Raw genomic sequence first — 230,686 nt, forward strand, 5'->3', positions numbered from 1 at the left:
GCGACAGCTCGCCGCCGGGACCGCCACCGTGAACGACGACGCGTCGGACGAGGTGCCGGCCACCGCCGTGCCCACCGTCATCGTCCCGGCCGGGACCGACGCCGCGCGGCTCGCGAAGGTGGTCGAGGCGGTCTTGCCGGCCGCGACGGTGATCTTCTTGCTGCCGTACGCCCCGGTGAGGGTGACGTCCGCGGCGACGTCGTCGGCGTTGGTCACGGTCACCACCTGGCTCACCTTGCCCGCCACGCAGCGGTTCGTCACGACCGCGGAGACGTCGAGGCCGAACGACCGCGCCTCCGAGGTCGAGGCGGTGACCCGGTTGTCGGTGTACCCGTTGTACCGGGCCGTGACCGAGCGCACCGTCGCGGGCACCTCGACCGAGGCGGAGCGCTGGCTCAGCGCGACCGTCTGGGTCCAGCCGTCACCCGAGAAGGTCACGGTCCCCGCGACGTCGCCGCGGTCGGCGGCCGTCACGGTCGCCGTCGCGGTCCGCCCCTGGGCGGTCAGTGCCGTGGTCGACGACACGGCGGCGACGGACGACCAGGTCCGCATCGCGGTCAGCACGCCCTGATCGACGCTCACGAACGAGCCGTGCCGCGGGCTGGCCGGCAGACCCCCGATGGGCCGGACGTTCCAGTCCGCCCGGCGGGACAGCCGGTCGCTCTGCGAGCTGCTGGCGATCGCCTGGCCCGTGGTCACGAACGCGCGGTAGCCGCCGGCGCTGAAGTTGTCCACCAGGAAGGCGTAGCCGTCGTTCGCCGCGTTGTTGTTGGGGTCGCCGGCGTTCAGCTTGATGATCTGCGGACCCTCGCCGACCTCGTTGGTCTCGAGGCGCGTCATGTACGTGTCCGTCAGCTGCCACGTCTTCTCGGGGTCGGCGTTCCAGTCCGAGCGCGTCGTCGGCGCGGTGAGCACCTTGGACCGCTCGAGGAAGATGTCCTTGCCCGCCTCGAGGCCGTCGGCGGCGCCGCCCTCCTCGTTCTTGGTGAAGCGGTAGTAGTAGTCGCCGATCTTCTGCACCGTGGAGTCGATGCGCGCGAAGCCGGTGTTCTGCCACTCGGTGGGCGGGTAGGTGAAGGTCTTGAAGTCGCGCGTGAGCACCGTGAAGACCCGCGCGTGCAGGTTGTCGGTGTTCGTGTGCGCCGCGTCCTTGTACAGGCGCGACGAGAAGTGCACGACGTACGACTGCAGCGCGTCGTCCCAGTACGCCTCGGGAGCCCACGTCATACCTGCCTCCGGCTGGTTGATCGTGATGCCCTCGTTGGCGCCGTTGGTCCGGTCCCACGTCACGAGGTCGGTGGACTCCCACACCTCGATCTTGAGCGAGCCGTTCGACTGCGCCGGGCCCCAGCCCGTTCCGCAGCTGATGCAGAGGTCGGTGGCGACCATGTAGTACTTGTCGCCGTCCTTCGACCGGAGGATGTACGGGTCGCGCAGGCCCTTCGTGTCGGTGGTCGACGTGATGACGGGCTGGCCGCCGTTGACCGGGGAGAACGTGAAGAAGTCGTTGCCCGACGTCGCCGCCTGGTAGATCTTCTCGTCGCCGTCGGACTTGAAGTAGGCCGCCGCGTAGCCGGCATCCGGAGCCCAGCGGCCCTTCTCGGCGACCGTGACGTCGAACGACTTCTGCGCGGTCTGCCCGTTCAGCGTGGCGGTGGCCGTCAGCGTGACCTTCGCGTCACCGGCCCCGTAGGCGGGACGCGACACCAGGCCGCCGCCGCGGAAGGGGTCGGCCACGCCGACAGCCGGGGCGACGTAGTCCGCCTTCGTCCCGCTGACGAGGGCCGGGTTCGACGACGTCCACGTGATGGCGGCGCCGTTGACGGCACCGGTGGTGGCCAGCGGCAGGTTCTCGGTGGTCCGGGATGCCAGGGCGATGGCATCCAGGTCGGCGGCCACGTTCGGCGCGATGACCGTGAGGTCGAAGGTGAGCGTCCCGAGCGAGCTCGTCGCGGTGAGCGTGACCGGGGTGTTCGTCGTGATGCTCCGCGACACCACGCCCGTGGTCGAGACCACCGCGGGGTTCGAGGACGACCACGTCAGGGCGACGCCGTTCACCGAGGGGGCGAGGTTCAGGTTGCTCGAGACGCTGTCGAGCGAGGTGTTGGCGCGCAGCATCGTGGCGAGGACGTCGCCGCGCAGAAGAGCGGCGGTCGTGGAGGACTTCTGCGCGGCGGTGGGCATGCTGGAGCCGACCTGCTCGGCGGAGAGGGCGGTGTCCCAGACCTTCACGTCGCTGACGTCGGCGCGCAGCAGGGCGTCGCCCTGGTAGAGCGACCGGCCGAGGTAGCCGAGCACGTTGCCCGACGGGATGATCGAGCTCAGCGCGTTGCTGTGCGTCAGGGTCGAGATGACGCTGCCGTCGCGGTAGAGCGTCAGGGTCTGGCCGGAGCCGACCATGGTCAGGGTGGTGAAGCCGGGGTTGAGGCCGCCACCCGCGGGCATGCGCGTCTCGCCGTTGCTGCTGCCGTTCTTGACGCGGATGGCCGCCAGCACCTGGTCGCTGTAGCCGCCCTGGGCGGAGCGCGGGCTGAGGAAGATGTGGTTGCCGAGCTGCGTCGTGTTCCACGGTCCGACACCGTCGCCGATGACCCACCCGAAGTGGTTCGCGGAGGTCTGCGACGCGACGGTGTACTCGACGGTGAAGTCGTTGTCGGTGCCCGTGATGAGGCCCTTGGGGAGGGCGGCGTAACCGTCGGCCTTGAACCGCAGCACGGCGTCGCCGGCCGCGTCGGCGAACGACGCGTCGGTGAAGCCGGTGAGCGCCGCGTTGCGGCCGTTCCCGGAGACGTCGAGCAGGGCTGCACCGGAGTGCGACATGTCGTAGTGGGCGGTGGGGGCCGGCACCTCGGCGGCGTGCGCGGCCGGGGCGATGAGGCTGAGCGTCGAGGCGACGAGCACGCCGGTCAGCGACGCGGCCACCGCCTTCGGCGCGCGGCGGGAGCGGACGGCTCCAGGGGGACGGGGGGCCAGTGATCTCATCGGCGAGACCTTTCTCTCGGATGCGGGGCCGATGCCTCCGTCGCCCGCCGGGGAGCCGGGGCGGGGAGGGCGTGCCGAGACGCGCGGTCCGCTGCCGTCGAGCCGGGGCGGAGGAGCATCGGCCGGCGTCAGCCGGACCGTGAGACGGGCACCGATGCACTTCTGCGATCCGTCGACGGACAGCGGTCTCGTCTTCGACGTTAGCGGTAACGAGGAGCGTCGACAACACATGCGCCGACCGAATCCGTCCGGTCGATACCGCATGACGGCTTTTCTCCTCGCGCACGGGCGCGAACGGGCAGACTGTACGCATGAGCAGTCGCGCAGGACAGCCCGCCGAGGCATCCGATCTCATCGACATCGACGACCTGATCGCCGCCTACTACGACCGCAAGCCGGATGCCGCCGTGCCCGAGCAGCGCGTCGCCTTCGGCACGAGCGGTCATCGCGGCTCGTCGCTGAGCACCAGTTTCAACGAGGACCACATCCTCGCCACGACCCAGGCGATCGTGGACTACCGCGCCGCGCAGGGCATCACCGGGCCGCTGTTCCTCGGCCGCGACACCCACGGGCTGTCGCTCCCCGCCGAGCGCAGCGCGATCGAGGTGCTCGTCGCCAACGGCGTGGACGTCCGCGTGGACTCCCGCGACGCGTGGGTCCCCACCCCGGCCCTCAGCCACGCGATCCTCACCTACAACCGCGGGCTCGCGGTCGACGACCCCGGCCGGGCCGACGGCATCGTCGTCACCCCGTCGCACAACCCGCCGCGCGACGGCGGCTTCAAGTACAACCCCCCGCACGGGGGCCCCGCCGACACCGACGCGACCGGCTGGATCGCCGACCGGGCGAACGAGCTCATCACGGCGGGACTGGACGGCGTCCAGCGCACCCCGCACGCCGACATCGACCTCGAGGGGCTCGGAAAGTACGACTTCCGCGACGCGTATGTGCGCGATCTGGCATCCATCATCGACGTGGATGCCATCAGGAACGCGGGCGTCCGGATCGGCGCCGACCCGATGGGCGGGGCGTCGGTGGAGTACTGGGCCCTCATCGCCGAGGTGTACGGCCTGGACCTCACCGTCGTGAACCCGGACGTCGACCCGACCTGGAAGTTCATGACGCTGGACTGGGACGAGAAGATCCGCATGGATCCCTCCTCGCCGTCGGCGATGGCCTCGCTCGTCGCGCGCCGTGACGAGTACGACATCCTCACGGGCAACGACGCCGACGCCGACCGCCACGGCATCGTGACGCCCGACGCGGGGCTGATGAACCCCAACCACTACCTCGCCGTCGCAATCGACTACCTGTTCTCGCACCGCCCGGGCTGGCCCGCGGACGCCGCCGTCGGCAAGACGCTGGTGTCGTCGATGATCATCGACCGCGTCGCCGCGTCGCTCGGCAAGACGCTGCTCGAGGTCCCGGTGGGCTTCAAGTGGTTCGTGCCGGGTCTGCTCGACGGCTCCGTCGCCTTCGGCGGGGAGGAGTCGGCGGGAGCGTCGTTCCTGCGTCTGGACGGCACCGTCTGGACGACCGACAAGGACGGCATCCTCCTCTGCCTGCTGGCGGCGGAGATCCTCGCGGTCACCGGCACGACGCCTTCGCAGCGCTACGCCGAGCTCGAGGCCGAGTTCGGGTCGTCGGCCTACCAGCGCGTGGACGCCCCGGCGACGCCGGCGCAGAAGTCCGCGCTGTCGAAGCTGTCCCCGGACGCCGTGACCGCGACCGAGCTGGCCGGCGAGCCGATCACCGCCAAGCTCTCGCACGCCCCCGGCAACGGCGCGGCGATCGGCGGGCTGAAGGTGCAGACCGAGTCGGCGTGGTTCGCCGCACGGCCCTCCGGCACGGAGGACGTCTACAAGCTGTACGGCGAGTCCCTCCGCGGCGAGGAGCACCTGCGGGCGGTGCAGGAGGAGGCCCGCGCGGTCGTCTCCGCCGCTCTCGGCCAGGCCTGACCTGTCCGCCCGCAGCGGCGTCGCCCTCCGGGGCGGCGCCGCTGCGGCGTTTCCGGCGGCGTCGACGGCTGGCATCCCGCCACCAAACGCTTCCTCGCGCCGGAAACGCCGCGTCACGGCGTTTCCCCCGCGCGAGAGCGTTTACCCGGATCGAAACGGGAACGCCACGGCCCCGACGCTCCGCAGAACGTCGGGGCCGTGGCATCCCGATGTCAGGACGCGAGCGTGGCCGTGTCGATGACGAAGCGGTAGCGGACGTCGCTCTTCAGCACGCGCTCGTACGCCTCGTTGATCTGGTCGGCCGAGATGAGCTCGGTCTCCGGGGCGATCCCGTGCTCGGCGCAGAAGTCCAGCATCTCCTGGGTCTCCTGGATGCCGCCGATGCCCGAGCCCGCGAACGAGCGGCGGTTCGCGAAGAGGGTGAACACCTCGATGGGCAGCGGCTCCGGCGGGGCGCCGACGTTCACCATGGTGCCGTTGCGGGCGAGCAGGCCCAGGTACTGCTTGAGGTCCAGCGGCGCGCTCACGGTGTTGACGATGAGGTCGAAGGTGTTCTTCAGCGTCGTGAAGGTCTCCTCGTCCTTGGTCGCGTAGTAGTGGTCGGCGCCCATCTTCAGGCCGTCGTCCTTCTTGCTGAGCGTCTGCGAGAGCACCGTGACCTCGGCGCCCATGGCGTGGGCGATCTTGACGGCCATGTGACCGAGACCGCCGAGGCCGACGATCGCGACCTTCTTGCCGGGACCCGCGTTCCAGTGGTGCAGGGGCGAGTAGGTCGTGATGCCGGCGCACAGCAGCGGCGCGGCCTTCTCGTAGGGGATCGACTCGGGCACGCGCAGCACGAAGTCCTCGTCGACGACGATCTTCTCGCTGTAACCGCCCTGGGTGATCGTGCCGTCGACGTCCTTCGCGCCGTAGGTGCCGATGTTGCCCTTGAGGCAGTACTGCTCCTCGCCGGCCTGGCAGTTCTCGCACTCGCGGCACGAGTTGACCATGCAGCCGACGCCGACGCGGTCGCCGACCTTGTGCTTCGTGACGTCGGAGCCGACCTCGGAGACCGTGCCGACGATCTCGTGGCCGACGGTCAGGGGGTAGGGCACCTCGCCCCACTCACCGCGGATGGTGTGGATGTCGGAGTGGCAGATGCCGGCGTAGGCGATGTCGATGAGGACGTCCTTCGGGCCGACGTCGCGGCGCTCGATGGTCGTGGGCTCGAGGGGGGAGGTCGCGGACGACGCCGCGTAGGCGTTGACGTGCATGGTTCTCCTGGGGTCGAAGAGGGGTCAGGGTTCCATCCTGCGATATCGCCCCTCCCGTTCCGGAACCCTTGACGAGGGATGCCATGGCGTCCAGAGCCTGCCGACACCGCCCCGGGCAAGAGCAGCGGAGGGATGCCACGGCGTCCCGCACCCGCCACCGGACATGCCGGGAGGGGCGGCGACCACGTCGCCGCCCCTCCCGTCCTTCCGTCAGCGGCAGGTCGCCGCCGGCACCGCGACCGTGGTCGTCGACGGCGTGCCGCCGACGGTCGCGGTGATCGTCGCGGTCCCCGCGGGGACGGACGCCTGCCGGGTGGTGAACGACGAGGAGACGCGGGCGCCGGGCTCCAGCGCACCGAGGCTCTTGACGCCGTACCGGGTCTCGACCTTCACGTCGGCGCGGGTCGTGCCGGTGTTCTGCACCGTCGTCACGACGACCGCCTTGCCCGCGACGCAGCGGGTCGCGGCCGTGCCGGTCACCGTGGCCGCGGGGGTGCGGGTCACGGTCACCGTGTACGTGCGCTCCGTGCCGTCGGGCGCGGTCACCCGCACCGTGCCGACGCCGGCCGCATCGGCGGGCTGGACGATCCGGACGACGGCGTCCTGGTCCACCGCCTGCGCGTTCAGGACGGGCCAGACGTCGCCCGCCGAGGTGACGGCGTAGTCGGTGCGCGCCGGGTCGAAGCCCTCCACCGCCGACGGGCCGACCGTCAGCCGCGCGAGGTCGGCGATGCCGGCCGGCGACGGCGCCGACGCGAGGATCTCGACCTCGGACACGACCATGTACGACCCGGACTTCGCGTTCAGCACGACGCGCACCTCGTCGGCGGTCGCGCCGTTCAGCGCCACCTCCACCTTGGGCGCGCCCGTCGCGGGCGTCGGGACCGTCTGCAGCGCGCCCTGGACCCAGGTGCCGCCCGCCGTGCGGTGGTCGACGCGCAGGGTGTCGGCCCAGCTCGCACGGCCGTCGCGGTAGAACTGCACGGAGACGCGCTGCAGCGTCTCGGTGCCGGCCAGGGCGTACGTCAGCGTGTCCTGGGCGTTCGAGCCGTTGGAGCGCCAGTTCGACCAGCCCTTGTCACCGGTCTGGCCGTTGATGGTGCGCTCGACCGGGTAGCCGCTCTCCGTGAAGGTCGCGGACGGACGGGACTGCGGAGCGACGTTGCGCTCGACGGCCGCGGTGACGATGACGGTCAGCCGGGCCGGGAGCTGCTCGCCGCTCGGCCCGGTCGCGGTGCCGTTCACGACGACGGTGCCCGTCTTCGCGAATGCGGCGTCGGTCACGTCGCCCCAGGCCCAGACCACGTCGGTCCAGAAGCCGGCGCCGTCGGCGCGCACCTCGGCCTGCACCGAGCCCGGGGCGGCCGCCTTCACCGCCGCGAGGGAGGTTCCCGTCGCGACGGTCATCGAGAGGGGGCGTGCCGCGGTGTAGGCGCCGATCTCGACGGTCGCGGTCGCCTCGACGGTCGCGCCGAAGACGTCCGTGCCGGTTCCGCGGACGGTGACGGTGCCCGCCTTCGACCAGTCCTTGCCGTCCAGCTGCCAGGTGACGGGGACCGAGCGGAGGGTCGCCCCGGCGTAGCGCGCGGTGACCTCGGCGGGCAGGCTGGGCGCCTTCCCGACCGGCGTGCTCACCGTGACCGGCTCGACGCCGAGGACGGCGGTTCCCGACAGGCGCCACGACTGGTTGCCCCCGCCGTTCGAGGTCCAGAGCCCCACGCGGGCGTCGGGCTGCGTGCTCGCGCCGTTGACGTCCAGCACCCGCTCCGCTCCGACGCTCAGGACCGAGAACGCCGTGCCGTCGGTGGTGGATGCCATCCACTGCAGGTTCCGATCGGCCGCGGCGGCCGCCGGGTCGGAGTCGACGAGGGTCGTGCCCCCGTTCGTCACGGCGAGGTACTGCCCCGCCGCGTTCTCGAGGGTGAAACGGTGACGGTTGGTGCCCGCGCCGCTGAGGGTGCGCACGGTCCACGTCTGCGTCGCGGCCGCGCCGGCGGTGGTGGCGGCCGGACGGATGGCGAGCGAGGAGCCGCCGTCCAGGACGAGTCCGCTCTGCACGCCGGTGAGCTGCACCGCCTGGCCGTCGCGGAACGCGGCCGCGCGGTCGGCCACGCCGGACACCCCGTCGATGACGAAGGTCGTCACGGAGCGGGCCGGCACGGTGAGCAGCGCCGTCTTCGTGGCCGGGTTCACGGTCACGGCCGTCCCCTGCCGCAGAGCGTTGGCGGTCGGGTCGGCGAGGGTGGACTGCGTGGTCACGATGGGGGTGACGGTGGCCCCGGGCGCCACGGTCCCGAAGTCGTTGAGGTCGATCTCGACGGTGTGCTCGGCCGTCTCGCTGTTCACGTGCACGACGGTCGCGCCGGTGCCGTCGGCGTCGATGGCCGCGGTCGACTGGTCATCGGAGCTGGCGACCAGGCGGTCCCCCGGCTCGATGTAGTGGGTGAAGTTGCGGACCGTGTTGAACTTCTCGTTCGTGAGCACCTTGCAGCTCGGGTCGGCGTCGCCGTCGCGCAGCCGCCGCTCCGAGTTCCCGTCGGCGTTGCAGTCGAAGTCGATGAAGACGCTGCCCCAGTTGAGCTTCTCGACCTTCTCCATGTTGTAGAGGTCCTCGACGGGCTGCCAGAACACCCACGCGTCGGGCTCGAGCTCGCGCAGGTCGTCGACGATGTGCTCGGCCATGCCGAGCCCGTTGCCGATGTCGACGGGGTTGAAGCCCGTCCCGGGGGTCCAGTTGCCCTCGACCTCGCTCATCCAGAGCGGCTTGTCCGCGGCCTTGGCGATGTCGCGCACCACCGGTCGGCCGCTCGTGCCGTAGGTGTGGACGTTGAGCTGCTCGACGGCGTTCTTCGCCTCGGGCGACCAGGTGTTCCAGTTCGTCGCGAAGAGGCCGGGGTTCGTCTCGTCCATCGCGGAGATGACCGCGTCGGTCTGCGTGTCGGGGTCGGCCAGGCGGGCGGCGAGCACCTTGATCATCTCGTCCTGCCGCTGCGGCCCGATGTGCGCGCCCTCCTGGCGGCTCGCGCTCGTGGGCCAGGTCTGGCCGGCGGGGATGTTCGTCGACCAGTAGTTCGTGTTGGGCTCGTTGAACGGATCGATCGTGTCGAACGAGATGCCGTGCTCCTTCTCGAGCTCGTCGACGACGGTGGTCAGGTACCCCGCGAACTTCTCCATGTCGGCGGTGGCCAGCTGCTCGCTCGTGGCGTTGTTGATCCCGCCCGAGACGAAGCCGCTCTGGGTGAGGAAGTAGGGCGGCGAGTTACTGAAGGCCTCCCAGTGGGTGACCTTGTCCTTCAGCGCGTCGATCCACCAGCGCTGCGCCTCGTCCGCCGTGAAGTCGTAATGGGTCGGGTCGTCCGGGTTCCACGCCGCCTTGTACCGCTCGCGGTCCGCGTAGGTCGACGTGATGGCGCCCTGGGCGTCCGTGGCGGGCAGCTCGGGGTTCCAGAATCCCGGCACCGCGCCGCCGGGACGCAGGTAGGGCGGGACGTCGGTGGCGTTGCCGCCGCCGATGTTGTAGCGGGCGATGTTGAGGTTGAGACCCTCCTCGCCGAACACCGCGTCGAACAGCTGCTGCCGCACGTCGGCGGGATAGCCGCCGGTCGCGTTGGCGAACCAGACGAGGCTCGTCCCCCATCCCTCGAACGGCTCCGACGCCGTCGCGGGGTTGGGGGCGATGCGCACGGGCGGCGTGGCCGCCGCGCTGCTTTCCGGGGGCGACACGAAGGTCGCGGCCGTGACGGCACCGGCGGTGAGCGCCACCGCACAGGTCATGGCCAACAGTCGAGCTGACTTCATCGTCATTCCGATCCGGCCGCTCCGATGCGGCCTCAGGGGGATGTTGACGTCAACATGCGACGTCGAGCACAGCCTACGCGGCGGATGTGAGCGCGCACAAGAGGGGTCAGCGCGGCCCGGAGCTCGCCCGGACCACGAGCGACGTCGGCACGAGGGTGCGCTCGTGCGCTCCTCCGCCGCCCTCGATGTCGGCGATGAGGGCGCTCATCGCCTCCTCGCCCACGCGTTCGAAGCGCTGCCGCACGGTGGTCAGCGGCGGCCAGAAGTTGGATGCCTCCGGCATGTCGTCGAAGCCGACGACGCTCACGTCGCCGGGCACGGCCCGACCTGCCTCGTGCAGGGCCCGGATCACCCCGAGCGCCATCTGGTCGTTCGCCGCGAAGACGGCCGTCACCGCCGGGTCCGCGGCGAGCGCGGTGCCGATGCGGTGCCCGGACTCCGCGGTCCAGTCGCCGATCTGCACCTCGGGCACACGGCATCCGCGTTCCTCCAGCGCCGCGCGCCAGGCGTCGCGCCGGCGCTCGGCGGCAAAGGACTCCGGCGGGCCGGACAGGTGCCAGACCGTTTCGTGACCGAGGTCGAGCAGATGCTCGGTGGCCAGGCGCGCGCCCTGGGCCTGGTCGTTGTCGACGACCGCGTACGGGTAGTCGGCGCTGGAATCGACGACGACCACGGGCAGCCCCGTCGGCAGCGACAGCTCGTTCTCGCCCAGGCGGTGGGTCTCGATGAGGATCGCGATGCCGTCCACCGCGTGCTCGCGCAGCCGCGAGAAGGCGCCCGACACATCGGACTGCGTCGCCGAGCGGACCGTGATGAGGGTGATGGAGTACCCGGATGCCGCGGCGACCGAGGCCAGCGCGTCGAGGGTGCGCGTGTTGCCGTACGAGCCGAGCGAGAACATGATGACGCCGATGCTGCGGAACCGCCCCGAGCGCAGCGCGCGGGCCGCGCTGTTGGGCCGGTAGCCGAGCGTCTCCATGGCGTCGAGCACGCGCTGCCGGGTCTCGGGGTCGACGTTCGTGCGGCCGTTGGCGACGCGCGACACCGTCTGTCCGGACACGCCGGCGGCCGCGGCCACGTCGGCCATGGACGCGTCGCGGCGCCTGCCGCGCGTCGACACCGCGGTCGACACCGTCGTCGTCTCGCTCACGTCTACCTCCAGGGATGTTGACGTTGACATGGTAGCGGTCCCGGGTTATGTTTACGTCAACATTCCGTCGACCCGGACGGAATGCGCATCACTGAAGAGGCACTGGACGATGACGACCACCGCGGCACCCCCTCCCGCCCTGCGCACCCCACCGCGCCGACGGCGCCGGCGCATCGAGGAGCGGGGCTGGCTCTTCGTCGCTCCTTTCGCGATCGTCTTCACCCTCGTGTTCCTCGCGCCGCTCGCCTACTCGCTCTACCTGAGCCTGTTCCGCGACCAGCTCATCGGCGGCAACGCCTTCGTCGGCTTCGACAACTACCTCACCGCCTTCGCGGACCCGAAGTTCTGGGAGGGCTTCGGCCGCGTCGGGATCTTCCTCGTCGTGCAGGTCCCGATCATGCTCGTCCTGGCCCTCGCCGCCGCCCTGGCGATCGACAGCGCACGCCTGCACGCCGCCGGCTTCTACCGCGTGGTGATCTTCCTGCCCTATGCGGTGCCCGCGGTCGTCGCGGTCCTCATGTGGGGCTACATCTACGGCGACCAGTTCGGCCTCGCCGGCAACCTGAACAGCCTCCTCGGGTCCGACGTCGTCCAGCCCTTCGTCCCCGAATGGATGCTGGTCTCGATCGGCAACATCGTCACGTGGCAGTTCGTGGGCTACAACATGCTCATCTTCTACTCGTCGCTGAAGACCATCCCGAGCGACCTCTACGAGGCGGCATCCATCGACGGTGCGGGCGCGTGGCGCACGATCTTCTCGATCAAGATCCCCGCGGTACGCGGCGCCATCGTCATCGCCACGATCTTCTCGATCATCGGCAGCTTCCAGCTGTTCAACGAGCCGAACATCCTGAAGCCCCTCGCGCCGAACACGATCTCGACGTTCTTCACGCCGAACATGTACGCCTACAACCTCTCCTTCGCCGGACAGCAGTACAACTACGCGGCCACCATCGCGATCATCATGGGCGTCATCACCGCCGTCATCGCCTACGTCGTGCAGCTGCGCGGCTCACGTCAGGAGGCGCGATGACCACCGCGACCGCACCCCGCACCGACACCGTCGCCGTCACCACCGGTCGCCGCTCCCCCCGCACCGGAGGCCGGCCCTCGTTCGCCCGCACCTCCCCCTCGCAGGGACGCAAGTCGCTCGTCCTCAGCATCGTGATGGGCCTGTACCTGCTCTACACGCTGGTCCCGCTGTTCTGGCTCGTGATCAACGCCACGAAGACGCAGCCCGACCTGTTCTCGTCGTTCGGGCTGTGGTTCGGCGACAGCTTCGCGCTCGGCGACAACATCGTCCAGACGCTGACCTACCGCGACGGGATCTTCGTCCGCTGGCTCGGCAACACGCTGCTCTACGTCGTCGTCGGCGCGGGCGGGGCGACGCTGCTGGCCACCCTCGCCGGCTACGGCCTCGCCAAGTACAACTTCAAGGGACGCAAGGCCGTCTTCGCCGTCGTGCTGGGCGCGATCGCCGTGCCCGGCACCGCCCTCGCCGTGCCCACGTTCCTGCTCTTCAGCCAGCTGGGCCTCACCAACACCCCGTGGGCGATCATCATCCCCTCCCTCATCAGCCCGTTCGGCCTCTACCTGATCTGGGTCTACGCGACCGACGCGATCCCCACCGAGCTCCTCGAGGCCGCGCGCATGGACGGGGCGGGCGAGTTCCGCACCTTCTTCACCATCTCGATCCGGCTGCTCATGCCCGGCATCGTGACCGTCCTGCTGTTCGCCGTCGTGGCCACCTGGAACAACTACTTCCTGCCGCTCATCATGCTGAGCGACCCGGCCTGGTACCCCCTGACGGTCGGTCTCAACCAGTGGAACGCCCAGGCCACGGGCGTCGGCGCCCAGCCGATCTACAACCTCGTGATCACGGGAGCCCTCCTGTCGATCATCCCCATCGTCGCCGCATTCCTCGTACTCCAGCGCTTCTGGCAGTCGGGTCTGAGCGCCGGAAGCGTCAAGCAGTGACCGCGCCCCGAAGCGCCGGTCGCCGCTGACGCACACCCCACCAGCACCGGAGCGCCCTGCTCCGGACTCCAAAACAACGAAGTGAAGGAATCCCGATGACATTCATGCGCAAGGGCACCGCCGTCCGGCGGGCCGCGTTCGCCGTCGCCGCCACCGCGCTCGCGGCCGGCTCGCTCGTCGCCTGCTCCTCCGGCAACGCCGGAGGCGGCAACGGCGGCAGCGCGGAGGACATCGAGGCGGCTCTCGAGCAGGGCGGCGAGATCACGTACTGGTCGTGGACGCCCTCCGCCGAGGCGCAGGTCGCCGCGTTCGAGAAGGCCTACCCCAACGTGAACGTGAACCTGGTCAACGCCGGCACGAACACCGAGGAGTACACCAAGCTGCAGAACGCCATCAAGGCGGGATCGGGCGCTCCCGACGTCGTGCAGATCGAGTACTACGCGTTCCCCCAGTTCGCCCTTTCGGACTCGCTGCTCGACCTCGCCCCCTACGGCTTCGGCGAGCTCGAGGACGACTACAGCCCCGGCACCTGGGGCGCGGTCGACTTCGACGGCGCGATCTACGGCCTCCCCCAGGACTCGGGCCCGATGGCCCTGTTCTACAACAAGGAGGTCTTCGACCAGTACGGCATCGCCGTGCCCACCACGTGGGACGAGTACGTCGCCGCGGCCGAGAAGCTCCACGCGGCCGACCCCACCAAGTACATCACCGCCGACACCGGCGACTCCGGCTTCACCACCAGCATGATCTGGCAGGCCGGCGGACAGCCCTTCCAGGCCTCGGGCACCGACGTCACGATCGACCTGCAGGACGAGGGCTCGCAGAAGTTCGCCGACAACTGGAACCGCCTCATCGAGGGCGGTCTGCTGTCGGACACCCCCAGCTGGTCGGACGAGTGGTTCAAGGGCCTCGGTGACGGTTCGATCGCCTCGCTCGTGATCGGCGCCTGGATGCCGGGCGTGCTCGAGAGCTCCGTCGCCGACGGCGCCGGCAAGTGGGCCGTCGCGCCCATCCCGACGTACGACGGCGAGCCGGTGACGGCGGAGAACGGCGGCGGCGGTCAGGCCGTGACCAAGCAGAGCCAGAACCCGGCGCTGGCCGCCGGCTTCCTCAAGTGGCTGAACAACGACGAGGAGAGCCTGCAGATCTTCGCCGAGTCCGGCGGCTTCCCCTCCACCACCGCGCAGCTGAGCGACCCCGCCTTCGTCGACGCCGAGAACGAGTACTTCGGCGGCCAGAAGATCAACCAGGTGCTCACCGAGGCGTCCAGCCAGGTGCGCGAGGGCTGGAACTACCTGCCGTTCCAGGTCTACGCCAACAGCATCTACAGCGACACCGTGGGTCAGGCCTACGCGAACGGCAGCGACATGAACGCCGGTCTCGAGGCGTGGCAGGAGCAGCTGGTCCAGTACGGCAACGACCAGGGCTTCAGCGTCAACAAGTAAGTCCGGACACGGGGGCGGGTCGCATCGTTCGCGAGCGGCCCGCCCCCGCTCCATCCGCGCCGCCGTCCCGAGGCGCGCGCGCCCCATCCCTCCCAGGAGAGACGAATGACCTCCCCCACCCGCATCTCGGTCGATCGCACCGCCCTCGGCGCCGAGGTCCCCCGTCGCCTGTTCGGCACGTTCGTCGAGCACATGGGCCGCTGCGTCTACGACGGCATCCATTCGCCGGATCACGCGACGGCGGACGGCGCGGGCTTCCGGGCCGACGTGCAGGAGCTCGTCCGCGAGCTCGGGGCGACCGTCGTGCGCTACCCCGGCGGGAACTTCGTCTCCGGCTACCGCTGGGAGGACGGCGTCGGGCCAAGCGCGGAGCGTCCGGTGCGCCTGGATGCCGCCTGGCACAGCACCGAGACCAACGAGGTGGGCCTGCACGAGTTCGCCGACTGGGCGGATGCCGCGGGCCTCGAGGTCATGGAGGCGGTCAACCTCGGCACGCGCGGCGTGGCCGAGGCCGCCGACCTGCTCGAGTACGCCAACCACCCCTCCGGCACCGCGCTCAGCGACCGCCGCCGCACGAACGGCCGCGAGGAGCCGTTCGGGATCCGGCTGTGGTGCCTCGGCAACGAGATGGACGGTCCGTGGCAGATCGGCCACAAGACCGCCGACGAGTACGGCCGTCTCGCCGCCGAGTCGGCGCGCATGATGCGCTTCCTCGACCCGTCGGTCGAGCTGGTGGCCGCGGGCAGCTCGAACCACGAGATGCCGACCTTCGGAGAGTGGGAGCGCACCGTGCTCCGGCACACCGCGGGCCTCGTCGACCACATCTCCGTGCACGCCTACTACGAGGAGGACCCGTCCGACGCGGCGAGCTTCCTCGCCAGCGGCGTCGCCCTCGACCGGTACATCGGCGAGGTCGCCGACATCATCGACGAGGTCGGGGCGACCGGCCCGGACGGCCGTGCGATCGGCATCAGCGTCGACGAGTGGAACGTCTGGAACCAGACCCGCTGGAACGAGGTGGACAAGCCCCGGGTCTTCACCGGTGACTGGCCGATCGCACCGCGCCTGATCGAGGACGACTACACCGTCACCGACGCCGTCGTCGTCGGGTCCCTCCTCATCACCCTCATCCGGCGGTCCGACCGGGTCTCGATGGCGAACCTGGCGCAGCTCGTGAACGTCATCGCCCCCATCCGCACGGAGCCGGGCGGTGGCGCGGCCTGGCGGCAGACCACCTTCCACCCGTTCGCGCTCACCGCGGCCGCGGCGACGGGCCGCGTCGTCCACCCCCGGGTCGACGGAGCGACGATCGACACGGCCCGGCACGGCGCCGTGGACGCGGTCGACGCCGTCGCGACCGTGGACGGCGACGCCGTGACCGTCCTCCTCGCTCACCGCGAGCTCGACGCCGCCACCGACGTCGAGCTCGACCTGGGCGCCGTGACCGACGTCGAGGCCGTCGTCCTCACCATCCCCGACGGCGGCGACCGGCACACGACGAACGCGGCCGGCGCGGAGCGCGTCGCGCCCGTCGCGCTCTCCGTCGAGGTCGGCGCCGACGGCATCCTCCGCTTCCCCCTCCCCCCGCTCGCCTGGGTGCGCCTGCGCGCCCGCCTGCGCTGAACGCCCCCGCGCGGAACCCCCGACCCGAAAGACACCGTGACCACCTTCACCATCGGCGACACCGACTTCCTGCTCGACGGACGGCCGTACCAGGTCATCTCCGGCACGCTGCACTACTTCCGCATCCACCCCGAGCACTGGCGCGACCGCATCCGCAAGGCGAAGGCGATGGGCCTGAACACCATCGAGACCTACGTCGCCTGGAACGCCCACGAGCCGGTCCGGGGCGACTGGGATGCCACCGGGTGGAACGACCTCGGACGCTTCCTCGACCTCATCGCCGACGAGGGCCTGCACGCGATCGTGCGCCCCGGCCCCTATATCTGCGCGGAATGGCACAACGGCGGGCTGCCGGTCTGGCTCACCTCGACGCCGGGCATCGGCATCCGCCGGTCGGAGCCGCAGTTCCTCGCCGCCGTGTCGGAGTACCTCCGCCGCGTGTACGAGATCGTCGCGCCCCGGCAGATCGACCGCGGCGGCAACGTCGTGCTCGTGCAGATCGAGAACGAGTACGGCGCCTACGGCTCCGACAAGGACTACCTCCGCGAGCTCGTGCGCGTGACGAAGGACGCCGGCATCACCGTGCCGCTGACCACCGTCGATCAGCCGATGCCGTGGATGCTCGAGGCCGGCAGCCTGCCCGAGCTCCACCTCACCGGCTCCTTCGGCTCGCGATCTGAGGAGCGTCTGGCGACCCTCCGCGAGCACCAGCCCACCGGTCCCCTGATGTGCTCGGAGTTCTGGGACGGCTGGTTCGACTGGTGGGGCAGCATCCACCACACGACCGACCCGGCGGCATCCGCCCACGACCTCGACGTCCTGCTCGCGGCCGGCGCCTCCGTCAACATCTACATGGTGCACGGCGGCACGAACTTCGGCACGACGAACGGCGCGAACGACAAGGGACGCTTCGACCCGATCGTCACGTCCTACGACTACGACGCCCCGCTGGACGAGTCCGGCCACCCCACCGCGAAGTACCACGCCTTCCGCGAGGTCATCGCGAAGTACGCGCCGGTCCCCGACGAGGCGCCCGCCTCCCGCCCCGACGCCCCGGCGTTCGAGGTGGCTCTGTCGGGCGAGGGCGAATGGATGCCGCCCGCCCACGACTCCGCCCCCGCCGACGCCCCCGCGACGTTCGAGCAGCTGGGTCACCTCGGGGCGCTGGTGCGTTACGACGTCGACCTGCCCGCGTTCGACGGCGACCGGGCGGTGCTCGCTTTCGACGAGGTGCGCGACATGGCGTGGGTCCATGTCGACGGCGCCTTCGTCGGGCGGCTGTCCCGCACCCTCCACGAGCGGGCGCTGGCCATCCCGGCCGGCGCCCGGCTGACCGTGCTGGTGGAGGACCAGGGCCGCGTCAACTATGCGGACCGCCTCGGCGAGCACAAGGGGCTGCACGGCGCGGCGACGCTCGACGGCCGCCCGCTCACCGGGTGGACCGCCACCCCGATCGACCTCGCGGCCGCCGCGGGCACCGGCGACGGCGCGGCCGGTCGCGCCCTCCTGCGCGGCTCGTTCGACCTCGACGCCCCGAGCGACCTGTTCCTCGACACCGACGCGTGGACCAAGGGTTTCGCCTTCGTCAACGGCTTCTTCCTCGGCCGGTACTGGCGGCAGGCGCCGCAGCGCACGCTGTACGTCCCCGCCCCGGCGACGAAGGCCGGCGCGAACGAGCTCGTGCTGCTCGAGCTGGAGCAGGCGCTGTCGCTGACGGCCCGGTTCGTGCCCGAGCCCGCGCTGGGGCAGCGCGAGGAGTAGGCCGTCGCGAGAACAGGCGTGTACGCCGAGAACAGGTCGATTCCGCGTGGATCGGCCTGTTCTCGTGGCATCCCCTGTCCTCGTCGCTCCCCCCTGCGCAGGCGCGTTCGAGAGGAGCAGGATGGAGGCATGACGATGGCTGCGTGGATCCGGTCGATCCCTCCCTCCGTGTGGGGGCGGGAGAGCGACGAGTGGCAGCCGTCGACTCCGACGACCGAAAGCGGGAACCGATGAGCGACTACGAGATCACCGAGATCGGCGGACTGGGCGACTGGCGCGACCATTTCGGGGGTTTCGCCCCGGCACGCTCCCGCGATGGGCGGCGCGTCGTCGATCAGGAGCTGACCATGCAGTTCATCGGGATGACGGCGAACGCCCTCCTGCCCGGCGAAGAGGCCGGCTATTGGCACACGCACACCCGGGTCGAGGAACTGTACGTCTTCCTGGAGGGGCGCGGACAGATGGGTCTCGACGACGACGTGGTCGACGTCGGTCCCGGCAGCGTCGTGCGGGTCGGACAGAACGTCTGGCGCACCTGGCGCGCGACCCCGGGCGGCGACAGCGAGCTGCGGTGGCTCTGCATTCGCGCGGGCGGCGAGGCGCTCTCGCCCGTGCCCGACGACGCCTCCCGCGACCCCGAGCGGCCGATGCCCTGGAGCGACGAGGCCTGACGGCGGCTTCGCCGCGGGCTCGCGATCTCGCGTGGTGGCGCGTGACGCGGTTGCGGTCGCCGTAGCCGGCGGCGAGCGCGCCGCACCGGCCGAGGCGAAGACGTCAGGCCGTCATCGCGACCTGGATGCGCCGGTCGAGGTCATCGAGCTCGGCCAGCAGTTCCGATGCGACCCAGACACGATCGCGTTTGCGTCCCGTGATCTCCCTGAGGAATCCGGCCCTGGTGAGGTGATCGATGGCCGAGTAGGCAGCGGGCCTCGGCGGGTGTCACACCGTGATTATCTGAGACGTTAATAAATAACAAGAGTCTTACTTCAGGTCGCACCGTGCGCAGAATCGGATCACGGCTGCAGAGTCGGACGCACTTCAGCATCTCGTCCGACTCCGCGGCCGTCATCCGATTCCGCCGACGCTCCGGGCCGCGACGGACTCGCGAAGCGCGCCTGCCCGATGACCACGGCCGCGGCGAGCATGAGCACCGCCCCCAGCACGTACGGCGACGCGTGGGCGATGTGGGCGTAGAGCAGCCCCGCCAGCAGCGGGGCGACGGCGCCGACCGCGGCGTTGACCGACTGCGCGGCCCCGGCGATCCACCCCTGCTCGTCGTCTCCGACGGCGGTGGACAGCAGCCCGTCCATCGTCGCGGTGGCCGCCCCCTGACCCGCGGCGAGCGTCAACGCCCCGACGGCGAAGAGCCACGGCTCCGCCAGAACGGAGGCGACAGCCGCCAGGGCGACGAGGCCGACGGCCTGCGTGACGATGCCGCTGACCACCACCCCGCGCTCCCCGATCCGGGGCAGTAGAAGACCGAGCAGCGCGCCCTGGATGACGATGTCGATCACGCCGACGCACGCGGTGAGCAGGCCGATGGCCGTCGGGGTGGCGCCGATGGCATCCAGTCCCAGGACGCTGAAGTTGTTGACGAAGAAGCCGAAGGGCAGGCCGACGAGCACGAGTCCGAGCATGAGCGCGCGCAGCTCGGGGCGGCGCAGCACGCCGCGGAAGACGGCGAAGGGGTGCACCTGCCGGAGGTCCAGGGACGCGATGCGCTTCTCCGGCGCAAGGCTCTCGGGGAGGAGGAAGATGCTCAGGACCGCCACCGTCGCCGCCAGAGCCGCCGTCACGAAGACCGGCAGGTCGAGGTCGATCGCGGCGAGCGTCCCGCCGAGGGCGGGACCGACCATCGTGCCGATGCCCGCGGTCGCGCCCAGGACGCCGAACCGTCGCGCACGCTTCTCGGGCGGGGTGATGTCGGCGAGGTAGGCGAAGAGCGCGGGCAGGTCTCCGGCCGTCACGCCCTGCACGACACGACCGAGGAGCAGCACCCAGAGGGCGCCGCCGAGCCCGAAGAGGACGAACCCGACGGCCGCGCCGAAGCCCGCCACGATGATGACCGGCCGACGGCCGAAGCGGTCCGAGAGACGTCCGAGGAAGGGCGCCATCAGGAAGGCGCACAGGGCGTTCACCGTCTCGAGGATGCCGACCCACACGGCCAGGTCGGCGGGGTTCGAGACGTAGCGGAGGACGACGAAGGGCAGCACCGGGAGGACGACGGTCATGCCCGCCGTCGTGAGCGTCGTGATGACGACGAGCATGATCCACGCGCGGCGCCCGTTCACTGCTGCGAGAGGAGGAATGGTGTGCGAAGTCATGCCGTAACTGTAGTCATACCAGTTTCGGTGTCAAGACAGTTTCGACATCGTGCCAGTAAGATGGTCGACATGAGCGAGACGATCGGGCGTCGGGAGCGCAAGAAGGCCGCGACGCGGAAGGCGATCTCGGACGCGGCGACGGCGCTCTTCCTCGAGCGCGGGTTCGACGAGGTGAGCATCCGGGAGGTCGCGGATGCCGCCGACGTCTCCCCCACCACCGTGTTCGCCCACTTCCCGCAGAAGGAGGCGCTGGTCTTCGACGAGGACGACGCCCAGCGCGACCTGCTCGTCGACGCGGTGCGCGATCGCGCACCCGGGACCACGGTGTCGCAGGCGCTGCGCGACCTCTACCGTCGCGAGCTCATCGGCCTCGCCTTCGACCCGGACGGCGAGCACCGGCGCCTCTTCATGCAGCTCATCGACTCGACCCCCGCCCTGCGGGAGTACGCCGGCCGCATGTGGCTCCGCCACGAGGACGCCCTCGCCGATGCCATCGCGGAGACGACCGGCCACGCGGAACCCGACGCCGAGATCCGGGTCTACGCGCGGATGGTCCTGCAGCTGCAGATCCTGGCGTTCGAGCACGACGACGCCGCAGCCACGATCGAGGCCGGGTTCCGCATCCTCGACCGCGGCTGGCACGAGGACTGAGCCCCTCGCAGAATCACAGATCCCGCCGCGGAGAGAGCGAAGAAGGGATGCCGCGGCGAGAGACGCGCGTGTCGACGGGCGGTCAGCGGCTCCCGCTGCTCGCGCGCACGACGAGCGACGTCGGCACCGACTCGGCGACGGGCGCACCCCCCTCGATCGCCGCGACGAGGGCGGCGACGGCACGGCCACCCAGCTCGTCGAAGTCCTGGCGCACCGTCGTGAGCGGCGGTCGGTACTGAGCGGCATCCACGATGTCGTCGAAGCCGACGACGGCGACATCCTCGGGCACGCGTCGACCGGCGTCGGTGAGGGCCCGCAGGACGCCAAGCGCCATCTGGTCGTTCGCGACGAAGAGCGCCGTGGCCCGGTCGAGGTCGTCGACGGCGGCGTATCCGGATGCCGACGTCCAATCGCCGCGCACGGGATCGGGCATCGCCGCCCCGGCGTCCGCCAGCGCCGCCCGCCATCCGCGCTCGCGCTCGGCCGCGGCGAAGGACCCCACCGGTCCGGCGAGGTGGTGCACGGTGTCGTGACCGAGGGACAGCAGATGCGCGACGGCCGCCCGCGCTCCGCCGGCATGGTCCGTCTGCACGATGGAGTACCGCGCGTCGGCCGGCGAGTCGACGACCACGAGGTGGAGGTCGGCGGGCGGGTCGACGTCGCGGGCGAGCTCGGTCGCCTCGTTGAGCACGACGGCCCCGTCCACTCCCTGCGAGCGCAGGCGGGCGAACGCGTCGCGGATGCCTCTCTCCCCGACGGTCACCACGGCGAGGGCGTAGTCGCGGGCCGCGGCCGCCTCGGAGATCGCCTGCAGCATGCGTGAGTTGCCGACGGAGGCGAGCGTCGAGACGACGAGGCCGATCGTGGAGGTCTGGCCGGTGCGCAGCGCACGAGCGGCGCGGTGCATGCGGTAGCCGAGGTCGCCCATGGCCTTCTCCACTCGGAGGCGCGTACCCGGGTCGACGCGGGGGCTGCCGTTCGCCACGCGGGAGACGGTCTGCGCCGAGACGCCCGCCCTCCGGGCCACATCGGCCATCGACACCGGCATCCCACCACCTCCATGTTGACGATAGCACGCGCGGGATGTAGCGTGTTATCGTGAACACGGAGACCTTCCCCGCCGTGACCCTCGGCAACGGTGTCGTCAAGCGCTCGACCCGCCTCGCCGACGGCCGCGAGCTGCTCTACTTCGACGACCCGGGCACCGCGCTCGGCGCCGAGCGCGCCGTCGACGCCCGCACCCTCGACCCGCGCCCGGCGACCGCGACCATGCGGCAGGACGTGCTGACCGGCGACTGGATCACCGTGGCATCCAATCGTCAGAACCGCGCCTTCCTCCCGCCGGCGCACCTCGATCCGCTGTCGCCGCAGACGCCGACGAACCCGTCCGAGATCCCCTCGCTCTACGACGTCGCCGTCTTCGAGAACAAATCGCCGTCGTTCGGACCGGCCCTGGATGCCGCCACCGCCGACGCACCCGCGGCCGACGACCCGCCGCGCAGCGCGGACGACCTCGAGCACCTCGGCCTCGGCCGCACCCGCACCTCGGTCGGACGCTGCGAGGTCGTGTGCTTCAGCCCGGCGCACGAGGGGTCGTTCGGCTCCCTCACCCGGACCCGCGCCCGCACCGTCATCGAGGCCTGGGCCGATCGCACCGCGGCGCTCTCGGCCCTCCCCGGCATCCGGCAGGTCTTCCCGTTCGAGAACCGCGGCCAGGAGATCGGCGTCACACTGCCCCACCCCCACGGCCAGATCTACGCCTACCCGTACGTCACCCCTCGCACCCACCGTCTGCTCGACACGCTCTCGCGCACGTCCGACGACCTGTTCGCGCGCATCCTCGAGGTCGAGAGCGCCGGGGAGCGCGTCGTGCTGCGCGGCGAGCACTGGACGGCCTTCGTCCCCTTCGCCGCCCGGTGGCCGATCGAGGTCCACGTCCTCCCCCACCGCCACGTTGCGGACCTGGCGGAGACGACGGATGCCGAACGCGACGAGCTCGCGCCCTTCTACCTGCGGCTGCTCCGCGGCATCGACGCGCTGTACGAGACCCCGACCCCGTACATCGCCGCGTGGCATCAGGCCCCGGTGGACCGCGCCCGCGACACCGTCCGCCTCAGCCTGCAGATCACGTCGCCCCGTCGCGCCGCCGACAAGCTGAAGTACCTCGCCGGATCCGAGGCCGCCATGGGCGCCTGGATCGGCGACGTCGCCCCCGAGTCGCAGGCCGAGCGCCTGCGCGCCGCCCTCGACACCGTTCCGGAGGTGACGGCATGACCGCCGTCGACGACGCCCGCGCCCTGCTCGCCAGCCTGACCGACGCCCCGCCGGCCGGGGTGTGGTCCGCCCCCGGACGGGCCAACCTCATCGGAGAGCACACCGACTACAACGAGGGCTTCGTGCTCCCCTTCGCCATCGCGCAGCGGACCGCCGCCGCGGTGTCCCTGCGCGACGACGACCTGATCCGCGTCCGGTCGACCTTCTCGTCGACCGGCGTCGACGTGTCGCTCGCCGACCTCGACGCGCGGATCGCCGCGGGCGGGCTGGACTGGGCGGGCTATCCGCTCGGCGTGGCGTGGGCGCTGCGCGCCGAGGCTCCGGATGCCACCCCTCGCGGCCTCGACATCGCCGTGGCCTCGGAGGTCCCCGTCGGCGCCGGGCTGTCGTCCTCCGCGGCGATCGAGGGCGCCGTCGCGTCGGCGCTGAACGACCTGTGGGACGCCGGGCTCGACAAGGTGGCCCTCGCCCGCGTCGGCCGCATCGCCGAGAACGACGCGGTCGGGGCACCGACGGGGATCATGGACCAGATGGCATCCATGCTCGGCGTCGGCGACGCGGCCACATTCCTCGACTGCCGCACGCTCGCGACCCGGCCCGTCGCCCTCGGCTTCGCCGAGGCGGGGCTGCAGATCCTGGTGATCGACACGCTCGTCGAGCACGCGCATTCCTCGGGCGGGTACCGCGAGCGCCGGGCGTCGTGCGAGAAGGGGGCCGCCGCCTTCGACGTCGCCGCGCTGCGCGACCTCGGCGTCGACGACCTGCCCCGTGCGGCGGAAATCCTCGACGACGTGACGTTCCGGCGCGTCCGGCACATCGTCACCGAGAATCAGCGCGTGCTCGACACCGTCGACGCCCTCGACGCGGACGGGCCCCGGGCGATCGGCGACCTCCTCACGGCGTCGCACGTGTCGATGCGCGACGACTTCGAGATCTCGGTGCCCGAGCTCGACCTCGCCGTCGAGACGGCACTGTCCTCCGGCGCGCTCGGCGCCCGGATGACCGGCGGCGGGTTCGGCGGCGCCGCCATCGCGCTTCTCGACAGCGGGCTCGTCCCGGTGGCCACCGAGGCCGTCCTCACCGCGTTCGCGGCAGCCGGGTTCCGCCGTCCGAGCATCTTCACGGTCACGCCGTCGGAGGGCGCGCGCCGCGACGTCTGAGGTCGCCCCACCGGGTCGGACCCGGGGTCGGGGGCGTCGCCTCGGCCGGCGCGGACCAGGCCGTTGGGGGCGGTTTTCACCTCGGCCCTCACCCGTTCAGGCGTGGCGGTTCACCCCTTTCGGCCTGTTCCCCCGTCGACGCGTCGGCGACCGGCGGCTGCGCCGTCCGCGCGCGGGCCGGCGGACGCTCCCCGAGCGGATCCAAGCGGACCCCGATCGTCGGTGCGGCCGAAGCTTCGGCCGGCTGTGCGGCGACGGGCGGTGCCGGCTCGCCGCCCTCGAGCGCGTCCCGGATGATGCGCCGAGGGTCCATCCGGCGCGGGTCGTACGACCGCCAGTCGGGCGCGAACTGGTCGAGCTCCCCCACCACCTGCGCCTTGCCGGCGCGATAGGCCTCCCGCGCGCGGCCGAGGAACTGCACCGCCGAGCGGCTCCAGCCCATGAGCCGCTCGGGACCCGCCACGAGTCCCACGAGCATCGCGACCAGCAGCAGCTTGTCCCATCCCATGTCGAACATCAGCGACGCCTCCCGTTCGCGGTGATCGTGCGACGGTATTCGCGCCGCGTCACCGGCGGCGGAGCCCCGGTGGCGCCGTCCCCCGGCTCGGCGCGGCTCGCCACGACCAGGGACGGTCCCGTTCCCCGGGCGTCGACGCCCGCGGCTCCGCTCCCCGCCAGAGCTCGCCGGAGCCCGCTCACGACGGCGCCCGTCCCTCCGGAGACGCCGCCCGGACCGCCGTCCGCGAGCCGGCCCGGCAACGCGTTCCCGGACGCCAGGATCGAGGACACCGCCTGCACGCTCTGGCGCTCGAACGCCTGCCAGACCGAGGGCGGACGCGAGACCGGGTCGACGATGCCGTCGTCGCCCTCGGCAACATGTCGGTCCTTCGTCCGCAGCGACGCGGCGGCCGCGACGAGGGAGGGCCAGTCCGTCGGCGAGAGTCGGGCTTCGCGGACGGCCTCGAGGAGGCGCCCGAACTCCCGCACCGTGAACACCGTCGAGACGAGGTCGGGACGCATCCGCAGGACCGCGCGGCGGTGACGCCGCTCCGCGCAGAGGATGACCGTCTGCCCCTCGAGGGCCGGTTCGACGAGACGCTCCGCCCGATGCGCGGAGAGGTCGAGGCCGTAGACGCGGGCGACCTCGAGCAGTTGCGCCTCGACCGAGGTCCCGAACCGCGCGGAGACGCCCGCGCTCGTGACGACGACCGGGCCCGCGGGCGTCGGGTGCAGGCGCGTGCGCAACAAGGCCGCGACGAACGGCGAACGGATGACGTTTGCCGTGCACACGACGAGGATGCGCGTGGTGGGTCCGCTGCGGATCGGCATGTACTCCCCCTTCGCCGTGGACTGCGGCATCGCGACAGTCAAGCCGCCGGCGTACACGAGGCCGGCGAGCGGTCGCGTTCCGAGACCGGGTGAATTTCCGGGGTCGGCCGGGCGATGTTCCCGGTGGATACGGGCGAAACCGGGAGCGAGTACTCGACCATGGACCCTTCGCACCCCACCGACCGGAGGTTTCCCGTGGGCATGTTCGGCAACGCATTCTCGGGATGGCATCTCATCCTCATCCTCGTTCTCGTCCTCCTCCTCTTCGGCGCGGCCAAGCTGCCGGCGCTGGCCAAGAGCGTCGGAGAGTCCGTGCGCATCATCAAGAAGGAGTCGCGCACCGCCAAGCAGGAGCAGGCGGAGGATGCCGCGGCCACGACCGCCGCCCCCGCGGCCGTCACCCCGGCACCCGCTGCCGCCCCGGCGACCGCTGCCCCGGCGCCGACCGCTCCCGCGGAGAGCGGCCACCGTCCCGAGTCGGGCAGCTCATCGCCGGCGTGACCCTCGCGCCGCGGCGTCGCTTCCTGGGCTCGGCCGGCCGGCCGAGCGACGGAGCGATGTCGCTCCGCGAGCACCTGCGCGAGTTCCGCACCCGCGCGATGATCTCCGCGATCGCCGTGCTGGTGACGGGGATCGTGGGCTTCCTCCTCTCGGACGTGATCATCCAGGCGGCGGCCGCGCCGCTGTCGGAACTCGACCTCGGCGACCACGCCGCCCTGAACTTCACGCGGGTCGGCGAGGCTTTCGACCTGCGGTTCAAGATCGCGCTCACGGCCGGGATCGTGCTGGCGACCCCGGTCTGGCTCTACCAGCTGTGGGCGTTCCTCGTCCCCGGCCTGACTCCGCGCGAACGCCGGGCCGGTGTCCTCTTCGTGGGCACCGCCGTGCCGCTGTTCGTCTCGGGGGCGGCGTTCGGGTGGTGGATCATGCCGCACATCGTCGTCATGCTCGCCGGCTTCGCGCCCGAGGGATCGACCACCCTGCTCAGCGCGACCCAGTACTACGACTTCCTGCTCAAGCTCGTCGTCGCCGTCGGGATCTCGTTCGTCTCACCGCTGGCGATCATCGCCCTCAACGCCGTCGGAGTGCTGTCCGCGCGGAGCATCGTCCGCGGGTGGCGCGCGGCGCTCGTCGTCATCATCATCTTCTCGGCCGCGGTGACGCCCGCCTCCGATCTCCTGAGCATGGGACTCGTCGCGCTCCCGCTGTGCCTGCTCTACGCCGCGTCGGCCGTCTGGACCACCCTGCACGACCGCCGCCTGGCGCGCCGCACGGCAGCTGCATCGGCATGACGTCCCCCCGGCCGCGTCGCGTCCTTCACGTCGTGGACCGCATCACGGGCGGCGTCCCCGTCGCGGTGCGCACGTACATCGCGCATTCGCCGCCGGACGTCGAGCACGTCGTAACGTCTCCCTTCGTCGACGGGGCGCCCGCGGCCGTCTGGCGCGCCGACGACGGCGCTGCCGCCACGTTCCTCGACTGGGACGTCCGCACACCCGCGCACGCCGCGACGGCGCTGCACCGTCTGCTGCGGCGCACCGACGCCGACGTCGTCCACGCCCACTCCAGCTTCCCCGGCGCGTTCGCCCGTCTCGTCCGCTCGCGCAGCGGACCGCGGCTGGTCTACACCCCGCACTGCTTCGGGTTCGCCCGCACGGACATCTCGCGCCCCGCCCGCCTCGCCTATCGACGCGTCGAGCGCCTCCTCGCCGGCCGGACCGACGTCCTCGCCGCCTGCGGCCCCGGCGAGGCGGCCACCGCACGGGCGCTCGGCAGCCGCGTCGGAACCGTCACGGTGATCCCGAACGTCGCCTCCCTCGTCCCGCTCCCCTCGCCGGGCGACCGCCGCCCCGGGCCGCTGCGCGTGGGCATGATGGGCCGCTGGTCCCCGCAGAAGGATCCCGCGTACTTCGCCGCGACCGTGGATCGCCTGCGCCAGGAGATCGGGACGGTGGATGCCACCTGGATCGGCGGTCCGCCCGACGACACCGCCGCGGGGATCGAGATCACCGGCTGGCTCGACGGCCCGGACGTCGGCTCCGCCCTCGCCTCTCTGGACGTGTACCTGCACACGGCGGCGTGGGAGGGCTTCCCGATCGCGTTGCTGGACGCCCACGCCGCCGGTCTCCCGATCCTGGCGCGGCGGATCGCCGCGCTCCCCTGCCTGCCGGCGCCGCTGACGATCGAGGACGGGCTGATCGACCTGGTCGGTGCCGTCCGGACGGACGACGTCGACGCCTGGCGCGCGCGCACGGTCGCCGCGTGGGACCACTACCTGGACGGCAACACCGTCGACGCGCAGCGCGCGGCCCTCGGGAGGGTCTGGGCGCCGACCGTCGATCTCTGGCCCCGCCGCTGACGTCGGCGGCATCCGGAATACGACCCGGGCGAGCGGGAGCGGACAGCCGGGCACCCATCGTCGGATGGGCACGCGGAGTCCGGGTCACTCGTATCCGAGCTCGCGCGCGATGGCGACCGGATCGGTCGCCTGACCGTACGTGTGCCGGGCCGGCACGTTACTGCGCACCCGGGCGCCCAGGCGCATCTTCCACAGCTTCCACGGCACCCGCTCCAGCGGGGCGATGAGCGTCGTCAGGGGCAGACGTGCGCGCCACTTGCGTCGCATGTACCGGTGGGCGAGGGCGTACCCGCCGCCCAGCGACGTGATCGGCTTCGCGTGGTGGACGATGCGCATCGGCAGCGCGTACGACGTCGCCCCCGCGCGCTTGGCGTTCTGGACGATGTCCACGCCGTAGAGGTGGAAGTGCGGCAGGGCGGTGTCGACGAACGGCAGCGCGCGGCGGGACAGCACGAGGAGGCACTCGTCGAGGCACTCGATCGGCGCGGGTCCGGCGATCGGGCGACCCACCACCATCCCGCGGTCGGTGCTCCATACCTCGCCCTTGTCCTGCAGCGCCGCGTCGCGTCCGATGGCGCCGACGACTCCCCAAGCGGGATCGGTCTCCTCGAGCTCGGCGAGCTGCCGGGCGAGGATGTCGAAGAACCCCGTCGGCAGGTAGACGTCCTGGTGCGCGTAGACGACGAAGGGCACGTCCATATTGGTGAGGGCATCGGCGATGACGGTCGGCGCGGAGCGGGCGTCCAGGACCGTCCGGAGGCGCACCGTGCCGTCGGCGATGTCGGGGGATGCCGCCAGGCAGCGCCGCAGCGTCTCCGGCTCGTTCACGGGGGAGACCACACCGAAGCTCTCGGGGGAATACGGGTTCACCTGTCGTCCTGTCGTCGCCGGGTCGGGGATGCTCACTCTCACACCGCCTCCGTCGACGGTTCCGCGACGGGGCACCCCGGTGCGGGCGGGTGAACCTCCTCCGCGAACAGGCGGGTCAGCGCGTCGCGGAACGCCTCGTCCGAGAACTCGCGCCGCGCCCAGTCCCGCGCGCGGTCGGCCACGGCCGTCGCGTCGTCGGGCGAGAGCGCCGCGTCGATGAGCCCTCGGGCGAAGGCCGCCGGCGTCTCCGCCTGCCGCCAGACGAGGGCCGGGTCGTCCGTGATGCCCTCGAGTCCGACGGCCGTCGAGACGACGGGGCACCCCTGGAGTATGGCGACGACCGTCTTGAACTTCACGCCGGCCCCCTGTCGCATCGGGATCGCGACCGCATCCGCGGCGAGATACTCCTCGTCGAGGCTGTCGAGGTAGCCGGTGACCGTGACGGTCTCGTCCCGCGCGGCGAGGCCGCGCATCTCCTCGGTCGGGTCGCCGCCCGCCAGGACGAGCCGGGCGTGGGGCAGACGGGCGACGACGCAGGGCCACACCTCCCGCGCGAGCCAGAGGGCCGCGTCGGCGTTGTCGCTGCGACGGAACCACCCGACCATGAGGACGCGGAACGTGGATGCCGCCCCCGCCCGCGGGGGCCGCTCCTCGATCCCGGCGGCAAGCGGAGGGCGGACAACCGTCACCACGTCGCTCCCCCGCCGCTGGAGAGCGCGGGCCTGAGCGGCATCCTTCTCGCTGAAGACCACGATGGCGTCGGCGCCGGCGACGGCCCGCCGTTCGACGGCGCGCACCGCGAGGTGCTTCAGGAGGCGCTGCGCGCGGAGGCCGAGGGATGCCGCGGTGTCCGCGAGCTGTCGGCGCGTCTGCTGCGTCATGACGTCGTGCAGCACGACGATGCGACGCGCGGTGCGGAACCCCCGGCGGGAGAGACACCGGGCGAGGGTCGCGGCCTGCGTCCACTGGTACTCCACGGCATCCGCGAGGGCGACCTGACCGCGGACCGCCGGGTCGCCCAGGATCGCCCGCCGCTCCCGAACCGTCACCACGGCGGGAACGATCCGCAGGAGCAGGCGCTCGGCGCGGGTCAGCGCGGAGAGGTCCCCGTCGCCGTACAGCAGCACGCCGTCGGGGGCGAGGGCCGCGGCGCGCTCGTTGTCGGCGGTGCGGGGCGCGACGATCGTCACGCGGTGGCCGAGGGACCGCAGGGCGGTGACGTGGCGCAGGTAGTACTCGCCGCCGGCGTGGGTGATGCCGGGGTGGGGCACGGAACGGGTGACGCTGACGATGTGCATGGGGTCTCTTCGAGGCGGGGAAGGGGCGGGCGGGTCACCGTCGGAGGACGAACTCGCGAAGCGTCCGGAGATCGCCCCGGCCGCAGACTGCGCTCATCATGAGGGCGGCGGCCGCCCAGGCGCCGACCCCGATCACCAGTCGGGTGAGGTCGTCGGCGGCTCCCGCCCAGACCGACGCCGCCCCCCACCCGGCCAGGCCCGCCGTGCCGAAGATGACCACGGGACGGATGCCGGGAGCCGCGAGCGCCCACCCGTCCAGCCCCGCCCGCGGGAGGAACACGGTGGTGGCGACGAGCCAGATGAGGACGTGTCCCACCGCCAGCGCCGTCGCCACCCAGAGCGGGCCGAGAGGCACGAGGGCGACGGCGAGCACGATCATCGCGATGCGGCCCGCGGCCTCGGAGATCAGCAGCATCCCGGACCTGTCCCGCGAGACGAAGCCCCAGTAGCCGACGTACCCGAGGGTCTGGAAGAGCGCGCCGATCGCGAGGACGGGCACGTACGGGGCGGCATCCCTCCAGGCGCCTCCGAGCACCGTGACGATCGCCGGCTCGGCTGTCGCGACGAAGACGCTGAGGTAGGCGAGCACGGGGTAGCAGAGCACGGTCTGGAAACGACGGAGACGGGACAGCAGGTCGTCGGCGTCCACGGCGTCGACGAGCCGGGGGACGACGATGCGGGTGAGGGGCGTCGCCAGCTGGTCGATCGGAAGATTCACCAGCTGATTCGCCCGACCGAAGAATCCGACTACTCCGTTGCCGAACTGCTGGCCGATCACGATCGTGCCGACGTTCGCCGAGGCGTAGTTCAGCACGTGCGTGGCGAAGGTGTTCCCGCCGAACGAGAGCAGCCCCCGCATCTCGGCGTCGCGGCGTGGCCGGCCCGGCCGCCATCCGCTCAGCACACCGGCCAGGACGAGGGTGAGCAGCGCCGCGACGGTGCCCTGCAGCGCGAGGCCGACGTACCCCGCCCCGGCGAGCGCGAGGGCGGCCGCGACGACCAGGCCGAGCGCGTCACCCGCGAACTCCGACACCGCCAGGCGTTCGAGCCGGTGCGTCCGGTTGAGCTCGACGCGGAACTGCACGCTCGCCGCCCGCAGCGCGAAGGCCGGCGCGAGCATCGCCATCACGACGACGAGGCGCTCGTCGCCGTAGAGGGCTGCCAGGGGCGCGGCGAGCGCGACGACGAGCCCGGCGGCCACCAGGCCGACGACGGTGTTGATCCAGAAGAGGTTGTCGCGCTGCGCCGGGGAGAGCGTCGGCGCGCGGAGGGCCGCGAGACTCAGACCGAAGTCGCCGAGCACCGCGGCGAGACCGGCGAGTGCGGCGCCGAGGGCGACGAGCCCGAACTCGTCGGGCGCGACGAGGCGCGCGAGCAGGACGATCCCGCCGACCTGCAGCGCGTAGCGCCCCCACTGGGCGACGAGCAGGGCGATCGCGCCCCGTCGCCTCGAGCGCGACTCCACGGCGGCGGTCATGCGGTCTCCCCAGGATTTGTACTGTGTCGGGCGTGCACACAGTAATGACGGCCGCGCCGGTCGCCTCCCCCGCCCCCGCAGCGCCGCGGGGGTTGAATCCGGGCCCCGTTCCCCGCCGGCTGCTCGTGGCGCTGCTGTGGCTGTACTCGACCGCCGGGCCGATCGCCGAGGCCCTCACCACCAACCGCGCGTTCTATACGGAGGGCGAGGCGGTGGTCGCAGCGCCGCCGGTCGCCCTGACGTACTCGCTGGTCGGCATCGGCGTGCCGCTCCTGGCCCTCGCCATCGCCGGCGTCGCTCTGCTGTTCACCCGCGTCAGCCTCCTCGCGGTGACCGTGGTGACGCTGCCGTCGGCGGTCCTCCTGGTGTCGCAGTTCCTCTTCGAGAGGGGTCTGGTTGTCTCGATCCTCGTTCCCGCGGTGGTCGGGCTCCTCGTCGTGGCCACCGGCATCCGCCTGTCCGACCTCGTCGTGCTGGGGTATCTCGGCGGCCTCGTCGCCGTGGTGTCGCTGGTGGGGACGGTCGTCGCTCCGCAGAACGTGTTCATGTCGGCCGGCCTCGCGCAGGTGGAGAAGTCGATCACGGGAGCGCCGCTGCTGGCGGGCATCTTCTCCCACTCGAACATCCTCGGAATGTTCCTGGCGATGTCGCTGCCTTTCGCCTTCCTGGTGAAACGGTGGGTGATTCAGTTCGCGATCGTCAGTGCGATCGGGGCGGCCCTCGTGCTGACCTCGTCGCGGACGGCACTGTCGGGGGCCGTGGTCGTCCTCGCTGTCGTGGTGGTCGGCTGGCTCCTCCCCCGCGCGCCGTGGCGGGTCCTGTGCACGGCTGGTTTCGCGGTCGCCGTGGTCGCGCTGTTCCGCATCCCCTTCGGCGAGACGGACCCGTCGGCGTACACGTACCGCGGCGGCATCTGGATGTTTAACATCGAGAGGTGGCACGAGAACGAGCTCTTCGGCCTCGGGGCGACCTGGTACACCGACCACTACGCCGAGCTGCGCCGCTACCTCTCGAGCGCCGCGAGCCACGCGCACAACGAGGCTCTGACGCTGCTCGTCCAGGGCGGCGTGGTGCTCGTCGCCGCGGTGGCGGTCGTGGTCACGCTCGCGTTCGTGGGGGCGGCCCGCCAGACCCGCCGCTCGCGCGGCATCGCGGCGATGTCGTTCGTCCTCGGCTTCCTCGTCATCAGCTTCACCGAGACGACGTTCCCGATCCTGAAGTACGGGCCGACCTCCGCCGTCTCCCTCGTGCCGCTGCTCGTCCTCGCCGTCGACGCCTGCCGGCGGGCGGCATCCCCGTCTCCGCTCGCACCGCCGGCCCTCGACGGCGACCCGGCGGCGCCGCGCTGGCGGCCCTGGGCCCGCTGAGGCCCATCGCGCACGGCGGACGACGCGCACGGCTCGACCTCTGCGCGCCGTGCCACCTCTGAGAAGAAGCGCGGGATGCCACGGGCCGCAGCCGCGAGACCCGTGCGCTATCGGTGCAGGGAGGTCCGCAGCCATCCGCGTGCGCCGCGCACGATGCGACGCAGCCGCGCCCGCACCGATCCGCCCGCGCGGTCGCCCGCGCGACGCGCGGACTCCGCGGCGACGTCGGCGTTCGGCCACAGCAGCCGGAACATCAGCCGGAGCCGCTGCCACAGCCGCTGCTCGCGCAGGGCCACCCAGTACGCGCGGACACGGTCCGGCTGGCCCCGCCAGACCCAGTCGCGCGGGATGCCCTGGTCGTATCCCCGCAGCTCGGACGGGGACACGACCTCCAGCAGCTCGGTCCGCAGAGCGACGACCGCGCCCAGGTCCTTGGCGCACGCCAGTGTTCCCGGCCGGGACAGGAGCCGAACGGCGTTCTCGGACGCCGCGGCGTCCCGTCCGAGGCGGCCGATCTCCGGCCGGACGCCGTGCAGCGCCGACACGACGGCGTGCATCGGCGGAGTCGGGACGCGCACGCGCACCCCCGCGAAGGAGACCTCCGAGGAGTGGCGCCAGAGCGCGGCGAAGGCCCGCTCGTCGTCGTGGACGGCGCCCGGCATGCGCCGGTGGACGTCGATCTCACACCCCCAGAGGAGGGGCTTCATCGTGGCCGAATGGTTCACGCTCGTGCCGCGCCACGGGTCCGCCTCGCGCCGCCACCCTCGCGTGGCGAGGGCCTCCGCCAGGTCGTCCCAGCGGTCCGGCTCGCACCACACGTCGACGTCGCCCGAATGCTCCCGCTCCCGCAGCCCTTGCAGGTGCAGGGTGGGCCCCTTGATGAAGACGCAGCGGATCCCCCGCTCGCGGGCGACGTTGGCCACCACACCGTAGACGAGCTCGTGCAGCGGCGACGACAGCGTCGGCACGCAGAGGTCCGTCACGACGGTCGGCGGCCGCCCGCCGAGATGGGTTAGCCCCACGACGCGCATCTCCTCCAGGAGCGAGACGTCCGCGGCATCCAGGGTGCTCGGCTCCCACGGGCCGCTCCCGACCAGTCGTCGCCACAGCTCCGCGCCGTGGCCGATGAGCGAGACGGGTTCGACGGCCCCGACCGGGACGACGACGATCTCGGCGCCGCCGTCGAACGCGTCGGATCCGCGCACGTCGAGGGAGCCGTCGGCGACGGCCCACCAGGCGACACGAGCGTCAGCGGGTCCGGGGAGGGCGGCGTCAGATGTCGGCATAGCGGGGCAGCACCGGCTCGCGGCGGGAGGAGACGGAACGGATCGCGGCGACGATGCCGCGCAGGTGCTCGCCGGTCCGCGCGGAGGCGAACGGGACCAGCGGCACGCGGAGGAGGAGGGCCGCGACGACCACGCGCGACGCTCGGCGTTCCGAGACCCCGACGGCGCAGAGATACCGGAACGCGGAGAACGCGATGGCGGGCAGGACGGTCCGGATGTGCTGCCCCGTGCTCGCGGACTTCTCGTGGCGGATCCCGACGTCCACGCAGACCGGCTCCCGACCGCCCAGGGCCCGGTGCCGGCGGACGAAGAACGCGTCCTCGTAGCAGAACACGAACCGCCGATCGAGGCCACCGACGCGTCGCCAGGACGCGCGCGAGATCGCGACCGCGCTGAAGGAGCGATAGGTGGATGCCACCCCCTCGCGGCCCCGTCGGGCGGAGCGGCGCTCGCGCCCCGCCTGGTCCGCCCGTCCGAAACGGTGCCGCAGGGCGTCGAGCAGCGACACGGAGGCGAACACGCCGCCGACGGTCGGCAGCGCCCGCGCCGGCTCGTCGCCGAGGTGCACGATCGCCGCGTCGGCCTCGTTGTGGTCGGCCAGGACCCGGCGGATCGCCGCCGGCGCCGTGGGAGCCAGGTCGAGGTCGTCGTTCATGAGGATCAGCCAATCCCACGCGGGCGCGCCTTCGAGCGCGGCGACGATCGAGCGGGAGAAGCCGGGGTTGGCCCCGGTGTCGACGACCGTGGCGGACAGCCGCGGGGCCCAGGCCGCGGCCGACGCGGAGTTGGCGACGACGCGAACGTCGAACCCCTCCGCCGTGAGCGCGGCCAGCCAGGTGCGAGCCCGCTCGAGGCGGGACGCGCTGATCGACGGCACGAGCACCGTGACGCGGACGGAGTCGCTCACGAGGTCGCCGGCATCCGGTCGTAGAGCTCCGCGTGCGAATCCACGACGGCCGACCATCCGAGCGCCGGGTGCACGAAGTCGCGCGCCCGTGCGCGGATGGCGGGGAGCTCGTCCGAGGTCAGGAGCTCCAGGATGCCTCTGGCCATCTCACCCGCCCCCGCCCCGCGGGCGATGAGGCGGGGCGACAGCCCCCTCACGACCTCGGGATTCGCGCCCACCGGGGTCACGAAGGCCGGCGTCCCGCAGGCGAGAGCCTCGACGGTCGACAGTCCGAAGCCCTCCAGTGCGGCGGTCGGGGTGACCGCGAGGTCGGCTCGTCGGTACCAGTCCCGCAGCTCGACCTCCGACACGCGGCCGAGGAGCCGCACGCGGTCGCGCAGTCCCCAGCGGTCGATGTCCCGTTCGAGCTCTGTGCGGAGCGGTCCGGCGCCGGCCACGACGAGACGGGCCCGTGGCTCGCGCGCGAGCACGTGCGGCATCGCCCGGACCAGACGGTCGACACCCGTCCGCTCGACCAGACGCCGGGCCGTGAAGAGGACCACTTCGTTGGACGACCCGCCCCGGACGGCTTCGTCGGGGGAGAACCAGTCCGTGTCGAGACCGCCGGGGATGCGGACGACGCGGTCGGCGGCCAGCGGGCTCAGCTCCGCGACCTCGGACCGGACGAAGTCGCTCAAGGCGATGAGGGTGTGGGCGCGATGGATGACGCGCCGCTCCGCGGCCCGAAGACCCGCCACGGCCGCCTTCTGCACGGGAGCGGGGAGGAAGTACGACCCGCGGCGCTCGGACAGCACCTCCTTGTAGACCGGCGCATGACACGTGTACACGTACGGCCCGCGCCGGGTCGTGAGACCGAGCATCGGAACGGGGAAATGCCCGTGCACGATGGCCCTCCGGGCACCGGCGTCGGCGAGCGCGGCGCGCATCGCGCGGTCGACTCCCCGCGTCACGGCGAGGGGGTAGCGCACGCCGAAGAGGGGGTCGGACTTGGACGGCGGCACGTAGCGACGTATGCGGACGCCGTCTTCCCCGTCCTCGACCAGGGGCTGCGCGGCATCCGTTCGCTTCGCGACCACGGTGACGGTCGTGCCGACCCGGACGAGTGCCGCCGACAGCTCGCGGACGTATCGCTCGAGCCCGCCGAGCTTGTCCGGGGCGACGGCGTTGGTCACCATGACGACGTGGGGGGACGTACTGCTCACGCGGGGTTCCTCACTCCGGTGCAGGGATGACGCTCGCGCGTCGGCGGATCCCTGGACTCACGAGAGGAATACCCGGGTGCGGCCGGCCTCCCCGCCCGGGCGCGGCTCTGATGCGGTCCCCGGCCCCGCGTTTCGCCGTGCACCTCACCCGGTGGAGCTTCCGCGTTCACCCGGCTCGCACGAACGCCGTTCCGCCCCGTTCTCACCACCCCAGGTGACCTGCTGACCGGCGGGCGGACCACGCTGCGGGTGAATCCGGGCAGGCGCTTGCCGCGCGGTGCCCCGCGCCGCCTCGCGGCGGCGGCGATCGCCCGGAAGAGCGCTCGTACGCTCCCCGGATGCCGGCTCCCGCCCCCTCCCCCTCCGAACCCGCGACCCGTCGCCACGCCGCCCCGACCTGGGCCGACCGACGACGTCGGCGGCGCCGCCGACGGCTGATCGTCGTCGGCTCGGCGACCGTGCTCCTCGTCGCCGCGGGGGCCGTGGGTGTCGCGGCCTGGACTCTCTGGGGAGAGGCGCGCACCGCGCGCGACCACCTGACCGCGGCGAGAGAGGCCGCGGGCGGGATCGCCGCCGCCGTACGCGACCGCGACGCCGACGCCGTCCGCGCCCTGACCGCACAGGTGTCCGACCAGATCCGGGCGGCCGACGACATCGTCCAGGGCCCCCTGTGGGAGGCGGCCGCGAATCTCCCCGCGGTCGGGCCGAACATCGACGCCGTGCAGACCATGACGGGCGCCGCGACGGTGATCGACGACAAGGCCCTTCCGGCCGGCGTGACCCTCATGACCGACCTGTCCACCGGATCCCTGTCGGCCGACGGGGCGGGGATCGATCTGACGCCGCTGCGCCACGCGCAGGACGCCGTCCCTGTCATCTCCGACGCCGTCGACGAGGCCGCCGACATGATGACCGGGGTCGACTCCACGGCGGTGGTCCCCGAGATCGCGGACGCGGTGACCTCGTTCTCCACGCTCATCGGCGACCTGCGTCCCACGCTGGACGACCTCAGCGCGTCGCTCCCGACGCTGCTCGACATGGCGGGCGCGGACGGCCCGCGCTCCTACCTGGTCCTCTTCCAGAACAACGCCGAGGTCCGTGCCACGGGCGGCAACCCGGCCGCGATGACGCTGCTGCGGGTCGACGACGGCCGCCTGTCGCTCGACGAGCAGGCGGACTCGTCGACCTTCTACGCCGCCGGTCTCGTCGGACGCGACATCCTAGAGATCCCGGCGGAGACGCGGGCCCTCTACGAGCGCGACACGTGGCAGTTCCCGCAGAACTACACGCGGACCCCGGACTTCCCCCTGACCGCCCATCTGTTCGATGCGATGTGGACCGAGGTGACCGGCAGCCCCGTCGACGGGGTCGTCTCACTGGACCCCGTCGCCCTCTCGCACATCCTCGAGGTCACCGGCCCGGTCACGCTCGACGACGGCGAGGTCATCAGCTCGGACAACGTCGTCACGGTCCTCCTCCGCGACGCCTATGTGCGCTTCGGGGCGGACGGGCCGGCAGCCGACGCCTACTTCCAGCGGGTCGTGCGGAGCATCTTCGCAGTGCTGTCCAAGGGCCAGTGGGCACCGATCCCCATGATCGAGGCGCTCTCCCGCGGGGTCCAGGAGCAGCGCGTGATGGCCTGGATGCGCTCGGAACCGGAGGAGCAGACGATCGAGCGCGCCGGCCTGGCCGGGACGTTCGCCGCCGACGGTCGCGACCTGGGCGTCTTCGTCAACGATGCGTCCTACAGCAAGCTCGAGTACTACCTGGCCTCGTCCGTCACCGTCACCTGCGACGCGGCCGCGGGGACCGTCCAGACGAGCATCGCGCTCACCAACAGTGCGCCCCGCGACGGTCTTCCCCCGTACACCGAGGGGCACCGCAACAGGTCCATGGGGCTGCCCACGAGCACGATGCTGCTCGACGTCCTGTTCTTCTCGCCGCGCGGGCAGACCGTCCTCGCCACGGATCCCGCCCAGGGCGACGTGCCGTCCTGGGATCGCAGCGGCGTCGACGGGGGGCGGGACGGACGCAGCGTGACCGTCGCCGTCCCGGCCGGCGGAAGCACCACGGTCACCGCCACCTCGACGTACGACCCCGCCGCGGGGATCGGCTCGGTCCGGACGACGCCCGGCATTGCGAACACGCCCGTCTCGGTGTCCGAGACGTGCCGCTGAGCCGGTCTTCACCCGCCCCGGAGCCGATCGCCGCCGTCCGGGCGACCCGCGCCGGGCACGGCAGTCTTCCCGAGTCACCCGCCACCCTCCTGCCGTCTCCTCCCTCGAGCGCGGCCCCAAGACGACGCTTTGGAGCACGATGGACCACAGCCTGTCGACGATGACCCGCCCGACGACCATCCGGCCCGCACGGACGAGCACCCGTCCGTGGCAGAGCCGATACGCGCTGCTGCTGCTCGTGGCGGACGTGGTCGCGGTCTTCATCGCGGTGTACGGCATCCAGGGCCTGTGGGTCGGCCTGCACCAAACAGAGGTCGCCGGGTCGCCGTTGAGCTACGAGCTCTTCTCGGCCGTGCTGGGGCTGGCCTGGGTGGGGGCCCTGACGCTCTTCAACACCCGCGCGCCGCGCGTGGTGGGCTACGGCGCGATCGAATACCGCCTGGTCATCAGTGCGTCCCTGCACCTCTTCGGGCTGGTGGCCATCGCCAACTACCTGGCGGACACCGAGCTCTCGCGCGGCTACTTCCTTCTGACGCTGCCGCTGGGCACGGCCCTCGTGGTCGGCGGCCGGCTCCTCTGCCGATGGTGGCTGCGGGCGGAGCGTCGCCGGGGGCGGATGTCCGCCCGCGTCCTCCTCGTCGGCGACCGCGACGAGTGCGCCCGCGCGATCTCGGAGCTCGAGCGGCAGCCCGGCTCGGGTCTGCGCGTCGTCGGCACCCACGTCACCGATGTCGGCGACAGCGACGGCGAGTGGTCAGAGACCGACACCCGCCGTCTGCGCGACTCCCTGGCGACGGTCGACGCCGACACCGTCCTCGTGTCTGGAGGTGCCGCTCTCGGCGCGCACCAGATCCGCCGGATCGGCTGGAGCCTGGAGCCCGGCCGGCAGCATCTCGTCGTCGCGGTCGACCTCGTGGACGTGGCCGGGCCTCGCATGCACACGCGACCCGTCGCGGGTCTGCCGCTCGTCCACGTCGAGACACCGCGCTACTCGCATCGCCAGTTCCTTCTGAAGCGGGGAATGGACATCATCGGCGCAGGCGTGATCCTGCTGCTGCTCTCGCCCGTGCTCGCCACCGTCGCCGCGCTGGTGCGCCTCTCCGGCCCCGGGCCGATCCTCTACCGGCAGCGTCGCATCGGCCAGGGCGGCGTGCCGTTCGACATGGTCAAGTTCCGGTCGATGGTGGACGGCGCCGACGCCCGCCTCGGCGCGCTGCTGGAGGCTCAGGGCCGCGCCGACCAGCCGCTGTTCAAGGTCGCCGACGATCCCCGGATCACACCCGTCGGCCGCATCCTGCGCAAGTACTCCCTGGACGAGCTCCCGCAGCTCTGGAACGTGCTCTGCGGGCAGATGAGCCTGGTCGGCCCGCGTCCGCAGCGGGAGGCCGAGGTGGCCTTCTACGACGACGCCGCGCGCCGTCGCCTGATCGTCCGGCCCGGCATGAGCGGGCTCTGGCAGGTGAGCGGCCGCTCCGCTCTGTCGTGGGACGACGCGATCCGCCTCGACCTCTTCTACGTCGAGAACTGGTCGCTGGTCGGCGACATCCAGATCCTCGCCCGCACCTTCAAGGCCGTCCTGTCCCCGGGCGACTCCGCCCACTGACCGTCGGCAACGGGGGGGATCGCCAGCCCCTCAGTCATGTATACATGCTGTTTCACCCGCGAAATCATCACACCGCTCGTCAGGCGCCGCCCGTGCGCTGAGGTCGAGCGACCCCTCCGAGAACTCCGACGGACGCGCCACCCTGGGACTCCACTCATCACGGAGGAGACACCATGCCCCGTTCTCGCCCCACGTCCCCGAGCTCGTCGGCGCCTCATCTCGTCATCAACGGACGGTTCCTCACTCAGCCGCTCACCGGAGTGCAGAGGTTCGCCCTGGAGATCACCCGGCACCTCGCCCATCTGCGCCCGGTCGAAGTGCTCCGCCCGCCCCTCCCGGGTGGCACCCTTCCGGTGGACCCCGCGACACTCACCGTGGTCGGTCGTCGGTCCGGGCAGGCCTGGGAACAGTTCGAGCTTCCCGCTGCGCTGCGGCGCCGCGGGCGCCCGCTGCTGTTGAACCTGGGGAGCACGGGACCTCTGGCGTACGGACGACACATCTCGACCCATCACGACATCACGTACGTGCGCCACCCGGAGAGCTTCTCGCGGCTGTTCCGAACGCAGTACCGCGCGATGATCCCTCCGCTTCTGCGAGGGGCGCAGCGTGTGCTCACCGTGAGCGAGTTCTCCCGCGGCGAACTGGCGGCGCACTTCCACCTCGACCCGACCCGGATCGAGGTCGTGAACAACGCGGTCGCACCGGTGTTCACGGAAGATGGACCACTCCATCGGGAACGCGAGCCGTATCTGCTCGGGGTGTCGTCGCCCAACGCCCACAAGAACTTCCGGCGTCTCGTCGAGGCGTTCCGACGGGCGACGCGGCATCGCATCCGACGGCTCCTCATCGTCGGAAGCCAAGCCCCCGCCTTTCGTAGCGCGTCGCTCGGCAACGACGACGAGGTGGTCATGCTCGGACGGGTGGGCGACGACGAGCTCGGGCGGCTCTACCGTGGGGCGGCGGCCTTCGCCTTCCCGTCGCTGTACGAGGGGTTCGGTCTCCCGCCGCTCGAGGCGCAGGCGTGCGGCACGCCCGTGATCGCGGCACGCGCAGCCTCGATCCCCGAGGTCCTCGGCGACAGCGCCCTCTACTTCGACCCGTTGTCCGTCGCCTCGATCGCGGAGGCCATCGAAGCCGTCGACGCCTCTCCCGCCGTCGGTCGACGTCTGATCGAGGCGGGGCGGCAGAACGTGCGGCGCTTCTCGTGGGAGCGGTCTGCGGAGACCGTCTCGAACGTCGTCGACGACGTGCTCGCAGCCTCCGCTCGCGGGACGCGCGCGACATGAGGGCTGCGGCGACGTCAGAGCTCCCGGCGTCGGCCCAGCCGTCCGGTCACTCCGTCGCGGACGGCGTGCAGGATCACGCGCGCCTTGTCGCCCCTCCGGGTGAGGACGAGACATGCGCCGCACAGCACGACGAAGAGCCCGGCGTTCACGACGCGCGCGGTCGTCCACCGGGGGCCGGAGCGCAGCTCGCGGACGACGCGGTTGCGAAGGAAGTAGTAGAGCAGAGCGTCGTTGCGAGACCGGAACATGGCGAGGACCTCGAACCCGGGAGGCATCCATCTGTCCCCCCGGGGGTCGACGACGACCGCTTCCGGCACGAGCTCCAGGCGCCCGCCGGCCGCCGGGATGCGGGACGTGTACTCGAGATCGTCCCCGTAGAGGACGAACGACTCGTCGGGAGCACCGATGGCCTGGACGACGTCGGACCCGATCAGCAGCCCGCCGTACGGAGCGGACTGCAGTGACGACGAGCGGGCGGGCCTCGGCCGTCGCAGGCCCGTCCGCTCGAGCAGCCGCCGCACGAACACCCGGGTGTCGACGCCGGCGAAGGCGACGGCGTCGCGAACAGGTTCGCGCGCGCTGTCGTCGGCGATGGCGCGCGCGACGACGTCCGGCTCCGCGGTCGCCGATCGCGTGGGAGCGACGGCGCAGACGCTCCGCCCGGCGTCGCGCAGCGCCTGCTCGCGGCGACGCAGAGCCGTCAGCGCGCCCGGGACGGGGAGGTTGTCGTCGTCCAGGAGCCAGACCAGGTCCGCTCCGGCCCGTCGTGCTTCCGCCAGCGCGGCGGAGAACGCCGGCGCGGAGCCGTCGTTCCGAGGACGGCGACAGAGTGTGATGACGCCGGGGTGAGCGTCGCGGAGCGTCTCCAGCGCGGACGACGAGGACGGGGCCGAGCCGTTGTCGATGACGACCACGTGGTCCACCCCCTCCCCGAGCATGGCCTCGACCGTCGCGCGACACGAGGCGGAGCGGTCCGCGTAGGTCACCGTCGCCCCCACGACGCGGGCCCGTCGGACGGTGGGGCGAGAGGCATCCATCAGTCTTCTCCTGATCGTGTTCGGTAGAGCGCGGCAAGGTGCCGTTCGAAGCGTTCGGGCGAGAACTCGGCCGCGGCCTCGCCCTGGACGGCGCGTGCCCGCTGCCGGGCCGCGGCGGGGTCGTCGAGCGCACGGCAGACGGCATGCGCCAGACCGGCGGCGTCATCGGCCACCGCGAAGGCACGGATGCGGTGGTCGTCGACGATGCCCTCGACGCCGACGGAGGTGGAGACGACGGGGATGCCGCGGACCATCGCCTCGACGGTCTTGAACTTGACGCCGGCACCCGACCGCAGGGGCACGAGCACCACGGCCGCCGACTCGTAGAACGGCTCGAGATCGCGCACCCGGCCCGTGACGTGGATCGTCTCGGCCTCGCGTTCGAGCATGGACGGCGGAGGATGCGCGCCCGCGAAGACGAAGCGGGCATCGGGATGCCGCCGATGCACCAGCGGTGCGATCTCGGTCATCGCCCAGACCGCGGCCTCGGCGTTGACCGACCGGTCGAACGCACCGACGAAGAGGACGTCGCCCGCGGTCGACGGTGCCGTCCGTTCCCGCACGGTCATCGCGAGCGGAGGACGGACGACCTCGACGGCAGCCGCTCCCGCGGTCACCCGGTCCACGAGACGCGCGTCCTTGGAGCTGAAGACCAGCACGACCGACGCTGCGCGGTAGATGCGCGCCTCGTCGCGGCCGACGGATCGGACGCGCCACGCGGCGAGAACGCCGCGCGGGGATGCCCTCCGGCGGACCAGGGCTCGATTCCTCTCGTAGGACTGCGTCAGCACGTCGTGCGCGACGACCACGGTGCGTGCGTCCGTCCATCGGCGCAGCCCGCGGCCGATCCAGGCCGTCTCGGTCCACTGGAACTCCACGACGTCGGCCTCGCGAAGCAGCCGCACCACCGAGGGGGCGGAGAGAGACCGGGGATGCCAGTCCACGGGGCGCGCGGGATGAAGGCGGCGGGCCCAGCGCGCGCGGATCCGACCCACCCGCGTCGTGGGCGAGCGCGCGGGGAGCAGGACGACCGCGATTCCCTCAAGACGGGATCGCGCCTCCCTGTTCTCGGCGGTGTCGAGCGCCACGACGGTGACCTCAGCACCACCGCGGCGGAGGGCGCGCAGGTGTCGCAGGTAGTACTGCCCCCCGGCGTGCGCCACCTCCTCGCTCGGCACCACCGGGGACACGCTCACGACCCTCACACCTTCTCCTTTCCGTCGGCCGACGCCCTGCGATCCAGCGTGTCTGATGGGGGGCGGGAGGGATGCCGTCGCGCGGACGAGCGGAACGGGTGAGGCCGGCCGGTGACGCGGATGAGGCGCCGCATGAATCTGGAGGGTCTCGCACCGTCAGGGTCGTCGCCCCGCCCGGTCGTGACGCTCATCCGCGCCTACCCTCGCCGGGACGGAGGAGCCGCGGCTCCGTGCATGCAGCCCGGTCCTCACGGCGCCGCAGTGCGGTCCGGCGGGAAGGAGACGATCGTGCGGGTGACCCACGTGCACAGCTCACTCGTCGCTCCGCTCGGCGGGGCCGAGGCCTATGTGATGACGCTGGCGTCGGCCCAAGCAGCTCGTGGGCACAGTGTGCGCATCGTGTGCGGCGCCGCGGATGCGCAGACGGTCGCTGACGCGGCTGCGGCCGGCGTCACGGTGGACGTCCGCCCCGTCTGGCGCCCCTATCCCGCCCATCGACACGGTGCACGCGTGATCGAGCGCCTCCTCTTCCATGCCCTCGATCTGGTCGGCGCGGTTGCCACGCCGGCTGCCTACCGGCATGTGCAGCGGTCGTCGGACGTCGTCCACGTCCACCGCTTCCAGGGCATCGGCGCCCGTGTGCTCCGGTCCAGGCACAGCGCGGTCGTTCACACCACCCACGACTACGGGCTCGTCGACACCCGATCGACGACCGTGCGGGACGGGCGTTGGCCGGACCGGCTCGAATGGGTGCAACGCCGACGGGCGGCCCTGCTCTGGCGGTGCGCTCGGCGCGCAGACGTCATCGTCTTCCCCAGCGAGCGCACGCGCGCTCGTCATCTCGAGCTGGGCCTTCCCGTCGACGAGACCCTCCTCCACGTCGTGCCCCACGGATGGCCCCGCCCGGCCGGCCGCAGCCGCATGCGGCAGCGCTCCCGCCCTCGCTTCGTCTTCCTCGGCAAGCTCGAAGGCGTCAAGGGCATCCACTTGCTTCTCCGGGCCTGGGAGCTCGCGGGCATCGACGGGGAGCTCGTCATCGCGGGCGACGGGCCCGAACGCGGACGGGTCCAAGCGGCGGTGGGGCGGACCGTGACCTACGCGGGGTGGGTGGACGGCCACGAAAAGACGGACCTCATCGCCTCTGCCACGGCGCTCGTCTTCCCCTCGCTGTGGCCCGAGACCTTCGGGCTGGTCATCGCTGAGAGCATGCTCCTGGGGCGTCCGGTGGTGGCGACGCACGCCGCCGCCGGCTCCCTGGTGAGAGACGGGGAGAACGGGGTGGTCAGCGCGGACACGACACCCGCGGCGTTCGCCGCAGCGCTGCAGAGGATCGCGGAGGACTCCGCCCTGCGCCGGACGTTGGCGCGCGGTGCCGCCGCGACGGCCCGCGAGCTCGATTTCGCCCTGCACGTCTCACGCATCGATGAGGAGTATCGCGTGGCACGCGAGACGTTCGCGGCGGCTGGTCCGGGCGGCAGCCGTTGACCCGGGGGCACTCGGAACGCCCCGCGCACCCGCTCGGCGCTACCGCTTGCCGTGCTCCGTGCCCGGGCTGCTGAGCACTCGGACCGGCCCGGTCGACGCCGATGCCGGCGCGGGGCGCAGCAGCTCCTGCAGACCGACCTCGATACCCGAGCTGTCGGTGTCGATGCGCGGACCCTCCTCGAACGTCCGTCGACGAGCCGCACGCGACGGCGTCGCCGTCGGCGCGCCCGACTCGGTGCGCGCGGCCGGCTTCCTCGCCCGGCGCTTCCGCGCCTGCACGAGTCGCTGCCACCGCGTCTGCGCATCGTGATCGTGGCCGTAGTACCGTGTGTACTTGCCGTAATATCCCGCGTCGACGCCGCGACGCGGGACGCGGTTCAGGACCACGCCGAGAAGGTGCCCCTTGGTCTTCGCGATGTTCTCCACCGCGCGCTTGAGCATGTCGTCGGTGGTGCGGCCGGCCGTCACGACGAGGAGCACCCCGTCGGCCCAGCTGGCGATGATGGCGGCATCGGCGACGGCAAGCGTCGGAGGGGAGTCGATGATGACGATCATCTCCTCGCTGATCCGCCGGACCAGGGTCCGCATGCGCTGAGACCCGACCATCTCGCTCGGGTTGGGAGGTGTGCGCCCCGCGGCGACCACGAAGAAGTTCCCCTCGTCATCGACCTTGTGGGCGACGTCCTCGATCTGCGTCCGTCCCGCGAGGACCTCCGACAGGCCGACGTCGTCGGAGAAGCCGAAGATCCCCCCGACGACGGGTCGGCGCAGGTCGGCGTCGATGAGCATGACGGCCTGTCCGGTCGCCGCGATGCTGACCGCGAGGTTGGCGGCCGTGGTCGACTTGCCGTCGCCGGGGAGCGGGCTGGTGACGACGATCACCCGGGCGGGATTGTCCACGTCGACGTACTGGAGGTTGGTGCGCAGCTCCCGCATGGCCTCCTTGTGGGCGAACGACCCGCGCCCGTCGCGGACGTCGTCGAACGAGAACACGGCGCGCTCCCCCACGAGCTCCTTGTCGAGCGGGAGCATCCCGATGACGGAGGCGCCGCAGCTCTCGGTGACGTCGCGGCTCGAGCGCAGCCGACGGTCGAAGGTCCGACGGATCAGTGCGAAGAGGACGCCGCTCAGCAGACCGGCCATCAGGCCTGCGGCGACGGCGATGCGCACCTTCGGCGACGACGGGCTCTGCGGCAGCTGCGCCGAGTCGCCCGCGATGAGCTGCACGGCGCTCTCGCCCGTGTCGTCGGCCTCGAGCCGGTTGATCTCCTCCGTCATGGCCCGCAGCCACGCCTGCGCGAGGTCGCGCGCCGCCTCCGGCGTCGGGCCGGACGCCTCCGCCCGCAGCGTCGCCGTCTGCGCCGGGTTCGTCACCTTGACGCGTCGGCTGAGCTCGTCGACCGAGTCGGTCAGCCCGAGCTGCGCCTTTGCGGACTCGGCGACCGACCGCCAGCGTCCGATGTCGATGTAGGAGAGCACCTTGGACTTGGCGAGCTGGTCTCCGGCGAGCGCGGCTCCGGTGGATGCCTCCGACTGCACCGCCGAGACGTACCCGGTGGCATCCGCCGTATAGACGCGGGGCTGCACCGCGCTCCACCCCCAACCGGCGGCGGCGCCCAGCACGGCCAGGACGAGGATCGTCACCCAATACGCGCGCAGGATGCGCGCCATCTTCAGCAGGTCCACCCGTTGTTCCACCCTTCTGCGGCCTCGCAGAGCGCGACGGCCGTCTGCACAGTACGCAGAGCCTTCGCCGAACCACCCGCCGGGCGGCGAGCGCGACCACCGGGCGATCACGGGGGCCTGAGCCTCTTTGCCTATCACCGCGCGGAGCAGGAACTCCGGCCGCTCCGCGGGACGCCACGCGGGGGCGGGCCGAGCTTCGTTCTCCGCCTCACCCGTCCCCCCTCAAAACCTCACCCGTTGCCGCTCGCGGGCGGCGGCGGCATCCCTCCGCCTGCCACCCGCATGCATCTGCATAGGGTGCTCGCCATGCAGATTGCCCACATCGCCGCCCTCGGCCGCCGCCTCGCGCTGCACTTCCCCGACGGCGCCGACTCGTCGCTCGAGTCCGCCGTCCGCCGGGCCTGGACGGGGGCGATGCTCCCCGACACCGTCTCGGCCGCCGACGTCGACGTCCACGTGCCGCCGCCCGGCGCCCACGCCGAGCAGGCGCTCTCCGACCTGACCGCCGCGGTCACCCGTCGGGCCATCGACCGGCGACGGGGCGAGATCTGGATGACGCACGCCGGCGGTGTCGCCGACCCCGACGGCCGGGTGTGCATGCTCGTCGGTCCGTCGGGGGCGGGCAAGACGACCGCGACGCGCCGCCTCTCCCGACGCTTCGGCTACGTGTCCGACGAGACGGTCGCCGTCGAACCCGGGGGACGCGTGCTGCCCTACCGCAAGCCCCTCTCGCTCGTGGTCGACGGTGAGAGGTGGAAGCGGCAGATCGCCCCCGAGGAGCTGGGGCTGCAGGCCCTGCCGGACTCGCCGCTGCAGCTGAGCGCGGTCCTCGTCCTCGACCGCTCGCGTCATGCTCCGGCGACGCCGCGAGCCGTCCCGCTCGACACCCTCGACGCGCTGATCGCCGTCGCGGAGCATTCGAGCGGTCTGAGCAGCATGCACCGCCCCTTGGCGACGATCGCCGCGTGCCTGGCGTCGGCCCCGCCGTACCGGCTCGAGTACCGGGACGACGCGGACCTGACCGGGATCATCACGGACCTGCTCTCCACATCGGCACCCCGCCGCCCGGGCGTCCGGCACGAATGGCCGGCGGACGAGGCCCGCGATGCAGAACTCCCCGGCCCGCCGCCCGGGCTCTATCGCCGCGCCCCCTTCGTCGATGCTGTGTCCGACGACACGCGCCTCGCCGTCCTCCGCCACGTCGGCCACGGCGAGGGCGAGCTGACGGTGATCAGCGGCATCGCTCCGGAGATCTGGCGGCAGTGCGCGACCGACTCCGACCTCCGCACCATCGGCGAGCGGATCGCCTCGGTGCACGGTTCTCCCCCTCCGGGTGAACCCGCGGATGAGCTTCTGCAGGTGGGCCTGGACGACCTGGTCCGGTCCGGCGTGCTGCTCCGCGGCTGACCCTGCGCAGGGGTGAAGACGGGAGGGATGCCACTCCCCCGGCTCTCACCAGGGTGACCCGGAATTTCGCCTTCTCGGCGGCCGAAGGGTGAGAAACAGGGTGATATCACTCTCGCGAAGATGAGAAGCGGGAGCCGACAGCCGAAATATCGGACTCGATACAACCCGACTGTTTCACCCGCTCGGGACGACGTCGCTCCGCAGCCGCACGGGGCGGCCGAGACCCGGCTCACCCGTCAGGAGTCCCATGCTCATCGATTTCGACGCGCATCTCGTCAGCCCTCGTGGATCCCGTCGCCTCAGCCGATTCTGGGCCCCGCGCACCGACACGGTCGCGCAGATGCGGGAGGCCCTGGCCCACGACATCGTGCTGCTGCGCGGTCCCGCGGGCGTCGGCAAGACCTCGCTCCTGCAGCAGTTCGCCTTCGAGCTCGGAGAGGACCCGACGGTCGGCGTCCAGTTCGTCAACGGCCCGGCCACCACCGCGCAGTCCCTGGCCCGCGTGGCGGAGGGGTTCCGCGGCGGGCCGGCCGAGCACGTCCTGATCGTCGATTCGCACCGCGACGACGGCCTCGGAATCACCTCGGACGACCTGCTCGGGCTCCTCCGCGAGGACCCGTCGCTCCGCATCGTCGTCGCGACCCGTCACGTCACGGGCCTCGAGAGCCCGCTCATCGCGCTCGAGTTCGACTCGTTCGTCCTGCCCGCGGCGAGCATGCTGATGACGCGCGAGGAGATGACCTCGGTCCTGCGACGCAATGGCATCCATTTCAGCGATGACGCCGTCGAGACCCTCTACGAGCGCACGCACGGATGGCCCGCCCTGGTCCAGCTCGCCGGCGCGCACCTGCGCCTGGAGGACCTGTCGATGCGCACGCAAGAGGAGGCCGAGGCGATCGCCGACTACGCGGCGTACGCGTTCACGTCCGACATGGAACGCCGCCTCCCGGGGTGGGCGGCCAAGGACCTGACCATGCTCGCGATCCCGCCGTACGTCACGCCCGACGTGGCCGAGGCGGTCGGCATCGACGCGGACACCGGCTCGCTCGCCGACCTCATGGACGCGCTGCGCGAGGAGGGCTTCGTCTGGCCGAGTGCGACGCGGCTCGTGCTCGCCGAGCCGGTGCGCGACCGGTGGCTGCGGCAGGTCCTCCGCGACCGGCCGGAAGCGGTCGAGGACGCACGACTGGCGCTGTCGGCCTACCTCGTCTCGGCGGGCGAGCCGTTGCTGGCCGCGCGACTGGCCCAGGAGTCGAAGAACTGGCCGGGACTCGCGTCCATCCTGCGCTCCGCCGGACCGCAGATCTGGCTGCGCGACGCCGACGCGTTCGCCGAGCTGGTGAGCGCGCTCCGTCTCTTCGGCGGGACCGCGCCCGACGTCGCCGAGGTCCTGCTGACCCTCGACCCGGAGGCCGCGCAGTCGCAGGACGCGCCGAGCCTCGCCGTGGCGGCGCTGGCGAAGCTGCCCGACACGAAGACCGCCGCGCAGACCGATCCGGCGGCGCTGGTGTCGCGCATTCACCTGCTGCGGGCGTCGGGGCGCTTCGCCTTGGCCGCCGAGGCCGTGACCCTCCTGGTGGACGGCCTGCGCCGCCGCATCTCGCCCGACGGGGTGTTCCTCGCCGAGGCCTGGTACCAGGTGGCGATGACGCACCTCGCGACGGGCAAGCTGCGCGACGCGAGCATGGCCCTCGGACTGTCGTTGCGTTCCGCGGAAGGGCCGGCCCGGCTGCGCACGCGCGGCGCCGCCGCGATCATCTCCCTCCTCGAGGGCGACGTGAACACCGCCGAGGCCTTCGTCGCCGGACCCGACGGCGACCAGTGGCGGGAATCCCCGTGGGGCGAGCCGACGCGCTTCGCCGCGGCGTGGCTGCAGCTCGAGAAGGGCGAGCCGGATGCCGCCCTCGAGTCGCTCGCGCGCGTATCGATGACGTTCACGGCTCGCGAGTTCTGGCCCATGGCGGCCGCGCTCAACGCGATCGCGCTGCTGCAGGCGGGTGTCTCGGCGGACGCCCTGGGCGCGCTGCGCCTGTGGTCCAAGCGGACGCGGATCACGCCGCCGTCCCACTACCACTCGACCCTGGTGCTGGTGGCCCGGGCGAAGGTCATGATCGCGCTCCGTCAGGCCCGCAAGGCGATCGCCCTGTTCGAGGGGCCCTTCGGTCTGTCGCCGATCACCGCCCCCACGATCGCCCTGTCGCTGCTCTACGCGGGCCGCGCCCACGACGCCTACGTCATGGCGATCAAGTGGGGGATGCAGACCGACGCGACGCCGCGCGCGAGCCTCGAGTGCCTCGTCGTCAGCCTGATCGCCGACGTGCGACTGAACGGCCCCGGCTCTCCTCGCCAGTCCAGCCGACGTGCGGAGGCGCTGAGCTCCCGCAACGCCCTCTGGAGCCCGTGGAGCGTGGTCGGACCGGAGGATCGCACGCCGCTGTTCTCGATGCTGTCCGAGCCCGCCCAGCGCGAGGTCGCCCGGCGCCGGTCGGTGTTCGAGTCCGCGGTGAGCGTGCCGCACCTCACCCGCCGGGAGCAGGTGGTCCTGAACCAGCTCACGCCGAACGCCACGATCTCGGACATCGCCCAGGTGCTCGTCGTGTCGCCGAACACGGTCAAGACGCAGCTGCAGAGCCTGTACCGCAAGCTGCGTGTGACCGACCGGTCGAGTGCGATCCGCGCGGCTCACGCCTGGGGGCTCATCGACGCCGACCGGGACTTCTGACCCGCGTCGCGACGCGCACCGCCGCCCCGTGTCTTCCGGGGCGGCGGTGCCGTTTCCGGCGGCCTCCCCGAGGTCACCAGACGCTTCACCCCAGAATGGATGCCGCTCCCCCGAGCCTCACCCTCCCGCGGTCGCGCCGGGGGTCGGCACCGGTGTCGGGGGCGCCGTCGGGGAGGCGAGGGGGGTCGCGGTCGGCTTCGTCGTGCGGGTGGGCGTCGTCGCGGGGGTGGGCGTCGAGGTCGCCGGGGGCGGCGCGTCCGTCGCAGCGGAGCCCGGGTCGACGGAGCAGGCGAAGACGAACTCCTCGGACTCCGCCGTCACCCGCGGACGGACGTCCAGCGTCACCGAGCAGAAGCGATCGGTCTGCGCGTGCAGCGGAACCCAGAAGCCGATGTCGCCCGTCACGCTCTCCCCGGGGCCGACGGTCTTCGACGTGAAGGCGTCCGGCAGCCGCACCGGCGTCTCGGCGATCTGATGACTCGACACCGTCCACCCCGCCGCGGCCAGCGTCGCGTCGAAGATGGACGGGCTCGCCCGCTCCGTGCTGACGTTGGTGGCGGTGAGGTGGACCACGGCCCAGCCGTACCCGTCCGGGACCGACGGGGCGTGGGGGTTCGCGGCGAGGATCGACGGGGTCCGGTCCCAGAGGACGGGGCCGACGATCCACGACCAGCGTCCGGCCGCGACCGGTGTCCCCGGCGGCAGGGTCGCGTCCGTGGGGATGGCGGTGGGCGTTCGGGCGACGGCGGGCAGGGGTCCGCTGCCCGTCGCCGCGGGGACGGACAGCAGCCCGCAGCCGGCGAGGAGCGGCAGCACGGCGAGCAGCAGGGGGGCGATGAGGCGGCGGGGCATCTTGTCTCACAACGAAGCGCGAACGGAGCAGGGCTGCGCCGAGGGTAGGAGCGTGAGGAGAAGCGCTTCCGTGGACCGCTGTCCGCGGGGACCGGGTGAGAAGAATCGCCGAGCGGGCGGTACACCGGGTGAAGAATGCGCGATCGCCACCGGAAAAGAGTGCGGCCGCTTCCGCTCCGCTTCCATGCTGAGGGCAGAGCCCGTCAGCACCGCCCATCTCGTCCGGTCCCACCCGGGCCGCAGGGAGAACAATGAGCGCCGCCTACATCGTCCTGGCCGCCGTCGCGGCGCCCTTCCTCGTCGTCAGCGGTGCGGGCAAGCTCGCGGCGCTGGGCGAGGCCGCGACGACGATGCGCTCGCTCCGTCTGACGCTCCCCGTCCCCCGATTGATGGTCGGTGCCGTCTCGGTCGGCGAGATCGGTCTGGGTCTCCTCCTGCTGGTGTCCGACGGCGTGACACGCATCATCGCGGCCGGCGCGGTCACGCTGTCGATGCTCGGCTTCTGGGTCATCGCGAGACGGGCGGTCCGGGCGGGCTCGACGGCGGACTGCGGATGCCTCGGGCGCGTCGCCTCCACTCCGCTCTCTCCCGCCGTCCCCCGCCGGAATCTGCTGTTCACCGCGCTCGCGGGAGCGATGACCGTCGCCGCGGTCCTCGCAACCGCCGAGCAGGCGCCGTCGGTGGTGGGTGCACTGTTGCAGAACCCCGCCCGCACGTTCGCGCTGGTCATGGCATCCCTCGTCATCGCCGTCGTCGCGGGGATGACCGTGGCGGCGGCGCACCGGCCGAGCACGGATGCCTCTCCGCTCGCCGCGCACCCGCGCCCGGTGCTCATCCGGGAGGACGGCCTGGTGGTCGACGTCGTGCAGGCGGCTTTGAGGGGGCGAGCACAGCTCCTGCTGTTCTCCCAGCCGTTGTGCGGCCGGTGCGAGGCCGCGCAGGATCTGCTGGACCGCGATCACGCCGAGCTGTCCGCCCTCCTCGATGCACGCATCGTGTACGCCGCCGGCCACGAGGTCGACTGGAACGGTCCCGCCCGTTCGGCGGACGGTCCGCGCACCCCCAGCGCGATCGACCCCGCCGGGCTCCTCGCCCACACGCTTGAGATCGGCTCGGAGCGCCCCGTCGCCGTCCTCGTCGGGACCGACGGCAGACCCGTGCTGCCGTACGCGAATGGTTCGGACGAGCTCGATCAACTCCTCGGCGTGCTGGCGCTGTCGCGCACGCCCGAGGTGGTGCAGGAATGACCGACGTCATGGCGGTCCCGACACCGACGTCCGAGATCCCGCTGTGCTCGTCCCCGCCCGATGTGGTGGTCGATGCTCTCGGCGCCACCGTGGCCCTGCGATTCTCCGCGGACATGACTCCCGGCTTCCGCGACGTGGTCAGCCGAGCCTGGGAAGGGGCACGGGCCCAGGATGCCGAACAACCCGACCTCGTCGTCGAGGTGCCGGATCCGCGGCTCGACGGCGGCCACGACCGGGCTCTCTCTGCCCTCTCCAACGACGTGACGCACCGCCTCATCGCGCACCGGCTGGGTCAGGCCTGGATGGTTCATGCCGGCGGAGTCGCGGACTCCCAGGGGCGGGTGTGCATGCTGGTCGGCCCGTCGGGCGCGGGCAAGACCACGGCCGTCCGCCGCCTGTCACGCGCGTTCGCGTACGTGTCGGACGAGAACGTCACCGTCGAGAGCGACGGACGGGTTCACCCTTACCGCAAGCCCCTCTCGATCGTCGTCGCCGGTGAGCGTTGGCGCTGCGAGATCCCGCCGCGCGCTCTTCGTCTGGGTGACCTGCCCGCCGGGGAACTCCGCCTCGCCGTGATCGTGATCCTCCGACGGTCGTCAAGCGCGCCGGCAACACCGCGTCCGACACCCGTGGACACGCTGACGGCGATCGAGGAGCTCGCGCGCCAGTCGAGCGGCCTCGTGTGCGGGACCTCACCGCTCGCGACGATCGCCGCGCACGTGCGACGGGCTGCGGTGTTCCGTCTGGAGTATCGCGACAACACCGAATTGCGACCCCACATCGCCGCGCTGCTGGACGGCGCTCATGCGGGGTCTGGAGCGGAGGTGGCCGTCGAGCCGCCGTCGATCGAATTCGAGCCCCGCCCGCGGGCGGGGACGATCGTGACCGCTTCCTTCGTCGACGCCGTCTCGGACGCCTCGGACACGCTCGTGCTGCAGCGGACGACCGGGGATGCCGGCGCGGTCACCCGCTTGACCGGCATCGCCCCGACGATCTGGCGCGCCTGCCGCGGGGGCGCGTCGCAGCGCGAGATCGCCGCCGCCGTCGTCGCTGAACACGGACTCCCGCCGATGGGCCTGCCCTTCGCCCGGTCGCTGCAGTCCACCATCGACGTCATGCAGCGCGGCGGTCTTCTGCGGGAGGCAGGCCCCTCAGACGCGGAGGTCTCCGAGGGCTGAGGCACGTGGGGTCCCGAGAGGTGCGGGTTCGACAGGCGAGATCGATCCCGCACCTCCCGGGTCCTCACGACGCCCAGGCGTCTCGACGTATGCCTCGCAGTCACTTGTATCCTCGCCGCGATTGCTGCCCGCCTCCACCTTCCGGAGTTTGTCGCCGTCGTGTAGTCGCCGTGGACCTGGTAACCTCCCGACCTTCCCCGCGATCGCTCAGGTGATGAGGTCGTCGAACACCTCGGGAGACGTGAGAATGACCGGTCGGTCCACCCTGCAGACGATCGGCCCCCTCATCAGGAGGGGGCCGATCAGAACCCGACAAAATGTCGCGTCGTCGTCCAAGCAGCGCGGGGTCTCCGTGTCAATGAGGTAGGGCCGAGACGCACGTGGCCCCCACCGGCGCAAACGAGTCAGCTACACGCGATCGCAGGCAGGCTGGTGTAGATGTCGTCACTCGCGGTCGAGCTCTTGCCGTTGTACGGCATGACGAACTCCCACTGCACCTGTACCGTCTTCGTCTCGGTCGCCTTGTACACCGACGAGTAGGACTTCCACGGGCGAGTGTCGCCGGATTTCTGCTGTATGTTCAGCTGGTTATTGCCGTAATAGTCTGCGCGCGTACTGTAGTCATCCGAGATCTGAGATCCGTCAACGTAAAGGCGTGAGTACTGGACCTGCGATGTATTCTTATCGAAGTTCCCGTAATTGCCGTAAGCATCCCAGTCGAATGTGTACGTCTTCCCCGCCTCAACAGTCATAGAGGCAGTGATATACACGCGACCGAATTCCTGCTGACTATCGTTGCTGGTGTTGTTGCCATTGGAGACGAAGACCTTACGGCCGTCAATCGTGTCGAAGTACCCCTCCTGGTCCACGTGACCGTTGTTGGAGACGGTCCACGACGAGGGTTGCGACAGGTTGGGGCAGGCAGATCCGGTAGCGGCGAGGGCAGGAGATGACGTCGCCGCAACGATGACAGGAACACTCCACGCAGCACCGACAAGAACCGCTCGTCGCCCCGGGGTCATGTTGCCGAGCGGGACGGATTCCAGATTCGTCAATTTTTCTCCTTTAATTGGAAGCTCGTGTTTCGGTCGGGCCGATTTGTCAACTGCAGGCGATCGCCGGGAGGCTCGTATAGATGTCGTCCGATGAGGTCTGCTGCTTGTCGGGGTAGGGCAAGATGAACTCCCATTGGACCTGTACCGTCTTCGTTTCTGTAGCTTTGTACACGGACGAGTAGGACTTCCAGGGACGCGTGTCATCAGATTGCTGCTGAATATTCAGCTGATTGTTGCCGTAGAAGTCGGCGCGGGTGCTGTAGTCGTCGGAAATTTGAGAACCATCGACAGACAGGTGCGAATACTGGACCTGGGAGGTGGCTTTGTCGAAGTTCCCGTAGTTGCCATAGGCATCCCATGTGAAGGTATACGTCTTTCCCGCCTCCACAGGCATCGATGCCGTGAGATACACACGCGCAACCGCCTGCTGACTGCTGTTGCTGGTGTTGTTCCCATTCGAGACGAATACTTTTCGCCCGTCGATGGTGTCGAAGTATCCCTGCTCATCGACGTAACCGTTGTTCGAGACCGTCCATGACGACGGCTGCGAGAGGTTCGGACAGGTCTCGGTCGCGGCGAAGGCGGGGGCGGACGTGGCGACGGCGATGACGGGGACGCTCCAGGCCGCACCGGCCAGAATCGTTCGTCGCTTCATGCCGGCGGCGGCGACGTGGTCGCCGGCCGGCTTCGTGATGTCGGACATGGTTCTCCCTCGGGAATCAGGTCGAGCGGCCGGACGCCGGCATCGACAGGCCTCGCACGGCCCTCGGTCAGGCCGCGGTGGGCTGCACACACTCTGCGGAGACCGATTCATCTGCATCGGCTCCGAGGTCGCTCATTCGAGGCTGTGTCCGGGATACCTGTCCGAGTTCACCCCGTAGCGGTCTGCGCACGCGAACCGAAGCGACACGAGCCCTTGGGAGGGCGTTTCGGGTGAAGTTCGCTACGTAGCGGGGTGAAGAAGCAAGAGGCCATTCCCGGCAGATCTCGGGGCCGCGCATCCTCGCAGAGCCACCGCGGGGAAGGTGTGCAGAGGGGAGGTGCGCTCCGTGCCACAGCAGCAGACCCCCGGCGCCGCCCACGCTGCCACCGAGACGGCCCGTTGGTTCGACGACCGTGGATGGGACGTCCACCTCCGAGGCGACTCGCCGTACTGTTTCGCCGATGAGTCCGTGCACCTCTCGACGACCATCCGCCGGGTCGCGCACTCCCCGCTCGCCGCCGTCCGCCGCGTGCTCCCCGCGCCGAGCATCCTCGTGATGATGCAAGCCGAGGGGGAAACCACCGTCCGTACCCGCGACGGTCGGGATCACCGCGTCGAAGAGGGCGGCGTCCTCGTCTGCGCCCAGCAGAACGTCGTCGCCCTCTCCGCGGACACGTCGTCCGCACGGGTCGAGGTCGAGCTGCCCGCCGAGATCGCGACGTTCGAGCTCCCCGACTCGATGGTTCTCACGGCCCCGGCCGACGCCTCGCGTGCCGTCGTCACCCTGAGCGCCGTGGTCATCTCCCGCCTCAACATCGCACCCCGCACGTCGCCCGCGGTCGATCTGCACCTCCAGTCCGCGATCGCGGGCCTGGTGGCATCCATCGTCAACGAGCTCGTGGTGAGCGGCATCCCTCCGGCATCTGACGAGGCGCAGAATCTGCTGGCCCGGGCGCTCGCCCTGTTCGACGCCCGCGCCGGATGGCACGGCGTGACCGTGCAGTCTCTGGCCTCTGAACTGGGGGTGACACCACGCCATCTGGCGCGCACGTTCCGCATCGCCTTCGCCTCCCCCAAAGCCGCGCTGACCGCGCGCCGGTCGCTCGCGGCGCAGCTCCTGCTCGCCGGCGACCCGAACGCCTCCCTGTCGTCCATCGCGCGCGCGAGCGGATTCCCCTCCGCGAACGCCCTGCGGTATCACCTCACCCGAACCACCGAGGGGCCAGAGAGACGGGCCCCGCGAGGGGGTGAATTCGTTTCGTCTCGCGGATGATTTCGCCCGGCGGGTTCCGTCGCGGTCGACGAAGCACAGCAACCATCGAGTGACGCCTGCTCGCTCGAGACGGCCCGACCTCTGGGAGTCCGATGACGACCGCTGCCAGCCGCCCCCGGCGCCTCGACGGCGCGGCGATGAAGGCGTGGTTCTCGGATCACGGATGGCGGGCCACCAGCGACCTCACCTACGGCTACGCCTTCATCGACGAGGAGCCTCTCTTGTCGACGGTCCTGCGGCGGGTCTGGCACACGGCCTCGACCTTCGAACGCCGTTCGAGCTCCGACCTGCCCCAGCCGGCCGTCTGCGCGCTGATGCAGGTCGAAGGCGAGACCCACCTGCGCACGACGGTCGGCGAGAAGATCACGCTGTCGCAAGGGTCCGCGCTGATCTGCGTCGCGACGCAGCTCACCGCGATGCACTGCACAGCCCCCTCCGCCCGCATCGAGGTCGAATTCCGGGTGGCCGCACCCGATCCGATCCGCACGCAGGTGCTCAGCAGGCGAATGGACGACGGCGTGCCCTGGGCCGCGCTGACGTCGGCGGTGAACGGCATCCTGAACTCGCCACCTGACACGTCGCCCACCACGAACTTCGCCTTGCAGGCGGGCATCATCGGGCTGGTGTCCGCCCTCCGCGCGGACATGACCGAAAGAGCACGACAGGACGCCTTAATCGCCCCGGACGCCACGCTTTACCAGAAGGCCCTCGCGTACATCGACGCGGACTCGAGCGACCCGGACTGCACCATCCAGACGCTCGCGAGGCGGCTGGGGGTGAGCCCGCGGCACCTCGCCCGCACGTTCCAGGCGCACGGCGCGAGCCCCCGCGAGGTCCTCGCACGGCGCCGCTACCGGGCCGCCCTTCTGCTGATGCAGGAGGAACCGCGACCCCCGCTCGCGCAGATCGCCCGGGAGGCGGGGTTCTCGTCCGCCGACGCCCTGCGCTATCAGCTGCGGCACCGGCGCGGTCGGAGCTGAGCGCTGCACACGACGACGGCCCCGCCTCCTTCGAGAAGCGGGGCCTTCGTCGCCCGGGGTCAGGAGCCGTGGGCCTCCTCGGACACCGGCTGCCATTCGCGCCACGTCTGCAGACGGGATTCGTAGTCCTTCTCGGCTATGCCCAGGGGCGCCCTGCCGAAGAAGATGCGCAGCGGCGGGTTCTCCGCATCCACGACCTTCAGAATCGCGGCGCGGGTCGCTTCCGGCGTGCCGGGGTCGGCGGCCGACGGACGCTTCGACGCCTGCTCGCGGACGTCGGCGTAGGCCTCGATCTCCTCGCTGCGCCTGGCGGACGGGCCGGACCAGTCGGTGGAGTAGCCGCCCGGCTCGATGAGGGTCACATGGATGCCGAACCCGGCGACCTCCTGCGACAGCGACTGGGACAGTCCCTCGAGGGCCCACTTCGACGCGTGGTAGGCGCCCACCGTGGGGAACGCGCTGATGCCGCCGATGCTCGAGACCTGGATGACGTGACCCGAGCCCTGCTCCCGCATGACGGGCAGAGCCGCCTGCGTGACCCACAGGGCGCCGAAGAAGTTCGTCTCCAGCTGCGCGCGGACCTCGTCCTCAGTGAGCTCCTCGACCATGCCGAAGTGGCCGAAGCCGGCGTTGTTGATGACGACATCCAGCCGCCCGAACTTCTCGTGGGCCTCACGGACGGCATCCCGGTCGGCCGAGCGATCCGTGACGTCGAGCTGCAGCGCGAGGAAGGTGTCGGGATAGGCGTCGACGAGCTCCTGCACATCGTCGAGGTTGCGTGCGGTTCCGGCGACGTTGTCGCCCCGCTCCAGCGCCGCCTCGGCCCACTCGCGGCCGAAGCCCTTGGATGCGCCGGTGATGAACCAGGTCTTGCTCATGGGAGTCCTCCGAACAGGTGAGGGTGAACGCGGCGACGCTACGCCCCTCCCCCGCGCCCGCGGCGGGCTTGACACCCGGGGTGGTCGGGGGAAGGGCGCCGGCCCCGACGGGATCCCTTCGCGTGGGCGAAGGAACCCGCCGGGGCCGGCGCTGTTGCCAGAAGGTCAGAGACCGTCGTGGTGCATGGCCTGGACGAGACGGACGTTCCGCTCGAAGTTGACCTCGTTGTACTCGTTCGAGTAGTTCAGGCCGTAGGGCCAGAAGTGGGACCCGCCGCAGTTGATGCGTGCGTCCGGGCCATCCCAGGAACGCAGCAGCGGAAGGGCCGACGGCCAGTCCTGCGCGTCGCACTTGCCCTGGAAGTGACCCGCGGTGCCGACACCGACGGTGTGCGAGATCTCGTGGAGCGCGGTGCCCTCCTGCATGAAGCCGCGGTTCGAGCCGAATCGGATGTTGCCGTTGATGCTCGCGTCAGCAGTCTGAACCCACGGCGCGTACTCGACCGTCAGATGGCGGTGCGTGTTGTTGTGGCGGTTGTAGCGGGCGACGGCGCGATCCATCGCGTCGGTGATCCGGGCGTAGGCATCGGCCTCGTCCTCGGTCGGGTTGGCCGACCGCGCCAGCGAGTAGGTGAGCTTCGACACGTTCGGGTCGGTCAGACGCCAGCGCTGCACACCGGAGTTGTTGCAGGTCGACTGCGTCAGCCGGGTGCCGTCGGTCGGGGCGGCCTCGCTCTGCAGGCACAGGTTGTTGTAGCGGTTGCGGATCTCGGTCCACCCGCCGCCGACATCGGTCAGCGCCCACTGCTGCACCTCGTTGCGCAGACAGGTCCACTGCCGCACCTCAGATCCCGGCGCGGTGGCGAAGTTGAAGTTGTCGAGGCAGAGGTTGCTGTGCCTGTTCTTGATCTCGGCGTACCCGTTGCCGAGGTCCGTGACGGCCCACAGCTGGTTCACGCCCTCCAGACACGTCCACTGACGAACCTCGGCGCCCGGGTCGGTGTTGAAGGCGTAGTCGTCGAGACAAAGCGTGTTCTGCTGGTTGCGGATTTCCTGGTTGGGGCCGGTCCCGACAGGGGCGGCCGCGGAGGCGGGCGCGGTCGCGCCGAAGGTGGTGAAACCGATTGCGAACGCGACGACGAGCGCGCCCAGCGCCCGGGTCCTCGTGTACCGCTTCGGACGGGTGGACGTCGATGTCCGGAACATGGTGTGCCTCTCAAGCACGGAGCCCGTCAGGGCTGGAGTGGGGGAATCTCGCGCGCGCACGCCGAGGCATCGGAGTGCACGTTCGAGCACGGGGCGACGTCTCCTCCTCGAGACGACGAGACGGCCGGGGGACCGCCTGGGTGTGCCAGTTTTCTTCGGGATGATCGCTCATGTTTGCGCTAACATCCTGCCGGAATCATGGCAACGAGCGCTTCGCCTGTCAAGGTCCGGCCGCCGACGAAGCGTGACATTTTTCGCTCGCAACCCATATGATGGCTGACGCCTGACCACTGCCCGGTGGTCGCTAGGAAGAGCGAAGGAGCTTCTCATGACCGCCGCCTACACCGTCACCGTCCTGGGGCTGGGGGCGATGGGCCTCCCCATGGCCACGCGTCTCGCGACCGGACTCACCGTCCACGGCTTCGACATCGCGGAGGCCCGTCTGCGCCTCGCGGAGGAGCAGGGCGTGACGCCGTTCCCCTCCGCGCGCGAGGCCGTCGCGGACGCGGACGCGGTCCTGCTCGCCGTCCGCGACCAGTACCAGCTGGACGACGTGCTCTTCGGCGACACCGGCATCGCGACGGCGCTCCGCCCCGGCTCCGTCGTCATCCTCACCAGCACCGTCGGCACCGCGGGGATCCGCCCCGTCGCGGAGCGTCTCGCCGCCGACGGGATCGACCTCGTCGACGCTCCCCTCTCGGGCGGCCCCGTCCGCGCCGGGCAGGGCGACCTGCTCATCGTCGTGGGCGCCACCCCGGCCGCGCGTGAGAAGGCCGCCCCGGTGCTGGAGCTCCTGGCATCCACTCTCACCGTCGTCGGCGACAACGCCGGAGACGGACAGGCGCTGAAGACCGTCAACCAGCTCCTCTGCGGCGTCCACATCGCCGCCGCCGGAGAGGCTCTGGCCCTCGCGGACGCCCTCGGACTCGACCCCGAGAAGACGCTCGAGGCCCTCATGGGCGGGGCCGCCGCCTCGTTCATGCTCGGCAACCGCGGTCCGCGCATGCTGCAGGCCTACGACGAGGAGGGCGCCGAGGTGCTGAGCGCGCTCGACATTTTCGTCAAGGACATGGGGATCGTCGGTGACGCCGCCCGCCGCGTCGGTCTGCCCACCCCGGTCGCGGCCGCGGCCGAGCAGCTGTACCTCACCGGTCGCTCGCAGGGCCTCGGCTCCCGCGACGACTCCTCCGTCATCCGCGCCGTGGCCCCCGAGCGCCGTCGCGGCTGACCCTCACCTCTGCCCGGAATCGAAGGAGATCCCGACGTGTTCATCCACACCGCGGACACCCCGCCCATCGCCCCCGCCGTCGAGTTCGGCACCGGGGCGCTGCTCGCCATCGCCGCGGCCGGCATCGCCCTGCTGCTGGTGCTCATCATCCTGTTCAAGGTCCACGCCTTCGTCGCGCTGCTCATCACGAGCGTCGCGGTGGCGCTGTCGGCGCAGATCCCCGCGGGCGACGTCTTCACCCTCGTCGCGAACGGCGTCGGCTCGACCATGGGCAAGGTGCTCATCATCATCGCGCTGGGCGCCATCCTCGGTCGGTTGATCGAGGTGTCCGGTGGGGTGCAGCACCTCGCCGAGAGCTTCACCGACCGCCTCGGCCCTCGCCGGGTGGCCGTCGCGCTCACGATCGTCGCGTTCGTCGTCGCCATCCCGGTGTTCTTCGAGGTGGGCGTGATCGTGCTCGTGCCGATCCTCTACGCCTTCAGCAAGATCGCGGGCGTCAAGCCGATCGTCTTCGGCCTGCCCATGTTCGGCCTCATGCTCGCCGTGCACGTCGCCGTCCCGCCGCACCCCGGCATCGTCGCGGGCGCCGGCGTCTTCGGCGCCGACCTGGGTCTCGTCACGGCGATCTCGCTGCCGATCTGCGCCGTGCTCGGACTCCTCTGCTTCTGGGTCGCGCGGATCATGAACCGCACCGACTACGCCCTGGCTCCGCGGGTGGCGGCGCAGATGGCGGAGTTCGGCCAGACCAGCACGGTCATCGAGTCCCGTCGCCCGGACGGCACCGTGATGGCCCCGCCGCGCGCCGGCACCGTCATCGGCCTCATCGCCCTGCCGATCGTGCAGATCCTCGTCGGCACGGTGCTCTCGCTGAGCCTGCCGGCCGACTCGGCCGGGCGCGGAGTCGCCACGTTCATCGGCACGCCCGCCTTCGCCCTGCTCGTCGCGGTCCTGGTGGCGTTCTTCGTGCTGCCGGTCCGCCGTCGCTGGGGCCTGGCCCGGACCAACGAGGTGTTCGAGAGCTCCATGCCCCCGATCGCCTCGATCCTCCTCGTCGTCGCCGGCGGCGGCGTCTTCGGAGCCGTCCTCCAGGCGTCGGGCATCGGCACCGCCCTGTCGGTCACGCTCGAGAACCTCGGCGTGCCCCTCCTGGGGGCGGCGTTCCTCATCACGCTCGCGCTGCGCGGAGCCCAGGGCTCGGCGACCGTGGCGATCGTGACGACCGCGAGCCTGCTGTCGGCGGGCGTCGCCGAGGCCGGCTACAGCCCGCTGCAGATCGCCGCGGTCGCGGTGGCGGTCGGGTTCGGCTCGCTCGGCCTGTCCATGGTCACCGACGCCGGCTTCTGGATCGTCACGCGCTACCTCGGGCTCACCGTCGCCGACGGCCTGCGCACCTGGACCGTGCTCACGACGATCCTCGGTGTCGCCGGGTTCCTGCTGACCTGGGCGGTGTTCGCCCTCGCCGGCTGAGGTCTGCCGCTCCGCCGGGGCGGGGACGCATCGCGGTGGGTCCGAGGCGGTGTTCGTGCATCGGGCGGGGTGAGCGCACCCCAATGCAGGAACGCGCCCCGGACCGACCCGGTCTTCCCCGGCCCGGCGATTAGGTTGGACCGGAAAGGGGATGCCATGGCACGACGTTCACGCGTCGACGAGGTCGTCGACGGTCTCTTCGACGACATCATCGCTCAGCAGCTGACCGCCGAGCAGGCTCTCCCCAGCGAGGCCGAGCTCGGCGAGCGCTTCGACGTCAGCCGCGTCACGGTCCGCGAGGCCATCAAGACTCTGCAGGCACGCGGCGTCGTCCGCGTCGAGAGCGGCCGCGGGTCGTTCGTGCAGCCCCTCGCCCGGTGGACCTCGCTCAGCGCCGTCCTCGCCGCCACCTCCGCCGGCGCGGACGCGTCCGCGGCGGAGCAGCTCATCGAGCTGCGTCGCATCTTCGAGACCGGTGCGGCCGCGCTGGCCGCCGAACGGGCGCAGGACACCGAAGTGGATGCCATCGAGGCCGACCTCGCGTCGATGAGGGAGGCGCACCGGGCCGACGACCTCGACGCCTTCGTCGCGGCCGACCTGTCCTTCCACGACCGGATCCTCTCGGCATCCCGGAACCCGTTCCTGCGGGTGATGTTCGCGCCGCTGACGGAGGTGCTCTCGGAGCGGCGGGCGCAGACGTCGCGGGTCCGGGTCATCCAGGAGCACGCCATCGCCGAGCACGAGCGCGTGCTCGAGGCCATCCGCAGCGGCGACGCCGACGCCGCGCGACGGGCGATGGACGGGCACATGCAGCAGACGCTCGACGACCTGCGCCAGCACGTCCTCCGCGCGGGCGACTGACCGGGCGCGCGGCGGGAGCCGTCAGGCGTGCACGTCCGCGTGCGGAAGACGCTTGCGCATGACCGCCACCGCGTCGGCGTTGTCGTCGATGAGCACGGAGCGGCGGCCGAGCGGCGACGCGACCGCCCCGAACGTGCCGCTGCCGGCGAACATGTCGAGCACCCGGTCGCCCGGACGGCTCGAGGCCTGCACGATCCGGCGCAGCACGCCCTCGGGCTTCTGCGTCGGATACCCCGTCTTCTCGCGGCCGGTGGTCGGCACGATCGTGTGCCACCACACGTCGGTCGGGAGCTTGCCGCGGGCGGCCTTCTCGGGCGTGACGAGGCCCGGCGCCATGTACGGCTCGCGGTCCACCGCGTCGGTGTCGAAGAAGTAGCGGTCGGGGTTCTTCACGTACACGAGGATCGTCTCGTGCTTGGTCGGCCAGCGCCGCCGCGACTTCGCCCCGTAGTCGTACGCCCAGATCAGCTCGTTCAAGAAGCGCTCGCGCCCGAACAGCGCATCGCACATGACCTTCGCGTAGTGCACCTCGCGGTAGTCCAGGTGGAGGTACAGCGTGCCGTCGTCGGCGAGCAGCCGCCACGCCTCCACGAGCCGCGGCTCCAGGAAGCCCCAGTAGTCGTCGAACTTGTCGTCGTACGTACGCAGGTCCCCGCGCAGCCGCGAGTACTCCCGCCCGTGGAAGCCCCGCTGCACGACGGGAGCGGGCGCCTCCTCGTCGACCTCGCCCGGGAGGAGGAGAGGGGATGCCACGGGCTCGGGGGCAGCGGCATCCGGGGTCTCGTCCGCCGGAGGCGTCCACTTCGCGGACTCGACCGCCTTCTGACGGGTGCGCCCCGTGTTGAAGGGCGGGTCGAGGTAGACGAGGGTGAACGTGCCGTCGGCGAACGTGCGCGTGACGTCGAGGTTGTCGGCGTGGTGGATCTCGACGGCGCCCTCGTCGAGGATGCCGTCGATCGTCTCGGCGCTCACGGGACGCGCTGCAGCCACGCGTCGGTGGCGAACTTCGACGCGACGAGGTCCTCGGCCTCGGCGTACTCGTCCGGAGTGACGTTGCCCGGGGTCGCGCCGTACAGCGTGGTGAACGTCTGGATGAAGCGCTCGATGATCTCCTCGCGCGACAGACCGGTCTGGCTGCGGAGCGGGTCCACGCGCTTGGCGGCCGAGACGGTGCCCTTGTCGCTGAGCTTCTCGCGGCCGATGCGCAGCACCTCGGTGAGCACCTGGCCGTCCATGTCGTAGCTGAGCGTCGCGTGGTGCAGCACGCCGCCGTTCGCGAGACGCTTCTGCGCCGCACCGCCGATCTTGCCGTGCGGACCGGCGATGTCGTTCAACGGCTGGTAGACCGCGTCGATGCCCAGCGAGCGGAGCGCCTGCAGCACCCAGTCGTCGAGGAACGCGTACGAGTCGGCGAACGTCATTCCGGCGACGAGGGATGCCGGGACGTAGAGCGAGTAGGTGACGATCGAGTTCGCGCCCATGAGCATCGCACCGCCGCCGGAGATGCGGCGGACGACGTCGAAGCCGTGCTTCTGCGCCCCGGCCGGATCGACCTCGTTGCGCAGCGACTGGAACGAGCCGATGACGACGGCGCTCTCGTCCCACTCCCACAGGCGCAGCGTCGGCTTGCGCAGGCCGGCGCCGACGCGGGTCGTGAGCACCTCGTCGAGGGCGAGGTTCATGCGGGGCGAGACGGGGCCGTCGTGGACGACCTCCCACTCGAAGTCCGCCCAGCCGGGGGCGGTGACGAGCGCGCGTCGGATGGCCGTGGCGACGGCCTCGGGCGTGAAGCCGAGCAGCTGCGCCCCCTCGGGCAGGGCGGCGCGGATGGCCGCGGCGATCGTCGGGACGTCGGACTCGATCGGGAGTCCGTTCACGGCCGCGTCGATGTCGTCGAGGGCGTCGTCGGGCTCGAGGAAGAAGTCGCCCGCGAGATGGAAGCCGGAGATGCGTCCGTCGCGTTCCTCGAGGTCGACGACGACCAGCTTCCCGCCAGGGACCTTGTACTCGCCGTGCATGCGTTCAGCCTACGCGGGGCGTCGGCGGGGTGCCGTCGGGGTGCCGTCGTGCGGGGTCGGGGTGCCGTCGTGCGGAGTTCACGGCCGACACGCCGGTACGGCCGGGTCCGCCCGCGGCGTGTCGCCCCGAACTCCGAAGGACGGCATCGCGGGGGCCGCGGGAGAGGACGGCGGCGGGGCCGCGGCGGGGAGCGGGCGAACGGGCCGGGAGCCGGGCCACCAGTTCGCCCGTCCGAGCAGGGTCATGACCGCGGGCAGCAGCAGGCCGCGGACGACGGTCACGTCGAGGACGACCGCGACGACCATGCCCACGCCGATCTCCTTCATGGCCACGAGCTCCCCGAACGCGAAGCCGAGGAACACGATGCAGATGGCGGCCGCGGCCAGGGTCACGACCGGGCCGGTCCGCGCGATCCCGTGGCGCACGGCCTCGGCGTTGGCCCGGCGGGGGTCGACCGCGCGGTCGCGGGCGCGCCAGCGCTCCGTGATGCGCGCGAGCAGGAACACCTCGTAGTCCATCGTCAGGCCGAAGGCCAGCACGCCGATGAGCAGCGGGGTGGTGAGGTCGAGCGCGCCGGTCGGGGTGAACCCGAGCAGCGCCCCGCCCCACCCCCAGGAGAACAGCGCGACGAGGACCCCCAGCGTCGCGGACACCGTCAGACCGGCCAGCAGGAGCGCCTTCACCGGGACGATCAGCGAGCGCGTGAGGGCGAACAGCAGGGCCACGGCCGAGACCGCGATGACGATCGCCGCCCACGGGGCGCGCTCGCGCAGGTGGTCGCGGGAGTCGACGAGGAAGGCCGCCGGCCCGGTCACCCGTACGGCGACCGCGGCATCCATCCCCCGCACCTCCTCGACGAGGCGCACGGCCTCCGCCCCCGTCGCGGAGTCTCCGACGGGACGGAAGTCGACGACGGTGACGTCCGCCGGCAGGCCCGTGACGAGGTCCGCGTCGGCGACCTCGGGACGCGCGGCGATGCGGTCGAGGAGGTCGGTGACGGCGGCATCCTGGACCGAACCCTCGACGAGGACCGTGACGGGCTCGACGCCGAGACCCGCGAACCCGGTCGTGACCGCCTCGTACGCGCGCCGCTCCTCGGCGGCGGCGGGCAGGGACCGGATGTCGGAGGAGTCGAGGGAGAGGGATGCCAGCGGTGCGGCGAGCGCGAGCAGGGCGGCCGTGGCGCCCACGGTGACGAGCAGCGGCCGTCGCTGCGCGAGCCGGGTCGAACGGACCAGGAGGCCCTCGCGGGACCGCCCCGGACGGCCGGGCCACGGCCGGGCCCAGGTGCGGGCGTGCCGTGCGGGGAGGGCGCGGCACAGGAAGGACAGGGCGGCCGGGACCAGGGTCAGGCCGGCGAACGTGGCGAACAGGACGACGACGGCCCCGCCGAGCGCCATCCCGGACAGGAGCGGGTCGCCCAGGATCAGCAGGCCCAGCAGCGCCACCCCCACGGCGAGCCCCGACACGAGGACGGCCCGGCCCGCTCCGGCGAGCGCGCGGCCGACGAGGTCGTCGACGGGTGCCTCCGGCGTCGCGGCCCGCTCCTCGCGCAGCCGCAGGACGACGAGGAGGGAGTAGTCGACGGCGAGGCCGAGTCCGAGGATCGTGACGACGTTGACGGCGAACTCGTTCACCTCGGCGATGCGGGCGAGACCCCCGAGGACGGCGAGGGTCGGCGCGACCGCGGCGAGCGCCGCCAGGACCGGCAGCAGTGCGATGCGGATCGAGCCGAGGACCACGGTGAGCAGGGCGACCACCCCGAGGAGGGCGATCCCCTCCCCGACGGCCGCGTCGGTGGTGGCGCGGTCGACGAAGGCCGCCTCCGCGAGCAGCTCGCCGCCGACGAGCACCTCGGGAGCGTCGATCGTCCGCAGGACGTCGGCGACACGGGATGCCACGGCGTGTGCTTCGTCGCCGTCCAGGCCCTGTGCGAGTTCGACGACGACGAGGGACGAACGGCCGTCGTCGCCGATCGCGCCGCCCGCGGTGTAGGCGTCGGTGACCTCGGCCACGCCGGGCAGCGCCCGCACCTCGGCCATGACGGCCGTGGCGCTCTCGCGCAGCGCCGGGGCGAAGAAGTCCTCGCCGGAGATGACGGCGGTGACGATCTCGCCCTCGGGGTCGAGGGCGTCGAGGCGTTCCTGGGTCGTGCGGGACTCCGAGCCCGCGGGGGCGTCGGCGACGGAGACGGCGCGGTCGAATACGTCGCCCGCGAGGGCGGAGCCGCCCGCGACGAGGACCGCCCAGGCGACGAGGACGAGGAGGCGGTGCCGGCTCATCCGGCGGCCGAGGGAAGCGAGCATCGGGGGTCTTCCTGAGAACGGAGGAGCGCCTCCGGTGACGGGCTCGGAGGAGCCCGCCACCGGAGGCGCGTGGGGGGTCAGCCGCAGCTCTTGGCCGCGTACGCGACCGTGGCCTCGCCGGTGCGACCGTCAGCGGTCGCGCTCACCGTGGCCTCGCCGGCCGGGACGGACGCGGCACGGGTGGTGAAGGTGTGGAACACGGACTTGCCCGGCTGCACATCCTCGATCACCCGCTCGCCCCACGCCGAGGTGAGGGTCACGTCGACCGGCACCGTGTCGGTGTTGGTCGCGCGCACCGTCAGCGACGCCTTCTTGGCGAGGCAGCGCAGCTCCGCGGAGGCCGTCAGCGCGAGCGGCGCCGGCTCGTCGATGTCCATGACCCGGATGTTCCGGTAGGACACCGCCTCTCCACCGCCGTGGTTCTGCACGCCGATGAAGCCCTGCGAGATGTCGCGCGCCGGGTCGGTGCTGGTGAAGTCGTTCACCAGCGTCCCGTTGAGGAAGACCTTGATGGTCTGCCCCTGCACGACGATCTCGTAGGCGTTCCACGAGCCGACGGGGTTGAGCGCGGCCTCCACGGCATCCAGGTCGGCGCCCTGGAACGTGTAGATCGCCCCGGTCGTGCGGTCGTCGGCATCCGTCGCGTCGATCTGGATCTCGTAGCCCTGGTTGACCGCCACCCACGGGTCGCCCTTGGGGTCGGGGAACCCGACGAAGACGCCGCCGTTGTGGTCGGCCACGAGCTTCCAGTCCAGCTTGAGGCTGTAGTCCTCGAGCTCGCCGCCCTGGTGCCAGAGCAGGCCGAGCCCGCCCTCGCCGCGGATGCTGCAGTCGTCCTGACGTCCGAAGCCGCCGGGGCCGGCCATGCGCCACCCGTCGAGGCTCGTCAGCGTGCCATCGAAGAGCGGACGGTACCCCTCCTCGATCTGCGCCGGGGTGCAGATGTCCGCCGCACCGAGCGAGAGGACGTCGACGTTCAGGTTGCCCTTCGTGCCGGTGTCGTACTTCAGCGCGATGGTGTTGCTGCCCGCCTGCAGGTCGAGGTCGCGGGTCACGGTGCGCCACGTCTTCCAGTCCGTCGTGGAGGGGAACTCCCACGGGCCGATCTTCTGCCCGTTGACGTAGAGGTTGACGTCCTTCGCGCCCGGAGCCGGGTTCGGACCGTTCGCGTAGCGGACGTTCACGGGGTAGGTGCCCGCGGCATCCACGTCCACCGTGAACTCGAAGGCCGAGCCCACCGACCACATGCCGCCGGCGAAACCGGCGCCCGAGTAGCCGCTGTGCTCCCAGTCGACCTTGGCGCCGCCGGTGAGACGCGCCTCCTCGGCCTCGTACCAGCCGCGGTCGGCCGGGGAGACGTAGCCGGGCAGGCTGTTCAGCGTGTACCAGGCCTCGGTGCTCCACAGCTTCTCGCCCGTCGCGGACGCGAAGGGCTGCGGCGAGCGCAGGTGGACCACGCGTCCCTGCTTGAGGCCGTCCAGCGTCAGCCGCACCGTCCGACGGTCCTCGGAGACGGTCGCCGCCGACACGCTGAGCACCTCCTCGTCGAGCTTGGGCCCGCCGTAGGTGGACGTGGGGAGGTAGCGCCACTGCTGCGCGCGGTAGGCCTGCGCGATGTTCGCGACGGTCTCGTCCGAGAGCGGCTGCGTGTAGGTGACGTCGAAGCCGCCCTCGACGACCTCCATCGAGACGATGTCGAACGCGTTGTTCTGGTTCGGCACGAGCTTCTGCAGACCGTACGTCAGCTTGCCCGCCTCGCCCCAGTTGCCGCCCTCGCCGGTCCCGCCGACGTAGAGGGACTTGTCGGGGCCCTCGATGACGCGGTTGACGCCGACCTCGAAGCCCGCCGAGTGACGGAACACGGCGCCCTGGAACTCGCCGTCGACCTTCTCGAGGAAGGCGCGCTGCAGGCCGCCGTAGGTGACGTCGCCGAACATCATCTGACCGGCGAACGGACCGTTCTCGAGGAGGATCGGCGTGCTCGGGGAGTTGCCGATCTCGTTCTGCGGGATCCAGACGGCCGGCTGCGTCACCGGCTGGTCGTCGAAGGGTCCGGCGGGGTTCGTGAAGTGGTTGAAGAACCGTCCCTGCTCGACGTGGACGAGCTTGGAGCTCGGCAGCCACGCGCCCTGGTTGTCCATGGCGAACAGCTCGTCCTCGGGACCGAAGGCGATGCCGTTCGGGGTCCGCAGCCCACCGGCGACGTACTCGATCGCACCGGTGGCGCGGTTGATCTTCACCGTCGTGCCGCGGTTGGCCGCCGGCTGCGGGTTGGTCGTCGCTCCCCCGTTGTCGATGGCGACGGAGAGGTTGACGTAGAAGTTCTCGTCGTCGTGGATCAGCCCGAACGCGAACTCGTGGAAGTTGTTGCCCGAGGGGTAGGAGGCGACCCTGCGCTTGCTGTCGAAGACGCCGTCGCCGTCGGGATCGCTGAGCTCGGTGAGCTGGTAGCGCTCCGAGACGTAGATCTTGTCGCCGATGACGTCGATGCCCATGGGGTTCTGCAGGCCGCTGGCGATCTCCACCGCGGTGACGTCCTCCGGACCGTCGGCCGCCTGGACGTTTTTCATCAGGAAGACCTTGCCCGGCGTGCTGGTGTCCCATCCGCCGGAGTTGACCGATCCCGTGGTGAGCACCGCGAGGTCGCCCGCGTCGGTGAAGTCGAGAGCGGCGACCTTGGGCGTGAAGCCGGCGGGGCGCAGGTCGACCAGCGTGTAGTTCGGGTTGACGGCATCCAGGCGGAGACCGTCGCCGGCGGAGTCGGCGCTGCCCTCGCAGTACTTCGTGCCGGGCGCCGTCACGCGGACGACGCCGGCCTCGGTGCTGAGCACGTTCGCGGGGATGACCGTGAAGCTCGAGCTCCCCGGCGTCTTCCACTCGACCGTCAGCTGCTGGCCGTTGGTCGCCTCGAACATCTCCACGAAGAGGTCGTGGACGCCGACGTCGAGCGTCGCCGTGCCCTCCACGGCCTCCGGGCCGTGCAGTCCGTCGTTGTCGATGATCTGCGTGCCGTCGAGCGTCAGGCGGGACCCGTCGTCGCTCGTGAGGCGGAAGGCGTACTCGCCGGGCTGACTGACCGTGAGGTTCGCCAGCGCGTGGGTGATGAAGTTGTCGCCCGCGCCGAACTGCTCGTCGGTCGTCCAGTCGATCGTCGACATCAGCTTGTCGACGTTCGGGGTCTGGCCCGACTTGAGAGTGCACAGCTCGGTGAGGGGCGGGGTGCTGTAGGTGCGCAGGGTCACGCCCTGCTCTTGCTGGGGGAGATCCGCCGGTGTGTTGACGGCGGGGTCGACGGCGGCGCCGGCGGGCAGGATCGCTCCTGTCGCCACGAGCGCTCCGCCCAGGAGACCGGCCGCGAGGGTCCTCGCGACACGGGTGCTGCGCCGGCGGGTGCCGGTCGAGGCAGCGGGTATGGGCATCATTGCTCCTTCGGATCGTCGTCGCGGCCGACGCACGATCTCCGTCGCCCTCGACGGTCGTCATCGTAGGTGGCTTTTACCAACACGTCTACAAAACCTGGCAGATAGGCGTTAAGAATCAGCAGCACTATTAGGGTTGTGGGTCCACTGCTCCGCTGCATTGGTGTACGGTCAAAGGATTTTTCCCGGCTGCAGGCGTTTTTACCGACTGGCTCGAATGTTCGACGTGCGTGCATCTTTTGCTTGACCGTTGTGTAATGCGGGGCTACTGTCGGCTCGAACCCGCAGAACCGACCCGTGACAGCGCCGTCACGAGGCTTCCAGCCGACGTGCGCCGCCGACGACCGGCATCTCGTTCAGCGGCCGTCCCCGGCGGCCGTTCCCCACCACGAGTCGCCTCATGCGACAGCACCGCCCCGGCGGTGGCAGAACGGAGCTCCCCATGTCCACGACCCTTCGCCGCAGTCTCCTCGCCCGTCTCGGCGCCGCCGGCCTCGGCGTCTGCGCGCTCGCCGTCGTCGGTGCCGGCGCTGCCGTCGCCGCCGAGGAGGACACCGTCGACGTCCGCGTCGAGATCGCCCCCGACGCGGAGCCCGGCGTCCTCGCCCTCACGGTCGCGAACGACTCGACCTCGCTCACCGAGGCCGAACGCGACGGCACCGACCGCACGTTCACCGGAAAGCTGCCGACCGTGACCGTGACCGACACCCGCCTCCCCGAGAACATCGACCCGTCGTCGTACTGGTACGTCATGGGGTCCATCACCGACTTCGCGGGCACCGCGGGTCAGCCGCCCATCCTGGCGGCCGAGTCCTTCGGCTGGTACCCCGACATCGTGTCCGGCAACCCCGAGGGCGGCGACCAGCTCGTCGCGCCCGGCGACCCCGTCGACCCGGGCATCGGCGGCTTCGTCGAGGCCGAGCTGCTGGCGAGCGTCGACAGCGCGAGCGATGCGGCGGGCGGCGCCTACTCCGCCACCGCGGACCTGCTCCTGCGCACCCCGGCCGACGTCGCCGCCGGCTCCTACGCCGCGACGATCACCCTGACCCTGCTGCAGGACTGACCCTCGGGCGGCGGGGCGGGCGGACGGCTTTCGGGCCGTCCGCCCGTTCGTCTTCCCGTCCGTCCGTCGTGCGGTCCGCCGCCTTTTCGTCCGCGGTCGTGCGGTCCCGCCGTCGTGCGGTCCCGCCGTCGTGCGGAGAACCGGGCGACACGCCGTGCCGGACGGGGTCGTCACCCGGTGTGTCGGCCGCACCTCCGCAGGACGGTGAGAGGGGTGGATGCCGTTGCCGTGGCATCCATCCCTCACCTACCCGAGAGGGGTCCCGCCGTCGTGCGGAGAACCGGGCGACACGCCGCCCCCGACGACCCGATCACCCGGCGTGTCGGCCGGATCTCCGCAGGACGGTCCAGCAGAGACCCGGACCGACGGTCCCGCAGAGGGCGGGGTCGACGGCTCGGCAGAAGGAACGACCGGCGGCACGACAGGGGGCCGGACCGACGGCTCGGCGCGCAGCGCCTCCCGCACGATGCGCCGCGGGTCGTACCGGCGGGGGTCGAGACGTTGCCAGTCGACGTCGGCGACCTCCGGGCCGAGCTCCTCACGGAGACGCCCCTGCGCGGCCTGACCCCATCCCCGCGCCCGGCGGGTGAGCCGTCCGAGCGCCTCGGCCGCCGCGGGCAGCCGCTCCGGACCGATGATGAGCGCGGCGAGGACGGCGATGAGCAGCAGCTTCTCGATCGTCAGCCCGAAGGTCACGCCGCCACCTCCGCCTGCGCCGGCGCCGGAGCCAGGGCGCGGGCGCGCCGCCGGTCGAGCAGGAGCGCGACCCCGGCTGCCCCCAGGTAGAACAGCGTCAGCGTGCCGGCCAGCAGCAGCATCGACATCACGTCGGCCGCCGGGGTGGCCAGCGCGGCGAACACGGTCGCGACGAGCACCGCGACGCGCCAGCCGCGGAGGATGGTCCGTCCGCTGAGCACGCCGGCGACGTTCAGCGCCACGAGGAACACCGGCAGCACGAACGCGACCCCCACCGCCAGCAGCAGCTTGAGGACGAAGTCGTAGTAGACCGCGGCACCGTAGAGCGCGGCGCCCTGCGCCGGCACGAACCGCGCCATGAGCTCGATGATGTGCGGCATCAGGAGGAGCCCCGCCGCGCAGCCGGCGAAGAACAGCGGCACGGCCGCGCCGACGAACGCGAGACTCCGCCGCACCTCGCGGCGGGTGAGGCCCGGCATGACGAACGCCCAGACCTGCCACAGCCAGACCGGCGCGGACAGGAGGATGCCGACGGCGAACGACATCCGCATCCGCAGGTCGAACGCGGCGGTGACGGAGTCGAAGTTGAGCGCGACGAGGTCGCTCTCGCGCGCTTCGGAGACGGCGCGGATGGGCGCGGTGAGCACGGCGATCAACGGGTCGGTGCAGAAGAACGCGATCACCGTCCCGACGACCACGGCGAGCGCCGCGATCGTGAGTCGCCGCCGGAGCTCGACGAGGTGTCCCCCGAGCGAGAGGCGCCGTTCGCGCCACTCCGGGGACCTCCGGATGCGGCGCATCATCGCGTCAGGGGGTGCGCGGGGGCTCGGGGAGAGCCGTCGCCGCGGCGGGGGACGGAGGGGTGGATGCCACTCCCTCGGCGCCGTCGTCGGCCTTCATCGCCTGCATCTCGCCCTTGAAGACGCGCGCCGACTGTCCGACGCTCTTGGCCAGCGCCGGCAGCTTCGCGGCGCCGAACAGGAGCAGGATCACCGCGAGCACAATCAGCAGATGCCATCCGGTCATTCCATGGAGCATGAGCCCTCCTTCGGGCTGGCCGGCCTCATCGCTCGGCACATCGTGGGGGAATGCGATGCCGTGGGGCACCGGGTGGGCCGATGCTAACCCTGGACGATCAGGGATAACAAGACTCGCGTCATGTATTCGATTCCTGATCGCACATTACGCAACTTTTGATTGACCGATGGACGAACTTCGGTCAGGATGACCACCAGAGCAGCCCCGCTTCATCCCCTCGCGGAGCACTCGTCCCCCCACCCCGGGTCGTCCACGTCAGCCGCCGTACGAGGCGCTGCTCGTCGATCCGTCCGAACTCGATGAAGAGCGGAGGAGAACAGGCGCGCGGCCGGACGCCGCCGCTGCGAAGGGCCCGGGTCGCCACGATCAGCCGTTGAGACCGGCTGGTGACGACCCGGTGAAAACAACTCGAACGCATTCACAGGAGCTGTTTCACGATGCACTCTACTTCTCGGCATCCCGCCGTGCGGTCCCGGTTGACGGCGGTCTTCACCGCTGTCGCCCTCGGGCTGACCGCCGTCGGCGCCACCTCATTGCCGGCCGTCGCCCACGAGGGCCACGACCACGGGACCGACCCCGGCGGCGATCACGGCGATCCCACCGACCCGGGCGTCCCCGACCCCGATCCCGGCGACGGCGAAGGCGCCCTCGACTGGTCCAACTACGAGCGGGTGCTGCTGACGAAGGACGTCGGCGAGCCGATCGACCTGGCCGTCCTGCCGGACGAGCGCGTGCTGCACACCGCCCGCAACGGCGACCTGCGCCTGACCGACCCCTCCACCGGCGTCACGACGGTCGTCAACACCCTCCCGGTGTACCTCAACTCCGAAGACGGCCTCCAGACGGTCGCGCTGGACCCCGACTTCGAGGAGAACAACTGGGTCTACCTCGTCTACTCGCCGCTCGACGCCGACGGGGACGGGCAGAACGACGTGCCCACCGGGAACGCGCCGAACACCCTCCCCGCCGGGGCCGACGAGTCCTACTGGGACCAGTGGAAGGGCGTGAACCGTCTCTCGCGCTTCCAGTGGAACGGCTCTTCCCTCGACACGGCGTCCGAGCAGGTCATCCTCGACGTCGAGGTGCAGCGCGGGCAGTGCTGCCACGTCGGCGCCGACATCGACTTCGACGGCGACGGCAACCTGTACCTGTCCACGGGCGACAACACCCCGGCATCCACTCCGGGCGCCAACGGCTTCGCGCCGAACAACGACGCTCCCGGCTTCAACCCGGGCTTCGACGCGCGCCGCGGCGCCGGCAACACCAACGACCTGCGCGGCAAGATCCTGCGCCTGCACGTCGAGGACGACGGCTCGTACACGATCCCCGAGGGCAACCTGTTCGCCCCGGGCACCGAGCTGACCCGCCCGGAGATCTTCGTGATGGGCGTGCGCAACCCGTTCCGCATCGAGGTCGACCCCGCCACCAACTCGCTCTCCTGGGCGGACTACGGTCCCGACGCGACCAAGGCCGTCGCCGAGACCGCCGGTCGCGGACCCATGGGCTACGTGGAGTGGAACGTCGTCAGCCTCGACGAGCCGCACAACGCCGGCTGGCCGTACGTCCACGCCGACAACTTCGCCTACAACGACTGGGACTTCGCCACCGCGACCCCCGGCGCGTTCTTCGACCCCGAGAACCTCGTCAACGAGTCCCGCTGGAACACCGGTCTGAGCGAGCTGCCGCCCGCCAAGGCCGCCACGCTGTACTACGGCGACAGCCCGGGCGACCAGCCCTGGGACGAGCTCGTGAACTTCGGCGCGGGCAACGGCCAGGGCCCCATGGGCGGTCCGGTGTACCACTACGACGAGGCCAACCCGTCGGAGACCAAGCTCCCCCGCCACTGGGACGGCAAGGCCTTCATGGGCGAGTTCTCGCAGGACTACATCGCCGCGTTCACGGTGGACTGGGATGCCTTCGACGTGACCGCGATCGAGGACTTCCTGCCCAACGCCGCCCTCACCGCCAACGGCCAGCCGCCGCACGACAACCCGATGGACATGGAGATCGGCCCCGACGGCTCGATGTACGTGCTCGACTACGGCGACGGCTTCTTCCGCGCGAACCCCGACGCCGGCCTGTACCGGATCGACTACGTCGCCGGGAACAAGTCTCCCCAGGCGAGCTTCACCGCCACGCCGACGTCGTCGTCGACCGCGCCGCTGACCGTGGAGTTCGACGCCACCGCGTCGGTCGACCCCGATGGCGACGAAGTCACCTATCAGTGGGACTTCGACGGCGACGGGACGTTCGACGCCACCGGTGCGACCGCGTCGCACACCTACACCGAGATCGGCAACTACACCGCCCGCCTGCGGGTGTCGGACCCGGCCGGCCGCTTCGGCCTGACCACCCGCACCATCTCGGTCGGCAACCAGGCGCCCGAGGTGACGATCGCGTTCCCCGAGAACGGGTCGTTCTTCGACTGGGGTCAGGCCATCCCGTTCCAGGTGACCACCTCGGACGCCGAGGACGGTGACGCCACCGACTGCGCCCGCGTGGCGTGGACCTACGGCCTCGGCCACGACGAGCACGCCCACCCCGAGGTCTCGGGCACCGGCTGCACCGGCGTGTTCCGCACCGACCCGAACTCGCCCGAGCACGGCCCCGGCGCCCTGCTCTACGGCGCGGTCGTGGTGACCTACACGGACCGGGGCGCGAACGGCCTGCCCGCCGCGACCGGTGAGGCGACCCTCCGTCTCAACCCGAAGGAGCAGCAGGCGGAGCACGCGATCCGCCGCCAGGGCGTCGTGAACTACGCGGATGCCACGGCCTCGGGCGGCAACGCCGTCCGCGGTCTCGGCGCGGGCGACTTCCTCGCCTTCGACCCGGTGAGCTTCGCCGGCATCGACGGTGCGGTCATCCGCGCCAACGGCGCCGGAGAGGTGCAGCTGCGCTGGGGCGCGGCCGACGCCGAGCCGTTCGCCACGGCCGCCATCCCGGCGGGCCAGGGCTGGCAGGACGTCGAGATCGCCTTCGACGCCCCGGAGGGCACCGGTGCGCTGTACGTCACGTCCGGCGACGAGCTCGCCCTGGACGCGCTGACCATGGTCGGCGACGGCGTCGGCGACGTCACGGCTCCGACCGTGGCGCACACCCTCGCCCCCGCCGCCCCCACGGGCGTCGGCGGCGTGTACAACGAGCCGGTCCGCTTCTCGGTGCAGGCCGCCGACAACGGCACCCTCGCCAGCGTCCAGTACTCGCGCGACAACGGCGCGACCTGGTCGAACCTGGCCGCCGGCGAGCAGTACGGCGTGACGTTCTCCGAGAACGGCACGTACGACATCCGCTACCGCGCCACCGACACCGGCGGCAACGTGTCGGAGCTCGGATCGGCGACGTTCACCATCGACCTCGACGCTCCGAACGAGCCGACGGTCGAGAGCCGGACGCTCGTGACGCTCGCCTCGCCGCGTGCCACCTACGGCGCCCCCGGTGACGTGACCGTCTCGGTCCGCGGCGACGGCGGCGTCCCCTCCGGCGAGGTCGTGCTGACCGCCGGCGAGCGCGAGCTGGGCCGGGCGGCCCTGAACGCGGACGGCAACGTCGTCTTCGCCCTCCCGGCCGACCTGCCCGTGGGCACGCACACGCTGCGCGCCACGTACGGGGCGGACGAGACGTTCATCGGCTCGGCCGGCATCGGTCGCCTGACCGTCTCGCAGGCCCGGTCGACGACCGCGCTCGAGGTCACGCCCAACCCGGTCAAGCCCGCCGTGGCCGCGACCGCGACGGTGAAGGTCACCTCCTCGACGGGCATCGCGCCCACGGGCGACGCGACCGTGACGGTGCGCCGCAACAACGCGGTCGTCGCCACCCTCACCGGCACCCTCGGCGCCGACGGCAGCGTCCGCGTGACGCTGCCGAAGCTCGGCACCGTCGGCAGCTACCAGGTGCAGGCGGCCTACACCGGTTCGACCGGCGTGGCCAAGAGCAGCGCGATCGCCGGACTGACCGTCGCGCGGTAACACCCGGCGGGGGTCGCGTCTCGACGCGGCCCCCGCCCCCCGGCCGACCCGGGTCCCCCGGGCGGACACACCTCAAAGGAGAGTCATGAGTCACCACCACGACCACGCGCACCCGACGGTCTCGGCGAAGCCGATGAGCCGCCGGACGCTGCTGAAGGCACTGGCCGCTTCGTCGGTCGCCGTCGGCATCGGCGCCGCCGCCGCTCCGGCGGCCACCGCCGCCACCGGACTCGGCGCCCGCGCCGCGGCCCCCAGCGTCAGCGCCGGCAAGCGCCTCGTGCCGGTCAACCGCATCGGCATCCAGCTGTTCACCGTCCGCGACAAGGTCAGCTCCCTCGGCTTCCGCGCCGTCTTCGAGGAGCTGGCGAACATCGGCTACTCGGAGATCGAGTTCGCCGGGTACACGCAGGGCCAGGTCGGCGCGATCACCCCGCAGGAGATCCGCCAGCTGCTCGACGACAACGGCCTGCGCGCCGCCGGCTCCCACGTCAACCTGACCCCGGCGAACATCGACCAGCAGCTCGAGATCGCGCACATCCTGGGCACGCCGCACCTCGGCCAGGGCGGACCCATCGCCGGGGGCTACGGCGGACCCATCCCCCGCGACCAGTGGGTCTCGGCCATCGAGACCTGGAACCAGATGGGCGCCAAGGCCAAGGCATCCGGGATCAAGCTCTACTCGCACAACCACGCGCAGGAGTGGGGCTTCACGTCGGACACCAACGAGCGGGTCTACGACCTGCTCTGGGACGGCTTCGACCGCGAGTCGGTGTTCTTCGAGATGGACGTCTACTGGGCCCACGTCGGCAAGCACCTGTACCCCGGGTTCGAGCCGATCGACTACATCAAGCGCGACCCCCGGCGCTTCCCGATCCTCCACCTCAAGGACGGCAAGCTGAACCCGGAGAGCGCCAACGGCTACGACATCATCGAGTTCGGCGCCGGGAACATCGACTACACCGCCTTCCTGTCGCAGCTGCGCGACCGCGGGCAGCGCTACGGCATGTTCGAGCAGGACAACGCCGCCACCTCGGCCGTCGGCGGCAACCCGCTGAACTCCCTGGCCAACGCCGACCGCAGCTACGACCAGATCGCGTCCCTGCGCGCCTGAGGGACGAGGAAGAAGAGATGAAGAACCTCACCAAGATCACGACCGTCGGCCTCCTCGTCATCGGGGGCAGCGTCGTCGCGGTCCCCGCGTACGCGGCCGACCTCTCCTGCACCGGCGACCTGGGCAGCCAGACCGTCTCGGGCACCCTGACCGTCCCCGGCGGCGTGGACTGCGTGCTCGGCGGCGCGACCGTCGAGGGCGACATCATCGTCGAGCCCGGCGGCTGGCTCGACGCGACGTCGGTCACCGTCACCGGCGACGTCATCGCCACCGACGCGTACGGCGTCTCCCTCGACGGCACGAGCGTGGCCGGGGACATCAGCGCGTACTCGGCCGACACGACCGTCGGGTTCCTCTACGTCACCGACCTGCGGGTCGGCGGCTCGGTCGAGGCCGGCGGCATCGACGTCGAGGTGACCGACAGCGCCATCGCGGGGTCGCTCACCACGCAGCAGGCGACGTACGTCGACCTCGTGCGCACCTCGGTCGACCAGGACGTCTCCATCGACGGCTCGGCGTGGGGCGTCTCGCTCACCGGCGCGATCGTCGCGGGCGACGTCTCGGTCAGCGGCAGCGGACGGGACGTGCTCATCGGCGCGACCGCCGACGGCGGAGCGGATGCCTTCGCGAACACGATCGGCGGAGGCCTGACGCTCTCGGGCAACAACGCCAACCTGCGTGTCGCCGCCACGACCGTGTACGGCGCTCTCGCGCTGGACGGGAACACCCCGGCCGCGGCGTTCGGGACCGGCGTCCGCGCCGGCTCGACCACCGGCGACTTCACCGGCGAGGCCCCCACGGCCCCGCCCGCGGGCGACCAGTCGATCGCGGTCACCGTGCCCGACCAGGGCTCCGGCGAGCTCACCTGGTCCATCGAGGGCACCTCGAATCTCGTCGACCTGGGGGTGGCCGAGGAGAAGCTCGATCACTACCACGCGGCCGGTTCGATCGTCCCGATCCGCATCCAGGACACCCGTCCCGGCAACCCCGGCTGGTCGCTCACCGCGCAGGTGTCCGACTTCCTCGCCGGCGGCGAGGCGGTGTCGAGCAAGTACCTCGGATGGACGCCCGAGGTGCTCGAGACCCAGGGCGGCGCCGTCGCCGGCGCTCCGGTGCCCTCGGGCTTCGACAGCGGCCAGGGCCTCTCGGTCGCGCGCACCCTCGCCCAGGCCAACGACGGCCACGAGCGGGGCTCCTCGCTCGTGAGCGCCGACCTGGATCTCAAGCTCCCGCTCGAGACCCCCCGCGGCACCTACACCGCGACCATCACGCTGACCGCGCTCAGCTGATCCCCCCGCCGGGGCCGTGGACCTGCTCCACGGCCCCGGCCCCTCTTCCTCTCGCAGAAAGCCCCGCCCATGTCCCTGGCGCCCCTCTCCCCCCTCCCGTCCTCCCCGCTCTTCACCCCGTCTCCTGCCGCCCCGATGGATGCCACGGGGCCCGCGCTCGTCGAGGTCGCTGCCCCGTCCGATGCCGTGAGTTGCCGCAGATGTACGCCGCGCGGCGGTGTCGACGTACATGTGCGACAAGTCAGCGCTGCGAGAAAGGGGCTTCGGGCCCGGGCGGGGGTGCTGGCGGCGGCGGTCGTGCTCGCACTGGCGGCACCCGCCGCGGCGGCCGCGCCGGCGGCGGCGGTGCCGGCGGCGTCATCCTCGGTGCTGCGGGCGGCACCCTCGGTGCTGGCGGCGGTGGCGGCGGACACCGCCCCCGACACGACCGTGACCTGGAGCGTGCGCCCGGCGGACACCGCGCAGGGGCGCGACCGCCCCAACTACGGCTACGACCTGGCCCCCGGCGGGACCGTCGGCGACGCCCTCTCCGTGACCAACCGCAGCGCCGAGCCGATCACGCTCGCCGTGTACGCCGCGGACGGCTTCCTCACCGCCGACGGAGCGCTCGACATCCTCGCCGGCGGCGAGGAGTCCACCGAGCTGGGCAGCTGGATCGACATCGCCACCCCGCAGCTCACCCTCGACAGCGGTGCCACCGCCGAGGTGCCGTTCTCCCTCGCCGTCCCCGCGGACACCCCGCCCGGGGACTACGCGGCCGGTGTCGTGGCATCCATGCTGGTCACCGGCGACGACGGCACGGTCACCGAACGACGTCTCGGGTCCCGCGTGCACCTGCGCGTGATGGGCGACCTCGCTCCCGCGCTGTCCGTGACCGACGTCGCCGTGGACTACCACGGCACCCTCAACCCGGTCGAGGCGGGCAGTGCGACCGTCACCTACACGATCCACAACACCGGGAACTCGCGCCTGGACCCCGACGTCGACGTCGCGCTGGGCGGTCCGTTCGGGTGGGCCGCGGTGACGGCCGAGGACGACGCCCCCGAGCTGCTGCCCGGCAGCACGCTGGAGCGCACCGTCGAGGTGGCGGGGGTCCTCCCCCTCGGTCTGCTGGCCGCCGACGTGACCGCGACCTCGCAGGTCGTCTCCCGCACGCTGGAAGGCACCGAGGCGTCGACCTTCGACCCGCTCGTCACCGTCGGCTCCGCGTCGACCGCGGCCGTGCCGTGGACGGCGCTCGCCCTCCTCCTCCTCATCGCCGGGTTCGTCGCGTGGCGCATCGTCGCCGGACGCCGCCGGAAGGCCGCGCACGAGCGGGAGATCGCCGCCGCGGTGGCCGCCGCGACCGCCGGACGCGAGGACGGCACCGGTGCGGGTCACGACGCGCCGTCCGAGTCCGCTGCCGCCGTCGTCGCCGCCCAGGGAGTGCCGGCCGCCGGCCCCGGCGGAGACGCGGATGCCGCCACGACCGCACCCCGGTCGCCCTGAGACCACCCGCGGCGCCGAGAGGGACACTCTGCGCCGCGGGTGACCCACCCGACGCCCGTCGCGCCCCGCGCGGCGGGCGTCCCCGTGCCGTGACTCGGCGCACATGTACGCCGCGGCGGGGGCGGGGCGTGCATATGGGGCACGTCACGGCATCCTGACCAGGCTTCGCTCGCGTGCCGTGGGTGAGGGAGAGGGTGAAAAGACGGCCGGAGGGCGCCGACCCGTGACGAGATCGTGTGTCGTGGCGGGTGGCATCCCTGCATCCCACCCGAAGGGACGGTCCCGTGCTGCCGTTCGTCCTCGTCCGCGCGCTCGCCCACCGCGAGGTCCGCCCCCGCCCCTGCCGCTACTGCGGCACCCCCGTCACGCTGCGCGGGTCCACCGCCGCGGGGCATCGCGGCTTCTGCAGCCGCGAGCACGCCGCTCTCGAGCAGGAGGAGACGCCGTTCTGACCACCGCGTCGCCGGGCGTCTGCAGGACCCGTGGGGCCGGTGCGACCTGCGGGGGCGGGTGAGGCAGCGATGCGCCGGTCCGCGCCACGGACGGGCCCAGCGGATGAGCGGGATGGCGGGCCGGCGTCAGACGCGGAGGAAGCCCGTGCTCAGCGACTCCGGCGACAGGGCGTGCTCGACCGCGAGCATGCTCGCCCCGACGACGCCCGCGCGCTCCGCGGCGACCGACTGCACGATGGAGAGGTACTCCGTCGCCAGCGGCGTCGACCGCGTGTACACGACCTCGCGCACGCCGGCGATGAGGTGCTCGCCGACGCGGGCCATCGATCCGCCGATCGCGATGACCGACGGGTTCATCAGGCTCACGCAGGTCGTCAGCACCTCCCCGATGTCGCGACCGGCCTGACGGACCGCCTGGATCGCGTCGATGTTGCCGCGCTTGACCAGGTCGACCACGTCCGTGCCGGTGTGCGCCTCGATCCCGTCGCGTCGGAGCGCGCGGGCGATGGCGGGTCCGGATGCCAGGGCCTCGAGGCATCCACGGTTCCCGCACTGGCATGGGATGTCCGCGCCGCGCGCGACCTGCACGTGGCCGATGTCGCCCGCGATGCCCTGCGCGCCGCGCTGGAGCTCGCCGCCGGAGATGATCCCGGTGCCGATGCCGGTGGCGACCTTGACGAACATGAAGTGGTCGACGGACGGCCAGGCGACGCTGCGCTCGCCCAGGGCCATGATGTTCACGTCGTTGTCGACGAGCACAGGGACGGCGAGGTGCTGGTTGATCCAGCCGGGGATGTCGAAGCGGTCCCACCCGGGCATGATCGGCGGGTTGACCGGCTGCCCGGTCGAGTGCTCGACGGGTCCGGGGACGCCGATGCCCATGGCGGCGACGTCGGATGCCGAGCGGCCCGAGGCCGCCAGCAGCTCGGTCGTCGCCTCGACGAGCCACGACAGCACCGGCTCGGGGCCGAGCGCGATGTCGAGGGCGCCGGTCTTCTCGCTGAGGACCTTGCCGGTGAGGTCGGCCATGGCGACGATCGCGTGCGAGGCGCCGATGTCCACGGCCATGACGACCTTGGCCGCGGGGTTGATCGCGAACTGGGACGGCGGCCGTCCCCCCGTCGAGACGGCGTCGGCCACGGGGGTGATGAGGCCCATGCGCATCAGCTCGTCCACCCGGACCGCGACCGTCGAACGGGCCAGTCCGGTCGACTTGGCCAGCTCGGCCCGCGTGCGCGGTACGCCGTCGCGCAGCAGCTGGAACAGCTGGCTGACACCGGTCACCGGCGCGGCAGAATCCGTGGTCATCCTTCTCACGCCCTCAGTACACCATTAGTTGATCTGGATCCGATCCATCTACCGACGGCGACTGTCCGTGAAACGCAGTCGCCGTCGGTGTCGACGGGGTCAGCCGCGGCCCGGCGGGCGGGAGAAACGCTGCTGCAGGAGGACCGCGACGACGATGATGACGCCCTTCGCGACGGCCTGCACCGACGACGACAGATTGTTCTGGACGAACACGTTCGACAGCGTCGCGAAGATCAGGACACCGAAGACCGTGCCCGTGACCGTGCCGCGACCGCCGATGAGCAGCGTACCGCCGACGACGACCGCGGCGATCGCGTCGAGCTCGACGAGCGTGCCGTGGGTCGAGGTGCCGGCCGTGGTGCGACCGAGGATCATGACGGCGGCGATGCCCGAGCACAGGCCGGTGAGCGCATAGAGCAGCATCGTGTGGCGCTTCACGTTGATGCCGGCCAGGCGTGCGGCCTCGCGGTTGCCGCCGACGGCGACGGTGCGACGGCCGAAGGTGGTGCGGTTCAGCAGCACCCAGCCGAGCGCGGCGACGATGGCGAAGATCCAGATGAGGATGTCGACGCCGAGGATGTCGCCGTTCATGAAGGTGATGAAGCCGCGGTCCTGGACGACGAGGGTCCGGCGCTCGGCCAGGATCTCGGCGAGACCGCGCGCGCCGACGAGCATGGCCAGCGTCGCCATGAACGCGACGACGTTCCCGTAGGCGATGACGATGCCGTTGATGAGACCGGCGCCGACGCCCACGGCGAGGGCGATGACGATCATCACGCTCCAGTGCAGCGAGTCGGCGAGGTCCTGCACCGCCGCGAGCGTGGCGACGACGGAGGCCAGGCCCATGACGGAGCCGACCGAGAGATCGATGCCGCCGGCGATGATCACGAACGTCATGCCGATGGCGATGACGCCGATGATGGAGGCCTGGCGCAGGATGACCAGCATGTTGTCGAGGCTGGTGAAGGACCCCTGCGCGGTGACGGCGCCGATCACGACGATCAGCAGCAGCGCGACGACGAGGCCGAGGTTGCGTCCGGCGGAGCCGGAGAGGAGGCGGCGCCACGCGGGGACGGCCTCCGGGGCCGGCGTGACGCCGGTCTCGGTGGGCACGGTCCGCGCACGGGTCGGGGTGGTCGGCTCGCTCACGCGGCGGATCCTTTCATGACGAGGTCGAGCACTCCGTGCTCGTCGATCTGGTGGGAGGGGAGGGTGCGGAGGATCCGGCCGTCCGCGACGACGAGGACGACGTCGGCGAGGCCGAGCACCTCCTCGATCTCGCTGGAGACAACGACGACGGCGTTGCCTGCCGCGGCCAGGTCCCGGATGAGGGCGTAGATCTCGGCGCGGGCGCCGACGTCGACGCCGCGGGTGGGTTCGTCCAGCAGCAGCACGTCGGTGCCGTGCACGAGCCAGCGGGCGAGGAGGATCTTCTGCTGGTTGCCGCCCGACAGGGTGCGGGCGGGACGGTCGGGATCGGCCGGGCGCAGCTCGAAGGCGTCGATCTGCTCGCGGGCGATCTTCCGGGCGGCGCGGTCGTCGAGGAAGCCGCCCTTGGCGAAGCGCTTCATGGATGCCAGGGAGATGTTGACGAAGATGGGCTCGTCGAGCACGAGTCCCTGGCTCTTGCGCTCCTCGGGCGACAGGCCGATGCCGGCCCCGACGGCGGCGCGCACCGACCCGCGGGGCAGGACCTTGTCACGGACCCGCACGCGTCCGGCGGTCGCCTTGCGCGCGCCGTAGACGGTCTCGAGGATCTCGGACCGACCGGAGCCCACCAGACCGGCGAGTCCGACGACCTCGCCCGCGCGGACGGAGAACGACACGTCCGAGAACACCCCGTCCAGCTCCAGTCCCTCGACGTCGAGGACGACGGGGGCATCGGATGCCACGGGGGCGCGCTCCGGGAAGACGTTGGCGACCTCCCGGCCGGTCATGAGCCGGATGAGCTCGGCGGTGGGCGTCTCGGCGGCGGGCAGGCCGACCGCGGTCGTGCGTCCGTCCTTGAGGACGGTGATGCGGTCGCCGATCTCGCGGATCTCCTCGAGACGGTGCGTGATGTAGACGACGGCGATCCCGGCTCCGGTCAGCTCGCGCACGACCGCGAAGAGGTTCTTCACCTCTTCGGTGTCGAGGACGGCTGAGGGCTCGTCCATGATGATCAGCTTGATGTCGTGCGAGAGCGCGCGCGCCATGCTGACGATCTGCTTGTTCGCGGCGCTCAGGGAGCCGACCTCGGTGTGCGGGGACAGGCTCGCGTGGCCGAGTCGCCGCAGCAGCTCGGTGGTCTGCCGAGCCGCCTCGGACCGTCGGGTGAAGCCGCCCTTGGCGATCTCGTGCCCGAGGAAAATGTTCTCGGCGATGCTGAGGCCGTCGACGACGTCGAGCTCCTGGTACATGGTGGCGATGCCGAGCTCGATGGCCGCCTGAGGGCTGTCGATCTCGACGTCCTCCCCGAGCCACGAGATCTGCCCGCCGTCGGGACGATGGACCCCGGCCAGGGTCTTGATCAGCGTGGACTTCCCCGCGCCGTTCTGGCCGAGCACGCAGTGCACTTCGCCGGGCCGCACCTCGAGGTCGACGCCCCGCAGGGCGCGCACGCCGCCGAACGACTTCGTCACGCCGCGGACGTCGAGTAATGACGATGCATGGTCAACTTTGATCACCCGGCGAACATAACACGCCACTTCTCCGTCGCGCGACCCCTCTTCTCCGGATGCCGCCCCCGTCCGGCCCGCGCCGCTCCCCCGGCGATCTTTCGCGGAGTGAGGGGGATACGGGAGGGATACGGAACTTATAACCGTGAGATAACAAAAGTTGACCACTGAACCGTCACTTCTGCTAGCGTGACCGAGGTCAGAGTGGACCCTCCCGTACGGATGACCCGGGGCCTCGCTGACCCCTGCTGCATCACATTTCAAGGAGGAAACACATGCGCACTCGAATGACCTCGCGCTCTCGTCTGATCCTGACCGGCGCGGCCATGGTCGCCGCCGTCGGCCTGCTCGCCGGCTGCACCGGCTCGGACGGCGACAGCGAGAACGTCGTCGACCAGGGCACCAGCGCCGAGGAGAACGCCGCCGAGGGCGACACCGTGACCATCGGCTTCTCGGGCCCCGCCGCCGACCACGGCTGGCTCGGCGCCATCAACTCCGGCGCCCTCGCCGCCGCCGAGAGCTACTCGGACGTCGACCTGCAGGTCGCCGAGGGCACCAACGACGTCACCGCGCAGATCGCCGCCGTCGAGACCTTCATCAACGACGGCGTCGACGCCATCGTCCTGCTGCCCAGCGACGGCGCGGCCCTGACCGAGGTCGCCATCAAGGCGATGGAGGCCGGCATCCCCGTCATCAACGTCGACCGCGAGTTCTCCAGCCCGTTCGCCGCCCGCACCACCGTGCTCGGCGACAACTACGGCATGGGCGTCAGCGCGGGCACCTACATCTGCGAGCAGCTCGAGGGCCAGAGCGACGCCGTCGTCGCCGAGATCGCCGGCATCGACTCGCTGCCGCTGACGCAGGACCGCTCCGCGGGCTTCGCCGACGCTTTGTCGGACTGCGGCCTCGAGGTCGGACCCCGCGTCGCGGCCGACTTCACCGTCCAGGGCGGCGAGTCCGCGACCTCGCAGCTACTGTCGGCCAACCCCCGGATCGACGCCATCTGGAACCACGACGACGACCAGGGCATCGGCGTCCTCGCCGCCATCACCGCCGCGGGCCGCGACGAGTTCTTCATGGTCGGCGGCGCGGGCAGCCGCAACGCCATGGAGGCCATCCAGGCCGGCGACACCCCGCTGCAGGCCACGGTCATCTACCCCTCGACCCAGGCGGCGGACGGCATCGCCCTCGCCCGACTGATCGCCCAGGGCAAGACGGCCGGCGACCTCATCACCCCGAGCGTCCCGAACCGGATTGTCCTCGACGCCCCGGTCGTGACCGCCGACAACGTCGACTCCTACATCGACCTCGCGTTCAACTCCTGACCGGCCACGGGGGGCGTCCGCGACTCCGCGGGCGTCCCCCCGCCGTCCCTCCCCCCACCAGAAAGACACCACCACCGTGACCCAGCCACTCCGCATCGCCATGGTCGGCGCAGGATTCATGGGCGCCGCGCATTCCCAGGGATGGCGCGTGGCCCCTCGGTTCTTCGAGCTGCCCCTCGCCCCCCAGATGAGCGTCCTCGTCGGACGCGACGCCGCCCGCACGAGCGAGGCCGCCGAGTGCTGGGGCTGGACGGAGTCGGCCACGGACTGGCGCGAGGTCGTCGCGCGCGACGACATCGACGTCGTCGACGTGGTCACGCCGGGCGACACCCACGCCGAGATCGCCATCGCCGCGCTCGAGGCGGGCAAGCACGTCCTCTGCGAGAAGCCCCTCGCCAACACCGTCGACGAAGCCCGGCGGATGGCCGCCGCCGCCGAGAGCGCGCGCGCCCGCGGCATCCGGAGCATGGTCGGCTTCACGTACCGTCGGGTGCCGGCCACGACCTTCGCCCGCGACCTCGTCGCCTCGGGCCGGATCGGCGAGGTCCGGCAGGTGCGCGCCGAGTACCTGCAGGACTGGCTGAGCGACGCCGAGGCCCCCCTCACGTGGCGCCTGCAGAAGGAGCGCGCCGGCTCCGGCGCCCTCGGCGACATCGGCGCCCACGCCGTCGACCTGACCGAGTACATCACCGGGCAGCGCGTCACGCGGGTCTCGGGCGTCCTCGAGACGATCGTCTCGGAGCGCCCCGTGCTCGCGGCGTCCTCGGGCCTGTCCGGCTCGGCCGGATCCGAGCGCGGCGCCGTGACCGTCGACGACCTGGCCCTGTTCACCGGTCGCCTCGACTCCGGCGCGCTCGCCTCCTTCGAGGCATCCCGGTTCCGCACCGGACGGAAGAACGCGCTGCGCATCGAGATCTCGGGCTCGCGCGGAACCCTCGCCTTCGACCTGGAACGCCTCAACGAGCTCGAGCTGTACGACGCCACGGAGCCGGAGTCCGAGCAGGGCTTCCGCCGCATCTACGTCACCGAGCCGAGCCACCCTTACGTCGGCAACTGGTGGCCGACAGGGCACATGCTCGGCTACGAGCACGGCTTCGCCCACCAGGCGAAGGACTTCGTCGAGGCGGTCGGCTCCGGCGAGGACCCCCGTCCGTCGTTCGCGGACGGGCTGCACGTGCAGAGCGTCCTGGATGCCGTGAGCCGCAGCTCGGACGCCGACAGCGTCTGGGTCGACGTCGACTGACCCCTGACCCCGCGAGAGAGGACACCGCGATGGCGCGACCGATCACCCTGTTCACCGGCCAGTGGGCCGACCTGCCGTTCGAGGAGGTGGCCCGTCTCGCCGGCGAGTGGGGCTACGACGGCCTCGAGATCGCCTGCTGGGGCGATCACCTCGACCCCTGGCGCTGGGACGACGACGCCTACGTGCAGGGCAAGCTCGACGTGCTGGAGCGCAACGGGCTGAAGGTGTTCACGATCTCCAACCACCTCAAGGGGCAGGTCGTCTGCGACGACCCCATCGACCAGCGGCACCGCGACATCGTCTCGGACCGCGTCTGGGGCGACGGGGATGCCGAGGGCGTGCGCCGGCGCGCAGCGGAGGAGCTCAAGAACACCGCACGGCTCGCCGCGAAGCTCGGCGTGAAGACGGTGACCGGCTTCACCGGGTCGAGCATCTGGAAGTACGTCGCGATGTTCCCGCCCGCCACGGAGGAGATGGTCGCGGCCGGCTACCGCGACTTCGCCGACCGGTGGAACCCGATCCTCGACGTGTTCGACGAGGTGGGCGTGCGCTTCGCGCACGAGGTGCACCCGTCCGAGATCGCCTACGACTACTGGACGACGAAGCTCGCCCTGGAGGCCATCGGCCACCGCGACGCGTTCGGGTTGAACTGGGACCCGTCGCACATGGTGTGGCAGGACATCGACCCGGTCGCGTTCCTGTGGGACTTCCAGGACAAGATCTTCCACGTCCACTGCAAGGACACCAAGAAGCGGCTCTCGAACGGCCGCAACGGCCGTCTCTCGTCGCACCTGCCGTGGGCGGACCCGCGACGCGGGTGGGACTTCATCTCCACCGGCCACGGTGACGTGCCGTGGGAGGACGCCTTCCGCATGCTCAACGCGATCGGCTACGACGGCCCGCTGTCGGTCGAGTGGGAGGACGCCGGGATGGACCGCCTCGTGGGGGCGCCCGAGGCTCTCGCGTTCGTGCAGCGCATGTCGTCGTACGAACCGTCGGGGGCCGCGTTCGACGCGGCCTTCAGCCAGCGCTGACGCGGGGGGCGATCAGCGGGAAGCGATGAGGAGGGGCCGGGCGCGCGAGCGTCCGGCCCCTCCCGCGTGTGCGGGCCGCGAGCGCCCGGAACAGGCGGCGCGGCCGGGACAGGCGGATCCGCGCCGGATCCGCCTGTCTCCGGCGCGGTGCCTGTCCCCGTCCCGGGACGCCCGGGGCGATGGGCGCGCTAGCCCGCCGCGCCGAGCGCGCGCAGCAGGAGGTCGCGGACGTCCGTGGCGGCGACCGACTCCGCTCCGTCGGGCAGCAGCGCCGCGTCCGAGGTGAGGAGCATCGGCGCGTCGGCCCGGGACGACGGCAGGCGCCCGTGAGTGCCGCGCACGCAGGCGGGGTCCAGCGGGACCGTGCTCATCGCGTACCGCAGCCCGACCTTCTTCTTCACCAGGTTGGCGCCGGCCTTCGCCTTCGCGAGCCGGTCGGCCGGGTCGAAGAACAGCTCCGCCGGGTCGTACCCGGGCTTGCGGTGGATGTCGACACCGCGGGCGTACTCCGGCGCGCGGTCGTCGTCGAGCCAGAAGTAGTAGGTGAACCACGCGCCGGGCTCGGCGACGACGACGAGCTCCCCGGCGCGCTCGTGGTCCAGTCCGTACCGGGCCTGCCCCTCGCGGTCGAGCACCTCGTCGACCCCCTCCAGCCCGCGCAGCAGCGCGGCGACGCGGCCGATGTCGGCGGCATCCGGGACGTAGACGTGTGCGACCTGGTGGTCGGCGACGGCGAAGGCGCGCGAGGTCCAGGGGTCCAGCTGCTCGCGGCCGTCCTGCACGTAGACCTCCAGCAGCCCCTCCCGGCGCAGCGCGCGGTTGACGTCGACCGGGCGGGACGCGTTCTCGATGCCGTACTCCGACAGCGCGACGACCGTGTACCCGCGGTCCTCCGCGTCGTCGAGGAGCGGGGTGAGGGCGGCATCCAGTTCCCGGGCGGCCCGGTCCGCCTCGGGCGCGTCCGGTCCGAAGCGCTGCAGGTCGTAGTCCAGGTGCGGCAGGTAGGCCATGGTGAGGTCGGGGGCAGCCCCCCACCGCTCGCCGATCACGCCCCGGGTCGCCTCCGCCAACCACGCGCTGCTCTCGATGGATGCCGTCGGCCCCCAGTACTGGAACAGGGGGAACTCCCCCAGCGCCCCGGTCAGCCGGTCGTGCAGGGCGGGGGGACGGACGTACGCGTCGGGGCTCTTGCGCCCGTCCGCGTGGTAGATCGGACGCGGGGTGACCGTGATGTCCGTGCTGGCCCCCATGGCGTACCACCAGCCGAGGTTCGCCGCGGTCAGACCGGGGCGGTGCCGGCGCGCGGTCTCCCACACCTTCTCCCCCGCGACGAGCCGGTTGTGCTGGCGCCACAGCAGCGGGTCGCCCAGGTCGCGGAAGTGCCAGCCGTTGCCGACGATCCCGTGTTCTCGCGGCATCGTGCCGGTGAGGATCGTGGACTGCACGCTGCACGTGACGGCGGGCAGGATCGTGTCGAGCCCGACGGCCCGGCCGCCGTCGGCGAGGCGGCGCAGGCGCGGCATGTGCGCGAGGGTGCGCGGCGTGAGCCCGACGACGTCGAGCAGCAGGACGGGGGCCATCAACGGCTCCTCTCGAGGGGGATGGATGCCGCTCGCGCGACGTCGACGTCGGGGCGGGCCGGCGCGGGCCCGGGCGCGGCCGGCGAGGGGACGTCCGGCGCGAGGGCGTGCGGGAGCGTCTCGCGCACCCACCGCAGCTCGGCCGCGATGCCGTCGACGAGCGTCGGGGGCTGCAGGGCGGCCGGCAGTACGGACCAGGTGTACGTCTCGACGTCGAGGTGGGCCTCGTCTCCGTGGGGCGCGGCGAGCATCGCGTCCACGGCCGCGCGCAGCACCTCGGTCGTCGCGCGCAGCGGCGGCGCCGGCCGGGCGTGGAGCGGGATGTGCACGTGCACCCGCCAGGGGGCGTCGACGGGCCAGGGGTCGGCGGCATCCAGGACCTCCGGCAGGTCGTCGGCGGAACGGATGCCACGCGCTTCGCGCACCTGATGCACGTAGCGTTCCTCCGCGAAGGGGGCGAGCGCCTCCGTCGTCCGGGGGTCCGCGGGGTCGGGGACCTCGAGCGCGACGGAGGCCTGCACCTTCACCACCCGGACGCCGGCGGCCGTGGCCGCGGCGACGGCGTCCGCGGGATCGGCGAACGACACCGCGAGATGGCACGTGTCCACGCAGAGGCCGAGGAAGCCGTCGGCGGTCAGGTGCGGTCGCGCTCCCAGCCAGGCGACCACGTCGGCGACGTCGTCGAGGATGCAGCCGGGCTCCGGCTCGATCCCGACGCGGACCGTGCGACCGGTCGTGCGCTCGATGTCGCGGAGGCCCGCGACCAGGCGGGACAGGGCGTCCTCCGCGGCCGCGTCGGCGGCGGCATCCCATCCGGTCCGCCACCCCAGCGGCAGGGTCGAGATGCTCCCGGAGGCCCCGGGCGGCAGGAGCGCGGCGAGCGCGCGGGCGACGTCGAGGGTGTACCGCAGGCGGTCGGGGGTCGTCCAGTCGGGACGGTAGACCGCGAGCTTGACGACGTCGTCGTGGAAGCCGCGGAAGGGGAACGCGTTGACGGTGCGCAGCTCGAGGCCGTTGCGCTCGAGAGCGTCGGCCAGCAGCCGCCGGGCGGCGGGGTCGTCCGCGAGCACCGCTGCGGCGTCGGCAGGGAGCCACAGCCCGACACCGAGCCGGTCGAGTCCCGCGGCGATGCGCACGGGTCCGGCGTGCTCGTCGAGCTGACGGACGATGCCGGCGACGTCCTCGGCCGGGTGGACGTTGGTGCAGTACGACAGCTCCACTCAGGCCCCCTGGCGCGAGGCCGTGCCGCGCAGCACAGAGTTGCCCGCGAAGGTGTCGGGGCCCTGCTGGGCGGGCGCGAAACCGGGGATCGGGTCGGTGACGACGCGGCCGCTCTGTCCGTAGAAGGCCACGGGGTTGCGCCACAGGATGCGGTCGACGTCGTCGTCGGTGAAGCCGGCGTCGAGCATCGCCAGCCCGGTCTTCGCCGTCTTGAGCGGGTCGGAGCGTCCCCAGTCGGCGGCCGAGTTGACGATGATGCGGTCGAGACCGATGCGCTGCATGATGGCGACCACGCGCTGCTCGTCCATCTTCGTGTCGGGATAGATGGAGAAGCCCATCCACGCCCCGCTCGCCGCCACGTCGTCCACGCAGGTCTCGTTGAGATGGTCGACGAGGACCCGCTCCATCGGGATGCCCGACTCCAGGACGACGTCGAGGGTCCGGCGCGTGCCGACCGCCTTGTCGCGGTGAGGGGTGTGGACGAGGACCGGCAGGTCGAACTCGATGCCGAGGGCGAGGTGCTCCGCGAGGACCTCGTCCTCCTCGGGGGTCATCGAGTCGTACCCGGTCTCGCCGACCGCGACGACGCCGTCCTTGGCGAGGTAGCGCGGCAGCTCCGCCATGACCTCCCGGCAACGCGGGTCGTTCGCCTCCTTCGGGTTGAGCGCAATCGTGCAGTGATGGCGGATGCCGAACTGCGCGGCGCGGAACCTCTCCCACCCGATGAGGGTGTCGAAGTAGTCGAGGAAGGACCCGACGCTCGTGCGGGGCTGACCCAGCCAGAAGGCGGGTTCGACCAGAGCGCGCACGCCCGCGTCGTACATCGCCTCGTAGTCGTCGGTGGTCCGCGCCGTCATGTGGATGTGGGGGTCGAAGATGCGCACGTCGGGCCTTTCATGGGTGGGTGGGTGTCGGCGCTGACTGGGCGGAGATGTACGGCGCGGGGGGTGTTCTGTGTGCATCTGCGCCAAGTCACGGCTGGGGTGTGGGGGGCTGGTCCCCCGGCGCTGACTGGGCGGAGATGTACGGCGCGGGGGGTGTTCTGCGTGCATCTGCGCCCAGTCACGGTTGGAGGGATTTCGGGGGGCGAGGTCAGGTCTGGCTGAGGGCGGGGAGGACGAGGGCGAGGTCCTCCGGCACGGAGCGTCCGGCGGCGCGGCGCTCCTCGGCGAAGCGTGCGGCCATCGCGGCGAGCTCGTCGTCGGCCCGGCCCGTCAGGTCGTGGACGACGGAGAACGGGATGCCGAGGAAGGCGAGCTTCAGCACCCCGTGCCGCCACGCGTGGTCGTCGAGGTGCCGCGCCGAGAAGGCGCCCATCGCGACGGCGACGAGACGGGTGTCGTTCGTCCGGAGCGCGTCGAGCATGAGGGCGCGGCCGGCGTCCCGCCAGCGGGGATCGAGATCGCCGTCGGCCAAGGCGTTCAGCCCGCGCAGCACGCCGCGCCGCTCGGCGTCGTCGCCGCGGTCGTACAGCGCGGTGACGACCGCGGGGTCCGTGCCCTCCTCCGCCAGGGCGACGACTAGCGCGGCGCGGGCGGCGTCGTCGGCCGTCGGGGCGTACGGGACGTCGTCGAGCGGATCCCGTCCGACCTGGCGGCCGGCCTCGGCGAACAGACGCGCCGCGCGCGCGGCATCCGTTCGGACCGTCTCGACCGCCGCGACCGTCCAGGGGTGCGGGGCGTCGAGGACGGAAGGGATGCCGGGAGCGGAGGGGATGCCGGGAACGGAGGACGATCCCGCGGGGGACGGTCCTCCCCCGGCCGCATCTCCTCCCGTCGGCGACGTCGCCGCGGTGTCGGGAGCGGAGGGGATGCCGGGAGCGGAGGACGATCCCGCGGGGGACGGTCCTCCCCCGGCCGCATCTCCTCCCGTCGGCGACGCCGCCGCGCCGGTGTCCGCCGCGGTCGCTGGAAGAGATGCGGCCCGGAGGGCGTCGAGACTGTGCCGCGCCAGAGCCGGAGCGGCGTGCGAATGGCGCGGCAGCTCCACGGCGACGACGCCGCGGTACCCGATCTCGCCGAGCGTCGCGAGGGCGGCGGTGAGATCCAGCTCGCCCTCCCCGAACGGCAGGTGCTCGTGCGCGTCCGGCCGCATGTCGTCGGCCTGGACGTTCCGCAGCAGCGGGCCGGCCGCGCGGAGGGCGCCGACGACCCCCTCCGGCTCGACGACCACGCAGTGTCCGAGGTCGACGGTGAGGCCGAGGTTCGCCGGGTGCCCTAGCCGCGCGCGCACGGCGACGGCGTCGGCGACCGTCTCGACGAGCATCCCGGGCTCGGGCTCGAGGGCCAGGACGACACCGTGCGACGCGGCGAACCCGACGATCTCGGCGAGCCGCGCATCGAGCAGGACCCGGGCGGCGTCGGCGCCGACATCGTCGGGCAGGACACCGCTCCAGAGCGAGACGCAGTCGGCATCCAGGATCTCCGCGATCTCGATCGCTCGCCGGAGGAACGCCATCCGTCGTTCCGCATCCCGGTCGACGAGGGTCGGACGGTGCTTCACGAACGGGTCGAGCAGGTAGCGGGCGCCCGTCTCGACGACCACGCGGAGGCCGCGGCGGCGCAGATCGCCGGCGAGGGCGGTCGCCTCCGCCCGCCAGTCGGACGCGAACGGGTCGAGATGCGGGTGCCCGAGGGTCAGGGCGACGGCACCGTAGCCGGTGGCCTGGAGCACGTCGAGCGCGTCGGGAAGGGCGTGGTCGGCGAAGCCGTTCGTCCCGTACCCCCACGTCCAGGGAACGTCGGTCATGTGATGTCCCCTCTCGTGCGGCGGCGGCTCAGGAGCCGGCCGACCGTCTCGACCGCGAGCAGGAAGGCCGTGGCGACGGGCGCCCCGGCCCGTGCGGTCAGGGCCGACTGCAGCGGGACGACGGCGCGGATGCCGGCGCGGGTGGCATCCCTCGCCTGACTCGCACCGGGATCGCGCGCCACGGCGAGCTGTCCCGGCAGGACGGCGGCGAGATAGCGGGCGCCGCCGAGGAGGGCCGCGGCGCGGTCGCCGCGTCCGAGGAGTCCGGATGCCGCGACGGCCGTGCTCGCGACGACGGCGGCGCGACCGGTGGTCACGGTCGTGCCGCTGACCTCGCCCCGAGAGACCGCGGTGACCGCGACCGTGTGCACCGCGACGGCCGCCGCGGGCAGGATCGCCCCGCGCCAGGACGGACCGGCGGCGCCGAGCAGCACGTCGAGCCCGCGGCACAGCGCCATGACCGCCGGACCCGCCGGCGTCGCCTTGAACACGAGATCGTACGACCAGAGCGAGGCGGCGAGCGCCAGGGACACGAGCCCCGACGCCCGGCCCGCGGCGAAGGCCGCGCCCACCCCGGCCGCGGTCAGGACCACGCCCGTGGCGAGGGCGCGCTCGCGGCTGATGCGGCCCGACGGGATCGGCCGTTCGGGGCGTTCCACCGCGTCGAGGTCGGCGTCGGCGTAGTCGTTCAGGGCCATACCCGCGCTGTAGAGGCACACGCTCGCCCCGGCGAGGGCGACGGTGCGGACCGGGGTGGCGGGTCGGACCGGGGTGGCGGTGCCTCGGGCCTCGCGCGTGAGCGCCGCGGGGCGGGCCTGGGCCGGGGTCGCGGTGCGCCGGGACCCGCGCGCGAGCACCGCGGGGCGGGCCTGGGCCGGGGTGGCGGTGCGCCGGGACCCGCGCGCGAGCGCCGCGGGACGGGCCTGGGGCGGGGTGGCATCCATCGCCCGGGACCCGCCGGCTGCGCTCACCGCGCCGACGAGCGCGTCGCCGAGGACGGTGAGCGAGGCGGGGGCGCGGACGAGGTCGAGGTAGTCCGCGACGCGGGTCACGGGGCGGTGACCGGCTCGGGGGCGCGGACGGGGGACGCGAGGTCCTCCGCGCGGCCGGTCGATGCGGAGGTCGCGTGCGCGAGCGAGGCGGAGGTGCGGAGCGTCCAGTCGACGAAGCGCGTGGTCTGCTCGGCGAAGGCGTGGACGTCGCTGCCCCACGGGTCCTTGAAGAAGCAGCCGAGGTCGGCGACGACACCGGCGTGCCCGGCACGCGTGGCGAGGGCGAGGGCGCGGACCAGGTCGATCACCAGCGGCGCCGCGAGGGCGGAGTCGTACGCGCTCCAGGTGGTCTGGAGGGTGACGCGGCTGCCGAGGAAACCGGCGGCGTGGACGTGGTCCCACGCCGTCTTGACGTCACCGAGGTCGGGCACGTTGTCGATGTGCAGCGGGGCGACGACGTCGTCTCCGACGAGAGCGTGCAATCCGCGGTTCTTGGAGACGAGCTTCGAGCGCACCGCCTCCGGGTCGGCGAGGGTGGCGCCGTCGCCGCCGCCGAGGAGGTTCGTCCCTGCCCACGAGCGGACCGAGAAGCCGCGGGCGGCGAACATCGGCGCGAGCACCGTGCGGAGCAGGGTCTCGCCCGTCTTGCCGTCCTGACCGGCGTACGCGATGCCGGCGCGGTCGGCGCGGTCGCGGAGGGCCGGGAGGTTCAGCGACGCGGACGGCGTGAAGGCCGCGTAGGCGACACCGGCGGCGACGGCGGCCGCCGCGGCGCGCGAGCTCGGCGGGAGGATGCGGACACCCGGGGTGCTGAGCGCGGCGGTCAGCACCTCGTCGGACTCGAAGCCCGGGTGGTACGGCGGAAGGGGCTCCGTGGAGGAGACGTCGACGACGACCACTTCGCGCAGTCCGTGGCGGTCCCGGAAGTCCCGGATGTCCGCGGCGAGGAGATCGATCTCCTCCTGCTGGGTCGTCAGGCCGCTGGGGACGCGGCGGATGTTCTGCTCGGTCGCGACGAGTGCGCTGCGGACCTTCTCGACCAGGGAGGCGGGGAACATGCCGCCGTCGGCGAGGGCGAAGGCCTTCTCGACGAGCGGGGTGTCAGAGATGTCGTGACCGCCGACGACGATCCCGGCGATCGGGGGGAAGGCGGCGTCGCGGACGGCGTCCGTCTCGGTCACGAGACCTGTCGGCTCCACCAGGCCCGCGCTGAGGGCGTGGATGCCGATCGTCGCGGTGGTCGCCAGCGATCCGCGGGCGCCGATGAACCAGGCGCCGACGTCGGGGACGGTGTTGTGCGAGCTGTTCACGTGGGGTATCCGTTCTTCATCGAGGGACGTGAGTGCGCAGGCGCGCGGCAGTGCCGCACGGCGGTGGATGCCACCGGCGAGAGAGCGTCCGTGAGGGGGGGAGCACGGACGGGGTGCGAGGCCTGACCTTTCTCTTCATCGAGGAGCCCTGGCGTTCTCGACACTATTCGCGCTTTTGCGGAATGGCAAGCAAAAGTCGATGAGTCATTGGACAGCTATTGCGAGCGGGAGGGGTGGTGCGCCGTACGAGCGTGTTCGCACGGGGACCGCGGGTTTCGGGCGGCGGGAGGAGGTTGGTGCGAGGAGTGTTCTTAGGACCGGGGGTGCGGCGGGGCCGGGGGGGGTGAGGGACGCGTGTCGTCCGCGCGGGACGCACGGTGTCGGCGCGAGGCAGGCGTCAGGGGCGGGCGGGGACGCGCGCATCCAGCCAGGTCAGCAGATCCTCTCGGACCTCGGCCTGCTGCACCTCGGCGAAGATCTCGTGACGGGCGCCCGGATAGACGAGCGTCGTGACGTCCGTCAGCCCCGACCGGGACCGATAGGCGTCCGCCAGCCGGCGGACGCTCCGCGGACCTCCGACGGTGTCGTCCCTCCCGACCATGAGCAGCACCGGCACATCGCGACCGAGGGCGCGCTTCGGCCGCCCGAACAGCCGGGCCGCCTCGATCGGGCCGAACAGCTTGAGGAGAGGCGCATCCGTCGTCAGAGGGTCGGACACGAAGTCCACGCCCACCTGCTCGTCGCTCGACAGCCACTCCATCCCCGACACGGCGTCCTTCTTCCAGGGCGCGTTCAGATCCCCGGCGTTCAGCGAGCCCGGCATCCGCAACGCGGACCCGCTCAGGACCACGGCATCGAAGGCCTCCGGATGCCGGTCCAGGATCATCTGCGCCAGGAACGAGCCCCACGAATGACCGAGCAGAATGAGCGGCAGATCGTGATGCTCCTCCTGGATGCGCTGGGTCAGGGTCCAGACGGCATCCCGGGCGGCATCGTGACCGCCGGGCCCCAGACGGCCCAGCTTGGAGTGATCGCCGCCCCACTGACGCAGGCCGGTGCGGCCGTGACCTCGATGGTCGTCGGCGTAGACGACGTACCCGGCCGCGGTCAGGGCATCGATGAGCGCGGCGTATCGACCGGCGTGCTCTCCGACGCCGTGCAGCAGCTGAACGACGCCGCGAGGGCGGTCGACCTCGTACACGTCGTAGACGATGGTGACCCCGAAGGCATCGACGAATTCCGGCATGCGCCGAGTCTAGGCGGGGTGCACCGAGCGGCCTCGGCTTTCCACAGGCGATCGGGGGATTTTCGGGGTGGGGAGGGATGGTGAGGACGCGTCGCCTCCTCCCCAGGAGGGGAGCCTGACGACCTTTCCACCAAGCACGTCGACGGGGAGGCGAGAGGCTCTTCCCGCACCTAGCGTGGGGACATGCTTTCGAATGTCGCACCGTCCGCCGCTGGCCCCGGGGCCGCCGCAGCCGCCGCTCTGGCCGAGATCGTCCGGGGCGTCCAGCGCCTGGACGCGGCGATCGCGGCAGCCGAGGCCGGGCGTGTGCGACTCCTGCATGAGGCGTGGGAGTATGCCGAGGCGATGGCGGCGGAGCAGCGCCCCTCGGTGGCGGCGCAGGACATGGCACTGCGGTCCGTCGCATGGGAGATCGCCGCGGCCACGAACGCGTCGGACCGCTCGCTGCAGCGGCAGATCACCGAGGCGGCGACCCTGGTCCGCCACTACCCCGACACCTTGGCCGCCCGGGAAGCCGGAGCGATCAGTCGAGCGCACGTTCGTCAGATCCTGGAAGCCGGCGCGCACCTGCCCGGCCGGGCGAGACCTGCGTTCGACGTCGTGGCGGCGGCGATCGCGCGCACGGGCAGTCCCGCACGGGCCCGGGCGCGCATCCTCGCGGCGGCCGAGGCGGCGCACCCGCGAACCGTCACCGAACGACACCGTGACGCGCGCGAGACCCGCACGGTGCGGGTGATCCCCGGCGCCGATGGCATGTCCCAGCTCATCGCGACCCTGCCGACCCCGCTGGCGCGCGCAGTCGAGGACCGCCTGCAGCGCATGTCGCGCGTGATCATGGACGCACGCCGGGACGCCGTCCGAGCTCCCTCCGCCCCCGGAGCGAGCACCGACGGGAGCAGGACAGGAGCGGCCGGCGACGACCCCCACGGGGCGAACGCGGCGGGCGCCGACGGCCACGGGGCGAACGCAGCGGGCGCCGACGGCCACTTCATCGGACCGGCGGTCGATGACGCGAGCGCGACGGAGAGGACGGGCGAGGATGCCGTGACGGCCGACACACGCACGGCGGACCAGATCCGCGCCGACGTGCTCACCGACCTGCTCCTCAGCGGCACCCCCGCTCTCGACCCCACCGCGACCGCCGACGGACCCGGAACGCTCGGCGCCATCCGCGCGCGTGTCCAGATCACCATCCCCGCCTTGAGCATGCTGCGCCCGGCCCGTGAGAACCTCGACCCCGCAGAGCTCGTCGGCCACGGACCGATCGACCTCGATCTCGCCCGCCGCATCGCCCAGGCCACGTCCACCCCATGGGATCGTGTGATCACGCATCCCGTGACCGGAGCGGTCCTGCATACCGACACGTACCACCGCACCGCCGCGATCGATCGCTTCATCCGTGCACGCGATCGAACGTGCCGGGCGCCCGGGTGCGCCCTCCCCGCTGTCTCCTGCGAAGTGGACCACACCGAGGACTACGCGCGTGGCGGACCCACGGTCGTCGCCAACCTCGCGACGCTCTGCCAGCGGCACCATTCGATGAAGCAGTTCACCGCCTGGCGCGTGGAGCAGCTGCCCGGCGGCGTCCTGCGCTGGACCTCCCCGGCCGGGTACGAATACACCGACCGGCCGCTGCCCTATCCCCGCGCGCCGCGGTTCCCGCCCGACGGCGCGGACGAGGTCGAGCGCGAGGAGGACGGGGGCGGAACGGGGGACGACATGGGTCCACCACCGTTCTAGGGACGCGCGATCCGCCGCAAAGCGGCGAGCCTCGGCCGGAAAGCGCCCACCCTGAACCATTAGCAAGACTAATAAGCTAGGCTAACGATCGAGACAATGAATGACAGCGTCGACGAATCCCCCACCCGTGACCTGAGTGCGCACGCTTCCGAGCTGCGCATGGCCACTTTCCGTCTCGCCCGTCGGCTGCGCGCAGAGCGCGCGGTCGACACCATGAGCGATGGGCAGTTCGCCGTGCTCGCCGCTTTGACGGTGCACGGCGAACACACCCTCGGTCAGCTCGCCGACCGCGAGCGGGTGACCGCGCCGTCGATGAATCGCACGGTGTCGCTGCTCGAGGATGCCGGCTTCGTGTCCCGGACGCCGGACCCGGCGGACCGTCGACGCGTGACGATCAGGCTCACGGAGGACGGCGTCGCCGTCGTCGACGAGACCGTGCGCCGACGCGATGCGTGGCTCGAGCACGCACTCGCAGAACTGGACGAACGCGAACGGCAGACCCTCGCCGACGCAGCGGAGATCATGAGAAAGGTGGCGGACAGGTGAGCTCAGCCATGTTCCGGTCCTTCGCGGTCTTCAACTACCGCGTGTGGTTCATCGGCGCCCTGGTGTCCAACATCGGCGCCTGGATGCAGGCGACCGCGCAGAACTGGGTCGTCCTCACCGAGCTGACCGACAACGACGCCGCGGCGATGGGCGTCACGATGGCGCTGCAGTTCGCCCCACCCCTGCTTCTCGTGGGCGTCACCGGGTGGGTGGCGGACCGCTTCGACCGTCGCAAGCTCATCATGTGCACGCAGACGGCGCTGCTCCTGCTGGCCGTCGCCCTCGGCATCCTGGTCGTGACCGGGGTCATGACCCTGCCGCTCATGTACGGGTTCGCCTTCGCCCTCGGCGTCATCACCGCGTTCGACAATCCCGCCCGCCAGACGTTCGTCTCCGATCTCGTGGCCCGGGAGAACGCGTCCAACGCCGTCGCCTTGAACGCCGCATCCTTCAACACCGCCCGCCTCATCGGCCCGGCCGTGGCCGGCGTCATGATCGTCGTGCTCGGCACCGGCTGGGTGTTCCTCGTCAACGCGTCCACCTTCGTCGCGATGATCGTCGCGCTCGTGCTGATGCGGACGCACGAGCTCATCCCCCATCGCCGCGGAACGGGCCCGGCACGCCTCGCGGACGGGTTCCGCTACGTCGCCCGCCGTCCCGACCTCGTCGTCATCTTCGTGATGGTGTTCCTTCTCGGCGCCTTCGGGATGAACTTCCCCATCTTTGCCTCGACGATGGCCCTCGAGTTCGGTCGCGGCGCGGACGGCTTCGGGCTTCTGAGCTCGTTCGTGGCGATCGGCTCCCTCGCCGGCGCCCTGCTCGCCGCCCGCCGCGAACGTGCCCGCATGCGGGTCGTCGTCGTCGGCGCCGGCGGCTTCGCCCTCGCCTCGTTCGCGTCGGTCGTGGCACCGAGCTACGGCGCGTACGCGGCCACCCTCGTCTTCACGGGCTTCTGCGTCGTCACGACCCTCACGACGGCGAACGGCTACGTCCAGACCAGCACGGACCCCGCCCTGCGCGGCCGCGTCCTCGCGCTGTACATGGCGATCCTCCTGGGCGGGACGCCCGTCGGCGCCCCCGTCGTCGGCTGGGTCGCCGCCGAGTTCGGTCCCCGCGTCGCCATCGGACTCGCGGGCATCATGGCCCTCGTCGCGTGCGGCATCGGGGTGGCGTGGACCCTCGCCTCCGGCCGCGTGCACCGCCACGAGACCCGCCGCTTCCTGCTGACCCTCGACGAGACGCGTCCCATCACGACGATCACGCCCGAACCCGAGGACTTCAGCGACGAGGTCGCCGGCACGACCGCGATCCCCCTCCCGGCCAACGAGCGCACGCCCCGGACCACCCGCACGACCGGAGCCCACCCGCGCCCGACGGCATAACCGGGGCGACGGAGGGACCAGCCGCACCCGACGCCACCATCGAACTAGCTAGATAAGCTAGCAACATGGCGCAGATCACTCCGAGCCCCCGATGGGCCGGGCTCGTCTTCATCAGCATCGCGGTGTCGCTCATCATCGTCGACAGCACCATCGTGAACGTCGCGATCCCCCCGATCGTCGACGACCTCGGCATCACCTCCACCGAGGTGCAGTGGGTGCAGGAGGCGTACACCCTCGTCTTCGCCTCCCTGCTGCTGGTCTTCGGAAGCCTCGCCGACCGGTTCGGCCGTCGCCGGCTCCTGCAGACCGGTGTCGTCGTCTTCGCCCTCGCCTCCGTCGGCGCGGCGCTCGCCCCCACCGGCGGTCTGCTCATCCTCGCCCGGCTGGCGCAGGGCGTCGGCGGTGCGATGATCCTCCCGACCACCCTGTCGCTCATCAACGCGACCTTCCGCGGACGCGAACGAGGGATCGCCTTCGCCGTCTGGGGATCGACGATCGGCGGCATGGCGGCCCTCGGCCCGCTCCTCGGCGGGTGGCTCACCACCGCGTTCTCCTGGCGCTGGGCGTTCGGCATCAACATCCCGCTCGGCCTGCTCATCCTCGTCGGCGTCGCTCTGACCGTCGCCGAGTCGCGCAGCGACGAGCGCGAGCGCATCGACGTCGTCGGGGCCGTCCTGTCCATGCTCACCATGGGCCCGCTCGTCTTCGGTCTCATCGAGGGCCGCACCTACGGCTGGTGGACCACCGCCACCGCCCCCACCCTCGGCGACGCCACCTGGCCCTTCGCCCTCTCCCCCGTCCCCGTCGCGTTCGCCGTCGCCGCGACCGCCCTCGCGGCGTTCATCGCCTGGGGCCTGCACCGGCAGCGGACCGGGCGCTCCACCCTCCTGGCGTTCCGTCTCTTCTCGCTCACCTCGTTCCGCAACGGCAACATCGCCGCCGCGGTCGTCTCCCTCGGCGAGTTCGGCATCATCCTGGCGCTGCCGCTCTGGCTGCAGTTCGTCCTGGGCTTCGACGCGCTCCAGACGGGACTGCTGCTTCTCGCCCTCGCCGTCGGCTCGTTCGTCGCGAGCGGGCTCGCCGGAGCACTGACCGGTCGCGTCGCCCCCGTCCATCTCGTCCGCGGCGGGCTCGTCGCCGAGATCGTCGGCGTCGCGGGCGTCGCCCTGCTCATCTCGCCGGATGCCGCCTGGGGGCCCCTCGTCCCGGCGCTCTTCGTCTACGGGCTCGGCGTCGGACTCGCCACGGCCCAGCTGACGGGAGTCGTCCTCGCCGATGTCCCAGCCTCCGCGAGCGGACAGGCATCGGGGACGCAGTCCACCTCGCGGCAGCTCGGCGCCGCCCTCGGGGTCGCCATCCTCGGAACCGTCCTCTTCTCCACGACGGGAGCGGCCCTGGCATCCACTCTCCAGGACGACGGCGTCCCCGCCGACCGCCGCGACGAGGTCGTGTCCCTCGTCGTCGACAGCGCGGGCGCGGCCATCGCCGGCCTCGACCAGTCGCCCCAGACGGAGCAACTCGCCGACGCCGCCCGCGCGGCCTTCAGCGACGGCACCCGGGCCGCCGCCTTCACGGCCGCCGCCTTCCTCACGATGGGCCTGCTCTCGACCCTGACCCTCGGGTCGGCCGCCGCCTCGGCGCCCGCCTCACGCCGAGCGACAGGCCCGACCCGGCCCTGATCTCATCCCGCAGACCACCCTGTCAAGCCGTCCGGCGCGTCGCACGAGAGCCAAGGCCTTTTCCCTAGCCTTCCGGTGTTCGCATCCATCGATCTTTTGGGGAGATCTGCAATGTCGACATTCAGCCGGAGATCGTCGCGCCTGGCCACCTGGATCGCCGTTCCCGCCGCCCTCGTCGCGGCCGGCATCGTCGTGTCATCCAGCTCGTACGCCGCGTTCTCGGACACCACGTCGAACGACGGCAACTCGTGGCGGGCCGGGACCGTCCAGCTCGACGACGACGACGCCGGACAGGCGCTCTTCACCGTCCCGAATGCCAAGCCCGGCGACGGCGGCACCACCTGCATCACCGTCACCTCGACCGGTTCGCTCGCCTCCGACGTCCGCCTCTACGCCGTGGATGCCACGGGCTCCAACGCCCTGCCCGACCACCTCGCGCTCGCGGTCGAGGTCGGCACCGGCGGCGGGTCGGGGTCGTGCGACGGCTTCCAGCCCGAGGGCGACGCCGTCTTCCGCGGCACCGTCGCGCAGTTCACCTCCGCACACACCTCGTTCGCCGGCGGCGCACCGTCGTGGAGCCCGGCCGGCGCGCCGCCGGAGAGCCGCACGTACCGCTTCTCCTGGCAGCTCGACGCCGACGCGCCGAACAGCGTCCAGGGCGGCACGGCGAGCACGACGTTCGTCTGGGAAGCGCAGAACAGCTGACCCGTGCCGCCCCGCCGCTTCGCCGCGGGGACGGCGTTCGCGGCGGTGGCGGTCGCGCGCGCCGTCCTCGCCTTCGCCCTCGGTCTGGTGTTCTGGGCGGCCGTGCCCGCGGTCGTCGGGTGGATGCCGACCAGCGTCATGTCGGCATCCATGAGCCCGGCCATCGAGGTCGGGGACGTCGTCGTCGCGATGCCGGTCGGCCCCGAGGACCTCGTACCGGGGAGAGTGCTCCTCGCCGTCGACCCCGACCGTCCGGACCGCTTGCGCCTGCACCGGCTCGAGTCGGTCCGGGCGGACGGCATGCTCGTCACCCGCGGCGATGCCAATCCGGCGGCGGACAGCACCCCGGTCTCGCCGGAGGCGGTGTCCGGCGTGGGGGTCCTCCGCGTTCCGTGGGTCGGGCTGCCGTCCGTGTGGGCGCGGACGGGGAACGTCGTCCCCCTCGCCGTGACGGCGGTCGTCCTCCTCGGGTGCCTCGCCGTCGGCACCCGCCGCGGCCGCGACGACGACGAGAACGCCGGTGAGGACGCCGACACCCCCGACGACCCCGGCCGGCCGGGAGAGGCGGGCGTGCCCGGCGACGACAACCCCCGCCCGACCAGGCGCAGAGACCTCCGCCTCGCGGCGGTCGCCGTCGTGCCCGCCCTCCTGCTCTCCCCCGCCCCGGCCTGGGCATCGTGGAGCGCGGGGACGGCGGCATCCGGGACCGTCGTCGCCCGGCAGATGATCCCGCCCGCTGTCGTCGACTGCGTGGACGACTCGAGCGGACCGATCATCGTCTGGCGGCAGGACGGCCCGGCGGTGGCGGAGTTCGCGATCCTCGTCGACGGGGTCGAGGTCGCCCGCGGCATCCCGGGGAACGCACGCGCGGCCTCCATCCCTCGGGACCGCTTCTTCTTCCCGTTCGAGCGATCGACGGTCACCGTCCGTGCGTACCTGTCATCGCGATGGACCGCCGACGCCAACGGCTCGGTGCGCATCGGCGGCGGGTTCCTCGGCCTGGGCTGGCCCGTCTGCCGCTGAGCGCGAGCCGCCTACGGCGCGACCGGTACGAGGCGCGTCAACTGCGTGACGTGCCGCGGCTCGAGCTCGTCGAGCGACGACACCCCCAGCAGGGTCATGGTCCGCTCGATCTCGCTCCGCAGGATGGCGATCGTGCGGTCGACGCCCTGCCGTCCCCCGGCCATCAGGCCGTAGAGGTACGCGCGCCCCACGAGGGTGAACTTCGCCCCCAGGGCGATGGATGCCACGATGTCGGCGCCGTTCATGATCCCCGTGTCGACCATGATCGTGGCGTCCTTCCCGACCTCGCGCACGACCGACGGCAGCAGCCGGAACGGGATCGGCGCACGGTCGAGCTGACGACCTCCGTGGTTCGACAGGACGATCCCGTCGACGCCGCGGTCGATCAGGCGGGCGGCATCCTGAACGTTCTGCACCCCCTTCACCACGAGCTTTCCGGGCCACATCCCGCGGATGACGTCGAGGTCGTCGTAGCTGATCGTCGGATCCATCGCGGCGTTCAGGAGCTCGCCGACGGTGCCGCCGGTCGTCGTCAGCGAGGCGAACTCGAGCTTCGGCGTCGTGAGGAAGTCGTACCACCACCACGGGCGCGGGATCGCGTTGACGATGGTCGCGACCGTCAGCTGCGGGGGGATGGAGAAGCCGTTGCGCTTGTCGCGCAGGCGCGCCCCCGCGATCGGGGTGTCGACGGTGAACATGAGCGTGTCGAAGCCGGCGGCCGCGGCCCGCTCCACCAGACCGAACGAGAGCTCGCGCTGCCGCATGACGTAGAGCTGGAACCAGTTGCGCCCCACGGGGTTGGCCGCCTTCACCCCCTCGATCGACGTCGTGCCCAGGGTCGACAGGGTGAACGGGATGCCGGCCGCTGCCGCGGCGGACGCCCCGGCGCTCTCACCCTCGGTCTGCATGAGACGGGTGAACCCCGTCGGGGCGATCCCGAACGGCAGAGCGGACGGGCCGCCGAGGATCTCGCACGCGGTGTCGACCTCGGCCGCCGGGCGGAGGATGTCGGGGTGGAACTCGATGTCCTCGAACGCCCTCCGCGCGCGGTCGAGCGACAGCTCCCCCTCGGCGGCGCCGTCGGTGTAGTCGAACGCCGCCTTCGGCGTCCGCCGCTTGGCGATCGTGCGGAGGTCCGCGACTGTCAGGGCCGCCTCGAGCCGTCGCGTCCGCGGATCGAGCTCGGGCTTCTTGAACTGCATGAGCTCGAGGAGCTCGCCGACCTTGGGCAGCTGCCGCCGGACCATGGACACCCCCGCACGTCGAATGTGGTCAGACCACGCTACCGGCTCGCGAGAGCACACGCTCCTGCCGAGACGGTGCCGTCAGTGCGCGGTGGGCGCCGGGGCGGAGGCGGGGGTCGGCGTCCGCACGAACGCGGCCAGGACGATCACGGCCAGGGACAGGCACGCGGCCGTGAAGAACGCCGAATGGATGCCGCTCGCCGTGGCATCCACCGTCGAGGTCCCCCCGTCGGCCAGCGCCGACGCCGAACCGACCGTCATGAGCGTGACGAACACCGCCGTGCCGGCGGCGCCGGCCAGCTGCTGCACCGTCGAGACGATCGCCGACCCGTGGGGGTAGAGCGGCCGCGGCAGCGAGCCCAGCGCCGAGGTCATCAGCGGGGTGAACATGAACGCCAGGCCGAGGCTCAGCAGGCAGTGCACCGCGACGACCAGCCCGACGGGCGTCGAGGCCGACAGCGTCGCGAAACCCCACAGCGCGAGGCTCGCGACGATGGAGCCGGGCAGGACCAGCGGCCGGGCGCCGAAACGGTCGAAGAGGTTGCCGACGATCGGCGCCATGAGGCCCATGAGCAGACCGCCCGGCAGCAGCATGAGCCCGGTCGGCAGGGTGCCGAGGCCGAGGACGTTCTGCAGGTACAGCGGCAGCAGGATGAGCACGCCGAACAGCGTGGTCATGGCGACCACGACGAGCACGACCGCGATCGAAAACGTCGAGTGCCGGAACACGCCGAGGTCGAGCAGGACGCGGTCGCTCCCGGCCAGACGCAGCTGGCGCACGACGAACGCCGCGAGCGCCACCGCGCCGAGGACCAGCGGGATCCAGACGGGGACGACCGCGTGGCCGCCGGCGGCCTCGCCGATGCTCGACAGACCGAAGATGATGCCGCCGAACGCGATGGCGGACAGGACGACCGAGAGGACGTCGAGGGTGACGCGGGCGGTGTCGGCGAGGTTGCGCACCCAACGGGCGCCGAGCGCGATCGCGACGAGGGCGATCGGGATCATGACGATGAACATCGCCCGCCAGGGGAACACCGACAGGATCAGCCCGGACACGGTCGGACCGACCGCCGGGGCGACCGAGATGACGATCGAGATCAGGCCCATCATGCGGCCGCGGCGGTGCGCGGGGACGACGTTCAGCACCGTCGTGAACAGCAGCGGGATCATGATGGCGGTTCCGGAGGCCTGGACCACGCGACCGACGAGCAGCACCCCGAAGCCGGGCGCGACCGCGGCGACGACCGTGCCGAGGGTGAACAGCCCCATCGCCGCGAAGAACAGGGAGCGCAGCGGGAACCGCTGGATGAGGAATCCGGTCACGGGGATGACGACGGCCATCGTCAGGAGGAAGGCCGTCGTCAGCCACTGCGCGGTGGCGGCGGTGATGTCGAGCTCGCGCATGAGCTCGGGCAGGGCGACGCCCATGATCGTCTCGTTGAGGATGACGACGAACGCGGCGACGACGAGGAGGGCGATGACCGCGCCCGGGCGTGCGGCCGGGCGCGAGGAGGACGAGGAGGCGGCGGGAACCGTTCCGGTGGCGACCATGGGGGACCAATCTGAGCAGACGAAGACAAGTTGACAGTCACTGCCAATAAGACATGGACTACTCTAGCCGCATGGAGACCGACCCGGCACCCCTCGGCGGGCTGCGCGATCGCCGGCGCCGCGAGACGTCGCTGGAGATCTGCGCCGCCGCCCTCGACCTGTTCGAGGAGAAGGGCGTCAGCGGGACCACCGTCGATGAGATCGCCGCGCGTGCAGGCGTCTCGCCGCGGACGTTCTTCCGCCTCGCGGGCACGAAGGAGCAGGCCGTCTTCGTCGACGACGCCCGCTTCGTCGAGGCCCTGGCCGGCGTCGGCGAGGAGGGCGACGACATCGCCGCCCTCACGGCGGCGCTCCGCGCGGTGTTCCGACGCGAGCTCGGTCAGCTAGACGCGGACGCGGACGCCCGCGAGCGCTACCTGCGCGTGCGACGGCTCCTGGCCCACGAGCCCGCGCTGCTCGGCGCGGCGATCCGCCGCGAGATCACGTCGTCCGACCGCTTCATCCCCGAGATCGCGGAACGCATCGGCGCCTCCGAACTCGACGTGCGCACCGCCGCCGGCCTCACCGGCGTCGAGATGCGCATCACCCTCGACGAGTGGGCGCGCCGGAACGAGCTCGGCCAGCAGCACAGCCTCGTCGACCTGCACCGCGAGGTGCAGGCACGCGTCGCCGGCGCCGTGGCCCCGTCCGGGACGCGGAGGGGACCGCGCGTCACGTCTCGCGCGTGATGGTGACCTTGACCTTGAGCTGGCTCTTGCCGGGACCCGCGTAGACCCCGCGCAGCGGCGGCACGTCGTTGTAGTCGCGGCCGCGCCCCACGAGCACGTGCCGGTCGCCGATCTCGATGTTGTTCGTCGGGTCGAACCCCTGCCAGTCCCCCGCGAACCACTCCACCCAGGCGTGGGACTCGCCGGTGACGGCCTCTCCCACCTCGGCGGACGGACGCGGGTGCAGGTAGCCCGAGACGTAACGGGCCGGGATGCCGACCTCGCGCAGGGCCCCGAGCGTGACGTGCGCGATGTCCTGGCAGACGCCCTTGCGGGCCTCCCACGCGTCGGTCGCGGTGGAGTGGACGCCGGTCACGCCCTGCATGTACTCGATGGCGTCGCCGACGGCCTCGGCGATGGCGTGCGCCGCGGGGCCCGGCCGGTCGTGCTGCGCGGCGATGGACCGGGCGAGCTCGACGACGTCGGGATGCGGCATCGTGCGGCGGGTCTGCGTCAGCTGCTCGACCGTCTCGAGCGAGCCGGACGCCTCGGCGGCCAGCGCCTCCCACGTCATGTCGGCGTGCTCGATAGGGCGCGGACGCACCTCGACGAGCGACCGTGCCGTGATCGTCAGCGACGAGTGCGGAGTCATCACGTCGAAGGCCGCGACCCGCGTGCCGAAGTAGTCGACGTACTGGTTCACCGACGTCGACGGCTCGATGTCGAGCGACGAGCTCAACACGAACTGGCTGTCGGTGGAGTGCGGGAGCATCCGCGCCTCGTTGTACGAGGCCGTGGCGTCGCCCTGGTAGACGAAGCCGGTCTGGTGCTCGATGCGCAGGCGCTTCATCGCTCGCCTCCCGCGGGGGTTCGACCGCTGGCATCCATCATGAGATCTCTCCGATCCACGCCGGCTCCGCCTGCGTCGGGAAGAAACGGGAGCGGATGGCCTCGGATGCCTCCCGCGTCACCGTCTGCACGCGCTGCATGTGCTCCGGCAGCTCGGCGAGGATGTCGCTGACCGGGCGGTACTCGAGGTCGTTGCGGATCTGCCCCAGCGCGCGCAGCACCGTGTTCGAGTGTCCGACGCGGTCGGCGCGGGGATCGATCGCGCTCATGCACTCCTCGGCCCGCTGGATCGAGTAGATGATCGACCGCGGGAAGAGGCGGTCCAGCAGCAGGAACTCCGCCGCGTTCCGCGCGCTCGGCATGCCGCGGTAGGTGCGGAGGTAGGCCTCGTAGGCGCCGCACGAGCGGAGGATGGTCGTCCAGGACGGCCCGGACACGTCCGTGAGCGACCGCGTCGCGAGCAGCCGCGCCGTCATGTCGGTGCGCTCGATGCTGCGGCCGAGGGTGAAGAACTGCCATGCCTCGTCGCGGTTCGTCGACGAGTCCACGGTGCCGATGGCGAGGGCGGCGCGCTCGCGCACCCACTGGAAGAATTCGTGCACCTTGTCGGTCTGCAGACGCCGCGGCATCCGGGAGTTCGTGGTGTTGAGGATCTCCCACAGCTCGGTGGACACGATCTCGCGGGCCCGGCGGGCGTTCTCCCGGGCCGCGGTCAGCGAGTACGCGATGCTCGACGGATTCATCCGGTCGACGGCGAGACGGGCCAGCACGTCGTCGCGGCGGACCGTGTCGAGGGTCGCGGGGACGCCCGAGCCCATCACGCTGAGCAGCGACCGGCAGGCGGTGTCCTCGTCGATCCACGGGTCCTCGAGCAACAGCTGGAGGTGCACGTCGAGGATGCGGGCGGTGCCGTCGCTGCGCTCGATGTAACGGCCGATCCAGAACAGGCTCTCGGCGATACGGCTCAACACGCGGGCACCTCCCGGGTCTGCTGCTGCTGCTCGGCCTGCGGGCCGTGCTGCACGGACGCGTCCTGCTGCTGCTGCTCCTGCTGGTCACGGTCCGGGCGGTGGTCGCGCGGCGCCGTCGCCGGGGCGGGCTGGCCGTCGTAGATGATCGGGATCGACTCGGTCACGGCGGCCTGGTCGGCGACGAGGCCGGAGACCCCGTTGCCCTGGCCGTACTCGACGTGCGACGGCGCCGCGCCGCCGACGACCCAGGTGTCCTTCGAGCCGCCGCCCTGGCTGGAGTTCACGACCAGCTGCCCCTCGGGGAGCGCGACGCGGGTGAGACCGCCGGGGAGGACCCAGATGTCGTCGCCGTCGTTCACCGCGAACGGGCGGAGGTCCGCGTGCCGCGGGCGCATCCCGTCCTCCACGAGCGTGGGGATCGTCGAGAGCATGACGACGGGCTGCGCGATCCAGCCGCGCGGATCGGCCAGCAGGCGCGTGCGCAGGGCGTCGAGCTCGGACGGAGAGGCATCCGGTCCCACGACCAGGCCCTTGCCGCCGGACCCGTCGACGGGCTTCACCACGAGCTCGTCGAGCCGGTCCAGCACCTCCTCGAGCGCGCCCGGGTCCTCCAGGCGCCAGGTGTCGACGTTCTTGAGGATGGGCTCCTCGGCCAGGTAGTACCGGATGAGGTCGGGCACGTAGGTGTACAGCAGCTTGTCGTCGGCGACGCCGTTGCCGACCGCGTTCGCGATGGTCACGTTGCCGAGCCGTGCGGCGAGCATGATGCCGGGCGCGCCCAGCATCGAGTCGGCCCGGAACTGCAGCGGGTCGAGGAAGTCGTCGTCCACGCGGCGGTAGATGACGTCGACGCGCTGCGGCCCGCGGGTGGTGCGCATGAACACCTTGCCGCCGATGCACAGCAGGTCGCGGCCCTCGACGAGCTCGACGCCCATCAGGCGCGCGAGCAGCGTGTGCTCGAAGTACGCCGAGTTGTAGACCCCGGGCGTCAGCACGACGATGTTGGGGTCGTCGATCCCGGGCGGGGCCGAGGCGCGCAGCGCGGCGAGCAGCTTGTTCGGGTAGTCGCCGACGGGGCGGACCCGCATGGACACGAACAGCTCGGGAAGAGTCTGCGCCATGACCCGGCGGTTGGAGATGACGTAGCTCACACCCGAGGGCACGCGCACGTTGTCCTCGAGCACGCGCATCTCGCCGTGCTCGTCGCGGATGAGGTCGATGCCCGACACCTGGATGCGCACGCCGTTGGCGGGACGGATGCCGGCGGCCTGACGGTAGAAGTACTGCGACGACGAGATGAGACGGGCGGGCAGGATGCCGTCGCGCACGCAGTGCTGGTTGCCGTAGGCGTCGTCGAGGAACGCCTCCAGCGCCCGGACGCGCTGCTTGACCCCGGCCTCGATCCGCGACCACTCGTCGTAGGCGATGATGCGCGGCACCGCGTCGAGGGGGAACGGCCGCTCCTCCCCGGCGAAGTCGAACGTGACGCCCTGCGCGAGATAGGAGCTGGCGAGCGACTCGGTGCGCCCGCGCAACTCGTCCTGCGTCATCTGCGCGAGGGTCTGATAGAGCTCCCGGTAGTCCTCGCGCGACCGCGCCGTGCCCCCGGCGGCGGCCGGGTCGCCGAACATCTCGTCGTACGCCGGGATGCCGGAAGCGGTCTTGCGCGGCGCCGTCGCGGAGCCGTAACCGTCGAACAGGTCACCCATGCTGCGAGCCTACCCACGCCCGTGTTGCGGGGACGTTTCACCGCGCCCGCCGCGGCGGGGAGACACGGGACGACGGGATGCCGAGACATCGGCCCCCCACGCGACGCGTCTCCCGCCGGCGGTGGGTGTGCCGGCTCAGGCCCCCGGGCGCAGGACGACCTTGATGCAGCCGTCCTCCTTCTTCTGGAACGTCTCGTACAGGCCGGGGGCGTCCTCGAGCGGGGCGTGGTGGGTCACGAGATCCATGACGCCGAGCGGGTCGGCGGGGTCCTCCACGAGCGGGAGCAGGTCGTCGACCCAGCGCTTGACGTTGCACTGCCCCATGCGCAGCGCGATCTGCTTGTCGAACATCGTCTTCATCGGGAGCACGTCGGCCTCGCCGGCGTAGACGCCGCTCAGCGACACGGTGCCCCCGCGGCGGACCAGGTCGATCGAGGCGTACACCGCGGCGAGGCGGTCCAGGCCCGCCTTGTCCATGAGCTTCTGCGCGAGCGCGTCCGGCAGGAGTCCCACCGCGTTCTGCGCGAGGCGGATGCCGCCGTTGCCGTGCGCCTCCATGCCGACCGCATCCACGACGCCGTCCGCGCCGCGCCCTTCGGTGAGGTCGACCAGCTCGTCGACGACCGTGTCGGTCAGGTCGTACGTCAGGACGCCGTGGCGCTCGGCCATCGCGCGACGCTCGGGCTCCGGCTCGATCGCGAGGACGCGGTAGCCGAGGTGCACGCCGATGCGCGCCGCGAACTGTCCGACCGGTCCGAGTCCCATCACGGCGAGGGTGCCGCCCTCGGGCACACCGGCGTACTTCACGCCCTGCCAGGCGGTGGGGACGATGTCGCTGAGGAAGAGGTAGCGGTCGTCGGGGAGGTCCTCGCCGACGCGGATGTGGTTGTAGTCGGCCAGCGGGACGCGGAGGTACTCGGCCTGACCGCCGGGAACCTGACCGTAGAGCTTCGTGTAGCCGAAGAGGGCGGCGCCGCTGCCGTACTCGCGCACCTGCGTGGTCTCGCACTGGGACTGCAGACCGCGACGGCACATGAAGCAGTGCCCGCAGGAGATGTTGAACGGCACCACGATCCGGTCGCCGACGGCCAGCTGCGCCACCGCGGAGCCGACCTCCACGACGACCCCCATCGGCTCGTGCCCGAGGACGTCCCCCTTGTCGATGAACGGGCCGAAGAGCTCGTACAGGTGCAGGTCGGAGCCGCAGATGGCGGTCGAGGTGATCTTCACGATCGCGTCGGTGGGTTCGAGGATCGTGGGGTCGGGGACCTCCTCGACGCTGACGTTCCGCTTGCCCTGCCAGGTGAGTGCTTTCATCGCATTGCCTTTCGTTCCGGGGGATGGCCAGTCTGCGCGTCCCGCGTTTCCCGCCCCACCGGTTGACCCGCGGCGGCAGGGGTGCAGGGGCCCGCAGCCGGCGCCTACCGGGCCGCTGCGTCGAGGCGGAGGTGCACCTGCGCGAGGAACGCGGCATAGCCCCCGGGAGTCCGGCCGACGAAGCGCCCGGACGTCTCGACCTCGTGCTCGTCGCTGGCCCGGATGTCCGCGCCTCGTCGCCGCAGCGCCTCCACGAGTGCGACGTCCTCGTGCGCGGGGAGGTGCGGCACCCCTCCCGCGTCGAGATACGCGCGCGCCCGCACGCCGAGGTTCGCGCCGTGGACGTTGCCGGGCGGTCGGCCGCGGTGATGCGTCGCCCGCCAGTAGGCCGCGTGCCGCTCACTGAGGTCGGCGAAGTCGGGGCGGACGGTGCCGAGAACCGCGTCGGCTCCCCCGTCCATCAGGTCGAGCTGATGGATGATCCATCCCTCGGGCACGACCGTGTCGGCGTCGGTCATGGCGATCCACGTCCGGTCGGGGTCCATGCCGCCCCCGGCGGCGGGGCCGGCGTCGTCGGCGGCGAGCCGGGCGAGGGCGGCCGCCACGGCTGCGCGTCGGGCGGTGCCGACGCAGCGCGCATCGATCCGCACGACGTCGGCGTCGCCGACCTGAGCCTCCGAGGCGTCGGTGCACGCGTCCAGGACGACCACCAGGGCCGACCGCAGCCCCGGCTCACGGGCGTGGGCGGCGTCGAGCGCGCGGCGCACCGACGCCAGGCACCGGCCGAGCAGCACCTCCTCGTTGTGCGCCGGGATCGCGACCGCGACGGCGCGGCCCGGCAGCGCGGGATCCTCCCGGCGTCCGCTCACGGGAGCAGCCCGCCCTCGCGCGCCACCGATCCCGCGCCCGGCGCCCCGAAGACCTCGAGAACGAAGTCCTCCTCCTCATGCCGCACCAGGCGACGGAGGCCGGGGTGCGCGGCGAGCGCAGCGTGCACGTCGTCACCCGTGCGGGGATACTCGGCGACCGGATGCCGCCAGTGGCACGCGACCAGGTGACCGCCCGGCCGAAGCGACCCGACGCAGGCCGTGAGGGCGCGATCGAGGTCCGCATCGCCCCAGTAGTAGGCGACCTCGGAGAGCACGATCAGGTCGAATACGCCGTCGGGCCATTCGGCGGGAAGGGCGGCCCGCCGGATCTCGACGCCCGCACGTCCCGCGAGACGGTCCCGGGCGCGGTCCACCGCCGCCTCGGCGAGGTCGACGGCCAGCACACGGTCGCAGCGCGCGGCCAGCTCCACGGTCAGCGCGCCGGTGGAGCAGCCGGCCTCGAAGGCGGCGTCGTACCGTTCACGCGGCAGCGTCGCCGTGACGATGCGTCGTTTGCGCTCCTCGTACCAGCGCGAGTCGAACCCCCACGGGTCGTCGTGTCTTTCGTACATGCCATCGAAGTAGGCGGCATCCATCGATCCGGACGTGACGCGCGCGTCCGCCTCCGCCTCCCCCACGACGGGCCGCGGGGGTTCCGGTGCGATGAGCAGCTCGACGGCGCGCGCGAAGTGCGCCTGCATCCCCGGGTGCAGCAGGGCCTCGTCGCCGGCGGCCGCGGACAGGGGATGCGTCTGGCTGACGTGGGCGTCGAGCGCCCGGGCCTTCGCCGCACGGGCGGCGTCGTCGAGGGCGACGGCCTCCATCCGGTCCCACGGGACGTCGGCGGGCGTCCCCCAGTGCCACAGCCAGATCGGGTAGGCGCGGACGCGCGCGCCCGCGCGGGCTCCGACCTCTTCGGCGATCTCGCCGACGACGCGGTGGTCGCGGTGCCCGTCCCCTCGCCACGGCGACACCACGAGGACGCGCTCGTCGGCCGACGCGGCCGCCAGCACGGCGGTGAGGGCGGTCGCGATGGCATCCCGATGTCCGTCGGTGCCGCCGTCCGGCAGGCCCAGGAACGTCGGCGGGGTGAGCAGCCCCAGTCGAGCCATCGCGGTGGTCAGCTCGTCTCGCCGCCACAGCGCGAGGCTGGCGGGGGTGACGCTGGGCGACTCGGGATGCGAACCCTCCCCGTCGGTCACGACGAGGACGTCGACCGGGATGCCGCGGGCCACCGCGCGCGCGATGGTCCCGGCGGCGCCGAGGCTCTCGTCGTCCGGGTGCGCCGCGACGACCACCAGACGGTCGACCCCCTCGTCGGCCGCGGGGATGTCCCGTGCGGCGAACGCCTCCGCCCACACGGTCTCGGGCGTACCCGGGTCGCGGTGGTCGAAGCTCACCACGCGCCGCCCGCCGTCACGACGTCGGCGCCGACGCGGGCGAGGTCCCGCTCCGCATGATGCTGTCGGATGTAGATCTGCAGGTCCGCGACCCGGCGCGCGTGCTCCTCGTCCGCGACCAGCGGCAAAGGGCCGAGGGCGTGAGCCGCGGCGGTGAGGACCGTCTCGACGGCGCCGGCCACCACGGTGCGCGCCCGCGCCGCGACATGCTTCTGCAGAACTGCGTCGTCGTCCGCCGCGACGGATCGCTCGCGCGCCGTCCGGTGCGCGCCGTCGAAGACGTCGGCGGCCTCCCGCAGCGCTGCGCGCGCCGCCCACAGCGCCGTGTCCGCGCGGCCGAGGTGCATCAGCGCGAGCTGATCGGCGCGTTCCGCCGCGGCCGCTGCGAGCAGAGCGGCCCGCAGCGGGAAGGCCCCGCCCCACCAGCACGCCGCGACCCCCACACCGCCGTGGGCGAAGCCGGGGCGGCGCAGATACCAGCCCGCCTCGCCGACCGGCACGGCGTGGACGCCCTCGAAGTCGACCGGCGCGCTGACGATCTCGGAGAGACCGCGGGAGTGCCAGGGCCCCGGCCGGGCGGTGACGCCCGGGCCGCGCAGGGACACCGCGAAGAGGCGCCGCTCGCCGGGGCCGACCCACGCGGTCACCAGCGCGTGCGACAGCTCGGCCGCGAGCGAGCACCACGGCTTCGTCCCCGTGAGCACCCAGCCCTCCGCCGTGTCTGCGGCGTCGAGTCGGACGCCCGGCCCCTCGGCCGCGAAGACGGCCCACGACGACGCGGGCCCCGAGCCGACGGCATCCAGGTCCACGTCGATGCCGGCCGCGCGGGCCTCCTCCAGGATGCCGAGGGCGTCGAGGTGCGGCTCCAGCACCCGGGCCATGGCGACATCGCGCGCCGCCACGGCGGCGAGCAGCTCCCACGTGGCGAGCACGCCCTGCGGGCGCCGGCCGCCGATCTCGACCGCGGCGGCGATGGTCGCCCCGAGGTCGCCCCCGTCGGCGGGGAGGGCGGCGACGGTGGCGCGGATCGCGGAAGCGGACGCGCGGGCACCCTCGCCGTCGCCGTCGAGCAGGAGCGGGGAGGGGGGAGAGTCGGGATCGGGCACAGTCCGATTCTCGACAGCGCCGGCCCCATCACGAAGGCTTGACAGGACCGCCGCGGAAACGCAGCGTTGCGTTACCCGGCCAGCTCTCCGACGACGGCGAGCAGACCGAGCCGCTCCGCGCTCTCCGAGCCGGGGACGGCGGTGTAGACCAGCAGCGAGTGCGACGACCCGGGGTCGGTGAGCACCTGGCAGTGCAGGTCCAGCGGTCCGACCGACGGGTGCACGAACCGCTTCGTCTCGGCCGGCCGCAGCCCCACCTCGTGCGCGGACCAGAGCTCCCGGAACTCGGGACTGACGGCGAGCAGGTCGTCGGCGAGGGCGGCCGCCCGGGAGTCGGGTCCCCGCCGGCCGACGATCTCCCGCAGACCCGCGGCGTACAGTCGGCCGAGGAACGCATGATCGGCGGGGTCGTAGAGCGCCCGGGTCCGCGGGTCCGTGAACCACCGGTACCCGAGGCTGCGCGCCGGACCCGTGCGCACGGACGCGTCCCCGGTGAGCGCCGCCCCGAGGCGGGTCTGCCGCAGGGTCTCGCCCAGCTCCGTGACGATCTCGGCGGGCGTGTCCTCGAGCCGGTCGAGGATGCGCAGCATGCCGGGACTGACGTGGTCGCCGGCCGGCCCGTGCTCGGTCGGCACATGCCCGGCCAGACGGAACAGGTGATCGCGCTCGGCGCGTGAGAGGTGCAGCCCGAGGGCGATCGCGGCGAGCATCTGCTCGGACGGCTGCGGGCCGCGCTCCCGCTCGAGGCGGGCGTAGTAGTCCGTCGACATGTGCGAGAGAGCCGCGACCTCCTCTCGCCGCAGTCCGCGGGTGCGCCTGCGGGGCCCGCGCGAGAGCCCGACGTCCTCGGGCTGGAGCGCCTCGCGGCGCGTGCGGAGGAAGTCGGCCAGCGCAGTCCTGTCGATCACGGATGTCCCCTCGTGTCGCCTCCTGTCTACCCGGCCGGACGCCGCCGCAGCCAGGACGCGTCGATCCCCCTTTCGCGGGAGCTGCCCGCACCCGGATCGCCGAGCCTCGGATCGGCGGGCCCTGCCTCGGCCCACGCGGAGACGTCACGCTGGCCGGGACACGACGTCACCGGCATCCGTACCGACAGGAGCTCCTCATGGCCCGCGAGAACATCGACATCGACATCCCCGACCTGACCGACCGCCGCGCCGTCGTGACCGGCGGCAGCGACGGCATGGGCGTCGTGATCGCCGAGCGGCTCGCCGCCGCCGGCGCGGAGGTCCTCCTCCCCGTCCGGACCCGCGCGAAGGGCGAGCGCGTCGCCGCGGCCATCCGCGACCGGGTGCCGAAGGCCCGGGTCTCCGTCCACGACCTGGACCTGTCGTCCGTGGCATCCGTCCGCGCCCTCGGCGAGACGCTGCGGGCCGAGGGGTCCCCCGTGCACCTGCTCGTCAACAACGCCGGCGTCATGACCCCGCCCGCGCGGCAGACGACCGCGGACGGATTCGAGCTGCAGCTGGGGACGAACCATCTCGGACACGTCGCGCTGGTCGGAGAGCTCCTGCCTCTGCTGCGCGCCGGCACGGCGCGGGTGGTGACGCAGGTGAGCGTCGCCGCGGAGCGCGGCCGGATCGACTGGGACGACCTGAACAGCGAGCACCGGTACCGTCCGCAGCGGGCGTACGCGCAGTCGAAGATCGCGCTCGGCCTGTTCGGACGGGAGCTGGACCGCCGCAGCCGCGCGGAGGGCTGGGGCATCACGAGCGTCCTGTCGCATCCCGGCGTCGCCCCGACGAACCTGCTGGCCGCGCGTCCGGAGATCGGCCGCAGCTCCGACACGACGAGTGTCCGGGTGATCCGGTGGCTGTCCGCGCGAGGGGTGCTGCTCGGCACGCCCCGCACCGCCGCCCTCCCCGCGCTGCTGGCGGCGACCACGGCGCAGCCGCGCACGGACCTCCTGTACGGCCCGTCCGGCCTCGGGCACCTCGGCGGCGCCCCGGCCCCGCACCCCTTCTACCGTCCGCTCCGCGACACCGCCGAGGCGGCGAGGGTGTGGGAGACCTCCGCGAGTATGACCGGCGCGGCGCTCCCGGTCTGAGGGCGGCCGGCGCGGAGCGCGGAGCGTGTGAGCTCGCGGGCGTCGGGCGCGACGGGGCCGGATGGCGGGGGACGGCGGGCGGGGCGGGACGGATGCCGGTTGGCTGTGAGTTCCGGCGGACGCGGCGCCCGAAGTGCACGCTCTTCTAGGCTCCGTTCGTGGCCTCTCCCTCCTCCCGCCGTCGCGCCGTCCCCGCGGTCGCCGCCGCCATCGGCGCCACCGTCCTCGGCGCCGGACTCGGCGAGCTGGCGTCCGCCCTCGTCGCGCCCGCGTCGAGCCCCTTCGCGGTGATCGGCGGCGGCATGATCGACATCGCCCCGGCATGGGCGAAGGACACGGCGATCGCCCTGTTCGGCACCGGTGACAAGGCGGCGCTGCTCGTCGGCATAGCGGTGCTGCTGCTGGCGGTCGCCGGTGTCGCCGGGGCCCTCGAGTGGCGACGTCCGCCAGGGGGCCGGGTCGTCCTCATCGCCCTCGGCGTCATCGGCGCGGTGGTCGCGACGACGCGCGCCGATGCCGGGCCGCTGTCCCTCGCACCCTCCCTTCTCGCGGGGATCGCCGCCGCCGCCGTCACCGCGCTGCTCGTCCGCCGCCTCCGACAGGGCTCGACTGCCGACAGTCCCGCCTCCCCCGTCGACGGTGGCGTGGCGGGAACCGCGCCCCGCCCCGGCGCGGACCTGACCCGCCGCGGGGTGCTCGCGCTCTCCGGCGTCGCCGTCCTGGCCGGCGCGCTGGCCGCCGCCGGATCCGCAGCGGTGCGCGGGGGCGCCCGGGCGACGAGCGCCCTGCGCGCCGCCGTCCGGCTCCCCGCCCCCGCGACGACCACCGCCGTCCCGGCGTCCGCCGAGCTCGGCATCGACGGGCTCGCCCCCGTCATCACGCCGTCGGCGTCGTTCTACCGCATCGACACCGCGCTCGTCGTGCCGCAACTCGATCCCGCCACCTGGACCCTGCGCATCCACGGCCTCGTCGAGCAGGAGGTCGTGCTGCGCTGGGACGACCTGGTGGAGCTCCCGCAGAAGGAGACCGTCGCGACCCTCGTCTGCGTCTCGAACGAGGTGGGCGGATCCCTCATCGGCACCGCGCGGTGGCTGGGGGTGCCGCTGCGCGACATCCTCGCCCGGGCGCGCCCGACGGCCGAGGCCGACATGGTGCTGTCGCGCTCGGTCGACGGGTTCACGGCATCCACGCCCCTCGAGGCGCTCACGGACGAGCGCGACGCGCTCCTCGCGATCGGCATGAACGGCGAGCCGCTCCCGGTCGAACACGGCTTCCCGGTGCGGATGGTCGTGCCCGGGCTGTACGGGTACGTCTCCGCGACGAAGTGGGTCAGCGAGCTCGAGGTCACCCGCTTCGACCGCGCCGAGGGGTACTGGACCCCGCGGGGCTGGTCCGAGCGCGGCCCGGTCAAGCTCGCGTCGCGCATCGACGTGCCGCAGGCGGGCGCGCGTGTCACCGCCGGGACGACCGTCATCGCCGGCGTCGCCTGGCAGACCCACGTCGGCGTTTCGGGCGTCGAGGTGCAGATCGACGACGGGCCCTGGCAGCCGGCGACGCTCGCCACCGCCATCTCCGCCGACACGTGGGTGCAGTGGAGCCTGCCGTGGGATGCCACCAGCGGCGCGCACACCGTGCGCTGCCGCGCGATCTCGGCCGACGGGCAGACGCAGACCGCGGAGCGCGCCGCCCCCGCCCCCGACGGGGCGACGGGCTACGACGAGCTCACGCTGACGGTCGCCTGACGGCGGCGAGACCGCACGCCCGCCGCGAGATCACACGCTCCGGGGAGTCCGGAGCGTGCGACCTCGCGCGGCCGACCGCTCAGGCCGTGAGGACGTGCCGCAGCTGCTCGACGGCCCAGTCCAGCTCGGTGGCCCGGATCGTCAGCGGCGGGGCGATGCGGATCGTCTGACCGTGCGTGTCCTTGACGAGAACGCCGCGCGCGAGCATCTTCTCGGCAACCTGGCGACCGGTGCCGTACGCGGGGTCGATGTCGATGCCCGCCCACAGGCCCGCGATGCGCACGGCGGTCACGCCGGTGCCGATGAGGGACCGCAGATCGGCCTCGAGGTGCTCCCCCAGCGCCTTCGCGCGGGTCTGGAACTCCCCGGATGCCAGCATCTCGACGACCCGCAGACCCACCGCCGTCGCCAGCGGGTTGCCGCCGAACGTCGACCCGTGCTCGCCGGGACGGATGACGCCCAGCACGTCCTCGTCGGCGACCACCGCGGACAGCGGCAGGATGCCGCCGCCGAGCGCCTTGCCGAGCAGGTACACGTCCGGGACGACGCCCTCGCGGTCGCAGGCGAACGTCTCGCCGACGCGGCCGAGGCCCGACTGGATCTCGTCGGCGATGAACAGCACGTCGTTCTCGGTGCAGATCTCCCGCACGCGGCGGAGGAACCCGTCCGGCGGGACCACGACGCCGGCCTCGCCCTGGATGGGCTCGAGCAGCACGGCGGCGGTGTTCTCGTCGATCGCGGCGGCGATGGCATCCGCGTCCCCGTAGGGCACGTGCACGAATCCCGGCGCGTACGGCCCGAAGTCGTCGTGCGCCACGGGGTCGTCGCTGAAGCCGACGATCGTGGTGGTCCGGCCGTGGAAGTTGCCGTTCGCGACGATGATGGTCGCGGCGTCCGGGGCGATGCCCTTGGTCCGGTAGCCCCAGGCGCGAGCGACCTTGATCCCGGTCTCGACCGCCTCGGCGCCGGTGTTCATCGGCAGCACGAGATCCTTGCCGCACAGCTGCGCGAGCGCCGCGGCGAAGGGGCCGAGCCGGTCGTTGTGGTAAGCCCGACTGGTCAGCGTCAGACGATCCAGCTGCTCCCGCGCGGCGGCCAGGAGGGCGGGGTGCCCGTGGCCGAAGTTCAGCGCGGAGTAGGCCGACAGCAGGTCGAGGTACCGCTTTCCCTCGACGTCCGTGACCCACACGCCCTCGGCGCGCGAGACGACCACCGGCAGCGGGTGGTAGTTGTGTGCGACGTGCGCGCTCTCGTCGGCGATCAGTCGGGCGCCGATGTCGTCGACGGCGGTGCTCATCGCGAGCCGCCGCGCAGCTCGAGCGTGCAGCACTTGATGCCGCCGCCGCCGAGCAGCAGCTCGGACAGGTCGACCATCACCGGGGTGTAGCCGCGCTCGCGCAGCTGCGCCTCGAAGCCCACCGCGCGCGGGGAGATGATGACGTTCTTGCCGTCGCTCGCCGAGTTGAGCCCGAACACCGAGCCGTCGGCATCCGAGACCCGGATGGCCTCGGGGTAGCGCTCGCGCAGGACGGCCTGGCTGCGCTCGTCGAACGCGGTGGGGAGGTAGGCGATGTTCGCCGACTCCACGCCGCCGGGACCCTCGACCGGGTCGAGGACGGCGATGGCGGTGTCGAGGTGGTAGAACCGGGGGTCCGTCAGGGTCAGCGACACGACCTCGCGCGAGAAGACCTCGCCCACCTCGCGGTGGCTGTCGCCGGTGGAGCGGAAGCCCGTGCCGGCCAGGATCGTGTCGCCGACGAGGAGGAAGTCGCCCTCGCCCTCGTTCACCTCGACGGGCTCGGCGACCTCGAAGCCGTTCGCGGCGAACCAGTCGATGAAGGCCGGGGCCTCGGCGGCGCGCTCACGGAAGCGGAACTTCGGGCCGTACGCCACGCCGTCGATGACGAAGCCGCCGTTGGCGGTGTAGACCATGTCGGGCAGACCCTCGACCGGGTCGATCAGCTCGATCTCGTGCCGCAGCTCGACGTACGTGTCGTACAGCGACTGCCACTGCTTCAGCGCCAGGTTCGTGTCGGTGGGGCGCGACGGCTCCATCCACGGGTTGATGCTGTAGCTCACCGTGAAGTGCTCGGGACGGCACATCAGATAGCGGCGGTGCTGCTGCACGCGCTCGACGGTCGAGGCCTCGCTGGCGGCGGCGGTGGGGTTCGCGGACATCTTCACTCCTCAGAGAAGGTGCGGCGGACGCTGTCCTCGGGCCCGGTGGCCCTTCGACCCGTCGGCACCGAGGCGCCGTGCGGGGAAAGGTCGGTCCGGGCACGCCGCGCCCATTCTCGCACGCGCGCGCGGACGGGCGCGAGCGGACCGCCGTGCGGACGCCCCGTCGCGTCGCCGACGGTCGCGCTCCGGGTCAGCGCCGTCGCAGCGCCAGCGCCGCCCACGCGACGGGCGGGAGGGTCACGCGCAGGATGCCGCCCTCGACACGCGCGTCGAGGGGACGGGGCCGGACCCGATCGGGGTCGGCGAGCGTGTTGCGGGCGGCGGGGTCGTCGTCGTGCAGGAGGTGGGTCTCGACGATCTCGACGTCGCCGAGGCCGCGGACGTCGATCTCGACGTCGAGCGGCTCCGCCATCCCGCGGTTGACGAGGAACACCGCGGACGTCCCCGCGTCGGCGTCGTGGGTCGCGACCCCGGCCACGGCCGGCACGGTCCCGTAGCGCGCCGTCTCGACGCTCGGCGACGCGATGTGCAGGCGCACCGCGTCCCCCGTCGCCAGGCGGGAGGTGAGGGCGAAGGGGAAGAAGGTCGTCTGCCGCCAGGCCGGTCCGCCCGGCTCGGTCATGATCGGCGCGATGACGTTCACGAGCTGCGCCAGCGACGCGCTCGCCACCCGATCGGCGTGCGCGAGCAGCGAGATCAGGAGACTGCCGAATACGACGGCATCCACCGCCGAGTACATGTCCTCGAGGAGCCGCGGCGCCACCGGCCAGTCGTCGATCGCCGTGGGCTTCTCGGATGCCACGCGGTCCATATACCAGACGTTCCACTCGTCGAACGAGATGTCGATGCGCTTCGCGCTGCCCTTCGCCGCGCCGACGTGGTCCGCCGTCGCGACCACCGCTTCGATGAACCGGTCGGTGTCGACGGCGGAGGCCAGGAAGGACGCGGTGTCGCCGTCGTGCTCCTGGTAGTAGGCGTGGCAGGAGATCATGTCGACGTCGTCGTAGGTGTGCTCGAGGACGACCCGCTCCCACTCGCCGAACGTCGGCATCTGCGCGCCCGAGGAGCCGCACACGACGAGCTCGATCGACGGGTCCAGCTGGCGCATGCCCTTCGCCGTGCGGGCGGCGAGCGCGCCGTAGTCCGCGGCCGAGCGATGCCCGAGCTGCCACGGCCCGTCCATCTCGTTGCCGAGGCACCACACGCGGACGTCGAAGGGCTCCGTGCGGCCGTTGTCGATCCGCTGCTGCGCCAGCGTGGAGCCGGCGGGGACGTTGGCGTACTCGAGCAGGTCGATGGCCTCGAGGGTGCCCCGCGTGCCGAGGTTGACCGCGAGCATGAGGTCGCTGCCGGCCTTGTCGAGCCAGTCGGCGAACTCGTGCAGGCCGATCTCGTTCGTCTCCGTCGAGTGCCACGCGAGGTCGAGGCGACGGGGGCGCTGCTCGCGCGGGCCGACGCTGTCCTCCCAGCGGAAGCCGGAGACGAAGTTCCCGCCGGGGTACCGGATGGTGCTCACGCCCAGCTCGCGGACGAGGTCGAGCACGTCGGTCCGGAACCCCTGCTCGTCGGCGGCGGGATGACCGGGCTCGTAGATGCCGTCGTAGACGTGCCGACCGAGGTGCTCGACGAAGCCGCCGAACAGGCGACGGCGGACGGGGCCGATCACGGATCGGGGGTCGACGGTCAGTCGGGCGGCGGTCATCGTTGCTCCTCCGGGTCGGGTCGACGGTATCCCGAGCCCCCGCGCGCACGGAAACGTTTTCGAAACCCCTCAGGGCGATGGATGCCACGCCCCCCACCTGGCGTTGACTTGTCGCATATGCACGCGAAGCCCGGCGTCCGGCGTACATATGTGCCAAGTCAGCGCGAGGCCGGACCGCGACCCACGACGACAAGGGCTGCGCTGCGGGCGATGGATGCCACGCCCCGGGCTCAGATGACGGCGGTGCTCCACGGGTCGGGGCGGCCGTGACGGAACGCCGCGATCGAGATCGCCTGCTCCCGGAGGAAGGGCAGCAGTTCAATCCGGCCCGCGGTCGTCACCTCGTCGGCGTACACCGTGACCGCGGGGTCGCCGGCGATCGTCCCGACGAGCGCCGCGCGGAGGGCGCGCACCGACTCCGCGGGGCCGACGAGCCGCACGCGCGACGGCCGGACGGCGGGGGCCGCCGGCGGGTCCGCGGCGGTGTCGCCGGCGGCATCCGGGACGCCCCACGCCATCCGCTGCAACCACTGCGCGTCGCTCTCGACCGAGACCGCGACGCCACCGTCGCCGAGCAGGTGCCGTACCTCGGCCGGGAGCCCGACCGGGGTGCTGAGGGTGAACGTCGACGCCGACCGCACCGCCGCCACCAGCACGCGCAGCACGGCCTGCCACGACGCGTCGCCGGTCGCACGCACGGCGACGTCGACCGGGCGGTAACGCCACAGGTTCCGTTCGACGCCGAGCCGCGACACGTCCTTGACGCGGCCGAACTCACGGTCCCATGCGACCGCGTCCGACAGCGCCCCGCGGCGCAGCCACTCGAACGCCTCGTAGCCGAGCGTCGGCTGCGCGGCCTCGATGAGCGCGGCGATGCGGCTGTCCAGCCCGCGCAGGTGCAGCGTCGACGACGCCGGACCACCCGACGACGGCCGCCACGACCCGAGGGCGACGAGGCGGTTCGGCCCGCCCGCCATCGTCCCCGTGCCCACGTTCGCCTCGCCCCAGCCGCCGAGCGGCTCGCGCTGGGCGGCGAAGCCCACCGTGGAGCGGTTGACCCGGAGCGTCGCGGCCTCCGCGCCGTCGAGCCACAGGTCGAGGTCGGCGGCGTCGCGGGTGTGCAGCCCGGCGACGAGACCCGACCCCAGCAGGTTCTGCAGCTCGATCGCGCGGGTCATCGACGGCGCGTGCAGGACGCCGAGCACCGGTGCGGCCACGGCGGTGCGGGTCAGGTGCGATCCGGCGTGCACGCCGATGCGGACGCCGGGGGTCCAGAACCGTCCCGCGGTGTCCGGGCCGAGGTCCAGCTCGCGCGGCTGAACGAGCCAGCGCTCCCCGGTCTCGAGCACGGTCAGGGCGCGACGCACCTCGCCGGTCGGCTCCTCCACGAGGGGCCCGATGTCCGAGCGCGGGTCCGAGGCGGGCCCGACCCGCAGCGACGAGACGGCGTCGGCGAGCTGCGCCGCGATGCGCGACGACCGCGCGGCCGACCCGACGAGGATCGCGAGCGAGGCGGCGCCCGGGGCCTGACCGGCGCGCGCGAACGCCCCCTCCACGAGAGCCGCGACGGCGTCGTCGACGTCGGCGGACGGGGCGACCACGACGACGTTCCGCCCCGCCGTGACCGCCTGCAGCGGCAGCTCGGGTCGCCAGGCGACGAACCGCTCCGCCGTGGCCCGCGCCCCCGCGAGCAGGACGCGGTCGACGCCCGGGTGCACGAGGAGCGAACGACCGGATGCCTCCTCGTTGAGGTCGACGTAGGCGAGGACGTCCCGCGGGACCCCCGCCGCCCACAGCGCCTCGGCGACCACCGCCCCCGCGCGCCGCGCGCGGGGCGAGGGGGTGAGCACGACGCCGGAGCCCGTGGCCAGCGCGGCCAGGGTCTCGGCCGCGCACAGTCCGACGGCGGAGTTCCACCGCGGCGCGACGACCGTCACGCGGTCGGGGACGAAGACGGCGCCCGGGACGCGGTCGAGCTCCTTGGCGGTGACGGCGTAGTACGCGGCGGCGTCGACGGCCGCGTTGACCTCCGCGTCGCCCTCGGCGACGAGCACGCCCGCCTCGGACGCGAGCACCTCCAGCAGCTCGCCGCGGCGCTCCTCGAGCGAGCGCGCGGCCGCCTGCAGGACGACGGCGCGGTCGGCGGCACCGAGCGCGCTCCACGGCTCGGAACCGGTCCGCACGCGGTCGATCACGGCATCCAGGCCCTCGGCGTCGTCGACGCGGCCCGCCGCCGCCGTCGCGTCGCCGGCGGTCGACTCCTCGGAGCGCGCGAGCACGTCGCGTGCCCAGGCGCGGTCCGCGGGGATCGTGGGGTCGGTGCGCGCGGCGTTGCGGAAGCCGACGGCCCCCTCGGCCGCATCAGCGGTCTCGCGCAGCGAGAACACCGCGGTGTCGACGAAGGCCTGCCCGCCGAAGAGCATCTGCTGCACGTCCGGTCCGAGCGCCGAGGTGTCCTCCGCGGCGGCGTCCCGGGCGATGCCGAGCACCGCCTGGGTGAGGCCGCCGTCGACGGCCTCGTCGTCCGCGCGGTCGCGCAGGATGGACGGCGCACCCGCCCGCCCGCGGCGCGAGAAGCGCGGGGGCAGCACGGTGGTGCCGGCCCGGCGGAGCGCGCGGTCGACGCGCTCGGCGATGAGCGAGACCGGCCCGTCGTCGTCGGGGGATCCGGATGCCGCGGCGTCCGACGCCGGCGCATCGTCGCCCGCCGTCCCGTCGGTCGAGGGAGCCGGCTCCGCCGACCCGGGGCCAAACGTCGGGGCGGCGGCGGCCGCCTCCGCGGCGGCCCGGGCGATGTCGGCGGCGACGACGTCGAGGTCGTCGGGGTGGACGACGGGGGCGAGGACGACGTCGGCCCCGGCCGCCGGGACGAAGGAGCGCGGGGCGACGATCTCCACGGCGGTGCCGGCGTCGTCCGCGAGCGCGCGCGCGAGCTCGGCGACCACGCCGTCGGCGGTCTGCACCTGCACGCGCAGACCGGACGCGACGCGCTCGTCCAGCACGGTGCGCACCGCCGCGACGACGAGCGCGTCGAGGTCGTCGCGGTCGATGGCGAAGGGCGCGGACCAGCCCGAGCGCGCGGCGTCGACGAGCTCGTCGGTCGTCGGCACGCCGTCCACCAGCCGGACGTGGAGCGGCGCGCCGCCGTCCGCGACCCGCACGCGCGCCCACGCGGCCAGCTCGCGAAGGGCGTCGGCGGCGTCGGGAACGGCGACGGGGAGGGCGATGCCGGCCGCGAAGCCCTGCAGGCGCGGCTCCTCGAGCACCCGCGTCAGGACGGCGACACCGAGGTCGAGGTCGTCGCGACCCTCGACCACGAGGGTCGGTCGGACGTCGGCGCCGGCGGCATCCAGGAGGATCGGGAGGATCCGCTCCGCCGCGCGCTCGACGTGCGCGTCGAAGCCCCACACGCCCAGGCCGGCGAGGACGTCGCGCAGGGTGAAGGAGATCCGGTCCACGTCATCGTGGGAGAGGAGGGCGCGGATGCCGTCGACGCGGCGGCGCGCGGCGGCGTCGCCGAGCACCGCGGGACCGGCGAGACGCACGTCGAGGCCGCTGTCGGCGCGGACGGCCGCGATGTCGGCGCCGAGACGCTCGCTCCGCGCGTCGAGGACGAGGCGGGCGACGAGGTCCCGGACCGCCCGGCGCGCCACGGGCACCGCCGGGGTCGGCAGGACCGGCGCGACGGCGCCGCCGAGCTGGAGGGCTCCCCGCACGAACCAGGGCAGGGCGTCGGGCAGGTCGGCCGCCAGCCGGTGCAGGCCGGCCGCGGCGGCGCCGACGCCCTCGGGACGCAGCACGTCGTCGGCGGCCGTCGCGAGGAGGCGGACCGCCTCCGGCCCGATGACCGGCGGACGCGGGCGGTCACCGTCCGGCAGGGGGTCGTTCCGGCCCGCGATGCGCGCCGCGACGCGGTCGGAGACGTCGGAGGAGAGCGCCGAACCGGTGGCGCGCGCGTCGTTCGTGCTCATGGTGCACAGCCTAGGCACGAGGTGCCGAGCGACCCGGCGGCCCGCCGCGCGCGCCGAGAACTGGCGGCTGGGGATCCGTCCGGCGCCGGCGGGCACCCTGCACGGTGCGGTGGACGGCGAACGAGCGTCTTGTTACACCCAGATCAACAAAACTGTGAGTTCCTTCGCAATCGGGCCTGAGCGTGCTTACATGTCTCCCGGGTACCCACCACCATTTATCCCCCACTGGATGGAAGGTCACTCCACGTGAACCGCATATCGAAAGCCGTCGTCGGCGCTGCCGCCTTCGGCCTCTTCCTCACCACCGCGGCCACCGCTCCGGCGCTGGCCCAGACCGCCGCCCCCGACGCCGCCGTCGAGGGCGTCGACGCCCGACTCCTCGCCGCCATGGCGAACAGCCTCGGGACCGACACCGCCGGAGCGCAGGACGTGTTGCGTTTTCAGGCCGACGCGACCGAGACGCAGACGGACGTCATCGAATCCACGGGCGACGCCTACGCCGGCACCTGGCTCGACGAGTCGAGCCTGACCGTCTACGCCGCGGTCACCGACGACGCGGCGAGCGCGGCCGCCGTCGAGGCCGGCGCCGTGCCGGTCGAGGTGGACCACTCCCTCGCCGACCTCGAGGCGATCTCCGCGCAGATCGAGGCCAGCGTCATCCCCGACGTCATCCCCTCCTGGTGGATCGACGTGGAGACCAACGACGTGGTGGTCGACGTCGTCGCCGGCGGCGAGCAGTCGGCGACCGACTTCGTCGCGTCGCTCGGCGTCCCCGCCGACGCGGTGCGTCTGGAGACGGGCGTCGAGGCGCCCGAGACCCTCGCCACGATCCGCGGCGGCATCGCGTACAACATGTCGAACGGCGGCCGATGCTCGGTCGGCTTCTCGGTCCAGGGCGGGTTCATCACCGCCGGTCACTGCGGCGAGGTCGGCACCGGCACCACCTACGGCACGTTCCGCGGCTCGTCCTTCCCCGGCAACGACTACGCCTGGGTGGCCACCACCGCGGACCACACCCCCGTGGGCCAGGTCGTGAACTACTCGGGCGGCACCGTCGCTGTGCGCGGCTCGACGCAGGCCGCGGTCGGTGCGACCGTCTGCCGTTCCGGCTCCACCACCGGGTGGCACTGCGGCCAGATCCAGGCGTACAACACGTCGGTCCGCTACGCGGAGGGCACCGTCTCCGGCCTCATCCGCACCAACGTCTGCGCCGAGCCGGGTGACTCGGGCGGCTCGCTGCTCGCCGGCAACCAGGCCCAGGGCGTGACCTCGGGCGGGTCGGGCAACTGCAGCTCCGGCGGCACGACCTACTTCCAGCCCGTCAACGAGATCCTGCAGGCCTACGGCCTGCGTCTGCTCACCAGCTGAGCCCCTCCCCCCGAAGACGGCACCCCGGTCGACTGACGCGACCGGGGTGTCGTCGCGCGTGCGGGACCCGCGGCTCGCATCGTGTCGTACTGTCGGTTCGTCCCGCCCCCTGCCGAGGAGTCCCCATGGCTCACGTCCTCACCGACCTGCCGCTCGAGCAGCTGCACGAGTACCGCCCCGCTCTGCCGGAGCCCGACGACCTCGACGCGTTCTGGGCCGACACCCTCGCCGAGGCACGTGCCGCCGCGACGGCCCCGACGCTCGCGCCGGTCGCCGCGCCCGTCCGCGCGCTCACCGTGCACGACGTGACCTTCACCGGCTTCGGCGGAGACGAGATCCGCGCGTGGGTCGTCCGCCCGCACGGCACGGAGCCGCTCCCGGCCGTCGTCGAGTTCATCGGCTACGGCGGCGGCCGCGGACTCCCCGGAGAGCGCGTGAACTGGGCCGCGGCGGGATACGTCCAGGTCGTGATGGACACCCGAGGCCAGGGCAGCGGATGGAGCCACGGCGACACCCCCGACCCGCACGGGTCCGCGGCCGCCTTCCCCGGGGTGATGACCCGTGGCATCCGGGATCCCCGCGACTACTACTATCGGCGCCTCATCACCGACGCCGTCCGTCTCGTCGACGAGGTGCGGGCGATGGAGGGCGTGGATGCCACCCGCATCGCCGTCACCGGAGTGAGCCAGGGCGGCGGGCTCGCCCTCGCCGCGGCGGCGCTGTCCGGCGATGCGGTGGCCGCGGTGCTGCCGGATGTGCCGTTCCTCTGCGACTTCCCGAAAGCGATCGTGCGGACGCCGCTGCCCCCGTTCACGGAGATTACCCGCTACCTGTCGGTCCACCGCGACGACGCCGCCGCCGTCCTTCGCACCCTCTCGTACATCGACGGTGCCGTGCTGGCCCGCCGCATCGCCGCGCCGGCGTACTTCTCCGTCGGGCTCATGGACGACATCGTCCTGCCCTCGGGGGTCTTCGCGGCGTTCCACAACGTCGCGTCGGAGGACGCGGCGATCGAGGTGTACCCCTATAACGGCCACGAAGGCGGCGGGTACCGCCACTTCCTGCGGCAGGTCGCCTGGCTCGACGCCCGCTTCGGCCTCGGCTGAGCCTCCCCGCCGGTCACTGCCAGTCGCTGGGGGCGGGGCGCCGCGTCGAGGGAAGGGCGGATGCCGCCGCCCACTCGTGCACCCAGGGCTCGATGTCCGGCAGGCCTTCGGGGCGGCCGACCGCGCCGAACAGCTCGTCGTGCGGCACGGTCCCGCCGGTGCGGCGGAGGATGCGCGCCCGGATGACGGCGCTGGCGTAGATCTCCCCGCCCACGACGGCGCGGTGCCCGAGGTAGACCGCGCGATCGTCGTGGCCGAGCAGCCGCGTCTCGAGCGTGAACCGCTGCCCCAGCTCGAGCGACCGGCGGAAGGTGATGGTCTCGGCGGCCACCACCGCGTACCACCCGTTCCGCGACATCGCGTCGAGCAGCCCGGTGCGGGTCAGCAGGTCCCACCGCCCGAGGTCGAACAGCGACAGGTACCGGCCGTTGTTGAGGTGCCGCAGCAGGTCGATGTCGGTCGGGAGCACGCGGATGCGGATGCGGCCGATCGTGTTCGGGTCGAGGGCGCCCTCGCGACGGAGTCGACGGCGCGCGCGGGCGAGGACGAGGAGGGTGCGCCAGAGGAGGTTCACGAGGGGCGAGTGTAGCGATCCGACGGAGAAGCCCTTTCTCCGTTGTCGTTGTCCGACAAGTCCGCGTTCGGGGCCGCGCCGACGACGGCGTCCGGCCGACGCGGCGGGTACACCCACGTCACGAGGACGACCGACACGATCATCAGCAGGAACCACGACACGAGCTTCGAGGCGTCCACGGGATGCCATCCGCCCACCTGGGAGGGGTAGAGCCAGGCCCCGGCGTAGGTGCCGATGTTCTCCGCCAGCCAGATGACGACCGCGACCCCCGCGAATGCGAGGAGCAGCGGCATCCGGAACGTGCCCCGGAAGAAGCGGAAGTGCATCGTCGTCCGCGCCCACAGCAGCACCACGACGGCCAGGAGCACCCAGCGGGCGTCGAACACGAAGTGATGCGAGAAGAAGTTGACGTAGATGAGCGCCGCGACGACCCCCGTCGCCCACAGCGGCGGGTACCGGGTGAAGCGCAGGTCGAACAGGCGGTACACGCGCACCATGTAGCTGCCGACCGCGGCGTACATGAAGCCGCTGTACAGGGGCACCCCGCCCAGCCGCAGCACGCCCTCCGCCCCGTAGACCCAGGAGCCGACGTCCGTCTTGAACAGCTCCATGATCGTGCCGACGACGTGGAACGTGACGATCACGCGCAGCTCGCGCAGGGACTCCAGGCGACCGACGAGCATGACGACCTGGATCAGCACCGCCGCGATCGTGAGCGCGTCGTTGCGTGCGAGCACGGCGTCGTCGGGGTACCAGAGCTTCGCCGCGAGCAGCACGGCGAGGAAGGCCGCCCCGAACACGCACGCCCACGCCTGCTTCAGGACGAAGACCGCGAACTCGACCAGCCGCGCCCGGGCCCCCGTCTCCGGGGCGCCGGCCAGCAGGCGGTTCGCGACGGCGTCGATACGGGCCTCGACGGAGGTGAGGGAACGGCGGTCCGGCATGGGGGCATGCTGACACGTCCGTCTGACAGAACCCGGGCGGCCCGCATCGCATACCGCATCCGGGCGTCCGCGGCATCCGATTTCACCCGCGTCGACGGCGCGCGTAGGGTCGTGCCATGGAAGCGGAGACCCGAACCGACATCGTCGTCCGTCCGGTACGCGACGTGGATGCCGAGGCCCTGGGCCGCGTGCACGCCACCTGCTGGCACGAGACCTACGACCACCTGATCAGCACGGCCGCCCTCGAGGCGGTCTCCCCCCGGCGCATGGCCGAGCTCTGGACGCATTGGGCGTCGCAGGGCGAGGAGTACCGCATGCAGGCCGCTCTCGTCGACGGCGAGATCGTCGGCTTCGTCGGCTCGGGCCCGGCCCGTGACGAGGACGCCCCGCGCCCCCGCGAGCTGTACTTCATCTACCTGCTCGACGCCTTCCACGGGACCGGCATCGGCCAGCGCCTGTTCGACGCGGCGGTCGAGGAGGGCGAGGGCCTCTACCTGTGGGTCGCCGAGGACAACCCCCGCGCGCACCGGTTCTACACGCGCAACGGCTTCACGCTCGACGGCTCCTCGCAGGTGCAGCCCTTCCTCGGTGAAGAGCTCACCGAGGTGCGCTTCGTCCGCTGACGTGCTGCAGGTGTGGGCCCTCGCGGGCATCGGCGAGATCACTCCGGGCACGGACCTGACGAAGGTCGTCCTGGATGCCGCCGACGAGCCGTTCCACGACGGCGACATCGTCGTCGTGACGAGCAAGATCGTCTCAAAGGCCGAGGGGCGACTGCTCGCGGCCGACGACCGCGAGGACGCCATCACCCGGGAGACGGTCCGGCTCGTGGCATCCCGCCCCTCGCCGTCCGGGCACGTGACGCGCATCGTCGAGAACCGCCTCGGGATCGTCTCGGCCGCCGCGGGCGTCGACGCGAGCAACACCCCCGAGGGGACGGTCCTGCTGCTGCCCGAGGACCCGGACGCCTCGGCCCGCCGCCTCGCCGAAGGCCTGCGGGAGGCGACCGGTGCCCGCGTGGGCGTCATCGTGACCGACACGCTGGGCCGCGCGTGGCGCGAAGGTCAGACCGATCACGCGATCGGGGCGGCCGGAGTGCACGTCTTCGAGGACCTGCGGGGGACCACGGATGCCGAGGGCCGGCCGCTCGTCGTGACGCTGCCGTGCGTGGCCGACGAGATCGCCGCGGCCGCCGACCTCGTGAAGGGCAAGGCCGCACGCCTGCCCGTGGCCGTCGTCCGCGGGCGCGGGGACCTCGTCGGGGACCTCGACCTGCCCGGCGCGCGGTCCATCGTGCGTCCGGCCGAGCGCGACATGTTCCGCCTCGGTGCGGACGAGGCGTACGCCGCCGGGCTCGCCGCGGGGCGCGCGACCGCGGACTGACGGCTGCGGTTCTTCCGGCGTCGTTCGCGGGGCATGTCCCAGAATGTGCGAGGTGGGGGCTGTTTTCCTGCACGAAGTGGGACATGCCGGTTCGGCCAACGGCTGGTTCCTCGGGCCAGGAGGGCGTGTCCCAGAATGTGCGAGGTGGGGGCTGCGTTCCTGCACGAAGTGTGACATGCCGGCGGGGATCAGCGGACGCCGCGAGCCGCGAGCGCCTCGCCGAGCTGATCCGCATGCCGGAGCGTCAGGACGAGGAAGGGCAGCATGCCGCGGTGGATCGCCGGCCGCACGCCCCGCGCCCGTTGGGCCTCGCGCACCTCGGCCGCGAGGCGGGCGAGCACCGGGATCGTCGTGAGCGCGACGCTGAGAAGGAGCGCCGCGCGGGCGGCATCCATCCCCATCCACGACAGCGGGGCGAGGATCCGCTCGAGGGCCTCGAGCACCGCGGCGGCGGGCGTGGTCAACGGCAGGAGCGCGGCCACGGCCAGGGACACGGCGATGCGGACCGTCGTGGCCGCCGCGGGCTCGACGCCGGCGAAGACCGCCTGCACCACCGCCGTGAAGGCGAGCAGCCAGCGCAGCCCCCACACCTGACGGGCGAGCTCCGCCAGACCGGCGCGGGCACCCCACCCGACCGTGGCGTACCCGACGATCGCCGTGACCAGCCCGATCCCGCACGCGAGCCACGACGACGGCAGGGCCGCGACGGCGATCGCCACGGGGGCGAGGAGCGCGATCTTGCGGCCGGCGGGCATCCGGTGCAGCCAGCCGTCGCCGGGGCGGAAGAGGCTCAGCACCGCCGCACCCGCGCCGAATGGCCGGCGCGCACCGTCCGCACCCCCGCCCATCCGGCCCGGGCGGCGGCGGGCAGCGTCAACACGCCAGCACCCGTTCGTAGGCGGCGACGACGTCGTCGGGCGTCCCCACGCCGGCGACCCGTCCCCCGGCGAACAGCACGGCCACGTCGCAGCGGCGCGCGAGGGCGAGGTCGTGCGTGACGAGGACGACGCGGTGCCCGGCGTCGGACAGCAGGTGATCGGCGACGAGGCGGGCGTTGCGGGCGTCGAGATACGCCGTCGGCTCGTCCGCGACGACGAGCGCGGGATCGCGGACGAACGCCCCGCACAGCGCGAGCAGCTGCTTCTGCCCGCCGGAGAGGTCGTGCGCGGCACGTCCGGCGAGGTCGCCGAGACCGAAGCGGTCCAGCGTCGCGGCGACCCGGGCGTCCCGCTCGGACCGCGGCAGGCGCTGCGGGCGCAGCGAGAAGGCGACGTCCTCCGCGACCGTCGGCAGGAGGATCTGCGCGTCGGGATTGCTGAGCACCAACGCCGTGCGGTCGCGGAGGGCGGCGGCATCCCGGTCCGGATCGACGCCGAGCACCTCGAGCGTCCCCGCCGTCCGCGGCACGAGCCCGGCCACCACACGGGCGAAGGTCGACTTGCCCGACCCGTTCTCGCCGATCACCGCGATGGTGCGCTGCGGGAGTGCGAGGGCGACGCCGTCCAGGACGAGGTGCCCGCCCAGCCGGACGGCGAGGCCGTCGCACCGCACCGTGGCCGGCGCCGGAGTCATACCGCGGCGGCCTCGGGGGCGCGCTCGGCCGCGACAGGCTCGCGCCACTCCCGTCGGAACCCGCGCGGGTAGGCCCGCACGAGCGTCGTGACGACGATCGTCGCGACCACGGCCTTCGCCAGGTCGCCGGGCACGAACCCGAGGCTCGACAGGGCCGTCTCCCCGAGGGGCAGGCGCATGACCAGGCTCTGGACCGGGATGCCGAAGAGGTAGATGACGCCGATCCCGCCGACGACCATCGCGACGGCGGTCCGCCACACCACCGGCCGGCGACCGCCCGCGTGGACGATGAGCCCGATGACGACGGCGCCCACGATCCATCCGAGCAGGTACCCGGCGGTCGGGCCGAGGAAGACGCCGAAGCCGCCGCGGCCGCCCGACAGGACCGGGAGCCCGACCGCGGCGAGCGCGAGGAGGACCGACACCGACAGCGCACCGAGCCACGGACCGAGGATGGCTCCGGCGAGCATCACCCCGAGCGTCTGCAGCGTCACCGGGACGCCGCTGAGGACGACGAAGCCGCCGGGCAGGCCGAGCACGGCGATGAGCGCGGCGAAGACCGCGACGCGGGCGAGGTCGGTGGCGTCGAGAGCACGACGAATGGGCATGAGGACTCCTCCTGAACGGCGTTCACTGAACGGCGTTCACTATACTCACCGGATGGCATCCCGCGGATACACGGCCGACGACGTCGCCCGGACGGCTCTCCGCCTCCTCGACGACCACGGACTCCCCGACCTGACGATGCGCCGCCTCGCCGGCGCTCTCGAGGTCCAGCCCAGTGCCCTGTACTGGCACTTCGCGAACAAGCAGACGCTGCTCGCCGAGCTGTCCGACCGGATCGTCGCGCGGATGACGCCGGGGCGGCCGACCCACCCCGCCGACAGCGCGTCGGACGCCGACGGCGGTGCCGCGGGTCGCGGGTCGGCGTCCGAGGACGACGGTGCGGACCCCGCAGCATCCGGGATCCGCTCCGTCGCCCGCGAGGCCGCCGCGTTGCGCGACGCCCTCCTGGCCTATCGCGACGGGGCGGAGGTCGTCTCGAGCACCCTCGCGCTGGGCCTGGGCGGATCGACCGCCCGCGACCGTCTCTCCCGGGCGGTCCGACAGGACGGGGTGGATGCCGCGGACGCCGACCGCGCGGCGACGACGCTCCTCCACTTCGTGCTCGGGCACGCCTGGCACGAGCAGCAGCGGATGCAGTACGACAGCGCCGGCGCACGTCTGGACGACGGCCGCGCGTCGACGGCATCCGCGGACTTCGCCTTCGGGGTCGACGTGATCGTCGCCGGCCTCCGCGCCCGCGCCCCGCGCTGACCGCCCGGGTCAGCGCTGCTTCACGTCGCCGAACAGGCGCGCGATCGGGATCAGGACGGACGGGCGCGCCGCCACCCATCCCGCGGCCATGACGAGGAGGGATGCCGCGAAGATCAGCAGCCCGGTCGGATCGCCCGCGAACGCGTCGGCGTCCACCGATCCGCGCGCCGCGTACATGTGGTCGAGGTTCCGCAGGGCGCCCGTGGCGAGGACCAGGGTCACATGGACCACGATGAACGCGACGAAGAACAGCATGGTCGGGTAGTGCAGCTTGCGCGCCCACTCGGCCGGGAACAGCCGGTTCAGCCTTTCGGCATCCCTCGGCCACACCCCCGACAGGCGCACCCCCGTGACGATGGCGACCGGGGCCGCCACGAAGGTGATGGCGAAGTACGACAGCTGCTGCAGACTGTTGTAGTTCACCCAGCCGTTCTCGGTCGGCCAGTCGAGAGCGGCGTACTGCAGCGCCGCCGACACCGCGTTCGGGAAGACGTCCCACGACGTCGGCACGATGCGCATCCACTGCCCGGTGACGAACAGCAGCACGACGAAGAGGACGCCGTTGGCGATCCAGAGGATGTCGAGCGACTGGTGGAACCACAGGGCCAGGCTGATGCGGCGACGCTTGTTGCCGCGCGGCGACCAGAAGGCGGCGGGCCGCTTCTCCCGGTGCACCTGCCAGCCGGTGCGGATGATCAGCAGCAGGAAGAAGCTGTTGAGGAAGTGCGACCAGTTCAGCCACGCCGGGATGCCGACCGGAGCGGCGTCCGGCAGGGGGTACTCCCCCGGGTACGCGGCCAGGAACGCCTGCCCCGACGGCAGCGAGAGCAGCACGCGCGCGATGACGACGACGAGCGCGACGAGCACGAGCGCCAGCGTCCCCAGCACCGCGAGGGAGCCGGCCCACTGCACCGGTGTATAGGGCCCGATCGTGCGCGGCTCGCGCTTCGGCGGGTGAGGCAGGGATGCCGCCACCCCCGGCCGCACCGTCCGCGGCAGGGTCAGCGGTGCACGGGGCGCGGCGGCTCGATCCTCGGACGACGGCACGGAGCGCGCCGCATCCCCCCGCGCATCTGCGAGATCGGGACGGATCTGCGAGATCGGCGGCCACGGCTCGCCCCCCGGCTCGCGCGGCAGTCCTCGCCGCACGCCCGGGCTCGCGGCATCCCTCCGCCCCGCTTCCGGGACTCCGGATGCCACCGCCCCCACGCCCGCGGAATCGGAGACCGGCTCAGCGCCGGGGACTCCGGATGCCACCGCCCCCACGCCCGCGGAATCGGAGACCGGCGCCGCATTCGGATCTGCGGCCGGTTTGCGTCCGATTCCGGCGCGGTCCTCCGATTCCACGACGGCCGGTTCGGCGGACCCCTGCGGGCCCGGCGCGTCGGATGCCGCGGGCGGCCAGGGCTCCCCACCGGGGACGCGCGGCAGCCCGCGACGCGGGGTGCGGGGTGTGGACGCCATCTACTTCTTATGGGCCTCGAGCGCGCTGATGAGTTGGGGGACGACGGTGAACAGGTCTCCGACGATACCGAAGTCGGCGATGGCGAAGATCGGGGCCTCGGGGTCTTTGTCGACGGCGACGATGGTGCTAGCGGTCTGCATGCCCGCGCGGTGCTGGATGGCTCCGGAGATGCCGAGCGCGATGTACAGCTGCGGCGACACCGAGACCCCGGTCTGCCCTACCTGATGCGCGACGGGAACGTACCCGGCGTCGACCGCCGCCCGCGATGCGCCGACGGCCGCCCCGAGCACGTCCGCCAGCTGCTCGACGAGCGCGAAGCTCTCCCGCGATCCGACGCCCCGGCCCCCGGCGACCACCTTCGCCGCCCCGCGCAGCTCCGGACGCGACGACGGCGCCGTCGTCTCGCGGAAGCTCTCCACCCGGGCGGACGGGACCCCGGATGCCGCGACGCCCAGGCTCTCCTGCACGAGCGGTCGCGGCCCGAGCCGGTCGGTGACGGCTCCGGGTCGGAGCGTCGCGACGAGCGTGCCGAACGTCGGCGCCCCGTCGACGGTGAACGCACCGCCGAAGACGGAGTGCTGCGCGACGACGCCGAGCTCGTCCCGCGACACCCCCACCACGTCCGTGGCGAGCGGGAGCCGCAGGCGCGCGGCGAGACGTGCCACGGCGTCGCGCGGCTCGACCGCGTTCGCGGCGAGCACCGCCTCGGGCCGCACCCGATCGACGGCGGCGGCGAGCGCGTCCACCACCGGGCCGGTGAGCAGGCTCGGGTCGACCGCCGACGTGAGGACGCGGACGGCGCCGAGGCCGGCGGCCGCCTCCGCGGCGGCGGGGAGGACCTCGGCGGGTCCGGCGAGGAGCGCCACGGGCTCGCCGAGACGCTCGGCGGCGGCGAGCAGCCCGGCGGAGGTCGCGGCGAGCGCCCCGGACGGCAGGATCTCGAGCAGGACGACGACGGGACCCATCACGCCACCCCCGCCGCGATCAGGTAGTCGGCCAGGCGACGCCCGGCGTCGCCCTCGTCGACGATCTTCGTCCCGGCCTCCCGCGGCGGGCGCTCGGCGACGGACAGCATGATGTAGCGCGCGACGGCGGGGTCGTCGACCTCGATGCCGAGGTCGGCGGCCGTGAGGGTCTCGTACGGCTTCTTCTTCGCGGCCATGATCCCCTTGAAGGTCGTGAACCGCCCCTCCGGCAGGGCCTCCGTGATCGAGACCACTGCCGGCAGCGGCGCCCGTACCCGCATGGTCCCCGCATCGGTGAGACGGTCGCCCGCCACCTCGTCATCGCCGACCTCGAGGGTCGCGAGCGCCGTCAGCTGCGGCATCCCGAGCAGTTCGGCGATCATCGCCGGCAGCACGCCGCCTCCGCCGTCGGTCGAGACGTTCCCCGCGATGACGAGGGCGGGGTCGACGCGGCGCACCGCCGCGGCCAGCACCTCGGCGGTCAGCCCGAGGTCGGCCCCGCGAAGGCCTTCGTCGACGACGTGCACCGCGGAGGTCGCCCCCATCGCGAGCGCCTTCCGGACGGTGGCGGCGGCGCTCTCGGGAGCCATGGTCACGACGACCACCTCGGTGCCCGGATGCGCGTCGGCGTACGCGAGCGCCGCCTCGACCGACCGCTCACCGATCTCGTCGAGCACGGGGGCGGACGCCCCGCGGTCCACGAGCCCGGTCTCGAGGTCGAGCCGCCGCTCGCCCCAGGTGTCGGGCACTTCCTTGACGAGCACCGCGATCCTCATCGACGCGTTCCCTTCCCTCGGATGGATGCCTCTCCCCCGTGGCCCCGCCGTCGGACGGCCACGGCCGATCGCCGTCCGCCGCCCGCGCGGTACCGTGAGGGACGAGGAGGACCGATGACGCGACGACTGCCGGTGGACCCGATCGCCGAGGCGAAGCGCCAGTGGCTCGCGCACGGGTGGGACGACGCGGCCGACGGCATGACCGTCGTGACCTCGGTCATCCGGGCGCACCAGCTGCTGATGGCATCCATCGACCGCGCCCTCCGTCCGTTCGACCTGTCGTTCTCGCGGTTCGAGATGCTGCGTCTGCTCGCCTTCACGCGGGAGGGACGGATGCCGATGGCCAGCGCGATCGCCCGCCTCCAGGTCCACCCGACGAGCGTGACGAACACCGTCGACCGTCTCGTCCGCGACGCGCTCGTCACCCGCGAGCCGCACCCGACGGACGGCCGCGCCGCTCTGCTCGTGCTCACCGCGGAGGGCCGGCGGCAGGTGGACGCAGCGACGGCGGCGCTGAACGGCGTGTTCGCCGACCTCGGACTGGGCGACGACGACGCGGTCGCCCTCGTGCGGATCATCGCGCGCTTCCGCAAGGGAGCGGGCGACTTCGCCGACCCGATGCCGGTCCCCGACCCGCTCTGACCGGATCGCCCGTCCACCCCCGCCGTACCGCTCATCGGTGCGTGAACGACGGCGACCGCTTCTCGCGGAACGCCGCCATCCCCTCCTTCTGGTCGGCGGTGTCGAACAGCGACGAGAACGCCTGCCGCTCGAAGCGGAGGCCCTCGGCCAGCGTGGACTCCAGGGCGACGTCGAGCGCGGCCTTGGCCGCGTAGAGCGCGGGCAGTGGCTTCTCGGCGATGGTGCGGGCGACCTGGTCGGCCTCGTCGAGCAGGTCGGCCGCGGGCACCACGCGCGAGACGAGTCCTGCACGCTCGGCCTCGGCGGCATCCATCATCCGCCCCGTCAGGACGAGTTCGGCCGCCTTGTAGTACCCGATCGCGCGGACGAGGCGCTGCGTGCCGCCCATCCCCGGGATGACGCCCAGCTGGATCTCCGGCTGCCCGAACTTCGCGCGGTCCGAGGCGAGGACGACGTCGCACATGAGCGCGAGCTCGCAGCCGCCGCCGAGGGCGTAGCCCGAGACCGCCGCGATGACGGGCGTCCGTACGGTGGCGAAGCGCGACCACGCGCCGAAATGATCGGTGAGGGTCATGTCCAGACCGGACTTCGCCTCCATCTCTTTGATGTCGGCACCGGCGGCGAAGGCCTTCTCGGACCCGGTGACGACGATCGCGCCGACGTCGGGCGCATCGTCGAACGCAGTGGCGGCGGCGACGACCTCGATCATCGAGCGGGTGTTGAGAGCGTTCAGCGCCTCCGGCCGGTCGAGGGTGATCCAGCCGACCCGTCCGCGCTGCTCCGTGCGGATGGTCTCGTAGGCGGTGCTGCGGTCACCGGTGTGCTGCTCGGTCATGTCACTCCCGTCGTGTCGGCGCGGGCTGTCCCGCTGTCGCATGGTCGCATATCCCCGTATGCGACGCGCGGGGGTTCCGCGGCCGTCCGCCGGGGCGCCGTCACGCGGCCAGCACGCTGCGGCCGACGATGAGCCGCATGATCTCGTTCGTGCCCTCGAGGATCTGGTGCACCCGCAGGTCGCGGACGACCTTCTCGATGCCGTAGTCCTGCAGGTAGCCGTAGCCGCCGTGCAGCTGCAGCGCCTCGTTCGCGACGCGGAAGCCGACGTCCGTCGCGAAGCGCTTGGCCATGGCGCACCGCGTGGCGGCATCCGGGGCGTGCGCGTCGAGGGCGGCGGCGGCGTCGCGGACGAGCAGACGCGCGGCCTCGAGCTCGGTCGCCATGTCGGCGACGGCGAAGACGACGGACTGCTTCTCGGCGAGCGCCTCGCCGAACGTGAAGCGCTCGTGCACGTAGGCGACCGACCGTTCGAGCGCCCAGCGCGCGCCGCCGAGGGAGCACGTGGCGATGTTGAGACGACCGCCGTTCAGCGCCGTCATCGCGAGGGAGAAGCCGCGCCCCTCTCCGCCGAGCAGGTTCTCCGCGGGGACCCGCACCTCGTCGAGGATCACCTGCCGCGTCGGCTGCGCGTTCCAGCCCATCTTCTTCTCGTGCGGGCCGAACGACAGTCCCGCCGACCCGGCAGGGACGAGGAAGGCGCTGATGCCGCGGGTACCCGGCTCGCCCGTGCGCGCCATGACGACGTAGACGGATGCTTCGCCGGCGCCGGAGATGAACTGCTTGACCCCCGTGAGGACGTACTCGTCGCCGTGGCGGATGGCCGACGTGGTGATGGCGGCGGCGTCGGACCCGGCACCCGGCTCGGTGAGGCAGTAGGCGCCGAGGTCGTCCATGGCGACGAGACCCGGCAGCCAGCGCTCCCGCTGCGCCTCGGACCCATAGGCGTCGACCATCCACGCGACCATGTTGTGGATCGTGACGTAGGCGGCGATGGCCGGGTCGCCGTAGGCGAGCTCCTCGAAGACCGCGACGGCGTCCGTGCGGCCGAGGCCGGTCCCGCCGACGTCCTCGCGGACCGTGACGCCGCCGAGTCCCAGCTCCCCGGCGCGGCGCAGCACGTCGCGGGGGAAGTGCCGGGCGGCATCCCACTCCAGGGCGTGCGGGGCGAGCTCGGTCGCGGCGAAGTCGCGGACGGCGTCGAGGATGGCGGCGCGTTCGTCGGCGGACAGGGCGGCGAGGGCGGGAGCAGGGGTCGTGTCCATGCGGCTCTCCTTCGGGGAGCGACGGCGTCGTCGCCCGGTCGAGTTTACCTGGACGTCCTACTATTTCCTAGGGGTATGGAGGGACATGGATGCCACTCCCCTCCCTCCGACCGGCGCGTTCGTCCGCCGTTCACCCCGTGGTCACCGCCTCGCGACAGGATCGTCGCGACCGTCGCGCCTGACGGCGGTCGATCCACCCGACCCCTCCGAGGACACGCATGCCTTCGCCCTTCCTTCGTCGTGCCGTCGCGTTCACCGCGACGACCGCGGCGGTGTGCGCGCTCGCCCTGTCGAGCGCCACGGCGGCCTCCGCCGCCATCGTCCCCCAGCCGATCAGCGACAGCGCCGCCGGCGCCGCGATCGGCCTGACCCCGCTCGGCTCGTACGACACCGGTGTGTACAAGAAGTCGGCGGCCGAGATTGTCCAGCCGTACCGCGACCGCCTGTTCGTGGTCAACGCGCAGGCGGGCACCGTCACGGTGCTCGACAACCGCGACCCGAAGAAGCCGGTGAAGCTGTACGACATCGCCTCGGCCGGCACCGCCAACTCGGTCGCCGTCCGCGACGACGGCCTCGGCGTCATCGCGTTCGAGGCGTCCGTCAAGACCGACCCGGGCCACCTCGTCTTCTTCGACGCCAACGCGACGGACGTCGCGGCCGCGAAGCTCGGCGAGGTCACCGTCGGCGCGCTGCCCGACATGGTCACGTTCTCGAAGGACGGTCTCTACGCCGTCGTCGCCAACGAGGGCGAGCCGGCGGCCGACTTCTCGGTCGACCCCGAGGGCTCGGTCGGCGTCGTCGCGCTGACCTCCGCCCTCGCCGCCCCCGCGCAGAGCGCGGTCAAGACGGCCCGCTTCACCGCGTTCGAGCAGGGCGGGTCCAAGACCCTCGACCCGAAGGTGCGCGTGTTCGGACCGGACGTCGCCGCCCCCGACCAGGGGACCACGCCGCTGTCGGCCAACCGCGTCAGCCGCAACCTGGAGCCGGAGTACATCACCGTCGACGGCACCACCGCGTACGTCGCCCTGCAGGAGGCGAACGCCATCGCGACCGTCGACCTGGCCAAGGCCGACGTCACCGGCATCCTTCCGCTCGGGTACAAGGACTACGGCGTCGCGGGGCTGGACCCCAGCGACCGCGACGGCGCGAGCCAGATCCGCACCTACCCGGGCCTGAAGGGCCTCTACATGCCCGACGGCATCGCCGCGTACTCCGCGACCGTCGGCGGTAAGGCGTCCACCTACCTCGTCACCGCCAACGAGGGCGACGGGCGCGAGTGGGGCACGTTCATCGACGAGGCCCGAGTGAAGGACCTCGGCAAGAACGGCCTGGGCGCGATCTGCGCCGCCTCGCCGCTCGCGACGAAGACCGCGGACGCGGAGCTGGGTCGCCTCAAGGTCGTCACGGACCTCGGCAAGACCGCCGACGGCTGCTACAGCGACCTCTACGCCTACGGCGGCCGGTCGTTCTCGATCTGGGACACCAAGGGCCAGCTCGTCTTCGACTCGGGCGGCCAGTTCGAGAAGAAGCTGAAGGAGGTCGCCCCGCAGCTGTTCAACGTCTCCAACGACAACAACACCGTCGACGACCGCTCCGACGACAAGGGTCCGGAGCCGGAGAACGTCGCCATCGGGGTCGTCGACGGCCGCACCTACGCCTTCATCGGCCTGGAGCGCGCGGGTGGCGTGATGGTCTACGACATCACCGACCCCAAGAACGCGACCTACGTCACGTACGTCAACAACCGCAACGCCTCGGCCGATGTCACCACCGCCGCCGCCGGCGACCTCGGACCCGAGGGCATCGCGTTCGTCTCGGCGCTGCGCTCGCCCACGGGCACGCCGCTGCTCGTCACGGGCAACGAGGTCTCCGGGTCGACCACCGTCTTCGAGGTGCGCCCGACGCAGCCGAAGACGCCGGACCTGCGCGTGCTCACCGTCAACGACTTCCACGGCCGCCTCCTCCAGGAGACCGGGGGCGTCGCCGGCGCGGCCGTCCTGGCCGGCGCGGTCGAGAAGTACCGTCAGCAGAACCCGAACACCCTGTTCGTGTCGGCGGGCGACAACATCGGCGCGAGCGCGTTCGAGTCGTTCATCGACCAGGACAACCCGACCATCGACGCGCTGAAGAGCGCCGGCCTCGACGCCAGCGCCGTGGGCAACCACGAGTTCGACCGCGGCTTCGCCGACCTCACCGAGCGGGTCATCCCGCGCTACGGCGCGAACGACGGCGCGAAGAGCGACTTCGCCCTCGGGGCGAACGTGTACCTGAAGGGCACCAAGACCCCGGCGCTCAAGCCGTACACGATCGCGGAGGTCGACGGGACAAAGGTGGCCTTCGTCGGCACCGTCACCGAGCAGACCGCCGGGATGGTGGACCCGTCGCAGATCTCGACCATCGAGTTCGGGGACCAGGTCGAGGCCGCCAACCGCGAGGCGAAGAACGCCCGCGCGGCCGGCGCCGACATCGTCGTGCTGCTCGCCCACGAGGGCTCCGAGGGCACCGACTGCACCGCCATCGCGACCGAGAGCGGCGACTACGGCGACCTCGTCCGCGGCGCCTCGAGCGACATCGACGCGATCGTCTCGGCGCACACGCACCAGAAGTACGCGTGCACGATCGGCGACCGCCCCGTCATCCAGGCGGGCCAGTACGGCACGAACCTCGGCTCGCTCGACATCGACCTCGACGACCAGGGCGAGCTCGTCTCGATCACGCCCGGCGTGACCTCGCTGTACGACGGCACCGTGGGGCAGTACATCGCGTACCCGCAGGCCGCCACCGCCGCCATCGTGGCGCAGGCCAAGAAGACGGCCGACGTCAAGGGGCAGGTCGAGGTCGGCAGGATCACGGCCGACATCACCCGTGCGAAGAACGCGTCCGGCGGCGAGGACCGCGGGTCGTACTCGACGCTCGGCAACACCGTCGCCGACGTCTACCTGTGGGCCACGAGCGAGAACCCGGCGTACAACGGGCAGGACGCGCAGATCGCGATGATGAACCCGGGCGGCCTGCGCGCCGACCTGCTGTTCGGCACCGACAACGGCTCCGTGTCGTACCGCGAGGCCGCGAACGTGCAGCCCTTCGGCAACACCCTGGTCACGCTGTCGCTGACCGGCGCGCAGCTGAAGACGGTCCTCGAGCAGCAGTGGCAGCCGGCCGGGGCGTCCCGTCCGGTGCTCGCGCTCGGCGTCTCGAAGGGCTTCACCTTCGAATACGACCCGAACGCGGCGGCGGGCTCGCGCATCGTGTCCATCCAGCTGAACGGGACCGAGATCGACCCGGCGGCCTCGTACCGCGTCGTGACGAACTCGTTCCTCGCGGCCGGCGGTGACAACTTCACCGCCTTCGCGCAGGGCACGGGCAAGGCCGACTCGGGTCAGATCGACCTGCAGGCGACCGTCGACTACTTCGCTGCGGAGAAGGTCGTCGCCCCGTCGCCCCTGGGCCGGGCCTACCTCGTGGGCCAGACACCCGTCGACGAGGGCACCGAGACCCCCGACCCCGGCACCACGCCGGACCCGGGCACCACGCCGGACCCCGGCACCACGCCGGACCCGGGCACGACCCCGGACCCGGGCACCACGCCGGACCCCGGCACCACGCCAGCGCCGGGCACCCCGGCGCCGACCGCGCAGCCGACCACGTCCCCCGCCTCGGTGACGGTCACCGCGAGCGCGACGCGCGTCGAGCAGGGCGGATCGTTCACGATCCGCGTCACGGGGCTGAACGCCGGCGAGCAGCTGACGGCGACGCTGAACAGCACGCCGACCGTGATCACGGGGATCCCCGCGGCCGACGCGTCGGGCGTGGTGACCTTCCGGGTGAACGTGCCCTCGTCGCTCGCGACCGGCGCCCACACGGTGGTCATCACGCGCGCCGACGGCACGGTGCTCCCCCCGGTCGCCATCGAGGTCGTCCGTCCCGGCGCCCTCGCGGTGACCGGTGCGGAGACGCCCTGGGGCATCGCCCTCGCGGGCGGCATGCTCGTGATCGCGGGCGGTCTCGCCTTCGGGCTGCGCCGCCGCCGCACCGCCTGACGCCCGGCACCGGAACGGCCCCCACCCCTCTCGGGTGGGGGCCGTTCCCGTTCGCCGACGCGCGGCATCCCCGCACATCCCTCCCGGAGACGTGCGCCGGTCAGGCGCGGATGACCTCGACCCGGACTCCGGATGCCGCGGACTCGACGCGCCAGACCTGCCCGCTGCCGCGGACGGCCGGGCCCGCCTGCGCCGACATCACCAGGGCAGTGTGCTCGTCGATCGCGACCCCTTCGGCGACGAGACCCGCGTCGACCGCGGCGACGAGACGCGACAGCGTCCCCCACTGCGCGGCGTGCACGTCGACGGCGAAGTCCAGCAGCCCGAGGCCGGGGCGCACCTCGACCTCGTCGAGCTCCTCGCCGGCGTCCTCCGACGCGACCTCGACGCCGCCCACCCTGAAGCCGCCGACGAGCGCGGGGCCGGCCGCGATGACCGAGCCGGCCGAGAAGCCCGCGTAGGGGATCCCGTCGCGCACACGGTCGGTCACGGCATCCCGGATGCCCCGGACCGCCTCCTGGTACGCCGGCGTAAGCCCGCCTGCGACGAACACCGCGTCGGCATCGAGCACGTCCGGGGCGAACCGGTCGCCCTCGACGATCGCCGTGACCCGCAGCTCGGCCGCCGTCGCCCCCGCCGCCTCCAGCACGGCCGAGAAGCGCGCGACCGAAGAGTCGTCGTCCGCCTCCCGGACGAGCAGGACGGCGATCCGGGGCGTCCTGCCGCCGGCCCGCTCCCGCGCCTCGAGGACGAAGGGCCTCAGCAGATCGCCGCAGCGGGCGATGTCGCGACCGCCGCCGAGAAGGAAGACACTCATACGCCCCAGTATTCCCGGACGATCCCGTCGCGCCCGAGCCGCCCCGGTGCAAAAAAGACCCTCACGCCGGCGGCGGGCCGTCAGTATCGCCGCAGCAGCGCGGCGAGGGCCTGGCCGCCGCCGATGCACATCGTGACGACGGCGTACTCGAGGTCGCGGCGCTGCAGGTCGAGGGCCGCGCGCACGGTGAGGATCGCGCCCGTCGCCCCGACCGGGTGGCCGAGGGCGATGGCACCGCCGTAGGGGTTCACCTTCGACGGGTCCAGTCCCGCGTCGCGGATCACCGCCACCGCCTGCGCCGCGAACGCCTCGTTCAGCTCGATCACGTCGACGTCGGCGGGCGTCAGTCCCGTCCGCTCCCACAGCCGTTGCAGCGCGATGACCGGGGCGTACCCCATGATCTCGGGGTCGACCCCCGCGGTGGTGACCGCCTCGATCGTCGCCAGGCCCGTCAGACCCCGCTCGCGCGCGTCGTCCTCCCGGAGGAGCACCATGGCGGCGGCGCCGTCGTTGATGCCCGAGGAGTTGCCCGCGGTGACCGACCCGTCCTTCTCGAACGCCGGCCGCAGACCGGCCAGCGTCTCGAGGGTCGTCCCGGGCCGTGGGTGCTCGTCGACGGACACCTCGACCGGGCGCTTCCCGCCGGTCATGACGGGGACGATCTCCTCCGCGAACGCCGCGCGGGCGGCATCCGTCGATGCCCGTCGCTGGCTCTCGACGGCGAAGGCGTCCTGCTCCTCGCGGGAGACGGAGTACCGGGATGCCACGACCTCGGCGGTCGTGCCCATGTGACGGCCGCTGAACGGGTCGGTCAGGATCGCGAGCGTGCCGTCGAGGAGGGTCCGGTCGCCGAGCCGCGCGTTGCCGCGGGAGCCGTAGTCGAGGAACGGGGTGCGCGACATGCTCTCGTCGCCGCCGGCCACGGCGACGTCGATACCGCCCCACCGCAGCTCCTGGGCAGCCGACCAGATGGCCTGCAGCCCGGAGCCGCAGAGGCGGTTGACCGTGAACGCGGGCACGCGCGTGGGGAGCCCCGCGGCGAGCGCGACGCGGCGGGCGTTGTAGGCGTCGGGGCCGTTCTGGGCGATGCAGCCCATGACGACCTCGTCCACGTCCTCCTTCGCGACACCGGCGCGGGCCAGGGCGGCCTCGACGGCGACGGCCCCGAGCTCGAAGGCGTCGACGCCCGACAGGGCGCCGCCGAACGAGCCGATCGGCGTGCGCGCGCCCGAGACCAGGACGATCTTCTGCGCGGACATCAGCCCGCCGCCTCTTCGGGGCGGTCCTGGATCTCGGTGTCGGCGGCATCCGGCACGTATCCCTCGACATGCCGCTCGTCGGGACCGACGTACGCCGAGAGCGGTCGGATGAGCGCGTTCGAGGCCTGCTGCTCGCGGATGTGGGCGGTCCAGCCGGTCACGCGGGCGGCGACGAACAGCGGGGTGAAGGTCAGGGTGTCGAAACCCATGAGGGCATACGCCGGACCCGACGGGTAGTCGAGGTTCGGGTAGATGCCCTTGCGTCCGACGAACGCGGACTCGAGCGCGTCGTAGAGGGCGGCGACATCGGGTCGGTCGTAGTGCGCGACGAGCGTGTCGAGGGCCGCCTTCATGGTCGGCACGCGCGAGTCGCCCCGCTTGTAGACGCGGTGGCCGAAGCCCATGATCTTGCGCTTCTCGGCGAGCGCGGCGTCGAGCCAGGGCCCGACGTTCTCCGCCGAGCCGATCTCGGTGAACACGTGCAGCACGGCCTCGTTCGCCCCGCCGTGCAGCGGACCCTTCAACGCGCCGATCGCGCCGACGACGGCGGAGTACAGGTCGCTCAGGGTCGAGGCGATCACGCGCGCGGTGAAGGTCGAGGCGTTGAAGGAGTGCTCGGCGTACAGGGTCATCGATTGGGTGAAGGCCTCGACGACGACCGGCGCAGCCTCCTCGCCGAACGTCATCCACAGGAAGTTCGCCGCGTAGTCGAGGTCGTCGCGCGGCGCGACGAGCTCCTGTCCGCGACGGCGGCGCTGCCCGTACGCGACCACGGCGGGCAGCTGCGCCCACAGGCGGATGGAGCGTTCGAGGTTCTCGGCCGGGGTGCCCACGGCATCCATCACGTTCTCGATGCCCGCGGTCTCGCGCGCGCCGATGACGCTCACCGCGGTGCGGACCTCGTCCATCGGGTGGGCCGTGACGGGCAGGAGGTCGATGGCCGCCCGGACGTCGTCGGTCAGCGCGCGGTGCTGCCGCTCGACGGCGCGGAGCGCGGCGAGCTCATCGTCGTTGGGCAGCTCGCCGTTCCACAGCAGGTACGCCACGGCCTCGAACGGCTGCGTCGCGGCCAGCTGCTGCACCGGGTAGCCGCGGTACAGCAGGCTGTTCGTCTCGGGGTTCACCTTGCTGACGGCGGTCTCGTCGACCGTGACGCCGGCGAGGCCCTTCTTGATGTCGGTCATCGTCTCTCCCTTGAGTCGTCTGCGGTCGTTCTCCGGCTCAGCCCGCCGGTCCTGGCATCCGTGTCCCACTATGTGCGGAGAACCTGCCCTCCCGCTGCACATAAGAGGACACGGATGCCGGCTAGCGCTCGACCGTGAAGTCGAACACGTCGGCGTCGAAGCGGGTGTAGCCCTCGTAGTCGATGAGGTCGTACAGGTCGGCGCGATGCTGCATGTCCCCCAGCTGGTCGCGCAGATGACCCTCGGATGCCAAGGCGTCCAGGCCCCGTCCCGCCGCGCCCATCGCGAGGCGGAGCAGCGACACCGGCCAGATGACCAGGTTCACGCCCGCGTCGCGCAGCTGGGCGGTGGAGAACAGCTCCGACTTCCCGAACTCGGTCATGTTCGCCAGGATCGGCACGTCCAGAGCCGAGCGCATTGCCTCGAACTCCCCCAGGTCGCGCATCGCCTCGGGGAAGATCGCGTCCGCGCCCGCATCGACGAGGGCCTTCGCGCGGTCGATCGCGGCATCCAGTCCCTCCACCGCCCGCACGTCGGTGCGGGCCATGACGAGGAAGTTCGGATCGCGCCGACCGTCGACGGCCGCCCGGATGCGCTTGACCGCGGTGTCGGCGTCCACGACGCTCTTGCCGTCGAGGTGACCGCAGCGCTTCGGGTTGACCTGGTCCTCGATGTGGGCACCGGCGAGCCCCGCGTCCTCGAGCGTCTGGATCGTGCGGGCGACGTTCATCGGTTCGCCGAACCCGGTGTCGGCGTCGATGATCGCGGGCAGCTCGGTCATGCGGGCGATCTGCCCGCCGCGTCCGGCGACCTCGGTGAGGGTCGTGAGCCCGATGTCGGGCAGCCCCAGGTCGGCCGAGATGACGGCGCCCGAGATGTAGACGCCGTCGAAGCCCTTGCGCTCGATCAGGCGGGCCGAGAGGGGATTGAAGGCCCCCGGCATCCGGACGAGGTCCCCGGATGCCAGCCTCTCGCGCAGCGCGCGACGCTTCTCTGCCGCGGTGGCCTGGGCGTACAGCATCAGAACAGGCCCTTCGGGGCCGGGGCGAGGGCCAGCACCCCGGGCTTGGCCACGATGGAGAGGTGCTGCACCTCGTCGGCGGTCAGCTCGGGCAGGCGCTGCACGAGCGCGAGGAAGCGCTCGATCTCCTCCGGCAGCAGCACCGGCTCGGCGAGCGTGCGGAACTTGCGGATGTAGTCCTCGCGCGCGAACGGCCGGGCCCCGAGGGGGTGGGCGTCGGCGACGGCGATCTCGTCCTCGACTGTGGAGCCGTCGGCGAGGGTGATGACGACGCGTCCGCCGAACGCCTTCTCGTTCGGGTCCTCGGAGTGGTAGCGGCGGGTCCACTCCGCGTCCTCGTCCGTGGTGATCTTGTGCCACAGCGCGACGGTGTCCTCCCGGCCGGCGCGCTCGGGGGTGTAGGAGTCGACGTGGTGCCACGCGCCGTCCTGCAGCGCGACCGCGAAGATGTACGGGATCGAGTGGTCCAGCGTCTCGCGCGAGGCGGTCGGGTCGTACTTCTGCGGGTCGTTCGCGCCGGAGCCGATGACGAAGTGCGTGTGGTGGCTGGTGTGCAGGACGATGGATGCCACGTTGGCGGGGTCGCGCAGTTCGGGACGCTCCGTGCCGAGGCGGCGGGCCAGGTCGATCCAGGCCTGCGCCTGATACTCGGCCGAGTGCTCCTTCGTGTAGGAGTCGAGAATGCCGCGCTTCGACTCGCCCTCGGCGGGGAGGGGCACGTCGTAGGAGGCGTCCGGACCGTCGAGCATCCAGGCGATGACGCCGTCCTCGCCCTCGTAGATCGGGGAGGGACTGGTCTCGCCCCGCATCGCGCGGTCGACGGCCTCGACCGCCATCTTCCCGGCGAAGGCGGGGGCGTGGGCCTTCCAGGTCGAGATCTCGCCCTTCCGCGACTGGCGGGTCGCGGTCGTGGTGTGGAGGGCCTGACCGATGGCCTGGTAGATGGTCTCCTGGTCGAGGTCGAGCAGAGTGCCGATGCCGGCGGCGGCCGCGGGGCCGAGGTGGGCGACGTGGTCGATCTTGTGCGCGTGGAGCGAGATGGCCCGGACGAGGTCGATCTGGATCTCGTACGCCGTGGCGAGGGCGCGCACCACCGCGGCACCGTCGCGGCGCGTGTGCTGGGCGACTGCCAGCACGGGCGGGATGTTGTCGCCGGGGTGCGAGTAGTCCGCCGCGAGGAAGGTGTCGTGGTAATCGAGCTCCCGCACGGCGACGCCGTTGGCCCAGGCGGCCCACTCGGGGCTCGAGCGGCGCTCGAGGGCGCAGCCGAAGACGGTCGCGCCCACGCCGCCGATGGACACGGCGTGATCGAGCGCCTGCTGGCGCGCCGCGCTGACCGGCTGCCGCGACAGCGACGCGGCTGCGACGGCCGCGTTGTCGATGAGGCGGTTGACGATCATGTCGACGACGTCGTCGTCCACGGCGACGGGGTCCACGGCGACCCGGGCGAGCGCCCACGCCAGCTGTCCCTCGCGGGCGAGGTTCTCGTCGCTGCGGTGCACGCGCACGTGGTGGGTGATCGTCATAAGGAGTCCTCCGTCAGGGCTTCGAGGATGGTGGTGAGGGCGTTGTGCAGGTGCACGTGGGTGGCGTGGACGGCGAGCTCGGGGTCGCCGTCGCCGATCGCGTGCGCGATCAGTCGATGCTCTCGCGCCGAGGCCGAGAGGCGCAGGGGGTTGAAGCGCGCCATGCGTCGCACCCGCACGAGGTGCATGCGGACGCTGCGCAGTGACGCGGAGAGGTAGCTGTTGTCGACCGCCGCGTCGATGGCGGCGTCGAAGCGGGCGATGAGCGCGTAGTACCCGTCGGTGTCGTCGGTGTCGATGCCGTCGAACTCGGCGGCGAGGGCGCGGAACGCCCGGCGGTCGGCGCGGTGGGCGGCGAGACGGGATGCCTCGGACTCCAGGGCCCGGCGCAGCTCGAACAGGGCGCGGATGTCGTCCGCATCGATGCCGGCGACGACCGTCACCCGCGGCGAGGCCTGCGTCACGAGCCCGTCGGAGGCGAGTCGGCGCAGGGCCTCGCGGAGGGGCGTGCGGCTCACGCCGAGGCGTGCCGCCTGCTCGACCTCGGCGAGGACGGCGCCCGGGGCGAGGACGCCGGTCTGGATCTCGTCGAGCAGTCGGGAGTACGCCCCGTCACCCGCCCTCATGATCCGGCCTCTGTATACATTGCTATCGATTATGGCCGATCCGGCCGGTCATCGGGGGCTCTGCGTATACAAGGGCACGGCGGGGTGCTACGCCCACGCCTCCAGCGTCGACGCGACGGAGCCCAGCGTGGCGACCGCGGCGTCGCGGTCGGCCCGGGCCAGCGTCAGCCCGGCCACGACGAGCGAGGAGCAGACCGCTGCCAGCGCGTCCGTGGCATCCGGGTCCAGGTCGGGTCGGCGGTCGGCCACCGCGGCCCGGATCGCCGCGCGCATCTCGGCCGCGTAGCCCGACACCAGGCGGCGCAGGTCCGCGTCGTCGGACGCGAGGGGCGCGCACCCGGCGTTGAGGAGGAGGCATCCCGCCCGCGCGCGCGGGGTGTCGGCCGCGATGGCCGCGCGCATCTCGTCGACGTAGGCCTCGAGGGCCCCGGGGTCGCCACCGCCGAGCGGGCGCAGGCGCGTGCGGACGACGTCGTCGAGGTAGGCCGCGAGCACCGCGTCGAAGAGACCCCTCTTGCTGCCGAAGGCGTTGTACAGGCTCGAGCGGGTCAGGCCCGTGGCCTCCTCCAGCTCGACGACGCCCGTCTCGGCGTAGCCGCGCTGCCAGAAGACGTCGCGCGCCGCGTCGACCACCTGTCCTCGGTCGAAGGTCGCCGTCCTGCCCATGGGTGCCGCTCCTCGTCGTCGGGGTCTATATTAGACCGGTCGTTACAAAATAACCACGGGAGGAACCCATGCGCGCGATCATCCACCACGAGTTCGGAGAGCCCGCCGACGTCCTGGCCGTCGAGGAGGTCGCCACGCCCGAGCCCGGGCCGGGCGAGGTGCGCGTGCGCGTCACCCTGTCCCCCATCCACAACCACGACCTGTGGACCGTCCGTGGCACCTACGGCTACAAGCCCGAGCTCCCCGCGCGGGCCGGCACCGAGGCGGTCGGCGTCGTGGACGCGCTCGGCGACGGCGTCGAGGGACTGACCGTGGGACAGCGCGTCGCCACCGGCGGGACCTTCGGCGTATGGGCCGAGTACGTGCTCGCGCCGGCCGCGGCGCTCATCCCCGTCGCGGACGCCCTGTCCGACGAGGTCGCCGCGCAGCTCGTCGCCATGCCCTTCAGCGCCATCAGCCTCCTCCACTCCCTCGACCTCGCCCCCGGCGACTGGATCGTCCAGAACACCGCGAACGGCGCGGTCGGCCGCATGGTCGCGCAGATCGCCCGTGCCCGTGGCATCCACGTCATCGGTCTCGTCCGTCGCGCGAGCGCCGTCGCCGAGCTCGCGGAGCAGGGGATCGAGAACATCGTCTCCACCGACGACGACGGCTGGCGCGACCGGGCGCTCGCCCTCGCGGACGGCGCGCGCATCGTGGCGGGCGTCGACTCGGTCGGCGGCTCGGCCAGCAACGACGTGCTGTCGCTGCTCTCCGAGAACGGCACGCTCGTGATCTTCGGCTCGATGGGCGCCGGGAAGCTCGAGCTCTCCGCGGGCGACATCATCTTCCGCCAGGCGACCGTGAAGGGGTTCTGGGGCAGCGTCGTGAGCAAGACGATGGATGCCACCACCCGCGCGGCCCTGTTCGGCGAGCTCGCCCGCTACCTCGGGGACGGCACCGTGACCCTGCCCGTCGCGGCGACCTTCGGCCTCGACGACATCGCCGAGGCGGTCACCACGAGCCTGTCGCCGCGCATCGGCAAGGTCCTCCTGCGGCCGTGACGCCCGCCTGACCCGGCGCCGTCGGCCTTCGGCCTGACCGGCATGTCCCCCTTCGTGCAGGTTCGGCCCCCCGTTCCTGCACAAAGGGGGACACGCCGGGTCAGGCGCGGTCGAGGGCGGCGGCGAGCGCGTCCAGAGCGGGCCGCTGACCCTTCACGAGGCGGTCGCGGGCGACGTCCAGCGGCATCCATTCCGCCCTGTCGACCTCGGGGAAGGAGGCCGTCCGCCCCGAGCGGGGCGGCCATTCCATCTCGAACTCGCCGTAGACGAAGTCGGTGGCGGTGAACCCGGAGCCGTCGGCGACGAAGACGACCACCTTCTTGCCGGACGAGGTGGGGTAGGTGCCGAGCTCGGCCCACTCCCCCGCCGGCGGCTCGACGCCGAGCTCCTCCGCGAACTCGCGGCGGGCGGCGTCGCGTGCGCCCTCGGTCTCCGGGTCGAACTCGCCCTTGGGGACCGACCAGGCGCCGGCGTCCTTCGACGCCCAGAACGGTCCGCCCATGTGGGCGATGAGCACCTCGGGGGCGGGCGTCAGCCGGTACAGCAGGAGCCCCGCGCTCCAGGCGACCATCAGGCCGTCGCCGCCGGGACCCGCGTCGCCTCGTCGGTGATGATGTCGGCCCGCTTGCGGAACGTCCGTGCGGTGACGCGGTCGAGGGCGACCTGGCCGCGCATCGTCTCCGCCCGCTCGTACAGCGACGGTCCGCCGAAGCCGGTCAGCACCTTGACGAGCACGGGCAGCAGCTCGATCATGAAGAACAGTGCGGCGATCAACCAGTGCGCCCACTTCAGGACGGGCTCGCGCTCTCCGAGCCTCTCCAGCGCGGTGATCTGCGACAGCAGGCCCATGGCCTGCGCATTGCCGCCGGCGACCGAGGACGTGCGCTCGTTGTAGGCGGCGAGCGCCGCCTCGTACTGGGCGCGGGCCGCCGGCAGCTGGTCCTCCGCCTGCGCCTTGTTCTGCTCGGCCGAGGAGGCGGCGGCGTCCGTGCCCGCGGCGTTGGCGGCAGTGAGCGCCTGCTGGGCCTGCTGCAACTGCGACGACAGCGCGTCGTAGGACGACTGCGCCTGCTGCAGCTGGGCCTGGGCGGCATCCGAGCTCGCGCCGTCGCCGGCCACGCCGGTGCAGCCGGGCACCGTGCCGGCCCCCTGCCCCGTGAGCTCGCACTGGTACACCGCGCGCGCCTGGTCGATGACGGTCTGCTGGGCGGCGAGCTGCTGGGTGAGCTGGTCGACGGTCTGCTGGGCCGCGGCGGACTCGGCGGACGTCGACGACGTGCCGGCGACGATGCCCGTCGCCGCCTGGTTCTCGAGCGCACTGACCTGGGCGCTGGCCGCGTCGAGCGCCTGCTTCTCGGGACCGTTCAGGATCGCGTCCTGGTCGGTGAGCGCCTGCGTCACGTTCGTGGAGTTGACCTCGCGGGTGATGTCGTTCTGGAAGATCTGCAGCACCAGCGGCTCCGCGACGACGATGCCGATGAGCGCCGCCATGATGACGCGGGGGACGGCGAGGCCGAGGAGCCGTCCGATGTTCTTCGTCGACCGCATGGTCGAGGTGAGGAAGCGGTCGAGGTTGAAGATGATGAGGCCCCACACGATGGCGAGGGGGACGGCGAGCCAGATCGCCACGCGCACGCCGGTGAGCAACGCGAACATCATCGACAGGGCCGAGACGAGTGCCGTGCCGAACAGCACGAAGAACATCTGGACGAATCGCGGCGTCTCCTCCGGGACCTCGTCCAGGACGTCGTTGTCGGCACCGCCGAGCACGGCCATGCGGCGGACCATCGACAGACTCGGTCGCCGCGGGTCGGCGCGGCGCAGACGCGGGGGCCGGGGGTCCTCCGGCGCGGGGACGGCGAGCGCGACCGCGTCGAGCTCCCGGGGGCGCTCCTCGACCACCGGTTCGGACGCGCGCTGCTCCTCGACCACCGGGTCGGACGCCGGCTGCTCCTCGACCACCGGGTCGGACGCGGGCTGCGAGGACGCGGGGTCGGTCTCCGCCGGCGTGCGGTCGAGGGGCAGGGTCTCGTCGTCGGCCGGCGGGGCTCCCCACGGCTCGGCGGTGTGATCCTGCGGCTCGGCGGGATGCTCCGCCGCGTTCTGCGCGGCGAGGAATTCGTCGAGGTACTGCGCGCGTTCCTCGTCCGTTGTGAACTCGATGCGGCCGTCGGAGCCGAAGCGGCCGGGCCGGTGAGCGGAAAAGGACATTCGCTCAGGGTACGACGCGATCCCTGCCGTCTCCTGAGCGGCGCCTGAGGCGGGGCCCAGCGCGGGGCCCGGGCACGGAGAAGCGGGCCGGGCGCGCACGCCCGACCCGCTCGTCCGTGCGGTCAGCCCAGGCGCTTCTTGGGAGAGACCTCGTAGGTGTTCTCGGCGTCCGAGAAGACCGCGTCGCCCAGCGCCGCGTCGATGGCGGCCAGGGTGTCGCCGTCGAGCGTCACGCCCGAGGCCTTGACCGTGTCCGCCAGCTGCTCCGGCCGCGAGGCGCCCACGAGAGCGGCCGCGATGTTCGGGTTCTGCAGCACCCAGGCGATCGCGAGCTGCGGCATCGACAGGCCCGCCTCCTCGGCGATCGGCTTCAGCTTCTGCACGGCCTCGAGGACGTCGTCGCGGAGGAAGCGCTTGATGAAGTTGGCGCCGCTCTTCTCGTCGGTCGCGCGCGAGCCCTCCGGAACCGGCTGCCCGGGCAGGTACTTGCCGCTGAGCACGCCCTGCGCCATCGGCGACCAGACGATCTGCGAGATCCCGAGCTCTTCGCTCGTGGGGACGACCTTGCCCTCGATGACGCGCCACAGCATCGAGTACTGCGGCTGGTTCGAGATGAGCTGGATGCCGAGGTCTTTGGCGAGCTCGTGTCCTTCACGCAGCTGCTCGGCGGTCCACTCCGAGACGCCGATGTAGAGGACCTTGCCCTGGCGGACGAGGTCGGCGAAGGCCTGGAACGTCTCCTCGAGCGGGGTCTCGTAATCGAAGCGGTGGGCCTGGTAGAGGTCGACGTAGTCGGTGCCGAGGCGCTTCAGCGACCCGTTGATGGAGTCCATGATGTGCTTGCGGCTCAGGCCGGTGTCGTTCGGACCCATGGGGCCGGTCGGGAAGTACACCTTCGTGAAGATCTCGAGCGACTCGCGGCGCTGACCCTCGAGCGCTTTGCCGAGCACCGTCTCAGCGGCGGTGTTGGCGTACGTGTCCGCCGTGTCGAAGGTGGTGATGCCCGCGTCGAGCGCCGCGTGCACCGTCTTGACGGCGGCGTCGTCGCCGACCTGCGAGCCGTGCGTCACCCAGTTGCCGAGGGTGATCTCCGAGATCTTGAATCCACTGTTTCCGAGGTAGCGATAACCGACCATGAGTCCACGCTATCGGCGACCGCCGACACCGGGGCCGCACGCGTGCGCACCGGGCGGGTGCTCAGGCCGCCGACCGGCGCCGGGCCTGCTCCCGCGGATCGGGCACGGGCACGGCCGCGATGAGCGCCCGCGTGTACTCCTCGCGCGGCGCCGCGAGCACCTCGCGGCGGGGGCCCTCTTCGACGATCCGGCCGCGCCGCAGCACGACGACGCGATCGCTCAGCTGGTCGACCACCGCCAGGTCGTGGCTGATGAAGAGGCAGGCGAACCGCAGCTCCTCCTGGAGACGCCGCAGGAGCTCGAGCACCGTCGCCTGCACCGACACGTCGAGCGCCGAGGTGGGCTCGTCGGCCACGAGCAGACGGGGCTCGAGAGCAATGGCCCGCGCGATCGCGACGCGCTGCCGCTGACCGCCCGAGAGCTCGTGGGGGAAACGGCGGGCCCAGGATGCCGGGAGCTCGACGTCCGACAGGAGGGCGCCGACGCGCGCCTCGCGGTCCCGCGAGGACAGGTCGGTGTGGGCGCGGAGCGGCTCGGCGATCGACGCCCCGATGCTCATCCGGGGGTCCAGGGCCGCCGTGGAGTTCTGGAACACGACTCCGACCGACCTCTTCACCGCGAGCGCCTCGGCGCGGCGGGCCCCGCGGAGGTCGACGCCGTCGATGAGCACGCGTCCCGCCGTGATGGGCGCCAGGCCCAGCGCGCACATGCCGATGGTGCTCTTGCCCGACCCGGACTCCCCCACCAGCGCCGTCGTCTGGCCGCGGTGGATCCGCAGGTCGACGTCGTCGACCGCGGTGAGCGCGCGGGCCCCGCGGCCGTACACGACCGTCAGTCCCTGCACGTCGAGGACCGGCTCGCCCTCGGCCGCGGCGACGGCGCGTTCGGAGGCGCCGAGGCGCGGGACCGCCGAGAGGAGCTGTCGCGTGTACGGCGCCGCGGGCGCGTCGAAGATGCGCTGCACGTCGGCGCGCTCCTGCACCTCTCCGCGGCGCAGCACCACGACACTGTCGGCCATGTCGGCCACCACGCCCATGTCGTGCGTGATGAGGAGCATCGCCGTCCCGGTCCGCTCGCGCAGCCGTCGCATGACGTCCAGCACCTCGCGCTGGACGGTCACGTCCAGCGCGGTCGTCGGCTCGTCGGCGATGATCAGCTCCGGGTCGCAGGCGAGGGCCATCGCGATCATGACGCGCTGGGCCTGACCCCCCGACATCTGGTGCGGATACGAGCGCACGCGCGCGGCGGCATCCGGGATCTCCACCATCGTGAGGAGCTCGATGACGCGGGCGCGCCGAGCGGCGCGGTCCATCTCCGGGCGGTGCACGCGCAGCACCTCGTCGATCTGGTGCCCGATGGGGAAGACCGGGTCGAGGGCGTTCATCGGGTCCTGGAACACGACGGCGATGCGGGAGCCGCGGATCGCGTTGAGCCGGACCTCGTCGAGGGCGAGCAGGTCCACACCGTCGAACAGGGCCGTCCCGCGGACGCGGGCGCGCTCGGGGAGGAGTCCGACGAGGGCCAGGGCGCTCACGCTCTTGCCCGACCCGGACTCGCCGACGAGCGCGACGATCTCGCCGTGCCCGACCGTGAGGTCCAGTCCCGACACGGCGACGATCTTCTCGGTCCCGACCTCGAAGACGACCTCGAGTCCGGTGACCTCCAGCACGGGCGCGCTCACGAGCCGACCTCCCGGCGTGCCGGCTCGACGGGGGTCTCGCCCGCGGCGCCCCCGGGGGCGGCGCCCGCCGTGCTGTCGCGGTACTCCTGCCATTCGGCGAGCATCTTGCGGTGGTGGCCGACGAGCCACGTCATGTACCGCAGGGCGTTCGTGAGTCGCGTGCGCGGCCGGGAGGCGTCCTCGGGGAGGACGTCGAGGCCGAACTCGAGGGTGGAGTTGATGCGCCGGACGTAGTCCCGCTCCCCCGCGAGGAACCCGCCCCACACGTCGTCCTCGGTGCGGAAGTAGTGGCTGCGGTCGCCCGGGATGGCGTGGCGCTTGAGGAAGCCGAGGTTCACGAGCGCGCGGGTCGACATCGACACCGCACCGGCGCTGGCCTGCAGCAGATCGGCGATCCGAGCCGACGACAGGTACGGCTCGTCGACGATCAGGAGGAGGGCGAGGACGCGGCCCTCCATGCGCGGGTTCCCGGCCGCACCCCAGGCGTACGCGAAGTCCTCCACGAAGGCGCTCACGGCCTCGTCCAGCGGACCGGTGGGCTCGGCGTGTCCGTCGTCGATCACAAGGCCATCCCCTTCAGCAGCTCCGACGGCTGCTCCGTCGCCAGAGCGTAGCGATAGCGGTCGTACGGCCACATGGACATGCCGCTCAACCGGATCGAGACGACCTCCCCCGCGTCGTCGCGCTCGACGCCCATCGGCTCGCCGCTGGCGCCGAAGCTGGCCCGCGCGGGCATGCGCAGCGTCCCGTCGGCGTCGACCTCGAGCACCTCGGCCGATCGGGCCGGGTCGGGGTCGGCCGGGTGCAGCACCGCGAGGGCGCCGCCGAGGTCGACGAGATCGGCGACGCTCCACATGCTCGCGAACCGCCCGGTGATGTCCGCCGCGCCCGGCTCGCGGTCGAGCTGGGCGAGAGCGAGGCGCAGGATGCCGACGGCCCCGGTCGCGAGCACGTCGGCCGGACCGTCGATGGCGTTGGTGAGGACGCTGACGACGATGTCGTCGTCCAGGTCGAGCCACGTGCGCGTGATGTGCCCGGGATAGCCGCCGCTGTGTCCGATCAGGCTCGCCCCGTCGAGGTCGCGCACGTCGAAGCCGAGCCCGTAGTGCCGCAGCACGCCCGCGTACTCGATGTCCGACTCCCGGCGCTGCAGCAGGCGCCGCGACCCCTCGGACAGCAGCGTCTCCTCGCCGGGGGCGTGCGCGGCGAAGTACGCGGAGAGGTCGCGGGCCGTGCCGAACCATCCCGTGGCCGCCGCCATCGCCCGCGTGTCGACGTGCGGGATGACGCGCCGGGGCGCCCCCGCCTGCAGCGCCGCGGTGTGGCCGGAGGCGTACTCGTCGGCCCGGTCGGCATCCCATTCGGGTCCCAGGTCGTCCAGACCGAGCGGACGGACGATCTCGTCGGTCACGTACTGCCCGTACGTCCGTCCCGTCGCCGCCTCGATCACGAGACCGAGCAGCGAATATCCGACGTTGGAGTACTTGAAGTGCTCGTTCGGGGCGAAGACGCGCCCCTCCTCGGCCGCCATGCGCAGGATCTCGGCACCGTCCGGGAAGGGCAGGCCGCGCTGCCAGAAGTCGGCGACGACGCCGTCTCGGATGACCCCGCCCTGGTGCCCGAGGAGCTCGCGCACGGTGACCGGGCCCACCTCGGCGTCCGCCAGCTCGGGCAGCCACCGTGACACCGGGTCGTCCAGGCGCAGCGTCCCGCGCTCGACGAGCTGCAGGACCGCGGTGGCCGTGAACGTCTTGGAGTGCGAGGCGATGCGGAAGAGGTGCCCCGTGGTGAGGGGCTCGGACGTCGTGGCATCCGCGACCCCCCACGCCTCGTCGAGGAGGAGCTCCCCGCGGTGGCGGATGGCGACCTGGATGCCGGGGACCCCGCGCAGCTCGTGCTGGAACCCGATCCACTGGGCGACGTAGGCGGCTCCGGCGCGGAGCAGCGCGTCGCGGCGGGCGGCGGTCCCGTCCGCCGCGTCCGACTGGCTGGGGGCCGCATCGCGGTGCGCCGTGGTGGGCGCGGCGGTGGGCGCATCCGCGAGCGCGGTGGCGGGCGCGTCGGCGGCCGTCGCATCGGCGAGGGTCGCGGCGGGGGCGGAGGAAGGAGTCGACACGGTCAGCGTCCTTTCGGGTCGAGGGCGTCGCGCACGGTGTCGCCCAGGGTGATGAGCGCGAGCACGGTGATGCTGAGGAAGAGGGCGGGAAAGAGGAGCATATGCGGCGCCGTGCCGACGTACGACTGCGCGTTCGCCAGCTGCAGGCCCCAGGAGATCGTGGGCGCCCGCAGCCCCACACCGAGGAAGGTGAGGGTCGACTCGGCGACGATGACGCCGCCGACGAAGGTGGCGGCGATCGCCAGCACCGGCCCGATCGCGTTGGGGAGCACGTGCCGGAGGACGATCTGCACGTGCGACAGTCCGATGACGGATGCCGCCCGCACATAGTCGGCGCCCCGGACGCTCCGCACCGCGCCGCGCACCAGACGGGCCATCGTGGGCCACGAGAAGAAGGCCAGCACGAGCGAGACCAGCACGGGGTCGGGCCGGCCGAGGCTGTTCAGGACGATGATCGCGCCCAGGATGAACGGGAACCCGAGGAACACGTCGGTGAGGCGGGAGATGATCGTGTCCAGGATGCCGCCGGCGTACCCGGCGATTGTCCCGAGCACGATCGCCACGATGAGGCAGAGCGCCGTCGTCAGCAGTCCGATGGACAGCGACGTGCGGGTACCGAAGATGACGTTGGCGTAGATGTCGCAGCCCTGCAGGTCGGTCCCGAACAGGTGTCCCGGCCCGGGCGGCAGGGCGCTGTCGACGAGGTCGCAGGCGCGCGGGTCCCCGCTGCCCGAGAGCATCGCGATCGGCCCGGGCGCGACGGCGACGAGCGCGAGCACCGCGAGCACGGCGAGGGGCGCCCAGAACGTCACCCGGCGGCGCAGGACGGACCAGAGGCCGCGGTCGACGAGCGTGGGCTGGTCCGCTGCGGTGGCGGCGATCATCTCAGACATGGCGGATCCTCGGGTCGAGGGCGGAGTTGACGAGGTCGACCAGCAGGCTGAGCGCCAGGAAGATGAGGATGAGCGTCGTGCCCACCCCCACCACGGTGGGTCCCTCGTGCGTGCGGATCGCGGAGAACAGCAGCTGCCCGATGCCCGGCAGGTTGAACACGCCCTCGACCACGACGGCGCCGCCGAGCAGGTAGCCCAGGTCGATGGCGACGAAGGTGAGGACGGGGGCGACGGAGTTGCGCATGACGTGCGTGCCGACGATCGTGCGACGCGGGACGCCCTTGGCACGCAGGGTCCGGACGAAATCGGACTGGAGCGTGTCGATGACGCTGCCGCGCATGAGGCGCGCGATCGCGGCGAGGCCGAAGATCGCGATGACGGCCGCGGGCAGGAGGTAGGCCGTCGGCCATCCCGCCGTCGTGCCGGCGATGGGGAGCCACTTCAGCTGCAGGCCGAAGATCAGCTGCCCGCCGACGGCGACGACGAAGATCGGGATCGAGGTCGCGAGGATCGTGGTCAGCAGCACGCCGCGGTCGATCCAGCTGCCCTTGCGCAGGCCCGCGACGAGACCGAGGAGCACACCGAGCACGACCTCGATGACCCAGGCCGTGACGGCGAGCGTGATCGTCACCGGCCAGCGCGCGGCCATGCGGTCGGCCACCGCGACGCCGTCGAAGGTGGTCCCCAGATCTCCCGTGAACAGTCCGCCGAGGTAGCGCAGGTACTGCAGGACGAGCGGATCGTCGAGGTGGTACTGCCGCCGCAGCTCGGCCACGACCGTCGGCGGGAGCGGCCGGTCCCCGCCGAGCGCCGCGATCGGGTCGCCCGGGAGGGCGTAGACCATCGCGTAGATGATGAAGGTGACGCCGAGGAAGACGATGCCGACCTCCAGCAGGCGCCCGCCGGCGGCGCGCGCGAACCTCACGCGGTCACCGCCGCCCGGGCCGCCGCCAGCAGGGCGTCCAGCTGCACGCCGACCAGGTCGGCGAGCGGGAGGGTGTCGAGCGGCACCTGTTCGGCCTCGGCCACCCAGTCGTCGTAGACGCGCCGGAAGGCGTCGCGCTCGCGGCGCACCGTGTCGTGCGCGACTCCCGCCGCGCACTCCGCCTCCAGCGCGCGCAGGAGCATCCCCCCGAACCGGAGGCGGAAGGACCGCACGGTGTCCTCGTTCGAGAACACCTCGGCACGCGTCGCGACGCGCTCGTCGGTCAGACGCCGCGCCCGCTCGTCCTCGGCATCCGCGAGGACCGCCATCAACGGCGCGAACGCGCGTGCACCGCGCAGGAAGGGGCTGGGGATCGTCAGGTGCGGATCCACCCGGGACAGCACGCCCGTCAGCGTCTCGCCGAGGGTGCGGAGCCGGTGCGCGCGATCCGCGACGACACGGCGGTACGGCAGGCCGCTCGGACGGTCGTCCGCCACGTCGGCGTGCGTCCAATAGGGCAGCTCGGCGACCATGACGAGGGTGCCGAAGCGCTGCAGGTAGTCGGCGGAGCCGCCCCCGGACGCCTCCGCGAGCGGGTCGAGCCCGAGCGACTCGACGTAGTCGTAGCGCTCCGCGACCGTCGGGCAGCGGAACACGGCGTCGCCGAGACGCACCAGGTCGGGCGACTCCGGCTCCCCGTTGTCGAGGGGCAGACCGTGGCGTGCCGGGATCGACGACAGCTCGCGGACGAGCGCGTCGTCCTCGCGGTTCACGTAGAAGTACACGCCGCCGACCTCGGCGTTGTGCAGGCCGACGAACAGAGCCGGCTCGACCGTGTCGAAGAGGTCGGCGAGGGCCCGGGTCTCGGGCAGCACGCGGTCGAAGTGCAGCCGCTTGTACGACAGCGGGAAGCTCCACTCGACCTGCTCGTCCGGGGCGGGGCGGTAGAACGCCCGCCCGTACGCGCCGCGGTCGCCGGGCGCGGCGAACCAGCCCTCGTTCAGGCGGGTCCCGTCCGGATCGATGCACGGGACGATGTGGAAGGTCATGCCCAGCTCGCCGCGGAGGGCGTCGTCGGCGACGAGCCGCCGGGCGAGGGCGAGGGCGGTGTGGAAGCCGATGGGCTCGTTGGGGTGCACGCCCCCGGCGACGACGGCGTGCGCCGGCCCGTCGCCGATCTCGTAGACGGGGATGGGCTCGCCGAGCCGGGAGCGGCCGAGGAGGCGACGGCGCACGAGATGCGGTGCGCCCTCGGCGAGGGCGAGGAACGCGGACTCGAGGGCGTCGACCGTGGGGAAGCCCGTCAGGACGGGCGAGGGGGAGAGAAGGGGGTGCATGGGTGTCCCGGGGGTCGGCGGCCGGCGCGCGGGCGGGGGCTTCGCGCGCCGGCCGGGGAGGTCAGCGCAGCTGGATCGCGCGGTAGGTCGGGTTGCCCACCGGCGAGCTCACGAGCTCGGCGACGCGCTCCGAGGTCACGTAGGAGTACGTCTCGAAGAACAGCGGCACGGCCGGGAACTCCTCCTGGATGATGTCCTGGACCGCGGCGTACGCCTCTCCGTCCCCGCTGAGGTCGGCGTCGGCGGTCTGCATGGCCGCGCTCACCTCGGGGTCGTAGAACGGGATGCAGTTCGCGCAGCCGCCGCCCTCGATGAAGAACACGCGCAGCGTGGCCTGCTGGCTGGGGTACAGCGCTCCCCAGCGGGAGAAGAACGGCCCGGTGAGCGAGGCGTCCGTGCGCTTCTGCAGGAACTCCGCCCAGTCCGCGGTCGGCGTCGCGGTCGCGTCGATGCCGAGGTTCTGCCGCAGCTGGTTCGCGATGGCCTCGTAGAGCGGGTCCAGTCCGCCGCCGCCGGGGTAGGTGATCTCGAGGGGCCCGTCGAACCCTCCCGCCTCGTCGAGCAGCGCCTTCGCGGCATCCGGGTCGTACTCGCAGTACTCGCCGCAGATGCCCTCGGGCGTCCCGGGCTCGATCGCCGGGGTCCACGCCGTCGCCGGGGTGTACGTGCCGCCGTAGATGCGGTCGATGATGGTCTGCCGGTCGATCGCCATCGACAGCGCCTGGCGCACGCGGACGTCCTGGTACTGCTCGTTCCACAGCGGCAGGCCGAGGAACGAGATGCCGGGCGCCTCGAAGGAGTACAGGCGGTCGCCGAAGTCGGTGCCCGCCTGGATGAGGCGGCTGGCGGGCACGCCCGCGACGTCGAGGTTGCCGGCGAGCACGTCGGTGTAGGCGGTCTCGGAGTCGGTGTAGGGGACGAAAGTGATCTCGTCGACGGTGGGGGCCTCCCCCGCGAAGTCGTCGTAGGCCGACACCGTGATCGGCTCGTTCTCGACGTAGTCGCCCGTCATCTCGAAGGGGCCGTTGCCGACGGGGTGCGTGTTGTAGGCGTCGAAGTCCGACAGTGCCGACTCCGGCATCGGGAAGAACGCCGTCTGCGCCTGCGTCACCTGGAGCGGGAACTGTCCGTCGGGGCTGACGAGCTCCACCGTGAAGGTCAGGTCGTCCACGACGGCGAGACCCGACATGGCATCCGTCGTGGGATCTCCCTCGGCCGGGTTCAGGTCGGCGTACCCGACGATGGATGCCAGCTGCCCCGAGTTCTCGAAGGCGTTGGGCCCGTAGGCCACGGCGTTCCAGGAGTCGACGTAGCTCTGCGCGGTGACGGGGGTGCCGTCCTGGAAGGTCCACCCGTCGCGGAGGGTGACGGTCCACGTCTGCGCGTCGTCGGACTCGATCGACTCCGCCTGGACGTACTCCAGGGTGCCGTCGGACTGCAGGAAGGCCAGCGGCGACCAGACCGCCATGTTGAAGTCGTAGGCGATCGACTGCCGCCCGGGGATGAGCTGCTGCGGGTCGGTGACCGCCACGCGGATGGATGCGTCGGCGGACGCGGTGTCCCCGCCGTCACCGCCGGAGCAGCCGGCGAGCGCGAGAGCGCCGGCGGCGAGCACGGCGAGCGCGATTCTTCTCTTCATCAGGAGCCTCTCGGGAAAGGGCGACGTTCCGCGCCCAAGGTGGGATGCAAGTGGAACTGCGCCCAGAGAACACCCGTGTCGCGAGACGGTCAATGCGAAACGTTCAGAAGTTTCAGCGAGTGATGAAAACTTAACGCCCGGGAAACACCGGCTCGGAGGCCGTGGCATCCCTCTCCCACACCGATAAACGCCGCCTGCCCCGAGAAACGCCCGCACGCGGCGTTTCTCGGGGCAGCGAGCGTTTATCGGCAGACCCCGAGGGTCAGGCGTCCTTGCGGATCCAGCGGAAGGTGAGGCGCACCACCGCGAGCCCGACGACGAGCCATAGGGCCGTGACGAGGAGGATGAGGGGGTGGTCCCACGACCCGGACGGCTCGGCCGCGGAGAAGGAGTCCGGCAGGAACACCGACCGGAAACCCTGCGCCAGCCACTTCAGCGGGAACACGCTCGCGATGTTCTGCAGCCACTCTGGGAGCGTCGAGAAGTTGATGTAGACGCCCGAGATGAACTGCAGCAGCAGCACGATCGGGATGACGACGCCGGTGGCGCTGCGACCGGTCCGCGGCAGGGCCGAGAGTCCGATGCCGAGGATCGCGCACGTGGTCACTCCGAGCAGGAACACCCACGCGAAGGTCAGCCACCGTTCCGGGTCGTCCGGCAGCGGCACGCCGAAGGCGAGCGCCGCGACCGCGATGAGCAGCGCCGACTGCAGCAGGCCGGTGATCAGCACCTGCCCGAGCTTGCCGATGAAGTACGACACGGGGCTCAGCGGCGTGCCCCCGAGGCGCTTGAGCGTGCCGTCGCTGCGCTCCATCGCGATGTCGATCGACATGTTCTGCAGCCCCGACAGCAGCACCCCGGCGGCGAGCATGGCGGGGAGGTAGAACCGGGCGGCATCCACTTCGTCCCCGGGCGGGCCGAAGGTCTGCGCGTCGAAGGCCACCGCGAAGATGAGCAGGATCATCACGGGGAACAGGAACGTGAAGAACACCGAGTCGCTCTGCCGGAAGTACGAGCGGATCTCGAAGGCGACCCGCGCCGCACCCAGCCGCAGCACCCGGTTCACGCGAGGCCGCCCGACGCCGCGGCGGTGCGGCGCTCGTCGGCGCCGAGGAACGACAGGTACACGTCCTCCAGGCTCGGGCGCACCACCTCCAGCCGGTCCGGCTCGCCGAGCCGGGCGTGCAGCGCGACGACGAGCGCCCCGGGGTCGTCCGTCCGCCGCTCCTGGACGACACCGTCCTCGCGCCAGCGCACGAGCGGCACCCGGGCGTCGGGCCCGCCGAGCTCGTCGATGGGACCGGTGGATGCCACGGCTCCCGCGACGATGATGGCCGCGCGTTCCGACAGCTCGGCGGCCTCGTCGAGGTAGTGCGTCGTGAGGAGGATGGAGGTCCCCTCGGCTTGGAGCGTGCGGATGAGGTCCCAGAACTGCCGGCGCACCTCCGGGTCGAACCCGGTCGTGGGCTCGTCGAGGAACAGCAGCTCCGGACGCCCGACGATGCCGAGCGCCACGTCGACGCGGCGACGCTGACCGCCGGAGAGCTTGCGTACCGACACCTTGGCCTTCTCGGTGAGCCCGACGGCCGCGATCACCTCGTCGACGTCCCGCGGGCGCGGGTAGAAGGAGGCGAAGTGCGCGAGCAGCTCGCGCACGGTCGCCGTCGGCGCCTCGCCCGTGTTCTGCAGCACGATGCCGAGCCGGGCCTTCCAGTCCAGACCGCCCCGGTGCGGATCGACGCCGAGCACCCGCACCTCCCCGCTCGTGCGGTCGCGGTACCCCTCGAGGATCTCGATCACGGTGCTCTTGCCGGCGCCGTTCGGTCCCAGGAGCGCGAACGTCTCGCCGCGTCGGATCTCGAACGCGACCCCGCGCAGCGCCTCGACGCCGCCGCGGTAGGTCTTGCGCAGGTCCCGGACCTCGACGACGTTCTCGCTCATGGGCCCAGTCTGTCGTGCCGCAGCCACCCGCTTCACGTCAATTCGCCCGACACCCGCCCGGCGGGTCAGGACCGCTCGGCCCCCAGGCGGGTGAGCACCGCGCGCGCGGCGTCGGACATCTCGGCGGCCACGCCGAGGCTGCCGAGGTAGTCGACGACCGACTCCATCTCGTGGGCGCGACGGACGGCGTGCTTGCGGCTGCCCGTCTCGTACCGGTCCATCTTCGCCTCCGCGTCGCCCGACAGCTGCGCCGCGATCTGCGCCCGCACCCACGGCTCGCAGCCCGCGGCCCGTCCGGCCTCGAGCGCCTCGATCACGATCGCAGCGAGGCTCTTCATCAGGACGCTGCGCAGGAGCTTGCGCGACGTGGCGTCCCCGGCGGGCCCGTCGATCAGCTCCACGTCCGAGCCGAACCGTCGCAGCACCTCGGCCACGTCGGCCGCCGCTCCGCCGCTGACGATCGTCTCCGTCGCCGCGCCCTTGGTCGGCACGGGACCCAGGATCGCGACGTCGGCGAAACGGGCGCCCGCCGCCTCCACGACGGCCGCGACGTCGACCATGACCTCGGGCGAGGCGGTGGTGAAGTCGGCGTAGACCGCGCCGGGGCGCAGGTGCGGTGCGGCGTCGGCCGCGATGCGGGGGCTCAGAGCCGCGCCGGTGAGCACGATGACGAGGTCGCCGGCCGCAGCCAGGGCGTCGAGCGTCGCCGCCCGCTCCACCCCGTCCGGCGTCGGGGTCGGGGCGGGGTCGTAGCCGTGCACCTCGTACCCGGCCTCGACCGCCCCGCGGGCGTAGAGCGAGCCCGCCTCGCCGAGTCCGATGATTCCGATCACGCGCATGTTGTTCCTTTCGAGACGCGCGAGTCGGTGCTCGCGCTATCGGCCGACGGCCGCTGCCGCCCGTCGGAGTTCGGGTGCCCACTCGGGCAGTCGCGCCGGATCCGTCGACTCGACGGGGCCGGACGCGGAGAGGGAGGCGATGACCTCCCCGGTCCCCGCGAAGACGGGGACGCTGATGGATGCCACGGCGGTGTCGCGCTCGGCGACGGAGACGTGGAAGCCGTTCCGACGGATGTCGGAGAGGTCGGCATCCATCCCCTCCACCGACACTGTGCGGCCGTCCGCCCGCTGCGTCTCGCCCAGCAGCTGGAGGATGCGGGCGATCTCGTCGACGGGGAGGTTCGCGAGGATCGGCTTGCCCGCCCCGAGGTGCAGGGCGAGCCGGCGCCCGAGCGGCAGCTGGTAGCGCAGCGGGTGCTCCCCGTCGACGCGGACCGCGAGGATGCGCTCGTCGCCGCTGCGGACGTACAGCGAGGTGGTGAGACGGGTCGTGTCGGCGAGCTGCTGCAGGTGCGGCCGCGCGCGGTTGCTGAGCGGATCGGACGAGATGTACCCGTGCGCCATGCCGAGGGTCGCGACGCCCAGCCGGTACTCGCCCGCTCCGCTGGCGACGAGGTCGCGGCGCTGGAGCACGGCGAGCAGACGGAGGAGCGTCGCCGACGAGAGACCCGTTCCGCGGCTGAGGTCGACGAGCCGCAGCGGGCGGTCGGCGCGCTCCAGCAGCTCGAGCACCTCGAGGGCGCGCTCGACGCTGCGGACCGTGGGCTGACCTGACGTCTCATCGCGAGCCGGACTCATCCATCTAGTCTGTCGGATCGGTCAGGAGGCCAGGATGCCGCGACGGATCTCGGACTCGTCCGCGTTCTTGCGCCGTGCACGCTCGAGGACCGCCTCCGCCTCCGCCGCCGGCACGACCGCGAGGCCGTCGCCGTCGCCGACGACGACGTCACCGGGCGTCACGACCACGCCGCCCAGCGCGATGGGCACGCCCACGCGGAACGGGCCGTTCTTGTACGGACCGGCGGGGCTGCTCGACCGGGCGAAGACGGGGAAGCCCATCTCCTCCAGGTCGCCGACGTCGCGGACGGCGCCGTCGACGACGAACCCGGCGCAGCCGACCTTGCGGAGCCGCTCGGCGATGAGCTCGCCGATGAGGGCGCGGTCGGTCACGCCGTGGCCGTTGACCACGAGCACGGCACCGGCGGGCACCTGCGAGATCGCGGCGTGGATGCCGGCGTTGTCGCCGCCGGCCACCTCCACGGTGAAGGCCGGGCCGGCGACCGCGGCGCCGCGCCAGACGGCGTGGATCCCGGCGTCGACGACGTTGAGCCGGTCCATGGAGTCACCGATGTTGGCGACGGGGAGGGCGGCGAGACCGGCGACGACGTCCGCGGCGACCGGGGTGGGTGAGGTGGTCATGTGGCATCCATTCGTTCGAATCGGCCGACGGTCAGTCGGCGGGCTTCCATCCGTGGGCGTACGACAGCAGCAGCGTCCAGATGCCGAGCACGCCGGCGATCCCGAACGCCCAAGGGCTCAGCGCGTCGGCGACGCCGACGACGAACGAGCCGTTCGCCAGGAGCAGGCCGATGATCTGCAGCACCACCAGCACCGTGCCGACGATGAGCATCGTGGCCAGGAGGACCACGAAGACGGGGGTCATGAGCGCGATCGCGCGGCGGCGGACGGGGCCGTGCGGGTTCTCGGCGGGAGTCTTCTCTTCAGACATGTGCTTCTCCGATGACGGACGCGGGCTAGAACGACACCGGCAGCCAGCCGGGACCGATGAGGGCGGCGATCGCGAGGATCGGCAGGACGTACCAGACGATCAGCGGCACGAAGGTCTTCACGGGGTTGACCTGGGCGATTCCGGTGGCGATGTAGATCGCCGAGGCGCCGGGAGGGGAGGCCCCCTCGGTGGACGCCGCGACGAGGACGACGCAGGCCGCCAGGATCGGGTCCACCCCCGACACCATGAGAACGCTGAAGCCGATGCCGCCGATCGTCGCGATCGTGGCGGTGGAGCTCAGCGGTCCTGCGACGAGGACGGTGAGGACCGCGACGATGATCGACATGACCACCGGCGAGGCGTTGAGGCCGTTCAGGACCGCGGCGAGCTGATCGCCCAGGCCCAGCTCGGTGAGGACGGCGCCGCCCGCGAAGGCGAACACCAGCGTGGCGCCGATGTCGCGGTAGCGCGGGGCCGTCTTGGCGATGAAGTCGTACCACGCCCGGCCGCCGCGGGGCAGACCGCGCCAGCCGAGGAGGACGGCGAAGATCATGAGGAGCACGGGGATCCAGACGATGACGCTGACGGCATCCATCGTGTCCTCGCCGAGCGCCTGGGTGAGCGCGTCCCCGGTGGGTCCGAGCGTGACCGCGACCGGGATGACGATGCCGAGGAAGACCAGCAGCGACGTCCATCCCTGACGGAACGAGCGGGCGAAGGGGAGGATGTCGGCCGCGGCGACCCGGTCGATCTTGTGGCGGCGCACGAAGATGAAGATCACGATGAGGCGCCACAGCACGCACCAGGCGGCGGCCACGAACATGGCGATCAGGAGCTTGTCGATGGTGACGTACGGCGCCACGGTGGCCGTGCCGATCAGGATGAAGAACGAGGCGCTGGGCGGGATGACCGTGCCGTTGCCGGCGTTGCCCGCGATGACCGTGGCCGCCACGTGCGGGGGCCAGTTCGACCGCTTCATCCAGGGGATGGCGACCGATCCCATCGTGGCGGCGTTCGCGGAGCCGGAGTGGGCGACGGAGCCGAACAGCGCGGAGCCGATCGTCGCCACGTAGCCCGCCCCGCCGCGCAGGCGGCCCAGCAGCGAGTTGAGGATGTCGACCTGGCGGTCGATGACTCCGGTGGATGCCAGGAGGAAGCCGATGAACGTGAACGCCAGGGCCGCGAAGACGATCTCCTGCGTGAACGCCGCCTCCAGTCCGACCGCCAGCAGGCGGAGGAAGTCCGCACCGCCGAAGGCGCAGACGACGAGGAAGCCGACGACCATCGCCTCGCCGATGCCGCGTTTGACGACGACGCTCCAGAGGACGATCACGCCGATGTAGGCGATCAGCGCCCAGACAGCCAAGCCCATAGTGCTCTCCATTGAGGTGGGGGGTTCATCTAGTGAACTAAGTGTTCACCTGTTGGAGTATGCCTCACCCCTGCGAACGCGTCAACCGCGCCGACTTGAAGGTCGAAGAACCCTGGCAAACACCTGGGCGATCCAAACCATCCCCCCCACGGTCCCCGGATGACCCGCGTACGACGACCTCGCCCGCGGTCGTCACCCATCCCCCACTCCGCCCTCGAACCGTCCACGTGGACGCTGGAGGTTGTCTTTTGTCGTCCCTGCTCACACCCACGATGGTCCGCGCGACCGCCGCGACCCCCGAACCGCTGCTCACCCCCGTCGCCCCCGCGCCCGGCGGCGGGCCCGAGGACATCACCACCGTTCCCGTCCCCGCTCAGCCGGGGACCTCGGTCATGGGCAGCCTCCTGCCCGACTGGTCCCTCGGGGAATGGCTCGGCTACAGCGGCATCATCGTGCTCGCCCTGCTCCTGACCGTCGTCGCGACGACGACCCTCTGGTGGATGCTGCACGCGTGGCGCTCCGCCGACGACCTGCGGGCCACGCAGTTCAGCTCGTCTCCGCGCCCCGCACGGCACCGCTTCACGCTCCTCGTCCCCGGTCGCCACGAGGAGGAGGTCATGGGGCAGACCCTGGACCGCCTCGCGCAGCAGGACCACCCCAACTTCGAGATCATCGCCATCGTCGGCCACGACGACCCGGGGACCGAGCTCGTCGTCCGGCAGGCCGCCGCGCGGCATCCCGACCTCATCAAGGTGGTCGTCGACGACAGCGTCCCCAAGAACAAGCCCAAGGCGCTCAACCGCGCCCTGCAGATCGCCACCGGCGACGTGGTCGGCGTGTTCGATGCGGAGGACGAGGTGCACCCCGGCCTGCTGACCGTCGTCGACTCCAAGTTCCAGGAGACGGGCGCCGACGTCGTGCAGGGCGGCGTGCAGCTGATGAACTTCGAGACCAGCTGGTGGTCGCTGCGCAACGTGCTCGAGTACTACTTCTGGTTCCGGTCGCGCCTGCACTTCCACGCCCGGTCCAAGTTCATCCCCCTCGGCGGCAACACCGTCTTCGTCACCCGTGAGCGCCTGGAGTGGTCGCACGGCTGGGACGACCAGTGCCTCGCCGAGGACTGCGAGCTGGGCGTGCGCCTGTCGAGCGACGGCGCGAAGGTCGTCGTCGCCTACAACCCCGAGTACGTCACGCGCGAGGAGACCCCGCCCACCCTGAAGTCGCTATACAAGCAGCGCACCCGCTGGAACCAGGGGTTCCTGCAGGTGCTCGGCAAGGGCGAGTGGAAGGCGCTGCCGACCCTCCGCCAGCGGATGTACGCCCGCTACCTGCTGAACATGCCGTTCCTGCAGGCGGCCACCGGTCTGCTGATCCCGATCTCGGTCGCGTTCATCCTGCTGGTCAAGGTGCCGACCCCGGTCGCGCTGATCACCTTCCTGCCCCTCGTCCCCACCGTCATCACGCTGGTGGCCGAGGCTGCCGGGCTCACCGAGTTCGGCCGCGTGTACGACAAGAAGGTGCGGGTGCGCGACTACGTGCGCCTCGTGCTGGGACTCGTGCCGTACCAGATCTTCCTCGCGGCCGCGGCCGTGCGCTCCGTCGTCCGTCAGCTGCGCGGCGACGGCAGCTGGGAGAAGACCGAGCACACCGGCGCGCACCGTGAGGCCGCGTCCGAACCGACCACGAGCCGCGAGCTCGTGGGCGCCACCGCGGAGGTGACCCGATGACCTCGACCCTCGAGCGCCCCACCGCGCCGGTCCCCACCCGCCGCGACCGCGGAACGGCCGACGCGCCCGCACGCCGCTCGACGTGGCGCACCCGCCTCGTCGACGCGGCCTGGCTGCTGCCGCCGCTGTTCGTCGGCATCCTCGTCAACGCCCTCAACCTCGGCGGCTCGCCGCAGAGGATCGACGACGAGGGCACCTATACCGCCCAGGCCTGGAGCATCGGCAACCTCGGCGAGCTGACCCACTACACGTACTGGTACGACCACCCGCCGCTGGGGTGGATCCAGATCGCCGCCTACGCGGGCCTGACCGACGCGTGGGAGCGCTACGACGTCGCCGTGATCGCCGCCCGCGAGGCCATGCTGGTCTTCACGGGGACCGCCGCGATCCTGCTGTGGGTGCTGGTACGCCGCATCGGATTCGCCCGGCTGACGGCCTCGGTCGCGGTCGCGATCTTCCTGCTCTCGCCGCTGGCGGTGCAGTTCCACCGTCAGGTGTACCTCGACAACATCGCGACGGCGTGGCTGCTGGCCGCCCTACTGCTGGCCTTGAGCCGGCGCGCGCAGCTCATCGGCTACATCGGGGCCGCCGCCGCCTTCGGCATCGCCGTGCTGACGAAGGAGACGTACCTCCTCGCGCTGCCGCTGCTCGCCTGGTTCCTGTGGCGCGGCGCCGACAAGACGACCCGCCGCTACACGCTGTCGGTCGCGGCCGCGGTGCTGGGTCTCATCGGCCTCACCTACGTCGCGTTCGCCGTGGTCAAGGGCGAGGTCATGCCGGCCGACGGCCGCGTGAGCCTGTGGGACGGGCTGGCCTTCCAGCTGGCGTCCCGCGAGGGCAGCGGGTCTCTGTTCGACCCCGAGAGCCTCATGTCCCGGACCGTCGGCCTGTGGTGGCAGCTGGACGCGGCGCTCATCGTGACCGCGCTCGCGGCGGCCGTGGCCGCGTTGTTCGTCCGTCGCCTCCGGCCCTGGGCGATCGCCCTGCTCGCGCTGACGGCGTTCATGTTCCGCGGCGGCTACCTCCCGGTGCCGTACGTCATCATGCTGCTCCCCTTCGCCGCGATCGTCGTGGCCGGAATGGGTCAGATCGCCGTCGAGTCGCTGCGGTCGCGGGCGACGCTGCGCCGGTTCGGCGGGGTCGCGGTCGCGTCCGGCCTGCTCGTCGCGCTCGTCGCCGCGGGTCCGCTGTGGGCCGCGCAGCTGCGCGGGTTCCTCCTCGCCGACCTCGACCGGCCGCTGCGCGATGCGCAGGCGTGGATGACGCAGAACGCCCCGGGTGACGCGCGCATGCTTGTCGACGACGCCATGTGGGTGGACCTGGTCGACGCGGGCTTCACCCGCGAGGACGTCGTCTGGTACTACAAGGCCGACACCGACCCCGACGTGCAGGAGCTCGCTCCCGACGGCTGGCGGGACTACGACTACGTCATCACGACGGACTCGATGCGCACCTTCCCGACCGAGTTCCCCACGGTCCGGCAGGCGATCGAGAACAGCGTGGTCGTGGCCTCCTTCGGCGAGGGGGCGCAGCAGGTCGACGTTCGTCTGATCGATCGGGAGCAGGCCGCGCTCGCCCAGGCCGCGGACGAGGGGCTCTACACCGCCCGGTCGGTGGCCGGACAGCAGCTGCTGCAGAACCCCGGCATCGGACTCCCCGGCGCCGAGCAGGACCTGCTGACCTCCGGCGTCGTCGACGGCCGCATCCTGGTGACCCTGGGTCAGCTCTCGGCGGTCGGACGCATCGACGTCGCCGCGATCGACCAGCTCGACGGCGACCCCTCGGGCGTGCACCGTCAGCTCGTCGTCAGCTCGTTCGACGGTCAGGACGCACGCGGCACCGCCGCGGGCGCGGACGAGGTGGTGCGGTTCTACGAGTCGCTGACCGGCCGCCTCCGCCCCGTCTCGGTCGAACGCGGCGATGCCGGCGTGGTGATCACGTTCTCCCCCGACGAGCCGACCGGCCTCCTGCCGCGTCCGACCTCGTGACCCCGTCCCCCCGGACGACTCTCCTCCCCCCGACGAAAGGATCCCTCATGACCCGCATGACCGAGACCCCCCGCTCCTCGACCCGCGCACCCCGGCGCGCCCTGCGCGGCCTCGCGCTGACGGCCGCGGCCGTGATGCCGCTGGCCCTCGGCGTCGCCCTCGCCCCCGCGGCATCGGCCGCCTCGGCGGCTCCCGGCGGATGGGCCCGCGTGGCCCACCTGTCCCCGGACACCAAGTCGGTCGACGTGCAGATGACGGCGCTCTCGGGCGGCGCTGTCGTGTACGAGTTGGACGACGTCGCCTACGGCGCCGTCAGCGACTACATCCCCCTCGCGGAGGGCACGTACGTCGTGTCGATGGTCCCCTCCGACGCCGCCGACGACGCCGAGCCCGTCGTGCAGCAGTCGATCGACGTCGCGGAGGGCGAGCCGGTCACGGTCGCCGCCTACGGCCGCAACGCCGAGCTGCGCACGACGGTCTTCGAGGACGACCTCTCCGCCCCCGACGAGGGACAGGCGCGCGTGCGCGTGGTTCAGGCCTCCACGGTCGAGCCGACCGTCGACGTGGACACCGCGGAGGGCCGCGCGATCGCGCGCGACGTCCCCACCGGGACGGCCACCGACTACGCCGCCGTGCCCGCCGGTTCGTGGGACCTCGAGCTGACCGGCGCCGACGAGAGCGGCTCCTCCGCCGTCGACCTCCCCGCCGGATCGGTCTCGACCCTCTTCGTGCTCGACGACGCCGCGGGGGCGCTGACCGCGCGCGCCGTCACCGACTCGGCCACCCTCGCCGACATGCCCGTCGGCGGCATCCACACCGGCGGCGGCGGCACGGCCGCGTCGTCCGAGGTCGCCCCCGGTGCCGTCGGGGGCGCGGCGGCTGTGCTCGGCGGCCTGCTCGTCGCGGCGTCGGCGCTCCGTCGTCGGGCGGCGAAGGGCACCGCGTGACCGGCATCCGCACCGTCCTCTCCGCCGGCGCGGCCGCCGTCGCCGTCGCGCTCACCCTGACCGCCTGCGCCGGACCGGCCGAGCCGGACACGGAGGGCCACAACCGCACCGTCGAGACGGCATCCGCGTTCCTGTCGACCTACGTGGACGACGGACGGGTCGTCCGCACCGACCAGGGCGGCGACACCGTCAGCGAGGGGCAGGCGTACGGCCTGCTCCTCGCCCTGGCGGCCGGCGACGAGGAGCAGTTCGACCGCATCTGGTCGTGGACCACCGAGAACCTGCAGCGCGACGACCTGCTGCTCGCGTGGCGGTGGGAGGACGGCGCGGTCGTCGACGAGCAGCCGGCCTCCGACGCGGACCTGGATGCCGCCCGCGCCCTCGTGCTCGCCGGGGACGCGTTCGGCCGCGACGACCTGCGCACCGAGGGCATCGCGCTCGGAGAGGCGCTGCTCGACGACATGACGGCCGAGACCGCTGTCGGGCGGATCCTGCTGCCCGGTCCGTGGGCCACGTCGTCGCCCCACGCCTACAACCCCTCTTACGCCTCACCGGCCGCCTACGCGGTGCTGTCCGAGGCGTCGGACGATCCGCGGTGGGAGGAGCTGGCCGAGGGCAGCCGGGCCGTGACCTCGGCCCTGCTCGACGCGAACCCCCTGCCGACGAACTGGGCCACGGTGGCGGCCGACGGGACCGTCGCGATCGCCGGTGCCGCCGACGGCCAGGGCGAGCCGGGCTACGGCTACGACGCCACGCGCACCCCGATCCGCTTCGCCGAGTCGTGCGAGCCCGCGGACCGGGCGCTGGCGGGACGCATCGCCGCCGCGCTCCCCGCGGACGACACCCTCCCCGCGGAGCTCGACTCCGGCGCGGGCGCGGTCACGAGCGACCAGCACGCGATCGCGTACGCGGCCCGGGCGGCGTCCTCCGCAGGTGACGGGGACAGGGATGCCGCCGAGGCCGACCTGCAGCGGATGTCCGAGACCTCGGCATCCACGCCCACCTACTACGGCGACGCGTGGAACGCCCTGGCGACGGCGATGCTGACGGACGACGTCCTCGCCGGCTGCCCCCCGCTCGAGGAGTCCGCCTCCGCCGCGCCGGCGGGGGCCGCCTCCGGCACGGGCGCCGCCTCCGGCACGGGCGCCGCCTCGGGCTTCCAGGACCCGGTCGCGGCGGCCCCGGCCTCCACGGCGACACCCGTCCACCTCTCGATCCCCGCCATCGGCGTCGAGTCCGACCTCATCGGGTTGGACCGCGGGGCGGACGGCTGGATCGAGGCGCCCACCGACTTCGACGCCGTCGGCTGGTACGAGGGCGGCGTCCTCCCCGGGGAGGTGGGTCCGGCGGTCATCGCCGCGCACGTCGACTCCCCCACGGGCCCCGCCGTGTTCTTCGACCTGCCGAAGCTGACCGCCGGCGACACCGTCTCGGTCCGGCGCAGCGACGGCACGACAGCGGACTTCGTCGTGACGGGACTCCAGACCGTCGAGAAGGACACCTTCCCCACGGCATCCATCTACGCCCCCGTCCCGACGCCGGAGCTGCGCATCGTCACGTGCGCGGGCGCCTGGGATCCCGAGACGGGCCACTACGTCGACAACGTCGTCGTGACCGCCGTCGCCACCTGACATCCGCCCTTCGACGCCTCAGGAGAGACATGACCCCGGTCCTCACCATCATCCCCACCTACAACGAGATCGAGAACCTCGGCCCGATCGTCGATCGCGTCCTCGCCGTCGGCGGCACGGACGTCCTCGTCGTCGACGACGCCTCGCCCGACGGGACCGGTGAGCTCGCCGACCGGCTGGCGCTCCGGCACGAGGCGGTCCACGTCCTGCACCGGTCGGGCAAGGACGGTCTCGGCCGCGCGTACCTCGACGGCTTCGCCTGGGGGCGCGCTCACGGCTACGCCTACCTGGTCGAGATGGATGCCGACGGCTCCCACCAGCCGGAGGCGCTCCCGGCCCTGCTGGCCGAGACGCCGACCGCCGACGTCGTGCTCGGTTCGCGCTGGATCCCCGGCGGACGGGTGCGGAACTGGCCGCTGCATCGACGGCTGCTCAGCCGCGGCGGCAACCTCTACGCGCGTCTCGCCCTCGGGATGGACGTCCGCGACGCGACGGGGGGCTACCGGGTCTTCCGTGCCGACGCCCTCGACGCGATCGGGGTCGACGACGTCGCCTCCCAGGGTTACTGCTTCCAGCTCGACCTGCTGTGGCGCGCGCTGCAGCGCGGCCTGCGCGTCTCGGAGGTGCCGATCACCTTCGTGGAGCGCGAGCGCGGGGTGAGCAAGATGAGCGGGGCGATCGTCCGGGAGTCGCTCGCGAACGTCACGCGGTGGGCGGTGCGCCGACGCCTGACCGGCCTCCGCACGATGCTCACGACCGGCCGGCGCCTGCCGTCCGTGCGCGCGCACACGCGGAGGGTCGCGCTGCCGTCGGCGTCCTGACCGCCGGACACACAGAGCGAACGTACGGAATATTTCCGTACACTGGAGCCATGGCCGCACCCCGGAAGAACGCGCGTATCGAACTGCGGGTGACCGCTGCGCAGAAGGAGTCGATCGAAGCCGCCGCCGCGATCTCCGGTCGCACCGTCACCGCGTTCTCAGCCGACGTCCTGACCGAGCGGGCGGAAGAGGTGATCCAGCAGGACCGGCAGCTCCGCGTCGAGGCCGAGGCCTTCGACGCGTTCCTCGCCGTGATGGATCGTCCCGCACGATCGGTCGAGGGACTGCAGGACCTGTTCCGGCGCACATCCGTCTTCGTCGACCGTGGTTGAGTTCCTCACCCCCCGCCCGATCGCGGCGGGTGACCGGCTGTCGGAGTTCGACTCCGGTGAGGAAGCGCTGGACAGTTGGCTGCGTGGCCGGGCGCGCAGCAACGAGAAGGCGGGCGCCTCTCGCACCAGCGTCTGCGTCACCCGTGAAGACCAGCGAGTCGCGGGGTATTACTGCCTCTCGTCGAGCTCGCTGGAACGCGAGGACGGCCCGCCCCCTCTCACGGCCAAGATGCCCTCACGCGTCCCGGTCGTCCTTCTCGGCCGTCTCGCCGTCGACCGTGCCTTCCACGGCATGGGCCTGGGTGCCTCCCTGCTCCAGCATGCGACGATGCGGGCTCTCGACGCGGCGGAGACCATCGGCATCCGAGCCGTCCTCGTCCACGCCCTGCGGGAGGACGTCATCCCGTTCTACGAGAGATTCGGGTTCACCCGCTTCCCCGGCCAGGCGAAGACCCTCTACCTGCTCACTCAGGACGCCCGAGCGAGCCTCGGCTAGCGCCCCCCACGTCTGCGGAGCAGGCCTCACCCCACCGAGCGGAGCCGACATCGTGCAGCACTCCCCCGTGTCCGACCTCGAGACGCCGAGCCTGCTCATCGACCGGGACATCCTCCAGCGAAACCTCTCCGGGATGCAGACCGCGCTCGCGGGGAAGGGCATCACCCTCCGCCCGCACGCGAAGACCCACAAGATCCCCGAGATCGCGCGGCTGCAGGTGGCGCTCGGGGCGGTGGGGATCACGGTCGCGACGCTCGGCGAGGCCGAGGTGTTCGCCGCCGCGGGCATCGACGACGTGTTCATCGCCTACCCCCTGTGGATGACGCCCCGGTCGGCAGACCGCGTGCGGGCGGTCCTGGCATCCACTCGTCTCTCCCTCGGCGTGGACTCCGCGGAGAGCGCGGAGAACACCGCGGCTCTCCTCGGGCCGGATGCCGCCCGCGTCGCAGTCCGCATCGAGGTCGACAGCGGGCATCACCGCTCGGGCGTCCGCCCCGAAGACGCGGCGACGGTCGCCCTCGCCGCCCGGCGGGCGGGCCTCATCGTGGACGGCGTGTTCACGTTCCCGGGTCACTCGTACGCACCGGGCGCCGCGGCGACGGTCGCGCTCGACGAACGCGACGCCCTCACCGCGGCCGCGGCGGCGCTGGAGCCGGCGGGGATCCCGGTGGCCGTCCGCAGCGGCGGATCCACGCCGACCGCGCTGTTGACCGCCGCGGGCACGGTCACCGAGGCTCGACCCGGCGTGTACGCGTTCGGAGACGCCCAGCAGTGGGAGCTCGGCCGCTGCGCCCCGGAGGACATCGCGGTGAGCGTCCTGTCCACCGTCGTCAGCGCGCACGAACGCGACGGCGAGACGTTCCTCGTCGCCGATGCCGGGAGCAAGATCCTCGGGTCGGACCGCCCCGCCTGGACGACCGGCTACGGGCGCGTCCTCGGCGCCCCCGACGCGCGCATCGTCGCCCTCTCCGAGCATCACGCCACCATCCGCTGGGCAGAGCGAGACCGGCCGCCTGCTCTCGGCTCGCGCCTGCGCATCGTGCCCAATCACGTCTGCCTGGCGATGAACCTCGTCGACGACGCGGTCGTCACCGCCGGCGATCAGGTCGTCGATGTCTGGCACGTCGCGGCGCGGGGCCGGAACGGCTGAGGGCCGTCGGCCTCCTCCGCGTCGATCAGGCGACGGGGCCCGCCGTGGGGGGGGATCAGGCGACGGGGGTCGCCGCCGCGGCGACCTCGTCCTCCTCGGTCGCGACGAGCTGACCGCACGCCCCGTCGATCTCCTTGCCGCGGGTGTCGCGCAGGGTCGTCGGAATGCCGGCGTCGTTGAGGCGGCGCACGAACTCGTTCTGCACGGGGACCTCGGATGCCGTCCAGATCGAGCCCGGAGTCGGGTTCAGCGGGATCGGGTTGACGTGCACCCAGCCGCGCCCACGGGCGTTGAGCTTCTCCGCCAGCAGGTCGGCGCGCCAGGCGTGGTCGTTCATGTCCTTGATGAGCGCGTACTCGATCGAGACGCGGCGCCCCGTCTTGTCGAAGTAGGCGCGGGCGGCATCCAGGGCCTCGTCGACCTTCCAGCGGGAGTTGACCGGGATCAGCTCGTCGCGCAGGTGGTCGTCGGGGGCGTGCAGCGACAGGGCGAAGGTGACCGGGATGTCCTCGGCGGCGAGCTTGGTGATCGCGGGCACGAGGCCGACGGTCGAGACGGTGATGCCGCGGGCGCTCATGCCGAGGCCGTGGTCCTTGTCGACCATCACGCGCACGGCCTGCATGACCCGCGCGTAGTTGGCCAGCGGCTCGCCCATGCCCATGAAGACGATGTTCGAGACGCGGTCGAGCGAGTGGTCGTCGCGCTTCTTGCCGCCGAGACCGCCGGCGGCGATGAGGGCGTTGGCGCGGACGATCTGCTCGATGATCTCGGCGGACGACATGTTGCGCGTCAGGCCCGCCTGCCCGGTCGCGCAGAACGGGCAGTTCATCCCGCAACCGGCTTGGCTCGACACGCACAGGGTGATGCGGCCCGGGTAGCGCATGAGCACAGACTCGACGAGCGCGCCGTCGTGCAGCTTCCACAGGAATTTGATCGTGTCGCCGCGGTCGGTCTCGAGCCGGCGCACCTCGGTGAGCAGGGGCGGCAGCATCCCCGCGACGAGCTGTTCCCGAGTGGATGCCGGGAGGTCGGTCATCTCGGCCGGGTCGGACGTGTAGTGCGTGAAGTAGTGCTTCTCGAGCTGCTTCGCCCGGAAGCCGGGCAGGCCCAGCTCCTTGACCTTCTCGACGCGCTCGGCGGCGGTGAGGTCGGCGAGGTGCACGGGCGGCTTGCCGCGCTTGGGGCTGGCGAACTGCAGCAGCGGGCGGCCGGTCTCGTCCTTCTGCTGCTGCCATCCCTCGGTCTGAGGGCGGACCTGGCGTCCGGCCTTCGGTCGGGTCTCGCGGATGCCGGTGCTCTTCGGCGTCGTCTCGCGGATGCCGGTGTCGGCCGGCGCCCCCGCGGGGCGCACCTGCCGGGGCGTGGTGGTGCGCACGGGGGGCTGGTCAGTCATGGTTTCCAGGATACCGGGGGCCGCCTGCGTCCCGGCTGGGCACGCAGAACGGGGACGGCTGCCGAGCTATGAACACCATCGTGTTCACATCGAGCTTTTATGGCTATCATTGTGCCCATTGGAGGCGACATGGCCGGATACCGGATCGACCGCGAGGTGACGGATTTCGGTGCGCACGTGCGTGGGTGGCGAATGGTTCTCGGTTTGACCGCTCAGCAGGTTGCAGAACGCGCCGACATCACGCGCGCCACTTTGCGCAAGATCGAGACGGGGGACCCCGGCGTCAGCTTCCGCAACGTGGCACAGGTCCTGAGGGCGCTCGGCATCCTGAGCCAGGCGGTGGATGCCATCGATCCGCTCGCCAGCGACGTCGGCAGGCTCCGCGCCGGAGAGATCACGAAGAAGCGGGCGCGATGACGACCCTCGACGTCTTCCTCGACGCCCCCGGCGGTCCTCGTCTCGTCGGGCAGGCGTACTTCACCCGCAACCGCGGCCAGGTCTCGACCACCTTCGCCTACGACTCCGGCTACATCGCCCAGGGCGGCATGAGCATCGACCCGAGCCTCCCGCTGGTCTCCGGCAGTCAACATGGGAACGGTCTCGTCCCCGCCTTCGCCGACAGCGCCCCCGATCGGTGGGGACGGAACCTCATCGAGAAAGCTGAGCGCCTTCGCTCGCGTGAGGCCGGCCGCGCCCCCCGTCGCTTGGACGACCTCGACTTCCTCCTCGGCGTGAGCGACGACACCCGCCAGGGCGCCCTCCGGTTCCGCCTTCCCGGGAGCGCCTCGTTCCTCGGGGATGCCGCCCACGTGCCCCCCGTCGTCTCGCTGCCGGAGCTCCTCCGCGCCGCCGACGATGTCTCCGCCGGAGACGACTCGGCGCGAGCGGTCAAGCAGCTTCTCGACACGGGGACCACAGGCCTCGGCGGCGCTCGACCGAAGGCGTCCGTCCGACTCGAGGGAGGCGGCCTGGCCATCGCGAAGTTCCCTCACCAGAGCGACCAATGGGATGTGATGGCCTGGGAGGCGACGGCCCTCGATCTCCTCGAAGCGGCCGCGATCCGCACCCCTCGCCGACGGCTGACCAAGGTGGGGAGCCGGAGCATTCTTCTGCTCGAAAGATTTGACCGGTCCGCAGACGGCCGCATCGGATACATCAGCGCGATGACCGCTGTGGGCGCACGCGACGGCGACCACCGCGACTACGCCGACATCGTCCTGGCCGTCCGGGATCTCGCCCAGTCGCCGAGGAGGGACCTGCGAGAACTGTTCGACCGCGTCGTCGCCAACGTCGTGCTCGGCAACACCGATGACCACCTGCGCAACCACGGACTGTTGTCCACCGGGCCAGGGTGGACGCTCAGCCCCGCCTTCGACGTGAACCCCCAGCCCGACGCGTACCGTCCTCGCTCGACGACGATCATGGGCGCCGACGCCCCGCCTGACGAGGCGGAGGCCCTCATCCCGTTCGCGGAAGAATGCGACCTGGATGCCACCACCGCACGCGCCCGGATCGCCTCCGTCGTGGGGGCGATGACGGACTGGAAGGACTGCGCGCGCGGTAAGGGCATCACGACCAGCGAGATCGCGATGATGTCCGAGTCGATCGATCTCCGCATGGCAGCGGTCGCGCACGTCGCCGCCCAGCGCTGACCGCCGCCAAAGCACAAGGCGATCTCGACCGACGTCGGCGGGAGGCTCGATCGGTCACGCCGCTCCCGAAAGTCTGGCGTGTTCTCCGCCGTCGGCGGGGCTGAACGCCCATCACCCACCCCGCGACCCCCACGCCGATTTCACCCGCGGAACGGGACGCCGGAGCGCGAGGTCGTCGCGGCCGCCGCTCTAAACTGCATCCCATGCCCGGTGCCGGTGACGTCTCCCTCCCGCCCGGCGGCGTCCAGAAGCTGCTGAACAACAACGTCGTCGTGGCGATCGACGCCGACGGCCGCGAGCGGGTGCTGATGGGGCGCGGGATCGGCTTCCAGCTGAAGCACGACGGCCGTGTCGACCCGGCGAAGGTCGAGAAGACGTTCGTCCTCGACCAGTCCACCGACACCGCGCACGCGCAGAAGCTGCTCACCGACGCGCCCTACGCGCTCGTGCAGGCGGTGCTGCGCGCGGTCGACGAGGCCGAGCGGGAGCTCGGCCGGGACCTCGGCCGTCGTCTGCCGCTGGCCGTGATCGACCACGTCAACTACGTCGTCGAACGTCTGGACCAAGGCATCCGGATCCCTGGCACGTCGATGCCGGAGCTGCGCATCCTCCACCCCGACGAGTCGCGCGTCGCCGAGCACATGGCCGCGTCGATCGCCCGCTCGCTGGACCGGGAGCTCCCGCCCGAAGAGGGCGTGTTCCTGACGATGCACCTGCTGAACGCCACCCGCGACGAGCCCAACGGCACGGCGGCGCTGCTGTTCCGGCGCGTGCAGCACGTCGCGCGGACGGTCGAGACCGGCCTCGCCGTGACCCTCGACACCGCGAGTCCGGACTACGCCCGCTTCATCCTGCACGTCCGGTTCCTCCTGCAGCGCCTGGTCGACCGCACGATGCTGACGAGCGGTGACTCGTCGTTCTTCGAGTTCGCCAAGCACCGGTACCCGCGCTCCTTCGGCATCGCCGAGGCCGTCAAGGCGTACGTCCTGGCCGCGACCGGCTCCGCGCTCACCGACGAGGAGGTGCTGTACCTAATCGTCCACGTCGAGCGACTGGCGACGAGCATGGGGCGGGCCGACGCCACTGGCGACCCCGACGCGCCGGTGCTATAGTCGCCGACGCAGGCGTCACAGCCTGCCGACGATTTCCGGATTGTTACCGCGCGAGCGGGCAAGACCTGAATCCACATCGCTGACGAGCGATGAACGGATTCGGGTCTTTTTTATTGCCCGGAACACCCCGGAACCGTCGCCACAGAACATTCGAAAGGGCCGCACCGAAGCGGCGAAAGGCAGGCGGATTCCGATGACGGATCACGCGAAGACAGCAGCGGCGGTACTCACCGGCGTCGGCGGAGAGAGCAACATCACCTCGATGGTGCACTGCGCGACCAGACTCCGGTTCGTCCTGAAAGACGAGGGCAAGGCGGATGCCGCCGCCCTCCGCGCCACCCCCGGCGTCATCACCACCGCGCAGGCGGGCGGTCAGTACCAGGTCGTGATCGGCAACGACGTCCCGGATGTCTATGCGGCGATCCAGGCGCAGACGTCCCTGGGCGGCGGCGGCGTGGACGGCGGCGACAGCGGCCCCAAGGGCAACCTCTTCAACCGCTTCATCAAGATGATCTCGTCGATCTTCACCCCCATCCTCTGGGCGCTGGCGGGCACCGGTCTGCTGAAGGCGTTCGTCGCCGCGGCCGTCACCTTCGGCTGGCTGGATGCCACGACCACCACCTACACAATCCTCAACGCGCTCTCCGACGCGCTGATCAACTTCCTCCCGATGGCGCTCGCCATCACTGCGGCGCGCTACTTCAAGGCATCCGAGTTCACCTCCTTCGCCATCGCCGGCGCCCTCGTGTACCCCTCGATCGTCGCGTTGAACGGCCAGCCCGACATCACCTTCTTCGGCATCCCGGTGACGATGGTCAGCTACGTCTCGAGCGTCATCCCGATCATCGTGATCGTCTGGCTGCAGAGCTACGCCGAGCGCTTCCTGCTGAAAGTGCTCCCCGGGGCGGTCAAGCGGTTCCTCACCCCGATGATCGTGGTGGCCATCGCCGTTCCGCTCGTGTTCCTCGCGATCGGCCCCCTGTCGAGCCTCATCGGCGGCGGTCTCGCCGAGGGCATCGGCTGGGTGTTCCAGACCGTGCCGTGGCTGGGCGGGGCCATCATGGGTGGCCTGTGGCAGGTCTTCGTCATCTTCGGCCTGCACTGGGGCCTGGTGCCGCTGTTCCAGCTCGAGCTGCAGACCACCGGTCAGATGCTCCTCATCGGCCCGATCTTCGCCGCGGTGCTCGCCCAGGCAGCCGCCGTCGCCGGTGTGCTCGTGCGCACCCGTAACAAGAACCTCCGCTCGCTCGCCGCCCCGGCCACCCTGTCGGGACTGCTCGCCGGCATCACCGAGCCCGCGATCTACGGCATCAACCTCCCCCTCAAGCGCCCCTTCGCCTTCGGCATCGCCGGCGGTGCGCTCGGCGGCGCCCTCATCGCCATGGGCGGGGTGTTCTCGGTGGCGTTCGTCGTCCCCTCGGGCCTGGCCCTTCCCGCGCTGCTCGGCAACGGCAACATGGTGATGCTCGCGATCGGTCTCGCCGTCGCGCTGCTCGTGCCGTTCCTGCTCACCGTGCTCGTCGGCTTCAAGGACCCCGTCGACACGGCCGCCCCCGCGGCGCCCGTCGCGGCGACCGACACCGTCGTCCTGAACCCCATCGACGGCACCGTCGTGCCGTTGAGCGAGGTTCCGGATGCCGCCTTCGCCGACGGATCGCTCGGGCAGGGCGTCGCGATCCGCCCGACCTCCGGCGCCGTGTACGCCCCCTTCGACGCGACCGTCGTCGCGGCGTTCCCCACCGGACACGCGATCGGCCTGCGCGGCGTCGACGGCGTGGAGCTGCTGATCCACGTCGGTCTCGACACGGTCCGCCTGGGCGGTCAGCACTTCACCCTGAAGGTGCAGTCCGGCGCCGAGGTCAAGGCCGGCGACCTCCTCCTCGAGTTCGACGGGGATGCCATCGAGAAGGCCGGCTACGACCTCGTCACCCCGGTCATCGTCACGAACGGCGACCTGTACCCGGGCATCGCCGAGGCGGCATCCGGTCCCCTCTCGCACGGCGAGGCGCTGTTCCGCGCCGTGTCCGTCGACTCCCTGTCCACCGCCCGCTGACCCCTGGAGGCACGCACCATGACCACCACCCCCTTCCCCGACGGCTTCCTCTGGGGCGGCGCGACCGCGGCGAACCAGATCGAGGGCGCCTACGACGAGGACGGCAAGGGCTATTCGGTGCAGGACGTGATGCCCCGCGGCATCTCCGGTCCGCGCAGCGAGCGCCCCACGCCCGACAACCTGAAGCTCGTCGGCATCGACCATTACCACCGCTACGCCGAGGACATCGCCCTCTTCGCGGAGATGGGCTTCTCGGTCTACCGGTTCTCGATCGCGTGGAGCCGCATCTTCCCGAACGGCGACGAGACGGAGCCGAACGAGGCCGGCCTGGCGTTCTACGACCGCGTCCTCGACGAGCTCGAGAAGCACGGCATCGAGCCGCTCGTCACCATCTCGCACTACGAGACCCCGCTCCACCTCGCCGAGCAGTACGGCGGGTGGACGAACCGCGCGCTCATCGGGTTCTACGAGCGCTACGCCCGCACCCTGTTCGAGCGCTTCGGATCGCGCGTGAAGTACTGGTTGACCTTCAACGAGATCAACTCGCTGCTGCACGCGCCGTTCATGAGCGGAGGCATCCCGATCCCCGAGGGCGGCGTGCCCGAGCAGCAGCTCTACCAGGCGATGCACCACGAGCTCGTGGCGTCCGCCCGCGCTACCCGGATCGCCCGGGAGGTCGCCCCCGAGGCGAAGGTCGGCTGCATGGTGCTGTCCATGCCGATCTACCCGCTCAGCCCGTCGCCCGATGACGCGGTCGCGGTCATGACCGCCGACCACGGCAACCTGGTCTACGGCGACGTGCACACGCGCGGCGCCTACCCCGGATACTTCCTGCGCACGCTGCGCGAGAAGGGCATCGAGCTGGACATCACCGACGAGGACCGCGACGACCTGACGAACACCGTCGACTTCGTCTCGTTCAGCTATTACATGAGCATCGCCGAGACCGCCGACCCCGAGAAGCGGGGCAGCGGCGAGGGCAACATCATGGGCGGCGTCCCGAACCCCACCCTCGAGGCGAGCGAGTGGGGATGGCAGATCGACCCGGTGGGCCTGCGCCTCGTGCTGAACCAGTTCTGGGACCGGTGGCAGAAGCCGCTGTTCATCGTCGAGAACGGTCTGGGCGCCCGCGACCAGCTCGTCGAGGTCGACGGTGAGAAGACGGTCGTCGACGACTACCGCATCCAGTACCTCAACGACCACCTCGTGCAGGTGGGCGAGGCCCTGGAGGACGGCGTCGACGTGCTCGGCTACACCTCGTGGGGCTGCATCGACATCGTCAGCGCGAGCACCGCGCAGTTGAGCAAGCGATACGGTTTCATCTACGTCGACCGTGACGACGACGGCACCGGTTCGCTCGATCGCTACCGGAAGAAGTCGTTCCACTGGTACGCCGACGTCATCCGGACCAACGGCGCGTCCCTGACCCGCTGATCCCCCACTGATCGGATCGGCCCCGGAGCCTCGCGCCCCGGGGCCGTTCCGCGGAGAAACGCATGACCCGCATCGCCTTCCTCGACGTCGACGGCACGATCCTCGAGCACGGCTCCGTGATCGCCCCGTCCACCGTCACTGCCATCCGTCAGGCCCGGGAAAACGGCCACCTCGTCTGGCTGTGCACGGGCCGCTCCGCAGGCGACATCCACCCGGACGTCCTCGCCATCGGGTTCGACGGGGCCATCACCAACGGCGGCGCCTACGCGACGCGCGAGGACGACACCCTCGCCGCGCACCCGATGCCCCGCGCCGACGTCGAGCTCCTCGAGCGGTACTTCGACGCTCATGGCATCCACTATTTCCTTCAAACGCACGGGGGCGTGTTCGCGAGCCCCGGCATGGGACCGGTGATGAGCGAGTACCGGCGCGCGCGGCACGCCGAGCGCGCCGCCGAGCTCGAGGCGCAGGGACTCCCGGCGGAGCAGCCGCTGTGGCGCGAGCCGCGTCCCGTCGCGGAGGTCGACCGCGACGCCGTCGCGAAGGCCGTGTTCGTCAGCCCGTCCATCGACACCGTGGCGCACGCCGCGGCCGAGCTCGGGTCGGGGTTCCACGTGATCCCCGGGTCCATCCCGCTCCCGGGCGGCTCGAACGGCGAGATCGGTCAGGCCGGCGTCACGAAGGGCTCCGCCATCCTCGAGGTCCTGGAGGTGCTGGGGATCGACCGGACGGATGCCATCGGCATCGGCGACAGCTGGAACGACGTCGAGATGTTCGAGGTCGTCGGAACTCCCGTCGCGATGGGCAACGCGGCGCCCGCGCTGCAGCAGCTCGCCGGCCGGGTCACGACCGCCGTCCTGGACGACGGCGTGCACAACGCGTTCCGCGAGCTCGGCCTGATCTGACGCCCCGGCGGCGAGGCGCGCCGGAGAGCGCCGGGGCGTCTGCCCCGGCGCGGCCGGCGAGTCGCACCGGAATGCGCCGGGGCGTCTGCCCCGGCGCGGCCGGCGAGTCTGCAGGACGCGCGTCCGTCGCACGGCCCCATCCGCCCCAGGGCGTGACGCCAGCCCCACGGCTCCTGCAATCGAGCGGCCGAGCGGCCGGCAACGAGGGGCCGAGCGGCTCGCGGCCCCACCGCGGACGCGGGCTCAGTCGAGGAAGATGTCGGGGTACAGCGCGGCGTCGGGGGTGCCGGGCACCGCGGCGTAACCGGAGAAGTCCGTCACCCCGGCCTGCGCGAGCACGTCCTCCACGATCAGCGTCTGCCCGCTCAGCTCGCGGGCCGGCGCCGTCAGCACCTCGTACGCGGCGTCGGCGTAGATCTCGGGCGTCCGCGACACCGCCATGAGCCGGTCGCCGCCGATGACGTTCTGCACCGCGGCGGTCGCGATCGTCGTCCGCGGCCAGAGGGTGTTCGCCGCGATCCCGTCGCTCGCGAACTCCGACGCCAGACCGAGCGTCGCCATGGTCATGCCGAACTTGGCGAGGCTGTAACCGGTGTGCGCCCCCAGCCACTTGGAGGTGATGTTCAGCGGCGGTGACAGCGAGAGGATGTGCGGGTTCGCGGCCTCGCGCAGCTGCGGGACGGCCGCCCGCGAGAGCAGGAACGTCCCGCGGACGTTCACGTCCTGCATGAGGTCGTACTTCTTCGCGGCGAGCTCGAGCGACCCGGACAGGTCGATGACGCTGGCGTTGTTCACGACGATGTCGATGCCGCCGAACTCCCCCACCGTCCGCAGCACGGCCTCCGTGATCGACGCCTCGTCGCGCACGTCGCCGACGATCGGCAGCGCCTGACCGCCGGCCGCCCGGATCTGCTCGGCCGCGGTGTGCACCGTCCCCTCGAGCTTCGGGTGCGGGGTGTCGGTCTTGGCGAGCATCGCGATGTTCGCGCCGTCGCGAGCCGCGCGCAGCGCGATCGCCAGGCCGATGCCGCGGCTTCCGCCCGACATGAGGATGGTCTTGCCGGAGAGCGTCACGAGCGTCCTTTCGCAGAGGCGGCGGCGAACGCCGCGACGCGCGCCTTCGCCTCGGGGGTGTCGAAGGCGGCGCCGATCGTGGCCGCCTCGTCGTCGAGGTTGTCGGCGAACGTGCGCCCGGCGCCGAGGCGCACGAGCCTCGTCGCCTGCCCGAACGCGGCGGTCGCGCCGTCGAGCCAGAAGCGGGCGATCTCGTCGACGCGGGTCTCGAGGTCTCCGGATGCCACGACCTCCGCGACCAGACCCCACTCGAGCGCCTCCGCGGGGTCGATCATCCGGTCCTGCAGCAGCAGCTGGAGCGCGCGGCGCTGGCCGATCGCCGCGGGCAGCAACGTCGACACCCCGAGGTCCGGGGTGAGGCCGATGTTCGCGTAGCGGCTGACGAACCGGGCCTTCTCGCTCGCGACCACGTAGTCGGCGGAGAGCATGAGACCGAGGCCCCCACCCGCGACGGCACCCTGGACGGCCGCGACCATCGGCAGCGGGGCCTCGACGAAGGTCCGGATGCCGTCGTGGATCGCCTCCGCCGTCTCCGTCACCTCGCGCCCCGACGAGCCGGTCGTGGCCATCGCGACCACATCGCCGCCGGCGCAGAAGGCGGGGCCGTTGGCATCCAGGATCACCGCGCCCACCGAGGAGTCGGAGGTGACCTCGTGCGCGATCTCGCGCCAGCGGCGCGCCATCGGGAAGTCCATCGCGTTCAGCGACGCGGGACGGTCGAACGTGACGCGGGCGAGCCCGTCGGCGACGGAGAGCAGGATGCCGTCGCTCATCGCGGAGCCATCCGGATCGCGCCGTCGAGGCGGATGGTCTCGCCGTTGAGGTAGCCGTTGTCGACGAGGGAGAGCACGAGCCGAGCGTATTCGTCGGGCGCGCCGAGCCGCGAGGGGTAGGGCACCTGCTGACCCAGCGAGTCCTGGGCCGCCTGCGGCAGGCCTTTGAGCATCGGCGTCTCCATGATGCCGGGCGCGATCGTGACGACGCGGATGCCGTGACGCGCGAGCTCGCGCGCGATCGGCAGCGTCATCGCGTGAACGCCGCCCTTGCTGGCGGCGTAGGCGGGCTGGCCGATCTGGCCGTCGAAGGCGGCGACGCTCGCGGTGTTCACGACGACGCCGCGGTCGCCGCCGACGGTCGGCTCGGTGCGGGCCATGACCGCGGCGGTCTGCGCGACGACGTTGTAGGTGCCGACGAGGTTCACCCGGACCACCCGCTCGAAGTCGGCGAGCGAGGTGGCGGTGCCGTCGCGGTCGAGCACCTTGGCCGGCGGGGCGATGCCGGCGCAGTTGACGACGACGCGCAGCGGGCCGGCCTCTCCAGCGAGGGCGGCTGCGGCCGCGATCTGGTCCGCATCGGTGACGTCCGCCGCGGCGAAGGACCCGCCGAGCTCGGCCGCCACGTCCGCCCCCGCGGAGGACGGCAGGTCGACGACGACGACGTGCGCTCCGGCCTCGGCGAGGCGGCGCGCCGTGGCGAGCCCCAGCCCCGAGGCGCCCCCGGTGACGAGGGCGGATGCTCCCGCGATGTCCATGCGTTCTCCTTCGAACAGAAACCCGGTGCCACCCTACCCGGCACCCAGTCCCGCCGCGATGCGTCGCGTCGCCGACCTCTCGGGGTCGCACCCGCGGCACCGGCGGCTCTCTGCTTCGTCAGTAAACGCTCCGGCGCGGTGGAAACGCCGCGCCACGGCGTTTCCACCAGCCCGGGGCGTTTACTGGCGCGGGAGACCCGCGGCTACGCTCGACGGGTGGGCCACGCGGGGTTTCGGATCGAGCGGGTGGATGTCGACGATCCCCGTGCGGTGGAGCTTCGCGGCATCCTGGACTCCGATCTCGACCGGCGTTACCGCGACGCCGACCGGGACGACCCGCCCGGCTTCGCCGAGAAGCGCGCCGACGCCCTCCGCGTGCACCCCGAGCAGATCGTCGCGACGCTCCTCGCGGTCGAGCCGGACGGCACCCCGCTGGGACACGTCATGCTTCGCCGGCTCGACGCCGACTGGGAGCTCAAACGCCTCGTCGTGGTCGAGGCCGCCCGCCGCCGCGGCGTGGGCCGGGCACTGACCGACGCCGTGGTCGGCATCGCGCGCGACGCGGGCGCTGAGCGGGTGATCCTGCAGAGCGGACGGATGCAGCCCGAGTCGCTCGTCCTGTACGCCGCCGCGGGGTTCACGCCCATCCCCGTCTACGAGCCGTACGTCGAGACGATGCCGCGCTCGCTCTGCTTCGAGCGCGTCCTCTAGACGGCTCCGCGCGCGGACGCGTCCCGCCTGGCTCCGCGCCGCGGCAGGCGCGTCATCGCCCATGGCCACCGGCTCACGCCCAGATGAAGCGGAACGTCCCCGCCGCCACCGCGGCGGTCAGCGCCCCGGCGATGATCACGACCGCGCCGACGAGCGCGACGGCGTCGCGCGGGTGCAGCCGCGAGGGCCTCGCCCACGTGCGCTCGATGTCGGCGCCGAAGCCGCGCGCCTCCATCGCCGTCGCGAGCCGCGTCCCCCGGCGCACCGCGAACACCAGCAGGACGAACGCCATGGAGAAGAACCGGCGCACCGCGCCCCGGTCGCCGAGCCCCCGGGCGCGGCGGGCGAGCGCCATGCTGCGCCAGTCGTCGACGAACAGTCCGACCGTCCGCGCTCCCGCGAGCACGCCGAGCACGAAACGGCTGGGCAGCTTCGCGACCTGCGCGAGCGCGTCGGCCAGTTCCGTCGGGTCGGTCCGCCCGAACAGCAGGATGGTGGGCAGGGCGAGTGCGAAGACGCGTAGAAGCACGGCCACCGCCAGCGAGATGGAGTCGTCGCTGATCGTGGCGTACCAGAACGACCAGTACACGCGCCCGCCGGGATCGGCGTAGAGCAGCATGCTCAGGCCGGCCACCGGAGCGAACAGGGCGACCGGCAGCAGGCGCTTCGCCACCGTCGCGTACGACAGCCCGGTCAGGGGGACCGCGAGCAGCTGGAGGACGATCGCGACCGCCGCGCTGACGACGTCGATCGAGGCGAACAGCGGCACCGACAGCAAGAGCGCGACGACGATCTTCGTCACGGGGTTCACCCCCGCGAGCCATCCGCCCCCGTTCGATGTCCCGGCGGCCGAGCGGGCGAGCGTCGCGGTCATGCCGCGGCCCCCATCGCGACGCGATGCTGACCGACATGGCGCACCACGTCGGCGTCGTGCGTGACGGCGACGACCGTTCGACCGTGCGCGATCTCGCGCTGCAGCAGCGCGACGATCTCGCGCCATCCGCGCCGATCCTGCCCGAACGTGGGCTCGTCGAGGACGATCACCGCCGGCGACGAGGCGAGCACCGTCGCCACCGACAGGCGCCGCTTCTGCCCGCCCGAGAGAGTGAACGGGTTCGCCAGGCCGAGAGGGGCGAGGTCGAGCCGCTCGAGCAGCTCGTCGACGACGGCATCGATCTGCGGCGCCGACATTCGCAGCGCCTTCGGCCCGACGGCAAGCTCGTCGCGCAGCGTCGATGCCAGGAACTGGTGCTCGGGCTCCTGGAATACCGTGCCGATGCGGGTCAGCAGCTCGGTCGACCGCCAGCGGGCGGGCCTGCGGATGCCGCGCGCGGCGAGGTCCGCGGATGCCACGACCTCCCCCGCCAGCTCGGGTAGGAGTCCCGCGAGGGTGAGCGCCAGGGTCGACTTGCCCGCGCCGTTGGGGCCGGTCACCACGGTCCCCGCACCGGCCGGGACGGCGAGGTCGAGACCGGATGCCACGACCGTGCGCCGCTCGCGCCCGATGGCGAGCGCCGACGCCGACAGGGCGGCATCCCTCCCCCCGGGAAGCGGCGGCAGGATCGGGAGGTCCACGGGACGCCCGGGCACCCACACCCCCGCCGCGGCGAGGTCGTCGCCGTGGGTGGCGAACACCTCGGCGGGCTCGCCGTCCGCGAGGAGGCCGCCGCCGGGCGCGAGCACGATGACGCGCGTGACGAGGTCCGCCCACACCTCCGTGCGGTGCTCGATGAGCACGAGCGTCGTCTCTCCGCGCGACACGACCCGTTCGACGCTGGCGCGCACCTCGGCGACGCCGTCCGGGTCGAGGTTGGCGGTCGGCTCGTCCAGCAGCAGCAGCCCCGGTCGCATCGCGAGCACGCCGGCGAGGGCGAGGCGCTGCTTCTGCCCGCCGGAGAGGGCCTTCGTCGGACGGTTCAGCGGCACGTCCAGACCGACGGATGCCACGGCCTCCGCGACCCGCGCCGGGATCTCGGCCGTGGGCACCCCGAGGTTCTCGCATCCGAAGGCGACGTCGTCCCCCACCTGCGACAGCACCACACCGGACTCCGGGTCCTGCAGGACGAGGCCGATCCGCCCGCGCTGCCCCTCCGGGGGTGCGCCGTCGACGAGGACCCGACCGGTCGCCTCCCCCTCGTCGCTGTCACCGAGGAGTCCCGCCAGCCCCGCGAGCAGCGTGGACTTGCCGGCACCGGACGCCCCCAGCAGGAGGACGCGCTCACCCGGTTCGATGACGAGGTCGACGTCGCGCGTCGCGGGCAGCCGCCGGCCCGCGTAGCGCCAGCCCCAGCCCTCGACGTCGACGCGCGCGGGGCCCGCCATCAGACGTCGCGGCGGTGTTCCCGCCCGGCGGCGAAGCGGCTGAGCGCCCCCGTCGCGGCGAGCGCCCGCACGAGCAGCCAGCCGACGAGACCGGCCAGCAGCGCGCCGGACACGACGAGGGTCGCGAGGTAGATGAGGTTGAACTCGACCGTCTTGACGATGTTGCCGTAGACGAAGAACTCGAGCAGCCACGCCGCCACGGCCGCACCGACGCCCGAGAGCATCGCGACCGGCAGGGTGAAGCGGAGGTACAGGAACGCGAGGAAGACGAGCTCGGCCCCGAGCCCCTGGGCCAGGCCCGAGAAGATCGTGCTGATGCCCCAGACGTTGCCGATGAGGGCGGACACCACGGCCGCGATCAGCTCGACCAGCAGGGCCGCACCGGGCTTGCGGATGACGAGACCGCCGACGACGCCGCCCAGGAGCCAGATGCCCACGGCGATACCGCCGAGTCCCGGGGTGAGTCCGTCCATGGCGGTGAACCAGGCGTACCCGACGGTGTTCCAGCCCCAGAAGACGAGGCCGAGGGCCACGCCGAGGACGGCGGCGACGACGATGTCGACGACCCGCCAGCGGAAGCGGTCCGGGGCGGCGACGGCCGAGCGGCTCGCGGGGGCAGACGTGGACGTGTGCATGAAGGCTCCTCCCTGCGCCGGCATGATCCGGATCAGGTTCGACGGTCGAAGCGTGGATTCGCTTCCTCTCAGCCCGGCTCACCGGACTCCCGTGGTTGTGCTCATGAGTATAGGAGGCGGGGCGGGGTAGCGTGGGCGGGTGCACGAGCAGAGCCCGACCACCCGGCGCGAACTCCGGGGCCGGACGGGTCTGCCGACCGGCGTGATCGCGACCGTCTCGACGCCGTCCGCGCAGGACGGGAGGGATGCCACCCCCGCGGCGCCGGAGCCCGAGGTGATCGCCGCCGAGCCCAGGCCGGCCGTCACGCCGGAGCCCCCCGCTGAGTCCGCGCCCGCCGCCGAGCCCGCGCCCACCGCCGCACCGGAGCCGGCGCCCGCCGCACCGGAGCCCGCGCTCGAGCCGGAGCCCGCCGCTGAGCCCGTGCCCGCCGCCGCACCGGCGCCCGCGCCCGTCGCGGCATCCTCCGGCGGCTACCCCGCCCTGCAGTGGGTGGACCCCGTCGCCGCCGGAGCCCCGCGGGCCGAACCGGTCCTGCAGCTCGAGGGCGGCTGGAAGGTGGCCCGCCCGGAGGACCTCCTCGCCCGCCGGCCCCGGCGCCGCGGCCTGCGTCCGACCGCCGTCATCCCGACGGTCTTCCTCCTCCTCGTCATCGGCCTGTATGCGGCGGTGACGCTGCTCTGGCCGTTGACCAACGTCGCCCCCACGGCGCAGTCCGTCGCGGTCGAGACGAACGCCGCACCCGAGGCCTCCCCCGCGTGGCCCGCCGAGGGGTCCGCGGCGCTGTCGGTCAGCGGCATCCCCGGTGTCCCCGCCTCCTCGGGCGAGGCCGCCTCGATCGCGAGCATCACCAAGGTGGTCACCGCGCTGCTGGTGCTCGACCGCCAGCCGCTCGCTCCCGGCGAGCAGGGCCGCGACTACGCGTTCACGGCCGCCGACAGCGCCGCGTACTGGCAGTACCGGGCGCGCGGGGAGTCCTCGCTCGACGTCCCGGTCGACGGCACGCTGACCCAGCTGCAGATGCTGGAGGGGATGCTGATCGGGTCCGCCAACAACTACGCCGACCGTATGGCATCTGACATCTGGCCCACCGACGCGGACTTCGCCGACGCCGCGAGCGCCTACCTCTTGGAGCAGAACATCGAGGGCATCACGATCGTCGACCCGACGGGGATCGAGGCCGAGAACCGCGCGAGCCCCGGCGCGCTCGTGCCGCTGGCCGAGAAGGCCCTGGCCAACCCCGTGATCGCGGGCATCGTGAGCACGCAGCAGATCGAGCTCCCCGGCGCCGGACTCGTCCGCAACGGCAACCCGCTGCTGGCGGACCCGGGCGTCGTCGGCGTCAAGACGGGCACGCTCGACGCCTGGAACCTGCTGAGCGCGAAGGACATCGTCGTCGGCGACACCACCGTGCGCGCGTTCGCCGCCGTCCTGGGGCAGCCCGGCCCCGACAGCCGCAACGCCGCGAGCCGGGCGCTGTTCGACCAGGTGGAGCAGGAGCTGCAGCCGCAGACGTCGGTGCCGGCGGGCACGGTCGTAGGGCGCGTCTCCACCCTCTGGGGCGAGGAGGCCGACGTGGTGTCGACCGCGGACGCCTCGCTCGTGCTGTGGAACGGCGCCGCCGGGGACGCGTCGACGGACGTCGAGCTCGGCGAGGCCCGTCTCTCCGGCGAGACGGTCGGGACCCTGACGGTCGTCGGTCCGCTCGACAGCGACACCGTGGCGGTCGAGCTGGCGGGCGACATCGAGCCGCCGACCCCGTGGTGGCGCCTGACCCATCCGCTGGACCTCCTCGGCATCAACGGCTGACCGTCGCCGACGCCCGCGCGCGGCGTTCCCGTCGCGGGGACGCGTCGCCCGCCTGTGCTACCGTCACCGGCAGTGACACGGGGTGCCCCACGGGGCTGAGAACACACCCGTCGAACCTGATCTAGTTCGTACTAGCGAAGGGATGTCGCGAATGGTCGTTCGCACGTCGTCGTCTCCGTCCACCCCCGTCGAGGCCCTGTCCGCGCTCCGCGCCTCGGGCCCTCTGGTGCAATGCATCACGAACGCGGTGGTGACCAACTTCACCGCCAACGCGCTGCTCGCCCTCGGCGCCTCCCCCGCCATGTGCGACATCCCCGGTGAGGCCGGGGTGTTCGCGCGGGTCGCGGACGGCCTCCTCGTCAACCTCGGCACACCGACCGGGGAGCAGCGGGATGCCGCCCGGGAGGCGGTCGCGGCCGGGACCCCGTGGGTGCTCGACCCGGTGGCGGTGGGCGCGCTGCCGGTCCGCACCGCGCTCGCCCACGAGCTGCTCGCCGCGCGACCGGCGGTCATCCGCGGGAACGCATCCGAGATCCTCGCCCTGGCCGGAGCGGGCGCGGGCGGCCGCGGCGTCGACACCACCGACAGCCCCGAGGCCGCACGCGTCGCCGCCCGCGAGCTGGCCGAACGGACCGGCGGGACCGTCGCCGTCTCGGGCGAGGTGGACCTGATCGTGGATGCCACGGGCACGGCGCGCGTCGCCGGCGGCAGCGCCCTGCTGACCCGGGTGACCGGCGGCGGGTGCGCACTCGGAGCGGCCATGGCGGCGATGCTCGCCGTCGCGCCGGCGTTCGATGCGGCGGTCGCCGCGAGCGTCGTGTGGGCCGTCGCCTCCGAGCGGGCGGCCCGCTCCGCGTCCGGGCCGGGCAGCTTCGCCGTCGCGTTCCTCGACGAGCTCGCCCGCCTGGAGCCGGCCGACCTCGCCGATCGGGTCGACATCGCGGAGGCGGCGCGATGAGCGGCGACCGGGACCTGTCCCTGCATCTCGTCACCGACCAGCGCCTGCCCTTCCCTCGCGTCTGCGAGATCGTCGACGCGGCGGTCTCCGCCGGCGTGAGCGTGGTCCAGCTGCGGGACAAGCTCGTCGGCGGCGCCGAGCTCTACGCCCGGACCCGCCGTCTCGCGGACGTCGTCGCCGGGCGCGCAACCTTCGTCGTGGACGACCGGGTCGACGTCGTCCTCGCCGCGCGGGCGAACGGCTCCCGTGTCGACGGGGTGCACCTGGGACAGAGCGACCTCCCCGTCGACGTCGCGCGGGTCCTGCTCGGCCCCGACGCCCTCGTCGGCTGGACGGCGAACACCCTAACCCACCTCGCGGCCGCGGGCGACCTCGAGCCCGGCACCGTGGACTATCTCGGCGTGGGCGTCATCCGCGCCACCGCGACCAAGCCCGACCACCCGCGACCGCTGGGCGTGGACGGATTCGCCGCGCTGGCGGCATCCACTCCCCTCGCCTGCGTCGCCATCGGGGGCGTCGGCGTCGACGACGTCGCCCCGCTGCGCGCGGCGGGGGCGGCCGGCGTCGCCGTCGTGTCGCTCGTGAGCGGGGCCGACGACCCGACAGCGGTGGTCCGGCGCCTCCGCGCCGCGGCCGCGGACGGGCTCGCGCCCCTCGCCGCCCCGACGGGTGCGTCGTCGTGAGCGCGGCGGACATCGCCCGCCCCGGGCGCCCCGACGACCCGTCCGGCCACTCCCCCCGCGGCTCGTCGCCCCGCGTCCTCAGCATCGCCGGCACCGACCCCACCGGCGGGGCGGGGGTCCAGGCGGACCTGAAGTCGATCGCCGCCTTCGGCGGGTACGGGATGGCGGCGGTGACCGCGCTCGTCGCGCAGAACACCCAGGGGGTGCGCGAGGTGCACGTCCCGCCGCCGGACTTCCTGGCCGCGCAGCTGCGGGCCGTCAGCGACGACGTCGGGATCGACGCCGTGAAGATCGGCATGCTCGGCTCCCCGGCCGTCGTCGCGGTCGTCGACGCGTGGCTCGCCGAGGTCCGCCCGCCGATCGTCGTCCTCGACCCCGTGATGGTTGCGACCAGCGGCGATCGCCTGCTCGACGCGGAGGCCGAGGACGCCGTGCGGCGTCTCTGCCACCGGGCCGACCTCGTCACGCCGAACCTCCCCGAGCTCGCGGTGCTCGTCGGCGCGCCCGTCGCGGCGGACTGGGACACCGCCGTCCTGCAGGCGCAGGCCCTCCACCGCGAGACCGGCACCGCCGTCCTGCTGAAAGGCGGGCATCTCGGCGGCGACGACAGCCCCGACGCGCTCGTGGACGCCGACGGCATCCATCTCGTCCCCGGCCGGCGCGTCGACACCCGTCACTCGCACGGCACCGGATGTTCGCTGTCGTCGGCCCTGGCCACCCTCGCCGGCGACGGCCGGAGTCTTCTGGACGCGCTCGTCCGCGCCAAAGAGTGGCTGACCGGGGCGCTCGAGAACGCGGAGGCGCTGCAGGTCGGCCGCGGGAACGGGCCGATCGACCACCTGCATGAGCTGCGTCCGCACCTCGACACGGGCCGCCCCTGGAGCGCCGAGGTCTGGGCCGACGCCGCCGCGGTCCGCGCCGAGGTGGACGCGTGCGCGTTCGTGCGGGACCTCGGCTCCGGCGGGCTCGACCGCGCCGCCTTCGGGTGGTACCTGGAGCAGGACCTGCTCTATCTCCGCCACTACGCCCGCGTGCTCTCCCGCGCAGCGGCGCTGGCCCCGACGCCCGCGGAGCAGCGGTTCTGGGCGACGGCGTCCGTGCAGTGCCTGGTCGAGGAGGCCGCGCTGCATCAGTCGCATGTCACGGCGGACGGTCTCTCCCCGGCCCCCGCCACCGTGGCGTACACGGACCATCTGCACGCGGTGTCGGCGGGCGGCTCCTACCCGGCGCTCGTCGCCGCCGTGCTGCCCTGCTTCGTTCTGTACGCCGACGTCGGCGCGCGATGGCGGGGGACTTTCGGCCCGGACCACCCCTACGCCGACTGGCTGACCGCGTACGGCGACGAGCGCTTCGCCGCGTCGGCGGCCGAGGCCGCCCGGATCGTGGATGCCGCGGCCCGCGCCGTCGCTCCGGCCGACCGGGCCGCGATGGCCCAGGCGTACCACCGGTCGATGGAGCTCGAGCGGGAGTTCTTCGCGGCGCCCCTGTCCCGGCTGGCGTGACGGGCGCGGCGTCCCCGTCCCGGCCGGCGTGACGGGGGACCACGGCGCTGGACGGCACGGGTCCGCGGGGCCCGTGCCGTCCGGAGGTCAGCGGGCGCGCGTGCGGGGGTCCATCGCCTCGCGCAGCGACTCGCCGAGCAGGGTGAAGCCCAGCGCGGTCACCGCGATGCAGATGCCCGGGAGGAAGGCCAGCCACGGCGCGATCGCCAGCTCCGCCTGCGCGTACGTCAGCATGCGCCCCCACTCGGCCGTCTGCGGCAGGCCGCCGCCGAGGCCCAGGAACGACAGAGCCGCGGCGTCGATGACGGCTGTGGCGAGGGTCAGTGTCCCCTGCACGATGACCGGACCGACGCTGTTGGGCAGGACGTGGGTCATGGTGATCGTCCGCCGGCTGAGACCGAGCGTCTGCGCGGAGAGCACGTAGTCCGCCCCACGCTGCTGCAGCATCGACGCGCGCAGGAGGCGCGCGAACACCGGAACCTGCGACGCGCCGATCGCGATCATGACGGCGAGCTGGCTCTGGCCGAGCACCGCCGCGATCGACACCGCGAGCAGGAGGTTCGGCACCGACAGCAGGATGTCGACGAACCGCATGACGATCGCGTCGACCCAGCCGCCGAACATGCCGGCCAGCAGTCCGAGGAACATGCCCCCGGCCAGTCCCAGCGCCGTCGAGACCACGCCGATGAGCAGCGACGCCTGCGCGCCCCAGATGAGCTTGGACAGCACGTCGCCGCCGAAGCGGTCCAGACCGAGGGGGAACTCGGCGAGCTCGCCCGGGCCGGGGATGTCGGTGGGCGTGATGAAGCGCTGACCCGGCAGCGACTCGGCCGGATACGGCGCCAGCAGCGGGGCGAGGGCGGCGACGAGCAGGAAGAGCAGCACGATGACCGCGCCGATCCAGGCGACCGGGCTGCGCCGCAGCCGCTGGAACACGTCGTGCCAGAAGCCGCCGCGCGTCTGCGCGGCCAGAAGCTGCGAGTCGACCACCGCGTTGTCGTCGACGGGACCGCCGCTGGGGGCGGGAGGGAGGATGCCGGAGCTCACTGGACTCTCACTCTCGGGTCGATGACGCTGTAGGACAGGTCGACCAACAGGTTGATCAGCGCGTAGGCGATGGCGATGAAGATGATGAACCCCTGCAGGACGGGGAAGTCGCGCGTGAAGATGGCCCGCGCGAGGAATTGCCCGATGCCCGGGAACGCGAACACCGTCTCGGTGAGCACCGCGCCGGCGATGAGCAGGCCGGCCTGCAGACCGACCGTCGTGATGACCGGGAGCATGGCGTTCCGCAGGATGAAGCGGTTGCGGAGCGTCGAGCGGCCGATGCCCTTCGCGCGACCCGTGCGGACGTAGTCCGCGTTCTGGACTTCCAGCACCGACGCGCGGGTGATGCGCACGATGATCGCGAGGGGGATGGTGCCCAGGGCGATCGCGGGGAGGATCAGGTGCAGCACCGCATCCCACGCGGCGTCGAACTCGCCGGTCATCAGACCGTCGAGGACGTACAGGTTCGAGTAGTGCGTCGCATCGATGCGCGGGTTCTGCCGCCCGTCGGAGGGGAGCCACCCGAGCTGCACCGCGAAGACGTACTTCAGGATGAACGCGAGGAAGAACACCGGGATCGTGATGCCGATGAGGCTGAGCACGACGGCCGTGTGGTCCCAGATCTTGCCGTGCCGGCGCGCGGCCCAGTACCCGAGCGGGATGCCGACGCCGACGGCGACGATCAGCGCGCCGATGGACAGCTCGAGGGTCGCCGGGAACCGGCGGACGAACTCCTCGAGCACGGGACGGCCGGTCTGGATGGACGATCCGAAGTCACCCTGCAGCAGGCGCCCGAGCCAGGTGAAGTACTGGATGTAGAGCGGGTCGTTAAAGCCGTACAGCTCGTTGATGCGGGCGACCGCCTCGGGCGTCGCCCGCTCACCGAGGAGGGCGACGGCAGGGCCGCCGGGGAGCGCGCGCACCCAGGCGAAGAGGAGGACGGACAGACCGAACAGGGTCGGGATGAGCAGGAGCAGGCGCCTGCCGATGGTGCGGAGCACGAATTCTCACAAGGTCGAGGGCGGGTGGACACGGAACACCGCGGGCCCGGCGCCGGAAGGGCGTCGGACCCGCGGCATCCGGGTCACTCGGTCAGTTCGATCTGGTTGTAGACCTCGTCCTGCACGGGGCTGGCCGGGTACGACGCGACGCGCGAGGCGAACGCCAGCGTCGGGGTCGGGTTGGCCAGCGGGACGCCGGGCAGGAACTGGGCGATCTGCTCGTTCACAGCCTGGTAGGCGGTCTCCTGCTCGGACTCGGTCGCGAGACCGCGGGCCGAGGTCAGCGCGGAGAACAGCTCCGCGTTGTCGAAGCCCCACTCGTTCGAGGCGCCGCCGAAGAACGTGCCCACGAAGTTGTCGGGGTCGTTGTAGTCGCCGGTCCAGCCGAGCAGGTGAATGCCGTGGTCGCTGCCGCCCTGGATGAGGTCGAGGTACTCGCCCCACTCGTTCGACACCGGGTTGAGCACGATGCCCACGGCCGACAGCTGCGACTGCAGGTTCGTGAAGATCTGCTCGGGGTTCGGCATGTACGGCCGCGAGATGTTCACGGGGTAGTTGAACGTCAGGGTCAGCGGGTTGGCGTCGGTGAAGCCGGCCTCGGCCAGCAGCGCACGGGCGCCCTCCTGGTCGAACTCGTACTCGGTGACGTCGGGGTTGAAGCCGATGACGCTGTCGGGCATGAACTGGGATGCCACGGTCGTGCCCTCGGGCAGGACCTGGCTGATCAGCTGCTCCTTGTCGATCGCGTGGGCGATCGCCTGACGCACGCGGATGTCGGCCAGCGCCGGGTCGGCCTGGTTCATCGCGAGGTAGAGGATGTTGAACGGGTCGCGGTTGACGAGGGTGTAGCCCGCGTCCTCCAGGGCGCCGAGGTCGGCGGGGGCGACGAGGTCGTAGCCGTCGATGGAGCCGGACTCGAGCGCCTGACGACGGGCGGTGGTGTCGCCGATCACGCGGAAGATGATCTCGGTCACCTGACCCTGCTCGCCCCAGTAGTCGTCGTAGGCCGACAGCGTGGCCTCGGCGCCGGGCTCCCAGGAGTCGAAGCGGAAGGGACCGGTGCCGGTCGGGTGCGCGGTGGCGTACTCGCTGAGGGTCGGCGCCTCGGAGGTGCCGCCCACGTCGTCGGCCGCGTACTGCTCGAGGGCCGTCGGGCTCTGGATGGCGAACGCGGGGAGCGACAGCGCGGGGATGAAGCCGGCGAAGGGCTCGGTGAGCGTGATGGTCACCTCGGTCGGGCTGGACGCCTCGCAGCCGCCGTAGATGGAGGTGCCGGTGTCGGCGTAGCCGCGCATGATCTTGCCCCAGTAGTAGGACAGGCTCTCGGACTGCGCGATGCCGGTGAAGTTGTTCTGCCGGTCGAAGTTGAAGCAGACGGCCTCGGCGTTGAACTCGCTGCCGTCGTGGAAGGTCACGCCCTCCTTGAGGGCGAAGGTGTAGGAGAGCCCGTCCTCGGACTGCTCCCAGCTCTCGGCGAGCGCGGGCGCCGGGTCGGCGGTGCCGGGCTCGACACCCACGAGGCCCTCGAAGATCTGACGCGAGATGCGGAACGACTCGCCGTCGCTGGCGAACGCGGGGTCCAGGCTCGACGGGTCGCCCGAGGCGCCGAACACGAACGTGGAGTCGACGTCGCCGCCGCTGTCACCGCCGCCGCCGTTCTCGTCGCGCTGACTCGTACAACCCGAGAGCGCGATCGCGCCGATGGCGATCGCCGCGCCGCTCGCGAGGAGCCGACGCCGGAGGGTTCGTGCCATTTCTGTGCACCTTCCTGGGGGAGGGGGGAGGGCTCGCCGGCGTGTCACAACGTCGTGGCCGCTCCATCTGCTGTTCCCCCGACCGTACCTGGCGGGACGGGCCCTGCCCATTGCCCCCGTGTATCGATCGTGTTTCGACGCTCCAGCAGCCTGCGTGATCGACGAGGGATGCTCTGACCGTTTCGCGCACGCCGGACCCGTGGGACGCAGCACTGCGCGCAGGGCGACGCCGTGGCATCCCGAGGCCCTAGCGTGGATGCCATGGCGAGAATGCGTGTGGAACCGGACGACGCCCCGACCGCGCGCCTGTCCGACGGTGCGGTCGCGCGGCTGGCGCCGTCGGGATTCGTCTCCGGCTGGGAGCTCGTCGTGGACGGGACCCCGCAGTCGCACGTGGACCTCGACGACCCGACTCACCTGCACTTCGAGTACGTCGCCCGGATGGGTGCGGTCATCGACCGGCTCAGGATGCCGGGGCAGCCGCTCACCGCGGTGCACCTCGGGGCCGGCGCCCTCACCCTCCCCCGGTACGTCGAGGCGACGCGGCCCGGCTCGCGTCAGCAGGTCCTCGAGCTCGAGCCCGCGCTCTGGGACCTCGTCCGCGAGAACCTCCCGCTCCCCCGCGGCGCCTCCGTGCGCGTGCGCATCGGCGACGCGCGTGCGGGGCTGTCCCGACTCCCGGCGGGCCTGGTCGGCGCCGTCGACCTGCTCGTCAGCGACGTCTACTCGGGCGCGCAGACCCCGGCGCACCTGACCACGGTGGAGTTCTACCGGGAGGCGGCATCCCTCCTCGCCCCCGACGGCGTGCTCCTCGTGAACGTGTCCGACGGGCCGGGCCTCGCCTTCGCGCGCCGGCAGGTCGCGACGGTGCGCGAGGTGCTGCCCGAGGTCGTAGTCCTGGCCGAGGTGCAGGTGCTCAAGGGTCGACGGTTCGGGAACCTCGTGGTCGCGGCGTCGGCCGCGCCGCTGCCCGTGGAGTGGCTCCCCCGCCTCATGGCCGCCGGCCCGCACCCCGCCAAGGTCGCGCAGGGCCCCGAGATCGACGAGTTCGTCCGCGGCGCGCGGCCCGTCACCGACGCGGACGCGACGCCCTCGCCCAAGCCGTCGTCATCGATCTTCGAACGCTGACCCCCGCGCGCCGGTATCCGTCGCCCTCGTGTTGGCGGCACGACCGCGTGGCGAGTCGCCTCGGCCGCGACCGCGACGCAGACTGGAGGGCATCGGCCATTCGAGAGGAACGACGGTGAGCTACATCCACGGGTACGACCCCGACACGCTGCGCGAGATCACCGACTCGCGCGAGTGTGCGGAGCGTCTCGAGGAGATCGGCCCGCAGCGCAGCCTCCCCGCTCTGCTCGAGCGCGTCTGGCTGCTGAAGGTGCTCGACCGCTTCGACGAGGCCCTCACCGTCTCGGAGCAGTCGGTCCGCGTCGCCCGCATGGCCGGCACCCGCCGTGACCTCCTGCGCGCCCGAATCCTGCACGCGACCATCCAGCAGTGCCGGGGCGCCTACGCCGCCGCCGAGCAGGAGCTCACGATGTGCGCCGAGGAGGCGGAGGGGCAGAACTGGGCCGGCATCGCCGCGTTCGCGCTGCAGCACCGGGGCAAGGTCCACTACGACGAGGGCGACTACGACGGCGCGCGCGCGGACTTCAAGCGCGCGCTGTTCCTCCGGCAGAACGCCGGGGCGACCGACGCGCAGCTCGAGTCGATCCTCCTCGCCATCGATGCGGCCGATCGTCGCCGCACGCGCCAGGTCGTCGCCAGCTGACGTCGGAGCCCCCGTCTACCCTCCCTGACATGTCGGATCTGCAGCGCGTGCGCACGTGGGCCGAGGCGCTGATCGGCCTCCACCTCGATCCGTCGTGGACGTTCGGCTTCGACAACGCCAAGCGCCGCGCCGGCCTGTGCGACTACACCCGCAAGCGCATCAGCGTCTCGCGGTACCTCGCCGCTCGGTACGACGACGACACGAACCACCAGACCCTGCTGCACGAGGTGGCCCACGCTCTGGCCGGCGCGCAGGCGGGGCACGGGGCACGGTGGAAGCGGGTGGCGTCCGACCTGGGGTACGTCGGCGGCACGACCCACGCAGGAGAGACCGCGACCGAGCTCGCCCCGTGGGTGGGCACGTGCCCCAACGGGCATGTGGCGTACCGGCATCGTCGAGCGACACGACCCACGTCGTGCGCGCTGTGCGCGCCGCGCTTCGACCCGGCGTACGCCTTCACCTGGGTGCGTCGCGAGATCCCGCCGGCCGTGCGCCTGGCCGCCGCGACCCCGCGCTGAGCTCAGACGCCGAAGACGCCGTCCCGCAGGACGGGGACGAGGGATGCCGCGTCCCGCGCGGCCGCCGCGAGCACCTCGTCCCGCCGGCCCTGGTCCGCCAGGGCCCGGCCGGTGCCGCTGGCTGTGAGGAGGTGCTTCGTCGCGCCGCGCAGCGCCCGGAACCCTTCGCCCGCCACCGCCGCGTCGGGCGATCCGTGGTCGATGCCGAGGTCGCCCAGCGCCGCGATCACGGCGCCGGCGCCGAGCAGGTCCTCGACGGCGAAGCGGGAGGCGGTCGCCTCCGACGAGCCGACCGGGAGCAAGGCGATGCTCGTCCGCTCCCCGCGGGCGCGCTGGACCTCGAGGATGTGGTCTGCGACGGCGGCCGCGTTCCGGACGCCGCCGACGACGACGTGCGCTCCGCGCTCGGCGGCGGCGAGCGCGACGGCGGAGGATGTACCGTCGTCCGTCGCGAGCGTCTCCCCGCGCTCGGCGGCGGCGAGCGCGGCGCCGGTCAGACCGAGGACGTCGACGACGACCACGACGTGCGCCGGCGCGAGCCGGTCGAGGCCGTCCTGTCCCCAGTCGAGTCGTACCTGGTAGTCGGCCTGCGCGTGGGGGCGGTGGTCAGCGGACATCCTCCGAGCCTATGACGACGGCGGCCTCCGTCGCCGTGTCGTCGGCCATCCCGCGTAACACGGCGAGACCCTCCCCCACCCGGGGCCCGGGCGTCAAGGCATCCGGGATTCTCCGACGCCTTCGGCAGGATGCGGATATGCGGATCTTGCTGAAGTTCGTCGTCGACTGCGACGTGGATGCCGCCTGGCGCGCGCTCCACTCGCCGCGTGCCGTCGCGGAGCTCTACGGGCCGCTGATGAGCGTGGACGCGCTCGGGGACATGCCGACGTCGTTCTCCTCGGGCGACGACGTGCCGGTGCAGATGAGCGTCGCCGGCGTCCTCCCGGTAGGGCGGCAGCTCATCTCGGTGGCGGACCGCGAGACCGAGGACGGCAACGGCCGGGTCCGCGTGTTCCGGGACTGGGGCGTGCCGTTGACCGGCCCCCTCGCCGCCTTGGACGTCTGGGACCACCAGATGGCCGTCTCCGCAGCCCCCGGCGAGCCCCGTAGGACGCTGTGGCGGGAGCGCTTGACCATCGGCGGCGCGGCGGCACCGGCGCTCTGGCCGATGCTCTGGGCCACCTGGCAATGGCGGGCGGCCCGCATCCGCGCGCTCGCCCCGACCTGGGCCTACGACCCCGAGCCCGCGGACGAATCGCCGGAGTGAACGACGTCAGCGTGCGCCCGGCCGTCCCCGACGACGGTCCCGGGATCGCGCGCGTCCACGTCCAAAGCTGGCACGAGGCGTATACGGGACGTGTGCCCGACTCGCTGCTGACCCGGCTCGACCGGACCTCCTCGAGCCGCCGCTGGGCCGCCCGCCTCCGCGGCGAGGTGCCGCCCGGCGGCCAGCCCGGCGGTCAGACGTGGGTCGCCGTCCGCGGGCGGTCCGTGGTCGGCTTCGCCTCGGCAGGACCGTGCCGGGACCCCGACCGTTCGACGGCCGACGAGGAGCTGTGGGCCCTCTACGTCCTGCAGGCCGAGTACGGCACCGGGACCGGGAAGGCCTTGATGGATGCCGCCCTCGACGACCGGCCGGCGACGCTCTGGGTCCTCGCCGACAACCCCCGGGCGCTGGCGTTCTACGCGAAGCACGGCTTCGAGCCGGACGGCGCCACCCGGGACGACGCGCGCTGGGGCGCGACCTTGCACGAGGTGCGGCTCGCGCGCGGATGAGCCCTCTCTCGCCGCGCGCGGACGGGGGATGAAACCGCGGGCGACCACCGCCGGCGGCTGAACTTCGCCCGGGTGAAATGGCCGTCGCTTCCCGTGACACGGTGCGGGCGGCCTCCCTACCGTAGGGCGCCATGAGGGGCGTCTATCGGATCGATGTGGCGGGTTTCGTCGCGACGACGGGGGCGGTCGCCGTCCTCGTAGACAGGGTCGGGCAGGCGATGCAGGCCGCACGTCGTCACGTCGATGCGCTGGATGCCACGGTGTCCGGCGAACGCGACCTGGCGTCCGCGCTGTCGCGCGTGACCTCGTCGCGGATCACCGCCGCCCGGGGTGGGGTGGCCAGGGCGAGCGACGTCCTGGCCGCGGCGGGGCGGGTCCTCGTGGCGTACGTCTCCGCGGACGACGAGATGGCCGGGTCGACGGCGGCTGCGGCGGGGCGGGCCTGGTGAGGGTGGTCGGCACCGAGGACGTGCCGCAGGTGCGCATCGACCCCCTCGTGCTGAGCGCTGAGGCCGCGAAGCTGCGGGTCAGCGCGACCGAGGCCGACGAAGCGAACGACGAGCTGGTCTCGACGTGGGCCGGGCTCACCGGCGACTACGACGCCCCGGAGGCTGCGGACCTCCTCGTCCAAATGACCCCGGCGACGGAAGCCGTCGCGGAGGTCACCCTGACCTTCACAACGGTCGCCGACGTGCTCGACCGCCTGGCCGAGACCCTCGCCTCGGCGCAGGGGACGGCGTTACTGCTTCGCGAGGAGGTCGCCGATTTCGCTCGACAGGCCGCTCGGCGCAGCGGCGAGATCGAGGAGTTTCCCTGGACCCCCGGCGAGCGAGAGCGCAACATCGAGCTGCTCGCCGGCTGCGTCGCGGTTCAGCAGTCCATCGACACCGCCGTCGACGAGGCCCGGTCCGATCTGTCCAGGATCGAGGACCCGCCATTCACCTTCGACAGTGCCCACGACGCCGGGCCGGCGTCTCCTTTAACGGCAGTCGCACAGCACGCCCGCCTCACGAATGACGTCGCCGAGAGCATCCTGGACGCCTTGGCATCCCTCCCTCCGGACGGGATGCGAGAGCTCCTCGCCGCACATCCGGACTGGGTGCGGCTGTTCGGCTCCCGAGACGTGGACCCCGAGCGGATCGCGGCGTGGTGGGCGGCGCGCGCCGCCGCCGATCCGGAGGCTGTGGCGGCCCTCACCGTCGGGGCCGCCACGATCGTCGGCTCGCTCCCCGGAGCGCCCGTCGAGGCGCGCGTGCGTGCGAACCGCGAGAAGGCGGCCGCACGCATCGCGGACATCGACGCGGAGGTCGCCCGGATCCAGGCCCGCATCGACCGTCACGCCTCCCTCGACCTCCGGCGGGTGCCGCATCGCGGTCCGGACGACTGGCAGGACGATATCGACGCCCTGCGGAGGGAGCGGGACTACCTCGAGAGGGCGAGGGCGGGAGAGGTGCAGTTGTACCTGTTCGAGCCCGAGAACCGCAGCATCATCGAGATGATGGGCACTCTCAGCGAGGCGACCACGGACGTCGTCACGTACGTCCCCGGTACCTTCACCGGGATGCCGGACTTCCACATCGGCGCCGTGCAGCAGGTCGGCCGCCGGCTGGCGACGGGGGGCGACATCGTCACCTTCGTGTGGAAGGAGGGCGTCTTCCCAGGAGAAGGCGATGGCGATGTCGACTACACGCGCATCCTGGAGGCCGCCGACGAGCCGACTGCCCTCGCGAAGGGATGCGATATCGCCCGGTTTCAGCGCGAGATCGACGCGAGCTCTCCCGTCATCGCCGCCGCACAGAAGGACGCCATCGGACATTCGTGGGGTCTGGCCGCGCTCACCTCCGCCGAGACGGCGGGCGCGCGGTTCGATCAGGTGCATTCCCTGGCGGGGGCCGGGATGCCGACGCAATGGCACCCGCGAGAGGGGACCGTCTACCACCACTGGGCGTACACCGACCTGCTCACCATGGGTCAGCAGACCGGGCTGATCTGGAACGGGAAGATCCCCGGCACCGAGTCGGCGTTCATGTCGCACGTGTTCACCCGGGAGGGCGACTTCAGGATCTACCTGCCGGTCCCCGTCCAGACGGGGCTCTACCCGCCGCCGGACCCGGTGCCTTTCGAGGGCACGACCCACCTGCTGGAGAACCACAACCTCATCGCGAGCGAGGACCCTGAGAACGAGGACGTTCTCGACGGACTCATTGAGGCGATAAGGCGATGAGAATGGACACGCGCCACCGTGCAGCCCCGGCGCTCATCGCCTGCGTATTCGCATTGGTCGCCTGCACTCCGGCGGACCTCGCACCCCCCACGCCGGACATGACGCTGGAGCAGGCGAAGGAGAGAACTATGCAAGTGGAACGGGAGATCGCTGCTCTCGTCCCGCCGGAGAATGTCGCGGAGATCACGCAGAACCAGACCGGGTATCTGTTCTCCTGCAGCATGCCGGAGCGATACAGCTGGATGGGATTTCTGCGCGTTTCCTACAGCGAGCCAGCGGACATCGAATCGGTCCTCGCTGAGGCGGAAACCCTCTTCACCGACCGGGACGGGTATCGCGTGCGAGATGACCCGACCGTGGCCGGACGGCCCCGGGTGAAAATTTCCGGCCTCGCCGGCGAGGTCTACTTCGTGCACGAAAAGCCGGACGGAAGCGCCCTCGAGATTTGGTCCTATTCGCCGTGCGTTCCGCTGCCCGAGGGGGCGTGGCCCGGCAGTGCGTTCTAGGGTCTCGGAGAACCACAACCTCATCGCGAGCGACGAGCCGGAGAACTGGCCGGTCCTCGACGAGCTCGAGGACGAGGTACGCAAATGACCCGGCGGTTCGGGGTGCTTGCAGCGCTCTTCACGATCGGGCTCGTCGTATCCGGTTGCGTTCCCGGGGCTCCCGTTCCCACGACGAGTAGGTGGACACTCGAAGAAGCCAAGACACGCACACTCGGGATGGAACAGGAGATCGCCGCTCTCGTGCCCGCTGAGGCGAAGGGGCACATTGATCAAAACAATACGGGTCCCCTTCTCTCCTGTAGACGGGAGGGCGATTATTCCTGGACCGGCAGGACCGTGGTCGCACTCCTCCAGCCGGTCGATATCGATGCACTTCTGGACGCCGTCAGGAATCATTTTTTGGGTCGGACAGACTACGTCGCCGAGGACAGACCGTTCCACGACGGACGACCTCGCACCAGCATTCGAGGCGCCGACGGGGAGTCCTATTTCGTACACATGAGTCACGACAGCCAACGACTCGAGATCAATTCCTTCTCCCCCTGCTTCGCCCTGTCCCAGGGGCTATGGCCCGGTGGCATCTATTGAGAGGCAGCAGCGGCCCCGGTATGAGGCGGCGGAATGCCGCTGCCCTCCCCCGCGCCGGACAGGGGTTTGCGCTCCGCGCCTCCGCAGCGGCTCTTGCCGCCCTGGGTTGGCTGTTCCTGACCGCCTGCGGTTCCCCTCGGGTGATACCCGTCACCTCCGACCTGACGCTCGAGCAAGCCAAGCGGCAGACGCAGAAGACAGAGCGAGAGATCGCGGCGTTCGTGCCTCCGGAGGCCGTCCGCGCAACGGAGCACAACGAGAAGGGTTATCTGTGGTCGTGCCGCGAGAAGGGCAGCTACAAATGGACGGGCTACTTCCGTGTCACCTACAGCGCCCCGGTCGACATCCGGACCGTGCTCGATCAGATCGCGGCGGAGTTCCGCAGCCGCGGACAGTATGAGATCAGAGAATCCACTCACGATGACGGATCTCCACGGCTGCAGATCATCGGCGCGTTCGGCGAGGACTACCTCGTCGACGAGAACAAGGCCGCCACCAGCCTGGAGGTCACTTCGTACTCTCCCTGCTTCGTCCTGCCCGAGGGGGCGTGGCCCGGCAGTGCGTTCTGAACCGCCGTGGGCTCAGGCGTCGGCGAGCGCCTCGACGGGGGTCACGGACGTGGCGTGGCGCGTCGGGACCACCGCCGATACGAGCGTCAGCACGGCGGTGACCGCGACCACGACGAGGACGGTGCCGACGGGAACCGCCGGGAGCACGAACGTGGGCGACTCGTAGGACGGCGGCACCCCCACCGATCCGAGCACGGACTGCGCTCCCGCCCAGCCGTAGACGATGCCCAGCACGAGTCCCACGACGAGAGCGGTGAGGGTCAGGTGAGCGGCCTCGATCAGGACGACCGCGCGGATCTGCCGCGTCGACAGCCCGAGCGCCCGCAGCAGGCCGAACTCGCGGCGACGCTGGACCACCCCCAGCGTCAGGAGGTTGACCAGCCCCACGGCGGCGATCAGCGCCGACACCGCCGTCAACAGCATCATCACGGACGAGAACGACTCGAGGATGCGCAGGAACTCCGGGTCCGGTTCGCCGGCGGAGGTCACGAGGACCGTCCGCGCGGAAGCGAGACCCGCGGCGAACATCGTCACCAGCGTCACGCCCAGGACGACGCCGATCGTCATGCGGCTCGCCCGCTCCGGATGACGCATCGCGTTCTCCGCGGCCAGACGGGCGACGGCGGATCGCCCGAACGCCCGCCCGACCAGCCGCAGGACCGGCGGCATGAACAGGGGCGCCGCGAGCGCCACCCCCACGAACGAGACGAGGCCGCCCACGAACGCCGGGACCACGCCGAGCGGCGTCACCAGACCCGCGAGAACCCCGAGCGCGAGCACGCCGAACCCGAGGACGAGCAAGCAGATCGCCACGACGTTCCGCGAGGTGCGACGGGTGATCTCGGAACGGGACCGGTCGCCCGATGCGGCGAGCGCCTCCAATGGAGACACCCGTAGGACGCGTGCCGAGCCGGCCCAGGCGGAGCCCCACGTCGTGAGGGCGACGGCCACGGGCGGGACGAGGACGACCGGGCTCAGCAGACCGGCGTACGGCATCGTCACCGTCAGGTCGAGGACGGCGACGGCCGCGGCGATGCCGCCGCCGGAGAGCGCGATCCCGAGGACGAACCCGAGGACAGCGCCGAACGCCCCCGCCCACAACCCGTCGCGGGCGACGGCGGAGCGCTGCGCTCCCGCGCTCGCCCCGAGCAGCCGGAGGAGGGCGATGCCGCGGACCCGCCCGGCGACGACGGCCGCGAACGTCGTCGCGGTCACGATGGACGCCACGAAGACCGCGACACCGAGGAGCAGCCACGACAGGATCGCGATGATCACGACGACGCTTTCCCGCCCCTGCAGGTAGTCCGCCGACGCCAGAAGGTCCCCGATGAAGCCCGTCGCCGCGAGGAGGACGACGCCGAACGCGCTGGAGAGGGCCGAGACGAGCACACTCGCGCCCGTGTCCCGCGGCCGCGCCCACGAGCGGCGGCGACGCGACGGCGGGAGGGGCGCCGCCGGAAGCGGGGAGGGTGAACGGGTGGGAACGGGGGGAGCGGCATCCATACGACCGACGCTATTGACCGTCGGTGTCGCGCCGCGTCCGCCGGAGGAGGTACGCCCGTCCTCCCGGCGGCGGATGTCAGGCCAGGCCGTGCTCGTACGCGAACACGACGAGCTGGACGCGGTCCCGCAACGACAGCTTCGTCAGCACGCGGCTGATGTGGGTCTTCACCGTCGCCTCCGACAGGAACTCCCGCTCGGCGATCTCGCTGTTGCTCAGACCCTGCGCGGCGAGCGCGAAGATCTCGCGTTCGCGCTCGGTGAGGTCGTTCCACGTCGGCGGCACCGGACGCGCCGTCCCGGCGTCGGCGATGTGGGCGAACAGCTCGCGGGTCGCCGAGGCGGCGATGACCGCCGACCCCGCGTGCACGGTGCGGACGGCGGACAGCAGAGACTCCGGCTCGGAGTCCTTCAGGAGGAACCCGCTCGCGCCCTGCTGGATCGCGCGCGCCGCCGCCTCGTCGAGATCGAACGTCGTCAGCACCACGACACGGGGCGGCTCCGGCTGGCGCAGGATTTCCGCCGTGGCCGCCAGTCCGTCCATCACCGGCATCCGCACGTCCATGAGGACGACGTCCGGACGCGTCGTCCGCACGACCTCGATCCCCTCCCGGCCGTCAGCGGCCTCGCCGACGACGGTGAGGTCGGGCTGGGAGTCGATCACCATGCGGATCCCCGCGCGGAAGAGAGCCTGGTCGTCGACGAGGACGACGCGAATGGGCTCGGTCATGCGAACCAGTCCTTTCGGCGGGGGCGGAGGGGGTGGCATCCACTCTCCCGGATGCGGCGGGAGCGGGTCACGCGGGCGCGCCGATCGGCATCGTGGCCCGGACGACGAACCACGGCCCGTCGACTTCCGCGGCGAAGGTGCCGCCGACGAGCTGCGCGCGTTCGCGCATCCCGATGAGCCCGTGCCCACCGGGGGCCGAGGGGACGGCGGCCGTCTCGCCGCGGGCGTTGCGGACGGAGAGCTCGACGCGGTCGGGCAGCCATCCGAGATGGACGTCCACCCGCCGATCCGTCCCGTGCCGCAGGGCGTTGGTCAGAGCCTCCTGCAGGATGCGGAACACGGCGAGCTGGATCGCTGCGGGAGGCTCCCCCGGCGGCGCCGGGTCGATGTCCACGGTGAGGGCGACTCCCGCCGCACGCACCTGCGCGTACAACGTCTCGAGGTCGGCGAGGGTGGGCTGCGGACCGTCCGCTTGGCTGTGCCGCAACTGCGTCAGCAGCTGACGCACGTCCGTCAGGGCCGCCCGCGCGGTCGAGGAGATGGTCGCCAATGCGCTCGTCGCCGCCTGCGGGTCGGCGGCGGCGGCGTAGCGCGCGCCGTCCGCCTGCGCGATCACGACCGCCAGGGAGTGGGCGACGACGTCGTGCATGTCGCGCGCGATGCGCACGCGCTCCTGCTCGGCGATCGTCTCGGCCTCGGCCAGGCGCTGCGCCCGGCTCGTCGCCGCCGCGCGCATGGCTGTCCGGGCGAGCGCACCGGTCACCCACGCGAGGACGAGCGCGAACGCCGCGGCCAGGAGGATCGCGACGATCGAGAAGAGGACGCTCGGCTGCAGGAGCTCCTCCTGGCCCCGACCGAGGACCACCAGGTAGACCGCGATCACCACCGCACCCACCAGGGAGGACGCGAAGCCCGCCCAGAAGACGCGGCGTGTGCCGTAGGCGGCGGCGGTGTAGAGGACGGCGAAGATGGCGACGTCCGTCGGCGACGGCTGGCGGCCGAACACCATCTGCAGGACGGCCCCGACCCATGCCAGCGTGAGCGCGACGCCCGGCTGCAGGCGACGCACTGCGAGGGCAGCGCTCATGGCCATGACGAGGAGGACGGCCGAGACGGCGTCGACGGGCCAGACCCTCGTCGAGAGCTCCACGGCGAGCATGAGCGCGCCGAACACCCCGGCGACACTGAGGTCGGTGATCACCTGATACCGGCGGAGCGAACGGAGTTCCCACATCACCGCAACGCTACGCGGGCCGTCTCCGTCGGGCATCCGCCCACCGATGTATCCGCGGTCACCGGAGGACGGATGCCACCGGGTCGCACCGTCAGGCCGGGAAGTCGGCGGGCTCGATCGGACGAGCCTCGAAGAAGGTCTGCAGGACGACCGTGGTCCGGGTGTTCACCTGCGCGGCGGCGCGGATGTCGCGGATGAGGTCCTCCAAGTCGCGCGGGGTCGCGACGCGGACGAAGAGCATGTAAGCGGCCTCGCCGGCGATCGAGTGGCAGGCCTCGATCGCGGACAGGTGGGCCAGGAGCTCGGGCGCGTTGTCGGGCTGCGCCGGGTCGAGAGGCGTGATCTCCACGAACGCCGCCAGCGGGCGCCCGAGCGCCTCGGCGTCGAGGACGGGCCGGTAGCCGCGGACCACGCCCCGCGCCTCGAGGCGCCGTAGGCGGGACTGCGTCGCCGACACGGACAGCCCGACGCGTTCCGAGATGTGCGCCAGCGTCGCGCGCGCGTCGAGCGAGATCTCGCGGACGATCGCGGCGTCGACGGCGTCGTCGAGGCGAGGGACGCGACCGGGGACGTCAGTCATGCGGTGAGGCTAGCAGTCGCCTCCCTCCCCACCTCGCGGTCTACGTAAGTTTTCCGTTAGCATCACGGTGTGGCCGTAATTCTTACGGCTTGACTACAGGATCGCAGACCGGAGGCTGCTATGACGATCACGACGCCCGCTCTTCCCCTCGACGATCTCGTCAGCGGCCGCACGGCGGCGGAGGCGGAGCACACGCCCGCCTGGACCACCCTCAAGACCGCAGCCACGCAGCTGCAGCAGATCCAGGCCCAGGACGGATCCGTCCCCGACGCGGCGGACCACCCCCGCGCCGTCGCCCTCGTCGACGACATCGTGCGCGCGGTGAGCGCGCTCACGCCGCTCTTCCCCCACGACGACCGCTATCTCGCGGCATCCATCGTCGACTTCGTCCGCTGGCGCGACGGGGGCTTCGGCGTCCCGGACTTCCTCGACTCGCTGCAGGCGTTCCAGCCGCAGGAGCACCGGGTCGACGGGATGCGCCACCTCGTCGTCTTCCCGATGTACACGCAGAACGGCTCGCGCGACCGGCACGTGGAGGCCCTCCTCGTCGAGGTAATCTGGCCCGAGTTCATCGCGCGCCTCGAGACCGAGTACTCCAACCGTCTGTTCGTCTCGCTGCGCCTGATCGACTTCACGCCCGGATACGACACGAACTCCGCCGTGCTGTTCCCCGAGACGGTGGCGATGCGCGAGGTCCCGACCTTCACCTGGGGGGCGATCTTCCAGGACCGGGAGGCCGCCCGCTACCGTCGCGTCACGCGGGCGGCGGCCGAGATCACCAAGCTCGACCTCCCGGACGCCGCCGCGCGCATGCTCGACGACCAGGCGCTGACCGAGCAGACCTTCGTGATGTGGGACATCATCCACGACCGCACGCACATGCGCGGGGACCTGCCCTTCGACCCCTTCATGATCAAGCAGCGGATGCCGTTCTTCCTCTACTCGCTGGAAGAGCTGCGCTGCGACCTGACGGCCTTCCGCGAGTGCGTGTCCCTCCAGGCGCGACTCTCGGCCCGCGACGACCTCGACGAGGCCGAGCGCGCGATGCTCGAGCATGCCGGGCTGGTTCAGTACGCCGTGATCTTCGACCGCATCTTCCGCTTCGCCATCACCGGCTCGCGCGTCCGCAACTACGACGGTCTCGGCGGCCAGCTGCTCTTCGCCTGGCTGCACCAGCGCCGGGTGCTGCACTGGACCGACACGTCGCTCGCGTTCGACTGGGACGAGGTGCCGGCCGCGGTGGTCGCCCTCGCCGACGCCATCGACGACCTGTACTGGCGCTCCATCGACCGGCCGAAGACCGCGCATTGGCTCGCCGCCTACGACCTCGTGCGCGCGGTCGTGACGCCCCACCCCGCGTCGGTCTGGGCGCGCGGACTGTCGGACGAGATCCTGGCCGGAGCCCCGAAGGGCTTCACCGACGCGGTCCTGGACGACGAGTTCCCGCTGTCGATGTTCTTCGAGGCGCTCGAGAAGAAGATGCGTCCCGTGATCGCCTCCACCGAGGGGATCCGCGGGACCGACTGAGCGTCGGCGACGACCCGACCCCGCACGCCGTCCCGAGGAGGACCCTGATGACCGCGCCCCACCCCGTGGCCGGGCGCCTCGTCCTGCTCGCCGGCGGGACGAGCGCCGCCGGACGCGCGTGCGCCCGCGCCCTCCGCACCGCCGACGCGCGCGTAGTCGTCGTGGGTTCGGACGCGGGCCGTGCCGCCGATGCCGCCGCCGCCGCGCCCGGCGCGGCGTCAGAGGTGTGCGACCTGACCGACCCGACGGCGGTGACCGCGCTGCGGGGGCGGCTGCACGCCGAGCACGGGGCGGTCGACGGCGTCCTCCACCTCGTCGGCGGGTGGCGCGGCGGAGGCGGCCTGGCGGGACAGACCGATGACGACCTCGCCTTCCTGCTGCGGTCCTTCACCGCCCTGCGGAACGTCTCCCGCGCCTTCGACGACGACCTGCGCGCCTCCTCGGCCGGACGGCTGGCGATCGTCTCGTCCACGGCCGTCGCCCGGCCCCTGGCCGGCGGGGCGAACTACGCGGCGGTGAAGGCCGCGAGCGAGGCCTGGACGCGTGCGGTGGCCCAGGGCTACGCCAAGGCCGCACGAGAAGCGGACACCGCCGTGACCTCGGCGGCCGTGGTGTTCCGCGTCGCCACCCTGGAGGGGCGCGAGGACGAGCTCGCGCACGCGTTCCTGTCGCTGTGGGAGACGGACGCGGCCGCGGTGAACGGCGAGGTCGTCGGCCTCGGCTCCTGACGCCCGGTCGTCTCGACGCTCCGCACGCGCGGCTCCGCCGTGGCGACCGTCAGCCCTGCGGGCCCTTCCGGATGCGGCCGTCGCCGCCGCCCCGGGCGCTGACCGGGTCGACCGGCGCCTCGGCGTCGGACGGGACACCGGATGCCGCGACCGTCTCGTCCGCGGACCCGCTCGCCGCCGTCGCCGCGTGCGGTTCGCCGCCGGGGTCGGCGTTCACCTCCGACGTCGTGTACTGCCGGGACAGGATGCGGTACGACCGCGTGAAGAACGCCAGGGACGCGGCCACCACCATGACGAGCCCCGCGACGACGAACACCAGCGCGATGCCGCGGGTCTCGCCCTCGCCCAGCAGCCATCCCCACGCCGCCCGCCCTGTCGGCTCGTCCATGTAGGGGATGATCAGGAACTGCGCGATCGGGGCGATGAGGAACGACGTGACCGGGGCGGCGGCCGACTCGAAGGCCGCGGCGAAGCCGAACACGCGCCCCTGGGTCTGGAAAGGGACGACCTTCTGGATGACGGTCTGCTCCGCGGCCTCGACCGGCGGGATGAGGGCCATGTAGACCCAGATGCCCGCGACGTAGAGCCACCACCATTCCCGCAGGGTGAAGACGGCACCCAGAACGCCCATCGCGATGACGATGAGCAGCATCGTCCGGATCGGGTTGCGGCCGAGTCCGAACTTCGCGACGAGACCGCCGCCGATGATGAAGCCGGTCGCCGTGAGCCCCAGGACGAATCCCCAGACCTGCACGTCGAACATCTCGAGACCGTACGGGTCCATCAGCGCCATGTAGACGCCGCCGATGAGGTTGTTGAAGGTCGAGAAGACGATGAGGGCGAACAGGCCCGGGGCGGCGCGGACCGCCGTGACGGCTCCCCGGAGATCGACCAGACGGGCACCCTCGGCGGGCTTCTCCGGCTTCGGCTCGGGGACCCTCAGGGTCAGCAGGTGGATCAGGGCCGCCACCGTCAGGCCGATCGCGATGGCGAGCGTCCACCCCATGCCGAGAAACCCGACGGACAGCCCGCTGAAGACGCTCGTGACCACGAAGGCGAGTCCCTGCACGGTGCCGACGAGCCCGTTGGCGTTGGCGTGCCGTTCCACCGGGACGAGCAGCGTCACGGTGGTGGACAAGGCGATGTTGCGCATGTTCTCGACGACCGCGCCGGCCAGGATGATCCCCGCGAAGAGCCAGAACCACGGCGCCCCGAGGTCGAGGAGGACCGCCTCCGGGAACGACAGCCACAGCGCTCCCGCCAGGAGGAACGCCGTGAGGGTCACCAGGCCCGAGAAGACCATCACCCGGTGCTTACGATGCCGGTCGACGAGGGAGCCGAAGACCATCGCGAAGACGGCGAGCAGCAGCATGTAGGCGCCGCCGACGATGCCCGTCGCCAGGACCGACCGGGTCTCCAGGTACACCCAGAAGGTCAGCGCGAACCAGAGGAAGCTCGTCGTGACGTTCGCCGCCGCCGTGTTGACGAGCACCGCGAGGAACGTGCGCCCTCCGCCGGCGGGGGCCGTGCGCGCCTCGGCGTGTTGCGGATCGGTCATGGGGCCCAAGGTAGACCCGGGCTCCGACATTGGCGAGGCCCCCGGCGCTCCCCGGCTCGCGGCGGCGACGTCCGCGGCCGTGACTACGCTGGAACCGTGACCTCCCTGCATGACACCGCGGTGCGCGGCTTCGCCTCCGACAACTACTCCGGCATCCATCCCGACGTCCTCGCGGCGATCGCGGCGGCCAACGAAGGCCACCAGGTGGCCTACGGCGAGGACGTCTACACCGCGCGCCTGCAGGAGCTCTTCGTCTCCCTCCTCGGCGACGGCGTCGAGGCCTACCCGGTGTTCAACGGCACCGGCGCGAACGTCGTGGGCCTGCAGTCGATGCTCCCCCGGTGGGGTGCGGTCATCTCGGCGTCGACCGCGCACATCAACGTCGACGAGGGTGGAGCGCCGGAGCGCGTCGGCGGCATCAAGCTCCTCACCGTGCCGACGGACGACGGCAAGCTCACCCCCGAGCTCGTCGACCGCGAGGCGTGGGGCTGGGGCGACGAGCACCGCGCCCAGCCGCTGGTCGTCTCCATCACGCAGTCGACGGAGCTCGGCACCCTCTATTCGGTCGAGGAGATCCGCGCCCTGGCGGACCACGCGCACGGGCACGGCATGCGCCTGCACATGGACGGCGCCCGCATCTCCAACGCGGCCGCCGCGCTCGACGTCCCGCTGCGGGCGTTCACCCGCGATGCGGGCGTCGACGTCCTCAGCTTCGGCGGCACGAAGAACGGCGCGATGATCGGCGAGGCCATCGTCGTGCTGGACCCGGCGGCATCCACTGGTCTCACCTACCTGCGGAAGCTCGACATGCAGCTCTCGAGCAAGATGCGGTTCGTGTCCGCGCAGCTGGTCGCGCTCCTCGAGGACGACCTGTGGCTCCGCAACGCCCGCCACTCCAACGCGATGGCGCAGCGCCTGCGCGCGGGCGTCGAGGCGGGCCTGGCCGACGGCTCCATCCGGGGCGTCGAGTTCACCCAGCCGACGCAGGCCAACGGCGTCTTCGCCATCCTCCCGCCCGGCGTCGCGGACCGGCTGCGCGAGAGCTTCCGCTTCTACGACTGGGACGAGCTGCGCCGCGAGGTGCGCTGGATGTGCTCGTTCGACACGACCGAGGACGACATCGACGCCTTCGTCGCCGCTCTGGCCCGCGAGACCGCGGCCTGAGCCCGACGCACGGCAGGGGGCCGCGGCATCCGATCCGGGAGGCCGCGGCCCCGTCGCCTCAGGACCCGGCGAGCCAGTCCCGGTAGGCCTCGAAGCGAGTCGGGCGGCCGAGGAACGCCTCGACGAGGTCGACCGCGTCGCGGGACCCGCCCTGCTCGAGGATCTCGGTGCGGTAGCGGCGGGCGACCTCGGCGTTCATCAGATCCCCGGCGAAAGCGGTCAGCAGGTCCCGCGCGATCACCAGGCTCCACTGGTACGTGTAGTAGCAGGCACCGTAGCCGGTGAGGTGCCCGAAGCCGGCGTAGGAATGCGAGCCGGGCAGGGGCTGGACCGGGCTGGTTCCGCGGTAGTACCGCTCGGTGGCGGCGGCGATGTCCTCGGGACGGTCGACGTGCAGGTGGTACGAGGTCGTGGCGTGGCCGAGCTGGCGTCGGACCTCGAGGGCGCGCCCGAACGCGTCCGCGGTGCGCATGCGGGCGACGAGGTCGGCCGGGATCGGCTCTCCCGCGGCGTTGACCGCGAAGGACGCGAGCACGTCGGCATCCCATACCCACTCCTCGAGGAGCTGGCTCGGCGCCTCGACGAAGTCCCACTCCGTCTCGATGCCGGTGAACCGCGCCCACCGCTGGTGCCCGCCGAGGATGTCGTGCACCAGGTGCCCGAACTCGTGGAAGAACGTGACCACCTGATCGTGCTCGAGCAGGCCCCGGGGGAAGTTGCACAGCAGCACGGCCTCGGGCAGGGTGCGGCCACGGACGCCCGGGACCAGGCCGAAGCAGGCGGCGTGGTTGTATTTGCCGTCGCGGGGGTGCAGATCGAGGTGGATGCGGCCGAGCCGTCGTCCATCCCGGACCACGTCGTAGGTCCGCACGTCTTCGTGCCAGGACGGCGCCGAGACGGGCACGTAGTCGATCTCCAGCAGCCGGCCCGTGACCCCGAGCACGCCGTCGAGCACGCGCGGGAACGGGAAGTACGACCGGACCTCCTGGGCGTCGACGTCGTACTCCTCGCGCTTGAGCGTGCCGAGCAGGTACCAGAAGTCGGCGATCGCGACCTCGGATGCCGCCGGCTCGTCCTGCTGCAGACGTCGCAGGACCCGCGTGTACTCGTCCTGCGCGGCCGCGGCCGAGGCCTCGTCGACCTGTGCGAGGAAGGCGGGGATCGCCGCGCCGGAACCGATCATGCGGGTGTCGGCCTCGTAGTCGGCCCAGTCGGTGAAGCCGAGCAGGCGGGACAGCTCTTCCCGCACCGCGAGCAGCTCGGCGAGGACCGCCTCGTTCTCGGGCCAGGCGAGGTCGTTGTAGGCGGACACGAGCGCGATGCGCGTCCGGCGGTCGCGCGCGTATTCCCGGACCGGCATGAGGTCGGTGTACTCCGTCGTCAGCGTCACCATGCCCTCCTCGTCGGCGGGGTGCGTGGCGCGGAAGTCGTCGGGGAGGCCGTCCAGGCCGTCGACCGGGACGCGGATCTCACGGCGTCCCTCCCGGATGTTGCGCGAGAAGGCCTGCGAGAGCTCGGTGTCGCGCTCGGTGAGGAGACGGACCCGCTCCCGCGCGTCGTCGTCGAGGTCCACACCGCCGCGCCGGAAGTCGCGGCGGATCTTCTCGAGCAGCCGCAGCTCGTCCGCGGCGAGCCCGGCGGGGTCGGCGTCCGCGAAGGCCCGCCAGAGCGCGCGGTCGAGCAGGCGGCCGGCCTGCAGCGCCTCGAGCTCGCGGACCTCCGCCTCGGCCGCCGCGCGGATCTCGGCGTCCGGGTGGGACTCGCTCACCAGATGCGACGGCGCCAGCGCCTCGCCGAGCGCCAGGTCGGCGTCGTTCCACAGCTGCAGGCGCTCGGACGTCGACAGGTCGTCCGCGCGGGACAGGCGCTCATCGATCGCCGCCACGCGGGCGCGACGCTCGGCCGGCCGGTCCGTGACGAAGGTCCGCCAGCCGGCGGCGTCGGCGGGGAGCGGAAGAGGGGCGGGCTCGGAACTGGTCATGCCTCGACCCTAGGCAGGGCCCGCGACACCGGCAACGACGACGGGGCGGGTGCCCGTGGCATCCGTCCGCGTCAGCGCAGCGCGCCCACCGACGCCAGCGCGAGGCGGATGAGGGTGCCGCGGCCGCCCTCCATCTCTTCGGCCAGAGCGTCGGATGCCGCCTCCTGAGGCGACAGCCAGGTGACCTCGAGCGCATCCTGGCGCGGCTCGCACGTGCCGGTGACCGGGACGACGTACGCCAGCGAGACCGCGTGCTGGCGATCGTCGTGGAAGGCGCTCACGCCGGGGAGCGGGAAGTACTCGGCGACCGTGAACGGGGTCGGCTGCGCAGGCAGCAGCGGGAACGCCATCGGACCGAGGTCGTTCTCGACATGGCGGAAGAGGGCGTCGCGGACCGTCTCGCCGTAGCGCACGCGGCCGGAGACCAGCGTCCGCGTCATCTCGCCCAGCGGCGTGGCCCGCAGGAGGATGCCGACCTGCGTCACGATGCCCATGCCGTCCGTGCGGACGGGCAGGGCCTCGACGTAGAGCATCGGCAGGCGCCGCCGGGCCTCGGCGAGCTCGACCTCGCTGAGCCACCCCGGGTTGCTGTTGGAGCTCCGCGCCCCCGCGGGGAAGGACGCGGCGAGCGGGTCGCGCTCCTCGCCGTCGTCGGCGGGATCGGGATCGGGGGTGCGGACGGCCATGCGTCCTGTATATCAACGGACGACCCCGGATGCCGCATGTACGCGGCGGTCCGTCCCGCGGGGAGGGGAGGAGATGTGGCGGAGGGAGGACGTCAGGAGGCCAGGGCGCCCTCCGCCGGCGGCATCCCCGCCCCCGGCCCCGGACGGCGCCGCGCCGATGTCGGGGGTCGCTGCCACAATGGCCGCATGAGCGCGCTCCCCCCGATCGACTCCGCCGTCGTGCAATGGTCGGCGCCGCCCGGGGAACGCGACGACCGGCCCGTCCTGATCCTCCTGCACGGCTACGCCGCCGACGAGCGCGACCTCTTCGGGCTCGTCCCGTACCTCCCCGACGACTTCGTCGTCGCGAGCGTCCGAGCCCCCCTCACCCCGCCGTGGCCCACGCCCGGGGCCTCCTGGTACCCCATCGAGGGTCTGAACGGCCGCGATCCCGCCGCGGTCACGCGCGCGGCGGAGACACTGCTGACCTGGATCCGAGATGCCGTCGGCGAACGCCCCGTCGGCCTCCTGGGGTTCTCGCAGGGCGGCGCCGTGGCCCTGCAGACCCTGCGCGCCGACCCGGACGCGGTGTCGTTCGTCGTCGTGCTCGCGGGCTACGCCGCCGGCGGCGACCTCCCCGGCGACGCGGTGCTCGCCGAGCGGCGCCCGCCCGTGTTCTGGGGGCGCGGCTCGCGCGACGACGTCATCCCGCCGGCCCTCGTCGACATGACCGCGCAGTGGCTCCCCGCCCACAGCGATCTCAGTGGGCGCGTCTACGCGGGCCTCACGCACTCGGTGTCGGAGGAGGAGCTCGCCGACGTGCGCGCCTTCCTCGACGCGCGCCTGACCGCCGCCACGGCCGGCTAGCGCACCCCGTCCGCGGCGGGCGAACGTCAACCCCGGCCCGATGTCGGAGGGGCGGGCCAGGATGGGATCATGGCGGACGTCCTGGAGCGTTTCGGTCCTGCGACGCAGGACTGGTTCCGTGGCGCCTTCGCAAGCCCCACCACCGCGCAGAAGGGCGCCTGGGAGGCCGTCTCGTCCGGGCGGAACGCCCTCGTCGTCGCACCGACCGGGTCGGGCAAGACGCTGTCCGCGTTCCTCTTCGCCATCGACCGCGTCTTCCGCGAGAAGGCGCCCGAGACACCGGATGCCGCCCCCGCCCGCCGCGGCCGCCGTTCCACCCCCGCGGCCCCCTCCACCCGGACCCGCATCCTCTACATCTCGCCGCTGAAGGCCCTCGGCGTCGACGTGGAGCGCAACCTCCGCTCGCCGCTCGTGGGCATCGGCCAGTCGGCCCGCCGTCTCGGCATCGACGTGCCCGCGGTCACGGTGGGCGTCCGCTCGGGCGACACCAGCTCCAGCGACCGCCGCAAGCTCGTCACCGACCCGCCCGACATCCTCATCACGACGCCCGAGTCGCTCTACCTGATGCTCACGAGCCAGGCGGCGGAGACGCTGCGGGGCGTCCACACCGTCATCATCGACGAGGTGCACGCCGTGGCCGCCACCAAGCGCGGCGCGCACCTCGCCGTCAGCCTGGAGCGGCTCGACGCCCTGCTGGAGCAGCCCGCGCAGCGCATCGGGCTCTCGGCGACCGTCCGACCCATCGACGAAGTCGCCCGGTTCCTCGGTGGGGCGCAGCCGGTCGACATCGTCGCGCCCAAGGCCACGAAGGCCTTCGACCTGTCCGTGGTCGTCCCGGTCGACGACATGCTCAACCCGCCTCCGCCGCCGGGCTCCCCCGCCCCCGACGAGGCGGTCGACGGCGAGTGGTTCTCGGAACGCCCCGAGAGCACCGAGATGGCCGGCTCGGTGTGGCCGCACGTCGAGGACGCGATCGTCGACCGCATCCTCGAGCGACGCTCCACCATCGTGTTCTCCAACTCCCGTCGCCTGGCCGAACGCCTGACCGGCCGGCTCAACGAGATCTACGCCGAGCGGCAGGGCATCGACGTGCCGGAGCCGACCGTGCCCGCGGGGATGATGGCCCAGGCCGGGTCGTCCGCCGGCGTGCCCGCGATCCTGGCCAAGGCGCACCACGGCTCGGTGTCGAAGGAGCAGCGCGCCCAAGTGGAGGACGAGCTCAAGTCGGGCACGCTGCGGTGCGTCGTCGCCACGAGCAGCCTCGAGCTCGGTATCGACATGGGCTCGGTCGACCTGGTCATCCAGGTCGAGGCCCCGCCGAGTGCGGCATCCGGACTCCAGCGCGTCGGACGCGCCGGGCACCAGGTCGGCGAGGTCAGCCGCGCCGCCCTCTTCCCGAAGCACCGCAGCGACGTCCTGCACACCGCGGTCGTCACGGAGCGCATGCTGTCGGGGCGGATCGAGGCCATCTCGGTCCCGCAGAACCCGCTCGACATCCTCGCGCAGCAGACGGTGGCGGCCTCCGCGCTCGGCTCGATCGACGTCGAGGAGTGGTTCGAGACCGTCAAGCGGAGCGCGCCGTTCCGCTCCCTGCCCCGGTCCGCCTACGAGGCCACCCTCGACCTCTTGTCGGGCCGCTACCCGTCGGACGAGTTCGCCGAGCTCCGCCCGCGCCTGGTGTGGGACCGCGACGCGGGCACGCTCACCGGACGACCGGGCGCCCAGCGGGTGGCCGTCACCAGCGGCGGCACGATCCCCGACCGCGGCCTCTTCGGCGTCTTCGTGGCGGGCGAGTCGCAGAACGCCCGCGTCGGCGAGCTCGACGAGGAGATGGTCTACGAGTCGCGCGTCAACGACGTCTTCACGCTCGGAACCACCAGCTGGCGGATCGTCGAGATCACCCATGACCGCGTGAACGTCGTCCCGGCCTTCGGGCAGCCCGGCAAGCTGCCCTTCTGGCACGGCGACGGCATCGGCCGCCCGGCCGAGCTGGGCGAGGCGCTTGGCAAGTTCTCGCGCGACATCGCCGCCGCCGACCCCGCCAAGGCGGAGGACCGTCTGCGCGAGTCGGGTCTCGACGACAACGCCATCACCAACCTGCTCGCCTACCTCGCCGAGCAGCGCGAGGCCACCGGCAGCCTCCCGACCGACCGGACCCTCACCGTGGAGCGCAGCCGCGACGAGGTCGGGGACTGGCGCATCATCCTGCACTCCCCCTACGGCATGCAGGTCCACTCGCCGTGGGCGCTCGCGGTCAACGCCCGCATCCGGGAACGACTGGGCGTCGAGGGTGCCGCCGTCGCCAGCGACGACGGCATCATCGCGCGGGTCCCGGATGCCGCCGCCGAACCGCCCGGCGCCGACCTCTTCGTCTTCGAGCCGGACGAGCTCGAGCAGATCGTCACCGACGAGGTCGGCGGCTCGGCGCTGTTCGCCTCGCGGTTCCGCGAGTGCGCCGCGCGGGCGCTCCTGCTCCCGCGCCTGAACCCCAACCGCCGCTCGCCGCTCTGGCAGCAGCGGCAGCGCTCGGCGCAGCTGCTCGAGGTGGCCCGGCGGCATCCGGCCTTCCCGATCATCCTCGAGACGCTGCGCGAGGTCCTGCAGGACGTCTACGACCTGCCCGCGCTGCTGCGCGTCGCGCGGTCGATCGGCGATCGGCGGATTCGGCTGGTGGAGACCACCACGAGCCAACCGTCGCCGTTCGCGCGCGACCTGCTCTTCGGGTACGTCGGCGCGTTCATGTACGAGGGTGACTCGCCGCTGGCCGAGCGCCGCGCCGCCGCGCTGTCGGTCGATCCCGCGCTGCTCAGCGAGCTGCTGGGCAAGGTCGAGATGCGGGAGCTGCTCGACCCCGACGTCATCGCCCAGTTCGAGCGCGAGGCGCAGCGACTGGACCCCGAGCGTCGCGTGCGCGGTGTCGAGGGCGTGGCCGACCTGCTGCGGCTGCTCGGCCCGCTGGACGCCGGCGAGGTCGCCCTGCGCCTGGACACCGACGGGGATGCCGCCGTCGAGGCCGCCCGGCACCTGCAGACCCTCATCGAGGACCGCCGCGCCATCCCCCTCACCATCGCCGGGGTGTCCCGCGTGGCCGGCATCGAGGACGCCGGCCGGCTGCGCGACGCCCTCGGCGCGGCCCTGCCCGTCGGCATCCCGAACGCCTTCCTCGAACCCCTCGCCGACCCCCTGGGCGACCTCGTGGCCCGGTACGCCCGCACGCACGGGCCGTTCACGACCGAGGCTCTGGCCGAGCGGCTCGGCGTCGGCGTGGCCGTCGCGCGCCTGACCCTGCAGCGCCTCGAGTCGCAAGGCCGGCTGTCGAGCGGGTTCTTCCTGCCGGAGGCGGCGAACGGCGGTCGGACCGGCGACGCGCGCGGCGACGACACGGAGTGG

192 protein-coding genes and 2 riboswitches (2 of these 194 cut by a window edge) are annotated in these 230,686 nt (G+C 72.2%); of the genes, 87 read left to right on the plus strand and 105 right to left on the minus strand.

Features of this window, described 5'->3' with window-relative positions; translation table 11 throughout:
- Positions 1-2,982, minus strand: the 5' portion of a protein-coding gene (locus tag ACO03V_RS00465; protein ID WP_423136190.1) for an immunoglobulin-like domain-containing protein. Its footprint begins 3 nt before the window's first position; only the first 2,982 of its 2,985 coding nucleotides appear in the window; the start codon lies at positions 2,980-2,982; the stop codon falls past the left edge of the window.
- Positions 2,983-3,293: 311 nt separating this feature from the next.
- Between ACO03V_RS00465 and pgm the strand changes: the two genes are divergently transcribed.
- The gene (pgm, locus tag ACO03V_RS00470; protein WP_367732864.1) at positions 3,294-4,940 is read left to right on the plus strand and encodes a phosphoglucomutase (alpha-D-glucose-1,6-bisphosphate-dependent); all 1,647 of its coding nucleotides are present in this window, start codon (positions 3,294-3,296) and stop codon (positions 4,938-4,940) included.
- 212 nt (positions 4,941-5,152) lie between these two features.
- Here pgm and ACO03V_RS00475 read toward each other — a convergent pair whose 3' ends face one another.
- The 3 genes from ACO03V_RS00475 to ACO03V_RS00485 form a co-directional block, all read right to left on the minus strand.
- Complete coding sequence (locus tag ACO03V_RS00475) at positions 5,153-6,196, minus strand: NAD(P)-dependent alcohol dehydrogenase (RefSeq protein WP_423136191.1); 1,044 nt, start codon at positions 6,194-6,196, stop codon at positions 5,153-5,155.
- A 210-nt stretch (positions 6,197-6,406) separates the two neighbouring features.
- Positions 6,407-9,970, minus strand: a complete 3,564-nt coding sequence (locus ACO03V_RS00480; RefSeq protein WP_423136192.1) for a glycoside hydrolase — start codon at positions 9,968-9,970, stop codon at positions 6,407-6,409.
- 130 nt (positions 9,971-10,100) lie between these two features.
- Positions 10,101-11,081 carry a LacI family DNA-binding transcriptional regulator gene (locus ACO03V_RS00485; RefSeq protein WP_367733683.1) on the minus strand — a complete coding sequence of 327 codons (981 nt, stop codon included), beginning with the start codon at positions 11,079-11,081 and terminating at the stop codon, positions 10,101-10,103.
- Positions 11,082-11,253: 172 nt separating this feature from the next.
- On the opposite strand from ACO03V_RS00485, the gene ACO03V_RS00490 reads away from it, so the two are divergent.
- The 6 genes from ACO03V_RS00490 (at position 11,254) to ACO03V_RS00515 (ending at position 18,621) form a co-directional block, all read left to right on the plus strand.
- Positions 11,254-12,177, plus strand: coding sequence for a carbohydrate ABC transporter permease (locus tag ACO03V_RS00490; RefSeq protein ID WP_423136193.1), 924 nt, complete (start codon positions 11,254-11,256; stop codon positions 12,175-12,177).
- Positions 12,174-13,121, plus strand: coding sequence for a carbohydrate ABC transporter permease (locus ACO03V_RS00495; protein WP_414685862.1), 948 nt, complete (start codon positions 12,174-12,176; stop codon positions 13,119-13,121). Before ACO03V_RS00490 ends, ACO03V_RS00495 begins: the two co-directional genes overlap by 4 nt.
- A 95-nt stretch (positions 13,122-13,216) precedes the next feature.
- Positions 13,217-14,566: an ABC transporter substrate-binding protein gene (locus ACO03V_RS00500; protein WP_367732852.1), complete on the plus strand. Its 1,350-nt coding sequence runs from the start codon at positions 13,217-13,219 to the stop codon at positions 14,564-14,566.
- 105 nt (positions 14,567-14,671) lie between these two features.
- Positions 14,672-16,189 (plus strand): alpha-N-arabinofuranosidase, encoded by a 1,518-nt coding sequence (locus tag ACO03V_RS00505; protein WP_423136194.1) that lies wholly within the window; start codon positions 14,672-14,674, stop codon positions 16,187-16,189.
- A gap of 36 nt (positions 16,190-16,225) precedes the next feature.
- Positions 16,226-17,950 carry a glycoside hydrolase family 35 protein gene (locus tag ACO03V_RS00510; protein ID WP_423136195.1) on the plus strand — a complete coding sequence of 575 codons (1,725 nt, stop codon included), beginning with the start codon at positions 16,226-16,228 and terminating at the stop codon, positions 17,948-17,950.
- Between the two features lie 230 nt (positions 17,951-18,180).
- Entirely contained in the window at positions 18,181-18,621 is a 441-nt protein-coding gene (locus ACO03V_RS00515; protein ID WP_367732839.1) for a cupin domain-containing protein, read from the plus strand.
- 342 nt (positions 18,622-18,963) lie between these two features.
- Here ACO03V_RS00515 and ACO03V_RS00520 read toward each other — a convergent pair whose 3' ends face one another.
- Complete coding sequence (locus ACO03V_RS00520) at positions 18,964-20,274, minus strand: MFS transporter (protein WP_423136196.1); 1,311 nt, start codon at positions 20,272-20,274, stop codon at positions 18,964-18,966.
- Between the two features lie 69 nt (positions 20,275-20,343).
- Here ACO03V_RS00520 and ACO03V_RS00525 point away from each other — a divergent pair, with 69 nt between their 5' ends.
- Positions 20,344-20,925, plus strand: a complete 582-nt coding sequence (locus tag ACO03V_RS00525) for a TetR/AcrR family transcriptional regulator (protein WP_423136197.1) — start codon at positions 20,344-20,346, stop codon at positions 20,923-20,925.
- Positions 20,926-21,007: 82 nt separating this feature from the next.
- Here ACO03V_RS00525 and ACO03V_RS00530 read toward each other — a convergent pair whose 3' ends face one another.
- On the minus strand, positions 21,008-21,973 hold the full coding sequence (locus ACO03V_RS00530) for a LacI family DNA-binding transcriptional regulator (RefSeq protein WP_423136198.1): 966 nt from the start codon (positions 21,971-21,973) through the stop codon (positions 21,008-21,010).
- A gap of 50 nt (positions 21,974-22,023) precedes the next feature.
- Here ACO03V_RS00530 and galT point away from each other — a divergent pair, with 50 nt between their 5' ends.
- Together galT and galK are read left to right on the plus strand one after the other, a co-directional pair.
- Positions 22,024-23,199, plus strand: a complete 1,176-nt coding sequence (gene galT, locus ACO03V_RS00535; RefSeq protein ID WP_423136199.1) for a galactose-1-phosphate uridylyltransferase — start codon at positions 22,024-22,026, stop codon at positions 23,197-23,199.
- Positions 23,196-24,359 carry a galactokinase gene (galK, locus tag ACO03V_RS00540; RefSeq protein WP_423136200.1) on the plus strand — a complete coding sequence of 388 codons (1,164 nt, stop codon included), beginning with the start codon at positions 23,196-23,198 and terminating at the stop codon, positions 24,357-24,359. Before galT ends, galK begins: the two co-directional genes overlap by 4 nt.
- An 88-nt stretch (positions 24,360-24,447) precedes the next feature.
- Here the strand turns inward: galK and ACO03V_RS00545 are convergent, their stop codons facing one another.
- Positions 24,448-24,876, minus strand: coding sequence for a Sec-independent protein translocase TatB (locus tag ACO03V_RS00545; protein WP_423136201.1), 429 nt, complete (start codon positions 24,874-24,876; stop codon positions 24,448-24,450).
- Positions 24,876-25,718 (minus strand): hypothetical protein, encoded by an 843-nt coding sequence (locus ACO03V_RS00550; RefSeq protein ID WP_423136202.1) that lies wholly within the window; start codon positions 25,716-25,718, stop codon positions 24,876-24,878. Before ACO03V_RS00550 ends, ACO03V_RS00545 begins: the two co-directional genes overlap by 1 nt.
- Before the next feature lie 171 nt (positions 25,719-25,889).
- Between ACO03V_RS00550 and tatA (ACO03V_RS00555) the strand changes: the two genes are divergently transcribed.
- Genes tatA (ACO03V_RS00555) through ACO03V_RS00565 form a run of 3 tightly spaced genes read left to right on the plus strand, consistent with a single transcriptional unit; the run spans position 25,890 to position 28,047 of the window.
- Positions 25,890-26,189: a twin-arginine translocase TatA/TatE family subunit gene (tatA, locus tag ACO03V_RS00555; protein WP_367732812.1), complete on the plus strand. Its 300-nt coding sequence runs from the start codon at positions 25,890-25,892 to the stop codon at positions 26,187-26,189.
- Positions 26,186-26,980 carry a twin-arginine translocase subunit TatC gene (gene tatC, locus ACO03V_RS00560; RefSeq protein ID WP_367732805.1) on the plus strand — a complete coding sequence of 265 codons (795 nt, stop codon included), beginning with the start codon at positions 26,186-26,188 and terminating at the stop codon, positions 26,978-26,980. The genes tatA (ACO03V_RS00555) and tatC (ACO03V_RS00560) overlap by 4 nt, the downstream gene beginning before the upstream one ends.
- Positions 26,977-28,047 carry a glycosyltransferase gene (locus tag ACO03V_RS00565; RefSeq protein ID WP_423136203.1) on the plus strand — a complete coding sequence of 357 codons (1,071 nt, stop codon included), beginning with the start codon at positions 26,977-26,979 and terminating at the stop codon, positions 28,045-28,047. The genes tatC (ACO03V_RS00560) and ACO03V_RS00565 overlap by 4 nt, the downstream gene beginning before the upstream one ends.
- Before the next feature lie 84 nt (positions 28,048-28,131).
- On the opposite strand, the gene ACO03V_RS00570 is transcribed toward ACO03V_RS00565, so the two are convergent.
- Genes ACO03V_RS00570 through ACO03V_RS00580 form a run of 3 tightly spaced genes read right to left on the minus strand, consistent with a single transcriptional unit; the run spans position 28,132 to position 31,692 of the window.
- On the minus strand, positions 28,132-28,953 hold the full coding sequence (locus tag ACO03V_RS00570) for a hypothetical protein (RefSeq protein WP_423136204.1): 822 nt from the start codon (positions 28,951-28,953) through the stop codon (positions 28,132-28,134).
- Positions 28,954-28,955: 2 nt separating this feature from the next.
- Entirely contained in the window at positions 28,956-30,215 is a 1,260-nt protein-coding gene (locus tag ACO03V_RS00575; protein ID WP_423136205.1) for a glycosyltransferase family 4 protein, read from the minus strand.
- 34 nt (positions 30,216-30,249) lie between these two features.
- Positions 30,250-31,692, minus strand: coding sequence for an oligosaccharide flippase family protein (locus ACO03V_RS00580; RefSeq protein WP_423136206.1), 1,443 nt, complete (start codon positions 31,690-31,692; stop codon positions 30,250-30,252).
- A gap of 32 nt (positions 31,693-31,724) precedes the next feature.
- On the opposite strand from ACO03V_RS00580, the gene ACO03V_RS00585 reads away from it, so the two are divergent.
- Positions 31,725-33,059 (plus strand): O-antigen ligase family protein, encoded by a 1,335-nt coding sequence (locus tag ACO03V_RS00585; protein WP_423136207.1) that lies wholly within the window; start codon positions 31,725-31,727, stop codon positions 33,057-33,059.
- A gap of 107 nt (positions 33,060-33,166) precedes the next feature.
- On the opposite strand, the gene ACO03V_RS00590 is transcribed toward ACO03V_RS00585, so the two are convergent.
- Genes ACO03V_RS00590 through ACO03V_RS00600 form a run of 3 tightly spaced genes read right to left on the minus strand, consistent with a single transcriptional unit; the run spans position 33,167 to position 36,454 of the window.
- Positions 33,167-34,345, minus strand: coding sequence for a nucleotidyltransferase family protein (locus ACO03V_RS00590; RefSeq protein WP_423136208.1), 1,179 nt, complete (start codon positions 34,343-34,345; stop codon positions 33,167-33,169).
- Entirely contained in the window at positions 34,332-35,252 is a 921-nt protein-coding gene (locus tag ACO03V_RS00595) for a hypothetical protein (RefSeq protein WP_423136209.1), read from the minus strand. Before ACO03V_RS00595 ends, ACO03V_RS00590 begins: the two co-directional genes overlap by 14 nt.
- On the minus strand, positions 35,249-36,454 hold the full coding sequence (locus ACO03V_RS00600) for a glycosyltransferase family 4 protein (protein ID WP_423136210.1): 1,206 nt from the start codon (positions 36,452-36,454) through the stop codon (positions 35,249-35,251). Before ACO03V_RS00600 ends, ACO03V_RS00595 begins: the two co-directional genes overlap by 4 nt.
- 338 nt (positions 36,455-36,792) lie before the next feature.
- Here ACO03V_RS00600 and ACO03V_RS00605 point away from each other — a divergent pair, with 338 nt between their 5' ends.
- From ACO03V_RS00605 to ACO03V_RS00615, 3 genes are all read left to right on the plus strand, one after another.
- Entirely contained in the window at positions 36,793-38,631 is a 1,839-nt protein-coding gene (locus ACO03V_RS00605) for a DUF4012 domain-containing protein (RefSeq protein ID WP_423136211.1), read from the plus strand.
- Between the two features lie 160 nt (positions 38,632-38,791).
- The gene (locus tag ACO03V_RS00610; protein WP_423136212.1) at positions 38,792-40,234 is read left to right on the plus strand and encodes a sugar transferase; all 1,443 of its coding nucleotides are present in this window, start codon (positions 38,792-38,794) and stop codon (positions 40,232-40,234) included.
- 173 nt (positions 40,235-40,407) lie between these two features.
- Positions 40,408-41,520, plus strand: a complete 1,113-nt coding sequence (locus tag ACO03V_RS00615; RefSeq protein WP_423136213.1) for a glycosyltransferase family 4 protein — start codon at positions 40,408-40,410, stop codon at positions 41,518-41,520.
- A gap of 14 nt (positions 41,521-41,534) precedes the next feature.
- Here ACO03V_RS00615 and ACO03V_RS00620 read toward each other — a convergent pair whose 3' ends face one another.
- Both ACO03V_RS00620 and ACO03V_RS00625 read right to left on the minus strand, forming a co-directional pair.
- Positions 41,535-42,557 carry a glycosyltransferase gene (locus tag ACO03V_RS00620; RefSeq protein WP_423136214.1) on the minus strand — a complete coding sequence of 341 codons (1,023 nt, stop codon included), beginning with the start codon at positions 42,555-42,557 and terminating at the stop codon, positions 41,535-41,537.
- Positions 42,557-43,753 (minus strand): glycosyltransferase family 4 protein, encoded by a 1,197-nt coding sequence (locus ACO03V_RS00625; protein ID WP_423136215.1) that lies wholly within the window; start codon positions 43,751-43,753, stop codon positions 42,557-42,559. Before ACO03V_RS00625 ends, ACO03V_RS00620 begins: the two co-directional genes overlap by 1 nt.
- Before the next feature lie 288 nt (positions 43,754-44,041).
- On the opposite strand from ACO03V_RS00625, the gene ACO03V_RS00630 reads away from it, so the two are divergent.
- On the plus strand, positions 44,042-45,238 hold the full coding sequence (locus ACO03V_RS00630) for a glycosyltransferase family 4 protein (protein WP_423136216.1): 1,197 nt from the start codon (positions 44,042-44,044) through the stop codon (positions 45,236-45,238).
- 39 nt (positions 45,239-45,277) lie between these two features.
- Here ACO03V_RS00630 and ACO03V_RS00635 read toward each other — a convergent pair whose 3' ends face one another.
- The gene (locus ACO03V_RS00635; RefSeq protein ID WP_423136217.1) at positions 45,278-46,924 is read right to left on the minus strand and encodes a polysaccharide biosynthesis tyrosine autokinase; all 1,647 of its coding nucleotides are present in this window, start codon (positions 46,922-46,924) and stop codon (positions 45,278-45,280) included.
- Between the two features lie 306 nt (positions 46,925-47,230).
- Between ACO03V_RS00635 and ACO03V_RS00640 the strand changes: the two genes are divergently transcribed.
- The gene (locus tag ACO03V_RS00640) at positions 47,231-48,331 is read left to right on the plus strand and encodes a hypothetical protein (RefSeq protein ID WP_423136218.1); all 1,101 of its coding nucleotides are present in this window, start codon (positions 47,231-47,233) and stop codon (positions 48,329-48,331) included.
- 247 nt (positions 48,332-48,578) lie between these two features.
- Positions 48,579-51,053, plus strand: a complete 2,475-nt coding sequence (locus ACO03V_RS00645; RefSeq protein ID WP_423136219.1) for a LuxR C-terminal-related transcriptional regulator — start codon at positions 48,579-48,581, stop codon at positions 51,051-51,053.
- A 117-nt stretch (positions 51,054-51,170) separates the two neighbouring features.
- Here ACO03V_RS00645 and ACO03V_RS00650 read toward each other — a convergent pair whose 3' ends face one another.
- A complete protein-coding gene (locus tag ACO03V_RS00650; protein ID WP_423136220.1) occupies positions 51,171-51,905 on the minus strand; it encodes a hypothetical protein in 735 nt (244 codons plus the stop codon).
- Positions 51,906-52,156: 251 nt separating this feature from the next.
- On the opposite strand from ACO03V_RS00650, the gene ACO03V_RS00655 reads away from it, so the two are divergent.
- Both ACO03V_RS00655 and ACO03V_RS00660 read left to right on the plus strand, forming a co-directional pair.
- Positions 52,157-53,152, plus strand: coding sequence for a MauE/DoxX family redox-associated membrane protein (locus tag ACO03V_RS00655; RefSeq protein ID WP_423136221.1), 996 nt, complete (start codon positions 52,157-52,159; stop codon positions 53,150-53,152).
- Positions 53,149-54,330: a hypothetical protein gene (locus ACO03V_RS00660; protein WP_423136222.1), complete on the plus strand. Its 1,182-nt coding sequence runs from the start codon at positions 53,149-53,151 to the stop codon at positions 54,328-54,330. The genes ACO03V_RS00655 and ACO03V_RS00660 overlap by 4 nt, the downstream gene beginning before the upstream one ends.
- Before the next feature lie 404 nt (positions 54,331-54,734).
- Here the strand turns inward: ACO03V_RS00660 and ACO03V_RS00665 are convergent, their stop codons facing one another.
- On the minus strand, positions 54,735-55,385 hold the full coding sequence (locus tag ACO03V_RS00665; protein WP_423136223.1) for a hypothetical protein: 651 nt from the start codon (positions 55,383-55,385) through the stop codon (positions 54,735-54,737).
- 46 nt (positions 55,386-55,431) lie between these two features.
- Positions 55,432-56,088 (minus strand): hypothetical protein, encoded by a 657-nt coding sequence (locus tag ACO03V_RS00670; RefSeq protein WP_423136224.1) that lies wholly within the window; start codon positions 56,086-56,088, stop codon positions 55,432-55,434.
- Positions 56,089-56,434: 346 nt separating this feature from the next.
- On the opposite strand from ACO03V_RS00670, the gene ACO03V_RS00675 reads away from it, so the two are divergent.
- Positions 56,435-57,361, plus strand: coding sequence for a helix-turn-helix domain-containing protein (locus ACO03V_RS00675; RefSeq protein WP_423136225.1), 927 nt, complete (start codon positions 56,435-56,437; stop codon positions 57,359-57,361).
- A 92-nt stretch (positions 57,362-57,453) separates the two neighbouring features.
- Positions 57,454-58,341: a helix-turn-helix domain-containing protein gene (locus tag ACO03V_RS00680; protein ID WP_423136226.1), complete on the plus strand. Its 888-nt coding sequence runs from the start codon at positions 57,454-57,456 to the stop codon at positions 58,339-58,341.
- Positions 58,342-58,400: 59 nt separating this feature from the next.
- On the opposite strand, the gene ACO03V_RS00685 is transcribed toward ACO03V_RS00680, so the two are convergent.
- Both ACO03V_RS00685 and ACO03V_RS00690 read right to left on the minus strand, forming a co-directional pair.
- Positions 58,401-59,219 (minus strand): SDR family oxidoreductase, encoded by an 819-nt coding sequence (locus ACO03V_RS00685; RefSeq protein WP_423136227.1) that lies wholly within the window; start codon positions 59,217-59,219, stop codon positions 58,401-58,403.
- Positions 59,220-59,384: 165 nt separating this feature from the next.
- Positions 59,385-60,425, minus strand: a complete 1,041-nt coding sequence (locus tag ACO03V_RS00690) for an RICIN domain-containing protein (RefSeq protein WP_423136228.1) — start codon at positions 60,423-60,425, stop codon at positions 59,385-59,387.
- 328 nt (positions 60,426-60,753) lie between these two features.
- Between ACO03V_RS00690 and ACO03V_RS00695 the strand changes: the two genes are divergently transcribed.
- The 3 genes from ACO03V_RS00695 (at position 60,754) to ACO03V_RS00705 (ending at position 63,981) form a co-directional block, all read left to right on the plus strand.
- Positions 60,754-61,653 (plus strand): NAD(P)-dependent oxidoreductase, encoded by a 900-nt coding sequence (locus tag ACO03V_RS00695; protein ID WP_367732705.1) that lies wholly within the window; start codon positions 60,754-60,756, stop codon positions 61,651-61,653.
- A gap of 36 nt (positions 61,654-61,689) precedes the next feature.
- Complete coding sequence (locus ACO03V_RS00700; protein ID WP_423136229.1) at positions 61,690-63,120, plus strand: GntP family transporter; 1,431 nt, start codon at positions 61,690-61,692, stop codon at positions 63,118-63,120.
- 156 nt (positions 63,121-63,276) lie between these two features.
- Positions 63,277-63,981 (plus strand): FadR/GntR family transcriptional regulator, encoded by a 705-nt coding sequence (locus ACO03V_RS00705; RefSeq protein WP_423136230.1) that lies wholly within the window; start codon positions 63,277-63,279, stop codon positions 63,979-63,981.
- A gap of 21 nt (positions 63,982-64,002) precedes the next feature.
- Here the strand turns inward: ACO03V_RS00705 and ACO03V_RS00710 are convergent, their stop codons facing one another.
- The 4 genes from ACO03V_RS00710 to ACO03V_RS00725 form a co-directional block, all read right to left on the minus strand.
- Positions 64,003-64,971 (minus strand): DNA-methyltransferase, encoded by a 969-nt coding sequence (locus tag ACO03V_RS00710; protein WP_423136231.1) that lies wholly within the window; start codon positions 64,969-64,971, stop codon positions 64,003-64,005.
- Positions 64,950-65,999 (minus strand): lipoate--protein ligase family protein, encoded by a 1,050-nt coding sequence (locus tag ACO03V_RS00715; RefSeq protein ID WP_423136232.1) that lies wholly within the window; start codon positions 65,997-65,999, stop codon positions 64,950-64,952. Before ACO03V_RS00715 ends, ACO03V_RS00710 begins: the two co-directional genes overlap by 22 nt.
- A gap of 78 nt (positions 66,000-66,077) precedes the next feature.
- A complete protein-coding gene (locus ACO03V_RS00720; protein ID WP_423136233.1) occupies positions 66,078-68,306 on the minus strand; it encodes an MMPL family transporter in 2,229 nt (742 codons plus the stop codon).
- A 77-nt stretch (positions 68,307-68,383) separates the two neighbouring features.
- Complete coding sequence (locus ACO03V_RS00725; RefSeq protein ID WP_423136234.1) at positions 68,384-71,725, minus strand: family 16 glycoside hydrolase; 3,342 nt, start codon at positions 71,723-71,725, stop codon at positions 68,384-68,386.
- A 442-nt stretch (positions 71,726-72,167) separates the two neighbouring features.
- Between ACO03V_RS00725 and ACO03V_RS00730 the strand changes: the two genes are divergently transcribed.
- Positions 72,168-72,788: a hypothetical protein gene (locus tag ACO03V_RS00730; protein WP_423136235.1), complete on the plus strand. Its 621-nt coding sequence runs from the start codon at positions 72,168-72,170 to the stop codon at positions 72,786-72,788.
- Between the two features lie 246 nt (positions 72,789-73,034).
- Here the strand turns inward: ACO03V_RS00730 and ACO03V_RS00735 are convergent, their stop codons facing one another.
- Genes ACO03V_RS00735 through tatA (ACO03V_RS00745) form a run of 3 tightly spaced genes read right to left on the minus strand, consistent with a single transcriptional unit; the run spans position 73,035 to position 74,522 of the window.
- Positions 73,035-73,484 (minus strand): twin-arginine translocase TatA/TatE family subunit, encoded by a 450-nt coding sequence (locus ACO03V_RS00735; protein WP_423136236.1) that lies wholly within the window; start codon positions 73,482-73,484, stop codon positions 73,035-73,037.
- On the minus strand, positions 73,481-74,287 hold the full coding sequence (tatC, locus tag ACO03V_RS00740) for a twin-arginine translocase subunit TatC (RefSeq protein ID WP_367732684.1): 807 nt from the start codon (positions 74,285-74,287) through the stop codon (positions 73,481-73,483). The genes ACO03V_RS00735 and tatC (ACO03V_RS00740) overlap by 4 nt, the downstream gene beginning before the upstream one ends.
- A gap of 4 nt (positions 74,288-74,291) precedes the next feature.
- Positions 74,292-74,522: a twin-arginine translocase TatA/TatE family subunit gene (gene tatA / locus ACO03V_RS00745; RefSeq protein WP_367732680.1), complete on the minus strand. Its 231-nt coding sequence runs from the start codon at positions 74,520-74,522 to the stop codon at positions 74,292-74,294.
- Between the two features lie 437 nt (positions 74,523-74,959).
- Between tatA (ACO03V_RS00745) and ACO03V_RS00750 the strand changes: the two genes are divergently transcribed.
- From ACO03V_RS00750 to ACO03V_RS00770, 5 genes are all read left to right on the plus strand, one after another.
- The gene (locus ACO03V_RS00750) at positions 74,960-78,487 is read left to right on the plus strand and encodes a PQQ-dependent sugar dehydrogenase (RefSeq protein ID WP_423136237.1); all 3,528 of its coding nucleotides are present in this window, start codon (positions 74,960-74,962) and stop codon (positions 78,485-78,487) included.
- Between the two features lie 85 nt (positions 78,488-78,572).
- Entirely contained in the window at positions 78,573-79,598 is a 1,026-nt protein-coding gene (locus ACO03V_RS00755) for a sugar phosphate isomerase/epimerase family protein (protein WP_423136238.1), read from the plus strand.
- 17 nt (positions 79,599-79,615) lie between these two features.
- On the plus strand, positions 79,616-80,887 hold the full coding sequence (locus ACO03V_RS00760; RefSeq protein WP_367732674.1) for a hypothetical protein: 1,272 nt from the start codon (positions 79,616-79,618) through the stop codon (positions 80,885-80,887).
- A 297-nt stretch (positions 80,888-81,184) separates the two neighbouring features.
- Complete coding sequence (locus ACO03V_RS00765; protein ID WP_423136239.1) at positions 81,185-82,375, plus strand: DUF916 domain-containing protein; 1,191 nt, start codon at positions 81,185-81,187, stop codon at positions 82,373-82,375.
- Positions 82,376-82,659: 284 nt separating this feature from the next.
- Positions 82,660-82,827, plus strand: a complete 168-nt coding sequence (locus ACO03V_RS00770; RefSeq protein ID WP_367732669.1) for a hypothetical protein — start codon at positions 82,660-82,662, stop codon at positions 82,825-82,827.
- 126 nt (positions 82,828-82,953) lie between these two features.
- Here the strand turns inward: ACO03V_RS00770 and ACO03V_RS00775 are convergent, their stop codons facing one another.
- From ACO03V_RS00775 to ACO03V_RS00785, 3 genes are all read right to left on the minus strand, one after another.
- Positions 82,954-84,135, minus strand: coding sequence for an ROK family transcriptional regulator (locus ACO03V_RS00775; protein WP_367732667.1), 1,182 nt, complete (start codon positions 84,133-84,135; stop codon positions 82,954-82,956).
- A 99-nt stretch (positions 84,136-84,234) separates the two neighbouring features.
- Positions 84,235-85,284 carry an ABC transporter permease gene (locus tag ACO03V_RS00780; protein WP_387052923.1) on the minus strand — a complete coding sequence of 350 codons (1,050 nt, stop codon included), beginning with the start codon at positions 85,282-85,284 and terminating at the stop codon, positions 84,235-84,237.
- Entirely contained in the window at positions 85,281-86,756 is a 1,476-nt protein-coding gene (locus ACO03V_RS00785) for a sugar ABC transporter ATP-binding protein (protein ID WP_367733679.1), read from the minus strand. Before ACO03V_RS00785 ends, ACO03V_RS00780 begins: the two co-directional genes overlap by 4 nt.
- A 311-nt stretch (positions 86,757-87,067) precedes the next feature.
- On the opposite strand from ACO03V_RS00785, the gene ACO03V_RS00790 reads away from it, so the two are divergent.
- The 3 genes from ACO03V_RS00790 to ACO03V_RS00800 all read left to right on the plus strand — a co-directional run bounded on the left by ACO03V_RS00790 (position 87,068) and on the right by ACO03V_RS00800 (position 90,394).
- Positions 87,068-88,117 (plus strand): substrate-binding domain-containing protein, encoded by a 1,050-nt coding sequence (locus tag ACO03V_RS00790; RefSeq protein ID WP_423136240.1) that lies wholly within the window; start codon positions 87,068-87,070, stop codon positions 88,115-88,117.
- Positions 88,118-88,217: 100 nt separating this feature from the next.
- The gene (locus tag ACO03V_RS00795) at positions 88,218-89,360 is read left to right on the plus strand and encodes a Gfo/Idh/MocA family protein (RefSeq protein WP_423136665.1); all 1,143 of its coding nucleotides are present in this window, start codon (positions 88,218-88,220) and stop codon (positions 89,358-89,360) included.
- A 29-nt stretch (positions 89,361-89,389) separates the two neighbouring features.
- Complete coding sequence (locus tag ACO03V_RS00800) at positions 89,390-90,394, plus strand: sugar phosphate isomerase/epimerase family protein (RefSeq protein ID WP_387052929.1); 1,005 nt, start codon at positions 89,390-89,392, stop codon at positions 90,392-90,394.
- A 188-nt stretch (positions 90,395-90,582) separates the two neighbouring features.
- Here the strand turns inward: ACO03V_RS00800 and ACO03V_RS00805 are convergent, their stop codons facing one another.
- The 7 genes from ACO03V_RS00805 to ACO03V_RS00835 all read right to left on the minus strand — a co-directional run bounded on the left by ACO03V_RS00805 (position 90,583) and on the right by ACO03V_RS00835 (position 99,491).
- Positions 90,583-91,974: a nucleotide pyrophosphatase/phosphodiesterase family protein gene (locus ACO03V_RS00805; RefSeq protein WP_367732659.1), complete on the minus strand. Its 1,392-nt coding sequence runs from the start codon at positions 91,972-91,974 to the stop codon at positions 90,583-90,585.
- On the minus strand, positions 91,974-93,194 hold the full coding sequence (eboE, locus tag ACO03V_RS00810; protein ID WP_423136241.1) for a metabolite traffic protein EboE: 1,221 nt from the start codon (positions 93,192-93,194) through the stop codon (positions 91,974-91,976). The genes ACO03V_RS00805 and eboE overlap by 1 nt, the downstream gene beginning before the upstream one ends.
- Positions 93,195-94,079 (minus strand): TatD family hydrolase, encoded by an 885-nt coding sequence (locus ACO03V_RS00815; protein ID WP_423136242.1) that lies wholly within the window; start codon positions 94,077-94,079, stop codon positions 93,195-93,197.
- Positions 94,080-94,287: 208 nt separating this feature from the next.
- Complete coding sequence (locus ACO03V_RS00820; protein ID WP_423136243.1) at positions 94,288-95,943, minus strand: EboA domain-containing protein; 1,656 nt, start codon at positions 95,941-95,943, stop codon at positions 94,288-94,290.
- Positions 95,940-96,995 carry an SCO3242 family prenyltransferase gene (locus ACO03V_RS00825; protein WP_423136244.1) on the minus strand — a complete coding sequence of 352 codons (1,056 nt, stop codon included), beginning with the start codon at positions 96,993-96,995 and terminating at the stop codon, positions 95,940-95,942. Before ACO03V_RS00825 ends, ACO03V_RS00820 begins: the two co-directional genes overlap by 4 nt.
- Positions 96,992-98,245 (minus strand): inositol-3-phosphate synthase, encoded by a 1,254-nt coding sequence (locus ACO03V_RS00830; protein WP_423136245.1) that lies wholly within the window; start codon positions 98,243-98,245, stop codon positions 96,992-96,994. Before ACO03V_RS00830 ends, ACO03V_RS00825 begins: the two co-directional genes overlap by 4 nt.
- 397 nt (positions 98,246-98,642) lie before the next feature.
- Positions 98,643-99,491, minus strand: coding sequence for an alpha/beta fold hydrolase (locus ACO03V_RS00835; RefSeq protein ID WP_423136246.1), 849 nt, complete (start codon positions 99,489-99,491; stop codon positions 98,643-98,645).
- Between the two features lie 183 nt (positions 99,492-99,674).
- Between ACO03V_RS00835 and ACO03V_RS00840 the strand changes: the two genes are divergently transcribed.
- The 6 genes from ACO03V_RS00840 (at position 99,675) to ACO03V_RS00865 (ending at position 106,566) form a co-directional block, all read left to right on the plus strand.
- The gene (locus ACO03V_RS00840) at positions 99,675-101,231 is read left to right on the plus strand and encodes a DUF222 domain-containing protein (protein WP_423136247.1); all 1,557 of its coding nucleotides are present in this window, start codon (positions 99,675-99,677) and stop codon (positions 101,229-101,231) included.
- Between the two features lie 159 nt (positions 101,232-101,390).
- Positions 101,391-101,777, plus strand: a complete 387-nt coding sequence (locus ACO03V_RS00845) for a MarR family winged helix-turn-helix transcriptional regulator (protein WP_423136248.1) — start codon at positions 101,391-101,393, stop codon at positions 101,775-101,777.
- Between the two features lie 8 nt (positions 101,778-101,785).
- On the plus strand, positions 101,786-103,159 hold the full coding sequence (locus ACO03V_RS00850) for an MFS transporter (protein WP_423136666.1): 1,374 nt from the start codon (positions 101,786-101,788) through the stop codon (positions 103,157-103,159).
- 65 nt (positions 103,160-103,224) lie between these two features.
- The gene (locus tag ACO03V_RS00855) at positions 103,225-104,838 is read left to right on the plus strand and encodes an MFS transporter (protein WP_423136249.1); all 1,614 of its coding nucleotides are present in this window, start codon (positions 103,225-103,227) and stop codon (positions 104,836-104,838) included.
- A 111-nt stretch (positions 104,839-104,949) separates the two neighbouring features.
- Positions 104,950-105,543: a TasA family protein gene (locus tag ACO03V_RS00860; RefSeq protein ID WP_423136250.1), complete on the plus strand. Its 594-nt coding sequence runs from the start codon at positions 104,950-104,952 to the stop codon at positions 105,541-105,543.
- Positions 105,544-105,546: 3 nt separating this feature from the next.
- Positions 105,547-106,566 carry a signal peptidase I gene (locus ACO03V_RS00865; protein ID WP_423136251.1) on the plus strand — a complete coding sequence of 340 codons (1,020 nt, stop codon included), beginning with the start codon at positions 105,547-105,549 and terminating at the stop codon, positions 106,564-106,566.
- 11 nt (positions 106,567-106,577) lie between these two features.
- Here the strand turns inward: ACO03V_RS00865 and ACO03V_RS00870 are convergent, their stop codons facing one another.
- Positions 106,578-107,813: an alpha-hydroxy acid oxidase gene (locus ACO03V_RS00870; protein WP_423136252.1), complete on the minus strand. Its 1,236-nt coding sequence runs from the start codon at positions 107,811-107,813 to the stop codon at positions 106,578-106,580.
- Positions 107,814-107,891: 78 nt separating this feature from the next.
- Complete coding sequence (locus tag ACO03V_RS00875; RefSeq protein WP_423136253.1) at positions 107,892-109,364, minus strand: MDR family MFS transporter; 1,473 nt, start codon at positions 109,362-109,364, stop codon at positions 107,892-107,894.
- 71 nt (positions 109,365-109,435) lie between these two features.
- On the opposite strand from ACO03V_RS00875, the gene ACO03V_RS00880 reads away from it, so the two are divergent.
- Positions 109,436-110,092 carry a TetR/AcrR family transcriptional regulator gene (locus tag ACO03V_RS00880; protein ID WP_423136254.1) on the plus strand — a complete coding sequence of 219 codons (657 nt, stop codon included), beginning with the start codon at positions 109,436-109,438 and terminating at the stop codon, positions 110,090-110,092.
- On the opposite strand, the gene ACO03V_RS00885 is transcribed toward ACO03V_RS00880, so the two are convergent.
- From ACO03V_RS00885 to ACO03V_RS00920, 8 genes are all read right to left on the minus strand, one after another.
- Positions 110,076-110,921, minus strand: a complete 846-nt coding sequence (locus tag ACO03V_RS00885; protein ID WP_423136255.1) for a transglutaminase family protein — start codon at positions 110,919-110,921, stop codon at positions 110,076-110,078. The two genes, ACO03V_RS00880 and ACO03V_RS00885, sit on opposite strands and share 17 nt — an antisense overlap.
- A gap of 37 nt (positions 110,922-110,958) precedes the next feature.
- The gene (locus ACO03V_RS00890) at positions 110,959-111,891 is read right to left on the minus strand and encodes an alpha-E domain-containing protein (RefSeq protein WP_423136256.1); all 933 of its coding nucleotides are present in this window, start codon (positions 111,889-111,891) and stop codon (positions 110,959-110,961) included.
- A complete protein-coding gene (locus tag ACO03V_RS00895; protein ID WP_367732614.1) occupies positions 111,885-113,600 on the minus strand; it encodes a circularly permuted type 2 ATP-grasp protein in 1,716 nt (571 codons plus the stop codon). Before ACO03V_RS00895 ends, ACO03V_RS00890 begins: the two co-directional genes overlap by 7 nt.
- A 135-nt stretch (positions 113,601-113,735) precedes the next feature.
- A complete protein-coding gene (locus tag ACO03V_RS00900) occupies positions 113,736-114,917 on the minus strand; it encodes a zinc-dependent alcohol dehydrogenase (RefSeq protein ID WP_367732612.1) in 1,182 nt (393 codons plus the stop codon).
- Positions 114,918-115,021: 104 nt separating this feature from the next.
- Positions 115,022-115,786, minus strand: coding sequence for a glycosyltransferase (locus ACO03V_RS00905; protein WP_423136257.1), 765 nt, complete (start codon positions 115,784-115,786; stop codon positions 115,022-115,024).
- The gene (locus tag ACO03V_RS00910; protein ID WP_423136258.1) at positions 115,783-117,189 is read right to left on the minus strand and encodes a PIG-L family deacetylase; all 1,407 of its coding nucleotides are present in this window, start codon (positions 117,187-117,189) and stop codon (positions 115,783-115,785) included. The genes ACO03V_RS00905 and ACO03V_RS00910 overlap by 4 nt, the downstream gene beginning before the upstream one ends.
- Positions 117,183-118,292: an acyl-CoA dehydrogenase gene (locus tag ACO03V_RS00915; RefSeq protein WP_423136259.1), complete on the minus strand. Its 1,110-nt coding sequence runs from the start codon at positions 118,290-118,292 to the stop codon at positions 117,183-117,185. The genes ACO03V_RS00910 and ACO03V_RS00915 overlap by 7 nt, the downstream gene beginning before the upstream one ends.
- A gap of 71 nt (positions 118,293-118,363) precedes the next feature.
- Positions 118,364-119,200: a helix-turn-helix transcriptional regulator gene (locus tag ACO03V_RS00920; RefSeq protein WP_423136260.1), complete on the minus strand. Its 837-nt coding sequence runs from the start codon at positions 119,198-119,200 to the stop codon at positions 118,364-118,366.
- 197 nt (positions 119,201-119,397) lie between these two features.
- Between ACO03V_RS00920 and ACO03V_RS00925 the strand changes: the two genes are divergently transcribed.
- Positions 119,398-120,339 (plus strand): SDR family oxidoreductase, encoded by a 942-nt coding sequence (locus ACO03V_RS00925; RefSeq protein ID WP_423136261.1) that lies wholly within the window; start codon positions 119,398-119,400, stop codon positions 120,337-120,339.
- 158 nt (positions 120,340-120,497) lie between these two features.
- Positions 120,498-122,081, plus strand: coding sequence for a molybdopterin-dependent oxidoreductase (locus tag ACO03V_RS00930; protein ID WP_423136262.1), 1,584 nt, complete (start codon positions 120,498-120,500; stop codon positions 122,079-122,081).
- Between the two features lie 79 nt (positions 122,082-122,160).
- Here the strand turns inward: ACO03V_RS00930 and rocD are convergent, their stop codons facing one another.
- The 4 genes from rocD to ACO03V_RS00950 form a co-directional block, all read right to left on the minus strand.
- The gene (gene rocD / locus ACO03V_RS00935) at positions 122,161-123,378 is read right to left on the minus strand and encodes an ornithine--oxo-acid transaminase (protein ID WP_423136263.1); all 1,218 of its coding nucleotides are present in this window, start codon (positions 123,376-123,378) and stop codon (positions 122,161-122,163) included.
- Entirely contained in the window at positions 123,375-124,259 is an 885-nt protein-coding gene (gene ddaH, locus ACO03V_RS00940) for a dimethylargininase (RefSeq protein WP_423136264.1), read from the minus strand. The genes rocD and ddaH overlap by 4 nt, the downstream gene beginning before the upstream one ends.
- 193 nt (positions 124,260-124,452) lie before the next feature.
- Complete coding sequence (locus tag ACO03V_RS00945; RefSeq protein ID WP_423136265.1) at positions 124,453-125,964, minus strand: alpha-N-arabinofuranosidase; 1,512 nt, start codon at positions 125,962-125,964, stop codon at positions 124,453-124,455.
- A gap of 230 nt (positions 125,965-126,194) precedes the next feature.
- Positions 126,195-129,935 carry a proline dehydrogenase family protein gene (locus ACO03V_RS00950; RefSeq protein ID WP_423136266.1) on the minus strand — a complete coding sequence of 1,247 codons (3,741 nt, stop codon included), beginning with the start codon at positions 129,933-129,935 and terminating at the stop codon, positions 126,195-126,197.
- Positions 129,936-130,181: 246 nt separating this feature from the next.
- Between ACO03V_RS00950 and ACO03V_RS00955 the strand changes: the two genes are divergently transcribed.
- Together ACO03V_RS00955 and ACO03V_RS00960 are read left to right on the plus strand one after the other, a co-directional pair.
- A complete protein-coding gene (locus tag ACO03V_RS00955; protein ID WP_423136267.1) occupies positions 130,182-131,303 on the plus strand; it encodes a S1 family peptidase in 1,122 nt (373 codons plus the stop codon).
- A 125-nt stretch (positions 131,304-131,428) separates the two neighbouring features.
- The gene (locus tag ACO03V_RS00960; RefSeq protein ID WP_423136268.1) at positions 131,429-132,409 is read left to right on the plus strand and encodes an acetylxylan esterase; all 981 of its coding nucleotides are present in this window, start codon (positions 131,429-131,431) and stop codon (positions 132,407-132,409) included.
- Between the two features lie 13 nt (positions 132,410-132,422).
- On the opposite strand, the gene ACO03V_RS00965 is transcribed toward ACO03V_RS00960, so the two are convergent.
- Positions 132,423-132,983, minus strand: coding sequence for an acyl-CoA thioesterase (locus ACO03V_RS00965; RefSeq protein ID WP_423136269.1), 561 nt, complete (start codon positions 132,981-132,983; stop codon positions 132,423-132,425).
- Positions 132,980-133,927: a DUF817 domain-containing protein gene (locus tag ACO03V_RS00970; RefSeq protein WP_423136270.1), complete on the minus strand. Its 948-nt coding sequence runs from the start codon at positions 133,925-133,927 to the stop codon at positions 132,980-132,982. Before ACO03V_RS00970 ends, ACO03V_RS00965 begins: the two co-directional genes overlap by 4 nt.
- Before the next feature lie 116 nt (positions 133,928-134,043).
- Between ACO03V_RS00970 and ACO03V_RS00975 the strand changes: the two genes are divergently transcribed.
- Together ACO03V_RS00975 and cofE are read left to right on the plus strand one after the other, a co-directional pair.
- A complete protein-coding gene (locus ACO03V_RS00975; protein WP_367732564.1) occupies positions 134,044-134,550 on the plus strand; it encodes a GNAT family N-acetyltransferase in 507 nt (168 codons plus the stop codon).
- Position 134,551: 1 nt separating this feature from the next.
- A complete protein-coding gene (cofE, locus tag ACO03V_RS00980; protein WP_423136271.1) occupies positions 134,552-135,310 on the plus strand; it encodes a coenzyme F420-0:L-glutamate ligase in 759 nt (252 codons plus the stop codon).
- A 188-nt stretch (positions 135,311-135,498) separates the two neighbouring features.
- Here the strand turns inward: cofE and ACO03V_RS00985 are convergent, their stop codons facing one another.
- From ACO03V_RS00985 to ACO03V_RS00995, 3 genes are all read right to left on the minus strand, one after another.
- Positions 135,499-136,107: an energy-coupling factor transporter transmembrane component T family protein gene (locus tag ACO03V_RS00985; RefSeq protein ID WP_423136272.1), complete on the minus strand. Its 609-nt coding sequence runs from the start codon at positions 136,105-136,107 to the stop codon at positions 135,499-135,501.
- A gap of 76 nt (positions 136,108-136,183) precedes the next feature.
- Positions 136,184-136,882, minus strand: a complete 699-nt coding sequence (locus ACO03V_RS00990; RefSeq protein ID WP_423136273.1) for an energy-coupling factor ABC transporter ATP-binding protein — start codon at positions 136,880-136,882, stop codon at positions 136,184-136,186.
- Complete coding sequence (locus ACO03V_RS00995) at positions 136,879-137,490, minus strand: biotin transporter BioY (RefSeq protein ID WP_423136274.1); 612 nt, start codon at positions 137,488-137,490, stop codon at positions 136,879-136,881. Before ACO03V_RS00995 ends, ACO03V_RS00990 begins: the two co-directional genes overlap by 4 nt.
- A gap of 52 nt (positions 137,491-137,542) precedes the next feature.
- Here ACO03V_RS00995 and ACO03V_RS01000 point away from each other — a divergent pair, with 52 nt between their 5' ends.
- The gene (locus ACO03V_RS01000) at positions 137,543-138,199 is read left to right on the plus strand and encodes a TetR family transcriptional regulator (RefSeq protein ID WP_423136275.1); all 657 of its coding nucleotides are present in this window, start codon (positions 137,543-137,545) and stop codon (positions 138,197-138,199) included.
- 9 nt (positions 138,200-138,208) lie between these two features.
- Here the strand turns inward: ACO03V_RS01000 and ACO03V_RS01005 are convergent, their stop codons facing one another.
- From ACO03V_RS01005 to ACO03V_RS01015, 3 genes are read right to left on the minus strand one after another with little or no spacing between them, the layout of a single operon-like run.
- Positions 138,209-139,663 carry a cytochrome b/b6 domain-containing protein gene (locus tag ACO03V_RS01005; RefSeq protein ID WP_423136276.1) on the minus strand — a complete coding sequence of 485 codons (1,455 nt, stop codon included), beginning with the start codon at positions 139,661-139,663 and terminating at the stop codon, positions 138,209-138,211.
- On the minus strand, positions 139,664-140,629 hold the full coding sequence (locus ACO03V_RS01010; RefSeq protein WP_423136277.1) for an electron transfer flavoprotein subunit alpha/FixB family protein: 966 nt from the start codon (positions 140,627-140,629) through the stop codon (positions 139,664-139,666).
- Positions 140,629-141,405: an electron transfer flavoprotein subunit beta/FixA family protein gene (locus tag ACO03V_RS01015; RefSeq protein WP_423136278.1), complete on the minus strand. Its 777-nt coding sequence runs from the start codon at positions 141,403-141,405 to the stop codon at positions 140,629-140,631. Before ACO03V_RS01015 ends, ACO03V_RS01010 begins: the two co-directional genes overlap by 1 nt.
- 114 nt (positions 141,406-141,519) lie before the next feature.
- On the opposite strand from ACO03V_RS01015, the gene ACO03V_RS01020 reads away from it, so the two are divergent.
- Positions 141,520-142,047 carry a MarR family winged helix-turn-helix transcriptional regulator gene (locus tag ACO03V_RS01020; RefSeq protein WP_423136279.1) on the plus strand — a complete coding sequence of 176 codons (528 nt, stop codon included), beginning with the start codon at positions 141,520-141,522 and terminating at the stop codon, positions 142,045-142,047.
- Between the two features lie 31 nt (positions 142,048-142,078).
- Here ACO03V_RS01020 and ACO03V_RS01025 read toward each other — a convergent pair whose 3' ends face one another.
- Complete coding sequence (locus ACO03V_RS01025; RefSeq protein WP_423136280.1) at positions 142,079-142,882, minus strand: enoyl-CoA hydratase-related protein; 804 nt, start codon at positions 142,880-142,882, stop codon at positions 142,079-142,081.
- Between the two features lie 100 nt (positions 142,883-142,982).
- Positions 142,983-144,146: an acyl-CoA dehydrogenase family protein gene (locus ACO03V_RS01030; RefSeq protein WP_423136281.1), complete on the minus strand. Its 1,164-nt coding sequence runs from the start codon at positions 144,144-144,146 to the stop codon at positions 142,983-142,985.
- Between the two features lie 218 nt (positions 144,147-144,364).
- Between ACO03V_RS01030 and ACO03V_RS01035 the strand changes: the two genes are divergently transcribed.
- Positions 144,365-148,186 carry a choice-of-anchor I family protein gene (locus ACO03V_RS01035; protein ID WP_423136282.1) on the plus strand — a complete coding sequence of 1,274 codons (3,822 nt, stop codon included), beginning with the start codon at positions 144,365-144,367 and terminating at the stop codon, positions 148,184-148,186.
- A 100-nt stretch (positions 148,187-148,286) separates the two neighbouring features.
- On the opposite strand, the gene ACO03V_RS01040 is transcribed toward ACO03V_RS01035, so the two are convergent.
- From ACO03V_RS01040 to ACO03V_RS01070, 7 genes are all read right to left on the minus strand, one after another.
- On the minus strand, positions 148,287-149,003 hold the full coding sequence (locus ACO03V_RS01040; RefSeq protein WP_423136283.1) for a Type 1 glutamine amidotransferase-like domain-containing protein: 717 nt from the start codon (positions 149,001-149,003) through the stop codon (positions 148,287-148,289).
- A gap of 80 nt (positions 149,004-149,083) precedes the next feature.
- Entirely contained in the window at positions 149,084-150,262 is a 1,179-nt protein-coding gene (locus ACO03V_RS01045; protein ID WP_423136284.1) for a thiolase family protein, read from the minus strand.
- Entirely contained in the window at positions 150,262-151,446 is a 1,185-nt protein-coding gene (locus ACO03V_RS01050) for a bifunctional 2-methylcitrate synthase/citrate synthase (protein ID WP_423136285.1), read from the minus strand. The genes ACO03V_RS01045 and ACO03V_RS01050 overlap by 1 nt, the downstream gene beginning before the upstream one ends.
- 121 nt (positions 151,447-151,567) lie before the next feature.
- Complete coding sequence (prpB, locus tag ACO03V_RS01055) at positions 151,568-152,467, minus strand: methylisocitrate lyase (RefSeq protein WP_367732530.1); 900 nt, start codon at positions 152,465-152,467, stop codon at positions 151,568-151,570.
- Positions 152,467-153,993, minus strand: a complete 1,527-nt coding sequence (locus ACO03V_RS01060; protein WP_423136286.1) for an MmgE/PrpD family protein — start codon at positions 153,991-153,993, stop codon at positions 152,467-152,469. Before ACO03V_RS01060 ends, prpB begins: the two co-directional genes overlap by 1 nt.
- The gene (locus ACO03V_RS01065; protein WP_423136287.1) at positions 153,990-154,619 is read right to left on the minus strand and encodes a GntR family transcriptional regulator; all 630 of its coding nucleotides are present in this window, start codon (positions 154,617-154,619) and stop codon (positions 153,990-153,992) included. Before ACO03V_RS01065 ends, ACO03V_RS01060 begins: the two co-directional genes overlap by 4 nt.
- An 87-nt stretch (positions 154,620-154,706) precedes the next feature.
- Positions 154,707-155,285, minus strand: a complete 579-nt coding sequence (locus ACO03V_RS01070; protein ID WP_367732524.1) for a TetR/AcrR family transcriptional regulator — start codon at positions 155,283-155,285, stop codon at positions 154,707-154,709.
- Between the two features lie 68 nt (positions 155,286-155,353).
- On the opposite strand from ACO03V_RS01070, the gene ACO03V_RS01075 reads away from it, so the two are divergent.
- Positions 155,354-156,328 (plus strand): zinc-binding dehydrogenase, encoded by a 975-nt coding sequence (locus ACO03V_RS01075; RefSeq protein WP_367732522.1) that lies wholly within the window; start codon positions 155,354-155,356, stop codon positions 156,326-156,328.
- Positions 156,329-156,428: 100 nt separating this feature from the next.
- Here ACO03V_RS01075 and ACO03V_RS01080 read toward each other — a convergent pair whose 3' ends face one another.
- The 17 genes from ACO03V_RS01080 to ACO03V_RS01160 all read right to left on the minus strand — a co-directional run bounded on the left by ACO03V_RS01080 (position 156,429) and on the right by ACO03V_RS01160 (position 174,147).
- Entirely contained in the window at positions 156,429-156,899 is a 471-nt protein-coding gene (locus tag ACO03V_RS01080) for an NUDIX domain-containing protein (protein ID WP_423136288.1), read from the minus strand.
- Positions 156,899-158,539 (minus strand): DUF4407 domain-containing protein, encoded by a 1,641-nt coding sequence (locus tag ACO03V_RS01085; protein WP_423136289.1) that lies wholly within the window; start codon positions 158,537-158,539, stop codon positions 156,899-156,901. Before ACO03V_RS01085 ends, ACO03V_RS01080 begins: the two co-directional genes overlap by 1 nt.
- A gap of 122 nt (positions 158,540-158,661) precedes the next feature.
- On the minus strand, positions 158,662-159,675 hold the full coding sequence (locus ACO03V_RS01090; protein ID WP_423136290.1) for an aldo/keto reductase family protein: 1,014 nt from the start codon (positions 159,673-159,675) through the stop codon (positions 158,662-158,664).
- Between the two features lie 61 nt (positions 159,676-159,736).
- Positions 159,737-161,449 carry a dipeptide ABC transporter ATP-binding protein gene (locus ACO03V_RS01095; protein ID WP_423136291.1) on the minus strand — a complete coding sequence of 571 codons (1,713 nt, stop codon included), beginning with the start codon at positions 161,447-161,449 and terminating at the stop codon, positions 159,737-159,739.
- Positions 161,353-161,919, minus strand: a complete 567-nt coding sequence (locus tag ACO03V_RS01100) for a GbsR/MarR family transcriptional regulator (RefSeq protein WP_423136292.1) — start codon at positions 161,917-161,919, stop codon at positions 161,353-161,355. The genes ACO03V_RS01095 and ACO03V_RS01100 overlap by 97 nt, the downstream gene beginning before the upstream one ends.
- Complete coding sequence (locus tag ACO03V_RS01105) at positions 161,916-163,472, minus strand: serine hydrolase domain-containing protein (RefSeq protein ID WP_423136293.1); 1,557 nt, start codon at positions 163,470-163,472, stop codon at positions 161,916-161,918. The genes ACO03V_RS01100 and ACO03V_RS01105 overlap by 4 nt, the downstream gene beginning before the upstream one ends.
- A 2-nt stretch (positions 163,473-163,474) precedes the next feature.
- Positions 163,475-164,365 carry an ABC transporter permease gene (locus ACO03V_RS01110; protein ID WP_367732506.1) on the minus strand — a complete coding sequence of 297 codons (891 nt, stop codon included), beginning with the start codon at positions 164,363-164,365 and terminating at the stop codon, positions 163,475-163,477.
- Positions 164,358-165,290, minus strand: coding sequence for an ABC transporter permease (locus ACO03V_RS01115; RefSeq protein ID WP_367732504.1), 933 nt, complete (start codon positions 165,288-165,290; stop codon positions 164,358-164,360). The genes ACO03V_RS01110 and ACO03V_RS01115 overlap by 8 nt, the downstream gene beginning before the upstream one ends.
- Positions 165,287-166,627, minus strand: a complete 1,341-nt coding sequence (locus ACO03V_RS01120) for a M14 family zinc carboxypeptidase (RefSeq protein ID WP_423136294.1) — start codon at positions 166,625-166,627, stop codon at positions 165,287-165,289. The genes ACO03V_RS01115 and ACO03V_RS01120 overlap by 4 nt, the downstream gene beginning before the upstream one ends.
- 61 nt (positions 166,628-166,688) lie before the next feature.
- Entirely contained in the window at positions 166,689-168,266 is a 1,578-nt protein-coding gene (locus ACO03V_RS01125) for a peptide ABC transporter substrate-binding protein (RefSeq protein WP_367732500.1), read from the minus strand.
- Between the two features lie 262 nt (positions 168,267-168,528).
- Entirely contained in the window at positions 168,529-169,332 is an 804-nt protein-coding gene (locus tag ACO03V_RS01130; RefSeq protein ID WP_423136295.1) for an ABC transporter permease, read from the minus strand.
- Entirely contained in the window at positions 169,329-170,207 is an 879-nt protein-coding gene (locus ACO03V_RS01135; protein WP_423136296.1) for an ABC transporter ATP-binding protein, read from the minus strand. Before ACO03V_RS01135 ends, ACO03V_RS01130 begins: the two co-directional genes overlap by 4 nt.
- A 65-nt stretch (positions 170,208-170,272) precedes the next feature.
- Complete coding sequence (locus tag ACO03V_RS01140; RefSeq protein ID WP_367732494.1) at positions 170,273-171,046, minus strand: NAD(P)-binding domain-containing protein; 774 nt, start codon at positions 171,044-171,046, stop codon at positions 170,273-170,275.
- A gap of 36 nt (positions 171,047-171,082) precedes the next feature.
- On the minus strand, positions 171,083-171,844 hold the full coding sequence (locus tag ACO03V_RS01145) for an IclR family transcriptional regulator (protein ID WP_423136297.1): 762 nt from the start codon (positions 171,842-171,844) through the stop codon (positions 171,083-171,085).
- 21 nt (positions 171,845-171,865) lie between these two features.
- Positions 171,866-172,465 carry a methyltransferase gene (locus ACO03V_RS01150; protein ID WP_423136298.1) on the minus strand — a complete coding sequence of 200 codons (600 nt, stop codon included), beginning with the start codon at positions 172,463-172,465 and terminating at the stop codon, positions 171,866-171,868.
- 31 nt (positions 172,466-172,496) lie between these two features.
- Positions 172,497-172,775: a hypothetical protein gene (locus ACO03V_RS01155; RefSeq protein WP_367732488.1), complete on the minus strand. Its 279-nt coding sequence runs from the start codon at positions 172,773-172,775 to the stop codon at positions 172,497-172,499.
- A 25-nt stretch (positions 172,776-172,800) separates the two neighbouring features.
- Positions 172,801-174,147 (minus strand): TRAP transporter large permease subunit, encoded by a 1,347-nt coding sequence (locus ACO03V_RS01160; RefSeq protein WP_367732486.1) that lies wholly within the window; start codon positions 174,145-174,147, stop codon positions 172,801-172,803.
- A 248-nt stretch (positions 174,148-174,395) separates the two neighbouring features.
- Between ACO03V_RS01160 and ACO03V_RS01165 the strand changes: the two genes are divergently transcribed.
- The 8 genes from ACO03V_RS01165 to ACO03V_RS01200 are packed head-to-tail and all read left to right on the plus strand — an operon-like array spanning position 174,396 to position 183,239.
- Positions 174,396-175,874 carry a glycosyltransferase gene (locus ACO03V_RS01165; RefSeq protein WP_423136299.1) on the plus strand — a complete coding sequence of 493 codons (1,479 nt, stop codon included), beginning with the start codon at positions 174,396-174,398 and terminating at the stop codon, positions 175,872-175,874.
- Positions 175,871-177,862, plus strand: a complete 1,992-nt coding sequence (locus ACO03V_RS01170; protein WP_423136300.1) for an ArnT family glycosyltransferase — start codon at positions 175,871-175,873, stop codon at positions 177,860-177,862. The genes ACO03V_RS01165 and ACO03V_RS01170 overlap by 4 nt, the downstream gene beginning before the upstream one ends.
- 47 nt (positions 177,863-177,909) lie before the next feature.
- Positions 177,910-178,809: a DUF4397 domain-containing protein gene (locus ACO03V_RS01175; RefSeq protein ID WP_423136301.1), complete on the plus strand. Its 900-nt coding sequence runs from the start codon at positions 177,910-177,912 to the stop codon at positions 178,807-178,809.
- Positions 178,806-180,440, plus strand: a complete 1,635-nt coding sequence (locus ACO03V_RS01180) for a class F sortase (protein ID WP_423136302.1) — start codon at positions 178,806-178,808, stop codon at positions 180,438-180,440. Before ACO03V_RS01175 ends, ACO03V_RS01180 begins: the two co-directional genes overlap by 4 nt.
- Before the next feature lie 29 nt (positions 180,441-180,469).
- Entirely contained in the window at positions 180,470-181,261 is a 792-nt protein-coding gene (locus ACO03V_RS01185; protein WP_367732427.1) for a polyprenol monophosphomannose synthase, read from the plus strand.
- 50 nt (positions 181,262-181,311) lie between these two features.
- A complete protein-coding gene (locus tag ACO03V_RS01190) occupies positions 181,312-181,593 on the plus strand; it encodes a DUF1778 domain-containing protein (RefSeq protein WP_367732423.1) in 282 nt (93 codons plus the stop codon).
- The gene (locus tag ACO03V_RS01195) at positions 181,586-182,089 is read left to right on the plus strand and encodes a GNAT family N-acetyltransferase (protein ID WP_423136303.1); all 504 of its coding nucleotides are present in this window, start codon (positions 181,586-181,588) and stop codon (positions 182,087-182,089) included. Before ACO03V_RS01190 ends, ACO03V_RS01195 begins: the two co-directional genes overlap by 8 nt.
- Positions 182,090-182,141: 52 nt before the next feature.
- Positions 182,142-183,239: an alanine racemase gene (locus ACO03V_RS01200; RefSeq protein WP_423136304.1), complete on the plus strand. Its 1,098-nt coding sequence runs from the start codon at positions 182,142-182,144 to the stop codon at positions 183,237-183,239.
- Between the two features lie 55 nt (positions 183,240-183,294).
- On the opposite strand, the gene rlmN is transcribed toward ACO03V_RS01200, so the two are convergent.
- The gene (rlmN, locus tag ACO03V_RS01205; RefSeq protein WP_367732415.1) at positions 183,295-184,632 is read right to left on the minus strand and encodes a 23S rRNA (adenine(2503)-C(2))-methyltransferase RlmN; all 1,338 of its coding nucleotides are present in this window, start codon (positions 184,630-184,632) and stop codon (positions 183,295-183,297) included.
- Between the two features lie 99 nt (positions 184,633-184,731).
- On the opposite strand from rlmN, the gene ACO03V_RS01210 reads away from it, so the two are divergent.
- The 6 genes from ACO03V_RS01210 to ACO03V_RS01235 all read left to right on the plus strand — a co-directional run bounded on the left by ACO03V_RS01210 (position 184,732) and on the right by ACO03V_RS01235 (position 191,788).
- Complete coding sequence (locus ACO03V_RS01210) at positions 184,732-185,049, plus strand: helix-turn-helix domain-containing protein (protein WP_423136305.1); 318 nt, start codon at positions 184,732-184,734, stop codon at positions 185,047-185,049.
- The gene (locus tag ACO03V_RS01215; RefSeq protein WP_423136306.1) at positions 185,046-186,284 is read left to right on the plus strand and encodes a type II toxin-antitoxin system HipA family toxin; all 1,239 of its coding nucleotides are present in this window, start codon (positions 185,046-185,048) and stop codon (positions 186,282-186,284) included. The genes ACO03V_RS01210 and ACO03V_RS01215 overlap by 4 nt, the downstream gene beginning before the upstream one ends.
- Positions 186,285-186,487: 203 nt before the next feature.
- Positions 186,488-187,396, plus strand: coding sequence for a PRD domain-containing protein (locus ACO03V_RS01220; RefSeq protein WP_423136307.1), 909 nt, complete (start codon positions 186,488-186,490; stop codon positions 187,394-187,396).
- A gap of 193 nt (positions 187,397-187,589) precedes the next feature.
- Positions 187,590-189,449 (plus strand): beta-glucoside-specific PTS transporter subunit IIABC, encoded by a 1,860-nt coding sequence (locus ACO03V_RS01225; RefSeq protein ID WP_423136308.1) that lies wholly within the window; start codon positions 187,590-187,592, stop codon positions 189,447-189,449.
- Between the two features lie 18 nt (positions 189,450-189,467).
- Positions 189,468-190,883, plus strand: coding sequence for a glycoside hydrolase family 1 protein (locus tag ACO03V_RS01230; RefSeq protein ID WP_367732407.1), 1,416 nt, complete (start codon positions 189,468-189,470; stop codon positions 190,881-190,883).
- 62 nt (positions 190,884-190,945) lie between these two features.
- A complete protein-coding gene (locus tag ACO03V_RS01235) occupies positions 190,946-191,788 on the plus strand; it encodes a Cof-type HAD-IIB family hydrolase (RefSeq protein ID WP_423136309.1) in 843 nt (280 codons plus the stop codon).
- A gap of 243 nt (positions 191,789-192,031) precedes the next feature.
- On the opposite strand, the gene ACO03V_RS01240 is transcribed toward ACO03V_RS01235, so the two are convergent.
- From ACO03V_RS01240 to ACO03V_RS01250, 3 genes are read right to left on the minus strand one after another with little or no spacing between them, the layout of a single operon-like run.
- Positions 192,032-192,862 (minus strand): SDR family oxidoreductase, encoded by an 831-nt coding sequence (locus ACO03V_RS01240; protein ID WP_423136310.1) that lies wholly within the window; start codon positions 192,860-192,862, stop codon positions 192,032-192,034.
- The gene (locus ACO03V_RS01245) at positions 192,859-193,635 is read right to left on the minus strand and encodes an enoyl-CoA hydratase/isomerase family protein (RefSeq protein WP_423136311.1); all 777 of its coding nucleotides are present in this window, start codon (positions 193,633-193,635) and stop codon (positions 192,859-192,861) included. The genes ACO03V_RS01240 and ACO03V_RS01245 overlap by 4 nt, the downstream gene beginning before the upstream one ends.
- Positions 193,632-194,393, minus strand: coding sequence for an SDR family NAD(P)-dependent oxidoreductase (locus ACO03V_RS01250; protein WP_423136312.1), 762 nt, complete (start codon positions 194,391-194,393; stop codon positions 193,632-193,634). The genes ACO03V_RS01245 and ACO03V_RS01250 overlap by 4 nt, the downstream gene beginning before the upstream one ends.
- 246 nt (positions 194,394-194,639) lie before the next feature.
- On the opposite strand from ACO03V_RS01250, the gene ACO03V_RS01255 reads away from it, so the two are divergent.
- Positions 194,640-195,104, plus strand: a complete 465-nt coding sequence (locus ACO03V_RS01255) for a GNAT family N-acetyltransferase (RefSeq protein ID WP_367732396.1) — start codon at positions 194,640-194,642, stop codon at positions 195,102-195,104.
- Positions 195,105-195,177: 73 nt separating this feature from the next.
- On the opposite strand, the gene ACO03V_RS01260 is transcribed toward ACO03V_RS01255, so the two are convergent.
- From ACO03V_RS01260 to ACO03V_RS01270, 3 genes are all read right to left on the minus strand, one after another.
- On the minus strand, positions 195,178-195,978 hold the full coding sequence (locus tag ACO03V_RS01260; protein ID WP_423136313.1) for an energy-coupling factor transporter transmembrane component T family protein: 801 nt from the start codon (positions 195,976-195,978) through the stop codon (positions 195,178-195,180).
- Positions 195,975-197,426, minus strand: coding sequence for an ABC transporter ATP-binding protein (locus tag ACO03V_RS01265; RefSeq protein WP_423136314.1), 1,452 nt, complete (start codon positions 197,424-197,426; stop codon positions 195,975-195,977). The genes ACO03V_RS01260 and ACO03V_RS01265 overlap by 4 nt, the downstream gene beginning before the upstream one ends.
- Positions 197,426-198,061, minus strand: coding sequence for an ECF transporter S component (locus ACO03V_RS01270; RefSeq protein WP_367732387.1), 636 nt, complete (start codon positions 198,059-198,061; stop codon positions 197,426-197,428). Before ACO03V_RS01270 ends, ACO03V_RS01265 begins: the two co-directional genes overlap by 1 nt.
- Positions 198,054-198,164: riboswitch (TPP riboswitch) on the minus strand. Its footprint overlaps the gene before it by 8 nt.
- A 36-nt stretch (positions 198,165-198,200) precedes the next feature.
- Here ACO03V_RS01270 and ACO03V_RS01275 point away from each other — a divergent pair.
- The 4 genes from ACO03V_RS01275 (at position 198,201) to thiD (ending at position 203,011) form a co-directional block, all read left to right on the plus strand.
- Complete coding sequence (locus tag ACO03V_RS01275; protein ID WP_423136315.1) at positions 198,201-199,868, plus strand: D-alanyl-D-alanine carboxypeptidase; 1,668 nt, start codon at positions 198,201-198,203, stop codon at positions 199,866-199,868.
- 68 nt (positions 199,869-199,936) lie between these two features.
- Positions 199,937-200,028: riboswitch (TPP riboswitch) on the plus strand.
- Entirely contained in the window at positions 200,020-200,826 is an 807-nt protein-coding gene (gene thiM / locus ACO03V_RS01280; RefSeq protein WP_423136316.1) for a hydroxyethylthiazole kinase, read from the plus strand. Its footprint overlaps the riboswitch before it by 9 nt.
- A complete protein-coding gene (gene thiE / locus ACO03V_RS01285; RefSeq protein ID WP_423136317.1) occupies positions 200,823-201,509 on the plus strand; it encodes a thiamine phosphate synthase in 687 nt (228 codons plus the stop codon). Before thiM ends, thiE begins: the two co-directional genes overlap by 4 nt.
- Positions 201,506-203,011 carry a bifunctional hydroxymethylpyrimidine kinase/phosphomethylpyrimidine kinase gene (gene thiD / locus ACO03V_RS01290; RefSeq protein ID WP_423136318.1) on the plus strand — a complete coding sequence of 502 codons (1,506 nt, stop codon included), beginning with the start codon at positions 201,506-201,508 and terminating at the stop codon, positions 203,009-203,011. Before thiE ends, thiD begins: the two co-directional genes overlap by 4 nt.
- 87 nt (positions 203,012-203,098) lie before the next feature.
- Here the strand turns inward: thiD and ACO03V_RS01295 are convergent, their stop codons facing one another.
- The 3 genes from ACO03V_RS01295 to ACO03V_RS01305 form a co-directional block, all read right to left on the minus strand.
- Entirely contained in the window at positions 203,099-204,058 is a 960-nt protein-coding gene (locus ACO03V_RS01295) for an ABC transporter permease (protein WP_387053086.1), read from the minus strand.
- Entirely contained in the window at positions 204,055-205,059 is a 1,005-nt protein-coding gene (locus ACO03V_RS01300; protein ID WP_367732367.1) for an ABC transporter permease, read from the minus strand. The genes ACO03V_RS01295 and ACO03V_RS01300 overlap by 4 nt, the downstream gene beginning before the upstream one ends.
- Before the next feature lie 83 nt (positions 205,060-205,142).
- A complete protein-coding gene (locus ACO03V_RS01305; RefSeq protein ID WP_367732343.1) occupies positions 205,143-206,813 on the minus strand; it encodes an ABC transporter substrate-binding protein in 1,671 nt (556 codons plus the stop codon).
- Positions 206,814-207,074: 261 nt separating this feature from the next.
- On the opposite strand from ACO03V_RS01305, the gene ACO03V_RS01310 reads away from it, so the two are divergent.
- The 3 genes from ACO03V_RS01310 (at position 207,075) to ACO03V_RS01320 (ending at position 209,102) form a co-directional block, all read left to right on the plus strand.
- Complete coding sequence (locus tag ACO03V_RS01310) at positions 207,075-207,941, plus strand: spermidine synthase (protein WP_423136319.1); 867 nt, start codon at positions 207,075-207,077, stop codon at positions 207,939-207,941.
- A gap of 115 nt (positions 207,942-208,056) precedes the next feature.
- Positions 208,057-208,584 carry a hypothetical protein gene (locus ACO03V_RS01315; RefSeq protein WP_367732339.1) on the plus strand — a complete coding sequence of 176 codons (528 nt, stop codon included), beginning with the start codon at positions 208,057-208,059 and terminating at the stop codon, positions 208,582-208,584.
- 29 nt (positions 208,585-208,613) lie between these two features.
- A complete protein-coding gene (locus ACO03V_RS01320; protein ID WP_367732337.1) occupies positions 208,614-209,102 on the plus strand; it encodes a SprT-like domain-containing protein in 489 nt (162 codons plus the stop codon).
- Positions 209,103-209,104: 2 nt separating this feature from the next.
- On the opposite strand, the gene ACO03V_RS01325 is transcribed toward ACO03V_RS01320, so the two are convergent.
- Positions 209,105-209,719: a 2-phosphosulfolactate phosphatase gene (locus tag ACO03V_RS01325; protein WP_367732335.1), complete on the minus strand. Its 615-nt coding sequence runs from the start codon at positions 209,717-209,719 to the stop codon at positions 209,105-209,107.
- A gap of 137 nt (positions 209,720-209,856) precedes the next feature.
- Between ACO03V_RS01325 and ACO03V_RS01330 the strand changes: the two genes are divergently transcribed.
- The 7 genes from ACO03V_RS01330 (at position 209,857) to ACO03V_RS01360 (ending at position 214,762) form a co-directional block, all read left to right on the plus strand.
- On the plus strand, positions 209,857-210,366 hold the full coding sequence (locus ACO03V_RS01330) for a hypothetical protein (RefSeq protein WP_423136320.1): 510 nt from the start codon (positions 209,857-209,859) through the stop codon (positions 210,364-210,366).
- Positions 210,363-210,875 (plus strand): GNAT family N-acetyltransferase, encoded by a 513-nt coding sequence (locus tag ACO03V_RS01335; RefSeq protein WP_423136321.1) that lies wholly within the window; start codon positions 210,363-210,365, stop codon positions 210,873-210,875. The genes ACO03V_RS01330 and ACO03V_RS01335 overlap by 4 nt, the downstream gene beginning before the upstream one ends.
- Before the next feature lie 131 nt (positions 210,876-211,006).
- Complete coding sequence (locus tag ACO03V_RS01340) at positions 211,007-211,324, plus strand: hypothetical protein (RefSeq protein WP_423136322.1); 318 nt, start codon at positions 211,007-211,009, stop codon at positions 211,322-211,324.
- Positions 211,321-213,099: a hypothetical protein gene (locus ACO03V_RS01345; RefSeq protein WP_423136323.1), complete on the plus strand. Its 1,779-nt coding sequence runs from the start codon at positions 211,321-211,323 to the stop codon at positions 213,097-213,099. The genes ACO03V_RS01340 and ACO03V_RS01345 overlap by 4 nt, the downstream gene beginning before the upstream one ends.
- A gap of 2 nt (positions 213,100-213,101) precedes the next feature.
- Entirely contained in the window at positions 213,102-213,605 is a 504-nt protein-coding gene (locus tag ACO03V_RS01350; protein WP_423136324.1) for a hypothetical protein, read from the plus strand.
- A gap of 216 nt (positions 213,606-213,821) precedes the next feature.
- Positions 213,822-214,193, plus strand: a complete 372-nt coding sequence (locus tag ACO03V_RS01355; protein ID WP_423136325.1) for a hypothetical protein — start codon at positions 213,822-213,824, stop codon at positions 214,191-214,193.
- A gap of 140 nt (positions 214,194-214,333) precedes the next feature.
- Positions 214,334-214,762, plus strand: a complete 429-nt coding sequence (locus ACO03V_RS01360; RefSeq protein WP_423136326.1) for a hypothetical protein — start codon at positions 214,334-214,336, stop codon at positions 214,760-214,762.
- Between the two features lie 12 nt (positions 214,763-214,774).
- Here ACO03V_RS01360 and ACO03V_RS01365 read toward each other — a convergent pair whose 3' ends face one another.
- The 4 genes from ACO03V_RS01365 to ACO03V_RS01380 all read right to left on the minus strand — a co-directional run bounded on the left by ACO03V_RS01365 (position 214,775) and on the right by ACO03V_RS01380 (position 218,806).
- On the minus strand, positions 214,775-216,265 hold the full coding sequence (locus ACO03V_RS01365) for an FtsX-like permease family protein (RefSeq protein WP_423136327.1): 1,491 nt from the start codon (positions 216,263-216,265) through the stop codon (positions 214,775-214,777).
- Positions 216,266-216,341: 76 nt separating this feature from the next.
- A complete protein-coding gene (locus ACO03V_RS01370; RefSeq protein WP_423136328.1) occupies positions 216,342-216,992 on the minus strand; it encodes a response regulator in 651 nt (216 codons plus the stop codon).
- Positions 216,993-217,059: 67 nt separating this feature from the next.
- Positions 217,060-218,226: a sensor histidine kinase gene (locus tag ACO03V_RS01375; RefSeq protein ID WP_367732262.1), complete on the minus strand. Its 1,167-nt coding sequence runs from the start codon at positions 218,224-218,226 to the stop codon at positions 217,060-217,062.
- Positions 218,227-218,317: 91 nt separating this feature from the next.
- Positions 218,318-218,806 (minus strand): Lrp/AsnC family transcriptional regulator, encoded by a 489-nt coding sequence (locus ACO03V_RS01380; RefSeq protein ID WP_367732260.1) that lies wholly within the window; start codon positions 218,804-218,806, stop codon positions 218,318-218,320.
- 120 nt (positions 218,807-218,926) lie between these two features.
- On the opposite strand from ACO03V_RS01380, the gene ACO03V_RS01385 reads away from it, so the two are divergent.
- Together ACO03V_RS01385 and ACO03V_RS01390 are read left to right on the plus strand one after the other, a co-directional pair.
- Positions 218,927-220,333, plus strand: a complete 1,407-nt coding sequence (locus ACO03V_RS01385; protein WP_423136329.1) for a DUF6421 family protein — start codon at positions 218,927-218,929, stop codon at positions 220,331-220,333.
- 47 nt (positions 220,334-220,380) lie between these two features.
- Positions 220,381-221,061 (plus strand): SDR family NAD(P)-dependent oxidoreductase, encoded by a 681-nt coding sequence (locus ACO03V_RS01390; RefSeq protein WP_423136330.1) that lies wholly within the window; start codon positions 220,381-220,383, stop codon positions 221,059-221,061.
- A gap of 49 nt (positions 221,062-221,110) precedes the next feature.
- On the opposite strand, the gene ACO03V_RS01395 is transcribed toward ACO03V_RS01390, so the two are convergent.
- Positions 221,111-222,619, minus strand: coding sequence for an MFS transporter (locus ACO03V_RS01395; protein ID WP_423136331.1), 1,509 nt, complete (start codon positions 222,617-222,619; stop codon positions 221,111-221,113).
- 96 nt (positions 222,620-222,715) lie between these two features.
- On the opposite strand from ACO03V_RS01395, the gene ACO03V_RS01400 reads away from it, so the two are divergent.
- Positions 222,716-223,783, plus strand: coding sequence for a threonine aldolase family protein (locus ACO03V_RS01400; RefSeq protein ID WP_423136332.1), 1,068 nt, complete (start codon positions 222,716-222,718; stop codon positions 223,781-223,783).
- A gap of 58 nt (positions 223,784-223,841) precedes the next feature.
- Here the strand turns inward: ACO03V_RS01400 and ACO03V_RS01405 are convergent, their stop codons facing one another.
- On the minus strand, positions 223,842-225,764 hold the full coding sequence (locus tag ACO03V_RS01405; protein WP_423136333.1) for a M3 family metallopeptidase: 1,923 nt from the start codon (positions 225,762-225,764) through the stop codon (positions 223,842-223,844).
- A gap of 71 nt (positions 225,765-225,835) precedes the next feature.
- On the minus strand, positions 225,836-226,450 hold the full coding sequence (locus tag ACO03V_RS01410; RefSeq protein WP_367732234.1) for an NUDIX hydrolase family protein: 615 nt from the start codon (positions 226,448-226,450) through the stop codon (positions 225,836-225,838).
- A 186-nt stretch (positions 226,451-226,636) separates the two neighbouring features.
- Here ACO03V_RS01410 and ACO03V_RS01415 point away from each other — a divergent pair, with 186 nt between their 5' ends.
- Together ACO03V_RS01415 and ACO03V_RS01420 are read left to right on the plus strand one after the other, a co-directional pair.
- A complete protein-coding gene (locus tag ACO03V_RS01415; RefSeq protein ID WP_367732232.1) occupies positions 226,637-227,296 on the plus strand; it encodes an alpha/beta hydrolase in 660 nt (219 codons plus the stop codon).
- 69 nt (positions 227,297-227,365) lie between these two features.
- A protein-coding gene (locus ACO03V_RS01420) for an ATP-dependent helicase (protein ID WP_423136334.1) crosses the window boundary here: on the plus strand, positions 227,366-230,686 show its 5' portion. It continues 1,368 nt past the right edge of the window; 3,321 of the gene's 4,689 nt are visible here — the first part of the coding sequence; it begins with the start codon at positions 227,366-227,368; its stop codon lies beyond the right edge, outside the window.

The sequence above is a fragment of the Microbacterium sp. HMH0099 genome (assembly GCF_049384025.1).
Taxonomy (GTDB): Bacteria; Actinomycetota; Actinomycetes; order Actinomycetales; family Microbacteriaceae; genus Microbacterium.

Bases quoted from the DNA above. Each gene is read 5' to 3' on its own strand.
- pgm (WP_367732864.1), top strand. From the start codon at position 3,294: ATGAGCAGTCGCGCAGGACAGCCCGCCGAGGCATCCGATCTCATCGAC.
- ACO03V_RS00475 (WP_423136191.1), bottom strand. From the start codon at position 6,196: ATGCACGTCAACGCCTACGCGGCGTCGTCCGCGACCTCCCCCCTCGAG.
- ACO03V_RS00480 (WP_423136192.1), bottom strand. From the start codon at position 9,970: ATGACCTGTGCGGTGGCGCTCACCGCCGGTGCCGTCACGGCCGCGACC.
- ACO03V_RS00485 (WP_367733683.1), bottom strand. From the start codon at position 11,081: ATGGCCGACGTGGCCGCGGCCGCCGGCGTGTCCGGACAGACGGTGTCG.
- ACO03V_RS00490 (WP_423136193.1), top strand. From the start codon at position 11,254: ATGACGACCACCGCGGCACCCCCTCCCGCCCTGCGCACCCCACCGCGC.
- ACO03V_RS00495 (WP_414685862.1), top strand. From the start codon at position 12,174: ATGACCACCGCGACCGCACCCCGCACCGACACCGTCGCCGTCACCACC.
- ACO03V_RS00500 (WP_367732852.1), top strand. From the start codon at position 13,217: ATGACATTCATGCGCAAGGGCACCGCCGTCCGGCGGGCCGCGTTCGCC.
- ACO03V_RS00505 (WP_423136194.1), top strand. From the start codon at position 14,672: ATGACCTCCCCCACCCGCATCTCGGTCGATCGCACCGCCCTCGGCGCC.
- ACO03V_RS00515 (WP_367732839.1), top strand. From the start codon at position 18,181: ATGAGCGACTACGAGATCACCGAGATCGGCGGACTGGGCGACTGGCGC.
- ACO03V_RS00520 (WP_423136196.1), bottom strand. From the start codon at position 20,274: ATGACTTCGCACACCATTCCTCCTCTCGCAGCAGTGAACGGGCGCCGC.
- ACO03V_RS00525 (WP_423136197.1), top strand. From the start codon at position 20,344: ATGAGCGAGACGATCGGGCGTCGGGAGCGCAAGAAGGCCGCGACGCGG.
- ACO03V_RS00530 (WP_423136198.1), bottom strand. From the start codon at position 21,973: ATGCCGGTGTCGATGGCCGATGTGGCCCGGAGGGCGGGCGTCTCGGCG.
- galK (WP_423136200.1), top strand. From the start codon at position 23,196: ATGACCGCCGTCGACGACGCCCGCGCCCTGCTCGCCAGCCTGACCGAC.
- ACO03V_RS00545 (WP_423136201.1), bottom strand. From the start codon at position 24,876: ATGTTCGACATGGGATGGGACAAGCTGCTGCTGGTCGCGATGCTCGTG.
- ACO03V_RS00550 (WP_423136202.1), bottom strand. From the start codon at position 25,718: ATGCCGCAGTCCACGGCGAAGGGGGAGTACATGCCGATCCGCAGCGGA.
- tatA (WP_367732812.1), top strand. From the start codon at position 25,890: ATGTTCGGCAACGCATTCTCGGGATGGCATCTCATCCTCATCCTCGTT.
- ACO03V_RS00565 (WP_423136203.1), top strand. From the start codon at position 26,977: ATGACGTCCCCCCGGCCGCGTCGCGTCCTTCACGTCGTGGACCGCATC.
- ACO03V_RS00575 (WP_423136205.1), bottom strand. From the start codon at position 30,215: ATGCACATCGTCAGCGTCACCCGTTCCGTGCCCCACCCCGGCATCACC.
- ACO03V_RS00580 (WP_423136206.1), bottom strand. From the start codon at position 31,692: ATGACCGCCGCCGTGGAGTCGCGCTCGAGGCGACGGGGCGCGATCGCC.
- ACO03V_RS00590 (WP_423136208.1), bottom strand. From the start codon at position 34,345: ATGCCGACATCTGACGCCGCCCTCCCCGGACCCGCTGACGCTCGTGTC.
- ACO03V_RS00605 (WP_423136211.1), top strand. From the start codon at position 36,793: ATGCCGGCTCCCGCCCCCTCCCCCTCCGAACCCGCGACCCGTCGCCAC.
- ACO03V_RS00610 (WP_423136212.1), top strand. From the start codon at position 38,792: ATGACCCGCCCGACGACCATCCGGCCCGCACGGACGAGCACCCGTCCG.
- ACO03V_RS00615 (WP_423136213.1), top strand. From the start codon at position 40,408: ATGCCCCGTTCTCGCCCCACGTCCCCGAGCTCGTCGGCGCCTCATCTC.
- ACO03V_RS00620 (WP_423136214.1), bottom strand. From the start codon at position 42,557: ATGGATGCCTCTCGCCCCACCGTCCGACGGGCCCGCGTCGTGGGGGCG.
- ACO03V_RS00640 (WP_423136218.1), top strand. From the start codon at position 47,231: ATGCAGATTGCCCACATCGCCGCCCTCGGCCGCCGCCTCGCGCTGCAC.
- ACO03V_RS00645 (WP_423136219.1), top strand. From the start codon at position 48,579: ATGCTCATCGATTTCGACGCGCATCTCGTCAGCCCTCGTGGATCCCGT.
- ACO03V_RS00650 (WP_423136220.1), bottom strand. From the start codon at position 51,905: ATGCCCCGCCGCCTCATCGCCCCCCTGCTGCTCGCCGTGCTGCCGCTC.
- ACO03V_RS00655 (WP_423136221.1), top strand. From the start codon at position 52,157: ATGAGCGCCGCCTACATCGTCCTGGCCGCCGTCGCGGCGCCCTTCCTC.
- ACO03V_RS00660 (WP_423136222.1), top strand. From the start codon at position 53,149: ATGACCGACGTCATGGCGGTCCCGACACCGACGTCCGAGATCCCGCTG.
- ACO03V_RS00670 (WP_423136224.1), bottom strand. From the start codon at position 56,088: ATGTCCGACATCACGAAGCCGGCCGGCGACCACGTCGCCGCCGCCGGC.
- ACO03V_RS00680 (WP_423136226.1), top strand. From the start codon at position 57,454: ATGACGACCGCTGCCAGCCGCCCCCGGCGCCTCGACGGCGCGGCGATG.
- ACO03V_RS00685 (WP_423136227.1), bottom strand. From the start codon at position 59,219: ATGAGCAAGACCTGGTTCATCACCGGCGCATCCAAGGGCTTCGGCCGC.
- ACO03V_RS00690 (WP_423136228.1), bottom strand. From the start codon at position 60,425: ATGTTCCGGACATCGACGTCCACCCGTCCGAAGCGGTACACGAGGACC.
- ACO03V_RS00695 (WP_367732705.1), top strand. From the start codon at position 60,754: ATGACCGCCGCCTACACCGTCACCGTCCTGGGGCTGGGGGCGATGGGC.
- ACO03V_RS00705 (WP_423136230.1), top strand. From the start codon at position 63,277: ATGGCACGACGTTCACGCGTCGACGAGGTCGTCGACGGTCTCTTCGAC.
- ACO03V_RS00715 (WP_423136232.1), bottom strand. From the start codon at position 65,999: ATGCACGGCGAGTACAAGGTCCCTGGCGGGAAGCTGGTCGTCGTCGAC.
- ACO03V_RS00720 (WP_423136233.1), bottom strand. From the start codon at position 68,306: ATGCTCGCTTCCCTCGGCCGCCGGATGAGCCGGCACCGCCTCCTCGTC.
- ACO03V_RS00725 (WP_423136234.1), bottom strand. From the start codon at position 71,725: ATGCCCATACCCGCTGCCTCGACCGGCACCCGCCGGCGCAGCACCCGT.
- ACO03V_RS00730 (WP_423136235.1), top strand. From the start codon at position 72,168: ATGTCCACGACCCTTCGCCGCAGTCTCCTCGCCCGTCTCGGCGCCGCC.
- tatC (WP_367732684.1), bottom strand. From the start codon at position 74,287: ATGATGCGCCGCATCCGGAGGTCCCCGGAGTGGCGCGAACGGCGCCTC.
- tatA (WP_367732680.1), bottom strand. From the start codon at position 74,522: ATGCTCCATGGAATGACCGGATGGCATCTGCTGATTGTGCTCGCGGTG.
- ACO03V_RS00750 (WP_423136237.1), top strand. From the start codon at position 74,960: ATGCACTCTACTTCTCGGCATCCCGCCGTGCGGTCCCGGTTGACGGCG.
- ACO03V_RS00755 (WP_423136238.1), top strand. From the start codon at position 78,573: ATGAGTCACCACCACGACCACGCGCACCCGACGGTCTCGGCGAAGCCG.
- ACO03V_RS00760 (WP_367732674.1), top strand. From the start codon at position 79,616: ATGAAGAACCTCACCAAGATCACGACCGTCGGCCTCCTCGTCATCGGG.
- ACO03V_RS00775 (WP_367732667.1), bottom strand. From the start codon at position 84,135: ATGACCACGGATTCTGCCGCGCCGGTGACCGGTGTCAGCCAGCTGTTC.
- ACO03V_RS00790 (WP_423136240.1), top strand. From the start codon at position 87,068: ATGCGCACTCGAATGACCTCGCGCTCTCGTCTGATCCTGACCGGCGCG.
- ACO03V_RS00795 (WP_423136665.1), top strand. From the start codon at position 88,218: ATGGTCGGCGCAGGATTCATGGGCGCCGCGCATTCCCAGGGATGGCGC.
- ACO03V_RS00800 (WP_387052929.1), top strand. From the start codon at position 89,390: ATGGCGCGACCGATCACCCTGTTCACCGGCCAGTGGGCCGACCTGCCG.
- ACO03V_RS00805 (WP_367732659.1), bottom strand. From the start codon at position 91,974: ATGGCCCCCGTCCTGCTGCTCGACGTCGTCGGGCTCACGCCGCGCACC.
- ACO03V_RS00820 (WP_423136243.1), bottom strand. From the start codon at position 95,943: ATGACCGACGTTCCCTGGACGTGGGGGTACGGGACGAACGGCTTCGCC.
- ACO03V_RS00835 (WP_423136246.1), bottom strand. From the start codon at position 99,491: ATGCCGGAATTCGTCGATGCCTTCGGGGTCACCATCGTCTACGACGTG.
- ACO03V_RS00840 (WP_423136247.1), top strand. From the start codon at position 99,675: ATGCTTTCGAATGTCGCACCGTCCGCCGCTGGCCCCGGGGCCGCCGCA.
- ACO03V_RS00845 (WP_423136248.1), top strand. From the start codon at position 101,391: ATGGCCACTTTCCGTCTCGCCCGTCGGCTGCGCGCAGAGCGCGCGGTC.
- ACO03V_RS00850 (WP_423136666.1), top strand. From the start codon at position 101,786: ATGTTCCGGTCCTTCGCGGTCTTCAACTACCGCGTGTGGTTCATCGGC.
- ACO03V_RS00855 (WP_423136249.1), top strand. From the start codon at position 103,225: ATGGCGCAGATCACTCCGAGCCCCCGATGGGCCGGGCTCGTCTTCATC.
- ACO03V_RS00860 (WP_423136250.1), top strand. From the start codon at position 104,950: ATGTCGACATTCAGCCGGAGATCGTCGCGCCTGGCCACCTGGATCGCC.
- ACO03V_RS00870 (WP_423136252.1), bottom strand. From the start codon at position 107,813: ATGGTCCGGCGGCAGCTGCCCAAGGTCGGCGAGCTCCTCGAGCTCATG.
- ACO03V_RS00875 (WP_423136253.1), bottom strand. From the start codon at position 109,364: ATGGTCGCCACCGGAACGGTTCCCGCCGCCTCCTCGTCCTCCTCGCGC.
- ACO03V_RS00880 (WP_423136254.1), top strand. From the start codon at position 109,436: ATGGAGACCGACCCGGCACCCCTCGGCGGGCTGCGCGATCGCCGGCGC.
- ACO03V_RS00885 (WP_423136255.1), bottom strand. From the start codon at position 110,921: ATGAAGCGCCTGCGCATCGAGCACCAGACCGGCTTCGTCTACCAGGGC.
- ACO03V_RS00895 (WP_367732614.1), bottom strand. From the start codon at position 113,600: ATGGGTGACCTGTTCGACGGTTACGGCTCCGCGACGGCGCCGCGCAAG.
- ACO03V_RS00900 (WP_367732612.1), bottom strand. From the start codon at position 114,917: ATGAAAGCACTCACCTGGCAGGGCAAGCGGAACGTCAGCGTCGAGGAG.
- ACO03V_RS00925 (WP_423136261.1), top strand. From the start codon at position 119,398: ATGGCCCGCGAGAACATCGACATCGACATCCCCGACCTGACCGACCGC.
- rocD (WP_423136263.1), bottom strand. From the start codon at position 123,378: ATGAGCACCGCCGTCGACGACATCGGCGCCCGACTGATCGCCGACGAG.
- ddaH (WP_423136264.1), bottom strand. From the start codon at position 124,259: ATGTCCGCGAACCCCACCGCCGCCGCCAGCGAGGCCTCGACCGTCGAG.
- ACO03V_RS00945 (WP_423136265.1), bottom strand. From the start codon at position 125,964: ATGACCGCCGCCCGACTGACCGTCGACCCCCGATCCGTGATCGGCCCC.
- ACO03V_RS00950 (WP_423136266.1), bottom strand. From the start codon at position 129,935: ATGAGCACGAACGACGCGCGCGCCACCGGTTCGGCGCTCTCCTCCGAC.
- ACO03V_RS00960 (WP_423136268.1), top strand. From the start codon at position 131,429: ATGGCTCACGTCCTCACCGACCTGCCGCTCGAGCAGCTGCACGAGTAC.
- ACO03V_RS00970 (WP_423136270.1), bottom strand. From the start codon at position 133,927: ATGCCGGACCGCCGTTCCCTCACCTCCGTCGAGGCCCGTATCGACGCC.
- ACO03V_RS00975 (WP_367732564.1), top strand. From the start codon at position 134,044: ATGGAAGCGGAGACCCGAACCGACATCGTCGTCCGTCCGGTACGCGAC.
- ACO03V_RS00990 (WP_423136273.1), bottom strand. From the start codon at position 136,882: ATGACTCCGGCGCCGGCCACGGTGCGGTGCGACGGCCTCGCCGTCCGG.
- ACO03V_RS00995 (WP_423136274.1), bottom strand. From the start codon at position 137,490: ATGCCCATTCGTCGTGCTCTCGACGCCACCGACCTCGCCCGCGTCGCG.
- ACO03V_RS01000 (WP_423136275.1), top strand. From the start codon at position 137,543: ATGGCATCCCGCGGATACACGGCCGACGACGTCGCCCGGACGGCTCTC.
- ACO03V_RS01005 (WP_423136276.1), bottom strand. From the start codon at position 139,663: ATGGCGTCCACACCCCGCACCCCGCGTCGCGGGCTGCCGCGCGTCCCC.
- ACO03V_RS01010 (WP_423136277.1), bottom strand. From the start codon at position 140,629: ATGGGTCCCGTCGTCGTCCTGCTCGAGATCCTGCCGTCCGGGGCGCTC.
- ACO03V_RS01015 (WP_423136278.1), bottom strand. From the start codon at position 141,405: ATGAGGATCGCGGTGCTCGTCAAGGAAGTGCCCGACACCTGGGGCGAG.
- ACO03V_RS01020 (WP_423136279.1), top strand. From the start codon at position 141,520: ATGACGCGACGACTGCCGGTGGACCCGATCGCCGAGGCGAAGCGCCAG.
- ACO03V_RS01025 (WP_423136280.1), bottom strand. From the start codon at position 142,882: ATGACCGAGCAGCACACCGGTGACCGCAGCACCGCCTACGAGACCATC.
- ACO03V_RS01030 (WP_423136281.1), bottom strand. From the start codon at position 144,146: ATGGACACGACCCCTGCTCCCGCCCTCGCCGCCCTGTCCGCCGACGAA.
- ACO03V_RS01035 (WP_423136282.1), top strand. From the start codon at position 144,365: ATGCCTTCGCCCTTCCTTCGTCGTGCCGTCGCGTTCACCGCGACGACC.
- ACO03V_RS01040 (WP_423136283.1), bottom strand. From the start codon at position 149,003: ATGAGTGTCTTCCTTCTCGGCGGCGGTCGCGACATCGCCCGCTGCGGC.
- ACO03V_RS01045 (WP_423136284.1), bottom strand. From the start codon at position 150,262: ATGTCCGCGCAGAAGATCGTCCTGGTCTCGGGCGCGCGCACGCCGATC.
- ACO03V_RS01050 (WP_423136285.1), bottom strand. From the start codon at position 151,446: ATGACCGACATCAAGAAGGGCCTCGCCGGCGTCACGGTCGACGAGACC.
- prpB (WP_367732530.1), bottom strand. From the start codon at position 152,467: ATGCTGTACGCCCAGGCCACCGCGGCAGAGAAGCGTCGCGCGCTGCGC.
- ACO03V_RS01060 (WP_423136286.1), bottom strand. From the start codon at position 153,993: ATGACGATCACCCACCACGTGCGCGTGCACCGCAGCGACGAGAACCTC.
- ACO03V_RS01065 (WP_423136287.1), bottom strand. From the start codon at position 154,619: ATGAGGGCGGGTGACGGGGCGTACTCCCGACTGCTCGACGAGATCCAG.
- ACO03V_RS01070 (WP_367732524.1), bottom strand. From the start codon at position 155,285: ATGGGCAGGACGGCGACCTTCGACCGAGGACAGGTGGTCGACGCGGCG.
- ACO03V_RS01075 (WP_367732522.1), top strand. From the start codon at position 155,354: ATGCGCGCGATCATCCACCACGAGTTCGGAGAGCCCGCCGACGTCCTG.
- ACO03V_RS01080 (WP_423136288.1), bottom strand. From the start codon at position 156,899: ATGGTCGCCTGGAGCGCGGGGCTCCTGCTGTACCGGCTGACGCCCGCC.
- ACO03V_RS01085 (WP_423136289.1), bottom strand. From the start codon at position 158,539: ATGTCCTTTTCCGCTCACCGGCCCGGCCGCTTCGGCTCCGACGGCCGC.
- ACO03V_RS01090 (WP_423136290.1), bottom strand. From the start codon at position 159,675: ATGGTCGGTTATCGCTACCTCGGAAACAGTGGATTCAAGATCTCGGAG.
- ACO03V_RS01095 (WP_423136291.1), bottom strand. From the start codon at position 161,449: ATGGCAGGAGTACCGCGACAGCACGGCGGGCGCCGCCCCCGGGGGCGC.
- ACO03V_RS01110 (WP_367732506.1), bottom strand. From the start codon at position 164,365: ATGTCTGAGATGATCGCCGCCACCGCAGCGGACCAGCCCACGCTCGTC.
- ACO03V_RS01120 (WP_423136294.1), bottom strand. From the start codon at position 166,627: ATGCACCCCCTTCTCTCCCCCTCGCCCGTCCTGACGGGCTTCCCCACG.
- ACO03V_RS01125 (WP_367732500.1), bottom strand. From the start codon at position 168,266: ATGAAGAGAAGAATCGCGCTCGCCGTGCTCGCCGCCGGCGCTCTCGCG.
- ACO03V_RS01135 (WP_423136296.1), bottom strand. From the start codon at position 170,207: ATGAGCGAGAACGTCGTCGAGGTCCGGGACCTGCGCAAGACCTACCGC.
- ACO03V_RS01140 (WP_367732494.1), bottom strand. From the start codon at position 171,046: ATGCGCGTGATCGGAATCATCGGACTCGGCGAGGCGGGCTCGCTCTAC.
- ACO03V_RS01145 (WP_423136297.1), bottom strand. From the start codon at position 171,844: ATGAGTCCGGCTCGCGATGAGACGTCAGGTCAGCCCACGGTCCGCAGC.
- ACO03V_RS01150 (WP_423136298.1), bottom strand. From the start codon at position 172,465: ATGACCACCTCACCCACCCCGGTCGCCGCGGACGTCGTCGCCGGTCTC.
- ACO03V_RS01155 (WP_367732488.1), bottom strand. From the start codon at position 172,775: ATGTCTGAAGAGAAGACTCCCGCCGAGAACCCGCACGGCCCCGTCCGC.
- ACO03V_RS01160 (WP_367732486.1), bottom strand. From the start codon at position 174,147: ATGGGCTTGGCTGTCTGGGCGCTGATCGCCTACATCGGCGTGATCGTC.
- ACO03V_RS01170 (WP_423136300.1), top strand. From the start codon at position 175,871: ATGACCTCGACCCTCGAGCGCCCCACCGCGCCGGTCCCCACCCGCCGC.
- ACO03V_RS01175 (WP_423136301.1), top strand. From the start codon at position 177,910: ATGACCCGCATGACCGAGACCCCCCGCTCCTCGACCCGCGCACCCCGG.
- ACO03V_RS01185 (WP_367732427.1), top strand. From the start codon at position 180,470: ATGACCCCGGTCCTCACCATCATCCCCACCTACAACGAGATCGAGAAC.
- ACO03V_RS01190 (WP_367732423.1), top strand. From the start codon at position 181,312: ATGGCCGCACCCCGGAAGAACGCGCGTATCGAACTGCGGGTGACCGCT.
- rlmN (WP_367732415.1), bottom strand. From the start codon at position 184,632: ATGACTGACCAGCCCCCCGTGCGCACCACCACGCCCCGGCAGGTGCGC.
- ACO03V_RS01210 (WP_423136305.1), top strand. From the start codon at position 184,732: ATGGCTATCATTGTGCCCATTGGAGGCGACATGGCCGGATACCGGATC.
- ACO03V_RS01215 (WP_423136306.1), top strand. From the start codon at position 185,046: ATGACGACCCTCGACGTCTTCCTCGACGCCCCCGGCGGTCCTCGTCTC.
- ACO03V_RS01220 (WP_423136307.1), top strand. From the start codon at position 186,488: ATGCCCGGTGCCGGTGACGTCTCCCTCCCGCCCGGCGGCGTCCAGAAG.
- ACO03V_RS01225 (WP_423136308.1), top strand. From the start codon at position 187,590: ATGACGGATCACGCGAAGACAGCAGCGGCGGTACTCACCGGCGTCGGC.
- ACO03V_RS01230 (WP_367732407.1), top strand. From the start codon at position 189,468: ATGACCACCACCCCCTTCCCCGACGGCTTCCTCTGGGGCGGCGCGACC.
- ACO03V_RS01235 (WP_423136309.1), top strand. From the start codon at position 190,946: ATGACCCGCATCGCCTTCCTCGACGTCGACGGCACGATCCTCGAGCAC.
- ACO03V_RS01245 (WP_423136311.1), bottom strand. From the start codon at position 193,635: ATGAGCGACGGCATCCTGCTCTCCGTCGCCGACGGGCTCGCCCGCGTC.
- ACO03V_RS01250 (WP_423136312.1), bottom strand. From the start codon at position 194,393: ATGGACATCGCGGGAGCATCCGCCCTCGTCACCGGGGGCGCCTCGGGG.
- ACO03V_RS01260 (WP_423136313.1), bottom strand. From the start codon at position 195,978: ATGACCGCGACGCTCGCCCGCTCGGCCGCCGGGACATCGAACGGGGGC.
- ACO03V_RS01265 (WP_423136314.1), bottom strand. From the start codon at position 197,426: ATGGCGGGCCCCGCGCGCGTCGACGTCGAGGGCTGGGGCTGGCGCTAC.
- ACO03V_RS01270 (WP_367732387.1), bottom strand. From the start codon at position 198,061: ATGCACACGTCCACGTCTGCCCCCGCGAGCCGCTCGGCCGTCGCCGCC.
- thiM (WP_423136316.1), top strand. From the start codon at position 200,020: ATGGTCGTTCGCACGTCGTCGTCTCCGTCCACCCCCGTCGAGGCCCTG.
- thiE (WP_423136317.1), top strand. From the start codon at position 200,823: ATGAGCGGCGACCGGGACCTGTCCCTGCATCTCGTCACCGACCAGCGC.
- ACO03V_RS01305 (WP_367732343.1), bottom strand. From the start codon at position 206,813: ATGGCACGAACCCTCCGGCGTCGGCTCCTCGCGAGCGGCGCGGCGATC.
- ACO03V_RS01310 (WP_423136319.1), top strand. From the start codon at position 207,075: ATGGCGAGAATGCGTGTGGAACCGGACGACGCCCCGACCGCGCGCCTG.
- ACO03V_RS01320 (WP_367732337.1), top strand. From the start codon at position 208,614: ATGTCGGATCTGCAGCGCGTGCGCACGTGGGCCGAGGCGCTGATCGGC.
- ACO03V_RS01325 (WP_367732335.1), bottom strand. From the start codon at position 209,719: ATGTCCGCTGACCACCGCCCCCACGCGCAGGCCGACTACCAGGTACGA.
- ACO03V_RS01330 (WP_423136320.1), top strand. From the start codon at position 209,857: ATGCGGATCTTGCTGAAGTTCGTCGTCGACTGCGACGTGGATGCCGCC.
- ACO03V_RS01340 (WP_423136322.1), top strand. From the start codon at position 211,007: ATGAGGGGCGTCTATCGGATCGATGTGGCGGGTTTCGTCGCGACGACG.
- ACO03V_RS01350 (WP_423136324.1), top strand. From the start codon at position 213,102: ATGGACACGCGCCACCGTGCAGCCCCGGCGCTCATCGCCTGCGTATTC.
- ACO03V_RS01355 (WP_423136325.1), top strand. From the start codon at position 213,822: ATGGAACAGGAGATCGCCGCTCTCGTGCCCGCTGAGGCGAAGGGGCAC.
- ACO03V_RS01365 (WP_423136327.1), bottom strand. From the start codon at position 216,265: ATGGATGCCGCTCCCCCCGTTCCCACCCGTTCACCCTCCCCGCTTCCG.
- ACO03V_RS01370 (WP_423136328.1), bottom strand. From the start codon at position 216,992: ATGACCGAGCCCATTCGCGTCGTCCTCGTCGACGACCAGGCTCTCTTC.
- ACO03V_RS01375 (WP_367732262.1), bottom strand. From the start codon at position 218,226: ATGTGGGAACTCCGTTCGCTCCGCCGGTATCAGGTGATCACCGACCTC.
- ACO03V_RS01380 (WP_367732260.1), bottom strand. From the start codon at position 218,806: ATGACTGACGTCCCCGGTCGCGTCCCTCGCCTCGACGACGCCGTCGAC.
- ACO03V_RS01385 (WP_423136329.1), top strand. From the start codon at position 218,927: ATGACGATCACGACGCCCGCTCTTCCCCTCGACGATCTCGTCAGCGGC.
- ACO03V_RS01390 (WP_423136330.1), top strand. From the start codon at position 220,381: ATGACCGCGCCCCACCCCGTGGCCGGGCGCCTCGTCCTGCTCGCCGGC.
- ACO03V_RS01395 (WP_423136331.1), bottom strand. From the start codon at position 222,619: ATGACCGATCCGCAACACGCCGAGGCGCGCACGGCCCCCGCCGGCGGA.
- ACO03V_RS01405 (WP_423136333.1), bottom strand. From the start codon at position 225,764: ATGACCAGTTCCGAGCCCGCCCCTCTTCCGCTCCCCGCCGACGCCGCC.
- ACO03V_RS01410 (WP_367732234.1), bottom strand. From the start codon at position 226,450: ATGGCCGTCCGCACCCCCGATCCCGATCCCGCCGACGACGGCGAGGAG.
- ACO03V_RS01415 (WP_367732232.1), top strand. From the start codon at position 226,637: ATGAGCGCGCTCCCCCCGATCGACTCCGCCGTCGTGCAATGGTCGGCG.